Source organism: Sphingomonas sp. G-3-2-10 (assembly GCF_012927115.1).
Taxonomy (GTDB): domain Bacteria; phylum Pseudomonadota; class Alphaproteobacteria; order Sphingomonadales; family Sphingomonadaceae; genus Sphingomonas.
This window is the reverse complement of record NZ_JABBFY010000001.1, coordinates 1-226097: the sequence shown is the minus strand read 5'-3', so window position 1 is coordinate 226097 and position 226097 is coordinate 1. Positions and strand designations below refer to the sequence as shown.

At 65.2% G+C, this 226097-nt stretch carries 224 protein-coding genes, 2 tRNA genes and 4 pseudogenes (1 of these 230 running past the window's edge); 123 read left to right on the top strand and 107 right to left on the bottom strand.

What is annotated here, in order from left to right; genetic code table 11:
* Nucleotides 1-381, top strand: the 3' end of a protein-coding gene (locus HHL13_RS01140) for a phytanoyl-CoA dioxygenase family protein (protein WP_169553949.1). Its footprint begins 438 nt before the window's first position; only the last 381 of its 819 coding nucleotides appear in the window; its start codon lies off the left edge, out of view; its stop codon occupies nt 379-381.
* On the opposite strand, the gene HHL13_RS01135 is transcribed toward HHL13_RS01140, so the two are convergent.
* The 4 genes from HHL13_RS01135 to HHL13_RS01120 are packed head-to-tail and all read right to left on the bottom strand — an operon-like array spanning nt 371 to nt 4516.
* Nucleotides 371-1480 carry a CapA family protein gene (locus HHL13_RS01135; protein WP_169553948.1) on the bottom strand — a complete coding sequence of 370 codons (1110 nt, stop codon included), beginning with the start codon at nt 1478-1480 and terminating at the stop codon, nt 371-373. The two genes, HHL13_RS01140 and HHL13_RS01135, sit on opposite strands and share 11 nt — an antisense overlap.
* Nucleotides 1480-2247, bottom strand: coding sequence for a phytanoyl-CoA dioxygenase family protein (locus HHL13_RS01130; RefSeq protein WP_169553947.1), 768 nt, complete (start codon nt 2245-2247; stop codon nt 1480-1482). The genes HHL13_RS01135 and HHL13_RS01130 overlap by 1 nt, the downstream gene beginning before the upstream one ends.
* 11 nt (nt 2248-2258) lie before the next feature.
* On the bottom strand, nt 2259-3446 hold the full coding sequence (locus HHL13_RS01125; protein WP_169553946.1) for a cytochrome P450: 1188 nt from the start codon (nt 3444-3446) through the stop codon (nt 2259-2261).
* A 41-nt stretch (nt 3447-3487) separates the two neighbouring features.
* Nucleotides 3488-4516: a hypothetical protein gene (locus HHL13_RS01120; protein WP_346775455.1), complete on the bottom strand. Its 1029-nt coding sequence runs from the start codon at nt 4514-4516 to the stop codon at nt 3488-3490.
* Nucleotides 4517-4613: 97 nt separating this feature from the next.
* On the opposite strand from HHL13_RS01120, the gene HHL13_RS01115 reads away from it, so the two are divergent.
* From HHL13_RS01115 to HHL13_RS01100, 4 genes are all read left to right on the top strand, one after another.
* Nucleotides 4614-5891 carry an MFS transporter gene (locus tag HHL13_RS01115; RefSeq protein WP_169553945.1) on the top strand — a complete coding sequence of 426 codons (1278 nt, stop codon included), beginning with the start codon at nt 4614-4616 and terminating at the stop codon, nt 5889-5891.
* A complete protein-coding gene (locus HHL13_RS01110; protein WP_169553944.1) occupies nt 5888-7045 on the top strand; it encodes a Bcr/CflA family efflux MFS transporter in 1158 nt (385 codons plus the stop codon). The genes HHL13_RS01115 and HHL13_RS01110 overlap by 4 nt, the downstream gene beginning before the upstream one ends.
* Nucleotides 7042-8388: an MmgE/PrpD family protein gene (locus HHL13_RS01105; RefSeq protein WP_169553943.1), complete on the top strand. Its 1347-nt coding sequence runs from the start codon at nt 7042-7044 to the stop codon at nt 8386-8388. The genes HHL13_RS01110 and HHL13_RS01105 overlap by 4 nt, the downstream gene beginning before the upstream one ends.
* A 104-nt stretch (nt 8389-8492) precedes the next feature.
* Nucleotides 8493-10724 (top strand): TonB-dependent receptor, encoded by a 2232-nt coding sequence (locus HHL13_RS01100; RefSeq protein ID WP_169553942.1) that lies wholly within the window; start codon nt 8493-8495, stop codon nt 10722-10724.
* A gap of 100 nt (nt 10725-10824) precedes the next feature.
* Here HHL13_RS01100 and HHL13_RS01095 read toward each other — a convergent pair whose 3' ends face one another.
* The 9 genes from HHL13_RS01095 to HHL13_RS22415 form a co-directional block, all read right to left on the bottom strand.
* Nucleotides 10825-11304, bottom strand: coding sequence for a MarR family transcriptional regulator (locus HHL13_RS01095; RefSeq protein ID WP_169553941.1), 480 nt, complete (start codon nt 11302-11304; stop codon nt 10825-10827).
* A 31-nt stretch (nt 11305-11335) separates the two neighbouring features.
* Nucleotides 11336-12646: an MFS transporter gene (locus HHL13_RS01090; protein ID WP_169553940.1), complete on the bottom strand. Its 1311-nt coding sequence runs from the start codon at nt 12644-12646 to the stop codon at nt 11336-11338.
* A gap of 17 nt (nt 12647-12663) precedes the next feature.
* Nucleotides 12664-13416 (bottom strand): hypothetical protein, encoded by a 753-nt coding sequence (locus tag HHL13_RS01085; protein WP_169553939.1) that lies wholly within the window; start codon nt 13414-13416, stop codon nt 12664-12666.
* The gene (locus HHL13_RS01080) at nt 13413-14882 is read right to left on the bottom strand and encodes a hypothetical protein (protein ID WP_240953586.1); all 1470 of its coding nucleotides are present in this window, start codon (nt 14880-14882) and stop codon (nt 13413-13415) included. Before HHL13_RS01080 ends, HHL13_RS01085 begins: the two co-directional genes overlap by 4 nt.
* Nucleotides 14882-15757 carry an amidohydrolase family protein gene (locus tag HHL13_RS01075; RefSeq protein ID WP_169556704.1) on the bottom strand — a complete coding sequence of 292 codons (876 nt, stop codon included), beginning with the start codon at nt 15755-15757 and terminating at the stop codon, nt 14882-14884. Before HHL13_RS01075 ends, HHL13_RS01080 begins: the two co-directional genes overlap by 1 nt.
* A gap of 11 nt (nt 15758-15768) precedes the next feature.
* Nucleotides 15769-17853 carry an acetate--CoA ligase family protein gene (locus HHL13_RS01070; RefSeq protein WP_346775454.1) on the bottom strand — a complete coding sequence of 695 codons (2085 nt, stop codon included), beginning with the start codon at nt 17851-17853 and terminating at the stop codon, nt 15769-15771.
* Between the two features lie 125 nt (nt 17854-17978).
* A complete protein-coding gene (locus HHL13_RS01065; RefSeq protein WP_169553938.1) occupies nt 17979-18815 on the bottom strand; it encodes a p-hydroxycinnamoyl CoA hydratase/lyase in 837 nt (278 codons plus the stop codon).
* A 142-nt stretch (nt 18816-18957) separates the two neighbouring features.
* Nucleotides 18958-20382, bottom strand: a complete 1425-nt coding sequence (locus HHL13_RS01060) for an aldehyde dehydrogenase (RefSeq protein WP_169553937.1) — start codon at nt 20380-20382, stop codon at nt 18958-18960.
* Between the two features lie 102 nt (nt 20383-20484).
* The gene (locus HHL13_RS22415; RefSeq protein WP_169553936.1) at nt 20485-20976 is read right to left on the bottom strand and encodes a MarR family transcriptional regulator; all 492 of its coding nucleotides are present in this window, start codon (nt 20974-20976) and stop codon (nt 20485-20487) included.
* Nucleotides 20977-21127: 151 nt separating this feature from the next.
* On the opposite strand from HHL13_RS22415, the gene HHL13_RS01050 reads away from it, so the two are divergent.
* Genes HHL13_RS01050 through HHL13_RS01015 form a run of 8 tightly spaced genes read left to right on the top strand, consistent with a single transcriptional unit; the run spans nt 21128 to nt 30774 of the window.
* A complete protein-coding gene (locus HHL13_RS01050) occupies nt 21128-21610 on the top strand; it encodes a TRAP transporter small permease subunit (protein ID WP_169553935.1) in 483 nt (160 codons plus the stop codon).
* Complete coding sequence (locus HHL13_RS01045) at nt 21607-22914, top strand: TRAP transporter large permease (protein WP_346775453.1); 1308 nt, start codon at nt 21607-21609, stop codon at nt 22912-22914. Before HHL13_RS01050 ends, HHL13_RS01045 begins: the two co-directional genes overlap by 4 nt.
* Before the next feature lie 5 nt (nt 22915-22919).
* Nucleotides 22920-23948, top strand: coding sequence for a TRAP transporter substrate-binding protein DctP (dctP, locus tag HHL13_RS01040; RefSeq protein WP_169553934.1), 1029 nt, complete (start codon nt 22920-22922; stop codon nt 23946-23948).
* Nucleotides 23945-25075, top strand: coding sequence for a CoA transferase (locus HHL13_RS01035; RefSeq protein ID WP_169553933.1), 1131 nt, complete (start codon nt 23945-23947; stop codon nt 25073-25075). The genes dctP and HHL13_RS01035 overlap by 4 nt, the downstream gene beginning before the upstream one ends.
* Nucleotides 25072-26082, top strand: coding sequence for a CoA transferase (locus HHL13_RS01030; protein ID WP_169553932.1), 1011 nt, complete (start codon nt 25072-25074; stop codon nt 26080-26082). Before HHL13_RS01035 ends, HHL13_RS01030 begins: the two co-directional genes overlap by 4 nt.
* Nucleotides 26079-27212, top strand: coding sequence for a CoA transferase (locus HHL13_RS01025; RefSeq protein ID WP_169553931.1), 1134 nt, complete (start codon nt 26079-26081; stop codon nt 27210-27212). Before HHL13_RS01030 ends, HHL13_RS01025 begins: the two co-directional genes overlap by 4 nt.
* Entirely contained in the window at nt 27209-28456 is a 1248-nt protein-coding gene (locus HHL13_RS01020) for a CoA transferase (protein WP_169553930.1), read from the top strand. Before HHL13_RS01025 ends, HHL13_RS01020 begins: the two co-directional genes overlap by 4 nt.
* Nucleotides 28453-30774, top strand: a complete 2322-nt coding sequence (locus HHL13_RS01015) for a 2-hydroxyacyl-CoA dehydratase family protein (RefSeq protein WP_169553929.1) — start codon at nt 28453-28455, stop codon at nt 30772-30774. The genes HHL13_RS01020 and HHL13_RS01015 overlap by 4 nt, the downstream gene beginning before the upstream one ends.
* Before the next feature lie 229 nt (nt 30775-31003).
* Here the strand turns inward: HHL13_RS01015 and HHL13_RS01010 are convergent, their stop codons facing one another.
* The 3 genes from HHL13_RS01010 to HHL13_RS01000 form a co-directional block, all read right to left on the bottom strand.
* Entirely contained in the window at nt 31004-32179 is a 1176-nt protein-coding gene (locus tag HHL13_RS01010; protein ID WP_169553928.1) for a cytochrome P450, read from the bottom strand.
* A gap of 66 nt (nt 32180-32245) precedes the next feature.
* Nucleotides 32246-34924, bottom strand: coding sequence for a TonB-dependent receptor (locus HHL13_RS01005; RefSeq protein ID WP_169553927.1), 2679 nt, complete (start codon nt 34922-34924; stop codon nt 32246-32248).
* Nucleotides 34925-35318: 394 nt separating this feature from the next.
* Nucleotides 35319-36305, bottom strand: coding sequence for a LacI family DNA-binding transcriptional regulator (locus tag HHL13_RS01000; protein WP_169553926.1), 987 nt, complete (start codon nt 36303-36305; stop codon nt 35319-35321).
* A 54-nt stretch (nt 36306-36359) separates the two neighbouring features.
* Between HHL13_RS01000 and HHL13_RS00995 the strand changes: the two genes are divergently transcribed.
* Entirely contained in the window at nt 36360-37241 is an 882-nt protein-coding gene (locus tag HHL13_RS00995) for a LysR substrate-binding domain-containing protein (protein WP_169553925.1), read from the top strand.
* Between the two features lie 5 nt (nt 37242-37246).
* Here HHL13_RS00995 and HHL13_RS00990 read toward each other — a convergent pair whose 3' ends face one another.
* Entirely contained in the window at nt 37247-38593 is a 1347-nt protein-coding gene (locus HHL13_RS00990) for a tetratricopeptide repeat protein (protein WP_169553924.1), read from the bottom strand.
* Between the two features lie 289 nt (nt 38594-38882).
* Here HHL13_RS00990 and HHL13_RS00985 point away from each other — a divergent pair, with 289 nt between their 5' ends.
* Nucleotides 38883-39953: a phytanoyl-CoA dioxygenase family protein gene (locus tag HHL13_RS00985; protein ID WP_169553923.1), complete on the top strand. Its 1071-nt coding sequence runs from the start codon at nt 38883-38885 to the stop codon at nt 39951-39953.
* Here HHL13_RS00985 and HHL13_RS00980 read toward each other — a convergent pair.
* From HHL13_RS00980 to HHL13_RS00950, 7 genes are all read right to left on the bottom strand, one after another.
* Nucleotides 39937-40992 carry a helix-turn-helix transcriptional regulator gene (locus HHL13_RS00980; protein WP_169553922.1) on the bottom strand — a complete coding sequence of 352 codons (1056 nt, stop codon included), beginning with the start codon at nt 40990-40992 and terminating at the stop codon, nt 39937-39939. The genes HHL13_RS00985 and HHL13_RS00980 overlap by 17 nt on opposite strands.
* A gap of 94 nt (nt 40993-41086) precedes the next feature.
* Nucleotides 41087-45220: an autotransporter domain-containing protein gene (locus tag HHL13_RS00975; protein WP_169553921.1), complete on the bottom strand. Its 4134-nt coding sequence runs from the start codon at nt 45218-45220 to the stop codon at nt 41087-41089.
* Nucleotides 45221-45370: 150 nt separating this feature from the next.
* Nucleotides 45371-48547, bottom strand: coding sequence for a CusA/CzcA family heavy metal efflux RND transporter (locus HHL13_RS00970; protein ID WP_169556701.1), 3177 nt, complete (start codon nt 48545-48547; stop codon nt 45371-45373).
* A gap of 1 nt (nt 48548) precedes the next feature.
* On the bottom strand, nt 48549-49691 hold the full coding sequence (locus HHL13_RS00965) for an efflux RND transporter periplasmic adaptor subunit (protein ID WP_169553920.1): 1143 nt from the start codon (nt 49689-49691) through the stop codon (nt 48549-48551).
* A gap of 83 nt (nt 49692-49774) precedes the next feature.
* Nucleotides 49775-50149 (bottom strand): hypothetical protein, encoded by a 375-nt coding sequence (locus tag HHL13_RS00960; RefSeq protein WP_169553919.1) that lies wholly within the window; start codon nt 50147-50149, stop codon nt 49775-49777.
* Nucleotides 50150-50155: 6 nt separating this feature from the next.
* On the bottom strand, nt 50156-50653 hold the full coding sequence (locus tag HHL13_RS00955; protein ID WP_169553918.1) for a type II toxin-antitoxin system VapC family toxin: 498 nt from the start codon (nt 50651-50653) through the stop codon (nt 50156-50158).
* The gene (locus tag HHL13_RS00950) at nt 50653-50901 is read right to left on the bottom strand and encodes a type II toxin-antitoxin system Phd/YefM family antitoxin (protein WP_169553917.1); all 249 of its coding nucleotides are present in this window, start codon (nt 50899-50901) and stop codon (nt 50653-50655) included. The genes HHL13_RS00955 and HHL13_RS00950 overlap by 1 nt, the downstream gene beginning before the upstream one ends.
* A 203-nt stretch (nt 50902-51104) precedes the next feature.
* Between HHL13_RS00950 and HHL13_RS00945 the strand changes: the two genes are divergently transcribed.
* From HHL13_RS00945 to HHL13_RS00930, 4 genes are all read left to right on the top strand, one after another.
* Entirely contained in the window at nt 51105-52472 is a 1368-nt protein-coding gene (locus HHL13_RS00945) for a cation:proton antiporter (protein ID WP_169553916.1), read from the top strand.
* Between the two features lie 76 nt (nt 52473-52548).
* Nucleotides 52549-53757 (top strand): alginate export family protein, encoded by a 1209-nt coding sequence (locus HHL13_RS00940; protein WP_169553915.1) that lies wholly within the window; start codon nt 52549-52551, stop codon nt 53755-53757.
* Between the two features lie 48 nt (nt 53758-53805).
* Complete coding sequence (locus HHL13_RS00935; RefSeq protein WP_169553914.1) at nt 53806-56016, top strand: TonB-dependent receptor; 2211 nt, start codon at nt 53806-53808, stop codon at nt 56014-56016.
* Nucleotides 56017-56029: 13 nt separating this feature from the next.
* A complete protein-coding gene (locus HHL13_RS00930) occupies nt 56030-57010 on the top strand; it encodes a 4Fe-4S dicluster domain-containing protein (protein WP_169553913.1) in 981 nt (326 codons plus the stop codon).
* Here the strand turns inward: HHL13_RS00930 and HHL13_RS00925 are convergent, their stop codons facing one another.
* Nucleotides 57011-58540 carry a tryptophan halogenase family protein gene (locus tag HHL13_RS00925; RefSeq protein WP_169553912.1) on the bottom strand — a complete coding sequence of 510 codons (1530 nt, stop codon included), beginning with the start codon at nt 58538-58540 and terminating at the stop codon, nt 57011-57013.
* Nucleotides 58541-58628: 88 nt separating this feature from the next.
* On the opposite strand from HHL13_RS00925, the gene trxC reads away from it, so the two are divergent.
* The 11 genes and pseudogenes from trxC (at nt 58629) to HHL13_RS00870 (ending at nt 69190) form a co-directional block, all read left to right on the top strand.
* Complete coding sequence (gene trxC / locus HHL13_RS00920; protein ID WP_169553911.1) at nt 58629-59078, top strand: thioredoxin TrxC; 450 nt, start codon at nt 58629-58631, stop codon at nt 59076-59078.
* Between the two features lie 292 nt (nt 59079-59370).
* A pseudogene (locus tag HHL13_RS22795) lies at nt 59371-59904 on the top strand (2-oxoglutarate and iron-dependent oxygenase domain-containing protein).
* Between the two features lie 61 nt (nt 59905-59965).
* Complete coding sequence (copC, locus tag HHL13_RS00910; RefSeq protein WP_169553910.1) at nt 59966-60337, top strand: copper homeostasis periplasmic binding protein CopC; 372 nt, start codon at nt 59966-59968, stop codon at nt 60335-60337.
* Between the two features lie 183 nt (nt 60338-60520).
* On the top strand, nt 60521-60790 hold the full coding sequence (locus HHL13_RS00905) for a hypothetical protein (protein WP_169553909.1): 270 nt from the start codon (nt 60521-60523) through the stop codon (nt 60788-60790).
* A complete protein-coding gene (locus HHL13_RS00900; RefSeq protein ID WP_169553908.1) occupies nt 60790-61227 on the top strand; it encodes a periplasmic heavy metal sensor in 438 nt (145 codons plus the stop codon). Before HHL13_RS00905 ends, HHL13_RS00900 begins: the two co-directional genes overlap by 1 nt.
* Complete coding sequence (locus tag HHL13_RS00895; RefSeq protein ID WP_169553907.1) at nt 61224-61790, top strand: RNA polymerase sigma factor; 567 nt, start codon at nt 61224-61226, stop codon at nt 61788-61790. The genes HHL13_RS00900 and HHL13_RS00895 overlap by 4 nt, the downstream gene beginning before the upstream one ends.
* A 74-nt stretch (nt 61791-61864) precedes the next feature.
* Nucleotides 61865-63628, top strand: coding sequence for a copper resistance system multicopper oxidase (locus HHL13_RS00890; RefSeq protein ID WP_169553906.1), 1764 nt, complete (start codon nt 61865-61867; stop codon nt 63626-63628).
* The gene (locus HHL13_RS00885; RefSeq protein ID WP_169553905.1) at nt 63625-64671 is read left to right on the top strand and encodes a copper resistance protein B; all 1047 of its coding nucleotides are present in this window, start codon (nt 63625-63627) and stop codon (nt 64669-64671) included. The genes HHL13_RS00890 and HHL13_RS00885 overlap by 4 nt, the downstream gene beginning before the upstream one ends.
* Before the next feature lie 389 nt (nt 64672-65060).
* Nucleotides 65061-67760 carry a TonB-dependent receptor gene (locus tag HHL13_RS00880; protein ID WP_169553904.1) on the top strand — a complete coding sequence of 900 codons (2700 nt, stop codon included), beginning with the start codon at nt 65061-65063 and terminating at the stop codon, nt 67758-67760.
* A 3-nt stretch (nt 67761-67763) separates the two neighbouring features.
* Nucleotides 67764-68471, top strand: coding sequence for a PepSY domain-containing protein (locus tag HHL13_RS00875; protein WP_169553903.1), 708 nt, complete (start codon nt 67764-67766; stop codon nt 68469-68471).
* Nucleotides 68471-69190, top strand: a complete 720-nt coding sequence (locus HHL13_RS00870) for a PepSY domain-containing protein (protein WP_240953585.1) — start codon at nt 68471-68473, stop codon at nt 69188-69190. Before HHL13_RS00875 ends, HHL13_RS00870 begins: the two co-directional genes overlap by 1 nt.
* On the opposite strand, the gene hutC is transcribed toward HHL13_RS00870, so the two are convergent.
* The 7 genes from hutC to HHL13_RS00835 form a co-directional block, all read right to left on the bottom strand.
* Nucleotides 69187-69930 carry a histidine utilization repressor gene (gene hutC, locus HHL13_RS00865; protein ID WP_169553902.1) on the bottom strand — a complete coding sequence of 248 codons (744 nt, stop codon included), beginning with the start codon at nt 69928-69930 and terminating at the stop codon, nt 69187-69189. The genes HHL13_RS00870 and hutC overlap by 4 nt on opposite strands.
* Before the next feature lie 113 nt (nt 69931-70043).
* On the bottom strand, nt 70044-71168 hold the full coding sequence (locus tag HHL13_RS00860; protein WP_169553901.1) for an epoxyalkane--coenzyme M transferase: 1125 nt from the start codon (nt 71166-71168) through the stop codon (nt 70044-70046).
* Nucleotides 71165-72004 carry an alpha/beta hydrolase gene (locus HHL13_RS00855; protein WP_169553900.1) on the bottom strand — a complete coding sequence of 280 codons (840 nt, stop codon included), beginning with the start codon at nt 72002-72004 and terminating at the stop codon, nt 71165-71167. The genes HHL13_RS00860 and HHL13_RS00855 overlap by 4 nt, the downstream gene beginning before the upstream one ends.
* Before the next feature lie 12 nt (nt 72005-72016).
* A complete protein-coding gene (gene wrbA / locus HHL13_RS00850; RefSeq protein WP_169553899.1) occupies nt 72017-72619 on the bottom strand; it encodes an NAD(P)H:quinone oxidoreductase in 603 nt (200 codons plus the stop codon).
* 63 nt (nt 72620-72682) lie between these two features.
* Complete coding sequence (locus tag HHL13_RS00845) at nt 72683-75571, bottom strand: TonB-dependent receptor (protein WP_169553898.1); 2889 nt, start codon at nt 75569-75571, stop codon at nt 72683-72685.
* 259 nt (nt 75572-75830) lie between these two features.
* Complete coding sequence (locus HHL13_RS00840; RefSeq protein WP_169553897.1) at nt 75831-76379, bottom strand: VOC family protein; 549 nt, start codon at nt 76377-76379, stop codon at nt 75831-75833.
* 31 nt (nt 76380-76410) lie between these two features.
* Nucleotides 76411-77568, bottom strand: coding sequence for a CoA transferase (locus tag HHL13_RS00835; RefSeq protein ID WP_206376809.1), 1158 nt, complete (start codon nt 77566-77568; stop codon nt 76411-76413).
* A gap of 128 nt (nt 77569-77696) precedes the next feature.
* Between HHL13_RS00835 and HHL13_RS00830 the strand changes: the two genes are divergently transcribed.
* Nucleotides 77697-78482 (top strand): citryl-CoA lyase, encoded by a 786-nt coding sequence (locus HHL13_RS00830; protein ID WP_169553896.1) that lies wholly within the window; start codon nt 77697-77699, stop codon nt 78480-78482.
* Nucleotides 78483-78493: 11 nt separating this feature from the next.
* Here the strand turns inward: HHL13_RS00830 and HHL13_RS00825 are convergent, their stop codons facing one another.
* The 3 genes from HHL13_RS00825 to HHL13_RS00815 all read right to left on the bottom strand — a co-directional run bounded on the left by HHL13_RS00825 (nt 78494) and on the right by HHL13_RS00815 (nt 81302).
* Nucleotides 78494-79762, bottom strand: a complete 1269-nt coding sequence (locus tag HHL13_RS00825) for a cytochrome P450 (protein WP_169553895.1) — start codon at nt 79760-79762, stop codon at nt 78494-78496.
* A 71-nt stretch (nt 79763-79833) separates the two neighbouring features.
* The gene (locus tag HHL13_RS00820; RefSeq protein WP_169553894.1) at nt 79834-80445 is read right to left on the bottom strand and encodes a hypothetical protein; all 612 of its coding nucleotides are present in this window, start codon (nt 80443-80445) and stop codon (nt 79834-79836) included.
* 62 nt (nt 80446-80507) lie between these two features.
* A complete protein-coding gene (locus tag HHL13_RS00815) occupies nt 80508-81302 on the bottom strand; it encodes an IclR family transcriptional regulator C-terminal domain-containing protein (protein WP_169553893.1) in 795 nt (264 codons plus the stop codon).
* Between the two features lie 163 nt (nt 81303-81465).
* Here HHL13_RS00815 and HHL13_RS00810 point away from each other — a divergent pair, with 163 nt between their 5' ends.
* Entirely contained in the window at nt 81466-82761 is a 1296-nt protein-coding gene (locus tag HHL13_RS00810; RefSeq protein ID WP_169553892.1) for an MFS transporter, read from the top strand.
* 6 nt (nt 82762-82767) lie between these two features.
* On the opposite strand, the gene HHL13_RS00805 is transcribed toward HHL13_RS00810, so the two are convergent.
* From HHL13_RS00805 to HHL13_RS00775, 7 genes are all read right to left on the bottom strand, one after another.
* Complete coding sequence (locus HHL13_RS00805; RefSeq protein ID WP_169553891.1) at nt 82768-84756, bottom strand: prolyl oligopeptidase family serine peptidase; 1989 nt, start codon at nt 84754-84756, stop codon at nt 82768-82770.
* A 13-nt stretch (nt 84757-84769) separates the two neighbouring features.
* Nucleotides 84770-86545 (bottom strand): hypothetical protein, encoded by a 1776-nt coding sequence (locus HHL13_RS00800; RefSeq protein WP_169553890.1) that lies wholly within the window; start codon nt 86543-86545, stop codon nt 84770-84772.
* 11 nt (nt 86546-86556) lie between these two features.
* Nucleotides 86557-87462, bottom strand: coding sequence for an ABC transporter ATP-binding protein (locus HHL13_RS00795; protein ID WP_206376808.1), 906 nt, complete (start codon nt 87460-87462; stop codon nt 86557-86559).
* Nucleotides 87463-87467: 5 nt separating this feature from the next.
* Nucleotides 87468-87878 (bottom strand): GntR family transcriptional regulator, encoded by a 411-nt coding sequence (locus HHL13_RS00790; protein WP_169553888.1) that lies wholly within the window; start codon nt 87876-87878, stop codon nt 87468-87470.
* Between the two features lie 266 nt (nt 87879-88144).
* Nucleotides 88145-88229, bottom strand: a tRNA-Leu gene (locus tag HHL13_RS00785).
* Nucleotides 88230-88277: 48 nt separating this feature from the next.
* A complete protein-coding gene (locus HHL13_RS00780) occupies nt 88278-89441 on the bottom strand; it encodes a FecR domain-containing protein (RefSeq protein ID WP_169553887.1) in 1164 nt (387 codons plus the stop codon).
* 4 nt (nt 89442-89445) lie between these two features.
* Complete coding sequence (locus HHL13_RS00775) at nt 89446-89811, bottom strand: hypothetical protein (protein WP_169553886.1); 366 nt, start codon at nt 89809-89811, stop codon at nt 89446-89448.
* Between the two features lie 122 nt (nt 89812-89933).
* Here HHL13_RS00775 and HHL13_RS00770 point away from each other — a divergent pair, with 122 nt between their 5' ends.
* On the top strand, nt 89934-90449 hold the full coding sequence (locus tag HHL13_RS00770) for a contractile injection system tape measure protein (RefSeq protein WP_169553885.1): 516 nt from the start codon (nt 89934-89936) through the stop codon (nt 90447-90449).
* Between the two features lies 1 nt (nt 90450).
* Here the strand turns inward: HHL13_RS00770 and HHL13_RS00765 are convergent.
* Nucleotides 90451-90951, bottom strand: a pseudogene (locus HHL13_RS00765) (ATP-binding protein); the annotation flags it as partial.
* Between the two features lie 55 nt (nt 90952-91006).
* Here HHL13_RS00765 and HHL13_RS00760 point away from each other — a divergent pair.
* On the top strand, nt 91007-92605 hold the full coding sequence (locus HHL13_RS00760) for a recombinase family protein (protein ID WP_169553884.1): 1599 nt from the start codon (nt 91007-91009) through the stop codon (nt 92603-92605).
* 87 nt (nt 92606-92692) lie between these two features.
* On the opposite strand, the gene HHL13_RS00755 is transcribed toward HHL13_RS00760, so the two are convergent.
* Nucleotides 92693-92875, bottom strand: coding sequence for a hypothetical protein (locus tag HHL13_RS00755; protein ID WP_169553883.1), 183 nt, complete (start codon nt 92873-92875; stop codon nt 92693-92695).
* 335 nt (nt 92876-93210) lie between these two features.
* Here HHL13_RS00755 and HHL13_RS00750 point away from each other — a divergent pair, with 335 nt between their 5' ends.
* From HHL13_RS00750 to HHL13_RS00730, 5 genes are all read left to right on the top strand, one after another.
* Nucleotides 93211-93576: a DUF2958 domain-containing protein gene (locus tag HHL13_RS00750; protein WP_169553882.1), complete on the top strand. Its 366-nt coding sequence runs from the start codon at nt 93211-93213 to the stop codon at nt 93574-93576.
* A 413-nt stretch (nt 93577-93989) separates the two neighbouring features.
* Nucleotides 93990-94322 (top strand): endodeoxyribonuclease, encoded by a 333-nt coding sequence (locus HHL13_RS00745; RefSeq protein WP_169553881.1) that lies wholly within the window; start codon nt 93990-93992, stop codon nt 94320-94322.
* 49 nt (nt 94323-94371) lie between these two features.
* The gene (locus tag HHL13_RS00740; protein WP_169553880.1) at nt 94372-94677 is read left to right on the top strand and encodes a hypothetical protein; all 306 of its coding nucleotides are present in this window, start codon (nt 94372-94374) and stop codon (nt 94675-94677) included.
* Entirely contained in the window at nt 94674-95117 is a 444-nt protein-coding gene (locus HHL13_RS00735) for a hypothetical protein (protein WP_169553879.1), read from the top strand. Before HHL13_RS00740 ends, HHL13_RS00735 begins: the two co-directional genes overlap by 4 nt.
* Nucleotides 95114-95515 carry a hypothetical protein gene (locus tag HHL13_RS00730; RefSeq protein WP_169553878.1) on the top strand — a complete coding sequence of 134 codons (402 nt, stop codon included), beginning with the start codon at nt 95114-95116 and terminating at the stop codon, nt 95513-95515. The genes HHL13_RS00735 and HHL13_RS00730 overlap by 4 nt, the downstream gene beginning before the upstream one ends.
* Nucleotides 95516-95565: 50 nt before the next feature.
* Here HHL13_RS00730 and HHL13_RS00725 read toward each other — a convergent pair whose 3' ends face one another.
* The 3 genes from HHL13_RS00725 to HHL13_RS00715 form a co-directional block, all read right to left on the bottom strand.
* Nucleotides 95566-95994, bottom strand: a complete 429-nt coding sequence (locus HHL13_RS00725; protein ID WP_169553877.1) for a hypothetical protein — start codon at nt 95992-95994, stop codon at nt 95566-95568.
* 372 nt (nt 95995-96366) lie between these two features.
* Nucleotides 96367-96966: a hypothetical protein gene (locus tag HHL13_RS00720; protein ID WP_169553876.1), complete on the bottom strand. Its 600-nt coding sequence runs from the start codon at nt 96964-96966 to the stop codon at nt 96367-96369.
* A gap of 9 nt (nt 96967-96975) precedes the next feature.
* Nucleotides 96976-97995 (bottom strand): DUF2971 domain-containing protein, encoded by a 1020-nt coding sequence (locus tag HHL13_RS00715; protein ID WP_169553875.1) that lies wholly within the window; start codon nt 97993-97995, stop codon nt 96976-96978.
* 38 nt (nt 97996-98033) lie between these two features.
* On the opposite strand from HHL13_RS00715, the gene HHL13_RS00710 reads away from it, so the two are divergent.
* On the top strand, nt 98034-98549 hold the full coding sequence (locus tag HHL13_RS00710) for a hypothetical protein (RefSeq protein ID WP_169553874.1): 516 nt from the start codon (nt 98034-98036) through the stop codon (nt 98547-98549).
* Here the strand turns inward: HHL13_RS00710 and HHL13_RS00705 are convergent.
* Nucleotides 98546-98869 (bottom strand): hypothetical protein, encoded by a 324-nt coding sequence (locus tag HHL13_RS00705; protein ID WP_169553873.1) that lies wholly within the window; start codon nt 98867-98869, stop codon nt 98546-98548. The genes HHL13_RS00710 and HHL13_RS00705 overlap by 4 nt on opposite strands.
* A 467-nt stretch (nt 98870-99336) precedes the next feature.
* Between HHL13_RS00705 and HHL13_RS00700 the strand changes: the two genes are divergently transcribed.
* Nucleotides 99337-99873, top strand: a complete 537-nt coding sequence (locus tag HHL13_RS00700; RefSeq protein WP_169553872.1) for a recombinase family protein — start codon at nt 99337-99339, stop codon at nt 99871-99873.
* A 218-nt stretch (nt 99874-100091) separates the two neighbouring features.
* Here HHL13_RS00700 and HHL13_RS00695 read toward each other — a convergent pair whose 3' ends face one another.
* Together HHL13_RS00695 and HHL13_RS00690 are read right to left on the bottom strand one after the other, a co-directional pair.
* Entirely contained in the window at nt 100092-100775 is a 684-nt protein-coding gene (locus HHL13_RS00695; RefSeq protein WP_169553871.1) for a hypothetical protein, read from the bottom strand.
* A gap of 423 nt (nt 100776-101198) precedes the next feature.
* Nucleotides 101199-101588, bottom strand: coding sequence for a hypothetical protein (locus HHL13_RS00690; RefSeq protein WP_169553870.1), 390 nt, complete (start codon nt 101586-101588; stop codon nt 101199-101201).
* 214 nt (nt 101589-101802) lie between these two features.
* Here HHL13_RS00690 and HHL13_RS00685 point away from each other — a divergent pair, with 214 nt between their 5' ends.
* From HHL13_RS00685 to HHL13_RS00670, 4 genes are all read left to right on the top strand, one after another.
* Nucleotides 101803-103182, top strand: a complete 1380-nt coding sequence (locus tag HHL13_RS00685; protein WP_169553869.1) for a phage terminase large subunit — start codon at nt 101803-101805, stop codon at nt 103180-103182.
* Nucleotides 103182-103616, top strand: coding sequence for a hypothetical protein (locus HHL13_RS00680; protein WP_169553868.1), 435 nt, complete (start codon nt 103182-103184; stop codon nt 103614-103616). The genes HHL13_RS00685 and HHL13_RS00680 overlap by 1 nt, the downstream gene beginning before the upstream one ends.
* Nucleotides 103617-103691: 75 nt before the next feature.
* On the top strand, nt 103692-105095 hold the full coding sequence (locus HHL13_RS00675; protein ID WP_169553867.1) for a DUF4055 domain-containing protein: 1404 nt from the start codon (nt 103692-103694) through the stop codon (nt 105093-105095).
* Entirely contained in the window at nt 105095-106168 is a 1074-nt protein-coding gene (locus tag HHL13_RS00670) for a minor capsid protein (protein WP_169553866.1), read from the top strand. Before HHL13_RS00675 ends, HHL13_RS00670 begins: the two co-directional genes overlap by 1 nt.
* A gap of 2 nt (nt 106169-106170) precedes the next feature.
* Here HHL13_RS00670 and HHL13_RS00665 read toward each other — a convergent pair whose 3' ends face one another.
* Nucleotides 106171-106677, bottom strand: coding sequence for a hypothetical protein (locus HHL13_RS00665; protein ID WP_169553865.1), 507 nt, complete (start codon nt 106675-106677; stop codon nt 106171-106173).
* A 67-nt stretch (nt 106678-106744) separates the two neighbouring features.
* Between HHL13_RS00665 and HHL13_RS00660 the strand changes: the two genes are divergently transcribed.
* Both HHL13_RS00660 and HHL13_RS00655 read left to right on the top strand, forming a co-directional pair.
* Nucleotides 106745-107377 (top strand): hypothetical protein, encoded by a 633-nt coding sequence (locus tag HHL13_RS00660; protein WP_169553864.1) that lies wholly within the window; start codon nt 106745-106747, stop codon nt 107375-107377.
* 96 nt (nt 107378-107473) lie between these two features.
* Nucleotides 107474-108433, top strand: coding sequence for a hypothetical protein (locus tag HHL13_RS00655; protein ID WP_169553863.1), 960 nt, complete (start codon nt 107474-107476; stop codon nt 108431-108433).
* A gap of 51 nt (nt 108434-108484) precedes the next feature.
* Here the strand turns inward: HHL13_RS00655 and HHL13_RS00650 are convergent, their stop codons facing one another.
* Nucleotides 108485-108724 carry a hypothetical protein gene (locus tag HHL13_RS00650; protein ID WP_169553862.1) on the bottom strand — a complete coding sequence of 80 codons (240 nt, stop codon included), beginning with the start codon at nt 108722-108724 and terminating at the stop codon, nt 108485-108487.
* A gap of 56 nt (nt 108725-108780) precedes the next feature.
* On the opposite strand from HHL13_RS00650, the gene HHL13_RS00645 reads away from it, so the two are divergent.
* The 16 genes from HHL13_RS00645 (at nt 108781) to HHL13_RS00575 (ending at nt 123523) form a co-directional block, all read left to right on the top strand.
* Entirely contained in the window at nt 108781-109176 is a 396-nt protein-coding gene (locus tag HHL13_RS00645; RefSeq protein WP_169553861.1) for a hypothetical protein, read from the top strand.
* Complete coding sequence (locus HHL13_RS00640) at nt 109173-109520, top strand: hypothetical protein (RefSeq protein ID WP_169553860.1); 348 nt, start codon at nt 109173-109175, stop codon at nt 109518-109520. The genes HHL13_RS00645 and HHL13_RS00640 overlap by 4 nt, the downstream gene beginning before the upstream one ends.
* Nucleotides 109520-109837 carry an HK97 gp10 family phage protein gene (locus tag HHL13_RS00635; RefSeq protein ID WP_169553859.1) on the top strand — a complete coding sequence of 106 codons (318 nt, stop codon included), beginning with the start codon at nt 109520-109522 and terminating at the stop codon, nt 109835-109837. Before HHL13_RS00640 ends, HHL13_RS00635 begins: the two co-directional genes overlap by 1 nt.
* Nucleotides 109837-110250, top strand: a complete 414-nt coding sequence (locus HHL13_RS00630; RefSeq protein ID WP_169553858.1) for a phage tail terminator-like protein — start codon at nt 109837-109839, stop codon at nt 110248-110250. Before HHL13_RS00635 ends, HHL13_RS00630 begins: the two co-directional genes overlap by 1 nt.
* Before the next feature lie 69 nt (nt 110251-110319).
* Nucleotides 110320-111234, top strand: coding sequence for a phage tail tube protein (locus HHL13_RS00625; RefSeq protein ID WP_240953584.1), 915 nt, complete (start codon nt 110320-110322; stop codon nt 111232-111234).
* Between the two features lie 108 nt (nt 111235-111342).
* Entirely contained in the window at nt 111343-111798 is a 456-nt protein-coding gene (locus tag HHL13_RS00620) for a hypothetical protein (RefSeq protein WP_169553856.1), read from the top strand.
* A 161-nt stretch (nt 111799-111959) separates the two neighbouring features.
* Nucleotides 111960-112124 carry a hypothetical protein gene (locus tag HHL13_RS00615; protein ID WP_169553855.1) on the top strand — a complete coding sequence of 55 codons (165 nt, stop codon included), beginning with the start codon at nt 111960-111962 and terminating at the stop codon, nt 112122-112124.
* A 30-nt stretch (nt 112125-112154) separates the two neighbouring features.
* Nucleotides 112155-116363, top strand: coding sequence for a hypothetical protein (locus HHL13_RS00610; protein ID WP_169553854.1), 4209 nt, complete (start codon nt 112155-112157; stop codon nt 116361-116363).
* A gap of 18 nt (nt 116364-116381) precedes the next feature.
* Complete coding sequence (locus HHL13_RS00605) at nt 116382-116741, top strand: hypothetical protein (protein ID WP_169553853.1); 360 nt, start codon at nt 116382-116384, stop codon at nt 116739-116741.
* Nucleotides 116738-117502, top strand: a complete 765-nt coding sequence (locus HHL13_RS00600) for a hypothetical protein (RefSeq protein ID WP_169553852.1) — start codon at nt 116738-116740, stop codon at nt 117500-117502. The genes HHL13_RS00605 and HHL13_RS00600 overlap by 4 nt, the downstream gene beginning before the upstream one ends.
* A 17-nt stretch (nt 117503-117519) precedes the next feature.
* The gene (locus HHL13_RS00595; RefSeq protein ID WP_169553851.1) at nt 117520-121887 is read left to right on the top strand and encodes a hypothetical protein; all 4368 of its coding nucleotides are present in this window, start codon (nt 117520-117522) and stop codon (nt 121885-121887) included.
* Between the two features lie 2 nt (nt 121888-121889).
* Nucleotides 121890-122195: a hypothetical protein gene (locus tag HHL13_RS00590; protein WP_169553850.1), complete on the top strand. Its 306-nt coding sequence runs from the start codon at nt 121890-121892 to the stop codon at nt 122193-122195.
* Nucleotides 122196-122201: 6 nt separating this feature from the next.
* Nucleotides 122202-122597 carry a hypothetical protein gene (locus tag HHL13_RS00585; RefSeq protein WP_169553849.1) on the top strand — a complete coding sequence of 132 codons (396 nt, stop codon included), beginning with the start codon at nt 122202-122204 and terminating at the stop codon, nt 122595-122597.
* A gap of 113 nt (nt 122598-122710) precedes the next feature.
* A complete protein-coding gene (locus HHL13_RS22680; RefSeq protein WP_277346979.1) occupies nt 122711-122833 on the top strand; it encodes a hypothetical protein in 123 nt (40 codons plus the stop codon).
* A gap of 108 nt (nt 122834-122941) precedes the next feature.
* Entirely contained in the window at nt 122942-123133 is a 192-nt protein-coding gene (locus tag HHL13_RS00580) for a DUF6771 family protein (protein WP_169553848.1), read from the top strand.
* Between the two features lie 24 nt (nt 123134-123157).
* Nucleotides 123158-123523 carry a hypothetical protein gene (locus tag HHL13_RS00575; RefSeq protein ID WP_169553847.1) on the top strand — a complete coding sequence of 122 codons (366 nt, stop codon included), beginning with the start codon at nt 123158-123160 and terminating at the stop codon, nt 123521-123523.
* Nucleotides 123524-123554: 31 nt separating this feature from the next.
* Here HHL13_RS00575 and HHL13_RS00570 read toward each other — a convergent pair whose 3' ends face one another.
* Nucleotides 123555-125189 carry a recombinase family protein gene (locus HHL13_RS00570; RefSeq protein ID WP_169553846.1) on the bottom strand — a complete coding sequence of 545 codons (1635 nt, stop codon included), beginning with the start codon at nt 125187-125189 and terminating at the stop codon, nt 123555-123557.
* Nucleotides 125190-125272: 83 nt separating this feature from the next.
* Here HHL13_RS00570 and HHL13_RS00565 point away from each other — a divergent pair, with 83 nt between their 5' ends.
* Nucleotides 125273-125845 (top strand): hypothetical protein, encoded by a 573-nt coding sequence (locus tag HHL13_RS00565; protein ID WP_346775450.1) that lies wholly within the window; start codon nt 125273-125275, stop codon nt 125843-125845.
* Between the two features lie 7 nt (nt 125846-125852).
* On the opposite strand, the gene HHL13_RS00560 is transcribed toward HHL13_RS00565, so the two are convergent.
* On the bottom strand, nt 125853-126164 hold the full coding sequence (locus tag HHL13_RS00560) for a hypothetical protein (RefSeq protein ID WP_169553845.1): 312 nt from the start codon (nt 126162-126164) through the stop codon (nt 125853-125855).
* 302 nt (nt 126165-126466) lie between these two features.
* On the opposite strand from HHL13_RS00560, the gene HHL13_RS00555 reads away from it, so the two are divergent.
* From HHL13_RS00555 to HHL13_RS00530, 6 genes are all read left to right on the top strand, one after another.
* Nucleotides 126467-128038: a hypothetical protein gene (locus HHL13_RS00555; RefSeq protein ID WP_169553844.1), complete on the top strand. Its 1572-nt coding sequence runs from the start codon at nt 126467-126469 to the stop codon at nt 128036-128038.
* 52 nt (nt 128039-128090) lie between these two features.
* Nucleotides 128091-129317, top strand: coding sequence for a hypothetical protein (locus HHL13_RS00550; protein ID WP_169553843.1), 1227 nt, complete (start codon nt 128091-128093; stop codon nt 129315-129317).
* Nucleotides 129318-129961: 644 nt separating this feature from the next.
* Complete coding sequence (locus tag HHL13_RS00545; protein WP_169553842.1) at nt 129962-130339, top strand: hypothetical protein; 378 nt, start codon at nt 129962-129964, stop codon at nt 130337-130339.
* Nucleotides 130339-130821 (top strand): hypothetical protein, encoded by a 483-nt coding sequence (locus HHL13_RS00540; RefSeq protein ID WP_169553841.1) that lies wholly within the window; start codon nt 130339-130341, stop codon nt 130819-130821. The genes HHL13_RS00545 and HHL13_RS00540 overlap by 1 nt, the downstream gene beginning before the upstream one ends.
* Nucleotides 130818-131198, top strand: coding sequence for a hypothetical protein (locus HHL13_RS00535; RefSeq protein ID WP_169553840.1), 381 nt, complete (start codon nt 130818-130820; stop codon nt 131196-131198). Before HHL13_RS00540 ends, HHL13_RS00535 begins: the two co-directional genes overlap by 4 nt.
* Nucleotides 131195-131938 (top strand): hypothetical protein, encoded by a 744-nt coding sequence (locus HHL13_RS00530; protein ID WP_206376807.1) that lies wholly within the window; start codon nt 131195-131197, stop codon nt 131936-131938. Before HHL13_RS00535 ends, HHL13_RS00530 begins: the two co-directional genes overlap by 4 nt.
* A gap of 11 nt (nt 131939-131949) precedes the next feature.
* Here the strand turns inward: HHL13_RS00530 and HHL13_RS00525 are convergent, their stop codons facing one another.
* Entirely contained in the window at nt 131950-132531 is a 582-nt protein-coding gene (locus HHL13_RS00525) for a hypothetical protein (protein WP_169553839.1), read from the bottom strand.
* A gap of 215 nt (nt 132532-132746) precedes the next feature.
* Here HHL13_RS00525 and HHL13_RS00520 point away from each other — a divergent pair, with 215 nt between their 5' ends.
* The 3 genes from HHL13_RS00520 to HHL13_RS00510 are packed head-to-tail and all read left to right on the top strand — an operon-like array spanning nt 132747 to nt 134088.
* The gene (locus tag HHL13_RS00520; protein WP_169553838.1) at nt 132747-133355 is read left to right on the top strand and encodes a hypothetical protein; all 609 of its coding nucleotides are present in this window, start codon (nt 132747-132749) and stop codon (nt 133353-133355) included.
* On the top strand, nt 133352-133489 hold the full coding sequence (locus HHL13_RS00515) for a hypothetical protein (RefSeq protein WP_169553837.1): 138 nt from the start codon (nt 133352-133354) through the stop codon (nt 133487-133489). The genes HHL13_RS00520 and HHL13_RS00515 overlap by 4 nt, the downstream gene beginning before the upstream one ends.
* A 23-nt stretch (nt 133490-133512) precedes the next feature.
* Entirely contained in the window at nt 133513-134088 is a 576-nt protein-coding gene (locus tag HHL13_RS00510) for a hypothetical protein (protein ID WP_169553836.1), read from the top strand.
* Between the two features lie 192 nt (nt 134089-134280).
* Here HHL13_RS00510 and HHL13_RS00505 read toward each other — a convergent pair.
* Together HHL13_RS00505 and mscL are read right to left on the bottom strand one after the other, a co-directional pair.
* Nucleotides 134281-135306, bottom strand: a pseudogene (locus tag HHL13_RS00505) (YifB family Mg chelatase-like AAA ATPase); the annotation flags it as partial.
* A 236-nt stretch (nt 135307-135542) separates the two neighbouring features.
* Nucleotides 135543-135968: pseudogene (gene mscL, locus HHL13_RS00500) on the bottom strand (large conductance mechanosensitive channel protein MscL); the annotation flags it as partial.
* A 147-nt stretch (nt 135969-136115) separates the two neighbouring features.
* Here mscL and HHL13_RS00495 point away from each other — a divergent pair.
* The 8 genes from HHL13_RS00495 to HHL13_RS00460 all read left to right on the top strand — a co-directional run bounded on the left by HHL13_RS00495 (nt 136116) and on the right by HHL13_RS00460 (nt 141683).
* Nucleotides 136116-136418 (top strand): hypothetical protein, encoded by a 303-nt coding sequence (locus tag HHL13_RS00495; RefSeq protein ID WP_169553834.1) that lies wholly within the window; start codon nt 136116-136118, stop codon nt 136416-136418.
* Nucleotides 136419-136504: 86 nt separating this feature from the next.
* On the top strand, nt 136505-136639 hold the full coding sequence (rpmH, locus tag HHL13_RS00490; protein WP_066793417.1) for a 50S ribosomal protein L34: 135 nt from the start codon (nt 136505-136507) through the stop codon (nt 136637-136639).
* Between the two features lie 71 nt (nt 136640-136710).
* On the top strand, nt 136711-136980 hold the full coding sequence (gene rnpA, locus HHL13_RS00485; RefSeq protein WP_240953583.1) for a ribonuclease P protein component: 270 nt from the start codon (nt 136711-136713) through the stop codon (nt 136978-136980).
* Nucleotides 136977-137189 (top strand): membrane protein insertion efficiency factor YidD, encoded by a 213-nt coding sequence (gene yidD, locus HHL13_RS00480; RefSeq protein WP_169553833.1) that lies wholly within the window; start codon nt 136977-136979, stop codon nt 137187-137189. Before rnpA ends, yidD begins: the two co-directional genes overlap by 4 nt.
* Nucleotides 137190-137217: 28 nt before the next feature.
* Nucleotides 137218-138951, top strand: a complete 1734-nt coding sequence (yidC, locus tag HHL13_RS00475) for a membrane protein insertase YidC (protein WP_346775449.1) — start codon at nt 137218-137220, stop codon at nt 138949-138951.
* Nucleotides 138948-139589, top strand: coding sequence for a ribosome biogenesis GTP-binding protein YihA/YsxC (gene yihA / locus HHL13_RS00470; protein ID WP_169553832.1), 642 nt, complete (start codon nt 138948-138950; stop codon nt 139587-139589). The genes yidC and yihA overlap by 4 nt, the downstream gene beginning before the upstream one ends.
* Nucleotides 139590-139692: 103 nt before the next feature.
* Entirely contained in the window at nt 139693-140022 is a 330-nt protein-coding gene (locus tag HHL13_RS00465; protein WP_169553831.1) for a gamma-glutamylcyclotransferase family protein, read from the top strand.
* A 68-nt stretch (nt 140023-140090) separates the two neighbouring features.
* Nucleotides 140091-141683, top strand: coding sequence for a methyl-accepting chemotaxis protein (locus HHL13_RS00460; protein WP_169553830.1), 1593 nt, complete (start codon nt 140091-140093; stop codon nt 141681-141683).
* On the opposite strand, the gene HHL13_RS00455 is transcribed toward HHL13_RS00460, so the two are convergent.
* Together HHL13_RS00455 and HHL13_RS00450 are read right to left on the bottom strand one after the other, a co-directional pair.
* Entirely contained in the window at nt 141680-142942 is a 1263-nt protein-coding gene (locus HHL13_RS00455) for an MFS transporter (protein ID WP_169553829.1), read from the bottom strand. The genes HHL13_RS00460 and HHL13_RS00455 overlap by 4 nt on opposite strands.
* Before the next feature lie 166 nt (nt 142943-143108).
* Nucleotides 143109-143540 carry a MarR family winged helix-turn-helix transcriptional regulator gene (locus tag HHL13_RS00450; RefSeq protein ID WP_169553828.1) on the bottom strand — a complete coding sequence of 144 codons (432 nt, stop codon included), beginning with the start codon at nt 143538-143540 and terminating at the stop codon, nt 143109-143111.
* Nucleotides 143541-143624: 84 nt separating this feature from the next.
* Here HHL13_RS00450 and HHL13_RS00445 point away from each other — a divergent pair, with 84 nt between their 5' ends.
* The 3 genes from HHL13_RS00445 to HHL13_RS00435 all read left to right on the top strand — a co-directional run bounded on the left by HHL13_RS00445 (nt 143625) and on the right by HHL13_RS00435 (nt 146712).
* A complete protein-coding gene (locus HHL13_RS00445; protein ID WP_169553827.1) occupies nt 143625-144761 on the top strand; it encodes a heparan-alpha-glucosaminide N-acetyltransferase domain-containing protein in 1137 nt (378 codons plus the stop codon).
* An 11-nt stretch (nt 144762-144772) separates the two neighbouring features.
* On the top strand, nt 144773-145900 hold the full coding sequence (locus HHL13_RS00440; protein WP_169553826.1) for a zinc-binding dehydrogenase: 1128 nt from the start codon (nt 144773-144775) through the stop codon (nt 145898-145900).
* Between the two features lie 146 nt (nt 145901-146046).
* Nucleotides 146047-146712, top strand: a complete 666-nt coding sequence (locus HHL13_RS00435) for a glutathione S-transferase family protein (protein ID WP_169553825.1) — start codon at nt 146047-146049, stop codon at nt 146710-146712.
* A gap of 42 nt (nt 146713-146754) precedes the next feature.
* On the opposite strand, the gene HHL13_RS00430 is transcribed toward HHL13_RS00435, so the two are convergent.
* The 3 genes from HHL13_RS00430 to HHL13_RS00420 form a co-directional block, all read right to left on the bottom strand.
* Nucleotides 146755-147693 (bottom strand): NAD-dependent epimerase/dehydratase family protein, encoded by a 939-nt coding sequence (locus HHL13_RS00430; protein WP_169553824.1) that lies wholly within the window; start codon nt 147691-147693, stop codon nt 146755-146757.
* A 63-nt stretch (nt 147694-147756) separates the two neighbouring features.
* Nucleotides 147757-148203 (bottom strand): cupin domain-containing protein, encoded by a 447-nt coding sequence (locus tag HHL13_RS00425; protein ID WP_169553823.1) that lies wholly within the window; start codon nt 148201-148203, stop codon nt 147757-147759.
* 1 nt (nt 148204) lies between these two features.
* Entirely contained in the window at nt 148205-148537 is a 333-nt protein-coding gene (locus tag HHL13_RS00420; protein WP_169553822.1) for a hypothetical protein, read from the bottom strand.
* Nucleotides 148538-148604: 67 nt separating this feature from the next.
* Between HHL13_RS00420 and dapE the strand changes: the two genes are divergently transcribed.
* A complete protein-coding gene (gene dapE, locus HHL13_RS00415) occupies nt 148605-149723 on the top strand; it encodes a succinyl-diaminopimelate desuccinylase (RefSeq protein ID WP_206376806.1) in 1119 nt (372 codons plus the stop codon).
* Nucleotides 149724-149901: 178 nt separating this feature from the next.
* Here dapE and HHL13_RS00410 read toward each other — a convergent pair whose 3' ends face one another.
* From HHL13_RS00410 to HHL13_RS00395, 4 genes are all read right to left on the bottom strand, one after another.
* Complete coding sequence (locus HHL13_RS00410) at nt 149902-151575, bottom strand: EAL domain-containing protein (protein WP_169553820.1); 1674 nt, start codon at nt 151573-151575, stop codon at nt 149902-149904.
* 74 nt (nt 151576-151649) lie between these two features.
* On the bottom strand, nt 151650-152216 hold the full coding sequence (locus HHL13_RS00405) for a Smr/MutS family protein (protein WP_169553819.1): 567 nt from the start codon (nt 152214-152216) through the stop codon (nt 151650-151652).
* Complete coding sequence (locus HHL13_RS00400) at nt 152216-153490, bottom strand: murein transglycosylase A (protein ID WP_169553818.1); 1275 nt, start codon at nt 153488-153490, stop codon at nt 152216-152218. Before HHL13_RS00400 ends, HHL13_RS00405 begins: the two co-directional genes overlap by 1 nt.
* A gap of 60 nt (nt 153491-153550) precedes the next feature.
* A complete protein-coding gene (locus tag HHL13_RS00395) occupies nt 153551-154195 on the bottom strand; it encodes a Tim44/TimA family putative adaptor protein (protein ID WP_169556695.1) in 645 nt (214 codons plus the stop codon).
* 165 nt (nt 154196-154360) lie between these two features.
* On the opposite strand from HHL13_RS00395, the gene secB reads away from it, so the two are divergent.
* The 3 genes from secB (at nt 154361) to trpS (ending at nt 157505) form a co-directional block, all read left to right on the top strand.
* Nucleotides 154361-154849 (top strand): protein-export chaperone SecB, encoded by a 489-nt coding sequence (gene secB, locus HHL13_RS00390; protein WP_169553817.1) that lies wholly within the window; start codon nt 154361-154363, stop codon nt 154847-154849.
* Nucleotides 154850-154924: 75 nt separating this feature from the next.
* Nucleotides 154925-156505, top strand: a complete 1581-nt coding sequence (gene murJ, locus HHL13_RS00385; protein ID WP_169553816.1) for a murein biosynthesis integral membrane protein MurJ — start codon at nt 154925-154927, stop codon at nt 156503-156505.
* 10 nt (nt 156506-156515) lie between these two features.
* A complete protein-coding gene (gene trpS / locus HHL13_RS00380; protein WP_169553815.1) occupies nt 156516-157505 on the top strand; it encodes a tryptophan--tRNA ligase in 990 nt (329 codons plus the stop codon).
* Between the two features lie 163 nt (nt 157506-157668).
* Here the strand turns inward: trpS and HHL13_RS00375 are convergent, their stop codons facing one another.
* The 9 genes from HHL13_RS00375 to HHL13_RS00335 all read right to left on the bottom strand — a co-directional run bounded on the left by HHL13_RS00375 (nt 157669) and on the right by HHL13_RS00335 (nt 163640).
* Nucleotides 157669-158055: a hypothetical protein gene (locus tag HHL13_RS00375; protein ID WP_169553814.1), complete on the bottom strand. Its 387-nt coding sequence runs from the start codon at nt 158053-158055 to the stop codon at nt 157669-157671.
* A 2-nt stretch (nt 158056-158057) separates the two neighbouring features.
* The gene (locus HHL13_RS00370) at nt 158058-158459 is read right to left on the bottom strand and encodes a hypothetical protein (RefSeq protein WP_169553813.1); all 402 of its coding nucleotides are present in this window, start codon (nt 158457-158459) and stop codon (nt 158058-158060) included.
* A gap of 39 nt (nt 158460-158498) precedes the next feature.
* A complete protein-coding gene (gloB, locus tag HHL13_RS00365) occupies nt 158499-159233 on the bottom strand; it encodes a hydroxyacylglutathione hydrolase (protein ID WP_169553812.1) in 735 nt (244 codons plus the stop codon).
* Between the two features lie 3 nt (nt 159234-159236).
* On the bottom strand, nt 159237-160289 hold the full coding sequence (locus tag HHL13_RS00360; RefSeq protein WP_240953582.1) for a nitronate monooxygenase family protein: 1053 nt from the start codon (nt 160287-160289) through the stop codon (nt 159237-159239).
* Nucleotides 160286-160729 carry a hypothetical protein gene (locus HHL13_RS00355; protein ID WP_169553811.1) on the bottom strand — a complete coding sequence of 148 codons (444 nt, stop codon included), beginning with the start codon at nt 160727-160729 and terminating at the stop codon, nt 160286-160288. The genes HHL13_RS00360 and HHL13_RS00355 overlap by 4 nt, the downstream gene beginning before the upstream one ends.
* 1 nt (nt 160730) lies before the next feature.
* Entirely contained in the window at nt 160731-161165 is a 435-nt protein-coding gene (locus tag HHL13_RS00350) for a VOC family protein (RefSeq protein ID WP_169553810.1), read from the bottom strand.
* Between the two features lie 76 nt (nt 161166-161241).
* On the bottom strand, nt 161242-161928 hold the full coding sequence (locus HHL13_RS00345) for a tetratricopeptide repeat protein (RefSeq protein WP_346775448.1): 687 nt from the start codon (nt 161926-161928) through the stop codon (nt 161242-161244).
* A gap of 38 nt (nt 161929-161966) precedes the next feature.
* Nucleotides 161967-162719 carry an alpha/beta hydrolase gene (locus HHL13_RS00340; RefSeq protein ID WP_169553808.1) on the bottom strand — a complete coding sequence of 251 codons (753 nt, stop codon included), beginning with the start codon at nt 162717-162719 and terminating at the stop codon, nt 161967-161969.
* A gap of 39 nt (nt 162720-162758) precedes the next feature.
* A complete protein-coding gene (locus tag HHL13_RS00335) occupies nt 162759-163640 on the bottom strand; it encodes a neutral zinc metallopeptidase (protein ID WP_169553807.1) in 882 nt (293 codons plus the stop codon).
* 295 nt (nt 163641-163935) lie between these two features.
* Between HHL13_RS00335 and HHL13_RS00330 the strand changes: the two genes are divergently transcribed.
* The 8 genes from HHL13_RS00330 to HHL13_RS00295 all read left to right on the top strand — a co-directional run bounded on the left by HHL13_RS00330 (nt 163936) and on the right by HHL13_RS00295 (nt 170260).
* A complete protein-coding gene (locus HHL13_RS00330) occupies nt 163936-165063 on the top strand; it encodes a patatin-like phospholipase family protein (protein WP_169553806.1) in 1128 nt (375 codons plus the stop codon).
* A 13-nt stretch (nt 165064-165076) separates the two neighbouring features.
* Nucleotides 165077-165859: a 3-hydroxybutyrate dehydrogenase gene (locus HHL13_RS00325; protein ID WP_169553805.1), complete on the top strand. Its 783-nt coding sequence runs from the start codon at nt 165077-165079 to the stop codon at nt 165857-165859.
* A 41-nt stretch (nt 165860-165900) separates the two neighbouring features.
* Nucleotides 165901-166542 (top strand): DUF4893 domain-containing protein, encoded by a 642-nt coding sequence (locus HHL13_RS00320; RefSeq protein ID WP_169553804.1) that lies wholly within the window; start codon nt 165901-165903, stop codon nt 166540-166542.
* 219 nt (nt 166543-166761) lie between these two features.
* Nucleotides 166762-168105: an amidohydrolase gene (locus HHL13_RS00315; RefSeq protein ID WP_169553803.1), complete on the top strand. Its 1344-nt coding sequence runs from the start codon at nt 166762-166764 to the stop codon at nt 168103-168105.
* Nucleotides 168106-168109: 4 nt separating this feature from the next.
* A complete protein-coding gene (locus tag HHL13_RS00310; RefSeq protein ID WP_169553802.1) occupies nt 168110-168838 on the top strand; it encodes a DUF1963 domain-containing protein in 729 nt (242 codons plus the stop codon).
* Nucleotides 168838-169566 (top strand): phosphatase PAP2 family protein, encoded by a 729-nt coding sequence (locus HHL13_RS00305; RefSeq protein WP_206376805.1) that lies wholly within the window; start codon nt 168838-168840, stop codon nt 169564-169566. The genes HHL13_RS00310 and HHL13_RS00305 overlap by 1 nt, the downstream gene beginning before the upstream one ends.
* Nucleotides 169563-169970 carry a hypothetical protein gene (locus HHL13_RS00300; RefSeq protein WP_169553800.1) on the top strand — a complete coding sequence of 136 codons (408 nt, stop codon included), beginning with the start codon at nt 169563-169565 and terminating at the stop codon, nt 169968-169970. The genes HHL13_RS00305 and HHL13_RS00300 overlap by 4 nt, the downstream gene beginning before the upstream one ends.
* Nucleotides 169967-170260: a hypothetical protein gene (locus tag HHL13_RS00295; protein WP_169553799.1), complete on the top strand. Its 294-nt coding sequence runs from the start codon at nt 169967-169969 to the stop codon at nt 170258-170260. Before HHL13_RS00300 ends, HHL13_RS00295 begins: the two co-directional genes overlap by 4 nt.
* 76 nt (nt 170261-170336) lie before the next feature.
* Here HHL13_RS00295 and HHL13_RS00290 read toward each other — a convergent pair whose 3' ends face one another.
* Nucleotides 170337-170639 (bottom strand): hypothetical protein, encoded by a 303-nt coding sequence (locus HHL13_RS00290; protein ID WP_240953581.1) that lies wholly within the window; start codon nt 170637-170639, stop codon nt 170337-170339.
* A 167-nt stretch (nt 170640-170806) separates the two neighbouring features.
* Complete coding sequence (locus tag HHL13_RS00285; RefSeq protein WP_169553797.1) at nt 170807-171550, bottom strand: Bax inhibitor-1/YccA family protein; 744 nt, start codon at nt 171548-171550, stop codon at nt 170807-170809.
* A 129-nt stretch (nt 171551-171679) separates the two neighbouring features.
* On the opposite strand from HHL13_RS00285, the gene thpR reads away from it, so the two are divergent.
* The 4 genes from thpR to HHL13_RS00265 are packed head-to-tail and all read left to right on the top strand — an operon-like array spanning nt 171680 to nt 176380.
* A complete protein-coding gene (gene thpR / locus HHL13_RS00280) occupies nt 171680-172216 on the top strand; it encodes an RNA 2',3'-cyclic phosphodiesterase (protein ID WP_169553796.1) in 537 nt (178 codons plus the stop codon).
* Between the two features lie 51 nt (nt 172217-172267).
* Nucleotides 172268-173650, top strand: coding sequence for an RNB domain-containing ribonuclease (locus tag HHL13_RS00275; protein WP_169553795.1), 1383 nt, complete (start codon nt 172268-172270; stop codon nt 173648-173650).
* A gap of 46 nt (nt 173651-173696) precedes the next feature.
* Nucleotides 173697-174947, top strand: a complete 1251-nt coding sequence (locus HHL13_RS00270; RefSeq protein WP_169553794.1) for a putative DNA modification/repair radical SAM protein — start codon at nt 173697-173699, stop codon at nt 174945-174947.
* A gap of 26 nt (nt 174948-174973) precedes the next feature.
* A complete protein-coding gene (locus HHL13_RS00265; RefSeq protein ID WP_169553793.1) occupies nt 174974-176380 on the top strand; it encodes a UdgX family uracil-DNA binding protein in 1407 nt (468 codons plus the stop codon).
* Here HHL13_RS00265 and HHL13_RS00260 read toward each other — a convergent pair.
* Entirely contained in the window at nt 176377-177738 is a 1362-nt protein-coding gene (locus HHL13_RS00260) for a peptide MFS transporter (RefSeq protein WP_169553792.1), read from the bottom strand. The two genes, HHL13_RS00265 and HHL13_RS00260, sit on opposite strands and share 4 nt — an antisense overlap.
* A 142-nt stretch (nt 177739-177880) precedes the next feature.
* On the opposite strand from HHL13_RS00260, the gene HHL13_RS00255 reads away from it, so the two are divergent.
* Nucleotides 177881-178675 (top strand): DUF4198 domain-containing protein, encoded by a 795-nt coding sequence (locus tag HHL13_RS00255; protein WP_169553791.1) that lies wholly within the window; start codon nt 177881-177883, stop codon nt 178673-178675.
* A 22-nt stretch (nt 178676-178697) separates the two neighbouring features.
* On the opposite strand, the gene HHL13_RS00250 is transcribed toward HHL13_RS00255, so the two are convergent.
* Entirely contained in the window at nt 178698-179405 is a 708-nt protein-coding gene (locus tag HHL13_RS00250; protein ID WP_169553790.1) for a hypothetical protein, read from the bottom strand.
* Nucleotides 179406-179504: 99 nt separating this feature from the next.
* Nucleotides 179505-181307 (bottom strand): hypothetical protein, encoded by a 1803-nt coding sequence (locus tag HHL13_RS00245; protein WP_169553789.1) that lies wholly within the window; start codon nt 181305-181307, stop codon nt 179505-179507.
* Between the two features lie 170 nt (nt 181308-181477).
* Here HHL13_RS00245 and HHL13_RS00240 point away from each other — a divergent pair, with 170 nt between their 5' ends.
* Nucleotides 181478-182314 carry a sulfurtransferase/chromate resistance protein gene (locus HHL13_RS00240; protein WP_169553788.1) on the top strand — a complete coding sequence of 279 codons (837 nt, stop codon included), beginning with the start codon at nt 181478-181480 and terminating at the stop codon, nt 182312-182314.
* Nucleotides 182311-183705, top strand: a complete 1395-nt coding sequence (gene chrA, locus HHL13_RS00235; protein WP_169553787.1) for a chromate efflux transporter — start codon at nt 182311-182313, stop codon at nt 183703-183705. Before HHL13_RS00240 ends, chrA begins: the two co-directional genes overlap by 4 nt.
* A gap of 16 nt (nt 183706-183721) precedes the next feature.
* Here chrA and HHL13_RS00230 read toward each other — a convergent pair whose 3' ends face one another.
* Entirely contained in the window at nt 183722-184183 is a 462-nt protein-coding gene (locus HHL13_RS00230) for a low molecular weight protein-tyrosine-phosphatase (protein WP_169553786.1), read from the bottom strand.
* Nucleotides 184184-184290: 107 nt separating this feature from the next.
* On the opposite strand from HHL13_RS00230, the gene HHL13_RS00225 reads away from it, so the two are divergent.
* Nucleotides 184291-185856, top strand: a complete 1566-nt coding sequence (locus HHL13_RS00225; protein ID WP_169553785.1) for an MFS transporter — start codon at nt 184291-184293, stop codon at nt 185854-185856.
* A gap of 116 nt (nt 185857-185972) precedes the next feature.
* Here HHL13_RS00225 and HHL13_RS00220 read toward each other — a convergent pair whose 3' ends face one another.
* The 3 genes from HHL13_RS00220 to HHL13_RS00210 form a co-directional block, all read right to left on the bottom strand.
* Nucleotides 185973-186521 carry a superoxide dismutase family protein gene (locus tag HHL13_RS00220; protein WP_169553784.1) on the bottom strand — a complete coding sequence of 183 codons (549 nt, stop codon included), beginning with the start codon at nt 186519-186521 and terminating at the stop codon, nt 185973-185975.
* Nucleotides 186522-186613: 92 nt separating this feature from the next.
* A complete protein-coding gene (locus HHL13_RS00215) occupies nt 186614-187723 on the bottom strand; it encodes a hypothetical protein (protein ID WP_169553783.1) in 1110 nt (369 codons plus the stop codon).
* Between the two features lie 53 nt (nt 187724-187776).
* The gene (locus HHL13_RS00210) at nt 187777-188697 is read right to left on the bottom strand and encodes a hypothetical protein (RefSeq protein WP_169553782.1); all 921 of its coding nucleotides are present in this window, start codon (nt 188695-188697) and stop codon (nt 187777-187779) included.
* A 260-nt stretch (nt 188698-188957) separates the two neighbouring features.
* Between HHL13_RS00210 and HHL13_RS00205 the strand changes: the two genes are divergently transcribed.
* From HHL13_RS00205 to HHL13_RS00180, 6 genes are all read left to right on the top strand, one after another.
* Nucleotides 188958-190142 (top strand): DNA cytosine methyltransferase, encoded by a 1185-nt coding sequence (locus HHL13_RS00205; RefSeq protein WP_240953580.1) that lies wholly within the window; start codon nt 188958-188960, stop codon nt 190140-190142.
* Between the two features lie 25 nt (nt 190143-190167).
* Nucleotides 190168-190749: a GIY-YIG nuclease family protein gene (locus HHL13_RS00200; RefSeq protein WP_169553781.1), complete on the top strand. Its 582-nt coding sequence runs from the start codon at nt 190168-190170 to the stop codon at nt 190747-190749.
* Complete coding sequence (locus HHL13_RS00195; RefSeq protein ID WP_346775577.1) at nt 190701-191135, top strand: very short patch repair endonuclease; 435 nt, start codon at nt 190701-190703, stop codon at nt 191133-191135. The genes HHL13_RS00200 and HHL13_RS00195 overlap by 49 nt, the downstream gene beginning before the upstream one ends.
* A gap of 178 nt (nt 191136-191313) precedes the next feature.
* Nucleotides 191314-193983 (top strand): aconitate hydratase AcnA, encoded by a 2670-nt coding sequence (acnA, locus tag HHL13_RS00190; protein ID WP_169553779.1) that lies wholly within the window; start codon nt 191314-191316, stop codon nt 193981-193983.
* Nucleotides 193984-194016: 33 nt separating this feature from the next.
* Nucleotides 194017-194511: a hypothetical protein gene (locus HHL13_RS00185; protein ID WP_169553778.1), complete on the top strand. Its 495-nt coding sequence runs from the start codon at nt 194017-194019 to the stop codon at nt 194509-194511.
* A gap of 107 nt (nt 194512-194618) precedes the next feature.
* Complete coding sequence (locus HHL13_RS00180; RefSeq protein ID WP_169553777.1) at nt 194619-194993, top strand: hypothetical protein; 375 nt, start codon at nt 194619-194621, stop codon at nt 194991-194993.
* Between the two features lie 83 nt (nt 194994-195076).
* On the opposite strand, the gene HHL13_RS00175 is transcribed toward HHL13_RS00180, so the two are convergent.
* The 3 genes from HHL13_RS00175 to HHL13_RS00165 all read right to left on the bottom strand — a co-directional run bounded on the left by HHL13_RS00175 (nt 195077) and on the right by HHL13_RS00165 (nt 197561).
* Nucleotides 195077-196204: a rhomboid family intramembrane serine protease gene (locus HHL13_RS00175; protein WP_169553776.1), complete on the bottom strand. Its 1128-nt coding sequence runs from the start codon at nt 196202-196204 to the stop codon at nt 195077-195079.
* Nucleotides 196205-196210: 6 nt separating this feature from the next.
* Nucleotides 196211-197086, bottom strand: a complete 876-nt coding sequence (gene mtnP / locus HHL13_RS00170) for an S-methyl-5'-thioadenosine phosphorylase (RefSeq protein WP_169553775.1) — start codon at nt 197084-197086, stop codon at nt 196211-196213.
* 82 nt (nt 197087-197168) lie between these two features.
* The gene (locus HHL13_RS00165; RefSeq protein ID WP_169553774.1) at nt 197169-197561 is read right to left on the bottom strand and encodes a hypothetical protein; all 393 of its coding nucleotides are present in this window, start codon (nt 197559-197561) and stop codon (nt 197169-197171) included.
* A gap of 159 nt (nt 197562-197720) precedes the next feature.
* Between HHL13_RS00165 and HHL13_RS00160 the strand changes: the two genes are divergently transcribed.
* Nucleotides 197721-198227 (top strand): rhodanese-like domain-containing protein, encoded by a 507-nt coding sequence (locus HHL13_RS00160; protein WP_169553773.1) that lies wholly within the window; start codon nt 197721-197723, stop codon nt 198225-198227.
* A 185-nt stretch (nt 198228-198412) separates the two neighbouring features.
* Here HHL13_RS00160 and HHL13_RS00155 read toward each other — a convergent pair whose 3' ends face one another.
* From HHL13_RS00155 to HHL13_RS00135, 5 genes are all read right to left on the bottom strand, one after another.
* Nucleotides 198413-199027 (bottom strand): Isoquinoline 1-oxidoreductase subunit, encoded by a 615-nt coding sequence (locus HHL13_RS00155; RefSeq protein ID WP_169553772.1) that lies wholly within the window; start codon nt 199025-199027, stop codon nt 198413-198415.
* Nucleotides 199024-201165: a xanthine dehydrogenase family protein molybdopterin-binding subunit gene (locus HHL13_RS00150; protein WP_169553771.1), complete on the bottom strand. Its 2142-nt coding sequence runs from the start codon at nt 201163-201165 to the stop codon at nt 199024-199026. Before HHL13_RS00150 ends, HHL13_RS00155 begins: the two co-directional genes overlap by 4 nt.
* A 3-nt stretch (nt 201166-201168) precedes the next feature.
* Entirely contained in the window at nt 201169-201630 is a 462-nt protein-coding gene (locus tag HHL13_RS00145) for a (2Fe-2S)-binding protein (RefSeq protein WP_169553770.1), read from the bottom strand.
* A gap of 87 nt (nt 201631-201717) precedes the next feature.
* Nucleotides 201718-203190, bottom strand: coding sequence for a phospholipase D-like domain-containing protein (locus tag HHL13_RS00140; protein ID WP_346775446.1), 1473 nt, complete (start codon nt 203188-203190; stop codon nt 201718-201720).
* Nucleotides 203191-203290: 100 nt separating this feature from the next.
* The gene (locus HHL13_RS00135; RefSeq protein WP_169553769.1) at nt 203291-204862 is read right to left on the bottom strand and encodes an alpha-glucosidase; all 1572 of its coding nucleotides are present in this window, start codon (nt 204860-204862) and stop codon (nt 203291-203293) included.
* Between the two features lie 575 nt (nt 204863-205437).
* On the opposite strand from HHL13_RS00135, the gene HHL13_RS00130 reads away from it, so the two are divergent.
* The gene (locus tag HHL13_RS00130; RefSeq protein WP_169553768.1) at nt 205438-205608 is read left to right on the top strand and encodes a hypothetical protein; all 171 of its coding nucleotides are present in this window, start codon (nt 205438-205440) and stop codon (nt 205606-205608) included.
* Nucleotides 205609-205637: 29 nt separating this feature from the next.
* Here HHL13_RS00130 and HHL13_RS00125 read toward each other — a convergent pair whose 3' ends face one another.
* The 3 genes from HHL13_RS00125 to HHL13_RS00115 are packed head-to-tail and all read right to left on the bottom strand — an operon-like array spanning nt 205638 to nt 208966.
* A complete protein-coding gene (locus tag HHL13_RS00125; RefSeq protein WP_169553767.1) occupies nt 205638-206414 on the bottom strand; it encodes a transglutaminase family protein in 777 nt (258 codons plus the stop codon).
* Nucleotides 206411-206872 (bottom strand): hypothetical protein, encoded by a 462-nt coding sequence (locus tag HHL13_RS00120; protein ID WP_169553766.1) that lies wholly within the window; start codon nt 206870-206872, stop codon nt 206411-206413. The genes HHL13_RS00125 and HHL13_RS00120 overlap by 4 nt, the downstream gene beginning before the upstream one ends.
* Before the next feature lie 21 nt (nt 206873-206893).
* Nucleotides 206894-208966 carry a catalase gene (locus tag HHL13_RS00115; protein ID WP_240953579.1) on the bottom strand — a complete coding sequence of 691 codons (2073 nt, stop codon included), beginning with the start codon at nt 208964-208966 and terminating at the stop codon, nt 206894-206896.
* 313 nt (nt 208967-209279) lie between these two features.
* Here HHL13_RS00115 and HHL13_RS00110 point away from each other — a divergent pair, with 313 nt between their 5' ends.
* The 5 genes from HHL13_RS00110 to HHL13_RS00090 all read left to right on the top strand — a co-directional run bounded on the left by HHL13_RS00110 (nt 209280) and on the right by HHL13_RS00090 (nt 210961).
* Complete coding sequence (locus tag HHL13_RS00110; protein ID WP_169553764.1) at nt 209280-209501, top strand: hypothetical protein; 222 nt, start codon at nt 209280-209282, stop codon at nt 209499-209501.
* 36 nt (nt 209502-209537) lie between these two features.
* A complete protein-coding gene (locus HHL13_RS00105) occupies nt 209538-209726 on the top strand; it encodes a hypothetical protein (protein ID WP_169553763.1) in 189 nt (62 codons plus the stop codon).
* 190 nt (nt 209727-209916) lie between these two features.
* Nucleotides 209917-210195 (top strand): hypothetical protein, encoded by a 279-nt coding sequence (locus HHL13_RS00100; RefSeq protein WP_169553762.1) that lies wholly within the window; start codon nt 209917-209919, stop codon nt 210193-210195.
* Between the two features lie 151 nt (nt 210196-210346).
* Nucleotides 210347-210553: a cold-shock protein gene (locus HHL13_RS00095; RefSeq protein WP_116841228.1), complete on the top strand. Its 207-nt coding sequence runs from the start codon at nt 210347-210349 to the stop codon at nt 210551-210553.
* 78 nt (nt 210554-210631) lie between these two features.
* Entirely contained in the window at nt 210632-210961 is a 330-nt protein-coding gene (locus HHL13_RS00090) for a DUF6481 family protein (RefSeq protein ID WP_169553761.1), read from the top strand.
* Nucleotides 210962-210964: 3 nt separating this feature from the next.
* On the opposite strand, the gene HHL13_RS00085 is transcribed toward HHL13_RS00090, so the two are convergent.
* The 3 genes from HHL13_RS00085 to HHL13_RS00075 form a co-directional block, all read right to left on the bottom strand.
* Complete coding sequence (locus HHL13_RS00085) at nt 210965-211174, bottom strand: hypothetical protein (RefSeq protein ID WP_169553760.1); 210 nt, start codon at nt 211172-211174, stop codon at nt 210965-210967.
* A 32-nt stretch (nt 211175-211206) separates the two neighbouring features.
* The gene (gene groL, locus HHL13_RS00080) at nt 211207-212829 is read right to left on the bottom strand and encodes a chaperonin GroEL (RefSeq protein ID WP_169553759.1); all 1623 of its coding nucleotides are present in this window, start codon (nt 212827-212829) and stop codon (nt 211207-211209) included.
* A gap of 155 nt (nt 212830-212984) precedes the next feature.
* Nucleotides 212985-213230 carry a hypothetical protein gene (locus tag HHL13_RS00075; protein ID WP_169553758.1) on the bottom strand — a complete coding sequence of 82 codons (246 nt, stop codon included), beginning with the start codon at nt 213228-213230 and terminating at the stop codon, nt 212985-212987.
* 168 nt (nt 213231-213398) lie between these two features.
* Between HHL13_RS00075 and HHL13_RS00070 the strand changes: the two genes are divergently transcribed.
* The 5 genes from HHL13_RS00070 to HHL13_RS00055 all read left to right on the top strand — a co-directional run bounded on the left by HHL13_RS00070 (nt 213399) and on the right by HHL13_RS00055 (nt 216367).
* The gene (locus tag HHL13_RS00070) at nt 213399-213749 is read left to right on the top strand and encodes a DUF1508 domain-containing protein (protein WP_169553757.1); all 351 of its coding nucleotides are present in this window, start codon (nt 213399-213401) and stop codon (nt 213747-213749) included.
* Nucleotides 213750-213859: 110 nt separating this feature from the next.
* Nucleotides 213860-213988, top strand: coding sequence for a hypothetical protein (locus HHL13_RS22675; protein ID WP_277346977.1), 129 nt, complete (start codon nt 213860-213862; stop codon nt 213986-213988).
* 174 nt (nt 213989-214162) lie between these two features.
* Nucleotides 214163-215089 carry a transglutaminase family protein gene (locus tag HHL13_RS00065; RefSeq protein ID WP_169553756.1) on the top strand — a complete coding sequence of 309 codons (927 nt, stop codon included), beginning with the start codon at nt 214163-214165 and terminating at the stop codon, nt 215087-215089.
* Nucleotides 215089-215253: a hypothetical protein gene (locus tag HHL13_RS00060; protein ID WP_169553755.1), complete on the top strand. Its 165-nt coding sequence runs from the start codon at nt 215089-215091 to the stop codon at nt 215251-215253. Before HHL13_RS00065 ends, HHL13_RS00060 begins: the two co-directional genes overlap by 1 nt.
* 10 nt (nt 215254-215263) lie before the next feature.
* Complete coding sequence (locus HHL13_RS00055) at nt 215264-216367, top strand: calcium:proton antiporter (RefSeq protein ID WP_169553754.1); 1104 nt, start codon at nt 215264-215266, stop codon at nt 216365-216367.
* Between the two features lie 51 nt (nt 216368-216418).
* On the opposite strand, the gene HHL13_RS00050 is transcribed toward HHL13_RS00055, so the two are convergent.
* The 5 genes from HHL13_RS00050 to HHL13_RS00030 form a co-directional block, all read right to left on the bottom strand.
* Nucleotides 216419-216793, bottom strand: coding sequence for a response regulator (locus HHL13_RS00050; RefSeq protein ID WP_206376804.1), 375 nt, complete (start codon nt 216791-216793; stop codon nt 216419-216421).
* Nucleotides 216794-216867: 74 nt separating this feature from the next.
* Nucleotides 216868-218013 carry a PAS domain-containing sensor histidine kinase gene (locus tag HHL13_RS00045; RefSeq protein ID WP_206376803.1) on the bottom strand — a complete coding sequence of 382 codons (1146 nt, stop codon included), beginning with the start codon at nt 218011-218013 and terminating at the stop codon, nt 216868-216870.
* Complete coding sequence (locus tag HHL13_RS00040) at nt 218006-219040, bottom strand: alpha/beta hydrolase (protein WP_240953578.1); 1035 nt, start codon at nt 219038-219040, stop codon at nt 218006-218008. The genes HHL13_RS00045 and HHL13_RS00040 overlap by 8 nt, the downstream gene beginning before the upstream one ends.
* Nucleotides 219041-219359: 319 nt before the next feature.
* Nucleotides 219360-220052 carry a response regulator gene (locus HHL13_RS00035; RefSeq protein ID WP_169553753.1) on the bottom strand — a complete coding sequence of 231 codons (693 nt, stop codon included), beginning with the start codon at nt 220050-220052 and terminating at the stop codon, nt 219360-219362.
* Between the two features lie 70 nt (nt 220053-220122).
* Nucleotides 220123-221694 carry a PAS domain S-box protein gene (locus HHL13_RS00030; protein WP_169553752.1) on the bottom strand — a complete coding sequence of 524 codons (1572 nt, stop codon included), beginning with the start codon at nt 221692-221694 and terminating at the stop codon, nt 220123-220125.
* Between the two features lie 364 nt (nt 221695-222058).
* Here HHL13_RS00030 and HHL13_RS00025 point away from each other — a divergent pair, with 364 nt between their 5' ends.
* Complete coding sequence (locus tag HHL13_RS00025) at nt 222059-222676, top strand: response regulator (RefSeq protein ID WP_169553751.1); 618 nt, start codon at nt 222059-222061, stop codon at nt 222674-222676.
* Between the two features lie 487 nt (nt 222677-223163).
* On the opposite strand, the gene HHL13_RS00020 is transcribed toward HHL13_RS00025, so the two are convergent.
* The 4 genes from HHL13_RS00020 to HHL13_RS00005 form a co-directional block, all read right to left on the bottom strand.
* The gene (locus tag HHL13_RS00020) at nt 223164-224405 is read right to left on the bottom strand and encodes a threonine synthase (RefSeq protein WP_169553750.1); all 1242 of its coding nucleotides are present in this window, start codon (nt 224403-224405) and stop codon (nt 223164-223166) included.
* A gap of 32 nt (nt 224406-224437) precedes the next feature.
* On the bottom strand, nt 224438-224929 hold the full coding sequence (locus HHL13_RS00015; protein WP_206376802.1) for a phage baseplate assembly protein V: 492 nt from the start codon (nt 224927-224929) through the stop codon (nt 224438-224440).
* Nucleotides 224926-225822, bottom strand: a complete 897-nt coding sequence (locus HHL13_RS00010; RefSeq protein ID WP_169553749.1) for a TauD/TfdA family dioxygenase — start codon at nt 225820-225822, stop codon at nt 224926-224928. The genes HHL13_RS00015 and HHL13_RS00010 overlap by 4 nt, the downstream gene beginning before the upstream one ends.
* Before the next feature lie 197 nt (nt 225823-226019).
* Nucleotides 226020-226096: transfer RNA gene (locus HHL13_RS00005), tRNA-Met, on the bottom strand.
* Between the last annotated feature and the right edge of the window lies 1 nt (nt 226097).

Here is a 226097-nt window from a genome sequence, read left to right as displayed (position 1 = left end):
GGATCGCATAAATGGGGCAAGCTCTACCGCCCCCGATCCTTCGGCAGCCGCCCGCGCGAGCAGGACGGCGAAACCGCCGCGCTCGAGGAAGCACCCGATATCGACGGCCGCCCGCAGGATTTCGAGTTCGTCACCGGCATCCTCGAACCCGGCGACGTCTTCGTACATCACGCCCGCACGCTCCACGGCGCGCCGGGCAACGCCACCGCCGACCAGCGCCGCCGCGCGCTGGCGACCCGCTGGACCGGCGCGGACGCCTATTTCGAGGATCGTCCGGGCAATTTCCTGCGCGGCGACAAGTTCGGCTGGCTCCGCGAATTCGCTCCGGCCGCGCCGGGCGAACCGATGGACTCGGATCTGTTCCCGGTCGTCATCCAGTAACGCGTACCCACTCCCCGTCGGTCGTCAGGCTGACGGGGAGACCCGCTTCCGCCGAACACCAGCGCACATAGTCCGCCACCTTCGCGAAGCGCTCGTCACCGGACTCCAGCGGCGCGGGCTGGGCGTTGGAATTGATCCACGCCGGCTTGAAGGCCAGATCGCCGAGCCCACCCTTCGTCAGCTCAGCCCGGACGAACATCGTCATCCGTGAATCCGGCGGAAAGTTGTACAGGCTGTCGAAGTCCGGTTCCCATCCCGGCGACAGCGCCTGCACTTCCTTGAACCCCTTCCCCTGCGCATGTTCGGGCGTCATCGGCAGGTCGATTGCGAAATTGCCGATAGAGTGGAAGATCGCCTTGCCGCGATACATCTCCACGCCCTTCAGGATATGCGCATGGTGGCCCAGGATCAGGTCCGCGCCGGCGTCGATCAGCGCATGGCCGACCTCGCGCTGATAGTCGGCGATGGTCGCGGGCACGAAATGGATGCCCCAGTGGAGCGAGACGATCACCACGTCCGCTCGCTCGCGCGCCGCCTTCACGTCCGCCACCAGCGCCGCCAGATCCTCGCGATGCGCGAAGCTGTGGATGCGCGCGGGTGTGCCCGGCTGGTCATGCTCGATCTGCTCGTACAGCGTGTGCGCACGCATCGGCACGCACCCGGCGCGCTTCGCATCGGCCCAGAAGCCCATCGGCAGGATCGACGACGCGGCAAGGAATGCGACGCGTACGTCGTCCACGTCGCGGATCACCGGCACCCGCGCCTCGGCGATGTCGGCGCCCACGCCGACCACGTCCATCCCCGCGCCCTTCAGAGCGCCGATCGTATCGAAGAACGCCTCCGCGCCCCAGTCCATGCAGTGATTGCCCGCGAACGACACCACATCGAACCCGGCCCCTGCGATATCCACCGCAGTCTCGGGCGGCGAGCGATGCGTATGCCGCACCTGCGGCAGCCGCGCGCCGCGGTTCGTCAGATTGCACTCGAGCTGGGTGAAGGTGATGTCGCCGCTCTGCAGCAGATCGCGCGACAGGTCGAAGCACTGGCTCGGCTCCGGGCGATTGGGGCCGATATCGCCCACAGCGATCAGGACAGCCATCAGCCGATCACCAGCGGAAAGCGCTCGCCCGAAAGCAGCGCGCCGGCTTCCAGCGGCGCGCTGGCCAGCACCGGATCGGTGCCCGGTCGCGGATCGAACCGCACGTCCGCATTTGCCCAGCGCGTCGACAGCGCCCGCCGCCGCACGCTCAGGCTCGAATTGCCGCTCGCGCCGTGGATCGCGAAACTATTATGCACCAGGCAATCTCCCGCCTTCATGTCCCAATCGAGAAACTCGTACGCACCCGGATCGGCGTCGATGTCGGGCAGCACATCTTCGTCGACCGACGCCATCGACACCTTGCCGTCGCTGAACCCGATCGGCTTGTAGCTCTTGCCCGTCAGGTGCGATCCGCGAACATAGGCGAGACCGCTGGTCTCGCGCGTCACATCGTCGAGCGCGAGCCATATCGACACGATTTGCCCGCCCTTTGCCGGCCAATAGGGCATGTCCTGATGCCACGGCGTCGGCGCCTGCGCGCCGGGTTCCTTGACGAACAGATGATCGAAATAGAGCCGCGCGCTGCTGCTGCGCATCATCGTGCGGGCCAGTTCCGCCGCGGGAGATTCGAACACGAAGGCGCGGAAGTCCGGATCGGTCATCCACATGTCGCGATTGCGGGTGAAGCCTTCGGTCGAGCGCGCGCTTTCGTTCGAAATTGCCCGTTCGGTCGCTTCGCGCAGGCGATCCACCCAGCCGGTGAACAGCCCCGGCAGCATGATGGCGCCATCGGCGTCGTATCGGGCGATCTGATCCGGAGTGATCATCGCAACCTCCGTCACAGGAACCTCAGTGGCACAGAGATCGCCCCGATCTCGGGAAAGGGCGCGACGACCGGTTCGCCCGCCAGCTCGAAGCCGCTGGTGCGCGCCAGCAGTTCTTCCAGCGCGACGCGAAGCTGCATCCGGCCGAGATGGACGCCCGGACAGTTGTGCGGCCCGCGCCCGAAGGCGAGATGTTCGGCGATGTTCGGCCGGTCCATCACGAACGCGCCGCCATCGGGGAACACGCTTTCGTCTCGATTGGCGGAGGCATAGACCAGCGCGATCGGATCGCCTTCGGGGATCGTCCGCCCGTGCAGCGTCACCGGACAGGTCGCCGTCCGCGCAAAGCCGCGATAAGGCGAATATAGCCGAAGGAATTCCTCCAGCGCGGCCGGCACCAGCAAGCGATCCGCGCGCAGCCGCGATTGCAGTTCGGGATCGCGCGACAGATGCACCGCGATGCTGCCCATCAGCACCGTCGGCGCGACGATGCCGACCACCAGCACCTGCCGCACCGTGCCGAGGATCATCTCGTCGGGCAGCCGATCGCCATTGGCGTCGCGCGCCGCCAGCAGGGCGCTGGTCGGGTCCTCGACCGGGTCCATCGGGGTGGCCTTGCGCCGCTCGATCAGGTCGCGCGCCATTTCGTAGAGGCGCAGGCTCGTCACCTTCATCGAATCCGGCTGGGCCGAACGCACCGCCATGATGAACGCCTGCCCCGCCTCGTGCAGCGTACCGAGCAGATCGTCGGGCATCTTCATCCACGCGCCGAACACCTGCACCGGCAGATGGCTGGCGAATTCCTCGCACACATCGCCGCCGCCCTTCGCCACCATCGGGTCGAGCAGATCGGTGACGAACACCCGCGTCGTCTCCACCAGCGCTTCGGACCGCTCCATAGACAGCAGCGGATTGAGTGCGCGGCGATAGGGCGTGTGCTCGGGCGGATCGAGATGGAGCGGCGGCCGCCGCCCGGTAAAGGCCACGCGCGGCACCACGTTCTGGACCGAGGTGATGTACGTCTTCGCGTCCGACGCGGCGCGCTTGACGTCGTCATAGCGCATCAGCGCCCAGAAGCCGCCCCAGGCATCGGTATGCGCCACGGGGCATTCGCGCCGCAGCCGCGCATAATCCTCATGCGCGCTGCCAAAGACTTCGGGCTGCAGCGGATCGAAATCCTGGCTGGCTTCACGGTTCGACATCTACTTCCCCCGTTGCATGATGAGAATGTTTGAAAGCGCTATCATTCGCTTACCGCTTCCTTCGCCATTTCACGCCGGGCGGCGTTGCGCGGGGCGAGCGACAGGATGACGAGCGCGACGATCAGCACGCCGGCGCCGAAGAACTCAGCCGTCGACGGCATCTTCCCGCCCAGCCACAGCGCGAGCAGGATCGATCCCGCCACGCCGGCCAGGATGCTCGCGGTACGCTCCAGCGGGACGCAGAAGCTGTTCTCGCGCCCGTCGAGCAGGATGATCGCCGAGAAGACGCCGGTCAGGCACACCATCGCGCCGCAGATCGCGATGTAGATCAGCTGCGGGTTGCTCCAGATCTGCGTGAATCCCCACGCCATCTCGCGCGCCTGTTCGGTGCCGCCGATCGCCGCGATCGCGCCCATCGCGATCAGCGCGACCGGGAAGGCGACGATCTTTTCCTCGCTGAAGAATCGGCGCAGCGTCGCCGGATCGTCATTCTTCGACACCTTCGACATGATGTAGAGGCGGCCGAAATAACCGAATGTATAGAGTAGGATGGTCGCTATCGCGATCGGCGGCAGGCCAAGGCCGCCGCGCGCCTGGAAGTTCACCAGCATCGCCACGCCAACCAGCAGCAGCGCGGTCCACGACCACCAGCGCACCCGCCGCCCGAACAGCGAATCGACGATCGGCGCGATGATCAGCAAATCGCCGCGCATCAGCAGCTGCATGAACGGCACGCTGACATTCTCGAACGTGTAGGACAGCGGCACCGTGACCAGGATCAGCGCGGTGAACACGCCCGACCAGAAGGTCCATTTCGTCGCGAACGGGATCGAAACGCCGCCGAGCCGCACCCGGTTCACGCCCTTCGCCCAGCCCGACCAGAGCATGAAGGCATAGGTCGCCAGCGCCCCGGTGATCATCATCGCCGGCAGGATTTCGAGGCCCGTCAGCGGGCGGCCGAGCGACGGATCGGCGGTGGTCGCGAGCATCCGCGTGATCACCACGTAGGGCAGATAGGCAAGCGCATAGAGCAGAGTCGCGAATTCGATGGAAATCAGCCGTTTCGGCACGATAGCTCTCCCGTTCACGCCTTTTCGCAAGCGCTTTCATTCTTTGCTTCCTAACGCTATACGCTATATCACACAACAAATATCGGAGAGGGTCGCAATGGCAGCCACGGAAGTAGAACGCGTCGTCGGACGGCGCATCCTGTGGCGGCTCGTCCTCCCGTCCGCGCTGTTCATCCTGATGGGCGCGATCGATCGCGCGAATGTCAGTTTCGCCGCGCTTCAGATGAACAAGTCGCTCGGCTTCACCGCCGAACAATATGGCTTCGGCGCCAGCATCCTGTTCCTCGGCTTCATGTTCCTCAAATTTCCGAGCATCTGGCTCTACGAAGCCATCGGGATGCGGAAGTGGCTGACGCTCATCACCCTGTGCTGGGGCGCGGTCGCCACCGCCCTCGCCTTCATCCAGACCCACGAAGCCTATTACGCCCTGCGCTTCCTCGCCGGCGCGGCGGAGGGCGGGCTCTCCTCGGGTCTGATGATCTATCTCAGCATGTGGGCGACCGAGCGCTACCGCGCCTCGATCCTCGCCATCCCGATCGTCGCAATTTCGGTCTCGCAGGTGATCGGCGCACCGCTTTCGGGCCTGCTGCTCCAGAGCGGCAACCCGTTCGGCTGGGAAGGCTGGCGCTGGATGTTCTTCGTCGAGGGCATTCCCTCGATCGCGCTGGCGGCGCTGGCCTGGTTCGGTTTCCCGGACAGCCCCAAGGAAGCGCGCTGGCTCGACGATGGCGAACGCGAGTGGCTGGCGGCGAACACCCATGCCGCCGCCCGCCCCGCCAAGGGCCAGCCCGGCCGCTGGAGCGTGCTGCGCGATCCGATGATGTGGCTATGCTCGGGCCTGTGGTTCCTGCTGCTGGCGGGCAATTACGGCGTGATCTTCTGGCTGCCGCTGGTGGTCCACGGCCTGTCGGGCTTCACCAGTTTCGAAGTCGGCGTGATCGTCGCCTTGCCTTGGCTGGGCAGCGGCATCGGCCTGCTGATCAACGCCTGGCATTCGGACAAGACGCAGGAGCGCTTCCTCCACGTCGCCATCCCCGCGAGCCTGGCCGCCATCGCACTCTTCGGCGCCTATGCGGCGGGCCCCGGCGCGCTCGGCCTCCTGCTGCTGGTGCTCGGCGGCGCGTGCATGGGGTCCACCGTCTCGCCCTTCTGGGCGATCCCCAGCAAGATGCTGCCCGCAACCGGCATGGCGACGGGAATCGTCGTGATCAACATGATCGGCAGCTGCGCGGGGCTGATCGTGCCGTGGCTGATGGGCCGTTTGCGCGACGGCACCGGCTCTTTCGCCGCGCCGACCGCGCTGGTGGCCGGGGCGCTGCTGCTCGCAGGCGTCCTCGCGCTGGCGATCCGCGCCCGGGCCAGCAAAGCCGCGTGAGCGCCACGACGCTCAGCCGCCCGCTGATCCTGCTGCTGGCCGCGGTCGGCGCGCTGGGCTCGCTCGCGATCCATCTGTTCGTGCCCGCCATGCCCGCCGTCGCGCGCGATCTCGCCGCGTCGCCGGGCACGGTGCAGCTCGCGGTAAGCCTGTACCTGCTCGGGCTCGGCGGCGGACAGCTGGTCGCCGGGCCGGTGTCCGATGCGATCGGGCGGCGGCCGGTGTTGCTGGCGGGAACCGCGATCTTCGTCGCGGGATCGATCGCGGCGGCGCTGGCGCCCGATGCGCACGTCCTGCTCGTCGCGCGCTTCGTCGAAGCGTGCGGCGCGGCGGCGGCCGTGGTTGCCGCGCGGACCATCGTGTCGGACCTGTCCCCCCGCGCCGATGCCGCCGCGAACCTCGCGCTCCTCACCAGTGCGATTCTGCTTTCGCCGACGCTCGCCCCCACCATCGGCGGCGCGCTGGTGTCGCTGGCAGGGTGGCGCTTCGTCTTCGTCGCGCTGGCGCTGACCGGCGGCGCGATCGCGCTCCTTTCGATCTTCCTGATCCCGCGCCACGCTCCTCATGCCGAGCGCCCGCGCCTCGATCACGCTTATGCCCGGCTGGCACGCAATGGCCGGTTTCGCGGCTATGTCGCGGGCAATTCGCTGGCCAGCAGCGCGCTGTACCTGTTCCTGAGCGGATCGCCCTTCCTGTTGATCGTCCAGTGGCATCTCTCTCCCGCACAGGCCGGGCTCTGCTATCTCGTGGTCGCTGCCTGCGGCATCTTCGGCACCTTCCTCGTTCGTCGACTCAACCGCCACCATGATGCGTTCCGCATCGGCCTTACCGCGATTGCGGCGGGCGGCGCGCTGATGCTCGTCATCGCCCTGCTCGGTGCCTCGAACCCCGTCGCGCTGATCGGCCCGATGCTGCTGGTCGGCACCGGCGGCGGGATCGCCGCGCCGACCGGAATCGCCGGCGCGATGCACGCCGAGGAGGGGATCGCCGGCACCGCATCGAGCCTCGCCGGCGCGATTCAGATGATCACCACCGCCGGGGTCACCGCCGTGATGAGCGCCTTCGCCACCACTGCCCTTGCGCCGCTCGCGGCAGGCATCTTCCTTGCCGGCCTGATCGCCGTCCTCCTCGCACCCGCCCGGGAGCCGCTATGAGCAACCTTTCCGCCCGTATCGCCGATCACGTCACCGGCCTCCGCTACGACGACCTGCCCCCGGCAACGGTCGACGCCACGATCCGCGCGCTGGTCGATGCGATGGGCGTGATGCTGGCCGCCTCCTCGCTGGGCGAAGGCACTGCGGCCTTCGCCGAACTCGCCATCGAAAGCGGCGGCCCGGCACAGGCGAAACTGATCGGCCGCGCCGGGCGCGCGCCGCTGCTCGCCGCCGCGCTGGCAAACGGCGCGCTGGCGCATGCAATCGATTTCGAGGACGCCTTTGACGGCGCCCCCACCCACCCCAACGCCGCGCAGATTCCCGCCGCGCTGGCGATGGCCGAAACGCTGGGCCGCGTATCGGGCGAGGATCTGATCGCCGCCATCGCGGTCGGCTGCGATCTGGTCTGCCGGATGGGCCTTGCCCTGAAGGACAGCCCCGACAAGTTCGGCTTCTATCCCCCGCCCCTGCTCGGCGCCTATGGCGCGGTCGCCGCCTGCGCGCGGATCGCGGGGCTCACCAGCGCGCAAACGGTCGACGCCTTTTCGCTGCTGCTCTGCTCGCACAATTGCAGCGCGGAGCTGAAATACAGCCCCCACTCCACGGTCCGCGCGGTGCGCGACAGTTTCGCGGCGCAGGCGGCGGTGCAGGCGGTACTGCTCGCCAAGCGCGGGGTGCGCGGCTTCGATGCGCCGATCGAGGGCAAGGCGGGCTTCTATGCCCTGTTCGCGCGCGGCGGCTATGATCCCGCCCCGATACTCGATGGGCTGGGGAAGCACTTCTACGGCGAGAAACTGAGCTTCAAGCCCTGGCCGAGCTGCCGGGGGACCCATGCCGCGATCGAAGCGATCCTCGATCTCGCGCCCGATCCCTCGAGCATCGAGTCGGTCACCGTCACCGCCGCGCCGTTCCTGACGATGCTGTTCGAGCCCGAAGCGCAGAAGCGCCGCCCGCAGACCGCAATCGACGCCAAGTTCAGCCTGCCCTTCACCGTCGCCACCGCCGCGATCCGCCGCGAAGTCACGCTGGAGAGCTTCGCGCCCGAAGCGCTGGCTGACCCGCGCATCCACGCGCTCGCCGCGCGCGTCCGCTTCGTGCCCGAAACCGGCAGCGCCGATCTGACCGCCGCGACGATCGACCTCCGCTTCGCCGACGGCAGCAGCCAAACGCGCCGCATCGTCCACCCGCTCGGCCATCCGAGCAACCCGCTCGACGACTCGGCGCTCGACGCCAAGTTCCGCATGTGTGCCGCACTGGCACGCGTCCCGGTCGACGCCGAAGCGCTGCTCGCTGCCCTGCGCACCCTCCCCGCTCTCCCCGATGTGGCCGATTTGCCGCACTGATCGGGCAATGTTCAGCCCCAAATGAAAGCGATTGCATCGCTCTCGCCGCATTGGTAGATATGCAACATAACAATTAAACCAGACAACGTTCGGGAGAGGGTTCGATGATCAATCGTTCGCAGATTCGCGCTGTGCTTCAGGGTACCGCCTGCACAATGGCCGTGCTGGCCTTCCACGCCGCGCCGGCCTTCGCGCAGGACGCGGAGGAAGCCCGCGACGACGATGGCAAGCTGACCGAGATCGTAGTCACCGCCGAGCGCCGCAACCAGAACCTGCAGGACGTGCCGATCTCCGCCACCGTGCTGACCGGCGACGATCTGGGCCAGAAGGGCATCACCAACCTGAACGACATCCAGCAGGTCGCGCCCTCGGTGGCGATCAACACCTATAACCGCTCGACCTATATCAACATCCGCGGCGTCGGCATCGCCCAGTCGGCGCCGACCTCGAACCCCGGCGTCGCCTATTATATCGACGGCCAGTCGATCACCCACGAGTTCTTCATCGGCCAGAGCTTCTACGACATCGGCTCGATCGAAGTGCTGCGCGGGCCGCAGGGCACGCTCACGGGCCAGAATTCCACAGGCGGCGCGGTGTTCGTCCGCACGCCCGAGCCGCGCTTCGACCAGTTCGGCGGCGTGGTCGACGCCAGCTATGGCGATTACAACCTGATCCGCGTGATGGGCGCGGCCAATCTGCCCTTCAGCGACAATTTCGCGATGCGCATCGCCGCGATCACCGAAACGCGCGACAGCTTCACGACCAATGCCGGCCCCAGCGTGAGCCAGCCGGGCAATCTCGATCTGTTCGCGATCCGCGGCAATCTGGCGTTCCGCAGCAGCGACGATCGCCTGAAGCTCAACGTCCGCGCCGAATATTTCGTCAACGATACCGACAACAACGCGATCAAGAATCGCAACGACTACACGCTGAACGTCCGCACCGGCACCAACCCCTTCCTGATCTCCGAAGACGCGATCTCGCGCCAGCGGATCGAGGGGTATCGCGTCAATGCCGAGGTTCGCGCCGACATCACCGACGGCATCCGCCTGCGCGCCATTTCGTCATGGCAGGACGCCTATGTCGCCGATCAGGCGGACGGCGACCGCACCTCGGTCTCGCCGCCCAACGCAGCGACCACCAACAATGCCGGCAACGGCGTCGGCCGCGCCACCAGCAACCGTTCGGACTTCCGCACCTGGACGCACGAGGTGAACATCCTCTCCAGCGGCGAAGGCTCGCTCAACTGGGTCGTCGGCGGCTTCCTGATGGACGAGACCATCCCCGTCCGCCTGCAGCGCGACCAGACCAATACCGTGGTCTATCAGACGCCGGCCAACACCAGCATCACCCATGCCGACAACAACACCAAGTCGCTGTTCGGCCAGGTCAACTGGTTCGCCACGCCGGAACTCGAGCTGATCGCCGGCGCGCGCCACAGCTGGGACAAGCAGGTCTATGACCGCATCCGGATCGGCGCCGGACAGGGCGTGACCACCGGCCCGACCGTGGGCACGACGTCGCAGTCGAGCCGCGAATGGACCGGCAAGCTCGGCATCAACTATCACCTGAGCGACGACACGATGCTCTACGTAACGGCGTCGAAGGGCTACAAGGCGGGGGGCAACAACCTCGCTCTGGTCACCGGCGCCCCTGCGGTTCCGGTCCCCGGCTTCCTGCCCGAAAAGAACTTCGTCTATGAAGTCGGCTTCAAGACCGAGATCCTCGATCGCCACCTGCGCATCAACGGCGACGTCTTCTATTCGGATTACAAGGACATCCAGCTGCAGAGCCTGCAAAATGGCGCGCCGCTGACGCAGAATGCGGCGAGCGGCCGGGCCTATGGCGGCGAGCTGGAAATCACCGGCCAGTTCGGCGGGCTGAGCTTCAACGGCGGCCTCAGCTATCTCAACGCCGAATTTGCCTCGAACGCGATGATCCAGAACACGGTGACCAACGCGCTCCAGGCGATCACCAAGGGCGACCGCCTGCCCTTCTCGCCCGAATGGACGATCAACGCGGGCGTCCAGTACGAGATCCCGCTGGGCGGCGACCTGTCGCTCACCCCGCGCGTGCAATGGTCGCACCTCGGCGAACAGCTGGCGACGCCCTTCCCCAGCATCTCGTCGATCGTGCCGGGCCGCGACATCTTCGACGTGCGCCTCTCGCTCAACATCAACGACCGCTATCGTCTCGAAGGTTACGTCTCGAACGTGACCGACAAGGTCTATATCGCCTCGCAGGTGCAGAACTCGTCGAGCGCCGCGGGCGGCATCATCTTCGGCGCGCCCCGCCAGTTCGGCGTGCGCTTCGTGGCGAAGTTCGGCGGGGAGTAAGCTTTCCGAGCATCGGAACGAAGAAGAGCGGCGAGCCGAAAGGTTCGCCGCCTTTTTGTGCCCCCACTTCCCTCTCCCCTAGCGGGAGAAGGAGCTCACCTTACCTTTCCTTCGCCTCGATCCGGCCCAGCAGGTCGATCAGCATATCCCGCTCGGCGTCGGAGAGATCCGACAGCATCTCCGCTTCATGCTCGGCGATCCGCGCGAGGCACTGGTCGAGCAGCTTGCGGCCTTCCGCGGTGATGGTCAGCGCAAACGCACGGCGATCGCCCTGCGCCACCTGCCGGTCGATCAAGCCGCGTTCGACCAGATCGTTGATCAGTGCGACCATGTTCGCGCGCTGGATTCCCAGCACGCGGCCGACCGAGCCCTGATTGGCGCGCGGGTTGCTCGCCACGACCGAGAGGATCGCAAGCAGCACCTGCCGCATCCCCGTTCCCGTCAGCGCGCGCGAAAAGTCCGCGCCGAACGCGTTCGACGCCCGCCGCAGATGATAGCCGACCAGCCCCGAAAGCGGCCCGAGCGTCACCGCTTCGCCGCTACCTGAATCCGCGATGCTCAAATCCTGATTTGTCCCCATCCTGCGGGGATAGTCAGGATCGCCGCCCCGCTCAAGCCGCCGCCTTCTGCACCCGCGCCAGCACCACCAGCGCGATCGCCGCGACCAGCGAGCCACCCGCCATCAGCATCGCCACCACCGGCAGGCCATAGCCCGCCGCGAACAGGAAGCCCGCGATCGCCGGCGCCGCCGCCGATCCACCGCGCCCGATCCCGATGACGAAGCCGGTCGCGCTGGCGCGCACCTCGGTCCCGAACGAGCGCGCCACCAGCGCATAAAGGCCGACCACGCCGGCATTGGTGAAGAAGCCCGCAATGGCCGCGATCGTCGTGAGTTCGTCCAGCGTCGCCTGACCGCGCCCGAACAAGGTGATCATCACCACCGAAGCAAGCATCGCCGCCACGGTGAGCGCCATCAGGCGCACCTTCGCGGTCAGCAGGCCGAGCAGCACCGATCCGGTGACCCCGCCGACATTGGCCGCGATCAGAACGCCCGCCGCAGCGGCAGGCTCGAACCCCATGTCCACGACGATCTTCGGCACCCATTTCAGGATGAAATAGAAGGTCATGATGTGCGCCAGATAGGCGATGGTCAGCAACACCGTCGGCGCCAGGTTGGCACCCGAAAACAGGCGCGCGATCGGCACCTTGGCCGCCTTCACCGCCACCGGGGGCAGCGCGTCGACGGCGGCGTGGCCCATCCGGGCCAGGGTGGCATTGATCCGCTCCAGCGCATTGGCCGGGCGGCGGGTCAGCAGGAACGAGATGCTCTCCGGCGAGCGCCACAGCACCAGCGGAATGAACGCCAGCGTCGCCACCGCGCCGAAAACGAATACCGCACGCCAGTCATATTGGACCAACAGCCTTTGCGAGATACTGCCGCCGATGATCGCTCCCACCGGATAGCCCGCCGCCATCAGCACAACCGCGAGGTTCCGCCGCGCGAGATTGGAGACTTCGGCCACCGCCGCGTTCGTCGCTGCGAGCATCCCGCCGACACCCAGGCCGGTCAGGACGCGCCAGCCGGACAGTTGATAGACGTCGTGCGACGCCGAAGCGCCGAACATGCCCGCCGCCATCACGACGAGGCACAACAGGATGGTGTTGCGCCGCCCGATCCGGTCAGCCAGTCCTCCGAGCAGCAGCGACCCGATCGCCATGCCGATCAGCTCCATCGACAGCACGATGCCCAGTGCGGCGCGGTCGATCCCCCAATCCTTGGCGATGCCCGGCGAGGCAAAGCTGATCGAGAGCACGTCGAACCCGTCGAGCGCGTTGAGGCCGATCATGATCGCCACCACGCCCCACTGGAAGCGCGACATGGGCTGGTTATCGACGATGGCCTGCGGATCGTTGGACGGCATCTGCTCCCCCGGAAATCTTATTGTTTTGGCTCAATACTAATTTCCACGCGGCGAAGCGAGGGGGCAATGAGTCCGTCGAACGCTTCGTCCGCGCTGGAGCTTTCCCTGCCCGTCGCAACGCGCGCGACGGTGACGCCGCGAAGCTGGAAGGCGCGGGCCATCGCGTCGGCGCGGGCCTTCGCCAGCGCGCGCGGCTCGGACAGGTCGAAACCCGAAACCCGCTCCCGACGGGTTGCTGCATGGCCGGTGATCGTCACCGTCGCGGGCTGGACGTCGAGGGCGTAGTTGATCGCCGCGTCGAGATAATAGTCGCTCAGCTGATAGGTGACGAAGCTGCTGCCATGATCGAACGGGATGACGAAGGTCCGCGCGGCGAAGGGCTGCGCGGGCTTTGTCCGCTCCTCATAGAGCGGCCGCACGTTCCGCTTCGGCAGCGCGAATTTGCGGCCGGGAAAGCCCTCGGCGGGCAGCATGTGGCGCGTGCATCCCTGTTCCAGCACCGAGACGCGCACCGGATCGAGCACCACGCCGCCGCACGGATCGCTCTGCCCCTGCGCGACGAACCCCTCGACCAGCACCGCATGGTTCCAGTCGGCCTTGGTCGGCGACGAGGTAATGTCGTAGCGGACGCCGCTCGCCGGATCCTCGGCCAGCCAGCAGCCCGATTTCTTGCCCGCATCGGTATCGCGATAGACCGGGCAGGCGACGAAGCGCACCGCCTCCCGCGCATCCGCGGCGACCAGCGCGAACAGGAGGACCAATGCCTTCACAGCGCGCGCATCAGGTTCACGAGGTCGCGCTTTTCCTGCTCGGTATAGCCGATCGAATAGCGCCGGTCGTAATAGTCGATCACCCCGCGCAGATCCTTCGCGCTGCCGTTGGAGAAATAGGGTGCGCGCGCCGAAAGCCCGCGCAGCGTCTGCAGCGTGATCCGCCCGACATCGGCGCATTTGCCCGTGGTCAGCGCATAGCCGGGATCATGGGTGTAGATGACGCGGCCGTAGTGCGGATGCGGCTTCCCCTTGCAGGTGACGCGGAACAGCGGGAGGTACGGCTGTGGGTCGGCAAAGGGCAGATTGGTCGTGCCCAGATCGACCTGACCCGGCGCCACGTCCATGCCCATATACGACATGTTGTGGCAAAAGACGCAGCTGTTGCGCACCGGATTGCCGAACCCGACCGGCGAGTTGATCCCCGCACTGTCGGTGATGAGGAAAGTCTTGTCGCGGAACACCCGCGCCCCGCGCGCGACCGAGTCCCGGAATTCGCGCACTTCCTTGGGCAGCTTCGCCTTCTCGGCTTCGGGCAGTTTCTCCCACGCCTCGAACTCGCTCCACACCGGCGTGCCCTGACTGCCGAGGCGGCCCGGTGCGGAGACGAGCAGCTTCATCGGCCCACCCTCCGCGCCATCGGCGTCCAGCATCGTCCCGCTGCTGTCGCGCTGCTGCGCCACGAACAGGCGGCGCTCGAAATCGAGGATGCGGGCGATGTCGCCGGCATCGAGATTGCGGGTAAAGGCAAGGTGCGTCGCCGCCGCATCGCGCATCTGCGCGGTCAGGGTCGGTACGCGCCCATCGGCCATCAGATTGCCCGCAACGGGCTTGTTCGTCTCGGGATCGAGCGCCAGCGGCATCCCCGCCTTGGGATCGTAGGCGAACCCCATCGCCTCGATGAACTTGAAGTTCGCCACCGGGCGCGGGCGGCGGAACACCGAGATATGCGGGTTCTTCGACTTGATCCCCCAGACGGGATCGAGGTTGCAGGTCGATGGATCGCGCACGACTTCGATCGCGAAGTCCGCGCCCTTCACCGGCCAGGGCCGCGCGATGCGGATCAGGCCGTGGTCGAGCAGCAGCGAATGCGACGCGCGATCGCCTTGCGGCAGGCTGGGGCAGTTCGATCCGTCCACCGCCGCGAACAGCGGGTCCTTCGCGCCGTTGCGCGTCCATTGCCGCTGCACGTCGGGCACCGCGAGGCTCATCGCATTGGCGGGCTGATGGCAGGTGACGCAGGCGCGGCCGTTGGGACCGATCGGTTCGAAGAAGGGATGCCCCTTCGTCTCCATCGGCCCGCCTTCGAGCAGCAGCCGCAGCGTGCCGCCTTCATTCTCGTACTCGAGCTTCGCCGGGAACGTCCGCCCCTCGCCCGGCTGCCACCAGTGATCGGGCTTGTCCGTCGCCGCCGCCAGCCCGAAACCGAGCAGCGCGACCGCAAGGGCAAGCACGCCGAACCGCATCAGGCCGCGCCGAACAGCAGTTTCGCGGCGTTGCCCTTCAGGATCGGCTCGCGCAGTTCGGGTTTGAAGCCAGCGGAATCGAACGCGGAAATCCATTTATCTGGCGGGATCAGCGGGAAATCGCTGCCGAACAGGAATTTGTGGCCCAGCTGCGAGTTCGCATAACGCACGATCTGCGGCGGAAAATATTTGGGAGACCAGCCGCTCAGGTCGATGAAGACATTCGGCTTGTGCAGCGCCATCGACAGCGCCTCGTCGGTCCACGGCCAGCTCGGATGCGCGAGAATGATCTTGATGTTGGGGAAATCGACCGCGACGTCATCGACGAGGATTGGCTGGCCATATTTCAGGCGAATGCCGCCGCCGCCCGGCATCCCCGTGCCCATCCCCGAATGGCCGGTGTGGAAGATCGCGGGCAAGCCGTAATGGTCGATCACTTCGTAGAGCGGCCACGCCATCCGGTCGCCGGGATCGAAATTCTGGAGCGGCGGGTGGAACTTGAATCCCGCGACGCCATACTCCTCGATCAGCTTGCGCGCCTCCAGCGCTCCAGCCTTGCCCTTGTGCGGATCGATCGAGGCGAATGCGCGCATGATGTCGCGGTTTTCCGCGGCCGCCTCGGCAATCTCCTCGTTGGCGATCCGCTTGATCCCGGTCCCGGCCTCCATGTCGACCGTGAACAGTACGAAGCCGATCCTGCGCTCGCGATAATAGGCGATGGTCTCGGGGATCGAGGGCCGCTTGGCGTCGGTCTTGAAATAGATGCTCGCCGCTTCCTCGAACTCGGCCTGGATCGGGTCGAGCGGCTGGCGGCAGCTATGCTCGGCATGGACGTGGATATCGATCGCGATCAGTTCATCCCAATCCGCATCCATGCCCATCGCCGTCACTCCGCCAGCATCAGCGCGTCGAGCGCAACGGCGCCCTCGCCCTTGGGGAACACTACCACAGGATTGAGGTCGATCTCGCGGATCGCCGGGGTACCGCGCAGCAGGCGCCCCACACCCTCGATGATCTCCGCCACCGCATCCACGTCCAGCGCGGGCGATCCGCGCCAGCCGTCGAGCAGCGCGCCGCTCTTGAGCTTGCGCAGTTCCGCCACGATCGCTTCGCGGGTCAGGTCGGCCGGCATCAGCCGCACGTCCTGAAGGATCTCGGCTTGCACCCCGCCGAACCCGGCGAGGATCACCGGACCCCATTCGGGATCGTTGCGCGCACCGACGATCAGCTCGGCCCCGCGCTTGCCCATCGCTTCGATCAGCGCGCCGTCCAGCGCCAGCCCCGGGGCATAGGCCGCGACATTGCCGTACAGCTTCGCCCAGCCCGCTTCGAGAGCGGCTTCGTCGGCCAGGTTCAGGATCACGCCGCCCGCATCGCTCTTGTGCGACAGCTCGGCCGACTGCGCCTTGAGCGCGACAGGATAGCCGATCTTCGCCGCGACTGCCTTGGCCTCCTCGACGCTCGCCGCGAACCCGCCCTTGGGGAACGGGATGCCCAGCGGCGCGAGCAGTTCCTTCGAGCGATATTCGGGGATCACCCCCGACGGCACGTCGACCGAAACCGCTTCGGCATCGGACTTGGCGAAGTCCCGCGCCTTGCCCAGCAGCGCGATCGCGCGGAAAGCACGGTCGGGTGACGGGAAATAGGGCACGTTCAACTCGCGCAGACCGGCAATATATTCCGCCTGCACCGGCGCGCCTTCGTCGAGGCCGGCGAAGATCACCGGCTTGCCCGGCTCGAGCGACTTCACTGCTTCGATGATCGGCACCAGCTTGAGCCGCGCGGTGGTCTGGTCGGTCTGGATGATGCCGAGCACCACCGCCGCATAGGCGTCGTCGTCGAGCAAAGGCGCCAGCGTGCGGCGGTACAGGTCGGGATCGACCAGAGCCTGCGCGGTCAGGTCCATCGGGTTCGAGACCGGGATGAAATCGGGCATCGCCGCGCGCAGCGTCGCGCTGGTCTTCTCGCCCGGCGCGGGCAGATCGACGCCGATCGCTTCGCACAGGTCGAGCGTCAGCGCCTTGAACGCACCGCTCTCGGTCAGCACCGCGGTGCCGCCCGCCGGGATCGCTCCGCAGCGGCTGGCGAGATCGATCACGTCGCCCAGTTCCTCCAGCCCGTCGACCAGCACCACGCCGGCGCGCTCGACCAGAGTCTTCATCACCTGCCAGTCGCCCGCCATCGCGCCGGTATGCGTCGCGGCGGACTCGCGCGCCGCGCTCGACTTGCCCGGATGGAGCAGCACGATCGGCTTGCCCGCCGCCCGCGCGCGCTCGGCCAGCGCCAGGAACGCAGCGGGCTTGCGGAACTGCTCGACGATCATGCCGATCACCGCGGTGTTCGGATCGTCGAGCAGATAGTCGACATAATCCTCGACCCCCGATGCGGCTTCGTTGCCGGTCGAAACCGAGATCGAGATGCCCAGCCCTTTCGACATCAGCGTGGTGCCCAGCACCACCGCCATCGCGCCCGACTGCGACACGATGCCGACACCCGGACCGTTCAGCTCGATCACCGGCGTCTCGACGAAGGTCAGCGGAATGCCTTCGACATAGTTGGTCATGCCGAGGCAGTTCGGCCCCTCGATCACCATGCCATGCTCGGCCGCGATCCGCGCGACTTCGCGCTGCGCCGCCATGCCTTCCTCGCCACCCTCGGCGAAGCCCGCCGAGAAGATCACCGCCGCGCCCACGCCGCGCGCGGCCAGCGCACGGACGGTATCCAGCACCGCGCCGCCCGGGATCGCCAGCACCGCCGCGTCCACGCCCTCGGGCAGGTCCGCGACCGACTTCAGGCACGCGCGGCCTGCAATCTCGTCGCGCTTGGGATTGATCAGGTGGATCGGACCGGAAAAGCCGTGCCGCTCCAGATTCTGGAGCACCGAATTGCCCAGCGCTCCCGGCTTTTCGGACGCGCCGACGATCGCGACCGAGCGGGCTTTGAGCAGGCGTTCGAGGTTCAACTTGGCCACGCGACTCTCTTCTTGCTTCTGGTCCCTCGAACGAGGGGATGGGGTGGAGAACTCATGCGGCGGAGTGTCAGAAATGACTCCTCCACCCCCAACCCCTCCTCCGGGGAGGCGGGGCTAATTCGGGGTCAGGCGCCCTGCTTCGACTTGTCGTACGCGCCGAGGCCCGGCTTGTAGGTCTTGTCGTCGATGAACTGCTTGATGCCTTCCTTGCGGCCGTCATTGTCATAGCTGTTCGCGGCTTCCTGCATCCGGACCAGATATTCCTCGGCATCGTCATAGCTCAGCACCGAGACGCGACGGATCGCGTCCTTGGTCGCCTTGAGCGCCACCGGGTTCTTCTTGAGCAGGACGTTGGCGACTTCGGTCACACGGTCCTTCAGCTTGTCGAGCGGGAGCGATTCATTGACCAGGCCCCATTCCGCCGCGGTCTTGCCGTCGACATTCTCGCCCATGATGGCGTGGTACATCGCCTTGCGGAACGGAAGCAGCTCGACCGCGATCTTGGTCGCGCCGCCGCCGGGCAGGATGCCCCAGTTGATTTCGCTGAGGCCGAACTGCGCCTCGTCGGCGGCAAAGGCCAGGTCGCAGGCGAACAGCGGGCCATATGCGCCACCGAAGCACCAGCCATTGACCATCGCGATGGTCGGCTTCTGATACCAGCGCAGGCGGCGCCACCAGCCATAGCTCTCGCGCTGCGCCTGACGCGTCGCGCCGAGGCCCTTCGCTTCGGTCTCGCGGAAATATTCCTTGAGGTCCATGCCGGCCGAGAAGGCGGTGCCCTCGCCGGTCAGCACCAGCACGCCGACATCGTCGCGGAATTCGAGTTCGTGCAGGACTTCCATCATGTCCTGGTTGAGCGTCGGCGACATGCAGTTGCGCTTGTCGGGACGGTTGAAGCGCACCCATGCGATGCGATCGACGACATCATAGGAAACGGTGCCGTTGGAGCTGAGGTTGGTCATAAGAGTCTCCGTTCCCCTCCCTGCAAGGGAGGGGCTAGGGGTGGGTATCGACGCGCCAGCGTCGAATTCGGCAAGACGGGGGAAGAAGCTCGCTACGCTCGCCACCCACCCCCAACCCCTCCCTTTCAGGGAGGGGAGTTTCTTAGATCGGGTAATGTCCGGCTTCGGTCTCGATGGTGATCCAGCGAAGCTCGGTGAAGCTGTCGATCCCGGCCTTGCCGCCGAAGCGGCCATAGCCGGAGGATTTGGTGCCGCCGAAGGGCATCTGGGCTTCGTCGTGCACGGTCGGGCCGTTGACGTGGCAGATGCCCGACTTGATCTGGCGGGCGACCTTCAGGCCGCGTGCGGTGTCCTTCGTGAACACCGATGCCGACAGGCCATATTCGGTATCGTTGGCCAGTTCGACCGCATGGGCTTCGTTACGCGCGCGAATCACGCCGACGACCGGGCCGAAGCTCTCGTCGCGGAACAGCTTCATGCTCGGCGTGACCTTGTCGATCACATGCGCGGGCATCAGCACGCCATTGGCGTCGCCGCCATTCACCTGCACCGCACCCGAAGCGACCGCATCGTCGATCAGCGACTTCACATGATCCACGGTCTTCTGGTCGACCACCGCACCGAGGGGGGTCTTGCCCTCGCGCGGATCGCCCACCGGCATCGACGCGACCTTGGCCGCGAACTTCTGGACGAAGGCATCGGCGACGCTGTCGAGCACGATGATCCGCTCGGTCGACATGCAGATCTGGCCCTGGTTCATGAACGCGCCGAACGCCGCGGCCTTCACCGCTTCGTCGAGATCCGCGTCGTCGAGGATGACCATCGGCGCCTTGCCGCCCAGCTCGAGCAGCACGGGCTTGAGATGCTCGGCTGCGCGCTTGGCGATGATACGGCCAACGCCGGTCGATCCGGTGAAGTTGATCCGGCGGATGTGCGGGTTGTCGATCAGCGCGCCGACGATCTCGGGCGCATCCTTGGGCGCATTGGTGACGATCGTGACCGCACCCTTGGGCAGCGCTTCGTCGAACGCTTCGGCGATCAGCGAATGGGTGCGCGGGCACTGCTCACTCGCCTTGAGGACGACGGTGTTGCCGCAGGCCAGCGGCACAGCCACGGCGCGGACCCCGAGGATGATCGGCGCGTTCCAGGGCGCGATGCCGAGCATCACGCCGACCGGCTCGCGCAGCGCCATCGCAATGCAGCCCGGCTTGTCGCTGGGGATCACTTCGCCGCCGATCTGGGTGGTGAGCGCGGCGGCTTCACGGACCATGCCGACCGCCAGCATCAGGTTGAAGCGCGCCCAGCCTTCGGTCGCGCCGATCTCGCCCATCATCGCATCGACGAACTGGTCGGCCTTGCCTGCCAGCGCATCGGCAGCCTTGTTGAGCAGCGCGCGGCGCGCATTCGGACCCATTGCCGACCATGCCGGGAAAGCAGCGGCGGCAGCTTCGCAGGCGGCATCGGCATCGGCGACGGTGAAGGCGGCGGCGGTCGTCGCGACCTCTCCCGTCACCGGATTGATGCGATCGAAGGTGGTTGCCTGTTCGGCGACCAGCGTGTCGGACATTTCAGCCTCTCCTGCTCATGAATTGTTATGTTGCATAGCTTATTGATTCAGGCAGCACAAGGCCCCCGCACAAAAGTACGCAAATATGAGCTTTAGGTGAGGTCAGTTGCCGCGCGAGGCGCGGATATAGGCATCATAGACCTTGTCGAGCGCGCGGCTGATCACTGCCCGCTCCTCGTCGGTCAGCACCGCGAGCGCAGTCGATTCGGTCTCGTCCATCATCCGGGCGAGCGCGTCGAGCTCGGCCTTTCCGGCCTCGGTGATCGACAGATGGTTGCGCCGGCGATCCTCCTGCGATCGCGTGCGGATCACCCAGCCGCGCTTCTCCAAATCGTCGACCAAAGGCACCACCGCCGACTTGTCGAGACCCACTTCGGTGCTCAGCATCGCCTGCGAGATGCCGGGATTGGCCGAGATGATCTCGAGCGACGAGAACATGCCCGAACGCAGCTTCCAGCCCGCGGTGTTGGTCGCGAAATCGCGCGCGAGCTTGTTCTGGACGCGACGGAACCGGAAGCCGAGCGCCCTGCCCAGCCGCCCCAGATCGACATGCTCGACCTCGTCTTCCACCTTGTCCGCCATCCGCTCACGCACCCTTTTATCGTCGGGAAGAGCGCTAACGCAGAAAATGGAGTCTCGCAAACAATCCCGACTCAAGATAGTTGATGACAACCATTGTTATTTCTGCAAACTTATTTGGCAGATGGGCATCTGAGCGATTCAGCAAGCCCGCAGGGAGAGGGTCATGGACAACACGGCCGGACCGCCGGAAGCGCCGAGTGGCGTACAGCGGTTCCTGATCTTTACCGGCTCGGCCGGACTGTTGCTCGCGATGGCGACCGACGCAATCGCAGTCCTTGGCCGCCATGCCGGATTCGCGGTGATCGGATCGATCGAGATCTTTCAGGTCGCGATCGTCGTCGCTTTGTCTTCCTGCGTGCTGATGGTCAGCCTGATGAATCGTCACGCCACGGTCGATCTGATCGTCGGCCGCGCCTCTGAGCGCACCAGGCACATCCTCGCCCAGATCGGTCGCGTGGCTTTGGCGATCACCTTCGGTCTCGTCGCGTTCGGATCGGCGTGGGTCGCCACCGATCTGTGGCCGACGACGGAGATGACCGAATTGCTCTCGATCCGCATCGCGCCGTTCCGGCTGATCTGGATCGCCGCCTGCACCATCGCCGCGATCCATTTCGCCGTCGAATTCGTGAAGGGGGCCCGCAAGTGACCCTGCTTCCCGAAACCATCGGCCTGATCGCCTTCGCGGTCCTTCTGATCATCCTGATGGCGGGCATCCCCATCGGCGCGTCGCTCGCGCTGATCGGCACGCTGGGCCTCGCCCTGCTGCTTTCGCCCGAGGCCGCGCTGATCAAGGTCGGCGTGATCGCGTTCGACACCGTGTCGCGCTACGAGCTGGGCGTCCTCCCCCTCTTCATGCTGATGGCGCAGATCTGCTTCGCGGCGGGCGCCAGCGGCGATTTCTTCGGCCTCGCCGCCAAGCTGGTCGGCCACAAGCGCGGCGGCCTGGGCGTCGCCTCCATCGGCGGCTGCGCGGGCTTCGGCGCGATCAGCGGATCGAGCCTCGCCACGGTAGCCACCGTCAGCGCGGTTGCGCTTCCTGAGATGCGGCGTCAGGGCTACCATCCCGGCTTCGCGGCTGGCGCGCTGGCAGCCGGCGGTACGCTCGGCTCGCTGATCCCGCCCAGCGGCGCGCTGATCGTGTTCGGCATCATCGCCGAACAATCGATCGGCAAGCTGTTCGCGGCCGCCGTCATCCCCGGCATCACCCAGGCATTGTTCTACGTCGCCGTGATCCTGATCATGGTCCGCTGGAAGCCCGAGTTGGCCCCGCCGGGACCGCGCGCGACCTGGCGCGAGCGTGGCGCGGCGGCGATCCGCATCGCCGACATCTCGCTGCTGGTGCTGTTCGTCGTCGGCGGGCTGGTGCTCGGCTGGTTCACCCCCACCGAAGCTGCCTCGATCGGCTGCGTCGGCGCGCTGGGTATCCTGTTGCTCCGCCGCAAATTCACCCGCGAAGCGCTGAGCCGTGCGCTGTTCGAGACGCTGCGCACCACCGGCATGATCTATGCGATCGTGATCGGCGCGATCGTCTTCTCCACCTTCGTCAGCGTCACCGAAATCCCCGATCACATGACCGCCCTGGTCGAATCGGCCGGCGCCTCGCCGACGATGGCGGTGATCGTGATGGCGATCATCCTGCTGCTGCTCGGATCGTTCCTCGACGGTCTGGCGCTGATGCTGCTGATGACGCCGATCCTGCTGCCGGTGATCCACAGCCTCGGCCTCAGCCCGGTCTGGTTCGGCATCTTCCTCGTCCGCACGATGGAGATCGGCTTCGTCCACCCGCCTCTGGGGTTCAACGTCTATGTGATCCACGCCGGCGCGCGGGACATTCCGCTGGGGTCGATCTTCCGCGGCGTGATCCCGTTCCTCGTCAGCGATTTCCTCCACCTCGCCATGCTGATCGCCTTCCCGGCGGTCGTGCTGTGGCTGCCGTCGATCCAGGGGTGATGCAGATGAAGCGCTTCCTCGCATTTGCTGCCGCGCTCACCCTTTCGGCCTGCGGCACGCCCGATCCGAACGTGCAGGTGCTGAGCTATGCCAGCCCCTACACCGCCACCCACCCCTTCAGCCGCGCCGACATCATCTGGATGAAGTGGATCGAGGCGAAGACCGGCGGGCGGATCAAGATCCACCCGCACTGGGGCGGGCATCTGCTCTCGTCTAACGAGAACATGCTCGAAATCCGCCACGGCGTCGCGGACATCGGCATGGTCACGCCGATGTATGCCCGCAGCGCGCATACCCAGCGGATCCAGCCCAGCTTCTATTCGGGCGTGAAGGATATCGGTCAGCAGATCGCGGTCTATCGCTGCCTCGCCGAGGAATTTCCGGCGATGAACGCCGAGCTTAAGGGCCTGCGCGTGCTCGCGGTGCAGGGCGGCAACTTCCCTGGCATCCTCACGCGGAACAAGCCGATCCGCAGCCTCGCCGACTTGCAGGGCCTGCGCCTGCGCGCCCAGGCCGACACGGCGGACGTGCTGCGCTCGCTCGGCGTCGATGTGGTCAACATGTCGATGGCCGAAGTCTATCCGGCGATGGCCAAGGGCGTGATCGACGGCGTGGTTGCCCCCGCCGACGCGCTGCGCTCGATGCACCTCGCGGACGTCGGCAAATATTTCTCGACCATCAAGATCCCGCGCGGCGCCTATCCGGGCCGGGCGCTGTCGATGCAGGTGTGGAACCGCCTGAGCGACGCCGACAAGGCGATCTTCATCGAAAGCGAGAAGGTGTGGGAAGACGCGATGGTCGCCTCGATCGATCGCGCGCTGATCGACGGGTTCGACTATGCGAAGGAAGCCGGGCTGAACATCATCCCGATGCCCGCCGCCGATCAGGCGCGCTTCGACGCGCTCTATCGCGACAACGCCTTCCGCATCGCGAAGTATCTCGAACCCTTCGGCGTCGATGGCCCCGGCATGGCCAATCGCGCTGCCCAGCTTGTCCAGAACGGCGTTCCCGCCGGTTGCGGAGACCCGAAATGACGCAAGCCCTTGAAGGCGTGAAGATCGCGGATTTCAGCTGGGTCGGCGCCGGCCCCCGCGCGACCAAGGACCTCGCCGATCACGGCGCGGTGGTGGTGAAGGTCGAAAGCGCCAAGCGGCTCGACCTCGGCCGGATGAGCCCCCCGTTCAAGGACGGCAAGCGCAACCCCGACGGATCGGCCTTCTTCGCGATCACCAACACCAGCAAGCTGGGCGTGACGATCAACCTCGCCGATCCGCGCGGCGTGGAAATCGCGAAGCGGCTGACCGACTGGGCCGACGTGGTGGTCGAGAATTTCGGCAAGGGCTTCATGGAACGCCTCGGCCTCGATTACGCGACGTTGAGTGCGAAGCGCCCCGAGATCATCATGCTCTCGGTCAGCGTCGCGGGTCGCACCGGCCCGATGTCGGACCTGCGCGGCTATGGCAACAGCGCCGCCGCGCTCTCCGGCCTCGCCGCCCTGTCGGGCTGGCCCGAAACGCCGCCGCACATGCCGCCCTTCGCTTATGGCGACGTGATCGCCCCGATGTTCGCGACGATGGGCGTCCTCGCCGCGCTCGAACATCGCCGGGTGACCGGCGTGGGCCGCCATATCGACGTCTCGCAGGTCGAGCCTTTGGTCCATATCCTCGGCGACGTGCTGGTGCAGGAGCAGCTTTCGCCCTCGCCCAAGCGCGGCAATGAGTCTCCGACGATCCGGCAGGGCGTCTATCCCGCGCGCGGGCATGACCAGTGGGTCGCCGTGGCGATCCGCGACGATACCGACGCCGCAGCGCTGGCGCAGTTGACCGGGGGGACGGACCTGGCAGGCTGGACCGCGACGCAGGACAAGCACGCCGTCGCCGATCGCCTCGCCGCTGCCGGCATCCCCGCCGAAGCGGTGTTCGACGGCCGCGACGTCTTCACCGATCCGGAGCTGGCCGAGGGCGGTCACTATGTTCGCATCGACGACAAGGTGCTGGGCAGCTGCGAGATGCCGGCCCCGCCGACGCACTTCTCGCGCTCCGAGATAAAGGTCACCCCGCCACCCAAGCTGGGCGAGCACAACGCCCATGTCTTCGAAGGCTTTCTGGGCATGAGCGCCGATGAAGTCGCGAGCCTCGCCGCTGAAGGAGTCCTCGCATGATGCTCAGCCATATCAGGGTGGTCGACCTCACCCGCGATCTCGGCGCCTACGCAGGAGCCCTGCTCGCGCGGCTCGGCGCTGAAGTCGTAACGACCGGCACGTCCGAACGCGATGCCGCCGAACTGGCGATGGACCAGCACGGCAAGGTGACCAGCGACACCCCGTTGCTCGACCTGATCGACGCCGCCGATATCGTCTTTCGCGGCCCCGAAGCCTGCCCGCCCGAACTCAGCCCCGAAGCACTGGCCATGCGCAACCCGAAGCTCATCGACGTCGCGATCCTCCCCTTCGACGCAGGCCGCGCCAATGACGGCCGCCCGGCGACCGATCTGACGCTGATGGCCCGATCCGGCCTGATGACCATCGTCGGCGATCCCGGCCGCCCGCCGCTCACCTTGCCCGGCCGTCAGGCCTGGGCGCTCGCGGGCATTCAGGGCGCCATCGCCGCGCTCACCGCGCTCCACGCCCGCGCCGCCGATGGGCTTGGCCAGCAGGCGCAGGTCTCGGCCTATCGCTCGGCCGTGCTCGCCAATTACCGCGAGCCGCTGACATGGGAGTGGAACGGCAAGGTCGGCACCCGCACCGGTAACCTCCTGATCCGCGGCAAGTCGGGCGTACGCCAGGTGTGGCGCGCGAAGGACGGCTGGGTCACCTGGGCCTTGGTCGACAACCAGCCGATGATGCGCGCCACCGTCGCGCGCATGGCCGAGGACGGCATGGCCGGCGAACTGGCGGAGGTCGACTGGGACGCGATCCTCGTCGCCGACATGCCGCAGGAAATCCTTCAGCGCTGGGAGTCGGTGGTCGAAGCCTGGCTCGCCACCAAGGACCGCGCCACGCTGACCATCCTCTCCAACAAACACGGCATGGGCCTCTCCGCGATCAGCGAAGTCGAGGATGTGCTGGCCAGCGACCATCTCGCCGCGCGCGGCCTGTGGGAAGAAGCCACCGTCGCCGGAAAGACCGTCAAGATCCCCGGCCCCCTCTTCCGGGAGGTCGGGCCATGAACGGCCCCCTCGCCGGCATCCGGGTGGTCGACTTCTCCAAGTTCCTCCCCGGCCCCTATTGCACCTGGCTGCTCGCCGATCTCGGCGCCGAAGTCATCCGCATCGAGCATCCGCGCGAACTGGCCAAGCAGGCGCAGGTATTCGGCTGGGACAAGCTGCCCGAGGCCGAGCGCGCCCGCATCCGCGCGCAGGACGTGTTCGCGCGCGGCAAGCGCAGCCTGCTGATCGATCCCGGCGCAGACGCCTCTCGCCCGGTGCTCGAGGAACTGGTCCGCCGCGCCGATGTGCTGGTCGAGGATTACCGCCCCGGCGTTCTCGCCAGCATGGGCTATGGCTACGAACCGATGGCCGCGCTCAACCCGCGCCTCGTCTATGCCTCGGTTACCCTTTGCGGCCAGACCGGTCCCTACCGCGACAAGCCCGGCCACGATCCCGTCGCCCTCGCCGTCGCGGGCGCCCTGTCGCGGATCGGCGAGGATCCCGACGCCCCCGGCTTCGCGGGCGTCCCCGCCGCCGATCTGCTGACCGGATCGAACGCCGTCATCGGCATCCTCGCCGCTCTCCTCGCCCGCGCCACCACCGGCCGGGGTCAGGCGGTCGACATCGCCATGTCGGACAGCGCGATGGCGCTGATCGGCAACGTCATCTCGCGCAACCCGGACCTGTCGAAAGCCCCGCCGCGCGGCCGCCACCGCGCCGATATCGGCATCTACCGCACCGCCGACGATCGCTTCCTCGTCACCACCGACATGGAGCCGCGCTACTGGCAGCGTTTCTGCGAAGCGATGGGCCGCCCCGACTATGCGCCGCTCCAGAACGACAAGGCCGCCCGCCCGGGCATCCGCGCCTTCCTCGAAACTGCCTTCGCCGAGAAGCCGCTGGCGCATTGGCTCGCGCTGCTCGGCGCAGCCGACACGCAGTTCGCGCCGGTTTCCTCCATCGAGGAAGCGCTGGCCGATCCGCACAATATCGCGCGCGGCATGGCGATCACCGTCGAGTCCGAAGGCGGCCCGGTCCGCCAGATCGGCTCGCCGATCCACCTCTCCGATACGCCCCCCGTCCCGCCCCGCGCGGCACGGATCGCCGGCGCCGACAATGACGACATATTGAAAGAACTGGGCCTCCAATGATCGACCCCACCAATCCCCGCCCGCTCGAAGGCTTGCGCGTCATCGACCTCACCCGCGCGCTGGCAGGGCCTTACGCCACGCTGCTGCTCGCGGGCCTCGGCGCCGAAGTCATCAAGGTCGAGGACCCCAAGGGCGGCGACCTCGCGCGCGAGAACAGTCCCTATGTCGGCCGCGACGGCGTGGTGATCGAGCGACGGCACGAGGACGATATCTCGATCTCGCACCTCACCCGCGCACGCGGCAAGCGCGGCGTCGCACTGAACCTGAAGCACCCCCAGGCGAAGCAAGTCTTCGCCGATCTGGTCCGTACCGCCGATATCGTGGTGGAGAATTTCACCGCCGGCACCGCCGACCGCCTCGGCGTCGGCTACGACTTCGCCCGCGAGGTGAACCCGCGCATCGTCTATGCCTCGCTCAGCGGCTTCGGCGCCGACGCGCCCGACGGCAAGGCGATGGACATCGTCATCCAGGCCCTTTCCGGCGCGATGTACACCAGCGGCGAGCACGATCATCCCCCGGTCCGCATCGGCATCCCGATGGCCGACATGCTCGCGCCGGTCTTCGCGGTGATCGGCATCCTCTCCGCGCTCGAACAGCGTCACCGCACCGGCGTCGGCCAGCATGTCGACGTCTCGATGCTCGGCGCGCTCACTTCATTCGTCGCGATCGAGAATTGGGCGGCGATGCGCGCGGTCGACATGCCTGCGCGTACCGGTCTCACGGTCCAGCGCCTCTCCCCCTTCGGCGTGTTCGAATGCGCCGACGGCTATGTCGCGGTGGTCGCGGTGCATCAGAAGCTCGCCGCCGGCCTGTTCCGCGCGATGGGCGAACCCGGCCTGATCGACGATCCCGCCTATGCCACGCGCGACAGCCGCGTCGCCAACGCCAACCAGCTCGAGGCGCGCATCAACGCCTGGTCGCGCACCCTGCCGCTGGCCGAAGTCGTCGCCAAGCTGGAAGCCGAAGGCGTCCCCGTCGCCGAAGTCCGCCATCCCGAAGATGCGCTGGTCGACCCCCGCGTCGTCGCGCGCGAGGAAACCAACGCCATCTCGCATCCGGCCTACCCCTCGGGCGACGAACTGCGCACCGCCGGAATCCCGATCCGCTTCTCGGGCGCGCGCACCGGCTTCGACGATGTGCTGCCGGTCGCGATCGGCGAGCATAACGGCTCGGTCTATGGCGACATCCTCGGCTATGACGATGCCAAGCTCGCCGCACTGACCGCCGCCGGCGTGGTCGCATGAGCGCGCTCGATCGCATCCTCGCCGCCGCCCGCGATCCTCAGAGCATCGCCGCCGAGCATCGCGCGGCGGGCAAGCGCGTGGTGTGGACGCTGGGCTGGGATATCCCGCGCGAGCTGGTCGATATGCACGGCCTCGCGCCGGTGCGCCTCGTCCCCGGCAATCACGACCGCACCGCCATCGACGCGCTGGTCGGCAAGGCCGACATGGCCGAGCGCGGGCTTGCCCTGCTCGCAGCCATCGCCGCGATTCCCCAAGGCGACGCGATCCTGATCTCGCACGCCGATGCCGACCAGCCCCAGATCTTCGCGACCCTGCGCGAACTCGGCCGCTGCGGCGCGATGGCGTTGCCCCCGGTCGCGTTCCTCGACCTGCTGGTAATCGATCGCGAGCCGACCCATCGCTACAACGCGACCCGCCTCGCCCAGACCCAGGCATGGCTCGCGAGCCTCGGCGGCACACCCGATTCCGGTGCTCTCGCCACCGGCGAAGCAATCCGCGCCGGGCTCCGCGCCCTCAACGCGCTGCGCCCACGCCTGACCGGCACCGAAGCCCACGCCCTGTTCGCCGCCGCCGCGACGCTCTCGCCCGCCGAACTGCTCGGCCTGCTCCCGCAAGTCCGCACCGAAGTCGAAGCCCGCGAGCCAAACGGCCCCCGCGTCCTGCTGAGCGGCGTCGAGATCGAGACGCTGGCCGAGATCGAAGCCATCGAAGCTGAACACGGCACCGTCATCGGCGAGGATCATGGCTGGGGCGAATCCCGCCTCGCCCCGCTGACCGACATCGCCCGCTGGACACTCTCGCCCAGCGCCGGCTGCTTCGCCTCAAGCCGCGAGCGCGGCGAACGCCTCGCCGCCCGCATCGCCGAAACCCGCCCCGACAAGGTGGTCCATTATCACGGCGACAATGCCGACACCGCCGCATGGGAAACGAAAGCGATCGCCGCCGCCGTCCCGCACGGCACCGGCTTCGCCATCTCGCCCGAGCCCCCCGCGCCCGCCCCGGAAGCGCCGAAGGGGGCCCGCCCCGCTCCCCCGCCGCGCAGCCGCAAGTCATTGAAGGCCATCGCCCGGTTCGGCGCCTATCAGCGCGACTGGTTCGCCGAGATCCGCGCCCAGGCCGCCGCCGGCGATACCTTCGCCGCGGTCAACGCCAATTCGCCGCAGGAAATGCTCCGCGCGCTCGGCATCCCGTTCGTGGTCAATCAATGGTGGGCCTCGATCGTCGCCGCCAAGCAGCAGAGCGCCCGCTACGCCACCCTGCTCGCCGCCGCCGGCCTGCCGCCTGCTGCCGAAGCCTATAGCGCACAGGGCGCCGCCGCCGCGCTCGACCATGACGCCGAAAAGGCGCCTTGGGGCGGTCTGCCCCAGCCCGACGTGCTGGGCGTCGTCCTCCACACCGATGCCGGGCCCAAGCTGTTCGAAGCATGGTCCGACCTGACCGCCGCGAAGCTGCAATGCTTCCAGCGCACCGTCGATTGCCGCTGGGAAATCCCCATCGACTGGTGGGACGGCCTCGCCGAGGACTGGGATCATTTCATCGAAGGCGAACGGCTCGACCTGTTCGAAGCCGAGCTGAAGATCGCCATCGCCGAGCTGGAGCAGATCAGCGGCAAGGCCTTCGATCCCGCCCGCCTCGCCGAAGTCATGGATCTCGTCAACGAGCAGGAGGACTACTACCGCGAAACCCGCGATCTCGTCGCCCGCACCGTCCCCGCGCCGATCAGCGTCGTCGATCAGATGCCCGCGACGATGGTGCCGCAATGGCATCGCGGGACGCTATGGGGCCGCGACGCCGCGAAGGACTTTTACGAGGAAGTCGTCCAGCGCGCCGCCGATGGTGACGCCGCCTGTCCCAATGAGCGTATCCGCCTGATGTTCGTCGGGCGCGGCGTGTGGGGCGATATGGGTTTCTATCAGCGCTGGGAGGAGAGCCACGGCGCGGTGTTCGTCTGCTCGATGTATCTCAGCCTCGCCGCCGACGGCTATATCCGCCGCCATGACCGTGGGAGGGACCCGCTCCGCGCCCTCGCCGCCCGCTTCGTGACGATGGGAGACGAACTGCGCATGGCGACCTGGGCGGGCGCGTGGAACGTCAAGGAAGCGCTGCTGCATCAGGTCGATGGCGCGATGGCCCTGTCAGACGCCGACCCGCTGGTCCTGCGCGCCCTGCGCGAAGCCGGGATCCCGGTGCTGGAGCTGGATATGGACAATTATGTCCGCGATCCGGGTGCGGAGGAGGATCTGAACCGCCGCGTCGTGGCGTTCCTCGAGGGCCCGGCGGCCGAGATGAGCGCGAAGCGGCTGGGGGTGACCGCCTAAACCCCTTCTCCCCTTGCGGGAGAAGGAATTTGGCTCACTCTCGGCGCAACGCCCGCATGTGACTTGCAATGTTGGATTCCACCTGCTTGGCTCAAGGCGCTCCGCAACCCGGAACCGCTCTTTGACATCCTCGCCAGCATCGGATTTCGGGGGAAAGCGTCTTTTCCCGATATAGGTGTCAACCGTGTCAACCACGGCTGCGCCAACCCCCCGAAAACAAAGGATTTCCTTATCGGTTCACCCGCAGCGGCAGCGTCGCGAATCCATATTGCTGCATCGGCTGCAAGCTCGGCTCGCCCGCCAGCTCGAACCCGCGCGTCCGGTCGAACATCTCGTTCACCACCGCGACGATCTCCTGCCTGGCCAGCGGAGCGCCGGCGCAGCTGTGGATGCCGTTGCCGAACACCATGTGCGGCTTGCCCGTGCGGTCGAGGCGGAAGCGTTCCGCATCCTCGAACACTTCGGGATCGCGATTGGCAGAGGCCCAGAACAGCATCATCCGCTCGCCGCTGCACAGCTGACGGCCGCCGAATTCGGTATCCTCGGCCACGGTGCGCGGCATCGCCACCACCGGGCTGTTAAGCCGCAATATCTCTTCCGCGCCCTTCAGGATCAGCGAGCGATCGGCGCGCAGTTGCGCCTGAATCTCCGGGCGGGTCGCAAGGAAATGCAGCACGATCCCCACCGCCTGCGACGTGGAATCATGTCCCGCCGCCAGCACCAGCCGGACCATGCCGACCGCATGCTCCTCCGGCATCGGACCGCCATCCAGCGTCCCGCTGAGGATCGCAGTGACCGGATCGATCGCCGGATCGCGGGGATTCGCCTGACGATCGCGCGCCATCGCCCAGCTATAGTCCCACAAAGCCTGTTCGGCATCGTGGATGCGCTGCCCATGCGCTTCGTTCAGCACCTGCTGGGGACGCGCCGCATCGGCCCACGCCTTGATCTGCTCCCAATCCTCACGCGGCTGGCCCAGCCACATCAGCAGCACCTGCGTGGGGATCGGACGGGCGATCGCAGCGATCGCGTCGCCGCCGCCGGCATTCACGAAGGCGTCGACATATTCCGCCGCGACGCCACGGGTCAGCGGCTCGCGCTCGGCCATCGCGCGCGGCGAAAAGAGCGGGTTGAGCAGGCGGCGGATCTGGCTGTGCTCGGGCGGATCGCTTTCCAGCGGCATCCGGCGGATGCCCAGCCGCGCGGTGCCGTTGGCGAAGGTCTTGGGATTGCGGACGACGCTGACGATGTCCTGATAGCGCATCATGCCCCAGAAACGGTCGGCGCCCCAGGCGTCATGCCCCAGCGCGACCGGGCATCCGCGACGCAGCCGCGCATATTCGGCGGCGCGGTCCTCGACGGTCTTGTTGAGGTTGGGATCCCAGTCCGCCGCTTCGACCGTCATCTACGCATACTCCAAAAGAAGCGAGGCGCGCCCAAAGGGGAGACGCGCCTCGCGAGGGGAGACCCTTTAGAACTTGGCGCGGATCGACGCCGCCATCACCCGCCCGATCGGGCTGGCCGCCGACGGATCATAGCCGCCGCCGCCGTTCACGCCGGGGGCGAGGTTCACATAGGGCGGGCCGGAGTCGAACATGTTGCGCACCTCGATGCCCAGGGTGATCCCCTCGAGCGCGCGCGGGGCCCCCATCTCGCCCAGATCGAAGGCGAGGATGAGATCGACCGGGGTGAAGCTCGATACATTCTGGTTCGGCGTCACCGCAGTGTTGCGATAGCCGCCGACATGGGTGACCGTCACCTGCGCGTGCATCGCGTCGATATCCCATGCGATGCTGCCCCGCGCCTTGAAGGTCAGCGGATAGAACAGCGTGTTCCGGCGATCGACCGGGGTGCCCGCCGGCGAGACGGCAGTCTTGAAGTTGGTCAGATAGGTGCCGCTGGCGTTCAGCGTGAAGGTGCCCAGATTGTCGGTCGGGATCCGCCAGTTGACGGTGGCGTCGATGCCGCTGGTGTTCGACTGGCCCAGATTGTTGTTCCGGCCGTCGATGAACAGCGTCACATTGTTCGGATCGCCGCCCGGGAAGGTGCCACGCGCCAGCGTGACGCCCGATGCCAGCAGCGCCAGCACGCGATCCCGCGCCGCTGTGCCGGTCAGGATGATGCCGGTGCCCGCGAACTGCGATTCACGCGTCAGGATCGCCAGATCGGAGAGGTAGCTGTCGACCTGATTGATGTACTCCACGTTCCAGTAGGTCGCGCTGACCCGCAGGTTGGGCGTGACGTCCCAGTCGCCGCCGATCGACCAGGTGGTCGCTTCTTCCGGCGCGAGGTTCAGGTTCGGCCCCGAATAGGCGAAGCCGGTCAGCGGCGATCCGCCGGCAGGGTTCTGGTAGGTCTGGCCGAACAGATTGTTCGAGTTGCCGTAGATCTGCGAGATCAGCGGCGCGCGGAACGAGGTGCCATAGCTGCCCCGGAGGGTAAGCCCCTTCAACGGCGACCAGTTCACCCCGAACTTGGGGTTCGTCGTGTCGCCCACGTCGCTATACTTGTCGTAACGGACGGCAAGGTTGATTTCGAGTTTCTGGAAACCCGGCGTCGCGTTCAGCCCGCTGAAGATCGGGATCAGCAGCTCGGCATAGCCCGAGTCCACCCGGCGCTGGAAATGGCGGAAGGTGATCGGCGTCCCCGCCGCACCGCGCGCGCTGCCCAGATGGGTGTTGATCTCCTGGCCTTCATAGCCAGCGGCCAGCTTCACATCGCCGCCCGGCAGGCTGAACAGCGCGCCGTTGATGCGTGCTTCATAGCCGACGAACTCGTTGAGCGTGGGCGAAAGCGTCACGAAGTTGCTGATCGCCAGCAGCGTCGCTGGAGACGTGCGGCCGAGGCCATAGGGATCGAACGCGGTCGCCGGATTGCTGCTCGCCAGCGCGGCGTTGAGCGCGGTCGCGTTGAGACCACGGACCTGATCCGACTGGTCGTTGCCCTCGCCATAGGTGACCAGCGCTTCGAACTGCCAGTCGTGCGGCAGCTTCACGCGAACGCCCGGCGTCACCTGCCAGTTGGTCGCCGACCCGATCGAAACGTCGCGGGGCAGATCGTTGATGAAGTTGTAGTCGATCGTATAGCTGGTGCCCACGAAGCCCGCAGGGCGCACGAAGAAGGCGTTGGTCTGCGGCACCGTCAGCGTCGAGCTGAAATAAGCCGGCAGCCGCTCATATTCGCGCTTCGAATAGAAGCCGTCCGCGAACACGGTCAGCCAGGGCGTGATTTCCTGGGTGAATGTGCCGTTGACTGAGTTGTAGCGCTGCGACGGGAACAGGTCCTGTCCGATCAGATCGTTGCAGGTGTTGGTGGTGCCCGCCACCAGCGATCCGGCATTGGCCTGGGTCAGCTGGCCCGGCATCGCATAGCTGACGCCGCCGGCGCGAAGCGTGCCGGGGGCGCAGCGCGTGACGAGATAATTGTTGCCGCCGAAGCCGCGCTGGTCCGAGCGGAAGAAGTCGCGATCGTCGCCGTTCAGGTTCGAACGATAGACGCGCTCATAGGCGAGCATTACCTGGCCGGTTTCCCACTTTTTGCCGATGGCGAGGCCGAACTGGGATTCGTTGAAGTCCGCACCGGCGCCATAGCGCGCGGTCGCTTCGACGCCATCGAGCGAGCGGCGCGGGATCAGATTGACCACGCCAGCGATCGCGTCCGAACCATAGATCGCCGACGCACCGTCCGCGACGACTTCGACACGCTCCAGACCCAGCGTCGGGATCACCGAAGGTTCGAATGCGCGGCTGTTGTTCACTGCGCGGTGACCATCGACGAGGATCAGCGTGGCGTACGGCCCGATGCCGCGCAGGTTGATCGTGTTGCCATAAGCGATGTTGCCGCTGCCGCCGCCCTGCCCGCGCGAATTCTCGGATACGCCGAGATCGAACACCTGCGGAAGCTGCTGGATCAGGCGATCGGTGCTGACCGCACCCGACATCTCGACATCCTCGCGGCCCAGCGTGGTGACGGTCGAGCCGACCGGCGCGGCACCACGCAGGCGGCTGCCGGTGACGACCAGTTCGGTGACGGGTTCATCGGTGGTGATTGCTTCTTCGGCGGCAGGTGCATCCTGCGCCTGAGCGGCGACGCTCCAGCCGAGCGAAAGCAAGGCGGTTCCGCACAGTGCGGCGATACGGATCGGCTTCATTCAGTCCCTCCCATTACCGTTGTCGCTCCGTCGAGGAGCGCCGGATTGGCGATGGAGGGATGCCCGGCGGCAGCGCCGATACCGCGGCCCGGCGCAACGCGCAGACGCAAACGGGATTCGGGCAACGCCATTTCCTGACATCCTCCACTCGCGCTCGGGACTCATCTGACGGAGCCTCGGCAGCGCTTGTTATGCTAGAAAGCATTTTTAGTGGGAATGTACAACCGTTTTATCAAATAACCTTTTATGGAGACAACGAACGGAAATTCCCCCCCCTGGAGGGGGAGGGGGGACCGCGAAACGGTGGAAGGGGACGCCGCGGGCGATATCGCGTGGGGCAAGCCCCCTAGGTCAGCTACGCTGCCACCTCCGCCTCCGGGGGAGGATTTCGGGTTCAGGCGCTCTCGCGCGCGATAAGGCGGAAGCCGACATCGATTCGCCGTTCGGGCACGTCCTCGCCCTTCAGCCGCCGGCGGATCACCGAAATCGCCTCGCGCGCAATGCGGCTGCCGTCGATATCGACCGATGTGATGGTCGGCCGCATCTCGCCGGCGTTGGAACTGTTGCCGAAGCCCATCACCGCCAGATCCTCGGGCACCTTCAGCCCTGCCGCCTGCGCCTCGACGATCAAGCCCATTGCAAGGAAATCCGATCCGCACACCACGACGTCGGGTCGCTCCTCCAGCCGCCGCATGTCGGCGAACGCGCCGCGCGCATAGCCGAACCGCGACGGGATCGGCACGCTCGCCTCGGTCATGCCCTCCCCGCCCAGCACCGCCCATTCGGAAACGATGCCGTCGCGCCGCAGCTTCGCCCGGCTGCCCGCCGCGGTGATGACATGGGGCCGGCGATAGCCGCGCGTGTGGAGGAACCGCGCAATGTCGCGGCCCAGATCGACGTGTGAGAAGCCGATGGCGATGTCGATCGGATCGGCGGGGAAATCCCAGATCTGCAGCACCGTCGTCCGCGACGAGCGCAGCAATGCCTGATGCTCGGCAGTCATCTCGCCGGTGGTGATGATCGCATCGACGCGCCGGCTCAGCGCCGCTCGGATCAGCTTGTCGGTCCGCGCCGGATCGACGCCGGTCAGGCCGAGCATCACATTGGTGTCGCCCGCCGACAATTCCTCGACCATCGCCTCGATCGTCGCATCGAAGATCGAATTGGAGATGTAAGGGATCAGCACCGCGACCAGCCGACTCTTCGACGATGCCAGCCCCCCGGCGATCAGGTTGGGGATATAACCCGTCTCGACGATCGCGGCCTGGATACGCTCGCCGGTCGCCTTGGCCACCACTTCGGGCTTGTTGAGATAACGCGAGACCGTCGCGGGGGAGACCCCTGCCCTTGCCGCCACGTCCTCCAGCTTGGGAACGCTCATCGGCGAAAGGCTGTGCTTGGTTGCATCATGTAACAATCCTAGGATGGTCGCGACATGGAGACCAGACGCCTCGAATATTTCGTGCGGATTGCCGATGCGGGCAGCATCAATCGCGCCGCGCAGGCGCTGGGCATCGCCCAGCCTGCACTGAGCCAGCAACTCGCGATCCTCGAGACCGAGCTGAAGGCCGAGCTGTTCACCCGCTCCCGCACCGGAGTCGCGCTGACCGAAGCCGGCCGCCGCCTCTATCCCCGCGCTCAGACGCTGCTCCGCCATTTCGAGGCGCTGACGATCGGCGATGCCGATGGCCAATCGATCACCTTCGTCACCGTCGGCGTGCCGCCCACACTGGTCATGCCGCTCGGCCTGCCGCTGATCGAGCGGGTGCTGGCCGATCACCCACGCATCCGCATCCATATGATGGAATCCTCAGCGATCGATCTGGTCGGCAATCTCGTCGCGGGCCTGCTCGACATGGCGGTGATCCCCTCCGCGCCGGTCGGGCCGGAGATCGTCGCCGAGCCGATCGCGCGCGAGGAGATGGTGATCGTCACCGCGCCCAGCGCCGGACCGCCGCCGAGCGAACCCGCCGCGCTCGCCGCGCTCCCGTGGATCGTCACCCGCTATCCCAACATCCTGCGCGGCGTCCTGTCGGCATGGTTCCTTCAAGCCGAACGCGAGCCGCGCGTGATCGCCGAAGTCAATTCGCTGCCCGCCGTGCTGGCGCTGGTCGAGCGCGGCCGTGGCGTGTCGCTTCTCCCCGCTTCCGCCGTCGCCTTCGGCGTGGCGGAGGGCAAGCTGGCGGCATGGCCGATGACGCCCGAGCCGATGCGGCGCACGATCAACCTGTGCCGCCGCGCCGATGCGCCGCAGGGGCCGTCCTTCGCGACCGTCGAAGCGATCATCCGGGACCTCGCCGGAACGGTTCTCAGCTGATTACATCAGCCGCGGCGCATCGCCGCGATCAGCCGGGTAATCTCCGCGTCCCCCGCCCAGCGCTGCTTCATCCGCAGCACCAGTCCGGCATCGCCCCACCGTTCCTTACGCCCCTCCGCGATACGCAGCACCTCGACCAGCCGGGCGCGGTCCCTGCCGGTCGACGCGACGAATGCGGGCCAGGCATGGGTGCGGTTGGGATAGGCCGCGACTTCGGCCAGCGCGTGACGCAGGATCAGGTCGTTCGCGGCGCCCGCGCCCTGCGCCAATGCCGTCCGCACCGCTTCGGCATGGGCGCCCAGCGCCTTGTCGTGGCGCAACTCGGCGAAGCGAGCCAGCGCGGCGGCATATCCCGCCACGTCGCCTCCGGCATAGCGGATGATGCCCAGGCAATCATGCGCCACCGCGAAATCGGGGTTGCTCCGCGCGATCCCGGTCAGCGCGGCGAGCGGCTCCGCTTCCTCCCCCGCCGACCATTGCGCCCAGGCAAGATCGGTGAGGATCGCGACCGATCCGGGCTGCATGGTGCGCGCGGCGTTGAGATGCTTCAGCGCGACGGCGGCGTCGCCATGATCGGCCAGCACATTGCCGTACCAGAAATGCGCAATGGGATCGTCGGGCGCGAGATCGATCGCCCGCTCGAACGCCGCCCGCGCCTCGACGATGTCGCGATCCCACCAATAGGCGATGAAGCCGAGCATCCGGTGCGCGTTCGACAGGCGCGGATCGAGCCGCAGCGCATTGCGCGCCGCGATCCGCGCATCGAAGAATGCCCCGGCATCGTCGCGCATCCCGAACTCGCGTGAGAGGATCAGCGCCTCCGCCAGCGCGGCATGGCCCGCGGCATAGCCGGGATCGCGCTTCGTCACGTCGCGCAGCAGCTCAATCGCCCGTTCGAGCGACACCGCATCGCGCTCCGCCACCAGATCGCGCGCGGCCATGAACCGCTCGGCGATGGCGGGATCGGCAGGCAGCACGATCGCCGTCGGCTTTGCCGCCGGGACCGGCGGAGGCGTGAGCGCGGGCAGCGCGAACGAACCGATGCCCAGCAACCCGATCGCCGCCGCGCCGAACAGCCCGATGCGCCGGACCAGCCGCGAAGATGGCGGCGCGGGCTCCGCCGGAACCGGCGCTTCGGCTTCGACGGCCGGATCGACGGCCGCCTCCGCTCCCCGAGCCCATAGCTCCAGCTCGTGCCGCAACGCGAAGACGGTACCGGTCTTGCCGCCGGGGATGCGATGCACGGGAAGATCGCGCTCGCGCGCCCAGCGGATCGCGGTGGTCCGATCGCGGCCGAAATAGGCGCCGATCGACTTCCACCCGTCGATCCGGTCGCGGCGCTCGGCACTCATACTGACTGGCTGATCAGATACACGATCGCTGCCCCGCGGTTCGACCGGGTGCGGGCTAGCGTAGCGCGCGAGGCGGGGCATCCATCATCTGTTTAGGAGGGCTTGGACGGACTGCTTTGCGCCCCTTGGCGGAACGGCCGCTTTTGCGCGGCAAGCAAGGGTGGTTGGGCGAGGTTAACCCGACGTAGAAGCTTCTGTGTCAATGAAATGGGCGGGTCCCAAACTCTCCAGCACTGCCGCGCACAGACGTGACACTCGGGGAAGGCCGGATCGTCGAAGGCGGATTGGCATGAACGAACTCAAGGTTTCCAACGATACACTCGAGTTCGAAGTGCCCGCAGTCCTGGATGAACGGGGCAAGCTCACCGAAGATTGCGCCCGGCAAGCCCGGACGGTGATGGATACGCACGGCCTGGTCATCCTGACCAGCCTCCTGTCGGACGAGGAAGCCGATGCGGGTCTGGCGCTGATCCGTCAGACCATCGAGGATCCGGATCGCAGCCGGGGCGCCTTCGCCAGCGAGACGGACAATCGCTATGCGCGCCGCGACTTCTGCTCGCTGCCTTCGACGCCGCCTGTAACCGGCTTTGCCGCCCGATTGGCGCAGCGTCTCGAGGGCGTGATCTCGGAATATTGCGGGCGGTCGCGGCCGCTGCTCGAAGTCACCACATTGACCAGCTATCTCGGCTCGTCGCACCAATATATTCACCGCGACCCCGCCGGCGTGATCAGCCTGTTTGCCGCCGTGGAGGACGTATCGGAGCAGCAGGGCGGGACCGTATTCATTCCCGGTACGCACCTGTATGGCGGCTCCGAGAGCAGACATGGCGGCAGTGCCCATGCGTTGATCGATCTGTTTCGGGTACAGTGTAACTATCGCATCCTGCGCCATAATCTGAAAAAGCTGTGGGACATGCGAAACGGCAAGGGAGCCCCTCTGGCGCCCGGCGAATTTCTCGACCGTGTATTCTCGACGAAATGGGATCAGCACCAGCCGAATTTGCTGCGCTTTGCATTGGGAAAAAATTCCCAATTCAGCCTTCGCGGGCTCGGCCCGCGCAATTTGTGGCGGCTGTATCACCACCGCGACGCCCTGAATGGCCAGTTCCGCTTGGTCCAGACGGCGCCGCGAAAAGGGACGATCATTCTCTATCGGAGCGACTTGCTCCATGCCGGACCCGACAACCGATCGCCACAGCCCCGGCGATTGTTCAGCATGAGCATCGCGCGCGACATCGTCGAACCCAAGTTCTGGAATGATGGCTATTCGCCACATCCCACATTGGCCGCGCATCCCCTGTGCTTTGGCGACCTTCTGGATTCTCCCGATCTACCGGCACCCCTCACCGAGGCAAGATAAACCGGTGCGCGAACAGGCACAGGTCCGGGAAGCCCTTCGTTCCCGTCTTCGCGTAGATGCGGTGAAGGTGGCTGCGCGCCGTCGCCCGCGCCATGCCGAGGCGTTCCGAAGTCTCGGTCATCTCGCCGTGAGTCAGCACGTCTTCCAGCACGCGGGCTTCGCCGGGGGTCAGCTTGTGCGCCGTCGCGATGGCTTCGTAGGCGAGGCCCCAGCGGCGATCGAGCGCGGTGACGCTGACCGCATGGGCCGCGCCGGGGCCTTCGACCAGGTCGCCGAACAAATTGCGCTCCAGCGGCTGCGAGCGGAGGAGCAGGCGGATCGTGCCGCCCTCCGTCTCATGATCGTGGAGCAGCGGGCCGTCCGCGCGCATCGCCTTGGCCAGCGCCTTGCCGAAGGCGGACCGGGTCGCGGCGGACGAACTTAGCCCGGTCAACGCCTCGATCTCCGGCCCCAGATCGATCACCCGCCCGGCATCGTCGAGCAGCACCAGCCCGTCGCGCGCGCCATGCGCGGTCTGGCGATAGGCGTGGATCAGATTCTCCTGCCGGATGCGGTAGCTGGCGAGGAACATCGCACGGCGCAGATGCGGCACCAGCTCGCGCATCCGCGCAATGTCGGCGGCGTCGAACGGCGGCGCATCGCCGGTGCGGATCACCGCAAGCGTGCCGGCCATATTGTCGCGCTTGATCAGGTTGACCGCCAGATTGTCGACGATGCGCTGGGGCTCGAGATATTCGCGGTAGAAGCGCGAGGCGCGCACCTCGGGCTGTTGCAGCAGCGGATGGACCGGCACCGGCTCGCCCTCGGGCGCCGCGAACAGATGCGGGCGCAGGATGTCGTGTTCCCAATAGGTCTCGACATAACGCTGCAACCATGCGGAATCATTGCCATATTGCGCCTCGAATCGCGCCTGGCTGTCATTGTTGCTCCAGCCGATAAAGCCGCTCTGCCCGCCGAAATAGACGGTCAGGGCTTCGATCAGTTCGGGGAATTGCCGCTCTTCGAACGCGGCGTCGTAGATCTTCTGAATCGCGAACACGGCGCGAAGCCTATGCCATCGCCTCTCGCGCATCAAACCGGTCCGACGTGAATTCGGCTCCCGCCCGCACGAGGCGGGAGCCGTCCCCCTTTTATCAGAAGGCGATCCGCAAGCCGCCGCTGACGCTGTGGTCCGCGCCCGACGATCCCAACGCACCGTCATAGGCGACCGAGAAGGTGATGCCGGGCGACAGGCGGAAGCGCGCGTCGATCGTCGCCACCGCCGCATCGCGCGAGCGGGCCGCGCCCAGCACGGTGAACCCGTTGCCGGTGGCGAAGCGGAAGCCGGTGGCGGGATCGAGCGTGCCGAAGCCATGCTGCCACCCGGCCATGCCGCCGACCGAGAAGGCGCCCGCGCGGGCAGTTTCGAACCGCACGCCCAGCGTCGAGATCGTCGCGTTGTCCTGCTCCTCGCTAGCCGTCAACGCCGCGCTGCCGCCAGTTTCGGCGAAGCCGTCGGTCTCGGCGCGGATCGTGGCGATCTGGGCGAAGGGCTCGACATGCCCGCCGGCGAGCGGGATGCGGTAACCGGCCTCGGCAAAGCCCTGAAGCACGGTGCCGTCATAATCGGCGGTGACGGTCTGGGCGATGCCGGGAAAGGCGATGCCGCGCACCGTGTCGATGCTGGCGGTGGCATAGCCTGCACCAGCCTTGATCCCGAAGCCGCCGAAGCGGACCCCGGCATAGCCAAGGACGTGCGTGCTCTTGAGCGTGCCGCTGCTGGCGCGCGACGGCAGATCGAGGTCGCGCTCCAGATAGGCCCCGGCAATGCCGATCGAGGCGGTGTCGCCCAGCGCAACGTCCGCGCCGAGGATCGCGCCATAGCCGTCGCGGCGCAGATCGCCGACGCCGGCCGCGCCGTCGCTCTGGCCCCAATTGCCCAGCGCATGGCCCCAGATCGCGCCGCCCCGGCGATCGTCGAGGCGCGCCAGCGCGGCGTTGCGCGGCAGGCGTGTGTCCTCGATCAGCGCGGTGCGGACGCCGGGATGGATTTCGCCCGAGAGCGCGTCGAAAGCCCCCTGCGCGGCGGTATCGCTCGGCAGAATCAACACGGCGGCCGCGAGCGGATTGCTGCTCGGCAAGCTGTCGAGCGCGCCGGCAACACTGCGCTGGTTGAAGGTGTTTCCGGCGGCCGCGAAGGTGCGGAGCTGGGCGAGTTCGACGAACACGGTATTGGCCGTCTGGCCCTGACGATAGCCGACAAAGGTCGAGATGAGCTGGTTGGTGAAGGTGAAGCTGCCGGTCACGCCGCCTGCTGCCTCGAGGATGGTGTAGCGCGTACCGAGGACGAGGGTCTGCGGGTTGCCCACCTGGAGCTGCGCGCCCGGCGCGATGGTGACCGTGCCGCCCGCCAAGAACCGGTCGGAACCCGCGCCGCCGGCATCGACCGCGAAGACCGAGCCTGCGCCGAACGATGCATCGCCGCTGGTGCGGATCACGTCGCCGATGCCGCCGTCGCGCAGCGTGATGGTGCCATTATTGGCCAGCGTTTCGAGGCCGGAGTAGATCGTGGTCTCGGCCACACCCGAATTCAGGCCGCCGACCAGACGGCCGCCCGACAGGTTGCGGAGCACATCGGCCGCGCCGAGGAACTCGCTGGTGCCGCCGATGCTGTTCCACTCGCCCGAGTTCACGAATTCATGGCCGTTGGGAACCGCCTGCGTGCCGATCCGGCCGACATTCTGGGGGCCCTGCCCGCCACCCTGCGCGGTGAAGTCGCCGAGCGAGACGGTGCCGAGCACGACACCGCTGTTGGTGATCGTACCCGAGCCGTCGGTCGAGCGGATCGCCAGCGCCGACGACACGCCCGAGCTGTTGCGGATCGTGCCGCTGTTGGTGAGTGTCCAGGCCTCGCCATTGCCTGCCTCAATGTCGATCGCTGCGGTCCCGCCTTCGATCAGGCCACGCGTGATCAACGCCAGTCGGCCACTGCCCAGCGTTCGGGCGGAGATCCCGGCCTCGACCCCAGTCACGTTGCGGAAATCGCCCAGCATCGTGCCCGCATCGCCGACAGCAATAAGCCGCGCACCGGCCGTTACGCCGCGTACCGTTCCCGTCGCGGTCACGCGCGCGTTTCCGGTGCCCGCAGTCTGGCCGACAAGACCAAACCGGCCGCCGCTGGCATCGACGAGGTTAACGGTCAGGTCACCGCTGCCGGTGTTCCCGGTTACGATCAGGCCGTCACCGGTGCCGCCGATCAGCGCACCGGTCGCGGTCACCTCAGTATTGCCCGTGCCGCCGTTGAAAACGGACAAGCCGTTGACCCCGCCCTGCACGGAGGCGACGTTGACCAGCAGGTCAACGCCGGACGCATTGTTGGCGATGCTCGCCCCGGTGCCGGTGCCTCCCGAGAGCAGGCCGGTCGCGGTAAAGCGGAAACTGCCGCCGCTGTTGTTCGCGCGGACGCCGTTCGCCCCGCCCGACACCTGGTTCACGTTGATCGTCAGGTTGCCCGCCGCAAAGTCGCTAAGGCTCAAGCCGTTGATAGCCTCGCCGGAGAGGAGGCCCGTCGCATTGATGACGACATCGCCAGTGCCGCCGAGCGAAGCGGTGATGCCGTCCGTCGATCCGGTAACATTGGCGACGTTGATCGTCGTCCCGCCCGAGGCCGCTCGGGTGCGAATGTCCATGCCAGACCCGTTGCGCGCGAGCACGAGGCCTGTCGCCGTTACACTGGTTGGGCCGGTGCCGACATTCTCGACGAAGATGCCGGTGGCGGCATCCACCGCGTTGACGTTGACCGCGATGCCGCGCGCGCCGACGACATTGCGGGCGGAGACGCCGACACCGTCGGTGGCGTTGGCCTGAACCAGCCCGGTCGCGGTTACCGAGATGTCGCGCCCCCGGCTGCTGGCGAAGATGCCGAGGGTGTTGCCTCGGACGTTGGTCGCGTTGACCGCCAGATCGGTGCCGGCGTCGACCCGGGCACGGATGCCGACGCCGTTTTCGGACACCACGTCGCCGGTGGCGATGATGCTGAGCGCGCCGGTGCCGTTATGCGTAACGTTGATCCCGTCGCCGGTGGCAGTGACGCCTGCCGAGTTGACGATCGTGTCGGTGGTGGTGGCGCTGGTCACCACTTCGATCCCAATGCCGGCGCGCGCGCGGACCGGGCCGGTCGCGATCACGCTGGTGAAGCCCAGGCCATTATTGACGACAAGGATGCCGCCACGACCGCCATCGACGCCCGCAGCACGCACCGTCGCGTTGCCGGCCAGCAAGCCGTTGGACAAGGTGATGCCGTTGCCGCTCGGAATGCCGTTGGCAACAGCGGGATTGAGATTCTGTGTGGTGATCTGCGCATTGGCGGTAACGCTCGTGTCGCCGCTGCCATTATTGCTCGCCAGGATGCCGGTGCGCCCGGCATTGATCGCGCCGTTGGTCGTGATCGACAGCGCGGTGGCCGTGGCGGTGTGGATCGCACCTACGCCGGACCCGGCGGTATCGACCGTTCCGTTGATCTGGATGGTGGTTGCGCCCGTCCCATTGTTGCTGACGTTCACGCCTACTCCGGCGGACACGATGTTGCTGGTGGTCACATTGATGTCCCCGCCGACGCCGGCGACGCTATGCTGCGCGCTGATGGCATTGCCGGTGGCGCTGGTGCCGGTGACGGTGCCCGTCGTGGTAATGCTGATCGATCCCGACGCGCCCCGGCCCTCAACGACGATGCCGTTGGTGCCGCTGACCGGGCCGCTGGTCACCAGCACCGTGTTGTTGGGGATCCCCGGCAGGTTCGATCCCGGCGCATTGAGCACGCCGACCCCGAAACTGCCGATGCCGGTGATCGATCCGCTGAACCGCGCCTCGACTCCGCCCGATCCGAGGCTGTTGACCTGGGCGCCCAGCGTTGCCCCGGTGATGTTGCCGGCGCTGTTGACCGTGACCTTGCCCGATCCGCCCGACCCGCCGACGATCAGCAGCCCGCGCGCAGTTGTGCCGGTCACGGTCGAGCTGCCATTGTCGGTATAGGTGATCGAATTGCCCCCGCGGATCACGAGCGCGGCGTCGCCGTTGCTGCCGGTGATCGAGAAGCCAGGCTGGATCACGACTTCGACCGGCGCCGGGCTGAAGATATCGATCGAACCTGTATTCTCGCCCGAGCAGCTAAAGTCCGTGCCATCCGTCGCGCATTGCGCAAGCGCGGGAGTGGCGAAGAGCAGGCAGAGGCCGGTGGTGCCGAGCAGCAAAGCGCGGCGCGGGGCGAGCGGAAGGCGGGCGATGGACATGGGACTCGAACTCCGGCTGGAAAACCTGTGACCGGTCTTCCAGCCTGTTCGTCAGGCGTGCCGATCGGGCGAGTTTCTGCCGGAGCGGGAACGTGCACACCAAGTTGCAACCTGTCGCATTGCGTAGTGTTTAGTGGTGACGCGCGCGCTTCACCCCGGCCGCGCGCGCCCCAGCCGCGCATAGAGCGTCGGCAGGACGAACAGGGTCAGCAGCGTCGCCGACACCAGCCCGCCGATCACCACCGTCGCGAGCGGCTTCTGCAACTCCGCCCCCGCGCCATGCCCCAGCGCCATCGGCAGGAAGCCCAGGCTAGCCACCAGCGCAGTCATCGCCACCGGCCGCAACCGCATCAGCGCACCCTCGCGCGCCGCCGCCGCCCGGTCCCTGCCCTGCGCCATCAGCTGCTGGATCGCAGTCAGCATCACCAGTCCGTTGAGCACCGCGATGCCCGAAAGCGCGATGAACCCCACCGCCGCCGAGATCGAGAAGGGCATGCCCCGCAACAGCAGCGCCGCCACCCCCCCGACCAGCGCCAGCGGCACCGCGGTGAACACGATCAGCGCATCGCGGACATTGCCCAGCGCGCCGTGGAGCAGCAGCAGGATCAGCACGAAACAGGCAGGCACGACGATCGCCAGCCGATCGCGCGCCGAAGCGAGATTTTCGAACTGACCGCCCCATTCGAGCCAGATCCCCGCAGGCAGCTGAACCTCGCGCGCGATCGCGGCTTCGGCTTCGGCGACCATGCTCGCCACGTCGCGGCCGCGCACATTGGCCTGCACCACCACCCGGCGCTTGCCGTTCTCCCGGCTCACCTGGTTGGGGCCGTCGGAAAGGCGGATCTCCGCCACCGACGCCAGCGGCACGAACGCGCCCGATGGCGTCGGGACGGGCACCTGACCCAGCGCCTCGATATCGCTGCGCACCGCATCGGACAGACGGATCACGACCGGAAAGCGCCGGTCGCCTTCGAAGATCACCCCGGCCTCGCGCCCGCCCACGGCCGCCGCGACGGTGTCGGTCACGTCCTGCGCCTGCACGCCCAGCCGCGATGCGGCGTCGTGGCGGAAAGCGATGTCTAGCATCGGCAGGCCTTCGGTCTGCTCGACCTTGACGTCCTCCGCGCCCGGGATGCGCCGCAGGATCGCGGCGATCCGCTGCGCGGTGGCGTTCATCTCGCCGAAGTCCTCGCCGAAGACCTTTACCGCCACGTCGGACCGCACGCCGGCGATCAGCTCGTTGAAGCGCATCTGGATCGGCTGGGTCACTTCATAGGCATGGCCCGGCACCTGCGCGAGCCGGGCCTCGATCCGCTCGACCAGCTTCGCCTTGTCCTCCGACGGATTGGGCCATTCGCGGCGCGGCTTGAGCATGATGAACGTATCGGTCGCGTTGGGCGGCATCGGATCGGATGCGACCTCCGCCGTACCGGTGCGCGAAAAGACGACGCGGATCTCGGGCATCCCGTGCAGCGCGCGTTCGATCTGCGCCTGCATCTTCTGGCTCTGCTCGACCGAGGTTCCCGGCGTGCGGAAGGCCGAGACCAGCACATCGCCTTCGTCGAGCTGGGGCAGGAATTCCTGGCCCAACGTGGCGAAACCGCCCGCCGCCAACGCCAGCGCCCCGATCGCGATGCCCAGCGTCGTCTTCGGCCGCGCCATCGCCCGGTCGAGCCCCGGGCGGTAGCCCCGGCGGAGCCAGCCGACGATGCGCCCTTCCTTCTCCTCGACCGGCTTCGACAGCATCACCCCGATCGCCGCGGGCACGAAGGTGAGCGAGAGGATGAAGGCGAAGACCAATGCGATGATCACGGTCAGCGCCATCGGCTCGAACGTCTTTCCCTCGACGCCCGACAGGGTGAGCAACGGCAGATAGACGAGAATGATGATCGCCTGGCCATAGACCGAGGGCCGGATCATCTCGCGCGCGGCGGCGGAGACCACCGCCAGCCGTTCGGGCACCGTCAAGGTGCGCCCTTCTTCATGCTGCCGCTCGGCGATCCTTCGCAACGCATTCTCGACGATGATCACCGCGCCATCGACGATCAGCCCGAAATCGAGCGCGCCGAGACTCATCAGATTGGCCGACACACCCGCCTGCAGCATCCCGAACCCGGTCAGCAACATGGTGATCGGGATAACCAGCGCCGCGATCAGCGCAGCACGGAAATTGCCGAGCAGTGCGAACAGCACGACGATCACCAGCAAGGCGCCTTCGGACAGGTTCTTCGTCACCGTCCCGATCGTCGCGTTGACCAGCTGGGTGCGGTCAAGCACCGGCTCGATCACGATGTCGCGCGGCAATGACGGCGCGATCGCCTTCAGCTTCGCATCCACGCCGGTGGAGACGGTGCGGCTGTTCTCGCCGATCCGCATGATCGCGGTGCCGGTGATGACTTCCTGTCCATTTTCCGACGCCGCGCCCAGCCGGACGCCCTGCCCCAGCCGCACCTCGGCGACCTGACCCAGCGTGACCGGCGTTCCCTCGCGCGTGGCGATCACCGTGCCGCGCAGTTCGGCGAGGCTGCGGACGCGCGCGTCGGCGCGCACCGCCAGCCCCTCGCCATTGCGGTTCACGGTGCCGCCGCCGGTAGCGACATTGTTGCGCTCCAGCGCTGTCGCGAGATCGGACAGCGACAGGCGCAGCGCGGCAAGGCGCTGCGCGTCGGGGACGATCAGATATTCCTTCTCGAACCCGCCGAGCGAGTCGATCCCGGCCACGCCGTCCACCGATTTCACCTGCGGCGCGACGATCCAGTCCTGCACGGTGTGGAGATAGGTCGCCTTGTCCGCCGCGCTTTCCAGCCGGTCGCCCTCGGGGGTAATGTAGCTGCCATCGGGCTGCAGCCCGGGCTCGCCGGGGCGGTGTCCCTCATGCGCGCGCTCGGCATAGTGCAGCGTCCAGATATAGACTTCGCCCAGCCCCGTCGCGATCGGCCCCATTTCGGGAACCGCGCCCGCGGGCAGATCGGCCTGCACCGCGGTCAGCCGCTCCTGCACCTGGCTTCGCGCGAAATAGATGTCGGTGGAGTCGGTGAAAACGGCCGTAACCTGCACGAAACCGTTCCGGCTGAGCGAACGGGTGGACTCCAGCCCCCGTATCCCGGCCAGCGCCGTCTCGATCGGAAACGCAACCTGCTTCTCGATCAACTCCGGCGACAGCGCCGGCGCGACGATGTTCACCTGCACCTGATTGTTGGTGATGTCGGGCACCGCGTCGATCGGCAGGCGATAGAGCGAAACCCCGCCGACGATCGCGGCGATGAAGGTGAGGAGGAGGACGAGCCAGCGCTTGTCCACGGCCCAGCTGACGATGCGTTCGATCATCTCAGTGGCCATGCTCTTCGGTCGCGCCGAGCGCGGATTTCAGCGTGAAGCTGTTCGCCGCCGCGATCTGCTCGCGCCCGGTCAGCCCCGTCACCACCACCATCGCGCCGTCCTGCCGGCCCAGCGTAACGGGCACCGCGCGGAAGCCGCTTTCGGTGCGGACGAACACCACGGTCTTGCCCTCCACCGTCTGTACCGCCGTGGAGGGCACGCGGATCGCCGCGTCGCCATCGGCGGCCAGCCGCACGGTCGCGGTCACCGTCTCGCCGACGCGCCACTGGCCCGCACGAGTGTCGAGCATCGCGATCGCCGGCACCTGCCGCGTCTCTGCGTCGAGCGCGGGGGACACGAAGCGGATCTTCGCATTCCCGCGCCGCCCCCCGGCCACGATCTCCACCGGCGTACCGGGCGGGATGCGCGCGGCATCGGCCGAGGAAAGCGACAGGGCGACGCTCAGCCGGCTGGTATCGGCGATGCGGAAAAGCTCGGTATCGGCGGCGTCGGCCATGAACATCTGCCCCAGCGTCGCGCGGCGGGCGATGACCCGGCCCGCGATCGGCGCGGTGACGGCGATGCGATTGAGCCCCCCGCCCCGCGCGCCCGAAGCCGAAGCCTGTTGCCGCGCCAGCTGCAGATTGGTCTCTGCCTCGGCGAAACCGGCGCGCGAAATCTCCACTTCGCGCAAGGGGCGGAAGCCGCGCTTGTACAGCGCCTCGTCCCGCGCCAGCGTCGCGCGCGCCAAGTCGAGCCGGGTGCGGGCTTTCTCCACTTCGGCATGGAGCGACGCCGCTTCGCGGCTTTCGAGGATCGCCAGCGTCTCGCCACGGCGTACTGCGTCGCCAAGGTTGCGGTTCAGCGCGATGACGCGGCCGGAAATCGGCGCGGCGACGACGCGTATGGCGTCGGCATCCCCCTCGATCGTCGCGGGCAGCTCGATCGCGCCGCCGCTGCCGCCGATCACGGGATGGGTGAGTTCGATGCCTGCCGTGGCGATCTGCCGCGCGGTGAGCGTGACCACGCCTTCCTCGTCATGATCGGCTTCCGCGGCTTCGGCTGGGCTGGTGTTGGCGGGCGGTTCCGCGCCGTTGCAGGCCGGAAGCAGGATGAGAATAGCGAGCGGCAATGCCGCATATCTGAACGTCATGGACGGATTCCCCGAAGCAGGCGCGCACCTTCGGCGCCGGCTGGCTGAGCTGGTTATGGCGGAACGCGCCGGAGCGCGCGGCGTCAGGCCCGGGGAGGCCTCAGCGCGGGATCGAGGGTGTGGCGGGCAAGCCGCGCATAGCGGGCGGCGACCGGCCCCTGGGACCGCGACACCGCCGCCGAAACGGCAACCGATGTGGCCGGCGTCGCATAGCCATGCCCATGACAGGCGCCGTGATGATGCGGCTGCCCCGGATCGACGGTTCCGGCGGGTTCTTCCACTTCGCCGCTCAGGTGCGTGATGCCGCTGCACGACAGTTCGACGCCGGGAATGTCCTCACGCGCATGCACCGTCGTCGTCGCGATCAGCGACGATGCGAGCAGGCAGACCAGCAGGAACCAGCCACGGCGGAACATGCCGCCCCCATAACCCATCGCGCCGCGCCTGTCATCGCGCATCAGGGATCATGCGCGAACGAACAGGTTCTTCAGCCATTGCGGCCCGGCGCGCGCCGCTTGCCGCCAGTCCTGATCCTCGTCGAACGCGTCGGGCGTATAGCCCCAGGGATTGAACAGCTTCACCCGCCCCGCCCGAAACGCGGCGGTGTTGCGCGTGACGAGCGTCAGGCCATGCTCCAGGGCGGTCGCCGCGATCAGTCCGTCGCGCGAATCGGCGTAGGGAAGCTGCGCGCGCCGCCGGACCGTCGCAGTATCCACCGGCAGGATCCGCCCTTCGAACGCCGGGATCACCTGCGCATCGATCCAGCTCTCGATCGCCTGCGCGGCCGCCTTGTCCTTGCGTTCGAGCTGCGTCGCCGCATTGCCCAGCTCGAGCAACGCGATCGACGAGACGAACAGGGTCTGGGTGGAAACGCCCGAAGCCCATGCGGTGAAGCCGGGATCGGTGCGCCCGGCGCGGGCGTGGCGCAGTTCGAAGACGATATCGGTGTCGAGCAGGAACATCAGCGCAAATCCGCTCGCCGGTCCCAGCTCTCGGCAGCGGGTGGATCGAGATCCGAGCCCGTGGCGCCGGGCATCGCCAGCAAGTCCACCACGCTCTCGGTCGCGCCGGTCAGCTGGCGGAACGCGGCGATGCTCATCAGCACGTGCGTGGGCTTGCCGCGATCGGTGACGAACACCGGTTCGAGTCGCGCGAGTCGCTTCGCGCTACTCACGTCCTGATTGAAATCGCGGCTACTGATGACCTTCATTTTGTACCTACGTACCTATATTGTCCGCGTTGTCATGTAGGTACATTACTACTCTGTGTTGGCCGCGCAACACAAAGCGCGCGCGGCCCGGAAAAATGCACGCGACTGCATCTTTTCCGATTGCGCAGGACCGGCTCCGCCCTCTTGTCTGAGCACAGGAAAGCGCCCGGACCTGCCGGTCGGGCGCGTTGGGGGAGAGTGAAATGGATCCGTTCAGCGAAGTCATTCGCGTGTTGAGCGACGTGCTTGCGCCGCATGGGCCGGTGGTGGCCGGCGTGAAGACGATGTCGCCGAGCGACTACAGCATCCATTTCTTCCTCCAGCTTGCCGTGATCGTCCTCACCTGCCGCGTGGTCGGCTGGCTCGGCCAGAAATTCCTCGGCCAGCCGCAGGTCGTCGGCGAGATGATCGCGGGCGTGGTCCTCGGGCCATCGCTGCTCGGGCTGCTATTCCCGGAGATCCAGGCCGCGATCTTCCCCAAGGAATCGAAGAACGTCCTTTATGTCGGCGCCCAGCTCGGCGTGGGACTCTACATGTTCCTGGTCGGCACCACGCTGCGCATCGATCATTTCAAGTCGAAGGCGAAGAGCGCGATGACGGTGTCCTTCTCGGGCATCCTCGTGCCGTTCCTCCTCGCCGCACTGATCACACCGATGCTGCTCGGCGTGCCGGGCCTCTTCACGCCTGGCATCTCGCAGGCCAGCGCCACGCTGTTCCTCGGCGCGTGCATCGCGCTGACCGCATTCCCGATGCTCGCCCGCATCATCCATGAGCGCGGCCTGAGCAACACCTCGCTCGGCACGCTGTCGCTGACGGCCGGCGCGTTCGACGACGCGGTGTCGTGGTGCGTCCTCGCTGTCGTGCTCGCCACCTTCGGTGGTGGCCCCGGCGTGGCGATCCTCGCGATCGGCGGCGGTTTGCTCTGGGCGGGTATCGTCGTGCTGTTCGGCGGCAAGCTGCTGGCGCCCCTCGCCCGCGCCGTCGAGGCCAAGGGCGAGATGAGCCCCACGATTCTCGCAGTCGTGCTGATCGCCTTCTGCACTTCGGCCTTCTTCATGGACGTGGTTGGAATCCATGCGATCTTCGGCGGGTTCATCCTCGGCGTGGTGATGCCGCGCGGACTGTTCGCGGACGAACTGCGCAAGAAGATCGAGCCGCTCGCGGTGGTGCTGCTTCTGCCGATGTTCTTCACTTACTCGGGCCTCAACACCCGGATGGACATGGTCAATTCGGTCGAGCTGCTTCTGATCGCGTTCGGCATCCTGATCGTCTCGATCCTCGCCAAGTTCGGCGCCTGTTATGCCGCCGCGCGCTTCTCGGGAGAGGACAACCGCACCGCGCTCGGCATCGGCGTGCTGATGAACTCGCGTGGGCTGATGGAGCTGATCATCATCAATATCGGGCTGCAGAAGGGGATCATCGGACCGACGCTCTTCTCGATGCTGGTGCTGATGGCGATCGTCACCACCGTGATGGCCAGCCCGCTGTTCGAAGTCGTCTATGGCAAGAAGGCGCGCGAGACCGGCGAGCTCGACGAGCTCAAGGGCGGTATGGTCGCCGCCGCGGCCTGACGGACAAGCGAAAGTCGCCGACCGGCCCGTTCCAGCTTCCCTCGGAACGGGCCGGATGGCGGCAAGGGGGACTATCATGAAGACGTTGCCGGCATTGCTGGCGGCGCTGCTCGCGAGCGGCACCGCCTGCGCTCAGGACGTGCGCGTAAAGCCGTTGCTCGATGCGCGGCTGCGCTACGAGACAGTCGATCAGGCGGGGATCGCGCTGCCCGCCGAGGCTCTCACACTCAGGCTCCGGCCGGGCGTGGAAGTAACCGGCGGCCCCTGGTCGGTGCTGGTCGAAGGCGAAGCAACCCTCGCGATCGTCGAGGACTATAATAGCGGCACCAACGCGCGGACCGGCTATCCGCTGGTGGTCGACCCCGCCAATCTGGAGCTGAACCGCGCGCAAATCCGCTATTCGGGCGCGAACGGACTGGGGCTGACCCTGGGCCGCCAGCGGCTCGATCTTGCCGACCAGCGTTTCGTCGGATCGGCGGGCTTTCGGCAAAACGAGCAGACCTTCGACGCGGTGCGCGTCCAATATGGCAAGCCACAGGGCTTCAGCGCCGACATCAGCTACGCCTGGAACGACCTGACCGTAAACGGTCGCAACGGCTCAGGCGCGCGGCAGCAGGCGGTGGGCGGCGACAATGTTTTCGCGCTACTCAGCTACGGATCGAAGCCGGGCAAGCTCACCGCCTTCGCCTATCTGGTCGATCAGGACGAAGCCGCAGTGCAGAGCTATCGTCTGTCGAGCCAGACCTACGGGCTGCGCTTCGCCGGCACCACGCCGATCGCGAAGGGACTGACGCTCGGCTATGTCGCCAGTGTCGCGCGGCAGAGCGACTGGCACCGCAATCCCAACAACTATGCCGCGACCTACTGGCTGAGCGAGGCTTCGCTGGCGGCGAGGGGCTTCACGCTGACCGGCGGCTATGAAGTGCTCGGCGCGGATGGCGGAACGCCGCTCACCAGCGTGCAGACGCCGCTCTCCTCGCTGTTCAAATGGCAGGGCTGGGCCGACAAGTTCACCACCACCCCGCCCAACGGCCTGCACGACGCCTACGCGACGCTCGGTCATGGCTGGAAGAAGGTCGGCTCGTTCGATGCAATCTCGCTGGCCGCGACCTATCACGACTTCAGCAGCGACCGGCTGGACCAGCATTACGGCAGCGAGTTCGACCTGCTGGCGAGTGCTCGCCACGGCCGTTTCACCCTGTCCGCCCGATACGCGCATTACGACGCGGACAGCTTCGCGACCGACACCGATAAATTGTGGCTGACGCTGGATTTCAGCCTCTGACCCGCCGTCCGGCGACACATTCAACGAGATAGAATTGGGGGAGCATCGATGACCGGATTCAAGCGCCTGCACATGCGGGCAACGTTGCTGGCCTGTGCGGCGATCGTCGCCACGCCGGCCGCCGCACAGGAAGTCGCGAGCGAGAGCGGCGACGAGATCGTCGTCACCGCGAGAAAACGGGCCGAGACGCTGCAGGACGTGCCCCTCTCGGTCAGCGCGGTCACTGACGACGATCTGGAACGGCGCAATACGCAGGACGTGAACGGGCTGTTCGCCGAAGTGCCGGGACTGTTCTCCGCGCCGGGCAGCGTCAACAATTCGTCCGACTTCGCTTATCTCACCATGCGCGGCGTCGGGTTCAATGCGGGACTTGAGCCGGCGGTGGGCGTGTTCCTCGACGGCATGTACGTGCCGCAGCTCGGCTTCGATTCCGCATTCCTCGATCTGGAGCGGGTGGAAGTGCTGCGCGGACCGCAGGGCACCTTGTTCGGGCGCAATACGCAGGGCGGCGCGATCAGCCTGATCACGCGCAAGCCGGGTGCGGATCTGCGCGGACGCATCCGCTTCGACGTTGCCGAACAAGGCACCTTCCGGGGTCAGGCTTCACTGAGCGGGCCGCTGGGCGGGAAACTCTATGCCGGGGTCAGCGCCGATTTCAGCCGGGGCGACGGCTATATCCGCAATGTCGTGCTGGGCGGGAAGCAGGACTGGTACGAGCAATATGCGGTGCGCGGCACGCTGCGCTGGGCGCCGAGCGATGCGCTGGACGTGATGCTGATCGGCGACCTGACCAACCGCGACTATAACGAAGCGATCCGTGGCGTGCGGCTTTCGACCAGACGCTACGAGAGCGTGGTCGATCAGGACGCGCCCGATCACAAGGGCAATCACGGCATCCAGCTGAACGTCACCGCCCGGCTGAGCGACCGGATCACGCTGACGTCGATCAGCGGCTATCGCTATTCGGAATCGGACGTGTTCACCGACATGGACAGCCGGATCAGCGTCCAGAACGAAACCACCCTGCCCGCCCTGCTCCCGGTCGCGCCCACGCCGCAGACCTTCAAGGGCGCGACGCTCGATGTCGGCATCCAGCAGCGCTTCATCAGTCAGGAAGTGCGGCTGACCGGCGATATGGGCGCGTTCAACTGGCTGGCCGGCGGCTATTATTTCGACCAGCGGCAGGATCAGCAGCGCCAGCGCCGCGTGGGTCCGGGCACCGTCCCCTTCCCCGCCGCGCTCTACATCTACGAGGATTATCGCGACGACCGGAACGGCTATGCCGCGTTCGGGCAAGTCGCGTTCCGGCCGGTCGATGCGATCGAGATCGCGATGGGCGGCCGCTGGTCGCATGAGGAAGTGGCCGGCACCGGCGATCGCGGCCAGCGCTTCGGCCCGCCGCTCAACTCGGTCCAGACCGTGGTGCGCAACGCCCGCGCCGAATTCGACAATTTCTCGTGGATGGGATCGCTGTCGTACAAGGCGGCGCCGGGCCTGTTGTTCTACGCCACCTATGCCGAGGGCTGGAAAGCCGGCGGGATCAACCGCTTTCCCGGCAATGCCGCAGGCAACCTCCCCTTCAACGACGAGAGTTCGGAGAATTACGAGATCGGCGTGAAGTCCACGTTGGGCCGTGGCGTGACCTTCAACGCCGCGCTCTATCATATCGAGATCCGCAATCAACAGTTGCTCAACGTCGTCCCCGATCCGGGCGGTGGGCCGACCCCGGTGAGCGTGGTCGACAATGCCGCGAACAGCCATGTCGATGGCTTCGAAGCCGAGCTGAAGCTGCGCCCCGTGCCGAACCTCGAGGTCAATGGCGCAGTCTCCTATTCGCGGTCGCGCTTCGACAATTTCACCCGCGTTTTCACCGCGACAGACAAGACCAACCTGTCGGGCACGCCGTTCGAGAATGTGCCGGAGACCACGGTGTCGCTCGCCGCGACCTATGGCATCCCGCTGGCGGACGGCGACAGGATCGAGCTGTCCGGCGAGTATCGCTATGTCGATGCGATCATCATCCAGGACAATACCCGCGTCTCGCGATCGGGCGACCAGCTGACCGCGCCGGGATACGACCGGATCAATCTGAGCGCCTCATGGGTCTCGGGCGATCTGCGCGTGACGGCTTACGTCAACAATCTGCTCGACAGCTTCGACTATGCTTTCCCGTCGAGCGATCCGCTGATCGGCGGCGATGTGTTCGTCGCCCCCCTGCCGCCGCGCCAGTTCGGGGTGCGTCTGTCGTACAGCTTCTAGGAGGGAGGATCGCATGGCTCGCGCGCCCAAGACCTATACGCCTTCGGCCGAATTCCTCGCGGCGATGCCGCCGGGGGCCTCGGGCAACCGGATCAACGGCCTTGGCGAGCGCGACTTCCGCCGCGCCTCGCCGATGTTCTGGCATCCGCCCGAACAGCATCCGTTCGGCGCGGTGCAGCAGATGGCGGGGGCATCGTGCCGGGAGAGTCCGGAAGCGCTTGAGGCATTCGCCGCGGCCTATGACCATCCCCCGCTGGAGCCGATCCATCCGGACCCTGAAGTGCTGACCGCCACCGAATGGACCGATCGCGCGCGCGACTTCGCGCTGGCGAACGAATCCGATCTGTTCGGCGCGACGATGGTGAAGGAGCATTACATCGTCCAAGGCTATTCGATCGAAGATCCCAATGTGATCCTGCTCGGCTTCCCGCACGATTACGACCAGCTGAAACAGGCCCCGAGCACGGCGGAGAATGGCGCCTGCATCGCCGAGGTCGGGCGGCAATATGCCCGTGGCACCCGCGCCGCGTTCGCGCTGGCCAACTGGATCCGGCGGCAGGGCTTTTCCGCGCACGCCTTTCCCGGCCCGCGCGCCTCGTCGCTGTTGCTGATCCCCGCCGCGATCGACGCGGGGATGGGCGAGCTGGGCAAGCATGGTTCGCTGATCAATTCGACCTACGGATCGAACCTGCGGCTTGCAGGCGTCACGACCGATATGCCGCTCGATTTCGACCGGGCGAAGCCGTTCGGTGCGGACGACTTCTGCGCCAATTGCCGGGTGTGCGCCGATGCCTGCCCGCCCGATGCGATCACCCACGAAAAGCATTGGGTGCGCGGGGTCGAGCGCTGGTACACCGATTTCGACAAGTGCATTCCGTACTTCGCCGAGAATGCAGGCTGCGCGGTGTGCATCGCGGTGTGCCCCTGGTCGCGGCCGGGCGTGGCGGACAATCTGCTGGTGAAGCTGGCGCGGCGGCGCGAGGCGGCGGGGTAATCAGGCCGCCGCGTTGATTTCCTCGATCAGCGCGCGGTGCGATGGCAGGTCGCGCGTGGCGCTTTCGCCAAAGCCGCGGATCTTCGCGAAAATGCGATCCGCACCGCGCACGTTCGGGAAATCCTCGCGCACCGGCGCGAGGTCGGTTTTGAAGCCCATGCCGTACAGGATGTACTGATAGTTGAAGAAGGCGAAGCTCTCGAGATCGAGGATGAAGTCGAACCGGCTCGGCGGGCGATAACGCCACTGGTCGAGCAGGTCCTGCAACCGATCCGAGATCGACGCCGGATCGGCATTGTCGCGCCAGAAGGGTTCGGTGCGGTTGCTGAGGCAGTAATGCAGCTTCAGGAAATCGACGATATTGTCATAGCGCGCGATCATCAGCTGGTTGAAGCGCCGCGCCGGCGCATCGACCGGACCGCCTGCGGGCAGCAGCTCGGCGATCATTCCGATCGCGGCTTCGATCATCACCACGCCGGTGGATTCCAGCGGCTCGAGGAATCCCGCCGACAGCCCCACCGCGACGCAGTTCTTCACCCATTGCCGCTCGCGATAGCCGGCCTCGAACGGGATCAGCCGCGGGCTGATGTCCGCCTTGCCGATGCCCCGCCCAATATAGCCGCGCAGGATTTCCTCGGCGCGATCGTCGCTAAGATGGTCGCTCGAATAGACGCAGCCGATCCCGCGCGCCCCCTTCAGCCCGATGTCCCAGGTCCAGCCCGCTTCGTGCGCGGCGGCGATGGTATAGCTCTCCAGCGGCGCGTCGGCGCGATCATAGGGGATCTTGCAGGCCAGCGCGCGATTGGTGAACAGCTGGTCGCGCACCGATTTGAACGGCACGTCCAGCGCCTTGCCGATCAGTTCTGCGCGGAAACCGGTGCAGTCGATGTACAGATCGGCGGTCAGATCGCCATGTTCGCGCGTGACGACATGGTCGATCGCCCCGCGCTCATCGAGCACGACATCGGTGAGCATCCCGACCTTATGCTCGACGCCCAGCACCCGCGCGCGATCGGACAGCACCTGCGCCAACCGGGTCGCGTCGAAATGATAGGCGTAATTGAGCGGCCCGGAGAATTCGCCCTCGTGCGGCCGCTTCGGCGCACGGCGCGCCTCGGCGACCCGGTTCTGGATCGTCACCGCTTCGGCAAAGGGCGGGCGCGTCGCTTCGTCCTGCAGCAGCCAATAGGAAACCAGGCTGGCTTCTTCGGTGTAGAAGGGCGCTTCGAACGGGTGGAAATAATGGCTGTGGCGGCCATCGGCCGGGGTTTCGGTCCAGTCGTTGAAGCGGATGCCCTGCTTGAACGTGGCCGAGGTTTCGCGGATGAAATTGGCTTCGTCGATGCCGAGATATTGCAGCGTGCGGCGGATCGTGGGGAAGGTCCCCTCGCCCACGCCGATGATCCCGATCTCAGGCGATTCCAGCAAGGTGATCTGGAGATGATCCGCTCCAGACCGCGCAAGATAGGCTGCGGTCAGCCACCCCGCGGTGCCCCCGCCAACCACCAATATCCTGCGCTTGCGAGCCATGAAGACTGACTAGTGCAGCGGCGCGATTCTGGATAGCCGGGAACGGTAATTTCGCGCGGGCGTATTCGCGGGATCGAAGGAGGAATGCGTGGCCGAACCCGAGACGCTGATCGTCGTCTGCCCCACCGATGGCGCGCTCAATCGCGTGCCGCGCGCGCGGCTGGACCAGCAACCGAAATGCGGCACCTGCGGCAACCCGCTCTTCCCCGGCAAGGCGATCGATCTCAGCGCCGCCAGTTTCGACCGGCATGTGGTGAAAGGCGACCTGCCCGTCGTGATCGATTTCTGGGCGGCATGGTGCGGTCCGTGCCGGACGATGGCGCCGAACTTCGCGGCGGCGGCGGCGAAGCTGGAGCCGAAGGTGCGGCTGGCCAAGCTCGATACCGAAGCCGAGCCGGGCATCGCCGCGCGCTACGGCATTCAGGGCATTCCCTGCATGATCACGTTCCATAAGGGCCGCGAAGTCGCTCGCACGTCGGGCGCGATGCCGACTTCGGCGATCGTCCAGTGGATCGATCAGGCGCTGCGCCAGGCCTGACGCGGTCCGTCAGCTCCGCCCGCGCAGATGCTTCGCCCGGGCGGCCAGATCCTCGAACAGCTCCGCCATGCGCAGACAGGCCAGCGCGGCGCGCCCGTCGCCGGACATTCGCGCTCTCTCGCGCTGGAAACGCGCCTGCTGCGTAAAGCAGGCCCAATCACTACCGCGCTCCATCCGGCCTCTCCTTGCTGCGGAATCAAAATGCCGGATCGACCGAAAGGGTCCCGGTCTGGTATAAAATTCCCATTCAGACGATAGGATTTTCTCCCGCTCGCTAAATGAGGCCCGTGCAATGCCGACGCTTCCCGCAATCGACATCTCCGCGCTGCGCACAATGGACTCCCCCGCCGACGTAGCGCGGGCGGCTGGCGCGCTCGATGCCGCCTGTCGCGAATATGGCTTCTTCTATGCCGAAGGCCACGGGATCGACGACGCGCTGTTCGACCGGCTCGAAGCGGCATCGCATCGCTTCTTCGCGCTGCCCGAAGCCGAAAAGGCCGCCATCGCGATGGGCAAGGGCGGCATCGCGTAGCGGGGATGGTTCCCGCTGGGCGGCGAGCTGACGTCGGGACTGCCGGATCGCAAGGAGGGCCTCTATCTCGGGGAGGAGCTTGGCCCGGAAGATCCCCGCGTCGCCGCCGGCTGGCCCATGCACGGCGCCAATCTGTGGCCCGAGCGCGCGCCCGAACTGAGACTGGTCGTCGAGGAATATCTCGCCGCCACGATCGCGGCGGCCAAAGCTCTGATGCGCGGGCTGGCGATCGCCCGCCGCATAGCCTTGGGCCGAGCGCTGCATCCGCGATTCTTGCCGGGGATGAGGGGATAGCGACACGAATGCGTAATTGAGAATGTCGGCGATCGCGCCGCTTCATGGAGACATTCTTTCGATGCGTTCCCTCATTTCCGCCCTCGCCGCCGCCATCGTCATCGTTGCTCCGGCAGCGGCCCAGCCCAGGCTGGTCGCGGCGACCCCGGCCGCCAACGCAACCGTGAAGCCGACGGCGAAGGTGCAGCTTTCCTTTTCCGAACGCCTCGTCGCTCGCCTCTCCACCGCGCAGGTGGTGATGACCGGGATGCCGGGCATGGCCGATCATCCGCCGATGCCGATCCAGAGCCGCGCCGCGATCGGCCCCGACGGCAAGAGCCTTGTCCTCACCTTCGCCCGTCCGCTCGTGCCCGGCACCTACAAGGTCACCTACAAGGTCGCCTCGGCCGACACCCAGCGGATCGAGGGCAGCTACGAATTCAAGGTTCGCTGACCCGCGCCTTCCCGCGTTCGGGCGCACCTCACCCTGCGCCACGGGGCTTGACATGATGACGGCCTCTGGCGCCTCCTTGCAGGCAGGCGCGACGGTGACGCTCACCCCCAAAGGCGCAGCCAATGCGCGATGAGGGGAAAGCGCGGAAACCGCGTAATACCGGGTGAGGATAGAGATCAGGATATGCGCGACGATTTGGATGACATGCTCGGGCGGCTGGCGGCGCAACCGCCGCATCCCGGGCTCGACGCGGTTTCGATGGCCGTGCTGGACCAGATTTCCGCGCCCCGGCCCCGCCGGGAGAATTTCGCGGTGACGAGCACGATCGCCGCCGTCCTGGCCGTCGGGATGGGCGTTGCCGGCGGCTGGTCCTCGGCTGCGCAGGCGCAACAGATCTCGACCTTCGACGACAGCTGGGAACTGGCGCCCTCGACGCTGCTGGGCGGCGGCTGATGGACGTACGGCGCATCCTGCTGATCGCATTCATCGCGTTCGTCGCCGCGATCGGCGGCGTGGCGACGGGCCGCTATCTCCTGCCCGCACCGCACCAGCCGAACGCCGAGCTGCACCTGCTGCTCCATCACGGCCTCGATCTCGATGTGAAACAACAGGCGCAGCTCGACGAGCTGGAACGCCAGTTCGCGCTGCGCAAGAAGGCGCTCGAAATGGCGTTGCGCGCCGACAATGCCCGGCTCGCCGCAGCGATCCAGGCCGAACATTCGGCGGGGCCGCAGGTCCGCGAGGCCGTCGATCGCATCCATGTCGCAATGGGCGAACTGCAGAAGGAGACTCTCGCGCATGTCTTCGCGATGCGCGCGATCCTCCGGCCCGATCAGGCGGCCCGGTTCGACAAGGCGGTGGTGAAGGCGCTGACCGCAGAAAGCCGGTGAGTCTCGACCTAGCGAGCCTCTCGGACGGCGAACTGGCCGCACTGAGCCTTGCCGGGCGCACGAATGCCTTCGCGGAAATCCTCCGCCGCCATCGCGACCCGATCTATCGGATCGTCGCCGGATCGATCGGTGATCCCGACGAAGCGCTCGATCTTGTCCAGGAAACCTTTATGGCCGCGCACGGGGCGCTGCGGCGCTACGATCCCGCCCGCTCGATGCGCGCCTGGCTGACGACGATCGCCGTGAACAAATGCCGCGACTGGGGCCGGCGGCGCGCGGTGCGGCGGCTGATCGCGTTCGCGCTGCCGATCGACAATGCCGCCGAACGCGTCGCGGAGGATCGGCCCGGCCATGATGTGGAGATCGCCGATCGTGACGCCCTGAGGCGGACGTCGCACGCGATCAGCGAACTGCCGTCTTCGCTCCGGGAAGTGATCGTTCTGCGCACCATCGAAGGCCTGTCGCAGGCCGAAACCGCCGAAGCGCTCAGGATCAGCGAGAAGGCAGTCGAAACGCGCCTTCGCCGCGCGCGGATCAAGCTGCTCCAGAGTCTCGACGGCTGACGATCGTGTGCGGGGAGGGATTTCCGGGGCCGCCGCGTAACCCTGATGAGCAGGAGCTCGCCCAGAGGAGCAGGATGACAAGCATGTTCGATCGCCGTCAGTTGTTGCGTGGTTCGATGATGGCCGGGGGCGGAATGGCGACCGCTGCCTGGCTGCCCGCCTGGGCGCAGACGCATTCGCCCGGCATCCCCGCGCCGCTGCCCGAGGTTTCGGGCGAGGACATCCGGCTGCGCATCGCCCATCAGATGATCCGGATCGACGGCCGCGAGAGCCATGCGATCGGGATCAACGGCACGGTTCCAGGCCCGCTGATCCGGCTGCGCGAGGGGCAGAATGTGCGGCTCCATGTCGAGAACACGCTGGACGAGGACAGCTCGATCCATTGGCACGGCCTGATCCTGCCCTTCCATATGGACGGTGTGCCCGGCGTCTCCTTCCCCGGCATCAAGCCGCGATCGAGCTTCACCTATGAATTCCCGATCGTTCAGGCCGGCACCTACTGGTATCACAGCCATTCGGGGCTGCAGGAGCAGATGGGCCATTACGGGCCGATCGTGATCGATCCGAAGGACGCCGATCCGGTCCGCTTCGATCGCGAGCATGTCGTGGTGCTGTCCGACTATAGCGCGATGCACCCGCACCGCATCTTCGCGAAGCTCAAGCAGCAGCCGGGCTATTTCAATCGCCAGAAACAGACGCTCTCGGGACTGCTCAAGGGCGAGGACCTGCCGCAAAAGGACCGTGCCGAATGGGGCGCGATGCGGATGGACCCGACCGATATCTCGGACGTCACCGGATCGACCTATACCTATCTGACCAACGGTCATGGTCCGCAGGACAACTGGACCGCGCTGTTCCAGCCCGGCGAGCGGGTGCGGCTGCGCTTCGTCAATGCGTCGGCGATGACGATCTTCAACGTGCGCATTCCGGGTCTGAAGCTGACCATCGTCCAGTCCGACGGGCTGAACGTCCGCCCGGTCGAGGTCGACGAATTCCAGATCACGGTCGCGGAGACCTATGACGTGATCGTGACTCCGGAGGACCGCGCCTACACGCTCGTCTCCGAAGCCGTCGACCGTTCGGGCATGGCGCGCGCCACGCTGGCGCCTCGCGCGGGCATGAACGCCGAGGTTCCGCCGCTGCGCAAGCGCCCGGTCGCGAACATGAAGGACATGGGCATGGGCGACATGGATCATGGCTCGGGCGGTATGGACGGGATGGACCATAGCGCGATGCCCGGCATGAACCATGACGCGCCCGCCGCCGGCGAGGGCCATTCGGGCATGAAGATGCGCGACCCGGCGAACGCGCCGCAGGTGAAGATGGGCCCCGGCGTGCAGACGATCTCGCCCATGCCGGTCGACCGCACCGGCGAACCGGGCCAGGGGCTGGAAGATGCGGGGCACAAGGTGCTCACCTATCGCGATCTGGTCGCGCTCGATCGCAACCCGGATGTGCGCGCGCCCGGCCGCGAGCTGGAGATCCACCTGACCGGCAACATGGAGCGCTTCATGTGGGCGTTCGACGGCGAGAAATTCTCCGAAGTGAAGGCGCCTTTGCCCTTCGAGAAAGGCGAGCGGGTGCGGGTCACCCTCGTCAACGACACGATGATGGCGCATCCGATCCACCTGCACGGTCATTTCTTCGAACTGGTGACCGGTCATGGCGATCATTCGCCGCGCAAGCATACGGTGAACGTGCTTCCCGGCGGCAAGGTGAGCTGGGATTTCACCGCCGAGCCGGGCGACTGGGCGTTCCATTGCCACCTCCTCTACCACATGCACGCCGGGATGATGCAGGTCGTCCAGGTCCGCCCGCTCGGGGGAGACGCAGCATGAAGGCGCGCTTCCTGATCGGCATCGCACCGTTCGTCCTTGCCCTGCCCGCCACGGCGCAGGATCATTCGGGCCACGCCATGCCCGGCACGGCCGCACCGGCGCCAGCGCCGACACCGGCACCCGCGAAGCCCGCCGATCCTCACGCCGGACACCGCCCGGCAACGCCCGCGCCGGCGCCTGCGGATCCCCATGCCGGTCACGCGATGCCCGCTCCGGCCCCCTCGGCCGATCCGCACGCGGGCCATGTCATGACCGGCGAGGCGGCTCAGGACGGAAAGCCGCTCAGCGGAACCGATCTGCCGCCGGGCGACGCCACCGCCCCGGCCCCCGAGCCCGGCCGCGCCGCCGATCGCTACTGGGGCGCCGAAGCGATGGCCGAGTCCGAACGCAACGTGCGGCGCGAACATGGCGACGGCACCTTCACCAAGGTAATGATCGAAATGGCCGAGGTGCATGTCCGCTCCGGCGACACCGGCTATCGCTGGCAGGGCGAAGCCTGGTATGGCGGGGACCTCAACCGGCTGTGGCTCAAGTCCGAAGGCGAAGGCGTATTCCGCCACGGCCTCGAGGGCGCGGAAATCCAGGCGCTCTACAGCCGCGCGCTCGATCCCTATTGGAACCTGCAGGCCGGTGTCCGGCAGGATTTCGGCCCCGGTCCGCGCCGGACCTACGCCACCCTCGCGATCGAAGGCCTCGCGCCGTACTGGTTCGAGCTGGAGGGCAGCCTGTTCCTGTCGGACAAGGGCGATCTCCTTGCCCGTGCCGAGGGCAGCTACGACCAGCGGATCACGCAGAATCTGGTGATCCAGCCGCGCTTCGCGATCAATCTCTCCGCGCAGGACATGCCCGCCAACGGGATCGGCGCGGGCCTTTCCAACGCCGAACTCGGGCTGCGGCTGCGCTACGAGGAAGTGCGCGAGTTCGCGCCCTATATCGGCGTGTCGTGGGAACGCAGCTTCGGCCGGACCGCCGACTTCGCCCGCGCGCGCGGCGAGGACACCGGCGGCGTCAGCTTCGTCGTCGGCGTCCGGACCTGGTTCTAGCGACCGGGTCGGCAGGCCAGTCTTCCGGCGTCCGCGGGGTGTCCGCCCCTCGAGGTCGCACGGCCGGGACCGCGATCGAATCGCCCCGGTCGAATGCGGCATTCCCGGACGCCAACGGCCGGAGCGGCGGATCCCCCGCCGCTCCGGCCGTTCCCTTGTCCGCCTGCAAGATCGATGCGCAAGGGCTCGCAGCGGCGCTCGCCGGGACAGCCAGCGCGGAAAATCTCGTTTCGGTGAGGGGTGGCTGTCGCAATTGCGTAATAAGTGGGGCTGCATTTGCGATATATTGATTTAACATTTTGATTTTATTCGTTATTTTTGATTGACCTGTATATACAATTGGTCTCTCTTCCAGCCTCGGGACTAGCCAAGAACAATAGGGGGCCAAGATGAAGACCGCTCGGATCCTGCTCGCAGCGACGATGCTTTCACCGATCGCGCCGGCAATGGCGCAGACTGCCACGCAAGACGAACCCGGCACCCAGGCCGAACCCGCCGAAGCGCCGGGCGAGATCCTCGTCACCGGCAGCCGCATCCGCCGCCAGGACATCGCCGGAGTCGGCCCCGCCACGGTCGTCTCGTCCGAGCAGATCGAGAATACCGGCATCGTCAATGTCGAGACGCTGCTTCAGCGCCTCCCTGCCAATGCCGGGTTCGCCGGCAACCAGAGCTCTGCCTATTGGACCGGCAACGGCTATGGCACCGCGCAGGTCAATCTGCGCGGCCTCGGCATCAAGCGCACGCTCGTGCTGCTCAACAATCGCCGCCTCGTGGCCGGCGGCACCGGCGCCAATTCCTCGCCCGATCTGAACATGATCCCCGTGGTCGCGCTCGCTCGCGCCGAAGTGCTCAAGGACGGCGCCTCGGCCATCTACGGCGCGGACGCGATGGCGGGCGTGGTCAATCTGGTGACGCGAACCGATGTGAACGGCTTCGCGTTCAGCGCGCGCAGCGGGATCACCGAACGCGGCGACGGCGGCGACTATTCGATCGACGGCATGTGGGGAATGCGCGGCGACCGCGGCGGCATCCTGATCGCGGCGACCTATCAGAAGACCGAGCCCGTCAACATGGCCTCACGCGCGCCCTGCTCGCTGTCCGAGACCACGCCGGGCAAGCTCGCCTGCGTCAACAGCGCCTCGACGATCGGCGGCCGCGCCGTGCTGCCCAATGGCCAGCAGATCAACTTCAACCAGGTGGTCGGCGGCAACGGCAATTTCTACGAGCCGTACAGCGCGGCCAAGCACAACTTCAATTCGAATCCCTTCCTCAATGCGGTCAACCCGATCGAGCGCATCAGCACCGGCGTGTTCGCGGACTATGATCTGGGTCCGGTCGAGCTGTTCGGCGAAGCGCTGTACACGCATCGCCGGTCCGATCAGATCGCGACGCCGGGCACATTGCGCAATCTCTCCATCTCCGCCGCCAATCCCACCAACCCGACCGGACAGAATATCGTGCTGGTCCAGCGCCGCCTCGCCGAACCCGGCCCGCGCCAGTTCTTCCAGCGCACCGATACCTGGCAGGGCACGCTCGGCCTGCGCGGCAAGCTGGGCAACGGATGGGCGTGGGAAGTGGCCGGCGCCTATGGCCGCAACACCGCCGTGGACGGTTCGACCAACGTCGCCAATCTCCAGCGCGTGGGATACAGCCTCGACACCAGCCGGTGCAGCTTCACTCCCGGCGCGGCCATTCCCTGCGCCGACTATCTCGGCTTCGGCGATCTGACGCCCGCCGTGCTCGACTATATCCTCGTCACCACCCGCGATCGTGGCGGCAACGCGCTGCTCTCGCTGACCGCAGATATGAACGGCGACCTGTTCCGGCTTCCCGCCGGTTCGGTGTCCTTCGCCGCCGGCGTCTCGTACCGGCGCGAAAAGGGATGGCGCAATCCCGATCCCCTGACGGTCGCGGGCATCGCCAACACCAACCAGCAGTCGCCGATCTCGGGCACCACCACGGCGAAGGAAGCCTATGCCGAGCTGTCGGTTCCGCTGCTGTCGGGCACGCCCTTCTTCCAGTCGCTCACCATCGACGGCGCGATCCGCTATTCGGACTATGACCTGTTCGGCAGCGACTGGAACTACAAGATCAGCGCCGACTGGACGATCGTCGAGGGCGTTCGCGTCCGCGGCACCTATGGCACCGGCTTCCGCGTGCCAAACGTCCCCGAACTGTTCGGCGGCGTGTCCGAAGGCAATCTGACGACCACCGATCCGTGCAGCCGCTATTCGACCAGCGGCAACGCGACGCTGATCGCCAATTGCCAGGCCTCGGGCGTCCCGGCGGGCTATGTCCAGCTTGGCACGACGATCCTCACCACGGTGGGCGGCAACCAGAACCTCCAGCCCGAATCCTCGACCAGCTGGACCGTCGGCACCGTGCTGCAGCCGCGCGGGATCCTGCCCGGCCTGACGCTGACCGCCGACTGGTTCGATATCGACATCACCGGCGCGATCCGCGCGATCCCGGGATCGACCAAGCTCGGCATCTGCTATGCCAGCAGCGGCCTGTCGCATCCCTTCTGCGGCGATTTCCGCCGCAGCGCGCTGACCGGCGAAGTCACCTATCTCTCCGCCCAGCCGATCAACACCGGCCGCGAAGAGATGAGCGGGCTCGATCTCGGCCTGGTCTATAGCCATCGCATCGGCCAGCTTCAGCTGACCGCCGATCTCAACGTCACCTATCTCGATCGCTATGTGATCCAGCCCTTCCCGGGCGGCGCGCCGATCATCTTCGACGGCCATATCGGCGGCGGCAATGGCGGCTATCCCAAGTGGCGCGGCTATGGCGTGCTGACCGCGAAGCGCGACGCGATCGGCTTCACCTGGTCGACCCAGTGGATCGGCACCGCCACCGATTTCAACGCCGCGCCCACCGCGATCGGCTATCGCACGCCGGACACTTTCTATCACAATGTCCAGCTGGCGTTCGATGTGGATGGCAGGACGCGCTTCTCGCTCGGCATCGACAATCTGTTCGATACGGCGGCGCCTTATATTCCGAGCTTCACCGACGGCAATACCGATACCATGACCTATGATCTGATGCGCCGCCGCTTCTACGCCAGCTTCCGGACGGCGTTCTGATCGATGGCGAAGATCCGCTGGCCGCTGTTCGTCCGCCGCACGCACAAATGGCTGGCGCTCTTCGTCGGCATCCAGGTCGTGCTGTGGACCGCCACCGGCTTCTACATGGTGGTCGTCCATATCGATACGATCCACGGCGATCATCTCGTGCGGCCGGTCGCGCCGGCGCCGTTACCCTTGGCCGGTGCGGTCGCGCCGGCCAGGATCGCGGCCCAGACGCCGGGGCTGACCGAGTTGCGGCTGCAACAGCGGCTCGGCCGCCGGATCTGGCGCGCGCAGGGCAAGGACGGCGTCCTCGCCTTCGACGCCACGACCGGCGCGCTCCTGCCCGCACTTACCGCCGATGAAGCGCGGCGGATCGCCCGCACCCAATATGCGGGCAGCGGCGAGATTGTCGGCACCACCCTGCTGACCACGCGCGAACAGGAAATGGGGTCGCGGCCCCCGCCCTATTGGCAGGTCGAGTTCGCGGGATGGAACCGGCCGACGCTCTATATCTCGCCCGCCACCGGCGAGCTGCTCGCCAAGCGGCACCTGCTGTGGCGCGCGTTCGACGTCGCCTGGATGCTCCACATCATGGATTACAAGACGCGCACCGACGTCAACAATCCGCTGCTGCGCGTGGCGACATGGTCGGCGCTGGCGATGGGCCTATCCGGCGCATGGCTGCTCTTCTGGTCCTTCCCCCGCCGCAAACGAAAGGCGCGCTGATGCGCATCCGTCTCTCGCCGCTCCTGTTCCGGCGGATCCACAAATGGGTGGGCCTGATCCTCGGCCTGCAATTCCTCCTCTGGGCGCTCAGCGGCGCGATGATGGCCGCGCTCGATTCCGACGCCGTGGGCGGTCATGACGGGGCCGCGCCCCATGTCATGCCGCTCCAGACCGAAGGGCTGATCGATCCCACGCGGCTGGCAACGGGCGGCACGGCCGAGGCGCTGGCGGTGCGCGATCTTGCCGGGCGGCCGGTCTATGAGATCCGCGACGCCGCCGGGACCCGCCTGTTCGACGCGACCACCGGCGACCGGATCGAGATCGATCAGGGCCTCGCGACCGAAATCGCCGCGCACGGGATCGTCGCGCGCGTCCTGAAGACCACCCGGCTCGCCAACGCCAATCTCGAAGCCCGCGATCATACCGGCCCGATGTGGCGCGTGGATTTCGACGATGCCGAACATAGCAGCGCCTATGTCTCGGCCACGACCGGGCGCCATCTCGTGACCCGCGGCGACACGTGGCGCACCTGGGACTTTTTCTGGATGCTCCACAACATGGATTATGTCGGGCGCGCCAGCTTCAATCACCCGCTGATCATCTTCGTCGCCTTCGGCACGCTCTGGCTGTCGGGAACGGGCTTCTACCTGCTGTTCAAGAGCTTCAGGGCGGCGGACTTCCGCTGGCTGCGCCGCCGCAAGCGGGGCGAGCCCGCCTAGCCGGCGTCCACCGCGAAGGTCGCCGTCAGTTCGTACCGGTCCGCCGGATGGGTCAGCCACGCGTGCGACACCAGTTGCCCGCGGCTCCAGGTCCGGCGGGTCATCACCAGCACCGGCACGTTGGCGCTCATGCCCAGCAGCGCCTGCGTCTCCGGATCGGGCATCGTCGCGGCAACGCGATGCTCGACGCGATCGAGCGGCGCCACGCGCGTCAGATACTCGTTCGGCGTGACCGTGTGGAAATCGATGGCGCCATAATCGGGCGCCGCAGCGGCGAGCACCAGCCGCTTCTCGAGCTGGATCGGAAACTCCGCCTCGTGATGCACGATCATGCTGTGGAAAATCCGCGTTCCCGCGCGCACGCCCAGCAATTCGGCGAAATCGGGGTCGGCCCGCAGCGTTTCGTTGCACAGGACGCGCGGACGATAGCTGTGGCCCCGCACGCGGATTTCGTCGGCGATGTTGCGGATCTCGATCATGTGGCCGATCGGCTTCGGCTCGGCGATGTACGAACCGGCCCCCGCGCGCCGCACGATGATCCCCGCGCTGCTCAGCTCGCGCAGCGCCCGGTTCGCGGTCATCCGCGACACGCCGAACTGCTCCACGATCTCGGCTTCGGACGGCACCCGGTCGCCCGGCCCGAGATGCCCGGACCGCAGGGCGGAAACGATATGGCGCTTGATCTCGACATAGCGAGGCAGGCCCTGCCCGGCCTCCGCGTCCGCTTCCTGCGCCGTCAAAACCCGTTCCCCGTCAGTTGCCCCGGGAACTTGTCTATACAGCTGTCGCCGATTGCGCCACGGCAAACCTCCCCTCGCGGCGCGTCGTCAGGCGCGACGGCGCCGACCGCACCTCACCAGTAGCGGCGCGTCGCGATCGCCGCGCCTTCCGCCAGTGCGGCCAGCTTCGCCCAGACGACGGCGGGATCGAGCCCCCCGCTCCCGACATGGATGCTGAACCCACAATCCACGCCGCCGATCACGCGCTCGCGACCGACCAGATCGGCATAGCGGCCGATGCGCTGCGCGATCAGTTCGGGATGCTCGATATAGGTCGATTGCGGCTCGATCAGCCCGGGGCACAGGATTTTGCCCTCGGGCACGCCGACCTCCTCGAACAGCGTGAACTCATGCGCGTGGCGCGGGTTCGCCGCTTCGAACAGGATCGTCGCCGGCTTGGCTGTCCATACCAGATCGATGATGTCGGCCAGCGGCACGTCGCAATGATGCGGCCCGGGATAATTGCCCCAGCACAGATGCATCCGCAGCAGCTCGGCCGGGATATTGGCCAGCGCATGGTTCAGCGCCGCGATGTGCATGCCGATGCGCTTGCGGAATTCCGGCAGCTCCAGGTCGGTATATTGAACATGCCGCCCCATCGCCAGATCGGGGCAATCGACCTGCAATGTGATGCCCGCCGCCGCGATCGTCTCATATTCGTGGCGCAGCGCCTCCGCGATCGCGAACAGATATTCCTCGTGATCGCGATAATGGTCGTTCGGGAAGAACAGGGCCGTCACGCCCGGCGACGCCGCGCTCATGAAGACCTGCCGCCCCTCCGCCCTGGCGACAAGGCGTTCGGCGTCGATCCGCGGCGCTTCCATGTCCTTGACACTGATCGGCCCGTTGCACGCCGGCGCGCGCCGTCGCGACCGCCCGGCATCGCCGAAAACCTTGTCGCGCGTGCCCGGATATTCATCCAGATCCTGAAACGCGTAGCTGCCGCCTTCGCCGCCAAAGCCGTGCAGGCGATCCTTGATATAGGTGGCATAGCTTGGCTTCGACATCTCGCCGTCGCCCAGAATATCGATTCCCGCCGCAACCTGCTTCGCCACCATTTCCGCAACGGCCGCATCGACTGCTGCGTCAAGCGCATCGGCATCGACCGGAACGCCTTCGCCCTGCGCGAACATCATCCGCATCAGCGCCTCGGGGCGCGGCAGGCTGCCGGTATGGGTCGTCAGGAATTTCTGCGTCATCTCACCGTCCCCGAATTTGACCCGTCATGCGCCGCGATAAAGGCGGCAAGCGCTGCGTTATAGATGTCCGGCCGCTCGAGATTGCACAGATGGCCGCAGCCCGGAATGTCGAGCCGCTCGGCCCCCGCAATGCGCTCCAGCGCCCGAGCGACCCGGTGGCGGCTCGCCGGTTCGTTCGCGCCGGTGATCGCGAGTATCGGCGCGGAAATCCGCGCGCAATCGGCCTGCGTCACATCGAGCGCGGCCCGCGCGCCCAGATCCCGTCCGGCATAGTCGGCGGCGATCGGATCGAGCCACTTCGCCGCGTCCCCGCTCACCTGCATCAGCGGATGATCGCGCCACAGCTCACGCATCTCCGCGATCTTCCGCGCGCCGGCCAGCGCCGCCATCCGGGCGACCGGCGGCTCATCCTCCGCCTCGCCCGGCAGATCGGAAAGCGGCGCGCCCTGCACGATCAGTGCACTCACCCGTTCGGGATGATCGATCGCGAACCGCATCGCCACCCGCGCGCCCTGCGACATGCCGACCACGGCAAAGCGGCCAAGGTTCAGCTGGTCCGCCAACGCGAGAATGTCATCCGTCTCGCGCGTCATGTCGGGTGGGGCGGAAGAGCCGCCATTGCCGCGCCGGTCGAGCGCCACGATCCGGTATCGATCGGCGAGTGCCAGAGCCTGCGGTATCCAGACGCGGCGGTCCAGCGTCCAGCCGTGCAGCAGCAGGACCGGCCAGCCGTGCCCCAGCGTCTCGACGCGTATCGCCCCGCCCGGCACGGGAACATCGCTAAACGTGCCGCCAAATGCCGCTGTCGCTGCCTCGGATACGCGGGCGCAGTACATGCCGGGTCGCGGTCAGGCGGCCAGCTTCGCCGCGATCTGTGCGACGTGCCGTCCCTGGAAGCGCGCGCCCTCCAGCTCATTCTCGCTGGGCTGCCGCGACCCGTCTGCATCGGCGATGGTCGAGATTCCATAGGGCGTCCCGCCGCTGATCTCCTTCATCTGCGCATTGCCCGGCCAGCTATAGGGCAGCCCGACGATCACCATGCCGTGATGCATCAGCGTCACCTGAGTCGAAATCAGCGTGGTCTCCTGCCCGCCATGCTGGCTCGCGGTCGAAGTGAAGGCGCTGCCCACCTTGCCGACCAGCGCGCCGCGCATCCACAGCCCGCCGGTCTGGTCGAGGAAATTGCGCATCTGCGCCGCCATGTTGCCGAACCGCGTCGGCGTGCCGACGATGATCGCGTCATAATCGCCAAGCTCGTTTGGATCGGCAAAGGGTGCAGCCTGATCGGTCTTGATGCCCGATGCCTTGCACACTTCCTCTGGCACCAGTTCGGGCACGCGCTTCACCACCGCTTCCGCGCCCGGAACCTCTGCTACGCCCTGCGCGATCGCCTGCGCCAGCGTCTCGATATGCCCGTAGCTGGAATAATAGAGGATCAGGACGCGTGGCATTGGAATTCCTTGTCAGTTGCAAAGCGGCGCCGTGGACTCATGCCCACGGCGCCGCCCTGCGGATCAGAAGTTGAAGCGAACCCCGGCGGTGAACTGCCGCCCGGTGGTATCGTACAGGTTGATAAGCGTTCCCGCGCCGAGCCCCGGCACCGTGTTCACATAGAATTGCGGCGGGGTCCGATCGAACAGGTTGTTCACCGTCAGGAAGAACTCACCCCGTCCACGGATCATCTCGGGACGCAGCGTCAGCGTGACGTCGGTATTCAACACCGGCGGCAGATCCTCCTCGGCATAGCGCAAAGTCGGTCCCATCCGGATCCGGCCGATCAAGCCTTCCTGGACGAAGATCCCGAAATTCTTCGCTTCGTAGCTGACGCTGAAGCTGCCCTTGAAGTTGGGGATCGTCGTGTCCGAACGGCCGCCCAGCGTGCTGTAACCGGCATATTCGATCACCGGCTGGTTGCCGCTCAGGCGGGTGCGATAGCGATGCACGTACGTCGCATAGAGACGCAGCGCGAGGCGATCCTCGCCGATGTTCGTGCGGTACGACGCATCGAAATCGATCCCCTGCGTCTCGATCGTCGAGATGTTGACGCCCGCGACGCGCACTTCGGTCGGGAAATTGGCCGCGGTCCGGTCGGAGAAGGGCAAGGGCCGCGTGATCGCCGCGCAGGACGGCGCCGTTCCGCCGCTATCCTCGCAGTCCTGCAGGATCTGCGCCGCGCTCAGCGTCGAGATCGCACCGTTGATCCGGATCTTGTACGCGTCGACCGACAGCGCGAACCCCGGCAGGAACGCCGGCTGCGCCACCAGGCCGATGCTCAGCGTATCCGCCACTTCCGGCTTCAGCGCGGAATTGCCGCTCGACCGCTGGAAATAGGATCCGTTGGTGTTGGTGTGCGGATCGAGCGTCGCGGTCTGGATGAACTGCGCCCCGGCGAACAGATCGAACAGGGTTGGCGCGCGGATGTCGCGCGATCGCGTCGCACGGAACTTCAGGCCGTCGGTCGGCGCCCAGATGCCGCCCAGCTTCCACGTCGTGACGCCGCCGCTGGTGCTGTAATCGGCATAACGGATCGCCGCGCTCAGATCGAGCGACTGGAAGAACGGCGTATCCTTCAGCACGGGGATCGCGATTTCGCCGAACACTTCCTTCACGTTGCTCGAACCGTTCGCGATGCCGGTGTTGGTCAGGTAGAAACGCGTCGCGTTCGCCGCCAGGCCGCGCAGGCCGGTATTGTCCTGCAACACGGCGGGATCGGAGTTCGAGGTCAGCTTCAGGCTCTGCTCGCGATACTCGCCGCCCACCGCGATCGACAGGGGCCCCGCGGGAAGCTCGAACAGATCGCCCGACACGCCGAACACGACATTGTCGGTGATCATCTCGGCCCGGTAGGTCGAGGTGCCCATCACATAATCGCGCGCAGCCGCGGATGCCGAACCATAGCCGAACGGATTGAGCGGAACGCACCCGGCATAGCGCGCGCGCACCGCCGGGTCGGCGCTCAGCGTCGGACGGCAGACGATGTTACCGCTGCCGTCGAACACCGCGTCCAGCGCCGCCGCGAGCTTGGTCTGTTCGAACTGGCCCGGCTGGCGGAACTTGAAGATCGTGCTGCCCCGCGAGTAAGCGAGGTTCCAGTCGAAGCCGCCGATGCGCCCCTTGGCGCCCGCGATCGCCTGCCAATTGTAGATCGTCTCATAGCCGGTGATCGGGCCGAATTCGTCAAACAGCTTGCGCAGCGTGAATGAAGCCGTGCCGGTGTTGGTCAACTGGGTTTGCAGCGGCGCGGGCAGGAACGCGTTGCCGCTGAAGATCGCCGGGGTCAGCAGCAGGTTGGGCAGCGAGTTATAGCTGATGTCGGACTTGGCACCCATGAACTGCGCGAAGATCGTGACATCGTCGGTCGCTTCGAAATCGATGCGGCCGAACACCGAGTCGCTCTTCGTCGCCGCGCTCGCCGACACGCTGCCCGGCGCATAATAATAATCGCTGTTGCCGGTGAAGAAGCCCGTCGAGCCGGTCGGCGTACCCGCAATCGCGGTCCGGTAATTGTTCGGGCCGTTGAGGAACACCGTGTTGGCGAACGGCCCGGTGCTGACCAGGCCGCCGAAGCTGGCGAAATTATAGCGAGCGCCGGTCACGAAGTGCAGCGGATTGGATGCCGATCCCGGCGCGCCGCCGCCGATCACCGATCCCACCGCGATGCCCTGCTGCGCCAGTTCGGGCCGGTCGCTGACCAGATAGCCGTCGCTCTGGATATGCTCGTAGCTGAGCAACACATGGACGCGATCGGTCAGGTTGAACCCGCCGGCCAGGCCCAGCCGGTTGGTCGCATTGTCGCCACGGCCGGAAATGCCCGCCTGCGCGACGCCCTTTACGCCGTTGAACTTGGTATCGAGGACGAAGTTCACCACGCCGGCGACCGCGTCCGAGCCATAGGATGCCGATGCACCCGCCGTGACGATGTCGACGCGCTGGGTCAGCAGTTGCGGGAACAGGTCGACATTGACGGTGCCGAGATAGGTCGAGGGCGATGCGCGCACGCCGTCGATCAGGATCAGCGTGCGGATGCCGCCCAGACCGCGCAGATTGAGGATATTGCCGTGATTGGGCGTCGCGAAGGTGGTCGAGCTGCGGTTGGGACCCGCCGAGCCGACGAACTGGGGCAGCTTGTTGAGGCCGTCCGGGATGCTCGCCGGGGCCGCCTTAAGCAGATCGTCCGACGTGGCGACCGTCACCGGGGTCGGCGCCTGATAGCCGTCACGAACGATGCGCGATCCGGTCACGACGATCGCGTTACCCGGATCGGCTGCGGTCTGCGTATCGTCGGTTTCGGCCGGGGTCTCGGCAGGCGCGTCCTGCGCCTGCGCAGCGACCGGGGCCAGCGCGATCAGGCACGCCGCGCCGCACAGCATCCGTAGCCGGATGGAAGTGATTTTTCCCTTCATACAACCTCCCATTTTTTGCGCTGTCCCCGGCGATATTCGACGACCCGGTCAGGCTTTTTCTAAATTTCGTATATCGAAATCTGCTTCGATAAACGAATTGCTATCATTGTTACCTATTCGATGCAACGGGCGATTTGGCGGCTTGAGCGGGGCCGGCGCCCGTCCGCGTCACGGGCGTGGGCAGCCGTCCGGCGCGCCGGGATCGCTCCCGGCGTCCGTTGAACGCGCTTCCTTTTCTACTCGCGCGCCGCTGCGGCGCTCAGGCCGCGTGTGCTCCGGCGCGGAACTGGTTGTTGTTGCTGTGATCGCCCGCCAGCCAGCGGCGCAGCTCGGCATGGGCCGTCGCGCGACGCTCTGCGTCTCCTTCGAGCGCGGCGGGCGCGTCGTAGGTGAACTCCAGGATCATGCCGTTGGGATCCTTGATATAGACCGAGCGGCAATAGCCATGCTCGAGCACATAGGTGTCCGGCTCGCGGATGCCGCGCTCGGCGATCCGCTGCTCCAGCGCCGCCTGAGTCTCGGCGTCGACGTGCAGCGCGATGTGATGGAAGGGCGACTGCGGCATTTCCGGCCCGAACTCGGCCTGATCGGCCGGATCGGCGAACTGGAAGAAGGCCAGCGCGCTGCCGTCGGCCAGCTCGAAAAAGCAGTGGCAATAGACGCGTTCCTTGCCGAACAGCTCGTCGGCCTCGCAATAGGTCGCGACCAGCGGCAGCCCGATCACGTCCTCGTAAAAGGCCCGCGTCGCTTCCAGATCCTTGGTGACATAGGCCGTGTGGTGAAGCCGGCCCGGCAGCGTCTTCGTCATTCCATCATCCTTCCCTCTTCGGCGACCCGGGCTATTCGCCCGCGGAAACCACTCTTTTTATGTTCGTTCGTTGCAGAATAGCATCGTTGTCCTGACCCAGCACGGGCGGCGCGACGACCGCTTCGTCATGCTGGCCGTCGAAACTGATCGGTGACCGGATCGTGCGGAATCTCCCTTCCGGCCCCTCGCCTTCGATGACGATTCCCAGATGCTTCGCCTGCGCGCTGTCGATCACTTCGCTCGAATCGAGCACCGGCGAATGCGGCACTTCGTGCTTCGCGAGGCGCTCGGTCCACCAGTCGCGCGGATGCGCCGCGAACAGCGGAGCGAGCTGCTCCACCACCTGTTCGTAATGGGTGATGCGCGCATCGCGCGATTCGAAACCGGGCCGCTGCAACAGGTCCGCCTCGCCCACTGCCGCGGCGAGATTCTCCCAGAATTTCGGCGGCGACGACATGTGCAGCGCCAGCCACAGCCCATCGGCGCACTGGAACACATAGGATTGCGACACGTGCGGCCTACTATGCGGCCCCATCACTTCGCCGGCGGAGAGAAGATGCGTAAAGTCGTCAAGGTTGAAGTGGCACATCGCTTCGAACATCGACGTCTCGACCAGCCGTCCCTTGCCCGTCTTCGCACGCTCGTACAGCGCCGAGATCACGCCATAGGCCGCGTAGAAACCGGTCAGCGAATCCGCGATCGCCGGCCCTACCACGCGCGGATGCGCGGGATTGACCAGCAGGCGCAGGAATCCGCTCGCCGCCTGTGCCACCGTGTCGAACGCGGGCCGGTCGCGGTCGGGACCGTCGGGCCCGAAGCCGGAGATCGAGCAATAGATCAGCCGCGGGTTGATCGCCCGCAGCCGCTCCGCCGACACGCCAAGCCGCTCGGCCACGCCGGGCCGGAAATTCTGGATGAACACATCGGCGTCGCGAACCAGCGCGTCCAGCGCCGCCAGATCCTCCGGCTCGCGCGTGTTGAGCGTGATCGACTCTTTGTTGCGATTATAGGTCTGGAAATGCGGGGCGTAGAGCGACCCCTGATAGGCGCGAAACGGATCGCCACCGTCCGGGCGCTCCACCTTGATCACTCGCGCCCCCATGTCCGCGAGGAGCATTCCGGTCGCCGGACCGGTGATGAAGGTGCCCATTTCGAGGACGGTAATATCGTGAAGCGGTTTTGGCATCATTCTCCCCGGCCAGGCCGCTGCGGTCTGGTTTCTGGCAACTCGGCGCACCGCGCCTTGCCTTGACAGCCTGCTACACTTTTCGGATAGCGGTTACAACTTCGCAAAACGAAAAAAGTGATCGGACGACGATGCGCATCGGAAAACAGGACAAACCCTTCTCGGCGATCTGCACCTCGGACGCCGAAACCATCACCGTGCGCGGCCTCGACCTGTGCAGCGAGGTGATCGGCAAGGTCGATTTCACCAGCTATTTCTGGCTGCTGGTCACCGGCACGCTGCCGACCCCGCCGCAACGCGTGATGGCCGACGCGGTGCTGACCGCGATCGCCGAACATGGCCTGGTGCCCAGCGTCGTCGCCGCGCGCATGACCTATGCCGCTGCCCCCGAAGCCATGCAGGGCGCGGTCGCCGCCGGGCTGCTGGGATGCGGTTCGGTCGTCCTGGGCAGTGCGGAGAAGGCCGGCCAGTTCCTCGCCTCCTGCGTCGCGGCAAGCGGGGCGTCGTCGCCCGAAGCCGCGGCGCGTGCCGCCATCGCCGAACTGCGCGCGCAGCGGCTCGCCGTCCCAGGCCTCGGCCATCCCCAACATGCCGGCGGCGATCCGCGCGCGCATCGCCTGATCGCGATCGCCCGCGAACAGGGCATGGCCGGCGCGCATTGCGCAATGCTCGACACCGTCTCGGCGGCGCTGCCCGAAGCGATCGGGCGATCGCTGCCCATCAACGTCAACGGTGCGATCGCCGGGGTGATGCTCGATGCGGGCTTCCCGCTCGCGGCGCTCAAAGGCATTTCCCTGCTCGCACGCACGGCGGGACTGATCGGGCATCTGCAGGAAGAAACGACGCAGCCGATCGGCTTCATCCTGTCGGGCGCCGCCGCCGCCGCAATCGACTGCGACGGCGCGAAAGCGGACTGACCCAGCCGCCTTCAGCGAAGGCGCACGCGCAGTTCCTCCAGCCCCAACAGGAAGCTGTTGGCCAGCCATTCCGGGTTGCGCGTCTCGAGATGCGCGTCCGGAAAGCGCTGCGAAAAGCTCTTGAGGAAGATCGAGACTTCCATCCGCGACAGCGACGCGCCCAGGCAGAAATGCACCCCGGACGAAAACGCCAGATGCTGGCGGGCGTTCGCGCGGGTGATGTCGAACCGGTCTGGCTCCGGAAACACCTCGGCGTCGCGATTGGCCGAACCGAGCAGGCAGGTCACCCGGCTCCCGGCGGGGATGAAATGTTCGCCGACCTGCATGTCGGCCTGGGCGTTGCGCGAGACCATCTGGCCCGGCGTGCGATAGCGCAGGATCTCCTCGACCGCGTTCGGGATCAGCTCCGGGTCCGCGCGGATCGCGTCCCATTGCTCGCGGTGGGTGAACAGTTCCAGCAGGGCGTTGCCGATCGTGTCCTGCGTCGTCTGGTGCCCCGCGATCACCATCTGGGCGACGATGCCCATCACATCCTTTTCAGACAGCGCGCCGCCCTGATCCTCCTGCGCTTCCAGCATCCGCTTGAGCAGGTCGGTCGTCTGCTGCCCGCGCCGCAGGTCGAACGTATGCTTCAGCCGCGATTCCAGTTCGCGCATCCCGGCATGGACCTCGTCGATCACCAGCGGCACCTGCTCGGGCGGATTGCCGATCAGCTTGACCATGCTCTGCCATGACGTGTGGATGCTCTCGCGCACGTCTTCGGGAATATCGAGCATTTCCGAGATGATCGTCAGCGGAAGCTGGTAGGCGAATTCGGAAATGATCTCGACGCTGTCGCGCGAGGCCAGCTCCTCCAGCCGCTCGTCCACTTCGCGCTGCACCCGCGCGCGCATGTCCTCGATCGCTCGCATGGAGAAGACGCGCGTGGCCAGCGTGCGCAACGCGACATGCTTCTCGCCATTGCTGGACGTGAGCCAGCGCAGCTGATGCTCGAGCACTTCCTGATATTTCGCGCGCCGCTCGGGATCGAGGCCGCGCATCACTGCCTGCACCCGCTCGCCCTCCGGATCGAACCCGCTGGCGAAATTGCGATGATCGCGCAGCACCGCCGAACAATCGGCATGGCGCGACAGGAAATAGATGTCGCCCATCTGGAACATCGGCGCTTCGTTGCGCAGCCGGGCATAAACACCCCAGCGGTCCAGCGGCGCATCGGGACGCAGCGCCAGCCAGTCGTTCACATCCTGTACGAGCGGGCGCTCGGTGCAATCGACGGTCATTTCACTCTCCCGATTATTTCGTATATCGAAATATTATTCGTTATAAGAAATACAGGCAGGCGCGGCTCGGGTCAACCGGCGAGCGAAGCCGCCTTTTCGGCGTCGGTCACATGCAGCCCGCCCCGCGAGCGGAAGATCCACAAGGCGGATGGCCGCTGCTCGACCACGATGCGCTCGACCTGCTCCCCGGCGTCGCTCGCCGGCACGTCGCGCACGACGAGGTAAGGCCAGGCGGGGGATTCGCCGCGGCGCTGGTCGGGGTTGCGCTCGAGCACCGCATTGCCGGCGGGCATCGCGTCGAAAAAGGCGAGCAGCACCACGCGCTCGCCGTCGCCCCCCTCCGCGAACGACGGAGTCGCGCCGCCATCTACCGGCGTATAGACCCATGCGGCATGGTCCGGCGCGAAGACCCCGCCGGACGGGGTGAAGCGGCTGACATTCTCCGAGACGCGGGCGTGCAGCGCGGCGACATCGTCCGCCTCGAGATCATAGATGGCAAGGCTCCGCCATGCGGGCTGACCCTCGGCCTGCCGGGCCCCGTCCCGCCAGTATCGCCGCCCCCGCACGAATCCGGGACAGAAATCGACCACATCCTGAAGGTGGTGGGCGTCGTACCAGCGATGGAACTCGTCGTCGCGATGCGGTGTCGGATCACTCAGTGCCAGGAACAGGTGATGCCGCATCGTCGCTCTCCAAATATATTTCGATCATCGAAACATATTTCGTTATGCGACATCTGTCGAGGTCAGTCGTCGCTGAGCATCCGGCTGACCTGCGGCACCTGACGGAATTCCGCGGAAATCCGCGCGCCATGCTCGCGCACCATTTCCAGCCGCTCCGCGACGATCCGCTTCTTGTCGATCCGCTTGGAATGTCCCGAGCTGTTCAGCGCGGCGACGACCCGCCCGTGCTGGTCGAACAGCGGCACGGCGAGCGAAATCACGCCATAGGCCAGCTCGTCCTCGACCACCGCATACCCATCCTTGCGCGCCGCCAGGATCAGCTTCTTCAGCTTTGCCGGATCGGTGACGGTCTCTTCGGTCAGCGCCGGCAGCGCACCCTGAAGATAGGCGTCGATCTCCTCGTCGCTCCGGTCGGCGAGCAGCACCCGGCCGGTCGCGGTGCAAAAGGCCGGAAAGCGGCTGCCGACATGCGCCTCCAGCCGCATCAGCGCGCGGGCCGACGAGCGGGCGAGATAGACGACGTCGCGGCCCTGAAGCGTGGTGATCGCCGCCGCGTCGCCGGTCTGGTTCGCCAGCGCGGTCAGATGCGGCAGGGTCATCCGCTCGATGTCCAGCGCTTCGAGGAACGCCGCGCTCAGCTTGAGCACCTTGGGCAGCAGGAAGAAGCGCCGGTCGCCATGACCGACATAGCCTTCGTCCTGCAAGGTCAGCAGGCAGCGGCGCGCGGTCGCCGGCGCCAGCTGGGTCCGCTCCGCCACTTCGCTGAGCGTCAGTTCGGGCCGCCCCTCGCCGAATGCCAGCAGCACATCCAGCCCCTTGGCGAGACCCCCCATCCCCTCCTTGCGCTCTTCAGCCAATCCGACGTCCTCCCAGCGATCTCTCTGCTTCGCGTGCAATGCTTCGGACAACATTGCCGGATTGGCAATCGGTCATCCATTGCGCTTTGCGAAATATTGTTCGATAATCGAAATCAAGCCGCGCGAGCACTCCAAAGCGGCGTATGAGAGGATCGGCGCCTTGTTGCAATCGCGTACCCCCCATGCCGTCGTCGATGCGCCGCGCCTGTTCTATGGCTGGATCCTTCTCGCGGTATTCTGGTTCATCCTCGTCGCCAATCTGGCGTTTCCGATGACCGGCGGATCGCTGCTCAACACCGCGATGGCGCGCGATCTGGGCTTCACGCGCGAGCAGATGGGGATGCCCTTCTCGGTCTATTTCGGCGTCATCGGCCTCAGTTCGCCGCTGGTCGCCGCGATGATCGGCAGGATCGGCATCCGTTGGACCCTCACGCTGGGCAACGCGATGCTGACCGGCGGTTCCCTTGCGATGGCGACGATCGTCTCGACCCCGCTGTCGGCTACGATCTGCTTCGGTCTGGTGATCGGTTTCGCGGTGGCGTCCGGCGGCAACCTGACCGCTCAGACAGCCATCCCGCGCTGGTTCGTGCGACGCCGCGCGCTCGCCTATGCCATCATGCTCACCGCCTCGGCGGTGGGCGGCGTGTTCGTCGCACCGACCCTCACCATGCTCATCGGCGAATCCGGGGCCGGATGGCGATCGGGCTGGTGGCTCGTCGCCGGCTTCGGCGCGGTCGCCACGCTGCTGGCAGCAGCGCTGGTGCGCGAGCAGCCCGCCGATGTCGGCCAATATCCCGACGGCGACGCCGCGCCGCCCGAACATGCCGCATCGGCAGCCGCGCAGGTGCGGCCGATAACGCTGGGCGACATCCTCGCGCGTCCCGATTTCTGGGCCGTCGTGTTCGCTTCCGCGGTGATCACCGGCGGCCTCAGTCTGGTGCTGGCCCACGGCGCGGCGAACGCGCTGGACAAGGGCCACACCCAGGCGGCGGTCGGCACCGGCCTTGCGCTCTACGCTTTCACCGGCGTGGCGGCGAAGGCGCTGGTCGGCTGGCTCGGCGACCGGATCAATCCGGCGCGACTTTGGGCAGCCCTGCTCGTGCCTTCTGCCCTTGGCCTCGCGGTGGCGGCGTTCGCGGTCGAAGGTCCCGGCCTGATCCTCTATTCCGCGCTGGTCGGCATCGGTCTGGGCGGCGCCATCGTCTGCCAGCCGGCGACGATCGCCCACCGCTTCGGCGCGCGGGGCTTCGCCAAGGCCGCGAGCGTCATCTTCCTGCTTCAGGCCGCTGCCGGCATGTCGGTGCCCGCACTGGCCGGCTGGGCGTTCGATCCGCAGACCGGCTATCGCTGGAGCTTCCTGATCGCTGCGCTGGCCAGCATCTCGGCGATCCTCGCGCTCTATGTTTCTTGCTGGCGCAACCCCGTCGAGCGGACCGCGCCCCTGCCCGCGGCTGCATGACCCGGCTCACCGCATCACCAAGTTGCCCGCCATCCAGTCGCGCAGATCCTGTGGCGGCGGGAGTGTAGCGCGGCCGCCAAGGTGCCGGTCGAGCATCCTCTCGGTGAGGAACAACATGCTGCGCAGGGCCATCGGATCCGACGATGCGTGCGGCTGGTTGCGGGCCACCACGATCCGCACGGGGGCGCCCAGCAGCCTGAGCTGCGCGGCATAGTCGATCACGCTGCGGATCGGGACGCGCTCGTCCCTGCCCGATGCGATCAGCAGCAACGGGGTCCGCATCGCGGCGGCGCGCGCGAGAGGCGACTCCCGATACAGCCGCCGGGCGATCGCGGGATCGTTCGGATCCAGCGCCAGCAGGCGCAGGCTCTGGTCCAGCGGCATCCCCTGCGTCTTGCCGAGATCGCCCCGCGCGGCGCCCCAGCGCGACGTCCAGCCGAAATCGACCGGCGGCACGATCGTGACGCCGACGCGATAGAGCCGCGATCCGTTCGAAAGCGCCTGCAGTGTCGAATAACCGCCGAACGACGCGCCCATGATCGCGGTGCGCGCCGGATCGCCGATCCCGCGCGCGAGCAGATAACGCGTTCCCTCCTCGATATCGCGCTGCACCCGGCCATCGCCGAAATCGCCGTTCGCGGCGAGCATATAGGCGCGGCCATAGCCGGTGGACCCGCGAAACTGCGGGCGGAACACGGCATAGCCGCGATTGACCAGCAACTGGGTCAGCGCGCTGTAATCGGGTTCGTCGTGCGACCAGGGGCCGCCGTGGACGATGGTGACCAGCGGGACCCGCGCCGGATCGCGGCCCGGCGGCACGCTGAGCAGACCGTGGATCACCATCCCGTCCGACGCCGGAAAGCTGAAGGCAAGCACCCGACCGAGTGCATCCGGCGAAAGGCGTTTCGCCCGGTCATCGAGCAAGGGCCGCATCGCGCCGCTGGCCGGATCGAACAGATGCCAGCGATTGCCCTGCAGGCGCGCGTCGCGCTCGCGCACCAGCCATATGCCGCGTGCGGTCTCGACCATTGCGTCGGGCATGGCCGTCAGCTGGGCGAGGCCGGCAACGGTTCCGGCGTCCAGCCCGTATCGCATGATCCGGCCGCCGCGATAGCTGACGATCTGCGGCGCGCCGGTCGCGCGGTCGATCGCGATGCCGTCCACATCGGCTTCGTCGGCCGGATCGCTATGGAGAGATGTCCACCGTCCATCGGCACCCAACCGCAAAACCGCCCGCCGCCCGCCCGGCACGTCGCCCGAGACATAGGCGCCCCCGCCCTCCGGAGTGACGCCGATCAGGTCGCAGCGCGCCATCGCCTCGCAGATGGTGACCGTGCGGAAACGGCCGTCCGCGCGCCGCGCCACGATCAGATGCCGGTCGCCATCGGCCAGCTTGAGAAACGCGGCGCGGCCATCCCGGCCCAGCGCGACATCGACGATCTCGCGATCGCTCGACGCCAGCATCCGGCGCACGCCTCCCGGCCCCGTCTGCCATAGCCGCCAGCGCGCGCCCACCTGCTCGACCAGCAGCACGCCCGCGTCCCAAGGGTCGAGATCGAGCAGCCGCAACTCCGTCGGCCCGCCCAGCGTGGCGGCGAGGCCGGAGCCCGCATCCCCCGACGGAGAGAGCATCTGCACCTTGTCGGGCGCAATCAGGATCAACCAGCGCGAGTCCCGGCTCCACATCACTTCGCGCGCGTCGGTATGCGGCAGGATGCGCCGTGGCGCGGCGCCGGGCGCGGTGGATTGTAGCCACAGGCTATACTGCCCTCCCGCGATCCGCAGGAACGCGACCGTGCCGCCATCGGGCGCGATCGTGACGGAGGTCAGCAACGGTTCGGTCAGAAACGCTTCTCGCTCGAACAGCGGGGAGACCGGGCGGGCGCGCTCGACCGCAAGCATCGCCGCCAGCGGATCAGCCGACGCGGGTGCGGCGCAGGCAAGCGTCAGGAGAGCGGCTGCGGCGAGGCCGAGCCGGCGAAAGCAGGTCGTCATTGCGAAACTCCTGTCAGGCGGGGCGGCTCGGCCGGATCAGCCAGAAGGCAATCAGCATGGGCAGGCCTAGAATGAGCGTGGCCCCGATCCAGACGGCGGTCGCCGGGGCGCCGAGCCTTCGCCTTGCCGCGAGGATCAGGCTTCCGGCGGCCGAAGCCAGCGCGAGGATTGCCGACGCTAGCCAGACCGAAAGCGGCACCCGGACCGGCTCACGCGCTGCCATCGGCACGGTGCCGCCACCAATCCCTTGCGCTTGATCCCGCACGATCCGCAGCACCGGCGAGACCCAATAGTTGAGGAAACGAACGACGAACGGAAAATCCGGTTTCAGCGTCCGCCGCGCGACGGCGCGGCTGCGGCCTACACCATCGACCTCGACGATCTGCTGCCACGAATCAGCCGGACCTTCGACGCCGCCCCGCGCATAGGTGAAGGAGACGAGGTAGCCGTCGAGCAGTTCGATCAGGTCGATCCGCATCAGGCTGCCGACCGGCGCGGGCATCGGCACCGTCGCGAGCGGCGGATAGACCGCGTCGCCCTTGTCCAGCACCCGCTCGTCATAGAAGCGCAGCTTCTGCTGGCTCATCACCGTCAGCGCTGAGCCGGCTTTTCCCGGCCGGCCGACGATCGTCTCGCCCGCGGGCAGGCGGATGCGACGGTGGATCGCGCCATCGTCGATATCGAACACGAACAGGCTGCCGCCGGCGATCAGGCGGTTCCCTTCCGTCGCGAGCGGCGGCGTCTCGAATCCGCCATCGTCGGCAAGCGTGCCCGCGCCCGCGCCATCCGCGATCCTGACGCCGTGAAAGCGCATATCGTCATGGCTGAAGGTCCAGCGCACCCCGCGCCGCTCGTCGTCGAACTCCATCGGCGCGACATTGGTCAATTCGGCGCGCACCGGCAGCCATTTGATGGTCAGCGGCAGGTTGAACACTTCGGACAAGTGGATCTGCTCACGCCACAGCCGCGCCTGGCCATCGCCTCGCGCCGCCAGCCCGGCCTCCATCAGCGCGGCGCCGTCGGCTCGCGTCGCCTCGACCACGCCGCCGCGCGGCGGCACGCTGTTGAGCGGATGCGTGCCGGTGGCGATCCACAAAGTCTGGAACACCAGATCGCCCGCGACGACGATCATCAGATAGGCGCCCATCGCCACCGCCAGCGCCGTTCCCGCGAGGCCGGACCGGGTGCGCGGCGGCACGGCGAGATCGGGCTTGAACACGCTCGCGACCAGCAGGGTCAGCGCCGCGAGTACGGCGCATTGGACCAGCAGCGCCGCCCAGCCGACCGCCATGCTGACCGACGGCAGCAACGCGGGGATCAGCGCCAGCCAGCCATAGCGCCGCGGGCTGAGCACCGCGTAGATGCCGCCCATCAGCCCGGTCAGCGCCAGCACGCCCCCCGACAGGCCGAGCAGCCAGTGCCGCGCATCGACGAAGCGCGCGCCGATATGGCCGTGGCTGAGCAGCAGCAACAGGATCGGAACCAGCACGGCGGCCGCCAGCATCGTCGCGCTGCCGCCGGCGACCGCCGCCAGCACCCGGCGGCGCGGCATCGGCCGGTGAAGCAGTGCGATCCACTGGTTCATCCGCGCATAGCTGCCCGCCTGATACAGTCCCAGCAGGACGCCCGCGACGGCATAGATCGCACCCATCAGCTGATAGACCATCTCGGGCTGCTGCAGCGGATCGACCACGCGATCGAAGAAGAACAGGGTGCCCGCATGGACCGCGCCCGCGCCCAGCGCCCACCAGCGAAACCGCCGGCATTCGGCCTTGTAGAGTTCGAACATCGTGTCTTCCTTCAGGCAGCCGGGCCCGCATGGTTGCGCGTCAGAAAGGCATCGACCGCGCGATCGAGCGGAACCGCCATTGTCTGGACCGATTTGGCGCCATGCCCGCGCAGGAAATCGGCAAAGCCGGGTGCGGCGTCGAGCATGGTGTAGTGATGAACGCCGTCGATCCGGCGGTGCTGGAGCAATCCGGGCATCTCATCCGGCGCAGGTCCCTTGAACGGCACATCGGCGATCCACTGGCTGATCCGGTCGCAGAATATGTCCGGGGCCGAGAAGTTGAGCAGCGCGCCGCGCTCGAGCACGACCAGCGTATCGGCAAGCCGCTCGACTTCCTCGATCTGATGCGAGCAATAGATCACGGTGCGGCCTTCGGCATCCGCGCCGTCGATCAGCGCGTCGAGCACGCGTCGCCGCGCAACCACGTCCAGCCCGAGTGTCGGCTCGTCCAGGATCAGCAGTTCGGGCGACTGGCCCAGCGCAAGCGCCAGGTTGAACCCGGCGCGCTCGCCGCGCGAAAGCTGGCCGATACGCTGGCCCGGCGACAGGTCGAAGCTGGCGATCACCGTGTCGAACGCGCGCGCATTCCAGCGATCGGCGTAAAGGCGGCGCTGCATGTCCAGCACCGCCGCGACGGTCGCCCAGCCTGGCATGGTATGCTCTTCGTTGACGAAGCCGATCCGGCGGCGATCCTCGGGCGTGAGCGCAGCCGATGGGCGCCCGAGCACGAACGCCTCGCCTTCGCTGGGCGCGAGAAAGCCCAGCAGGATGCGGAACAGCGTCGATTTGCCCGCCCCGTTCGCGCCGACGATCGCGTGGATCCCGCCGCGCGGGAGCGCGAGGTCGAGCCCGTCGATCGCGCGCTTGCGGCCGTGGAAGCGAGTCAGTCCGCGGGTTTCGATGGCGTAGCCGGACATGGCGGTCATGCCGATTTGGCGAAGCTGAGCGCGTCGAGCGCGTCGGCCACCGCCGCCACCGCTTCGTCGGCGGGACAGCGGATCGCAATCACTTCGCCGACGAAGCGATCGACCGCCTCGCCCAGGCGGCGCTCGCGTTCCGCGCTGCTGAGCTGATCGCGGCGCACCGCCACGAACAGGCCGAGACCCGCGTGCGCCTCAAGCCAGCCTTCGCCGGTAAGCTGCGCATAGGCCTTGCTGACGGTATTGGGATTGATCCCCAATTGCTGCGCCAGCCCGCGAACGCTCGGCAACTTGCCGCCGACCGAAAGCTCTCCGGTCGAAATCTGGCGCCGGATCGCATCGACGATCTGGCGGGCAATCGGGCGTGGATCACCGGTCGTGATGGCGATCGCAACGGGGGTTACACGATTCATTGGCCTCTCCACTGTACTAGAACACATAGTACAGTGAGTCGCGAACTGTCAAAGCTGAAATTGGCCCAGGCGAGCTTCGCGCGCGCCCGCCATCGTCCAGTTCCGTTCGAGCACCAGCGAACCGGAACGGACAAATCGCGGAAATTCAAGCTGATTTTCGATTGTCAACCATCGGCGCATGTCCGCGACCGAGAATTGCACTCGCCCAATCGGGTCAGGCTGGACCTTCACGCAATGCCGGCGGCATGGTCAGTGCGGAGAGAGAATGGTGCCCCTGGCCGGACTCGAACCAGCATGCCTTGCGGCGTTCGATTTTGAGTCGAATGCGTCTACCAATTTCGCCACAGGGGCAGCGAGCGCAGGTGCCTAGCCGAGCGCGGGCCGGCTATCAACCCGCGATCACTTCGGCGGCTTATATCCTTTTGCCGGCGTGGGCGTCGGCGTGGGGCCGGGCTGCTGCGGCGGCGCTTTCACCGAATCGTTGGGCGCGGGCGGAGCGGACTGCGGTTGCTGCATATCGGTTGCGACCGGCTTGCCTGCGGAGGTGGGTGCCCGGGCTGGAGCATCGGACGGCGCAGGCGCTGCCCGCAGCGAGGACGGCGCCTGATTCTGAGGCTGGTTCGGGGACTGGGGCTGCGACGGCGGGCGGCGCGGCTCGACCGAGGGCAGATCGGGAATATTGCCCGGTCCGCGATAGGCGGGCGGGGCATCGTCGTCGAACCCACCGCCCGGCGGACGCAGGCGCGGCGGTCGCGCCGGCTGCGAGGGCACGGGCCAGGTCAAACCGGGCTCGCCGGTCGCGGTCGCGGCATTGTCCTCGGGGCCGAGAATCCCCAGCCGCGCCGCGACCGAAGGATGCAGGATCGCCTGCAACTGCATCAGCCCGGCATTGGAAATCGGAAACGGCCCGATCGGCGCGGCGCCCGCGCGCGGCACATAGATCGCCTGTAGCGGCCGGTCGGCAGTGACGGTGCGCCCGCCCGCGCTCACATCGATCGCCCCCGGCCTCGCGCCGCCCTGCGTCGCCCGGCCCGGGCCGCGCCGCACGATCAGCGACGCGGTCTCTGGATCGGAGGCGATCCGTCCCACCGCCCGCTCGCCCGCCGCGATCAGCGCCGCATCGGGACCTACCACGCCTTCGAGGATGGTCCCGCGCACCCCGATCGAAGCGACCGGCGTGCGGATCGAGGATCCATTGCTCCCGCCCCGGCCGGACATGAAGCGGAACGCACCTCGCGTCACCGTCGCGCCGACACTGCTCGGCCGGCCCGGATCATAGACGAACCGGTCGATCGTCACCCGCGCATTGGCGCCGACGGTGAACACCGATCGATCGAGCAGCACGATCTGCAACTGGCTCTTCGCGCCGGTCTGGACGCCGTCGCCCAGCGCGATCCGCTGCCGCAGCGCCACCGGGCGCGCCACCCCGCCCGCGGGCTTGCGAATGCGCACATCGTTCTTCACCGCCGTGGCCGCGCCGACGATCTGTTCGGCGACAGGCGCGGCAGCGGCCACGATCGCGATCGCGGCGGCCGAAGTCGCGAGGGCCAATCCGATCCGCATCGCCTTAGCCTCCCCAGCCCTGCGGCCGCGGCACCGCGCCGCACGCCGCCGTCACTTCCGCCCATGCAGTTTCGCTCACCCGGATCCGGTCCATCTCGGCCAGTTCGGCGCGCGCACCCTGTTTGTCGTCGAGGCGGCAGAGCAGGCTGACATGCAGCAACAGCGCCTCGTCCGCTTCGGGATGGTCGATCAGCAGCCGCTCCAGCGTCGCCACCGCGCCGATCAGGTCGCTTTCCCCGATCTGCCGCCGCGCCAGCGCCATCCCGCTCTGCACGCCTTCGCTGTTGCGGACGAGGGCGTCGATCTCGGCTAGTTCGGCGGACTGGGCACAGGCCGGAGCAACCCAAAGGCTCGCAGCGACGAAAGCCACGCAAAACAAGCGGTGTCGGATGGCCATATCCGCCTCCCTGTTCGCCGGCTTCATGTCGAGTCGGCGCTGACGGAATCTACCGCGCGTTGACCCCGCCGCGCAATCATGGAAGCCATGCGGTCATGGAGCGGGAACCAGCGGATATCACCTATGTCGGCAACGCCGGGCTGGTGCTGCTCAGTCCCTTCCTCCCGCCCCTGTTCGACCGGCTGGGACTGATCACCCGAACAGGCGCGGATCGGCCCCTGCTCGATCCCCGCGCGGTATATCTCCTCCAGTATCTGGCGGAGGCGCGCTGGGATGCGACCGAACCGGAACTGACGCTCAACAAGCTGCTCTGCGGCTTCGATCCCGCCACCCCGGCCATCGCATCGGTCACACCGACGCCGGAGGAAGTCGATAACTGCGACAGCCTGTTGCAGGCGGCGATCCACAATTGGCCGGCCATCCGGAATACGTCGCCCGCCGGTTTGCGAGAGAATTTCCTGCAACGGGCCGGACGATTGACCCGCCACGATGCGCGCTCGACCCTCGACGTAGAGCGAAGGACCATCGACGTGCTGACGGATCAGATCCCCTGGAACCGGTCGATCGTCTTCCATCGCTGGATGTCCGAACCGCTCCACATCAACTGGTAGATCAGCTCCGCGGCGCTTGCCGCCGGTAGCTCAGCGCCTCCGCGACATGGATGCGCCCGACGCCCTCGCTGCCCGCCAGATCCGCCACCGTCCGCGCCACACGCAGCACGCGGGTATAGCCCCGCGCCGATAGCCGCATCGCTTCCGCCGCCTGTGCCAGCAGCTTGCGCCCGGGTTCGTCCGGCGTCGCCACCGCCGTCAGCAATTCGCCCTCCGCCTCGGCATTGGTCCGCGCCGGCACCCCGGCATAGCGCGCCGCCTGCAGTGCCCGCGCCTCGGCCACGCGCGCGGCGACTTGCGCGGAGGCTTCGGCCGGCGCGGGAAGGATCAGGTCGGCGGCGGTCACCGGCTGGACTTCGACATGTAGGTCGATCCGGTCGAGCAACGGCCCCGAGACCTTCGCCTGATAATCCGCCGCGCATTTCGGCGCCCGCGCACAGGCCAGCGCCGGATCGCCCAGATGCCCGCAGCGGCACGGATTCATCGCCGCGACCAATTGCACACAGTTTGCTTTGCACGTAGCCGAAAGCTACTCAAGCAGCTGGAGGGGTGCGCTAATGCCCGCGAATGCAATTGTTTACGCCCGCTTTTCATCGTCCGAGCAGAGTAAGGGCTACTCGCTAGAACGACAATTGACCTTGGGCCGGGAGTTTGCGGCCGAGCAGGGTTGGACAGTCGAAGCCACGATCACCGACGAGGGGCGCAGCGCCTACCACGGCAACAATCGCCTAGAGGGTTCATCACTTCACCAATTTGAGTTGGAAGCGAGAAACGGGCTGCACCGGGGTAAGGTGCTTCTGGTTGAGAATGTGGACCGCTTGAGCCGTCAGGGTCCGAAAGCTGCTGCGCGGCTAATTTGGGGCCTAAACGAGTGTGGCGTCGATGTGGCGACCTTTCATGACGGTCGCATCTACGGCGCAAACGAAAGCGGCGAGTTAGAAGACGTTCTGCTGCTTATGATGAGCGCGATCAACGCGCATCAGGAGAGCGATAAGAAGAGCAAGCGCGTTACCGCGTCATGGCGAAGCCGGTTTGACCGAATAGCGACAGGCGCGAAGAACCTCCCAATGCCTAATCAGCCGCTCTGGCTTGATCGGGTCGATGGGGAGCTGGTGCTGAACGACCATCGGGTGAGGGTGCTCAACGACATCTATGACCTCTACATCGACGGCGTGGGCATCCACAAAATCGTGACGATCCTCCACGCTCGCGAGGAGCCAAGCTGGACGCCACCTGAGCAGCGTCGGGGCAATAACGGCTGGTTCTACAGCTACATTTACCGGCTGCTCACCAAGCGCACCGTTCTCGGCGAGTACGTGAAGCACGATGGGAAGACCATCTCTACCGACTTCTGGCCGCAAGCCATCTCCACCGAAAAGTGGAACAGGGCTCAAGCTGCTCTCGCAATGCGGAAGGGCAACCAGAAAACGGAAAAGATCAACCTCAACCGCAATCTCTTGCAGGGCATCATCGTCTGCGAACAGTGCGGCGGTGGCGCTCATTTCCGTCACCAGATCGACAAGGGCCAGACCTATCGGCGCAAGAGCGGCGAACTAGTCACCTACAAGCGCAACGACCATCGCAGAGTGCGATGCGACAAAGCCCGCCGCAAGCATGACTGCGATAACGGGACGATCCTATCCTACGATGTGCTTGAATGGACCGTCTTGGAAGAGATGCTGCCGAAGCTGGTGGAGAAGCGCTCCGACAACCCCGCAGCGCTTGAACTGCGCCAGCGCATCGCGGAGTTGGTGAGACTTCGCGAAGCCGATCAAACGCGCCTGTCGAACCTCGTTGATGTGCTGGCCGATGGAGGATCAAAGGCCATCGTGCAGCGCGTCGGCGAACTTGAAGCGGCTATCGAGAGACAGGACGCAGAGATTGCCGCAGCACAGAAAGCGCTCGCGATTGAGAGCGCCAAGCCCGCAAGCGATGACGATGTTGCTCTAATTGAGAGCCTTCGCGCCGAACTCAACAGCCCAGATGACGAGATCCGATCCTACGCTCGCGGTCGGGTCAACATGAGCCTCCGGCGGCTCATCAAGCGCATCGCAATCACACCCACCGGCCTCTTCCGTGTCGAGCCCGACGATCAATCGTGGTGGCTGTTCGATGACACCGGCAAGCTGCTTGAGGGCGAAGCCGTTATAGGCTGAGCGCGCCCAGCGAGCGTCACACAGGGCCGAGACAGGCGAAGCAGCCCGAAGGCTGCTTCGTGACCAATGTAGGGCTGCGCGGGCTTCTCAGGGGCGGATGCAGCTAACCTCGATCCCCTGCACTTCCAGCACGAACAGGTCGGGCGTCTTGGTGAAGAACACGCGCTCGTAATGGTATTCGAAGCTGCCCTCATTCTCGTTGAAGAAGCGGGGGTCGCTGTCCAGAAACTCCTGTGCGTCGCTGCAAAGCTGTTCAATGTCGATGTACATAACTGGCTCCTCGTTGGAGCCAGATCAGAAGACGCCATTCCACCAGACTTGCGACCAAAGAGCGACGAGTTGCGTCTGTTAATCGTGACGGTGCTTCTGCTTCCGTCGCGCCGCTAAGCGCTGCTCTAACTCAGCCATCAGATTGTCTGCCAAGCCGTTGATCAGAGCCGCACGGCTCTCCGAGATTTCCTCCTGGAGAATGCGGACCTTCTTCGGGATGCGCCTTCGCTTGTTTGGGTTTTTTCCTTTCGCCATCGATTAGTTAGCCACCTGAGCGGTTGATTTCCGCACCAGAAGGCGTCGTCTGACCGTGGGCCAACAACAAGGAGGCCCAAATGGAATGGAAGACGAAAATGCTGCGTCCCGAGGACGTGACGCAGCTTGAAGCCAATTACCGCGAGCAGGAGCCCGTGAAGGGCACCAGCAGGGAAATCGACTTCAAACCCCACGTAAAGCTGTTCAACCCGGTCGGCGCGGGCACATGGCTGCTCACAGAGCTTGAGCCGGAAACCAGCATCGCGTTCGGCCTCGCCGATCTCGGATTTGGTTGTCCTGAGATGGGCTCAGTCTGCTTGGACGAACTGTGGTCGGTCAGGTTGCCGCTCGGTATGCGGATCGAGCGCGACATTGCGTTCGAAGCGCAGAAGACGCTCAGCGCCTATTCGAAGGAGGCGCGTCGGCTCGGCTTCATCCGGGCATAAATACCGGCGTCCATAATTCTCCTTTGCAATCGGATTAGGACGTTTCTGTGGTGGTCTCGGTGGTCGGGTTGCTCTCGCCACCGGGGCCACTTCCATGAGCAGCTAACTAGGTGATGCCCACCTACACCACTGCTCCATCCCTCGGTTCCGTCTTCCAGACGCTACTCCGCGATCCTATCCCCACGGCGTTCAGTCCCCGCGCTCAAGTCATGGTCGCATTGCTTCGCGCGGGACACGAGCAGGACGATTGGCTGCGTGAGAATTGCTCCGGTCGTTACAGTGGGTCGATCCACCTGATGAGCACCGGCAGGTTGGCGCTCGACGTAGGGTTTGAGGACACGAACGATGCTCTGATGTTCAAGCTGGCATGGGGCGGCGACCTATAGGCCAAGGGCGGCCAGGCTAACTATGCGGTGTCCACCTACCGCAACAAATTCGAGGAACGTGTCGCCCGCCAGCTAGGGCCAGAGTACGAGTACGAAGCCCTCAAGCTGCCCTACGTCACTCAGCACACCTACACGCCCGATTTTGTCGATCCGGCCCGCAAGCTGATCGTTGAGAGCAAGGGTCAATTCCCTGCCGCTGACCGCAAGAAGATGCTCGCGGTGAAGGCCCAGCATCCCGACTGGACGATCAAGCTGGTATTCCAGAACCCTAACGCGCGGCTCAGCAAGGCGAGCAGCACGACCTACAGCGCGTGGGCGGACAAACATGGCTTCGCTTGGGAGCGCGGCCCCTCTCGGTGAGCGCAGGCGCTAAATAGTCTGCAACACACAAAGAGAGGGCAAACCCCCGATGAACAACACCCTGACCTACACATTTCCAGTGCATTCGTTCGCCGAGCATCTTTCCAACCGCCGCCCAGAAAAGTGGCAAAGCTATCTGGACGAATGCGTCGCAGAGAAATTCGCTCGCGCCCTTCGCCAGCATCGTCTCTGGATCAATCGCGATGTCTTCGTTGACCAGAAGATGTGCATTGCGATTGGTGAAACGAACGTCGGTGAATTGGTCCCGACCCAAATGCACCTAATCACCCTGACGTTTAAGGATGAAGCCACCGCGCTCCTCTTCAAGCTCTCGCATGAGGGTGCAAGCGCATGACCCGCCGCAAGCAGATCACCAACCCGCTGACTGGCGAGGCAAAGACGATGCACGAATGGGCCGATCACCTCGGCCTGACCTACGCGGGCTTTCGATCTCGGACGCGCCGCAATCTCCCTGCCGACGAACTGTTCGCGCCAAGTCATGGGATCGGTCCCAAGCCGCAATACGTGACGGTCAACGGAGTGACTAAGTCGCTCAGGGTTTGGGCCGACGAAGCGGGCATGTGCTACTCAACGGTCGCGCAGCGCCTCGCGAGTGGCTGGACGCCGGAAGATACCGTGATCAAGCCAGCCAACCCTTATCCGGGGCGTCCGCGCAAGCATTTCGAGTTTAGAGGCGAGGTGAAGACAGCGGCTGAGTGGGCAAAGGAGTTCACGCCCGTCATGTCGGAATCCACGCTCGCGAAGGCGATTAGGGACGCGCGAGGTGCAGCATGAGCATCGACGCAGCAAAGCTATACGAGGAGTTGGGCCGAGCGGCGGCTCAGGTCCGATCCGCTGAAGAGAGGGTCGATCAGTCCAAGGCGGCAGAAAAGGAAGCCATTCGCGAAGTGAGTGAGCGCTTCAAGGAGTCGAACAAGCGAGCCGATGACGCGTTAGAAAAGGCGCGGAGTCGTCTCCGCACGTTGAAGGAAGCGGCTCGATTGCACGAGGACGAAGGAATGGACCCGTTGCTGGCAAAGCTGGCTGCGGACGACAGTACGCCTCCATCCGCCCCCGTCTCACCTTTTGCGGCTATCTGGGGTAGCATCGGAGACAGCTTCACCGTCCGCTCATACTCAGCGGGACCACTTGGTTCGAAGCACCAGCAGCGGATGGCCAGCCGCAAGAAATAGCAAAACGGGGCCGGTTTCCCGGCCCCTTGGTACGCTAACTGGAAGGGCGCTTACTTTTTGGCGTCGCCCTTCGGCTTGGCCGCGCGCGTCTCCTTCATCTTCGCCGAACGGGCTTCACGCTTGTCACCGAGCAGCTTGAGCTGGGCGTCGAAATCGCCCTTCTCGATACGACCGGCGTAGTAGTTGAGCGCAGCTTCGAAGTCGGCGTTCGGAGCGGTCATCTCCTTCACCTCGACCTTCGTGCCCTTCACATCGGCAGTCTCCAGCACCATCGCGGTGTTGTTGATGCGGATGCTGAAAGCGGTGCGATCACCCTCGGTTTTGAAGTTGCGCTTGCCCTCGGCCTTGGGGTCTTTGAACAGCGCGATCTGCTTCTTGATGTTGTCGAGCGCGACCTGCTTGGTGGTGCGCTGACCGCCCGACTTGTCGAAAGCTGCGACCTGCGAAGCGGGGATGAGGTTCTTGGGATCGAAAGCCATGTTGTTCACTCCTTGAAGCAGAGCAACATCGCCCTGCTCCAATCGTCTGCTTCCAGATCACCAGTGTTGCGACCGAAGACTTCACCAGTTTGCAGAAAAGCGACGAACCGTTGAATCAGGTGCGGCCCTTCACCTTGTCGGCACCACGCTTCCCGCGATTTGCCGCGTCGGGCACGACCTCCCAGCCGCCCGCTTTCCGCCGACATGGCCTCCACGGCGCGTCTTCCAGGCGGGTGAATCCCTGAGCCCACGCATTTCGCAGATCGAGCAGGCGGACGTTTGTGTAGCTGTCTTGTTGAGCAGCAGCCGCGAGGGCTTTGATTTGGTCGATTGGGCTGGGCGTCATGCTTTAGTTAGCTGACCACCCATCAGTCAGACGTTGAATGTCCAGTCCGGCTTGCCCCTTGGTAGCCATCGCCCCGACAGCCAAAGCGGGCGCTTCTGGAAGCTGGTCGCATCGTTCGCCGCCACGGTTAGGCGCGCGCCGGTGATCGTCGTGACCTCGATCCACAAATACGACCGTTTGAACAAATAGCTGATGGCCCGACTGTACCACCAGCTACGGCGAGCAATCTGATCGGCCCGCCCCATTGAGAGTGGGAACGAGGTGACGCCCTGAGCCCTCACTTCCAGCGGGAAGCTGCCGTCTGTGGGCTCCACATAACTGAATGCATAGGCTGTGCTTTCCACCCTGAGCATCGTGCCGCGAAGCCATCGGGCGCGAACGAGGAATGCCGGGTTGGCAGACCGGTTCTGCACCACCAGAAACGGCTCCTCGTCCATCTTCCCGTTCGGCCCGTTGACCCATTGCCAAGCAATGCTCGCATCAATGAGTTCGCGCGATTGGAGACGCAGGGTTCGGAGCGCAAAATACGAACCCAGAGCGGACGACACCGCGGCTGTTGCCAGTGCGACTGCAAGCGGCGAACTGAACAGCGGCATCAGTGCAGCAACGAATTCCGTGAGAGCCATCGTATTACCTCAAACCCTGAGCGGAATTTCCGACCGCCAGAGCTTCCCGTTGTCGAGATTGACGCCCGCAGCTTCAAGAGCATCCCAAAGCCTTCTCCAGATCACATAGGGCGTGCTGGTCGGCCCGATAATCACCTTATGAATTGCCTCGGGCAAAGTCGCGCCGGTCAGCCCCTGATCGGGATAATTGAGCAGCGGTATCTTGTAGATTGTCTGGGGAACGCCGCCGAGTTCGACGTTCTGAGATGTAATGTGATTCACCGCATCGGCTGGGACGGAACGAGGATGGTAGATGATCCGCCACTCCCGTTCCTCGTGGAAACCGGGGTGCTTCGTCGTTACCAAGGCGATCCTCAGCAGGTTGAACATCATGTCGGCCACGATGTTCTCGTCAGGCCGTTCGGCCTCCACCTCTTTGATAAGCGGAGCATTGGCCGCAATCGCCTCAATCACTTCATCGAGCAGAGCAGCAAAAGCAGCCTCGTCCGCATAGTGGACGGGGGCAAAGCGGATCATCGGATGGGCATCACTGCCAGACAGGAATGGCGAGGGATCGAAGACCAGAGCCACGCCAGTCGTCCCGCCGTTATAAGCCCTCCACATGGAAAGCCGACCATAGCCGTCTTCGTTCTCGTACCCTTTGCCCGCATGTTCAGAAAGGCAGGTGATGTAGGTTTCGTGGATCAGTTCGAATAGATCGCCGTCCATTGCCTTAAAGACGATGTTCGCGGCCTCTGGATCGATGCTGCAAAGGACTTCCTCAAAACGAGCGCGGCGCTTCTGGTCTTCCCAATACCGCCGAAGGCATTGAGCGCCATGTAAGACCTCTGAGAGATCGTTCTGCACAGTGACGTTGCGAAGCCAAAGGCAGTTGTTCTCGATGATACCGAGAGCGCCCTGAGCAGTTGAATAGTGGACGAACCTAGAACCGGATTCATCAAAGCTCTTTGCACAACGTACGACGTGAGGCTGAGCAATCTCGTTCAGATGCTTGTTGATCTCTTCCGGCGTGTTCTCTTTGACGTTCATCCCTGCCCCCGCTTCGCTCCCAACGCTTAAATACCCGCATGGACGAGAATACCAAGATAACTCCACTTCCCACACTTCCCGCAATCAGCATGGCCCACGCCCAGCAGCTAATTGCGCCCGAAGTGACCAATCTGCTTGCTGTGGGTACTCGCGCACGACCGGGACAGCCGACGAAGCGGACGGAAGCGGTGATTGAGGAAATCGTCATCAGCATCGCTTGCGGGCAAAGCCTACGTGCCGTCTGCCAGCGCCCAGACATGCCGGGTTATTCGACGGTGATGAAGTGGCAGATGGACGACCCATCGTTGGTCGAGCAGTTTGACCTCGCATACGAATATCACGCGCGCACTCTGGACGACATCGCGGAGGACATTCTAGCGGGTGGGCCAAGCAGCACCGGCGACTTCCGCCGTGATGAAGCCCGCGTTGCTCATCTGCGCTATCGCTTGGGCAAGCTGCATCGCCGACGCTTTGGCGATAAGGTGCAGATCGAGCACTCAGTCCAGCCGCTCTTTGTGATGCCCAGCGATGCTATCGAGGGCGACGGCTACTAGAGAAAAATGACAGACGCTATCCAGCCCGCGAACAGCAGCGCGAAGAGGATCAGAAAGGTGCGCTGGTCCGGGTGGGGCCGCTTCTCGTACTTCGCATCGAGAATAGCGTTGAGGCCGATACCGCAGTTGGGACAGCAAATGCCGGGCTGTGGAGCCTGACAGACTGTGCAGTTGAACCGCACGTGGGCAGCATTGATAAACGTGACCGTCATCCGCACAGCGCGGGAATCGCAGTTGGCACAGGTGATTGAGTTCTGATCGACATGTGTTGCGCATTTCGGGCAATCGATTTGCCAAGCCTCGGGTGCTTCGTTCCCCACTCTACCACTCCCCAATAGTATCCCGGCTTGGCTGCCCCTTCGGCGGCCCCATGTCTAGCCGAATAGCCATCGAACAGCGGGCCACAACATCAGCAGCCATCCAGCCGCAATGATCGTCCCCAGCACCGCATATTCCAGATGCTCCAACACTCGCTTCAGCATCGTGCCCGCATCTCCCCTGCAAGGGCTCTTGTAGGGGCGAACGGGGATCTCGGCATAGCTGAACACCCATTCGCCTGGATGACCCTGCTTGAGCGCCGTTGACCGACGCTCAAGCAGGCACCCCAATGGCTCCCCCCGGCCCCTTGCCGGGTCCACTGTAGGCATGTCCGACGTAGCGCAGCCGTCTTGGATGGCTAGTCCCTAGCAGCACGCCCGCCCGAGACGAGCGCAGCGTCTCCTTTAGGTCGCAATCCCCCATCCGAGACAACAGACGGCATGGGCTTAGACCCAAAGGAGACAACCCCATGCTCGTCGGATACGCCCGCGTCAGCACCGCCGAACAACACCTCGACCCCCAGCTTGCGCAGCTACATGCCGCCGGCGCGGACAAGGTGTTCAGCGAGAAGGTAAGCGGGACCACAGCCAAGCGCCCCCAGCTGCTCGCCGCCATCGAGTTCGCCAGAGAGGGCGATGTGTTCGTGGTGACGCGGCTCGACCGCTTTGCCCGTTCGTCCGTCGATCTGCACAACCTGATCCAAACGCTCAGCAACAAGGGCGTGGGGTTCAGGTGTATCGAGCAAGCGGGGGTGGACACCACCACTAGCAGTGGGAAGCTGATGCTCGGCATGTTGGGCGCGGTCGCGGAGTTCGAGACGGCGTTGCGAGCAGAGCGACAGGCAGAGGGCATCGCCAAGGCAAAAGCCGATGGCCGGTATCAGGGACGCAAAGCCACTATCGACCCAGCAGAGGTACGGCGACTGCTCGGTGAGGGGATGAAACCAAGTGCCGTTGCGAAGGCCCTCGGGATCGGCAGGGCGAGCGTCTACCGCCTCGCGGCATAAGTAGGGGTAGTTTCTACAAAGACTCCTAGAGTTTTAGTTGACAGCCATGCAGGGCAAGCCCGTCACGCAACTGGCGGGCTTCGCCTTGGGTGACGGATGAAGGAGGGTATATACCCCTCGGGTCAGCGTAGGGGCAGATGGGTGGCGATCATTCTGCCGTCATTTTCAAAACCCTGACTCCTCGGATTTTTCGGAGGTGTTTTCCAGAACCTGACGCTTCAGCCGTTCCGAATGATCGGGAGAAGTTGGCGCTCAAGGCGCTGAATATCCGCGTCACCTGACAGGCTGGTTCGGTCCTCGGCAATTTCAACTTGCGCTCGAATTGGTCCGTCTTCGCGCCAGATCGAATTCTGAAGCCTAAGCAGGGTTTCCCAATCCTGCTTTAGTTCAGCCTCCGATTGTTTCTGCCGCTGCTCTAGCAAGCGCGAGTAGTGATTTGCCGCGTGGGTCAACTCCGAATTCTGGTTCGAAATCTCCCGCAAGAGCGCCTCTGTTTCGTCGCCAAACAGCGCCTTGACCAGCGGCAACATAGACTGAGCTTCTGTGAATGCTGCCTGCGATGCCTTGAGCGATGAAACCACCGAATTCGAAGCGGCGAGGAGTAGCACAAGGTCAATTGGTCGCTTTCGGGCGAACCGGGCTTTCCCGTGAAATGTCTCAAAGGCACCGTCGTACGGGATCGAAGTGAGCGGCCTTCGCGCGTCCTCTATGGCTCGCTTCATCTGATAAACGACCACAAGCACCTGTTCGGCAGCGGCCATTCGCCGCTCCTCCTGCTTCTGCCTCTTCCATTGCTTAAAGGTGTCGCGACCGATCAGGGCGGCGAACACGACTGTCCCCGCGCCGATGATCGTACCGATGCCAGAAAGCATCGCTCCAAGTGCAGACCAGTCTACCGACAAAGAACACGCCCCTTCGACGAAATCGTCAGGCTAAATCAATCACAAATCATTGATCTTGTTTCCAAAACATCAGTTTTGTCGTATGGTAAGCCCAGACAATGAGGCTATTTCAATGCGCCTAAATGTCGATACCGAGCAACCGCAATATCGCGGTTGTCCACAATGATTTGAGGATTTCAGGCAGAATGGTTGCAAGAAGCCCAAAAAAGGCGAAGCGCACTCGCCACAGCAGGTCGAATACTGCTTCGCGCAAAGGCACCTGCCCACGGAGGACGAGCAGGGCTGCTTCGCCAAGACCAAACCTATTGCCAGCCCTGCTCGTCCTCCGTGGGCAGTGCGAAAGCTACGTTTCACTCCGAGTGTGACGGCCTCGAAACAACCCGTCAACAACCCTGAGCCAAGGCGGTAGATTAGTGCGCCAACCTAGATTTCGAGTGGCTTTGCCGCGTCGATGATCGTGTAGGTTGCGAAGCCAGAAGTCCGGTAATCGTTATGCGGGTTGCGGACTTCGATCACCACCTGCCCTACCCGCCACGTCAGGACTTCCACCTGAATAGCCGTGCCGTATCGCGGGCCGCGTAGGCTCATCGGTGCGGTATCGCTGGCCATCGCACGATTTGTGGGCTCGCCATACTTCGCGATCATCTGCGCGATCAGCACATTCACGTCCACATCGTACCAGCGCTCGATCCGGCTGATCGTCCTGCCGGTGTTGCCCCAGCTGACCTGAACCTCGTTCGCGTTCTCCCACCGGCTGAACTGCGATTTGCCGTTGCGGCCCATGTAGGCGCGCTGCGCGTCGTCCTTCGTCATCCCGACGCATAGGCGATCCATCACAACTTGTGTCTGGCAGGGCACCGCCTCCACCAAGTCTAAGCGGTCCTGGGCCGACACCGGCGAAGCGACAAGCAAAGCAGCACTAGCAATCAAATAGCGCATTTGAACCTCCTCAGTAACAACGGGGAGGCGCGATTAAGTCCGCGAGGGCCGTCCGTCATCCGATGATTTAGCGCCAGCTAAGTATCGGATGGCTACAATTAAAATAGAAAGCCAGATCAAGCTAACCGCTTCACAGCGTAAAGCTGCTCTACTGGCAAGCAACTCCGCAAATCGTTACATTCTTTACAGAGGTGGTGCGCGATCGGGTAAGAGTTACCTGATTTCGTACATCCTGCTCATGCGCGCGATCAGTGCGCCGGGAAGCAGGACAGGCGTCTTCCGCAAGACCGCTGCGTCATGTCGGCAGACGTTGTTCGACCTGACCTTCCGACAGGTGATGGACGACACCTACCCCGGCCTTTTGTCCCGGTGTCTGGTAAGCGAAGCCGAAGCTACGATCACGCTTCCCAATGGCCCCGATCCCAAGAACCCGCATCAAGGCGGGGCGATCATCCTGTTCCTCGGTCTGGACGATGGCCGACGCGATAAAATCCTCGGCAACGAGTTCGCGAGCATCTGGATCAACGAATGCACGGAGGTCGATTACGACCACGTCTCGTTCCTGATGACGCGATTGAACCAGACCCTTCCGACCAACCGGACGGACGAGCTGGGCGAACCGATCAAGCTGAAACCGAAGTTCTTCTTCGACTGCAATCCAAACCTGAAGACGGATTGGGAATACAAGGCGTTCGTCCTCAACAAGAACCCGAAGGACAACTCCGCGCTGCACAAGCCGTGGCAGTGGGTCGAAGCCAAACTCGATCCCGAGGGCAACAGCGACAACATCGACGCCGATTACCTCGACATGCTCAACAACCTGAGCGTGAGGGAGCGCCGCCGCTTCGTCGCTGGTGAGTGGTCGGACGTAAACGAGAACGCCCTGTTCAAGCAGGACGACATCGACAAAGCCCGCGCCGACATAGACTCTGACCAACTGAGCCGCATCGTCATCGCGGTCGATCCAGCCGTCACCAATCACGCCAAGAGCGACCTCACCGGCATCGTGGTCGCGGGCATCTGCTCTCGTGGCGAGTTCTATGTTCTTGCTGATGCGAGCGGTCGCTACGACCCCGCGCAGTGGGCCAAGAAGGTCGATTCTCTGTTCGTGGAGTATCAGGCAGATAGGATCATCGCGGAGGTCAATCAGGGTGGCGACCTAGTGCGCGCCAACCTCAGGGCGAACGGGCACCAGCACCTCCCGATTAGCGATGTTCGGGCATACCGGGGCAAAGAGCTTCGCGCCGAGCCTGTCGCCACCCTCTACGAGCGCGGCAAGGTGCATCATCCCACTCGCGCCCTGACCGATTTGGAAGATCAGATGGGTATGTATGGCGCTCCCGCGTTCAAAGGCTCGCCTGACCGCCTCGATGCGCTTGTCTACGCCCTAATCGAATTGGCCCACCTGGACCGAGACGGCCCGAAGCCGGGCATGACCCTCGCCCGTCGCGGCAATCGGCTCCGCTAATGACGACCATCGCAACAGACGGCGTGACGATGGCGGCGGATGGCCTCGTTACGGCTGAACACATCGTTGAAGCCACCGCCTATCGGAAGGTCGAGCAGCTTGAAGATGGCCGGGTGGTTGGCTGCGCTGGCGTACTCACGTCCTGCGAAGCATTCCGCAATTGGCTGCGGGACGGTCAGGGCGATCCGCCAGAACTCGATGAGGAGTTCACCGCTATCGTCGCGGATGGCACCCGCGAGGTCGTCGTCTACGACCAGAAGTGCCGCGCTCTACGCTTGCCTGTGCCATACGCTGCCGGGTCCGGCGCGCACCTTGCCCTCGGCGCTATGCTCGCGGGCAAGTGCCCGACTGAGGCTGTCCAGATCGCTTGCGACCGCGACGTATTTTCGGGCGGCACCATCCTGACCCTCAAGGCCGAATCCTCGACCAGCTAAGTACGAAGCCGGTGCTGTGCGCTGGCAGCGTGCGCCTGTGGCGCGACCCTAAAGCGCCGTTGGCACCGAGGAGACATGGCCCAAGACACACCGATTAATCAGCCCACCCCAGAGATTGCGCGTTGGCATGCACGCTGGGCCAAGAACCGCGCATTTGTGGACGGCGAGGATGCCGTCAAAGCAGCCGGCGAACGGTATCTTCCGAAAGTCCGCACCGACGACAGCGCGGCTGAATACTGCGCTCACAAGGACCGCACCCGTTTCTACCCAGCCGTCACCAAGATCGTGCAGGGCTTGTCGGGCCTCATTTTCCGCAAGCGCCCACAGCTGAACAGCACAAGCGCGCGGGTCCAGCTTCTCAGCCTCGTCATCACGCCAGACGGCCAATCGCTGGACGACTTTTCCGAATGGACCGTCCGCGAAACACAGGTCACGAACTACACCGGCGTTCTGGTCGATCACCCCGACGCTTTGGAGTTCACCGGCCTAAGCGCTGCCAATGCAGACCGCTTGGGCTTCCGTCCTCGCGTTGCAGGGTACGTTGGCGAATGCGTGTTGGAAGTGACCGCGGGCATCGTGGACAACGCCCGCAAACTGGTGCGCGTCCGTCTGCTAGAAGACGATGGAGATACCGTCCGCGAATTGCTGCTCAACGACGCTGGGCAATACGAAGTTCGCCTGCACCAGAACACCGACGCAGGTTTTGCCCTCGTCCGCTCCTCGATCCCGCGCATCAATGGCGCTGCCCTGACCGAGATCCCGTTCGTGCTGGTGAGCACCAGCGATAAGCTGACGCCGCAGCCTAGCCAAATCCAACACTGCGTAGATTTGAACCTCGCCCATTACCGCCTGTCAGGCACGATGGCGTCGATCCTGCACCTCACGTCGAGCCCGATCGTCACGGTTGTCGGCTTCGAGCGCGCGAAGGATTCGAACGGCAATGAAGTCGAGCCCGGCTGGGACATTTCCCCCGGAGCAGTCTGGGAGATCAAGGACAAGGACGCCAAGGTCGATTGGTTCGAGTTCGATCCCAAGGGCGCGGAGATTGTCGATACGAACCTCAAGGACATCAAAGACGAACTCAGCACCATCGGCCATTCGATCCTAGCGCCTGAGAAGCCAGCGCCAGAAGCAGCCGAAACCCAGATGATCCGACGCGCAGCCGAGAACGCTGCGCTGGCGGGTTTCACTCGCACGGTGAGCCGGAAGATCGAAGCAGCACTCAAGCTATTCGCTCGATGGGCAGACCCGGCCAATTCGGACCTCGCCTACAGCCTGAACCTCGACTTCATGCCGCAGGCAATGTCGTCGCAGGACCACGCTGAACTTCGCAACGATTGGCTGGCCGGTGCGATCACGCACGAAACCTACCTCTATGCGCTGCGCGACGGTGAAATCCTTCCGACCACCGTTGAACCTACTGACGAAATCGAACGCACCAAGACCGAGGCTCAGGATCGGCCGAGCGCCGTAGTCTAATGGCGACGGTCAACGAAGCCCTGCGTGACCGGGCCATCAAACACGCCATCGCCCTGCTCCGCTATGGAGCGGGGCTTAGCGACAAAGCCGTCCGACTGCTCAACAGCGCGGACAAGGACATTCTCGACAAGCTGGCCGCTGGGATAGCCGGGATCGAAGAACGCGGCCTCACCCTCTCCCCTGCATCGATCAAGCGCCTGAATGCGCTGCTCGAGGAGGTCCGGGCAATCAACGGCGCGATCTACGCCCAGCTGCATGACGTGCTCGCTACGGAGTTGACGGAGTTTGCCAAGGGTGAAGCCGACTTCCAACGCAAAGCCCTTGTCGCGAGCATCGGCGTGGACCTCGGGACGAAACTGCCCGCTCCCGCCCTGCTACGGGCCATTGTCGAGGAAGCACCGCTTGAGGGGCGCCTGTTGTCGGCATGGACCGAGGGCATGGCCCAGGGCCGCATTGACCGGATCGGCCAAGCGGTGCGCTTGGGCATGGTTCAGGGTGAAGGCACGGACGCGATTGTCCGCCGTATCCGAGGATCGAAGGCCAGCGCATTTAGCGATGGCGTCCTCCAAATCAGCCGACGCTCCGCGCAATCGCTGGTCCGCACTTCCGTCAATCACGTCTCGAATGTCGCCGCTCAACACACATGGCGGGCGAACGACCACATCGTCAAAGCATGGCAATATCTCGCCACGCTCGACGGTCGCACGACGATCACCTGTGCGGGTCTCAACGGCCAGACTTTCCCTATAGGCGAAGGCCCGATTCCGCCGCGCCACATTCGGTGCCGCTCGCTCAGCGTTGCTGTCACCAAGAGCTTCCGCGAACTCGGTCTGGATCACGACGAACTGCCAGCCAGCAAGCGCGCCAGCATGGACGGTCAGGTCGCCGGGGACACGACCTTCGCGCAATGGTTGAAGGACAAGGGCGCAGCCACGCAGGAGGAAGTCTTAGGTAAGACACGCGCCGAGTTGTTCCGGTCGGGCAAACTCAAGCTGGAGGATTTCATCACCGGCGATGGCACCGTCCTGACCCTCGATCAGCTATGCAGCCGGTACGGCAGAATTCTCGACTAGCGTCACCACTTCAAGACCGCCTTCGGGTTCGGGCTTTCCACGATGGCCTGCGAAGAGCGGATGCAGTTCGCATGGATCGACTGGATCAGGACTTCCGCATCCCCCATGTCGTCCTCAATCGTTTCCGCATGGCGGCTTAGGTGTATGATTTCCTCCATTGCCTGATAGGCGCGGAGGTTGATTTTGGGCATTTGCTGGTAGCGCAGCGCCGTCTCTCGCGCCCGACGCATAGTTGCTTTCCAGCCGTCAAAACTCACGCCCTCGTTGTCTGAGAACTGTTGCAGCACGTCTGCGCTTGAACCCTTGATCGACTGATAGAGTGCAAGCGCTTCGACAAGGAATGCGTTCTCTGTCTCGGCCTCGCGAACCTCTTCCGCGTCCTTCTCCGCTCGGCGGCTTCTATGATCCCGATAGGCCACAGCGAGGGCAGCACAGACTGCTAGCCAAGTGCCGGTGCCAGAAACCCAATCGGCTAGACTTCCACATTCCAGCCCCAGCGCGCAGCCCACTCGCCCCTCCAATAAATACCCGGCTCCCATGTGGGAGTAACCACAACGGCTGTGCCGGGAGGATACATTGTCCGATACAACAGAACAGACCACCGACGAAGGTGGCATCGAAGAACTTCGCGCTGAACTGGAAAAGGTGAAAGCGAAGAACAGGGAAATCGTCGCAGAAAAGCAGAAAGCCAAGCAGCAGGCACAAGCTGCTCAGGACGCTGCCGACGAAGCTGCTCAGCAAGCGGCTGAACGCAATGGCGACATTGACGCTCTCAAGAGCGCCCACGCCAAAGAACTCCAGAAGCTACAGGCCAAGTACGACGCACTGGACAGCGACCTTCGCACCGTTCGCGTCGATAATGAGATTGCCCGAGCAATCGCAGACGGGAATGTGCGCCCTGAAATGGTCCGCGCCGTAACAGCGATGATGAAGGCAGAGGTCAGCTACGAGGCTGGTGTTGCGACCATCGACGGCAAACCGATCAGCGATCACGTTGCTGAATACCTCGGAGGCAAGGACGGCGCTCATTTCGTGCGCCCAGCCGACAACAGCGGTGGGGGCGCAACAGGCGGATCGAGCGCTACGGCTCAACCGCCACTGATCAAGCGACCATCAACCCCAGCAGAATGGGCGATCCTCGACGGAATGGCTGACGCTGACCGCAACGCATTCTGTGACCGCATCCACGCTCCAGACCTCAAGGTCTGAGGCAATCCATCGAGCGAACTAAATACCGGGCAGGTCGATAGCCTGCCCGGCTCCGACTTGTGGGCCGTCGTTCAACAAGTTGGAGAATAACCAAATATGGCAATCGACAATACCACTATCGTTGGTCTTGCGGGTTCAGAGCGAAAGATGGAAATTCGCGTCAACGCGATCCGCGAAGCCAGCAATGAACTCGTTCAGTCCGGCCTGACTGCTACCAGTGCGGAAGTCACTGCACTGGCGAATGGTGGCCCTCGCAAGGTCACTCTGGATTACCGCAAGCCCCTGAACGCTGACGTGTTCAACGTCTCAAGCGACAACATCAACAGCGAAGGCAGCGTGGGCAAGATGGAAGGCGCAAGCTACGGAGCAATGCGCTTGGACCTCAACTATGCTTGGGGCACCACCGACCTTACCCAGATCGTCACTCAATACGGTCGTCAGGGCGACCTATATGAAGGTCTGGCCGGGTATCAGAACGCGGTCAGCAAGAGCCTTCTGGCTTCCACGCTGAAGGGCGTTCGCACGAAGCTGGCGGCGAACACCGCGATCACAAAGGTCGTGAACACCGACTTCGACATGCAGGTCATCTTCGACGCGGTTGCGACTGCTGAAGAGTGGTCCTCGCTGTTCAAGGTCATGATCGTCAGCCACGGTCGCTATGCCAAGCTACAGGGTCAGGAGAAGAACGGTTACGTTCCTGCTTCCAAGACCGAAACCCGCTTCGACACCTATCAGGACTTCATCCTGCTCAAGTCGAACACCCTAACCAACGACGAAGTGACCATCGGTCGCCTCGGCGCTCTCGGTTACGGCGAAGGCACCGCGCAGCAGGCTTTCGAAGTCGAGCGTCGGGCTAATGCCGCTGATGGCGGTGGTGCTGACATTCTGCACTCGCGCTTCAGCCGCGTCCTCGCTCCAATCGGCATGGACTACAAGGGCGCGATCCCAACCACCCAGGCACAGGTCAAGTCGTACCTCGAAGCTGCGGCAAGCTGGGACAAGGTGGCACCGGACGCACAGTTTGGCTTCCGCTTCGTCAAGTTCAACAACGCTTAATCAGCTTCCAAAGAGCGGCCCCGGCGCAGCGATGTGTCGGGGTTCTCCATGTCAGGCTGGCAGGTAATTGCTCAGGAAGTCGCTACCCTGCGCCTGTGCCGCGCGAGCGATCTGGCGGAGCAAACCATTGTCGCTGGTGCCGTAGATCACCGCGAATGCGTCGATCACCGTCTGGGGCGGAATCTCTCGCGCGTTGATGTAGGGCTGGAACACGTCATCGCCCGCCGCTTTCCAAGCGCGTTCGATGTTTCCCAGCTTATCCATGAAGCCATTGTCGAGGTCGTCTGCCATCCCGGTTAAGTAGGTCTCGCCCGACCTAGCTGCAAGCAGGTGCAGCTAAATAGCGGATGGCCGATATTGACGATGCAAACACCTTCAACGCCGCGCGCGGCTACACCGATTGGGCGGCTCTATCCTCCCCTGTGCGGGAAGCTGCCCTCGTTCGGGCGTCCGACTACATCGGAATGCGCTATGCCCTGCGTGACCCCTCTACGGGCGCAGAAGACACCCTCCTAGGTACCGCCCGCTACATCATCGCGCGCGACCTAGCGACGAACGAGCAGCCCTTCCCAATCCGCGCCGAAACGCCGGTGGCGAAGGAGGCGAAAGAGCTGGCCGGGATGAAGAAGAGCACCGAATACGGTGACGCCCCAGCCGATCCCTATCCGCTCGTCACGTCCCTGCTCGCCCCCCTCATGCTCACCACCACGAACGCGGTGACGTTCGGGAGGTTGGTGCGATGAACCTCCTAGAAGAATTCGGACCTCTCGCGGTTGAACTGCTCGCCGAGTTTGGCGCCCCAGCGACCCTGAGTGCGACCGGCCCAGCCATCGCCAGTTTCGACAAGCGCACAGGCCGCGCCACCCTAGTTACCACCCCAGCCGCGCAGACGGTTCAGGCTGTGGTGACGCCGGTTGATGTGACGGACGAACAGGGCCGCCAGACCACCAAGACGGTCGCGACCATGACCGCGAAGCCGACGCAGGGTGACAAGCTGACCCTCGGCGAGTTCACTTACACGGTCGGCAGCGTGACCGTTCATGCCCCACAAGGCCAGGCAATCTATTATCTCGCGGAGGTGTCGTGATGACCGTCCGCATCAACCTCTCGGACCTGATCGCCAAGAAGGCCGTCTTCAACAAGCTGATCGAGGAGAAAGTCGTCCATGTCGCGCAGAAGATCACGACCGATGTTCACCGCAATGTCGTCATAGGCTCGCCGGTCGATACCGGCACGTTCCGTGGCGCTTGGACTGTCGAAACCCCGCAGAAGCCGTTCGAGAACGGTAAGGTCGAGAATACCACCGCATACGGCCCGTACCTCGTCCACGGCCATTCCAAGCAAGCGCCTGACGGCTGGATCGACAACGCCATTGAAGCAGCCACCCGGCTCGGAGGGAAGTGATGCTTTCCGACGACCGCGCCGCATTGGACGAGCGCCTTTTCAGCGCCTTCGATCCCGACAATACCGACTTACCGATCCTCGTTGAGAACCAGCCAGCACAAGTTGTGGACGAGACCCAGCCTTGGTGCCGATGGACAATCTCGCCGGGGTTCAGCCAAGCAGCGACCACCGGACCTTCCCCGCTCTATGAGCAGCTAGGCACAGCCACCCTCCAGGTGTTCATTCCGGCGGGTAAGGGGATCTCGATCGGCTACGACATTCTCGCGCGGTTCGAGGCTCTATTCCGTAGCTGGCGCAGCGCCGACACGCGACTTCGGGTCTACAAAATCGGCAATGCAACGCCTGCTCCGCGCTCGGGTGAGGCCGCTCGGCTGAACTGCACGATCTTCTGGGAAAGCAGGCGAACCGCCTGACCCCACCCCCACGAATAAATATGCGGGAGCCTGTTTTGCGGCTCGGTAAATATAGGAGCCCGCACACGCATGGCATTAGTTTCATCCAGTGACATTCAGCACTCTCTGATCGCAGAGACTACCTTTGGAGTGACGCCCACAGCGACCGTCACTCGACACCTTCTTCCCCTCGCTCCCGACGCACCTCTACTGACGGCCAGCGCAACGCAGATCGCCAGTCCAACCCGCATGCCGAACCGTTCGAACAACGGCTCCAAGCAGGGCATGAAGATGGTCGATGGCTCGCTCGAAATGCGCTTCCAGAAAGCACCGTTCATGGACGTGCTGCTACAGAGCGCACTCTCTGGCACTTTCGCTACCAACACCCTGAAAGCTGGCATCACGGATAGCAGCTTCTCGGTTCTGTCAGTTCTGGACGGCACATCAGCGGCAGGCAGCCAAGACATCATGAACTTCAAGGGGCTCATGGCCACCGGCTTCTCGCTGTCCGCGAAGGGCAACGAAGGCGTGATGGCGAGCTTCCAAGTCATCGGTGCTGACTTCGCTAACCTCACCACCAACAACCCGCTCGTCGCGACAACTGCAACCTATAACGAGTTCACGGCTGCTGATGCACCGTCGATCACGGTTGGCGCTGTCACGCTCGACGTTGCTGAGTTTACTCTGGACTGGAAGGTGGATCGTACCCGTCGCCCGGTCATCGGATCGAACGCTGGCCTCGCCTTCGGCGTGAACGGCACCACGGAAGTGACCCTGACAATCAAGGCTTACCGCAATGGTGCGCTGTCGGCGATCACCGGGTCGGCTCAGGCCGTCAGCCTTGCGGTTGGTGGCGTTGGCACTGGAATGTCGTTCAGCTTGCCAGCCGCTTACGGTGACGTTCCGACTATCGAGCAGAGTGACGGCAGCGCCTTCACCAACATCGTGTTCAAGGGCGGCTACGACGCCACTCAGGGCACCAACTTCGTTATCACCAAGCTGTAAGGGGCTCTCTCCCTTTGTTGTTCTGCTTGGTGTGGGTGGCGCTGGCTCCGGCCAGCGCCATTCCTGTGACGGCTAAATATCCTGTAACAACAACAGGGAGAGCCAAAAATGGCCGCTATTCAATTCGATATTCCAGAACGCTTCGACACCACCTCTGCCGAGGAAGGCCGTTGGTTCGACGTTCATGGTGAGAACCGTCGCCATTGGGGCGACTTCAAGTGCGCGATGCTGAACAACGAAAGCCGCACGATCAAACTCGCCCAAGAACGCCAGAGGACGAAGTACGCGCGCGAACTGCGCCTGCTCGCTGGCGATGACGCGGGTAAGGAGGAGCAGCGCAATACCCTCTATCGCAAGATCGCTTTGGAGGTGTTCCTAGAATGCATCCTGCTCGACTGGAGGGGCGTCACCGCAGGTGGCAAGGAAGTGCCCTTCACCAAGGCGAACGCCGCTGCCTACTTCGCGCTTGAGAGCACCAAGTACGTCGTGGATCGCCTGCTCGTTGAATGTCAGGATGTCCTGAATTTCCAGCGCATCGATACGGACGAAGTCTCGGGAAACTGATTAGCTTCTACGACTGGAAAACCGGCGATGGCCCGCTGCTTGAACAACAAGCAGCGATTGGCAGGGAAGCCGCAATCGCCCTCGTAGAAGCAGCCCCAAAACTCGAATGGCCGTACCATTGGCACGTCTTCAGCGAGCTATCGACGGTTCGCCCGGTCGGAATGGGCATCAGCCCGATCCCCGTCCCAGCAATCAGGCTTGAAGCACAGCGCGACAACCTGACCGCCGCTGAAACCGAAGACTTCGTTGAGGTCATGCGCCGCTTGGACAACCACGTTGTCGCAAAGGCGGCAAAGGATGCGGAACGCCGTTCCAAGGCCAAATAAGCCAAGGGCCTGCCTCCCACTAAATATGGGATGGCAGGCCCCGACCCATCAGCAGCAATTCAAATCGTCATCGACCCATCTCCATCCGAGATGGGCGCTAAGCGCGCCATCGCCGCGTACCAATCCATCATTCGGAGTGGACACTCCCTCAAGGGAGCAAACGACAATCTCTCCTCCTCCCTAGAGAACCTGGGCCGCTCTATGGCGGGCGGCGCTACCAGCGGTGGCAAGCTGGGCGGCGTCCTCGACGGTATCAGGGGCAAGGCAGCAAGCGCTGTCCCAGCCGTTGGCGAACTAGCCGCTGGGCTTGGACGCATCGGCCTCATGGGCGGCGCGATTGCAGCCGTGGCGGTCGCGGTCGGCGCGATTGCCGTCAAATCCATCGAAGCAGCATCCAAGGTCGAGGTCTGGAAAGCCAACCTATTCACCGTCACCGGTGACTTGAAGAAGGCACAGGACAGCTACGCCGCGCTCGTCGGCTTCGCCTCCCGAACGCCATTCGATCTGAGCCAATCGGTCGAAGGCTTCATCAAACTCCGCACCCTCGGCCTGAACGCCACAGAGGGCGCGCTTACCAGCTTCGGCAACACCGCCGCTGCGATGGGCAAACCCCTGAGCCAGATGATCGAAGCGGTAGCCGACGCTTCCACGATGGAGTTCGAACGCCTCAAGGAGTTCGGCATCAAGGCAAAGCAGAACGCCGACACGGTTGCCTTCACGTTCAACGGCGTGACCACCATCGTGAAGAAGAACGCGGGCGATATTCAGACGTACCTGGAGAGCATCGGCAACACGAAATTCGCCGGCGCAATGGCCCGCCAGATGGACACCATCTCCGGGGCAATGTCGAACGTGCAGGATGCATCGTTCCAGATGTTTGCGGCCATCGGCGGTGGGCAGCTAGGCGCAGCCGCGAAGAGCATTCTCCAGACGGTTGCCGCTGGCATCTCATTAGTCACCCCACTCCTCGGCAGCATCGGCAACGTCATTGGCGCGGTCATCCAAGCCGTGGGCTCGATCATCAACGGCTTCGCCAAGATGTTCGCTTCCTTCCACGGCGGCGCGGGCAACATGCAGAAGGGCTTGGACGTGCTCACCGGCGCGCTCAATCTCATCGCTCAGGCAATCGGCTGGATTGGCAACACGGTCGGTTCGGTCTTTGGTGCCATCGGTGGTTGGGTGGACAGCGCGACCTCATCAGTCGCTGCGTACCTCGGCCTGAACCAGCAAGCCGCAGCAGATGCCGTGACATGGGGCGACATTGGCTCCGCTGCTTGGCAGATGGTCGGCGAAGGCGTGGACAGCGCGAAAGCCGCGCTGAGCAATTGGCTCTCTGGCATCGGCACGGAGGTCACTGGCGCGTTTTCTGGCGTCGGTGACTGGCTTGGCCAGACGTTTGCCGGTCCTATCGACTACATCAAGGGCCTCTGGAACAGCTTCAAAGCGTGGTTCGGGGACTACTTCAAAGGATTGGATTTTAGCCCCTCAGGTATCGTCATCGGCGCTGCTCGCATCATCGACAGCGTGATCGGCATTTTCAGGGGTGGCTTCAATGTCCTTGTCGTCCTGTTCAACCAGTTGCCCGCCACGATCTGGGCAGCACTCGGGCCGACGCTTCAAGGCATCCTAACCGGCGCAAAGAATGTCGTTGTCGGCATCGGCCAAACGGTAATGAGCATCTACAACGGCATCGTCTCGGTCGGCAGCGCCATCGCTACCAGCATCGGCAATGTCCTCGGCTCGATCCTCAGCTTCATCGTGAAGTGGGTGAACCGCGCCATCGGCCTAATCAATTGGGCCATCGATGGCGCGAACAAGCTGGGCGCAGGTTATGACCACGTCGACGAAGTCAAAATGCGGGCGGTCGCGCCACCCAAGCCAGCAGCAGTAGCGAGCCCTTGGAACGCCCTTGGTGGCGAAATGGGCAAGGCTTGGAGCAGCGGCTTTGGCAATGAAGCCGAGAACATGGCGAAGGGCCTTGTAGGTCGCGCGGGCGGTATTCGTCGCGCAAGCGGCAGCAGCAGTGGTGGTCTAGATAGCGGCACGTCACCGTCAACACGGCCCAGCCCAGCCAGTGGTGGCGGGAACAGCGGAAATCGCGGATCGAGCAAAGCTGCCGATGATGCAGAGCGAAAGGCGAAAGCCGAAGCCGACTTCTGGAAATCCCTTGAGGGCGAAGTCGAGTTGGCGAAGCTGCTTCCGCTGGCCGCCGAGGATTACCGCAAGGAGCAAGAGCTACAGAAGATCGTCGGGCGCGACCTCAACGCACAGGAGAGAGAGCGCGTCGGCATCCTGACCCAGCAGGCTCGTACGGCTCGCTTCCTCACCGACGCACTCGACAAACACAATCAGGCACAGCGCACGATCGCTGGCGAAGAAGAACTCTACCGCAAGCGCCTGGCGGGCATGTCGGAGGACCAGTTGAGCGTCGAGCGCTCCATGCTGGACTTCCGCAACGATGCGATTGCGCGCGGCGTGGACCTCCAGAGCGAGGGCTACAAGATCGCGGAGGCTCAGGCCCGCAAGGACGCCGAACGCCTTGGCATCCTCAAGCGCCAGAACGACGAACTAGAGAGCGCTATCGGGTTCGCTAAGGGCGCTTACGGTGAGACTGCCGAGGGCCGCCGGGCCAACGCCTCTGCCCTGTACGAGCAGCGCATGAAGAACATGACTGCCGCTCGCGATGCGGGAGCGCTCAGTCCGGCCGAATTTGCGGCTGGCGTGAAGAAGGCAGGCGATGAATTCCGCGAGGCAGTCGGCGAAGCAGCCGACGGTTTTGCGAGCAAGCTGGGCAATGTCCTCAATCAGTGGGGCGATGCCATCGGCGGCAAGTTGGGCGAGATTGTCGGTCAGCTGGGCAGCGTCTTCGGATCGGTCGGCGACTTCTCGAAGAACTCAAAGAACATGGCCGACAGCATCACCGGCTTGTTCGGCAGCGCAGACAGCCCGCTCGTGAAAGGCATCGGCAAAGCAGTCGGTGGCGCATTCGCGGGCCTCCAGATCGGCGAGCAGATCGGCAACCTCGGCGAAGCGCTTGGCCTCAAGGGCAGCGGCACTGGCGCGAAGATCGGTGGAGCGCTGGGCGGCCTGACAGGCAACCCGCTGATCGCGCTTGGTGCTTCGGTCATTGGTGGCGTCCTCGGAGCCATCTTCCACAAGCCCAAATCCTCCAACGCCTCGTTCACTCAGGGCGCGGACGGCAATGTGACTGTTGGCGGCGTTCGCGGCTCCAATTCCCAGCTATCGCAGGCAGCAAGCGGCGCAGCCGGTGCAGTCCTGAACCAGCTTAACCAGATCGCCAGCGGCCTTGGTGGCAAACTGACCGGCACGCCAAACCTCACCATCGGTACATGGGACGAGAAGTGGCGCGTTCTGGACGGCCAGCAAACCAGTCGCGAACTGCACTCCAAGAACTTCAAATCCGGCCTGGTGGACTTCGGCACGGATGGCCGAGACGAAGCGGTCGCCTATGCGGTCAAGCAGGCTATCTCACAGGGTATCATCACCGGCTTGCCCGATGTGGTCGGAAAGGCTCTCAAAGTCCTCGGCGCGGATGCTGCCACCAGCTTCGCGCAAAGCTGGGCTGGTGTTCTCAGCGACATGGCATCCATCACCGATCCCGTTGGATCAGCGATCAAGGCTGTCACCGATCCTCTCGACCAGTTGCGTGAGACGATGCTGAAGGTGGGCGCTGCCACGTCCGACCTGACGAAGCTGGACGAGTACCGCGCGATGAAATTGCAGCAGGTGTTGAAGGACCAGACTAAGGGCTTCCAAGACATTCTGGATCAACTGAACGGCGATGCTGGCGGGTTCACCGCGCTGTCGCAGCTAACCAGTCAAATGCAGCAGATGGCTGGCCTGAACGCGGAAGTTGCAGGAGGCAAGACCATCAACGAGGACGCATTCAAGACCTTGGCGGACAAGATGCTCGCCAACCTCGGCAGCATCTACGCGGTGAACTCGACCGAATACCAGACCGGCATTGGCATGATCCGCGACACGGCGGCTGGAGCAATTTCGAATGTCTCAGCGCTTGTAAACGCCTCCACTGCGACCCCTTCGGTCACAAGCGATCCGACGACAGCGGCAATCACAGCGGGAACAGATCGGATGACTGCCCAGCAGGGCATCACCAATGACTTGCTCCGCCAGATTCTCGCAGCCCAGACACCAGCCGAGACGCCCGTCGATTATCGCGGCAGCGGCTACTGGAACGGTCAGATGAGCGCGCTCTAACGGCGCGGTAAATACGGCATGACCGTTTCCGATCCCAACCGCGCAGCATTCGTCACCAACGAATACCGATATGCCACGCCAACACCGGCTTATGCGGTGAAGGCGCGAAACCCATCATCCCGCGACATCACTATCGAAACCCAGATCGACGCGGCCAGCGCTGCCGCGATTGCATCCAAGTACCTCGCGGAGAACTCGCTTCCCCGCGCTTTCGAGTTTGAGATTGCGGACATCTTGACCCCGGACGACTTCGTTGGCGGGCCTCCCTCCTTCATCCTGGAAGGGCTTGGCGCACTTAGCGATGGACGTACCCTCAAAATCGTCAGCGCGTCCGTGAATGAGACGGCAGGCACCACGCTTGTGCAGGTGCGCGGATGACCGCTTTATTCGTCCAGCCCAAGCCCTTCACAGTCGTCGGATCGAGCGCATCAGTCGCACCCGCGTCCAACCTGAACCAAGATCGGCCGGGACTGGTCTGGCGCACCAACGGCCTGTCGGGGATCTACTCCACCGTGCAGCTTGACGGCTCCGCGTGGGACACGGTTGCTCTCGTCAACAGCAACCTCCGCGCCACCGACACCATCCAGATCAGGGCCGGTGCAAGCGCAGCAGCGGTTGCTGGTACGTCTGGCCTCGCCCTCAACCAGACCATCAGCGCTTACTCAGGCACCACGCCAGCAAGCGGCAACGCAATTTCGATCTATCAGCTTCCCACGCCGATCACCTCACCCTTCGTCCGCATCGACATCACCTCCACCGGCAACCCGGCTGGCTATGTTCAGGCGCAACGCCTCGTCATCGGATCGCGCATCGAAGCCGCTGGCCTCGATTTGGATACGGACTGGGGCCTTGAGGACGACGCCAGCGAGGATGGCGGATTCGTCGACGCCGATCTGTACGGGACCAGAGTTTCGATAAAACCGCGTGTGTGGGGACTGTCCGAGGCTGACTATTGGACGAAGTGGTTCCCGATGCTCAGGGCAATCGGCAAGCGCAAGGCCATCCTCTGCATCCCTGACACCGATCCGGCATACCTCCAAAATCAGGCCATCTTTGGCCGTGTCACCAGCAGCGCCAAGGCCACCTACGGCTCAAGCGACATGATGCTGGTCGAACTGGCGATGCTCAGCACCAGCTAAGGCATGGTAAGTAGAGGATGGCCAAGAACATCCTCTTTGAAGTCTCGCCGCTCAACGGCTCCACCCCAATCACCCTTCGCATGGCATCGGATTCTCCCGATGCTTCAGGCACGCTCATCAATGGGTATGAGTGGTCGCCGCTCATCATAGACCGAAGCGCGCGGCCTATGTCTCTGTCTGAGGACGGCATCCTAACTGACTTCCAGAACGACTACGGTACGATCAGCTTCCTGCTTCACACCGAATTCGGGAACGCAGCATGGGCTGGGTATGAGTGGAACGGCGCGCTTGGTCGCCTGTTCGTCGGCGATCTCGGCGACCCGTTCTCCTCCTACAAGCAGACGTTCGAAGGCAGCGTCTCCGACCTAGAACTTGATAGCGGTCGGGCCACCCTGACCTTGCTCGGACCAGAAGCTGCACTCGACAAACCGCTTCTCACCGCGACCTACGCGGGCACCGGTGGTGTGGAAGGGCCGACCGGCATGAAGGGCGCGCTCAAACCACGCGCGGACGGCAACTGCAATTGCATCGATCCGGTCCTGATCGATTCGGCAAAATGGATTTATCAGGTCCACGGCTACGGCCCTGTCGCGTCAATCACCCCCTACGAGTTCGGGCAGGCTCTCGACAACGCAAAGAAGAAGCCAGATAGCGCCAGCTACGCCGCGCTCGCGGCTCTGACCCTTCTGCCTGGCGAATGGGGCACCTGCCTCGCCGAAGGCTTGTTCCGTCTAGGCGGAACCCCCGCAAAGAAGGTCAGTGCCGATCTCACGTTCAGCGGCTCCCAGACTGTCGCAACTGCGCTTCCCCAGCTGCTCGCCGTCGCGGGCGTACCCGGCGCGAAGATCGGATCGTTCGCGGCCTTCTCGAGCGTTGGCTGGAACAACTATCAGACTACCCAGATCACGGTTCGTGAAATCGCCAAGGCTGCCCTGCGTCACGCTGGCGGCTACCTCGTCGCCAATAGCGCTGGGGTCTGGACATGCGGCGACTTCTTCGCCCCCAAGACACCGGTGACGGTTGATGCGAAGGGCTCGTCGGCGCTCGCGATACGAAACGTCAAATCACCGAAAGCTGCTCTGCCAATCTGGAACATGAGCGTCGGTTACAACCGATGCTGGAACGTCCACAGCGCGAGCGACGTAAGCCCCGCCATTGCGGAAATCAGCGATGCGGCTGGCGCGGCAAAGGCCGCTGCCGATGCTGCGCACGCCAGCGCCGATGCGGCAGCAGCGACCGCCAATGCCCAGAAAACCCGCCTCGATTCGATGGTCAGCGACAGCGTCCTCGACCGAAGCGAGAAGGCCCAAGTCATCCTTGAGGTTCAGCGCCTCACCGCAGCGAAAGCAGGATTGAACAGTCAGGCAACCGGCCTCGGCATCACGACCGAGAACACAGCCTACAACTCGGCCTTCTCGACTTGGAACAGCTACATCGCTGGCCTCACGCCCGCCTACACGGATACGACACAGGACACGCCGGGTATCGTTCGTTCGAACTGGAACACGATCTGGGGCAACCTCTACACCGCCGAAGATGCACTTCGCAGGAAGATCGCTGATATAGCGGCTACCAAGGCCAACTTCACCAGTATCTCGGGCCTTCCCACACCGATCGCTGGTGTGACTAACTCCACCGTCATCGACAACAGCAGCATCACTATCACAGGCGGCGGTCAGCTCAGCACCGGCGCTGGAACGCTCTCGCCTGTCATCAGCAACGGCGCGATCACGGTCAACGTCTCGACCGGCGTGATGAACGGCATCGGCACTTCCGGCGTCGTCGTGGACAACTCGCGACAGCTATTCACCCAGATCACTGACCGACCGCTGACGCTTACCGCGCTCGACAACGCGGCGGGCACGAAACTCGCCACGGTTGCCGTTGGCGCGACCTCCGACATCGCGTTGACTGCGCACCCTGCCGCCACAACCGTTGTCATCACCGGCAACAAGGTGAGCCGAACTGGCGGCGCAGGCACCTACGCGGCTGGCACGTTCTATTCAAAACTCGCTCAAACGGCATCTTTCGTTCTCGAATGGACACCCAACGCGGCTGGTCAGGGCGTCATCGCCGGGATGGGGATCGCTGCCACTCAGGTGCTCCCGGATGGCATCCTCTCGAACCTCGATTATTCGTTCTTTGCGGGCTATTCGAACGGCTACGTCATTCGCAAAAACGGCAGCAATCTGGGCATCTCCGGGACTTACACACCCGGCGACATCTTCCGCATGGCTTATGATGGCGGCGAGATCGTCTTCAAGATCAATGACACGACGATCTACACCGCGACCGGCGTAGCCCCGAACCAATCCTTCTACGCGATTGGCTCCGTCACAGATGCGCCTGGAACGCTTGAGGGGATCAAGTGGTCCGCGAACACGGACCGCTCTTGGGACAACATGCGCGGCGCAACGAAGCCCGCTCCATCAGCGGGAACGAACCTCACTCTGGTGGCCGCTGGTTCGAACGCAGCAACCCTGAACTTCCCCGGCAACATGGTCGTGAAGTCCGGCGCGGCCTACTACTCGTGGGCGTTCTCCCGGGAGAGCTACACCGACGCTTGCACCCTTTCATGCTCAGGCAATTGGAATGGCTCTACTTTCCCCGGCAGCACGGTCATCGGCCTCAGCACCAATCACCCGTCGACGTTCAATCCGGCTGGCTCCAACGTCTATTCACAAGTCCTGTTCGGCTGGCTCATCAGTGGGACCGGGTACGGCTTCTGGATTGGTGGTGGCAACGCGGCATCGTGGAGCGGCACCGCGACTGGCAGCGAGCAGCTGGAACTTCGCTACGATGGCACTCAGTTCCAGTGGGTCATCAACGGCACAGTCGTCTATACCTACACCCATCCGGCCTACGTGCAGCCAAACCTCCGCATGTACCTCGTTTGTGATGTTGCCAATCAAGGTGGTGGCGCGAAGGACATTCTGTTCAGCGGATCGACGGTCAAGCCGAAGTCCGGTTCGACGCTTTTCAGCAGCACGAACACGACGCTCACCGATGGTGGGATCATCACCAATCTCGGCATCGCGGCGGGCTTCACTGGTCAGACCGATTGGGCGACTTACACCGGCATCAACACCTCAAACATGGCGGGCCGTGTTCAGTTTCTAAGCGCTGGTGGCAATCTCGACACGCTGAGCCGCGTGACCAATCGCAGGTTGACCCTTCTCCTTCGCGATGACGGTTCAACCGCGTTGACCGAGGCAGCGGCGATCACATCGCTCGGCAACGCAGCCGGGATCGCCGGTCAGGCCGCAACAGCGACCAGTTCAGATTTCTCGGTCATCACTGGCGCGACGAAGCCAGCCGCGAACGCAACCAAGAACATCATTACGACAGGCTCTTCCGCTCCCTCGTCGCCCGTAGATGGCGACTTGTGGAACGACACCAGCACGAACCCGGCGACTGTTAAGCTACGTGTCTCTGGCGCGTGGGTAGTCGCGTCAAATCTCGTCTCCAACACAAATCAGATCACCGATGGTGCGGGCCTCGGCAGTACCGCCGTATGGACCAGCGTTAGCAGCCGGCCGACCAACTTGGCTGGCCTCGATAGCACGGCAAATACGAAGCTGAGCGGCATTCAGCCGAACGCGGACGTGACCGCCAACAGCCAGCATCAGATCGTTGCGGCGAACGCCACCATCGACTTCGCCGCGGATTATCAGAACACGCTCCTGAGCGGGCAAATCAGCAAGACAGTCGCGGTCAAACGCTTCCTCGGCACCACCGATTATTCGAGCAGCACGACATGGGCGACCTCTGCAACCTCGGGCATCACCTGTTCGATCAGCAGCGCGGGCATCCTGTCCTTCACGGCTGTCGCGAACGGCACGGTCACTGTCACCGGCACATACAATAGTGTTGCGATGCAGGTTGCGATCACCGTGACCCGCACGCTGGGGGCACCGCCGGCTGGTGGTGGTTCGGGCGCAACGAGCGCGTCGACGACCGCCATTGGCGCGGCCACATCGTCCTCCTACACGACCGGCGTTTCCAACACGCTGACAGTCGCTGCTGGATCGAGCGGGACAATCGCTCTCACTACGACGCTCGACTTCTACATCAGCGGCTCAACCAGCTTTTCGCAGTCGCAGGGCTGTCTGGGCAAATGGCAATGGCGCGCGGTCAGTGGTTCATGGGCCGATGTGGGAACGGAGGTCGCGTCCTCATGGGATGCCTACATGCCCTCGCAGTCGCAGTACGAACTGCCCACATTCGATTCTGACTCCCAGCCCACCAGCGGGCACATCGACGTAGGACAGTCCAAGAGCGGCCTGACGAGCGGAACCTCTTACGAATTCCGATTCGTCTGGCGTCTCTCCGGTGGTGGTCCAACGATCTACGGTTCGGGCAACTTCTACGCGGCCCAGAGCTAAGTATGGCAATGGAGCATTGGGCAGTCACCGACAAGCAGACCGGCGAGCGCGCCTTCGTCATGGTCGATGCTGGATCGCACCCGTCGAACCACGGCTATGACGCGGCAACTCATCGCTTTGTGCGTTTGGATCGCGAGCCGACTCAGTGCGACAAGTTCGACGGCAAGAAGCTGCGCCGCTGCGCTGAAACTGCCGCTCGCATTGAGCGCCAATCCCAACTGAACCGCGTCACCCGCGCCGATCTGCTCGACCGCATCGAGCGTCTGGAAGCGATCATGCGCGCAAACGGGCTGATGCCCGAGGAGTAAATCACCATGCAAACGAACTTCGATTCCCTCGTCTCGGCTCGCTCGGCCATCATCTCCTTCGCTATGAACCACGCCTCCGCGCTCGATGAAGCGGTGCGCGATAGCTTCCTCGACTTGGCAGGCCAGCCATCACCGGTCGATCAGGTCGTGAAGGTCGCAGAACTGCTCTACGCCAACGCTGCGAGCCTCACCGATGAAGGGCGCGATCTTGTCGGCTCTCTCGCCAGCTATGCCAGCGAGAACTTCTGGCACGGGATGCAGGTGGATGGTCGCGGCAACCGCATCGCCCTGGCAATGCGCCGTCAGAATGGGGAGACCCCACCTGAGGGCAGCAGCTTTCCCGATCCTGAGACAGATCCCGCTCCCCTCCCTGCATACGCCCCTGCCTCGCCCGAAGCGTAACGGGCGCCCGACGCACCCGCAGGCCCCTGCTTGAGCATCTACGGGTAAATATGGGCATGTTATCCGCCCTCTGGCGCTGGCTCTGCCGGTGCGTTTCCCCAGCCCCAAAGCCCATGCCGATCGAGGAGTTCATTGCAGCTTTCGAGGAGGAGACGCGCGAGCAGTTGAAGGAGGTCGACGCGATCTATTCCAACGTCATCGACCTGTTGCCCGAAATCGAGAAGCGAAAGCGCTAACCCAACCGCGTTGCCTGTTCCGCGTTTGTTCCGTATGCTCATGCGACTCGGTGGGGCGTTCGTTCGCCTCTCCGAGACCACCTTCAACCCCCGCCCGCGAGACCAGCGATGGACTACCAAGCCCCTGCGATCATTAGCCAAGCCATCCTCGAATCAGCCGGTTGGGCGCGTGTCGCTCTGACCGTTCCCGACGAGAACATGCGGCTCCGCGCCGCCGATGAGATGGCGCAGACGATCATCGACCGGCTGGAGAATCCGCCGCCTGTGCAGGACGAACGGCAGCACGCTCTCGCCCTTTGAGGCACTTCCAGTCAGTGAGATCAAATGCCTGAGCCGAAAATAGGTCTGTCGGAATGGACTGTCAGCGACCCGGAGAAGATGGGCGCGTATAGTGTCATCTTCCCGGTGATGCTGGACGTGCTGCAAAGCTACCATCCTGAAACACCGATCACCGCCGATGACATCGTGGATTTCTGCGCCCTGATGATCGCCAGTCTCCATGAGCATGACTCCCACATCACCTCGCCGAAGCATCGGCGAATGGCAACCGAGACGGCAGCTGCTTTCGTGACGCGTTGGTACAAGTCGCTGCGCGATCAGCGCGAGGCCGGCGGTGAAGGAGCGCCCAGCTTCCTTGATGAAATTATGGCTGCTGACGAAACCGAACGGGCAAAACGGAAGGCGCACTGATCAAGCCGTGGAGCCGCGAGACCTTTTTAGGTTAGGCTTGGCGACCAACCCGTTGGTGGGCGTCAACCATAATTGCACTCTGGCTGCTGACATAACCTGCCGCTGCGTAAGCAGCTCGCAAACCTCCGAGTCGGCGGGCGATGTAATTGCTTGATGGCATGCTCGGCACAGAATCTATGAGCTTTTTTGAGAGGTATCCGTGAGCAGCGAGAAGGCGCCGAAGGAACGCCACAAGTTCCAGATCGGAAAGCGGCATGCCTGATTTCGTCAGATGCTTTGTCGCTCGGCGAGAGCGCGTCTCACCGTCTTGAGAGGCTCGTCGCCGGAGCGCGGCGGCGTCCCATTGGGCTCGCGGCGTTGTCTCAAAACCGGCCAGACCAAAGGCTTCAATAAGACTGCCGAACCGGCGAACGTACAATCTGCGTCCCGGAGCCAGCGTATCCTCATCTATCGCGGCTCCGGATAGAAAGCCGCGTTCGAAATGTATGCGACGCAGTATCCCTAACAGATCCTCGTCTGTGTAAACGCGGCCCATCGCGTCAGCCTTTCTTCGCGAAGGCATCTGGAAGCCAACGGAGTTAAAAGCTGCTTCCAGACCTCCGTATCGCCTCGCAATCACCTCGGGCGCGGGCAGGTAGGAGCAAGCGCGGATGGCGTGCGATGACAGGAAACCACTCTCTTCCAAAAGCCGCGAGAGGCCCTCTGACAATTGCTCGTCAGAGTAGTAAACTCTTGTCGTCGCACCCAACCTGCGGGATGCGGCCTCAAATAATTCGACCGGCACGATAGGTTCCAGCATTTCGACCTGAACCACATCGCTCGGCGAACTCGGTACGCGGTCACCCAGGTTATTGTAGCGGCGACCGAATACATACTGACCGATGTAAAGCTGGTTGGTCAGCACGTGGCGAACCGAATTGTGCGACCAAGGGCGACCGCTCAGATGCGCGACCCGCCGCACATTCAGGTAATCGGCAATCTCACCGAGCCGCATCCTCTTCTCGGCCATCATCCTGAAAATGCGGCGGACGGTGGCGACTTCGCCTGCCGGGCCTCGCACATAAACGACCTTGTCACACACGAGCGCTTTGCGTTCGCCGGGTGCCAAGATCATCCGCGCCTTCCCGGCCCTGTCGACGACCTGACGCCGCAAGCCAAGCGGCGCGCTTCCACCCTGCTTAAATCCGAGGCGGGCCTGTTGCCTCTGGGCGCGCGAGACTTTGACGGACAGTTCACGACTGTACTCGGCCGCCATAACCCGCTTCATGTGCTTCAAGATGGATGCAACCGGGCCCCCGTCATTCTCGAACTGCTCGTTGCAATAGCGGACCTGAACGCCAGCCTCGCGGCACATGTACTCATAGTGGGCAGATTGGTCCGTGTCCTGAAACCGGCCCCAGCGACCCACATCGAGTACGAGTATGGCGCGGAATTGCGGCTTTCCCAGCACGTCGCCAAGCAAACGCTTCAACGCGTTCCGACCACGAAGCGTGAGACCACTCTTCCCGGAGTCCTCATAGGTCGCGACAATCTCGAATCCTCGCTCGGCAGCGTAAACCGCAATGGCTGCTCGCTGATTATCGAGCGAGTATCGCTGATGCTCGGTAGACATACGAATGTACTGAGCCGCCGGAATCAACTTGCTGCGAACTGGAACGATCTGCACGCGATTCTCCGGGATGTTGCACAAAAGGGCGCAATGCCCTGAGGTTTGAAGAACGTGGTAGTGCGCTGGCATCAAACATCGCCGTGCATCGCAACGGCGATCCACGCGGCTATTGCATCTCGAAACCGAAGAAAGAGAGAACGGCGATGACGGTATCGGCGACAAGCCTAACGGGTGCAGCAGGAGAGCACTTCGTGATGAGCGAATTGTTGCGCCGTGGCTTCATCGCGGCGCTCGCCCCGGCTGGCGTTCCTAACTGCGACATCGTCGTCACTGACGACATTGGCGACCGACTCTGCGCGGTCCAGGTGAAGACCCGGAACAGCACCGGCAAGGACGGCGGGTGGCACATGGGCAAGAAGCACGAGAGCCTGACAGCCCCTACTCTGTTCTACTGCTTCGTGGACTTCGCGATGGGGAAGGATACCGGCCCATTCACTTACGTCGTTCCCGCCGCCGTCGTCGCGACCGCACTGGCCGAGTGCCACCAAGCGTGGCTGGATCAGCCGGGTAAGAAGGGCCAGCAGCGCAAGGATGGCGACATGCGGCGCTTCCTTCCCGATTACGGCTACCTCGAAATAGGGAAGTACGAAGCCGGATGGCTCGAACCGTATCGGGAGGCGTGGCACCATTTGGAGAAGTCAGCCGCTGGGTGAACCCCGATTAATCCTTCGGGATGCAACCGGCTGTTTCAGCTATCTTCCGCATCTCCTCCCCGCGACCACCGATGGTGGTGCGGACCTCACTCAAATACGCCTCCATGATCTTCGCGCATTCCTGTTCGTGCGCGGTTGGCGCCGGGTTCAGCTTCGCGATGGTGCCACGCAGTTGCTTGGTCTCGGTTTCGAGCGCCGCGATGCGACCACCCATCGTCGCCCAAGACGCTCCCCACCCAGCGGCAGCCGCGAGCAAACCGATGATGACGCTGGTGGTCGTGACGATCTTGTGAACCGGATGCTCGCCCTGTTCTGCCATCCATTCCCCCTCTTGGCCGATTGTCACGGACGCTACCGCGCACTGTCGGCGGGAGCAAATGCCGTGGCTCAACCGCAACACCTGACCGGCTCTTTCACCCCTCCGACAAAATCGCATTGAGTGTCACGAACCTGTCACGAATCGCCGCCATTGGCCGCCCCGCGCTTTCGGGCGTTAAGAAGGCGGTGGACTGGGACGCGGGCTTCACGCTCAAATCCTCGGGGTTCGATTCCCCAGCACTTCTCCAAGCATAGCGACCACGGCATTTCGCCGATGTCTTGTCCCTCACCGGGAGGTCGCGTTTGGAGAAGAAGAAGATGACGGCCAATCTCACAATTTCGTATCTCAACACGCGCTACAAGGCGGCGCATACCGGCGCGGTCCAGAGCGAGCGCGACAAGATCACCGTGCTAGTCGAGGGGCTCGCCTTCATCGAAACCAATGGCGGTTTCGAAGACACCACGGTCAAGCAGCTGATCTCGGATGCTGGGATCAAATCCGACCTTAGCGACCGCTTCGGAAACGTCGCCCAGCTTATCACCGGAACGAACATCTCGGCCATCAGCAACAAGCCTGATAAGGTGAAGGCGCGTAACGACATTCGTGTCGCGGCGCAGTTCATGGGTGGCCTCCACGAAGCGCAGAAGAACGGCGCGCTGACCGAGACTACGACCCTCGACATCGTTGAGTGGGTGCTGGCGAATGGTGGTCGGACTGGTGTTGCCAGCAAGTTCGACATCAAGGCTAAGAAGGCCGAGCCTGCGGAAATCTCGGTGGACGTTGAGCCATACCGCAAAGCCGTCGCCAACAATGGAATCGCGATCCCGCTCGCCGGAACCGAATTGAACGCGGCGGTGCCGACGTTCGGGATTCACATGCGCGATGAAAACCAGTTGCGTCTGGTGCCTGTCGAGTTGCCGCCGTCTGTCTGGAAAATGGTCGCTGCGTACCTGCCAGAGCCTGACGCCAACGCCACCGCCGATGCGCGACTTTGGGGAGCGATCACGCAGGCTTGCCAGCTTGTCGAGCGCGGCGACAGCGAGTTGCCGCTGATGCGGAATGAAGAACGGCGCGAGGGCGAATTGAAAGCGCCTCGTCGGCCTATCATTCGGATCAGTGACGGGCTGCTCAGCATCGCGTCGTCTCGTGTCGAGACTGGCATTGTCATCGAGGTCGAGCCTGACGCTGCCGTGGCTGGACGGATGGCGCAGGGTAACTGGCACATCAACGGTGCGGGGACCAACACCCTCACCGACAAGCTGCTCGATCCTACCGTTCGCGGGGCCATCCTGCGCGTAAGCGAGAGCAATGGCCGGCTCCTGTTTGAGACCGGCAAATCGTCGCCGGTAAAGGACTTTGGCGTGTCGATCCTGCCCATGTCTGCGTTCGGCAACACTCAGCCGCAGTGGACGCTCAGGGTCCGCAAGTTCGATGACCACGCCTTTTCTTCTCTGCTTGGCAACGCTGCGGTCCACCCCGACTTCGTGAAGTTCGCGAGCAAGGCATCTGGCAGCAAGCATCCGGTTAAACTCACCATCACAAAGGGCAAGCTGGCGGCGAAGCTGGGGAAGAGTGACGAGGTAAAGGTCGATGGCCTTTCGGGTAACGGCGACGCTTCGGTCAGCGTTGCGGCCTCGGACTTCGCTCAGGTCATCGGGATGGTGGCGCAGTTGCCGATCCAGAATGTCGGCCTTTCCATCGACAGCGACGGGTTGGTCCTGATCTGCGCGACCACCACGTTCGGGCAGTTCAGCTTTTTCGTTCCGATTCTCATCGAAAGCGTGAGGTCGCCCGCGTTGTTCGAGAAAGTCCGTAAGCCCGAGACCGTCGCGGTCGAGGAAGAACAGGACGCGCAGGTCGAATTGACCGCCTGACCCCTCTCCCCGGCGCGGCTTCCGCGCCGGGGACCATGCCAAGGATCACATCATGGAACGTCAGTCTTTCACTGGCGCGGAGCACTATGGCCGCGCCGTCTACCTCTACGCGGGACAGTCGAACACGACCCGCCTCTCAAGAATGAAGGTCGCGGCTTCGCGCCTTCCGGCATGGATGAGCAGTCCGTCCGATCTGGACTTCCTCGACGCGGGCTCACCTCTCTTCAACACAGACCGCGCGCTCTACTCGGTCGGCCAAAATCTGCACGGTACGCTCTCACCCGGCATGTTCGACAAGGGCCGCCCCGGCGTCACGATCACCGGCGACAGCGGGGGTTTCCAATTCATCGGCGACCCATCGAAGTGGCATGGAAACGTCACCCGCGCATGGGTTCTGGACGCGCTGGAGCGCTTCACCGACGAGGCGATGACGCTGGACATTCCGACCGGCGCAATCGCCCCCGGATCGCCCTGGCCAGACTTTGACACGGCGCTAGGCTGCACAGTCGATAGCCTCCGCTTCTTCGACGCGCGGCGCTCGACTGATCTTCGCTTCCTGAACGTATTGCAGGGCCGGGACGCGAAGGAAGCGGACAGGTGGTACGAAGCGGTGAAGTGGTTTCCGGCTGGCGGCTGGGCCTTTGGCGGCGTCATGCGGGAGGACTTCCGGCACATCATCAAGATGCTCGTCCGTATGCACGACGAGAAGCTGCTAGGGCCTGACCGAAACCGGGTTCACGTCCTCGGCATGGCTGATCTTCCCGCCGCCGTCCTGCTCACCGCGATCCAGCGGGGTATGCGGGCAAGGCTCAGCGACCCCGACTTCCTCATTACCTTCGATGTGAGTTCGCCGTCGATGATGGCGGGCAATCGGCAAGCCTATGGATACCCCCGCTTCTCGCCCCGCGAATTCGGCATGTCCTATCCGAAGCCACCCACGGTCGTTCGACCCGGTTACGGGTCGGCGCTCTGGCCCGTCAAAAGCAGCGCGATCGGCAACGTGATGCGGATGGAGGACTTGCTTGTCCCGAAGCCGGGATCGGTGGCTCAGAGCGCTTGGGACGGACTTTCGGAGGCGATGATCGTCAACCACAACGTCCACTCGCTCCTGTCGGGGATCGAGCAGGCTAACCGGGTTCTGGAACTGCATCCTGACGATGCGAGGCAGCTGGCCCCGGATAGCTTGGTGGAATGCTATCACGCGCTGATTACCGCGTGCCGCCATGCCCACCCGGAGTCTTATCTAAGACACCATGCGGCTCGTTTTGCCGCCCTATGAGCCCCGCCAGGCATTCGGGGCACTAGGACCGCACCGCGTTCATCGTACCCGCCGTTGAACCCTTCGCGGGCGTCAGCGGCAGGGTTGCGGGTCGGGCCGCTTTCCCTCGGCGCAGCCGCCTTTCTATCTCAAGTTCAGGGAGGAGCGGCGGCGACTGGCCGTGCGCAGCACGACTATCTGGCGAAGCCACCCAGAACCCGAAGTGCGCAGCACCTGACCAGAGCTGTTTCAACGAACGAGCACCGAGCGAAGCGAAGGCGCGGAGTTCGCGTGAAACCGCGAAGGTCGGTGGAGTGGTGATGTATTATCTGGGTCTTATGTGAAACATCTTATCTATAGATAAGATGGCTCTTATAAAATCCAAGTAAGCCATCAGCGCTCCGCCCTTATACTCTTATGGGTCTTATAAAATCTGGCACATGAATAATGACGCCAGATCAGCCAGAGCTTATAGTGAACTGGTAGCGGGGGAAGGAGGAAAACCCCGCTACACCGTTTGAAGCCCTGAACGGGCACTCCCCGATAAATAGATCGACGCAGGTACGATGCAGCGTTCAGGATTCATCCGTTCTCCTTGATCCGAGAGCGGCGAGCCTCGGGAGTAGTCGTACCCTCCCGAGGCTCTTTTTATCGAGGTACGACACATGACCGACATTACTATCCCTACCCCGCGCACCCTAGTCGCAAACGAATCCTTTCACTCGCTCTTGGTGGAGAAACTCTTCGTCAATGGAGTCCAGCTGGCGAAGCCATACGCTTATGACATTGATGCCGGTTGGGCGGACGCTTTCGTTGAAGACCCTACGGGAATGGAAGCACTTTCCATCCAGCGCTTCCACGGCAAGGTCGTAGTAAAGTGGAATGAGCGACAGTTCGTAGCTGACCACTACAACCTCTTCACCTCGCCTGTTGAACTCGAATGCCCGTCATGCTCCATCGGGCGGCTATTCACAGTGGTTGCGGCGGTGATGGCGGGCCTCTGGATCGCTCAGGCACTCATCCGTTGGTCCGTAGGTGCGTGATGACCAAGCGCACCGACCTAAACCCAGACGTACTGGAAGTCCTTTGGGACCAGTATTGCAGGGCCATCAAATACCAGCGCGTCAACAACGACATCACCGTCCAGATGACGTTCGATGAGTTCCTAGGCCTCTGGTCGAGGAGCCGCATCGGCACCATCACAAGCAAGCTGGCAATCGGCCAGAAGACCCTAGCTGCGTACCTGACCGGTCCATTCCGTCCGGTGTGCAGCTGGGTCTGCCGCGAGGCGATGGTTCGCGGTGGCACGATGACGGCTCAGGATGCCAAAATCCGCACCGCCGACGAGAGCCGGAAGCTGTTCCGCTTTCAGGCTGGGGACCAACACTCGCCAGCATCGAAAGCGCGGATCGGCGCGAGCAAGGCCGGGAAGAAGCAAACGCCTGAGCAGATCGCGAAGCGTACCGCTGCTCGCGTTGCGACGATGGCAGCTAAGCGCGCCGAACGCATGGGAGGTGCAGCATGACCTCAGCCATTTTCAGCGTCTGTCTGAGCATAGTCGCGCTACTGCTCTCCGCTGCCGTCGGCTTCGCGAACCGACAATTGCGTCACAAATGTATCGATCTGGGTTCTGAAAACGCTCAACTTCGCATTGACCTAGAAGCTGCACGCCTAGCGCTGCCAGCTACAGGAATGACGACATTCGAATATCGCATCGAAGACCTCTCGCAGATGCGTTGGATTGGTGAATGGCTGGAGGCCAATCCCGCCGCGCGGTCGGATGAGTGGTTCTTCGACAAGTGGGAGGCCGAAATCAGAGGCTATCTCGGGCATGGGAAGATCAGCACAACCGACAAAAAGACAGCGATGCACTGGAAGCTGACGTTCGGAGGTGCGGCATGACGGACCCCAAACCAATCGTCGTCTCGCTGTTCGATGAGAGCGGCAACATGGGCCGTCCGTGGGCCATCAACGGCAGCGCGGTCCACTGCTTCGACATTCAGAACGATGGCCGGGTTGAGACATTCCCGAGCGGCGGGACGATCACCTATCACCCGGCCGATCTCACAGATCCCGTCTACCTCAAGAGCGTCGTCAATCACCGGCCTGCTATCGTGTTCGGCTTCCCGCCCTGCACGGACTTGGCGTTAAGCGGGAGCCGCCACTTTGCAGCGAAGCGCGCCGCCGATCCTGATTTCCAGATCAACGCGGTGAAGCTGGCCCGAACGGTCGAACAGGTCGGCAATGAGGCCGGTTGCCCTTGGTTCGCAGAGAACCCCAAGTCCCGGTTGAGCAGCCTGTGGCGCAAGCCCGACTACACCTTCGATCCCTCGGACTTCGGTGGCTACCTGCCAGACGATGACGTGCATCCCCGCTGGCCCGAATACATCGCGCCGCGCGATGCCTACCCGAAAGAGACATGGCTTTGGACGGGCAACGGGTTTCGCCTGCCGCCACGCAAGCCTGTGACGCTTCCGGCGGGCTACAGCGTCCAGTTCAAGAAGCTGGGCGGGAAGTCGGAAAAGACAAAGCAGATCAGGTCAGAAACTCCACGCGGCTTCGCTCAGGCGGTGTTCGAACTCTACGGCCAGGCACAGGCCGCGAACGATTACGACTGGCTGGATTGGGGGAAGGCAGCATAGCCCTCTCTGCTTCAAGTGAGCGCGTGGCGGACGCCGACGACAAGCGCGAAAATGCAGGAGAGCGCCCCGCCACCCCACCACAGCCGAAGGGTATAACTGCTCAAACCGCGTCCGATGCCTCTGCCTTCCCTATCTTCCGAAGCGGGAGGAGCATCTTTGCCACCGCGAAGATCGGGAAGGATCGCGCGCACCGATGGCGACGACGCCTTAAGCCACAGCACTTCAAGTGCTTCCTGAGACTTCCTCGCGCCATAGATAGAACGAAGCGCCTGCCGCGAAACGACTATCCCAGACCAGCAGCACACGAGCCACATCGTCCAGTATTTGCCCGCATTGATTAGGGTCGCGTAACTGATGTCGAACCACACCGAGGCGACAACTGTGAAACCGTTCTGGAGAAGAAAACCACCAGCCGCGATCAGGAACCCTTGGGCGGCCAAGAACCACGTGTTCCGCTGATTGATTAGCTCGTTTTCGTGCCGAACGTAATCGAGATAGACTCTATAGAGTTCGAGTTCGGTGAGCCCCGGCGGCAATGTCTGGCCCGCTTTCCGAGGGGGCTTAGAAGTCGGCTCAGCCTTAACAGCGCTCATGGAACAAGAGCGTATCATGAGCACGCCGGCGCGCAATGTACTGTGATGAGGTACTGCCGGACCCTAAGCGCCTTCTCATGAGCGTGGGCCGAGGCCCTCCGGCAGCACGGCCATCATAGCAAACAGAGCAATGCCAGAAAGCCCCCTTTAGACCCGTTTCGGTCCCTTTTTCTGAGTTTCGGGTAAGTATTCGGACAACAAAGAGAGAGGGCAAAATGCTTACCCAGACCACCGCAGCGCCCACGCGCAGCAATCCCGCGCTTGTCATCAGTCGCTTCACCAGTGCCGACAAAGCCGCCACTCCAGCCGAAGAATTCGGCGCTCACCTCCAGCCAACCGCAGAAATCGAATACGCATTCGAGACGATCCTAGACGCCTGCGCCGAGGCTCAGGCCGGTCAGACCAAGAAGGACTATTTCAGCTTCTCGGTGTGGGACGGCGGTCACGATCTGGAGGGGCATCGCTCCACCACCCTCATCACGCTCGAATACCATGTCGATGCCGTCGATGATGTGCGCGAAGCACTGGCTGAGATGGAATTCGCCCACTTCGAATTCGCCACCAAGGCAGACCGCAAGAACGTGGTCATGTTCGCCTTCCCGCTGCTCGATCACCTCGACTACAAGGACACGACCCGCGCGGCTTCGCTGATCGCGGCGATGGTCGGCGTGAAGGGCGTTGTGCAGCACAGCTGGCTCTACACCTACTTCTTCAAGTTCCGTGGCACCGACCCGGTTCAGTACCGCGATGGCAATTTCGTCGGCAGGGACTTCATCGAAGCCGCAGAAGGCGTGTTCGTCCAGATGAAGGACTACGTGCGATGAGCCAAGAAGCGCTCATCGCCATCGTCACCCAAGAAACCGCAGACATTGAAGACACAGACGAACGGCTCCGCGAGGCAATCGAAATGGCCTTCCGACTGTTGGATATTTGCATCGACGCGCACAAAACCAGATAGTGTCGTCCGAGGGGGCGCTATTGATGAATTTGCTGAAGCGTATTGCTCGCTGGAACTGGTGGAAGATCGGCTTCTTCATCGCCCTATTCCTCTTTGAATGCGCTCGCGAATGGGCTGTGATCGAGGCTTTTGAACCCCCGAAGATCGCTTCGATTGCCAGAGTGGATCGGTACGACACCTTCGTCACTGCGTCGGGCCAATGGCAACGGCTGGACGGTGGCTCTGACATGCTACCCGGCTCGACCAAGATCGAGTGCTGGCAGGATCAGGGCAAGTGCTACGAAATCAGCTATATGTTTATGAACGGCTACGTGGGCGAGCCGAACCTCGATGTTTTCGACGCCAAATTCAGTGATGACGCCGTCACTTACGAGAACGACGCACCTCAATGCGCGCACTACAGCGTACGGATCGATCTCAACCTGAAGAAGGTGATTGCTACCCGCGACCGGAAGGCAAAACCGTCGAACGAGATGTGCGCCAAGCTAGAGCCGCGGATTGAAATGACCCTTGGCGAAGGACGACACGATTACCGACCAGATCAAGAGCACTTCGTGCCGGTGGTGTGGCTCCTAGTCCGCCTGATGGACGCGAGGTAGCTCTGCTTGATGCAAGCCCAGCCTTCGAACCGTTTCCTCGTATCCGTGCTGGAGCAGCGATAAGGCGATCCGGTTCACCAGCATCCACTCAGGCTCCGGCTCATCGTCAACGATCTCGGGTTCGACCCGACGCCTGATCCTGGCCGCGATTGCCCCAAAACCGCAGAAATCTGCGAGTTTCGCCCAGTTTACGTAAATTGCGGATTGCACTCGCGCCGGAAAGGTCACGTGCGCATTCGCCCGCGCCACGCTGACCGTGCCCGTCTCCAGCGGCTGGCGCAGCGAATCCAGCACGGCGCGCTGGAACTCGGGCAATTCGTCGAGGAACAGCACGCCCAGATGCGCAAGGCTCACTTCGCCCGGCTTCACCTTCAGCCCGCCGCCGACCAAAGCCGCCATCGACGCCGAATGATGCGGCGCGCGAAACGGCCGCGTCCGCGTCAGCCGCCCGCCGTTGAGCGTACCCGCCACCGATCCGACCATCGACACTTCCAGCGCCTCGGCCGCGTCGAGCGGCGGCAGGATCCCGGGCAGGCACGACGCGAGCAGCGACTTGCCCGCGCCCGGCGGCCCGCTCATCAACAGGTTGTGCCCGCCCGCCGCCGCGATTTCCAGCGCGCGCCTCGCGGTTTCCTGCCCCTTCACCTGAGACAGATCGGGGCCATGCCCAGCCGCTTCGGCCTCGCCCGGCGGCGGAGCGGCGATCAACTGGTTGCCCTTGAAATGGTTGAGCAGCGAGATCAGGTCGCTCGCCGCGATCACTTCGATCGATCCGGCCCATGCCGCTTCCGATCCCTGTGCGGCCGGGCAAACCAGCCCCTTGCCGATCTCCGACGCGTGCAGCGCCGCCAGCAGCACGCCGGACGACGGCGCGATCCGTCCGTCCAGTCCCAGTTCGCCGACAACGACATAGCCCGCCAGCGTCTCGGCATCCGCCACGCCCATCGCCGCGAGCAGCGCGCAAGCGATCGGCAGGTCGAAATGCGATCCTTCCTTGGGCAGGTCGGCGGGCGACAGGTTCACCACGATCCGCTTCGGGGGCAGCGCCAGCCCCATCGCCGCGATCGCGCCGCGCACGCGCTCGCGGCTCTCGGCCACCGCCTTGTCGGCCAGCCCCACGACATTGAAGGCAGGCAGCCCGGGGATGAGCTGCACCTGCACCTCGACCGCGCGCGCCTCCAGCCCGAGATAGGCGACCGTCGATACGCTCGCGACCATGAACCACTCCCCCAACAGGCGGGAGCTTAACGGCTTTTATCCATTCCGGAACGCCATCGGTCCGGAATGGACTAAAGTCAGGCCTTCGGCTTGGTTGCGGGCTTGGCCGGCGCCTTGGGTTTCGCCGAGGGCTTCGCGGGAGCCTTTGCCGGCGCCGCCTTGGCCACCGGCGCCGCCTTTGCCGCCGCCGGAGCCGCAACCGCTGCCTTGGCGGGCGCAACCGCCGGAGCCTTCGCCTTTTTCAGCTCGTCGCGGATCTCGCGCAGCAGGGCGATGTCGGCAGGCTCAGCGGCCGGTTCGGCCGGAGCCTCCCCGGGCTTGGGCATCAGCTTGTTCACCGACCGCACCAGCAGGAAGATGATGAAGGCGACGATCAGGAAGTTGACCGCCACGGTGATGAACGAACCATAGCCCAGCAGCGGCACGCCCGCCTTCTTCAGGGCGGCATAGTCGCTCGATCCGGCCAGTTCGGCCGGCACCGCGCCCAGCACGAGGAAATAGCTCGAGAAATCGAGCCCGCCGAGCAGCTTGCCGACGATCGGCATGATGATGTCGTCGGTCAGCGAGGTCACGATCTTGCCGAACGCCGCGCCGATGATGACCGCCACCGCGAGATCGAGCACGTTGCCCCGCGCGATGAAGGCCTTGAACTCGTTGATCATATGCTGCTCCCCTTCGACTGCATTTCCGGCCGGACGCGAATCTTGCGCCTCCCGCCCGCGCACGTCAACGAAAGCCCTGCGACGAAGGGAGGCCTATCCGCGCCGAACCGTATTGTCGCCACAACACACGCCCACCACATCGCATTCATGGCCCGCAATCGTCACCCGATCCTGCGCAACGCCCTGCTGGTGCTGGGCCTCGTTCTCATTGCCCTCACCCCGATCGTCGGGCCGATCCCCGGTCCCGGCGGGATCGTGGTGTTCGGCGCGGGGCTGGTGCTGGTGCTTCAGAATGCCGGCTGGGCGCGCAAGCTGTTCGCGCGGTGGAAACGCCGCTGGCCCCGCGCCGGCCACTATTGCGACATGGCGCTTCGCCGCCCCAGCTTCCGCCGTCGGCAGGAGCGCGAGAAAGCCGACACCAAAGCCGCTTTCGGTGCCGGACCGCGTTGACTTGCCCCGACTCGCTGTATATGGGCACCCGACACGCGGCCGCCCTTGTGGTGGCCCTTTTACGTTCTGAAACTTGAGGATGAGCCATGAAGCGGACCTTTCAGCCGAGCAATCTGGTGCGTGCGCGCCGGCACGGCTTCCGCTCGCGGATGGCGACCCCGGGTGGCCGCAAGGTGATCCGTGCGCGTCGCGCTCGCGGTCGCGCCAAGCTGTCGGCGTAGTCGCCCTGGGCCTTACCGGCCTCAAGCAGCGAAAAGACTATCTGGCGGCAAACGCCGGGCGTCGCGCGCCGATGCCCGGCTTTGTGCTGCTCGTTCGCGATCGCGCCGATGAGTCGGCCGATATGCGCATCGGCATCACCGTATCGAAGAAAGTCGGCAACGCCGTCATCCGCAACCGGATGAAGCGGCGCTTCCGTGCGCTTGCGCGCGAGATACTGCCCGAATCGGGCGTGCCCGGCGCCGATCATGTGCTGATCGGCCGCAATGGCGGGATCGAACGCGATCATGCCGCGCTGAAGGCCGAACTGGTCAAGGCGCTGGCCAAGGTGCAGCGCACGTGATCGCGAAGCTCCTGATCCTCATCGCCCGGGGCTGGCAACTTGGCCCCTCCGCGATCCTTCCGCCCAGCTGCCGCTACGCGCCAAGCTGTTCGGCCTATGCAATCGAGGCGCTTCGCCGCTATGGCGCGCTCAAGGGCAGCTGGCTCGCCGTACGGCGAATCGCACGCTGCCACCCTTGGGGCGGCCACGGCTACGATCCGGTGCCGTGATCCATCTATTTTTTCCGGGGAAGAATTGGTGACTGAAGACCGTAAGAACATGATCATCTTCGCGGTGCTTGCCGCGCTGCTTCTGTTCGGCTGGCCGATGGTCACCAACTATTTCTTCCCTGCGGCCAATCCGCCGGTCGTGAAAGTCGAGGACGGCAAGCCCAAGGCGCTGCCGAACCCCGGCGCGGATCCCACCGCCGATACGCCGCAGGCGCTGCGCGACCGCGCGCTGGTGCTCAAGGAAACCCCGCGCGTCGTTATCGATACGCCGCGCGTGAAGGGTTCGATCAACCTCAAGGGCGCGCGCCTCGATGATCTCGAGCTGAAGCAGTATGACGAGACGGTCGCGAAGAATTCGCCGCCGATCCGCCTGCTCTCCCCCGCCGGCGCGGCGGGCAGCTATTTCGCCGAGTTCGGCTGGCAGACCTCGGGTGCCGCCGCGCCCAACGCCAACACCGTGTGGCAGGCCAGCGCCACGACGCTGAGCCCCGGCAAGCCGGTGACGCTCACTTCGTCGAACGGCAGCGGCCAGCGCTTCATCATCGACATCTCGATCGACGAGAACTTCATGTTCACCGTGAAGCAGAGCGTCGCGAACAATGGCGCCGCGCCGGTCGTCGTGTCCCCCACCACCTTCGTCAACCGCGCCCAGAAGTCGACCGATCTCGACCAATGGGCGGCGCATGTCGGTCCGATCGCGGTTTCGACCGCAGGCGCCAATTATCTCGACTACAGCAAGGTCGAGGAAGCCGTGATGACCGCGGATGGCGGTGTGAAGTTCGACACGCGCAGCGGCTGGGTCGGCTTCACCGATCATTACTGGCTGACTGCGGTGATCCCCGACCAGGGCCTCGACGTCACGCTGCTCCAGCGTCAGAATCCGACGTCGAAAAGCTATCAGGCGGAATATTCGCTCGCCCGCGCGCTGACCGTCCAGCCCGGCAAGCAGATCAACTACACCAGCCGCTTCTTCGCGGGCGCCAAGGAAGTGGCGCTGCTCGACGATTATGAAGCGAAACTCGGCATCGCGCAGTTCAGCTATGCGATCGACTGGGGCTGGTACCGCATCATCGAAAAGCCGATGTTCTACTATCTCGACTGGCTGTTCCGCCTCGTCGGCAATTTCGGCGTCGCGATCATCCTGCTGACCTTCACGATCCGCGGCCTTCTGTTCCCGATCGCGCAGAAGCAGTTCGCCTCGATGGCGCAGATGCGCGTCATCCAGCCGAAGATGAAGGCGCTGCAGGAACGCTACAAGGACGACAAGCAGAAGCAGCAGCAGGAGATCATGAAGCTGTACAAGGAGGAGAAGGTCAATCCGCTCGCGGGCTGCCTCCCCATCCTGCTTCAGATCCCGATCATGTTCGCGTTGTACAAGGTGCTGCTGCTCACGATCGAAATGCGCCACCAGCCGTTCGTACTGTGGATCAGGGATCTCAGCGCGCCCGACCCGGCGATGATCCTCAACCTGTTCGGCTATCTGCCGTTCACGCCGCCTTCGTTCCTGGCGATCGGCATCATCCCGGTGCTGCTCGGCGTGTCGATGTACTTCCAGATCAAGCTGAACCCGGCCCCGATGGACGAGATGCAGAAGCAGATCTTCCAGTTCATGCCGTGGATGCTGATGTTCCTGATGGCTCCGTTCGCGGTTGGCCTGCAGGTGTACTGGATCACCTCGAACGTCGTGACGATCGCGCAGCAGTGGTGGCTGTACAAGAAGCACCCGGTGCTTTCGCAGCAGACGGCACAGGCGAAGAAGTGAGCGACGCTTTCGATCCCGAACTGATCGAGGCGGCGCGCAAGACCTTCGCGGGTCCCGTGACCTTCCTCAAATCGGCGCCCGCGCTGGAGTTTCTTCCCGGCGCGGACGTTCCCGAGGTCGCGTTCGCCGGCCGCTCGAACGTCGGCAAGTCGTCGCTGCTCAATGCGCTGACGGGGCGGAACAGCCTTGCGCGCACCTCGGTCACGCCGGGGCGCACGCAGGAGCTGAACTTCTTCGACGTGGGCGAGCCGCTGCGCTTCCGGCTGGTCGACATGCCCGGCTACGGCTTCGCCAAGGCGCCCAAGGACATGGTCCGCAAGTGGCGCTATCTGGTGAACGACTATCTGCGCGGCCGCGACGTGCTGAAGCGCACCCTGGTGCTGATCGACAGCCGCCACGGCATCAAGGATGTCGATCGCGAGATCCTCGAGATGCTCGACAATGCGGCGGTCAGCTACCGCATCGTGCTGACCAAGACCGACAAGATCAAGGCGACCGAGCTCGCCGAAGTCCGCGCCCGCACCGAAGAGGAAGCGCGCAAGCGCCCCGCCGCGCACCCGGACCTGATCGCCACGTCGAGCGAAAAGGGCATGGGGATCCCCGAACTCCGCGCCGCGGTGCTCGAAGCGATCGGCTGAAGTGCTGTGCTCCGGCGAAGGCCGGAGCTCTGGCCGCGTAGGCTGCGATTGCCAACGCTCCGGCCTTCGCCGGAGCACAATGCCATAGCGTGGAGGACCACCTGTGACTCTTCTCTTCTCCTACGGCACGCTCCAGCTCGACAACGTCCAGCAGATGCTGTTCGGCCGCCGGATCGAAATGACCGACGACGCGCTGCTCGGCTTCGAATCGGTGACGATCACCATCACCGATCCGGCGGTGGTCGGCGCCAGCGGCACCGAAACGCATCTCGCGCTCATCCCCGCTGCGCCGGACGCGGCCATTCCGGGCAAGACGCTGGCGATCACCGAAGCCGATCTGCCCGCCGTCGACACGTATGAAGGCGACAATTACCGCCGCGTCGAAGTCACCCTCGCCTCGGGTGCGACCGCCTGGGTCTATGTGAAGGCCTGACCTCGGGGCATTTCCGCCCTCATGGTAAACCCATTGGTAACCATGCGCCGCTAAGATCGTGCCCAATCATGAGCGCGAAGCGTCCCCTCGATCTGCGTCATGCCCTATGGGGCAAATGGGTCGCCCTGCCCGTCGCGCTGACCCGCGCCCAGATCGAGTCGGTCTCGCGCGGCTATCCGGTCACCTATGCCGCGACGGTCGTCGTCAGCATCCTGCTGCTCCTGATCCTGCGCAACGACGATTATTTCGCGTGGCATCTCTGCGCGCTCGCGGTGCACCTCGCCATCGCAACCTGGCTGCTCGCCCGCTGGCGGCAGGGCAAGGCGGAGGATTGGAAAGTCACCGATCAGCGCGCGACGATCCGCATGACGGTGATCGAGGCATCGCTCGTCGCATTCGGCTGGTTCTGCTTCCTCTCGGTGTCGGGCATCGGCGCGACCGAGAGCGAGCTGATCTTCACCACCACCATCATCGCCGGAGTCACCGCGATCGGCGCGCTGCGCTATGCCGCGCTGCCCCCGGCCAGTCTCGCCTTCCTCGCCGTGTCGGTTTGCATCGACGGCTTCTACGCCGCCTTCACCTCGATCGACGGCAGCGTGTTCGTCTTCCTGCTGATCTTCGTCGCCCTGCTCGCCCGCACCGTGCTGGCGCAGTCGCAGCTGGTCACCGAACAGTTCGCACAGGGTCGCGCGCTCGCCGAAGCAGCCGCCGAGCGCGACAATCTCCGCGCCGCCGCCCAGCGCGAGGAACTTGCCCAGCAAGCCGCCTCCGCCGAGGAACGCCATCGCGGCCAGCTCCAGAGCGCCGCCGAACGCCGCAGCGAAGTCGATCGCATCGCCCGCCAGTTCGAGGACCTGTTCGTCCGCACCATCACCGATCTCGCTGCCGCCGCGAACCAGACCCGCACCTCGGCCGAAGCGCTGATGGCCAATACCCAGGCCACCCATGGCCAGGTCCGCAGCGTCGCCGCCCGCGCCGGCAAGGCCGATACGGGTGCCGCGACGTTGCTCGAGGAATCGGCCAATCTCGGCCACAGCCTCGAAACCGTCGAATCGCGCCTCGCCGATCAGGGCGCGACCACCACGCGCCTGCTCGAACTCACCCATCATGCCGACGAACGCTTCGCGACGCTGGTCCGCTATGCCGACAGCGCCGGCAGCATCGCCGACACCATCGCGCAAGTCGCCGCACGCACCAATCTCCTCGCGCTCAACGCCTCGATCGAGGCTGCCCGCGCAGGCGATGCCGGGCGCGGCTTCGCCATCGTCGCGCAGGAAGTGAAGAGCCTCGCCGCCCAGACCGCGCTCGCCACGCAGGATATTCGCGGCCAGCTCGAACAGATCACCGGCGCGGTCAGCTCGACCGCATCGATCGTGGCCGACATGCGCACCAGCTTCGACCGAATCGACGAAGTCGCGCGTGCGGTCGAACAGGCCATGTCGCGTCAGGGCGACGTGATCCGTTCGATCCAGCGCTACGCCGGCACCGCCGCCGAACTGACCAACGATCTGCAGGGCAGTGTCTCCAGCGCCGAACAATCGACCGACGCCGCTGCGCGCGTGACGAGCGAACTCGGCACCGCCACCACCGAACTGGTCACCCGCACCAAACTACTGATGCGCGAGACGCGCACCTTCATGGCCAGTTTGAAGGCCGCTTAGGCCAGCACCACCCGCGCCGGCCTGCGCCCCGTCAGGATCGCCACCGCCGCGCCCAGCGCGAACACGCCCGCGATCACGAACGCCGGGCCGTAGCTTCCCGACGTCTCGCGGATCCAGCCCGCCCCGAACGCTGCGGTCGCCGCCCCGATCTGGTGGCCGGCCATGATCCATCCGAACACGATCGGCGCTTCGTCCGGTCCGAACGCGTCATTGGTCAGCTTCACCGTCGGCGGAACGGTGGCAATCCAGTCGAGGCCATAGAAGATCGCGAACACGGTCAGGCTCGCCGGGCCGAAATCGAGATAAGGCAGCGCGATCAGCGAAAGCCCGCGAAAGCCGTAATAGACGAACAGCAATTTGCGCGGATCGTAACGGTCGGTCGCCCATCCCGAGGCGGTCGTGCCGATCAGGTCGAAGAACCCCATCATCGACAACAGACCCGCCGCCGCGACTGGCGCGATGCCGTGATCGCCGCAGAACGCGATCAGATGTGTGCCGACCAGCCCGTTGGTCGTAAGCCCGCACACGAAGAAAGTACCGAACAACAACCAGAAGATCCGCGTCTTCGCCGCGCGCCTCAGCGCACCGAACGCCAGCCCGACGGTCGCGGCCTGCTTGAGCGGCGGGGGCGGCGGCGTATTCTCGTCTTCACCAAAGCGCGTCACGCCCACGTCCGAAGGCCGCTCGGGCATCATCACCAGCACCAGGGGGATCAGCGCCGCCGTCGCGATGCTCACCGTCAGCGCCACGGGCTGCCACGCGCCGCTGCTCGAAAGCCAGGCGAGGAACGGCAGGAACACCAGCGCACCCGTCGCGGCGCTGGCGGTCAGCATGCCCATCACCAGCCCCTGCCGCGTCGCGAACCAGCGATTGACCACCGCAGCGCCGAGCACCGAGGCTACCGCGCCACTGCCCACGCCCGAGATGACGCCCCAGCTCAGCACATAATGCCAGGGTTCCGTCATCCACAGGCTCGCAAAGGTCGACGCGCTCATCAGTGCGAGCCCCGCCAGCATCGTCCGCTTGATCCCGAACGACAGCATCAGCGCGGCCGCGAACGGTCCGACCATGCCATAGAGGAAAATGCCCACCGCCGCCGCCGCGCTGATTGTCGCGCGATCCCAGCCCATGCTGTCCTCGAGCGGCCGGATCATCACGCCGGGCGCGGAGCGCATCCCCGCCGCGACGAGCAGCGCAAGGAAGGTCACGGCCACGACGATTGAGGCATAGGTGCGAGCGGAAGCAGCGGAACGGGTCATGAAAGGTCCTGGATCGTGCAGAAACAAATCCTCCCCCGCCACGGGGAGGTGGCGCCGAAGGCGACGGAGGGGGAGGATGCACTATCTCTAGTTGGCCGCTTACCTCCCCCACCGTCAGCTGCGCTGACACCTCCCCCTTGCGGGGAAGGATTTATGGGAAACAATCTCACGCCTTCTGCGCCAGCCGGGTGACGGTCTTGAGCATGAACTCCAGTCCGCCCCAGATATCCGGCCCCATCGCGCCGATGATCCGCGCCTGCGCCGCTTCCCAATCGGGTTCCGCATCGGCCAGCGCCGCGCGCCCGGCATCGGTCAGCCGCGCCAGCCGGCTCTTGCCCGGCCCCGCCTCGGTCTCGATCCAGCCCCTCGTCTCCAGCGGGGAAACCGCGCGGTACAGCGACGATCGGTCCATCACCAGCGCCTCGGCCAGCCGCGACAAGGGCACGCCGTCGCCGCGCGACACATGCCGCAGCACCGCGAACTGGGCGGTGGTCATCCCCTGCCCCGCCAGCGCCTCGTCATAAACCCGCCCCACCGCCCGCGCCGCCTTCCGCAGCGTGGTGCAGGCACAAGGGCCGTTGAGCGAATCTTGATGCATATGCATGATGTATATGCATCAATTTGCTCATGCAAGTTGCCCGATGCAATGTTTCGTTCCATCCTCCGCCCCGGAGGGGGACCGATGACAGCCAGCCAGCGCCTTGAGGGGCTCGACATCTTCCGTGGCCTCGCGGTCGCGGGGATGATCCTCGTCAATACGCCGGGATCGGGCGATCATATCTGGTGGCCGCTCGATCATGCTGCATGGCACGGCTTCACCCCGACCGACCTCGTCTTCCCCGCTTTCCTCTTCGCGGTCGGCGCGGCGCTGGGCCTCTCATTCCCGCGCACGATCGATGGCCGCAGCTGGACCCGCATCCTGCGCCGCGCTGCGCTGCTGGTGCTGATCGCCTGGAGTATCCAGCTACTCGCCCGCCCGGACATCGCCAATTTCCGCTTCATGGGCGTGCTTCAGCGGATCGCGCTCTGCTACGTCCTCGTCTCGGCATGGGCGATCTTCACTGCTCGCCGCGATGAAGAGGGAAGATCGCATCTCCGACCGCATTTCCTGCTGATAGGCGCGGTCGATGCGCTGATCCTCTACTGGCTGCTGCTCGCCTTCGCGCCCGTCCCGGGTCACGGCGCTGGGCTGCTCACGCCCGAGGGCAATATCGCCGGCTGGGTCGATCGCAGCGTGTTCGGCACCGCGCATATCTGGCGCTTCGGCACCGATGCGGCGGGCAATATCGTCTATGATCCCGAAGGGTTGCTCTCCACCCTGCCCGCGCTCGCAAATGTGCTGTTCGGGATGCTCGCCGCCGTCGTGTGGAAGCATGAGCCGGGCAAGGCCGCCCTCCGCATCCTCGCAGCCGGGGTTCTGCTCGCCCTGCTCGGCTGGGCGCTCAGCCCGTGGATGCCGCTCAACAAGCGCATCTGGACGCCCAGCTACGCGCTGCTCACCACCGGCCTCTCCGCGATCCTCCTCGCGGGCTGCATGGCCGCGGCGGGTATCTCAAGCGTGAAAAAGGCGCTCGCCCCGCTCCACATCTTCGGGATGAACGCCATCCTCGGCTATGTCCTGTCGCTGCTGATCGCGATTCTGTGCCTGAAGCCGATCCTGCCGGGCGGCGAGACGATCAACCAATGGGGGTTCGCCCGGATCAATGCAGTGATCGCCGATCCATATCTGGCTTCGTTTCTCTACGCCGTTATCATCCTGCTCATCGTCCTCGCCGCGCTGATCCCCCTGCACCGCCGCGGCATCCACCTCCGGCTCTGAAAGGCCCGCTCATGTCCCTTCCCGCCAACGGCCTCGAACTCCGCTCGACCATCACTTCGGGCGGCGAATTGAAGCTCGAACTGGTCGAAGTGCCGATCCGCGCGCTCGAAGCCGGCGAAGTGCTCATCAAGGTCGAGGCCGCACCGATCAACCCGTCGGATCTCGGCCTGCTCACCGGCCCCGCCGACGTATCGACCGCAACCGCGGGCGGCACGCCGGACCGCCCGACCGTCACCGCGCACGTCCCCGCCCAGCGCCTCCCCTTCGTCGCCGCGCGGCACGACGAATCGATGACCGTCGGCAATGAAGGCGCGGGCACCGTGATCGCGGCCGGGGCCGGAGGCGAAGCCCTGATCGGCAAGCGCGTCGCCGCGATCGGCGGATCGATGTATGCGCAGTATCGCATCGCTCGCATCGCCGAATGCTTCCCCCTTCCGCATGGCGCGACTGCGGCCGAGGGCGCTTCGGCCTTCGTCAATCCGCTCACCGCGCTGGCGATGGTCGAAACGATGCGCGCCGAGGGCCACAGCGCGCTGGTCCATACCGCTGCCGCGTCGAACCTCGGCCAGATGCTCAACCGCATCTGCATCGCCGATGGCGTCCGGCTGGTGAACATCGTGCGCAGCGAAGCGCAGGCCGCGATCCTCCGCGATCTCGGCGCCAGCTACATCGTCGACAGCAGCAGCGAGAGCTTCGACTCCGATCTGGCCGATGTCCTCACCGAGACCGGCGCGACCATCGCCTTCGACGCGATCGGCGGCGGCACGCTGGCCAACCGCATCCTGCGCGGCATGGAAACCGCCGCGAACCGCAAGGCGACGACCTACAGCCGCTACGGCTCGAGCGTGCACAAGCAGGTCTATATCTATGGCGCGCTCGATCTCGGCCCGACGCCGCTCGACCGCAGCTATGGCCTTGCCTGGGGGGTCTCGGGCTTCCTGCTCACTCCGTTCCTGATGAAGGCCGGTGCGGAAACCGTCGGCCGGATGCGCGCCCGCGTCGCCGCCGAACTGACCACCACCTTCGCCAGCAACTACACCGCGACGATCTCGCTGCGCGAAGTCCTCGATCCGGCGACGCTGCAGGCCTATTCGCGCAAGGCGACGGGCGAAAAGTACCTGATCGACCCGTCCCGCTGAACCAAATCCCGCTCGCCCTGAGCCTGTCGAAGGGCAGCCTTTCTTCCTCGAACCGCTCGCGGAAGAAGGACGGTGCTTCGACAAGCTCAGCACGAGCGGATGTGAAGGTTGCCGCTTCCCCCACCCCTCGCTATCCCCCCGGTCCCATGAAGCTCATCATCGGCAACAAGGCCTATTCCTCCTGGTCGCTGCGCGGCTGGCTCGCGTGCAAGCTCTCCGGCCTTCCCTTCGAGGAAGTCGTGGTGCCGCTGTACGATGGCGATTGGGACAAGCGCCGCGAGGGCGACGAGTTCGCGCCGTCCTCGGGCAAGGTGCCGATCCTGTGGGATGGTGATGCGGTGGTGTGGGACAGCCTCGCCATCGTCGAATATCTCAACGACAAGACCGGCAACGAGAAATTCTGGCCGAAGGACCCCGCCGCCCGGGCGATGGCGCGTTCGATGGCCGCCGAGATGCACTCGGGCTTCGCATCGCTGCGCCGCAAGCACGGCATGAACATCCGCCAGATCTATCCGCCCAAGCAGCCCGATGACGATGTGGTGCAGGAAATCGGCCGGATCATGGAACTATGGGCACAGGCCCGCGCCCGCTACGGCGGCGAAGGCGAGTTCCTGTTCGGCGAATTCGGCGCGGTCGACATCATGTTCGCGCCGGTGGTGACGCGCTTCGTCACCTACAGCCTGCCCGTCGCCCGCTTCGCCCCCGCCTATATGCAGGCCGTGCTCCAGCACCCGTATATGCAGAACTGGATCGCCGGCGCACAGGCCGAGGATTGGGTGATCGAGAAGTTCGAAGTCGAACCGGCGGAGTGACCGCTCTTCTCCCTCTCCCGCGAAAGCGGGAGAGGGTAGCCCTCAGGCCACCCCATCCCGCTCGGCGGCCATCATCTTCCTGATGCCCTCTTCCAGCGTCACCAGCGGACGCCCGAGGATGTCGAGCATCTTCGATACGTCCGGGCAGCGCCGCGTCATGTCGCCTTCGGCCAGCGGCGGCAGGTGGACGATCTTCGAGCTCGAGCCGGTCAGGCGGATCACCGTCTCGGCCAGTTCGCGGATGGTCAGTTCCTCGGCATTGCCGACATTGATCGTGTCGTTCAGGCCCAGATCTTCCTCGAGCAGCTTCTCGGTGAAATCCAGATTGTCGTCGACATAGCAGAAGGTCCGCGTCTGCAGCCCGTCGCCGTACAGCGTGATGTCCTTGCCCGCCTGCGCCGCGCTGAGGAACTTCGACATCACGAAGTCGGTGCTCTGCAGCGGGCCATAGGTGTTGAAGAAGCGGAAGATCGTGTGCGGCAGGCCGAATTCCTGCGTGTAGGTGCGGAAGTAGGACTCACCGACATTCTTCACCACCGCGTAGGGCAGCCGCGAGTTGAGCGGCGTGGTGTCCTCACGCTGCGGAATCTCGAACGGCTCGCCATAGACTTCGGAACTGGACGAGAAGAACACCCGCTTCACGCCGGTATTCTTGGCCAGATCGAGCACGGTCTCGAATCCGTGAATGTCGTTCAGCACCAGCTTCGGATTCGCCAGCGTCCGCTGCACGCCGACGACGGCGGCATAATGGAACACCGCATCGAACCGCTCGGCGGTGAAGATCGGCGACATGTCTTCCTTGCGGTTCGCATCCGCGCGGACGAAGCGCCAATTGTCGCCCGACGTGCGCGGCAGCTTGTCGCGATTGCCGGTGGTCAGGTCGTCGACGATCACCACATAATTGTTCGGATTCGCCGCGAGACGGCGCGCAAGGCTGCCGCCGACATTGCCGGCGCCGCCGGTAACCAGGATCTTCCGCATCTGCCCTCCAGAGATATGGCGCTCTCCTAGAGGGATGCCGCGCACCTGTACACCGGCCAAAGCCTAGAATTCGCTGCCGTTCTTGCGGCGAAAGCCGATGCCGGGGAACAGATGCATGTCGATGTCGGGATAATGGCACGCGGTTTCGCTCGGCCGCCCCACCGCGACGAACACGCAATCCGCGTCGCTGCGGTTCTGCAGCACATGGCCGTTGCCGTCATTCTTCGGGAACGCCGCCATGTCGCCCGGCCGCATCGCATGTTCGCCGTCATCGTCGACCAGCACCGCTTCGCCCGAGAGCATCACGACGAACTCGTCCTCGCCCTCGTGCCAGTGCCGCTGCGACGACCAAGCGCCGGGCTTCAGCGTAACGTGACTATACCCGAAATCGGTGACCCCGCTGGCGGGCGCCATCCGCCGATACCAGCGCCCCTGCACCTGGCTCGCATGTTCCGGCGGGTATCCGGTCGCATTGGTCTGCGGGATCGCATCGAGATCGAGCTTGGGCATGTCAGCGCATTCCGTCGCGGCAGGCTTCCCCCTCGGCGATCACCGCTGCCCATCGCAGCGTATCGACCGATGGGTTGCGATAGGCCTGGCCCGGATAGCGGCTCCGGATCGCCTTCGCGAGCGCCTGCGCCGCGCGCACCTCGCGCACGCGGCGCAGGAACACCGCGTCCTGCACGGCCTGAGGCTCGCCGGCATAATGGCTTTCCAGCTTGCTCACGGCGATGTTGGCGGTCCGCTCGATCCGCAGCGCGATCGATCGGCAGCGCGCCGGCGCGTCCATCCGCCCATCCTGCGCCACCGGCGCCAGTAGCATTGCTATCGTCAGTCCGATCATCGCTTCCCTCGACGCCGCGAACGGTCATGCTATGGCCCGGCGGAGGGATTGGGAAGCGGGAAGCACAATGAACGTCACGGAACTCGCCACCGCGCTGATGGCCGCCGAAAGCGTGACGCCCGCCACCGGCAAGGTGTTCGACGTCCTCGAAGCCGCGCTCCTGCCGCTGGGCTTCAGGGTCGAGCGTTTCGTCGAGGGCGAAGCCCCGGACGGCCCGGTCGAAAACCTCCTCGCGGTGCGCGGCAGCGGCGGGCGTCACTTCGCTTTTGCCGGGCATCTCGATGTCGTCCCCCCCGGCAAGGGCTGGGAAAGCGAGCCCTTCGCACCCGAGATTCGCGGCGGCCTGCTCTACGGGCGCGGCGCGGTGGACATGAAGGGTTCGATCGCGGCGTTCGTCACCGCCGTAGCGGGCCTCGATACCGACGGCACCGTCAGCATGATCATCACCGGCGACGAGGAAGGCCCCGCCACCTACGGCACGCCGACGCTGATCGAGCATATGCGCGCGCGGAACCTGATCCCCGATCTGTGCCTCGTCGGGGAACCCAGCTCCGCCAATCGGCTCGGCGACACGATCAAGATCGGCCGTCGCGGATCGACGATCATCTGGCTCGACGTGCCCGGCAAGCAGGGTCATGTCGCCTACCCTCACCTCGCCGACAATCCGATCCCCCGCCTCATCCGCGCGCTGGCCGAGATCGACGGGATCGTGCTCGACGAAGGGACCGACTGGTTCCAGGCATCGAACATCGAGCCGACCGACGTGACCGTCGGCAACTCCGCCGGCAACGTCATCCCCGCCCACGCCAGCGCCCGGCTGAGCATTCGCTTCAACGATCTCCACAAGGGCGCCGATCTGGTCGAGCGGATCACCGCGATCGTCCACCGCCACGCGCCCGCCGCGATCGTGAAGGGCACCGTCTATGGCGAAGCCTTCCTGACCGCTCCCGGCGAATTCTCGACATTGGTGCAGGACGCCGCCGAAGCCACGCTCGGCATCCGCCCGGAACTCTCCACCACCGGCGGCACCTCCGACGCGCGCTTCCTCTCGAAACTGTGCCCGGTGGTCGAATTCGGCCTGGTCAACGCGACGATGCACAAGCTCGACGAAGCGGTCGCGGTGCGCGATCTGGAAGCGCTGACCGAGACTTATCGGGACGTGCTGAAGCGAGTCTTCACCAGCTAAAAGCCCTCCTCTTCAGAGGAGGGGTTGGGGTGGAGGATATATTCTTGGCCGCGGTCTCCGCGAGGCGATGACCGCCCCACCCCAACCCCGCATCAGGTAAACAGCGCCCCGCGCTGTTTAGGCCATGCCGGGGGCATGGCCGACCTGGTGCGCCTAAAGGGTAGGGGCTAGAAGGAAGTCACCCCGCCGCCCGCGCGCCGCGCTCGTCGCGCACCCAATTGAGGAATTCCTCCTCCGCCATCGGCGCGGCGATCGAATAGCCCTGCAGCACGTCGCATCCGATCACGCGCAGCACCATCGCCTGGTCCTCGCTCTCGATCCCCTCGGCCACGGCCTCGCAGCCAAGGCCGTGGACCAGCCCGATCACCGCATGGGCGATCGTCCGCGCTTCGGCCTGATCCGCGACATGCTCGATCAGGCTGCGGTCCAGCTTCACGCGGTCGACCGGCAAGTGCCGCAACCGCGCGATGTTGGAATAGCCCGTGCCGAAATCGTCGATCGCGACGCTGGCCCCGTCGGCGCGCAGCGTGGCGATGGCTTCGATCACATCGTCGGAACAATTCATCGCCAGCGTCTCGCTGATCTCCAGCTCCAGCAGATGCGCGGGCGCATTCGCCGCCAGCATGGCCGCGCGCAGGCGGCGGAAGAAGGTGGCGTGATCGATCTGGCGCTGGCTGATGTTCACTGCCATCCGCTGCTCGATCCCCATCCTGCCCCAGCGCGAGATGGTCTCGGCGACATTCTGGAGCACCCATTCGCCGATCTCGACGATCAGCCCGGTCTCCTCGGCACGCTGGATGAACGCGCCGGGCATCTTCAGCCCGTCCGGATGCTTCCAGCGCAGCAGCGCCTCCGCGCCGACGATGCGGCCGCCATGCGCCGCGATCTGCGGCTGATAGACCAGCGCGAACTGATCCTTGCTCACCGCTTCGCGCAGGTCGCTCTCCAGCTGGGCGCGCTCGGCGATCTCGGCCGCCAGCGCGTCGGTGAAATGCTCGGTCCGCCCGCGCCCGCTCGCCTTGGCGTGATACATGGCGGCGTCGGCGGCGCGCATCAGGTCGTGCAGATTGTCGCCGTGGCCGGGGCGCAGCGCGATGCCGATCGACGCGCCGATATTGATTTCCTGCTCCGCCAACTCGAACGGCTCGCTCAGCGCGCCGAGGATGCCCGCGCCGATCCGGTCGGCATCGCGCAAATCCTTCAGCGCCGGCACGAACATCGTGAACTCATCGCCCGCCAGCCGGCCGATCAGCACCTGCCGCCCGTCCGCACCCGCGACGAACCGGTCGGACACCGCCCGCAGGCGGTTGGCGACCATGCCGAGCAACTGGTCGCCCGCCGCATGGCCCATCGTGTCGTTGACTGCCTTGAAGCGATCGAGATCGATGAAATAGAGCACCGCATTGTCGCCTGGCCCCATCTCGTCGATCAGCCGGTCGCAGCTGCGGCGGAAATTGGTCCGGTTGGGCAGGTTGGTGACCGAATCGAACATCGCCAGCCGCTGGACGCTTTCCAGATTGGCGTGGAGCTGGCGGAACAGCCCGTCCATCGCTTCGGCCAGTGGCGGCACGCATTCGCGGACTTCCTCGGGAATATCGCTTTCCAGATCGCCGTTCGCTGCGCGGGACAGGCGCGCGATGGCGGCGTCTATCGCCCCTGCGGTCGCGGCGATGGTCCGCTCGGCCGAAGCCCAGCACATCACGCCACAGATGATCGCCGCGATCAGCGCGCGGCCCGCGCTATCCGCACTGACTTCACCGCGCGAGGAGGCAGCCAGCGCCAGGATGAACGCCACAGCACCGGCGCACATCGCGAACGCGATGGCACGGCTCTTGAGCGAAAACCCTTCCACTTGACCCGCCGGTCCCCCCACAAAAAACAGGCGCAATGCCTGCGATCCGATGCAGGGACCTTGGCATCCAAGGGTTAAAATTTCGGTTGCGAATTGCCCGTTCTGGGGCGGCGCAGCACGATATACAGCGCCCCCGCCCCGCCATGACGCGGATGCGCGCCCCGCACCGCCGCGATCCGGTCGGCAAAGCGCGACGAGCCCAGCCAGTCGCCCACAGCCGCACGGATCGCGCCGCGTCTGTGCGGCCGTTCCGATTCCGGCCCCGGCGCCTTGCCGGTCACCAGCAGCAGCACCCGGTCTCCCCGGCCCAGCGCCGCCTCGAGTCCCCGGTCGAGCCGGTCATAGGCCGAAGCGAGGCTGTGCCCGTGCAGGTCGATCGCGCTTTCGGGCGACACCAGCCCGCGCGACAGCCGCCGGTCCCAGCTTCCGTCGAGCGTGGTCGACGGCGGAGTCGCGGCGGGCTTCTTCGCCGGCGCGGGCGCGGGCTGCGGGACCTTGCCCGGCTTGAACTTCGGCGGAAAGACCGGTTTGGGCCCCGTCTCGACCTCGATCGGCTTCACCGGGCCGATCGGCCGCACGCTTGCGATCACCAGCTTCCAGAGCGCCGCTTCCTCGGGCGCGAGCTTGCGCCCCCTGGCCATTATTGCGCGCCGTTGAGCCGCGCCAGCGTCCCCACCGGCAGCAGCAGCCACGCCGTGCCGCGCGTGTTCATTCCGCCCGCGATCGCGCGCGCATCGTCGCCCGCGCCCCAGAAAGTGTCGAACCGGTTCGATCCCTTGATCGCGCCGCCGACATCCTGCGCCACCCACAGCCCGTTGGCTTCGGCCCGGTCCATCGAAAGGAATACCGGCGCGCCCAGCGGCGTGAACATCGGGTCCGCCGCCACGCTGGCCATCGGGGTCACCGGCAGGCCCATCGAGCCCAGCGGCCCCGCGCCGGTCAGTTCGCGGAAGAACACATAGCTCTTGTTCTCGTTCATGATCGCGCGGCCCTCCTCGGGGTTATCGCGCAGATACTTCATGATCCCCTGCATCGACGCCTGTCCGGGCGCCAGCAGGTTACGGTCGCGCATCAGCTTGCCGATGCCGGTATAGTCACGCCCGTTCTGGCCCGCGAAGCCGATCCGCATCACGCCGCCCTCGGGCAGCCGCAGCCGGCCCGAGCCCTGCACTTCCAGGAAAAACATCTCGACCGGGTCCGCCGCCCAGGCGATCACCGGCACCTTGCCGTCCAGCGCGCCCTTCTCGATCTCGGCGCGCTCGTAATAGGGTACGAAATTCTGCCCCTGGAACCGTCCGCGGATGCGCTTGCCCTTCAGCGTCTCGGAAAAGGGCGTCAGGTCCAGTTCGACCAGATCGTTCGGCTTGGCATAGACCGGCACTTCATAGCCCGGCCGCCGGTTGCGCGATCCGGCGATCTCCGGCTCGTAATAGCCGGTCGAATGCGCCTTGCCGTCGCCGACCTGCACCGCTTCGAAATAGGTGGTGAAAAAGCTCAGCGCGTCGCGCGCGGGCCAGTTCGCCGCCGCGGTACAGCTTTCCGCCCAGTCGCTGCCGCGCGTCAGGCCAGACTGGTCGGTGCGCTTCTGCATCGCGGTGCAGCTCAGGCGATATGCCGCCAGCGCGCGCGAGGCGGCAGCCGGGGTGATCGGCAGCGAACTGATCGCCGGTCCCGCGATCGCGCCCGCCTTCGCCCCGGTGGTGGCCGGGGTGGCCGGAGTCGCAACCGTCGTCGGCGTCATCTGCGTCGCCGGAATCGGCTGGCGGACGGGCACGTTGTTGTTGACCGGGCGATCACCGCCCCTGTCGGGCGCCTCGCGCGGCGGCGGCGCGCCGCGGTCGACATAGGCCGGAACGATGCCGCCGGAGCAGCCGCTCAACATCACCGCGAGCGCGGCTACCCCCCAGATGCGCATGTGTCCCCGTCCTTCGGATCAGCCCGGTTCGTCCGGGCCGGTTGGATTATGCCCGAACGTTCAGGCTTCGTCGGTCTCGACGAGCTTCCAGTTCGGATCGTCGCTGCGGAGATTCCGTGCGAAGGTCCAGATGTCGCGCACCTCGACTGCGTCGGACAGCGATCCGGCGATGACGTTGCCGTCCTTGTCGCGCGTCACCGAAGCGATGTCCGCATCGAACCGCACGGCGATTCGCGCGGTCTTGCTCTCGACGGAGGCTTCGACGATCGCGGCACGCTCGATCGCGACCAGGCGGTTCTCCAGCACATGGCCCGCCGCGTTGCGGTCGGCGATCGCCTGCGAGAAGCCTGCGCGGACGTCATCCTCGACCAGCCATGCCAGCGTCTCTTCGTCGCCCTTCCAAAAGGCTTCGAGGATCATGCGATAGGCCGCCTTCGACCCTTCGACGAACTGGGCGACATCGAAGCTCGAATCCGCCTGGATCACCTGGCGCAGGCCGGTTTCGGCTCCCGCCTCGATGTTGCGGCTGCCGGTTTCGCGAACCTCGGGCGCGATGTCGATGCTGCGCGGGATCGACGGAACGGGGATGCGCTCCTCCGCCGTCTTGGGCATCGCCTGCTCGTGCCCCGTCCGCTTGCCGAGCACCGCATAGAGCCGCAACGCCAGGAAACCCGCCACGAACGCGAACAGAATGACGTAAACCAGCACCGTACCTCCGATAGTCCGTTACGGCCGATATAGGCCGAAGCGCCCGCGGTTACAAATCGCGGCCACCCATACCGTTGAACTGCCGCCACGTGCCTGCTAGGCGCGGCGCTCGCTTCAACGCGCGGAACGCGCGAAACTATCCGGACGAAAAGGGAATATCAGATGGCCGAGCCCGAATTTGGCGAGCCGATTGCGAATGGCGAGGACACCGCACCCGCAGTGGGCGTGCTCTCGCAATATGTGAAGGACTTCTCGTTCGAGAACCCCAACGCACCGGGCATCTACCAGAATCAGACCGCACCCTCGGTCGACATCCAGTTCAACATCGGCTCGGGCCAGGTTGGCGAGGAAGTCTATGAAGTCGCGCTCAAGATCGACGCGCGCTGCACGATGGGCGATCAGGTCGCCTATGTCGTCGACCTCACCTATGCCTGCCTGTTCGGCATGCGCAACGTGCCCGCCGATCAGGTCGAGCCGTTCCTGATGAGCGAAGCGCCGCGCATCATCTTCCCGTTCGCTCGCCGCATCCTGGCCGATGCCGTCCGCGACGGCGGCTATCCGCCGCTGATGCTCGATCCGATCGACTTCCACGGCCTCTACCTCGCTCGCCTCGAGCAGGGCGAAGCAGCCCAGGTCGCCGGTCAGGCCTGATCCGGATTTCGGGGGGAGAAGCGGGATGCTGCACGCTCCCCCCTTTCGGTTGAACTTCGGCGAGTCGGGCGGGCGATGAACCTCGCCAGGACCCTCGGCTCGGTCGGCGGCCTGACTCTCGTCAGCCGCGTCCTCGCGCTGGTGCGCGATTCGCTTCAGGCGACCTTTGTCGGCGCGGGCTTCGCGTCGGACGCCTTCCTCGTCGCCTTCCGCCTGCCCAACATGTTCCGCGCCTTGTTCGCGGAGGGCGCCTTCTCGGCCGCATTCATCCCGATGTTCAACAAGCGCGTGGCCGAAGGCGGCGGGCCGTCCGCGGGCTTCCTCTTCGCGGAACGCGCGCTGTCGGTGCTGTTCCCGGTGCTGGCGCTGTTCACCGTAGCGATGCTGATCGCCGCATGGCCGGTCACCTGGGCGCTCTCGGGCGGGTTCAACGATCCCAGCCCGTCGGACTTCGCCTATGCGGTCACGCTGTCCCGGATCACCATTCCCTATCTCTTTCTGATCAGCCTCGTCTCGCTGCTCGGCGGCATCCTCAATTCGCTCGATCGCTTCTGGGTCAACGCCGCCGCGCCGATCCTGCTCAACCTCGCGATGGTCGCCGGCCTGCTCTTCTTCCACGGCGAGAATCCGTACGAAACCGCGCGGGTACAGGCGATCTCGGTCACCGCGGGCGGCGCGCTGCAATTGCTGTGGCTGATCTTCGCCTGTCGCAGCGCAGGCGTGAAGCTGCGGCTGCGCCTGCCCAAGATCGACGACGATGTGCGCCAGCTGATGAAGCTGATGCTCCCCGCGGCGCTCGGCGCGGGTGCGACCCAGATCAATCTGCTGATCTCCACTGCGCTCGCCGGATCGATGCTCGCCGCCGGTTCGATCTCGTACATCTATTATGCCGACCGGCTGAATCAGCTGCCCCTCGGCCTGATCGGCATCGGCCTCGGCACGATCCTCCTCCCCACCATCTCGCGCCTGCTCTCCAGCGGCAAGGATGCGGAGGCAATGGAGACCCAGAACCGGGGCATCGAGCTGGCGCTGTTCCTCACCCTTCCCGCGATGGTCGCGCTGATGGTCGCGGCCGAACCGATCATCCGGGGCCTGTTCCAGCACGGCGCTTTCACCGCCGACGACACCATGAAGTGCGCATGGGCGCTCTCGGCCTTCTCGGTCGGCTTGCCCGCCTATGTTCTCGTGAAGGTGCTGACCCCCGGCTATTATGCGCGGCAGGATACGAAGACGCCGGTGCGCTACGCGATGATCTCGATCGTCGTGAACATCGTCGGCAACCTGATCCTGATCCCGCTGATCGGCCATGTCGGCCCGCCGCTCGCCACCGCGCTCGCGGCGCTGGTCAACGTCGTGATGCTCTATGTCACGCTGCGCAAGCGCGGCCATTTCGAAGCCGACGCCCAGCTCGTCCGCCGCCTGCCCCGCCTTGCGCTCGCCGCGATCCTGATGGGCGTGGCGATCTTCGGGCTCGACCGGCTGCTCGATCCCTATCTCACCGGCACGCTGGTCATGCGCATCCTCGCGCTCGGCGTGCTTGTCGCGGGCGGCACGGCGATCTACGGCATCGCCTGCTTCGTGACGCGCGCCTTCACGCTCGGCGACCTCAAATCGCTGGCCCGCAAGCGCCGTCCGAGCGACCCGATCCAGGAGTAAGGCTAAGATCATGCGCGTCGTTTCCGGCATCCAGACCACCGGCAATCTGCACCTCGGCAATTATCTTGGGGCGATCAAGCAGTGGGTCGCGATGCAGGACCAGGCCGAGTCGCTGTTCTTCCTCGCCGATCTCCACGCGCTGACCGGCAACATCTCGCCCGCCGAGCTGGCCAATTCGACCATCGAGATGGCCGCCACTTTGCTCGCCTCGGGCATCGACGACCGCTCGATCCTGTTCAACCAGTCGCGCGTCCCCGCCCATGCCGAACTCTGCTGGATCCTTCAGGGCACCGCCCGGATGGGCTGGCTGAACCGCATGACCCAGTGGAAGGACAAGGCGGGCAAGAACCGCGAGGGCGCTTCGGTCGGTCTCTTCACCTATCCGGTGCTCCAGGCCGCCGACATCCTCGTCTATCAGGCGACGCACGTTCCCGTGGGCGAGGACCAGAAGCAGCATCTCGAGCTGGCCCGCGACGTGGCAACCAAGTTCAACACCGATTTCGGCGTCGAGCTGTTCCCGCTGCCCGAGCCGCTGATCAGCAAGGCCGCGCCGCGCATCATGAGCCTGCGCGACGGTTCGGCAAAGATGTCCAAGTCCGATCCCTCGGACATGAGCCGCATCAACCTGATCGACGACAACGACGCCATCGCGCAGAAGATCAAGAAGTCGAAGTCCGACGCCGATCTCCTGCCCGACAGCTTCGACGCGCTGGCCGAACGCCCCGAGGCGAAGAACCTCGTGACGATCTACGCTGCCCTGTCGGACCGCGAGCCGCAATCGGTTGTCGAGGAATTCGCCGGCAAGGGCTTCGGCGCGTTCAAGCCCGCGCTGGCCGATCTCGCGGTCGCCACCCTCGGCCCGATCCGCGACCGTCTGGTAAAGCTGCTCGACGATCGCACCGCCGTCGGCGCAGAACTGGCGAAAGGCGCCGCCCGCGCCAACGCCCTCGCCGCCCCGACGCTCCTCGCGGCGCAGAAGGCAGTCGGGCTTCAGGTATAATTTCGACCTGAAATTCCCCTCCCTTCAAGGGAGGGGTTAGGGGTGGGTAAGAAAAGGCCGGGCTCGATGCCCGGCCTTTTCTTCAACTGAGGGTTTGCCGGGAACTCGCGTCGCTCGCCACCCACCCCCAGCCCCTCCCTTGGAGGAAGGGGAGCAAGAAGAACTACTTCGCCTTCTTGAACGGCGTGAAATTTCCCAGCCGGCAATGCGGCCCCGGGATCGTCGACCCCGGCTCCAGCGCGCGGATGCTGTCGTTCTTGCAGATCTGCGATCCGTGAATCTCCATCACGATCGTATTGCCCTCGCGCAGCCCGGGGCATTCGACGTCGAGCTGGTTCACATACAGCGTCCGGCCCGATCGATAGACCAAAGTATCCCGGTCGATGATCTGCGGCGTGCCGATGAAGCTCGAGCTCACGCAGTTCAGCGGCGCGCCCGCCGTGCGGCCCTGGATCGCCTTCGCCAGCTCGGCGTCGCCGCTCGTATCCTGCGCCGGTCCCATCGCGGTCAGGCCCGCCAGCGCCAGCGCGCCGAGGAAGAGCTTGCTCATGGTCACTTCGCCTTGGTGTAGGGGGTGAACTCGCCGATCGAGCAGGCGCCGGTGAAGAAGCCGCCACCGCCGCGCGAACGCGTCTCGATGATGTCGCCACGGCAATATTGGCTGCTGTAGCTCTTGATGACGAGGATATCGTCACCCGATCGACCGCAGCCGCCATTGGTCTTGTTGACCCACACCTTGTTGCGGCCTTGAATGTAGAGCGCGGTGTCGTTGTAGAATTTGATCTCGGTCGCCCGGTCGCGCGGCAGGCAGCTCACCGCCTCGCCCGCGGTCATCCCTTCGAGCCGCTTGGCCAGCCGCTCTTCCTGTCGCGCCTCGGCGGGATTTTGCGGAGTCGCGGCGCCGGCCGCGACGGCGGCGGTCAGCACGAATGCGGGAATGGCATAGCGGAACATGGAGACTCTCCTCTCAACCCCTTGCAAGGGTGAACGCACTCAGCCGCGAAAGCTATCCTTCGCGGCCCGGCGCTCAGCTAACACCTCTACAGATTGCGCGCGCATGAACGGATTCGTCGCCAGCTCGTCGGCGATGGTCGTCGGCACGGTCGGCTCGCCCGCTTCGCGCTTTGCATCGACCTCGGCCATCCGCGCGACGATCGCCTCGTTTTCCGGCTCGGCGACCAGCGCATAGCGCCCGTTCGACTGGGTATATTCGTGCGCGCAATAGACGCGCGTCTCGGGCGCCAGCCGCGCGAGCCGCGCCATGTTGCCGAACATCTGCGCCGCCGTCCCCTCGAACAGCCGCCCGCACCCCATCGCGAACAAGGTGTCGCCGACGAACACCGCATCATCCTGCGCGAAGTGATAGGCGATATGCCCCGCCGTATGCGCGGGCACTTCCATCACCACGGCGTTGTGCGCGCCCAGGCGCACCACATCGCCTTCGCCCACCAGCCGGTCAGCGGTGGGGATCTTCGCCGCCTCGCCCGCCGGCGCGATCACCTCGCACCCCGTCGCCGCCTTGATCTCGGCATTGCCGCCCGTGTGATCAGGGTGCCAGTGCGTGTTCCAGATCGCCCCGATCTTCCACCCGCGCTTCTCGGCCTCGGCCAGCACCGGCGCGGCCTGTGCCGGATCGACTACCATCGTGTCGCCGCTGTCGGGCTCGTGGACCAGCCACACATAATTATCGCTGAGGGCCGGGATGCGGACGATATCGAGCTTGCTCATGGCTTATCCTAACAGCGCCAGCGCTTCCCCGGCCAGCGTCTCGGTCAGTTCGGTCGCAGGCATCGCCCGCACGCGCGCAACCCCGGCCCCGGCCCAGAGCGGCGAATAATCCCCCCGCCCCTCCGCCTCGGCCTTCTTCCGCAACGACGCCAGTGCGTTCGACGCATAGGGAAAGGCTGGCGCGGCCTCGGAAACCGGCCCGATCTCGCGCATCAGCCGGTTGCGAATCCCCCGCGCCTCGCGCCCGGAGAACAGATTGGTGAAGGCCGCGTCGCTCGCAGCCTCAGTCCCCAGCAGCGCCCGGTGCGGGCGCGAAACCGTCGCTTCCGGCGTCGCCAGATAGGCCGTCCCGATCTGCACCGCGCTCGCCCCCAGTCGCAGCGCCTCGACGATCCCCGCGCCATCGACGATCCCGCCCGCCGCGATCACCGGCACCTCCACCTGGATCGCCCGCAGCAATTCGGCCAGAGGCACCGGCTTATGCCCGTCGAGGAACCAGCCGCTATGCCCGCCGGCCTCAGCCCCCTGAGCGATGATCGCATCGCACCTGCCCGCTGCCAGCCATTCGGCTTCGGCCACGGTCGTCGCATTGCCGATCACCACCGCCCCGGTCCTGCGCACCCGCGCCAGCAACGCCTCGTCGGGCAATCCGAAGTGAAAGCTGACGATCTCCGGCCGCGCGGCTTCCACCGCTTCGCACATCGTCGCATCGAACGGCCGCCGCAGCGGCGCGGGCGCGCCCGGCTCGACGCCCTCTTCGGCATAATAGGGCTTCAGCGCCGCCAGCCACGCGCTCTCGTCGGGCGCATCGCCCAGCGTGTGGCAGAAGAAATTGAGGTTCAGCGGCTCCTCGTCGGTTTCCGCCCGCACCTCGGCCGCCTGCAATATCACCTGCATCGGCGTCAGCATCGCGCAGGGCAGCGATCCCACCGCCCCCGCCAGCATCGCCCCGACGGCCAGATCGACGCCCCCCGCCCCCGCCATCGGCGCCTGCACGATCGGCAGGTCGGCAGCCGTAAGGTCGAGGAAGCGCGTGTCCGGCCAGTCGATCATCATGCTCGCGCCACCACCCGCTCTTCGAAGGCGGCGAGCATAGCCCATGCCCGCTCCCGGTCCGGTTCACCACGGCCTTCTACCACGTTGCGAAGTGCACAATATTCCCGCTCACTCCGCACGATGCCCCGCTGCAAAACTGCGTTCACCCGCGACCAGAAGCGCACCCGAACCTCGGTCAGCGTGGGAAACCCGGCTTGGCGCAGTCCTTCGTCGATCCGCGACAAGCTTTCGCCGCCGACGCTCTCCGTCTGCTCGATGATATCCCCGACGGCCATCGCCAAGCCGTTGCGGGCGTTCGATAGCGACGTTTCCTCGATGCGCCTCAACACTGCCACCGGGTGGCTATCCGCTGGCAAGCCAGCCCCTGCCCCCACCACATTGTCGATCATCCAGCCGAAGAAGCCCTTCAGAGGCTCATAATCCTCGGCAACGATTTTCATCTCACCACTCGCCGGTGTTCGGCATCGATGCCCAGGGTTCCTGCGGCGGCAGATTGCCGTCCTGCAGCAACTCGACCGAGATATTGTCGGGCGTACGCACGAACGCCATGTGCCCGTCGCGCGGCGGCCGGTTGATCGTCACGCCCGCGTCCATCAGCCGCTGGCACGTGTCGTAGATATTGTCGACGCGGTAGGCGAGATGCCCGAAATTGCGCCCGCCGCGATATTCCTCGCCCGGGCTGCCATCCTCGGCCGGCCAGTTGTGCGTCAGCTCCACCTGCGCCTCTTCGTCGCCCGGCGCCGCGAGGAAGATCAGCGTGAACCGCCCCTGCTGGCTGTCGAAGCGCTTGATCTCGTTCAGCCCGATCAGCTCGAAGAAACGGATCGTCGCCTCGGGATCGGTGACGCGGATCATGGTGTGGAGATATTTGGTCATGGCGCGGAGATAGGGTGGTGCGTAGCAATTCGCCAGCGTCAACAAATCCTACCCTGCAAGGGGGGAGGATAGCGCTCTACTTCTCCGCTCCGAACTGCCCCAGCGCATCGCGCGCGGCATTCGCCTGCGCGCTGCCCGGCGCCAGTTCCAGCACCCGCGCCCATGCCGCCCGCGCGGTCGGCTCGTCGCCGCGCAGCGCCGCGATGTTGCCTGCCTCGAGCTGCACCGAAGCATCGTCGGGCGAGCGCCGCAGCGCTTCGTCGATATCCGTCTTGGCACGCGCCAGATCGCCCATCCGCCGCGCCAGCGTGGCCGACAACAGCCAGCTCAGCGGGTCTTCGGCGGCATGGATCACCGCCTTGTCGAGATCGCTCCGCGCCCCGTCATTGTCGCCGGTCGCCACGCGTGCCCGTGCCCGGTCGAGATGCGCCTCGCCCAGCGCCAGCCCGCTCAGGCTGGTCGAAACCAGCGCCGCGTCCAGCGCCGCGCGCGCCTTCACCGGATCGCCCGCTGCCAGCCACGCATTGCCTGCCTGCGCCCAATAATCCCCGGCCTTGGCTTCCTGGCCCAGTTCAGCTTCTCGCGCCGCTTCCTCGAACGCCGCCGCCGCCGATTCCCAGCGGTCCTGATTGGCATAGGCCAAGGCGAGGCACTGCTTCGCCCGGTGCCCGCCGCCATCGCCGCGCCACTTGATCGCTTCGGCTTCGCCCGCCTTCGGATCGCCGGTGGCCAGATCGACGCACCGCTCGTACCGCGCGGTCACACTATCCCGTGCCGGGGGCGGAGCATCCTGAATCGCCACTAGGAGGAAGGCTGCAAGCATGAAATCACGTCCTCGACACCGCGGATGATGAGCGCGATGTCCTTGTCGCGCGAAAGCCGGTGGTCGCCGTCCTTGACCAGCCAGGTCTGCACCTCGGCTGAACGGAATTGCGTGGCCAGTTGCGTTGCCCGCTGCCACGGGACATCCTTGTCCTCCTGCCCCTGGATCAGCCGCACCGGCCCGTCGAACGGGATCTGCCCGATCATCATCCGGTTCGCTTCGCCCGATGCCCAGAACGCGCGCGTGGTCACGGTCGGCTGGTCCGAATAGGCCGAAGGCACTTCGATCCGGCCATGCTGGAGCAGGGTCATCTTCTGTTCGGTGGTGAAGCCCCAGTCGGTAAAGTCCGGAGCCGCCGCGATGCCGACAAGCCCCGCGATCCGGTCCGGCCGCGCCTTCGCCGCCATCAGCATCACCCATCCGCCCATCGACGATCCGACCAGCACCGCCGGGCCTTCGGTCAGGCTCTCGATCAGGTGCAGCGCGTCGTCGCGCCAATTGACGATGGTCTGGTCCTCGAACGCGCCTTCGCTCGCGCCGCACCCGGCATAGTCGAAGCGCAGATAGGCCCGCCCCTGCGCCTTGGCCCAGGCCTCCAGCGCCACCGCCTTGGTGCCGGTCATGTCGGACGCATAGCCCGGCAGGAAGACGATCGTCGGCCCCTTGCCCGGGGTGTGATGATAGGCCAGCCGCGGCCCTTCGGCTTCCTGTGGGATCTCGGATTCGCTCATGCGGGCTGGCTTAGCGGGGAGCGCCGCTCCGCGCCAAGCTCAAACCCCCTTGAACGTATCGCACTGCGCCGGATCGCCGCTCTCCAGCCCGCGCCGCAGCCACTGCATCCGCTGGGCCGACGTGCCGTGGGTGAAGGTCTCCGGCTGCACGCCGCCGCGCGCCTGCTTCTGCAGCGTATCGTCGCCGATCGCGTTCGCCGCGGTCATGCCTTCCTCGATATCGCCCGCTTCCAGCCGGCTGCGGTTGCGCGCCGCCCAGACGCCCGCGAAACAGTCTGCCTGCAGCTCCAGCCGCACCGACAGCGCATTGCCCTCGGCTTCGCTCGACTGCGCCTGCATCCGCCGCACCTCATCCGACGTGCCCAGCAGATTCTGCACATGGTGGCCGATCTCGTGCGCGATCACATAGGCCTGGGCGAAATCGCCCTTCGCCCCGAACCGGTTCGAAAGCTCGTCGAAAAAGGCGGTGTCGAGATACACGCCATTGTCGCCGGGGCAGTAGAACGGCCCGACCGCCGACGACGCAGCGCCGCAACCCGACTGGACGTTGCCCGTGAAGAAGTTGATCGTCGCGGGCTGATATTGCCGCCCGGCCGCCCGGAACAGCGCGTCCCATGTCGTCTCGGTGCTGGTCATCACCTGGCACGAGAATTTGCGCTCGGCCGTGCTGCACGCCGCCGCGCCGCTGGCGCCCGCGGTACGCGATGCCGGCCCGCTGCCCCCGCCGCCGGTCAGGCTGCCCAGCCCGCCGCCGAACATCATGAACGCGATCACGCCGATGATCACGATGGTGCCGATACCCCCGCCGCGTCCCAGCAGCAGCGGCAACAGGCCCAGCAGTCCGAAACCGCCGCCACCCCCGCCGCCGCCGCTTCCCAGATCGCGGGCATGTTCGGTGGGATCGAGATCGTCGAGCCGCATGGCATCCTCGTGTTCGTTAGGTTGCCGCAACAATGCATCAGCGCCGCAGACGTTGCACCATAAATTCCTCCCCCAGCGAGCTGGGGGAGGTGGCGGCGCGAAGCGATGACGGAGGGGCCGCTGCCGGAACGCAGCGGTGTCGTCGACCGCAAGCGTCACAATCGCCGCGCTGTGTCCGGCCGCCCCTCCAGCACCGCTTCGCGGCGATCCCCTCCCGGTGCCGGGGAGGATTTGTGCATCCAACATGACGTCCTTTTCACTTGCCCCATCATCGCCGCGTCGCCACATCGCCCGCATGGCCGATGCCCCCTCCCGCCGCGCCCGCCTGCCCTTGCCCGACACGGTTGCGCTGGTGCTGCAGGGCGGCGGCGCGCTGGGCAGCTATCAGGCCGGCGTGATCGAGGCGCTGGGCGAAGCCCGGATCGGCGTCGATTGGGTCGCGGGCATCTCGATCGGCGCGGTCAACGCCGCGATCTTCGCCGGCAATCCGCCCGAGCGCCGCTGCGAACGGCTCAAGGCCTTCTGGGAAACCGTCACCGCCGCACTGCCCAGCTTCCCGATCCCGTTCGGGGATCAGGCGCGCGAGATGGTCCATGAATGGTCCGCCGGGATGGTCGCGCTCACCGGCGTGCCGGGCTTCTTCAGCCCGCGCATGTTCCCGCCGGCGCTCGCCACGCCGGGCACGCCCGCCGCGCTCAGCTTCTACGATTCCGCTCCGCTCAAGGCGACGCTCGACAGCCTGATCGACTGGGATCTCGTCAACGAAGGCCCGGTCCGCCTCTCGGTCGGCGCGGTCGATGTCGAAAGCGGCAATTTCCGCTATTTCGACACCACCACCGATCGGATCGACGCCCGCCACGTCATGGCCTCGGGCGCGCTGCCGCCGGGCCTGCCCCCGGTCGAGATCGACGGTCGCTTCTACTGGGACGGCGGCATCGTCTCGAATACGCCGCTGATCCACGTCCTCGATCACCAGGCAGCACCCATGCTGGTCTTCCAGGTCGATCTCTTCGCCGCAGCGGCCGACATGCCGAAGACCATTCTCGACGTCGTCGCCCGCGAAAAGGAGATCCGCTTCTCCAGCCGCACCCGCGCCGTCTCGAACGAGCGGATGAAGCTGCGCCAGGAACGCCAGGCGATCCGCAAGCTGCTGGCCAAGTTGCCCGCGGAACTGCGCGACGATCCCGATGTCGCCGCGCTGCGCACCGCCGCCGACGAGATGCCGGTCAGCCTCGTCCACCTGATCTACCGCGCCAATGCGTGGGAGGGCGGCAGCCGCGACTTCGAATTCTCGGCCCGCTCGATGCGCGAGCATTGGCTCGCCGGCCGCGCCGCGGTGAACGAGACGATGGCCAATGCCGAACTCGTCGCCGCCGACATCATCGACGGCAAGACCGCCGCCTTCGACCTCACCCATCGCTAGTCAGGAGTATTCCATGTTCCTCAAGGGCAAGACCGCCATCGTCACCGGCTCCACTTCGGGCATCGGCCTCGCTTATGCGAAGAAGCTCGCGGCCGAGGGCGCGGCGGTGATGATCAACGGCTTCGGCGATCCGCAAGCGATCGAGAAGGAACGCGCCGAACTCGAATCCCTATCGGGCAAGGCGCTCTATGACGGCGCCGACATGTCGAAGCCCGATCAGATCGCGGCGATGGTCGCCCGCGCCAACGCCGAACTCGGTGGCGTCGACATCCTCATCTCGAACGCGGGCATCCAGCATGTCTCGCCGATCGAGGACTTTCCGGTCGAGAAATGGGATGCGATCATCGCGATCAACCTCAGCTCGACCTTCCACCTGATGCGCGCCGCGGTACCGCTGATGAAGGCGAAGAAATGGGGCCGGATCATCACCACCGCGTCGGCGCACAGCCTGGTCGCCAGCCCCAACAAATCGGCCTATGTCGCCGCCAAGCACGCCATCGCCGGCCTGACCAAGACCGTCGCGCTGGAAACCGCGACGCACGGCATCACCGTCAACTGCATCTCGCCCGGCTATGTCTGGACGCCTTTGGTCGAAAACCAGATCCCCGACACGATGAAGGCCCGCGGCCTTACCCGCGAGCAGGTGATGAACGACGTCCTCCTCGCCGCCCAGCCGACCAAGGAGTTCGTCCAGATCGATCAGGTCGCCGCGCTCGCCCTGTTCCTGTGCCGCGACGAAGCCGCTGCGATCACCGGTGCCAACTATTCGATGGATGGAGGCTGGACCGCGGCCTGATACCCGGCCACAACAGGCGGGTGGGGCAGATACGAGGATCGATGTTTATCAAACCCGTTGCTGCCCTGCTGCCTGCCAGCCTGATTTCCGCTGCCCTGCTTTCCGGATGCAGCGTCTATCGCGAGGCGACCAACCCGTCCTCGATCGCGACGCTCGACTGGCGGCAGGCCGCGACCGATGCCGACCGCCTCCGCCTGCGCGGCTGGCGCAAGGCATGGGACGAAGCGCTGCCCAAGGCGCGCGCCGCCGACGCCGCCGCGCTGGCGGCCGACCCGGTCCTGTTCGATCCCGATCGCGCCCAGCCCGAGGCCGCGCCCCCGCCCGGAAACTATCGCTGCCGCACCTACAAGCTGGGCGCGAAGGGCACCGGGATGCGCGATTTCACGGCTTATCCGTGGTTCGATTGCCGCATCGCGCAGGAAGGCAATGTACTGAGCTTCCACAAGCTCACCGGCTCGCAACGCCCCACCGGCCTGCTCTTCAGCGACGCCCGCGCGCGCCAGATCTTCCTCGGCACGCTGGTGCTGGGCGACGAGACCTCGCCGCTCCGCTACGGCACCGACGCCAGCCGCGACATGGCCGGCTATCTCGAACGCATCGGCGACAAGCGCTGGCGGCTGGTCTTCCCCTATCCGCGCTTCGAATCCCTGCTTGACGTGATCGAGCTGGTTCCGGCGGGCTGAACCCCTTCTTCGTCACCCCGGCCTTGTGCCGGTGTCCACCGCGAGGCTGGACGAAGACGATGCGACTCTCGCGGAAACGGGACCACTAACCCGCTTCTTCCCTGCTCGCGGCACGGTGGCCCCCGGCACAAGGCCGGGGTGACGGAAGTTGCGTGCAGCCGCTTGCGCTTCGCCCGCGTCTCCGCAAGGTTGCGCCCCAACAATCAGGGGAACCCGCCGATGCTCCGTCACTTGCTGCTGTCCGCCGCCGCCCTTGCGATGACCGCCACGCCGCCCCTCGCCGCGGCCGCCGCCGCCGCCGCCGCCGATCCCGTCCGCGACGCGACGCAGAAGGCCATGCCGCAGCTGATGGACTTCTACCGCGATTTCCATGCGAACCCCGAGCTGAGCAATCACGAGACCCGCAGCGCCGGCATCCTCGCCGCCGAAGCGCGCCGGCTCGGCTTCGACGTGACCGAGAAGGTCGGCGGCCACGGTGTCGTCGCGATCCTGCGCAACGGCCCCGGCCCGGTGATCATGATCCGCGCCGACATGGACGGGCTTCCGGTGGTCGAGCAGACCGGTCTTCCCTTCGCTTCCAAGGCCATCGGCACCGCCGAGAACGGCGTCGAAACCGGCATCATGCACGCCTGCGGGCATGACACGCACATGGCTTCGTGGATCGGCACGATGCGCAATCTCGTGGCGATGAAGGCGAAATGGTCGGGCACGCTGATCATGATCGGCCAGCCCGCCGAGGAAGTCGGCACGGGCGCCAAGGCGATGATCGCCGACGGCCTGTTCACTCGCTGGCCCAAGCCCAGCCACGCCCTCGCTTTCCACGACGTGCCGTCGCTTCCGGCCGGCACGATCGGCATCCGCACCGGCTATGTCATGGCGGCGGTCGACTGGGTCGACATCACGGTGAAGGGCGTGGGCGGCCACGGCGCCTATCCGCACAAGACCAAGGACCCGATCGTCCTCGCCTCGCGCCTCGTCGTCGCGCTCCAGACGCTCGTCAGCCGCGAAGTCGATCCGCTGGAATCGGCCGTCGTCACGGTCGGCAGCTTCCACGGCGGGGCCAAGCCCAACGTCATTTCCGACACGGTCCAGCTCCAGCTCACCGTCCGCTCGTACAAGCCCGAGGTGCGCAAGCTGCTGCTCGACGGCATCGGCCGGATCGCGCGCGGCGAGGCGATCGCCGCCGGCATGCCCGACGACAAGATGCCCGAGGTGATCATCAAGCCCGGCGCCACCCCCGCCACCTTCAATACCGAGCCCTTTACCGGCCGCATGACCAGCCTCTTCACTGCCCGCTTCGGCGCGGATCGGGTCGTCGATCTCGCCCCCCAGATGGGCGGCGAGGATTTCGCCAATTTCTACGTGCTCGATCCCTCGGTCCAGAGCCTGCTCTTCTTCGTCGGCGGCGTGCCCCGGGCGCAGTGGGACGCATCGCAAAAGCCCGGCGGCCCGGGCCTGCCCTCGCTTCACAGCCCCTTCTGGGCGCCCGATGCCGAAGGCGTGATCTCGACCGCCACCGAAGCCATGACCGCCGCCGCGCTGGACCTGCTCAGGAAGAAGTGAGCCGATGATCTACTATGTCCCGCAACTCCGCCCGGCCGTGACCGGCACCAGCGGATTGCTTGCGCGCCTGTTCGGCAAGCGGGGTGAGGCGGAGGCTCCCCCCGCCGAGCGGCTCGGCGGCCTCCCCTGGGGCCTGCCTTCGGAACTCTGGCCGCGCTGCGCCGAATGCGGCGGATCCCAGTCGCTGATCGCGCAGTTCCGCCATCACGCGGAACGCCTGCCGCTGGGCGGCGACGGACGGATGCTGTTCGTGTTCCAGTGCAATCACGATCCCGGCATGTGCGAGACCTGGGATCAGGATTCGGGCGCCAACGCTGCGTTCATCGTCGAACCCGAAGCGCTTGGTCAGGCCGAAAGCACGGTCCCCGCCGACGCGCCGCCTCCGGACCCGGCGATGCTCGTCACCGGCTGGGAAGCGCAGGAGGACGGTCTTACCCCCGAACAGAGTGCAGCCTTCTTCAGCGAAGCCGGCATGGAAACGCTCGACGACGATGTGCTCGATCAGGAACGCCACGACGGCACCCAGCTGCTCGGCGTCCCCTGCTGGATCCAGAGCCCGGACGAAGCGCCCCGGGGCTGGCGCTTCCTCGGCCAGATCGGCAGCTATTATCTCTCCGAGGACAATTATCTCGACGCGCACAATTTCGGCGATGGCGGCATCGCCTATCTCTTCGCCGCCGAAGCGCCCGAAGGCGGCATCCCGCAAGTGAAGATGTTCTGGCAATGCGGCTGATGCTGACGTCCCTCTGGCAACGCCTGCGCGCCGATTTCGCGATGCTGCTCGCGTTCCTCGGCTTCGCGGCGCTTTCCTTCGTCTTCCTCAAGCTCGCCTCCGAAGTGCTGGAGGGCGAGACGATGACGCTCGATCGCTGGATCATCACCGGCCTGCGCAGCGCCGATCCGACCGTGCCGATCGGGCCGAGCTGGTTCGAAACGATGATGCTCGACGTCACCGCGATGGGCGGCGTCTGGGGCCTCACCCTGATCACCCTGTTCGTCACCGGCTTTCTGATCGTCGCGCGCAAATACGCCACCGCGGGCTTCGTCGCCTTGTCGGTGATCGGCGGCGCGCTGCTCGGCACCGGGCTCAAGGCGCTGTTCGACCGCCCCCGGCCCGATCTCGTCCCGCATCTGGTCGAAGTCAGCAACGCCAGCTTCCCCAGCGGCCATGCGATGAACAGCGCAGTGGTGTTCCTCACCCTCGGCGCCCTGCTCGCCAGCACGCATCGCAGCCGCCGCGTCCGCATCTATCTGATCTCGGTCGCGGTCGGCCTCACCCTCGCGGTGGGGTTCTCGCGCGTCTATCTCGGCGTCCACTGGCCCAGCGACGTGGTCGCGGGCTGGTGCATCGGCGCGGCATGGGCCATCCTGTGCTGGATCACCGCGCGCCTGCTCCAGCGGACGCACCAGATCGAGCAGCCGGGCGCAGTTCCGGTGGAGGAAGAGGGAGGTCCGCCATGATCCTGTTGCCGCTCGCATTGCTCGCCAGCGTTCAGGATGTGCCCCAGCCGCACCAGCCGGGACTCGAATATGCGCTGCTCCAGCATGAGATCCGCGTCGTCACCTATCCCGAGGAATGCCGCGGGGCGCGCCCGGCGGCCAGCTGCATCAAGCCGCCCAAGCGGATCAAGGTCCGCAACTTCGATTGCCAGACGCGCGGCGCCGACGCGAAGGGCGAGCCGCTCCTCTATTGCCGCGTCACCTATATCCGCGCCGGCGGATCGCTGGCCAATGTCCAGTCGAACAACGAATGCGTGGCCCTGCGCAGCTATGAGGTAGACGGCGTCGAACACGGCTCGACCTATACCGACTGGCGCGTCGCGCTGGTCGATACGAAAGGCAAATGCCCCGGCGCGCGCGAATGAATGAAATAGCGCCTTCGCACCCCTTCAGGCTGATCCTCAGCTACGCGATCCCGGCGCTCAGCCTCCTCTGGCTGATCTGGACCGCCATCGACTTCGGCTATCTGCACGGCTGGGCCGCGGCGCAGGGCGTGACTCGCTTCCACTATCCCATGATCGAACTCGCCACCGCCCTGTCCGCACTCGCGATCGGCATGGCGCTGACCCGGACGAGATTCTGGATCGCATCCCCGGCAATCGCGATCATGGTTGTGCTGATCTCGCTGGTCTATTGGATCGGCGCGACGGCCTGACCACAAACGGAAACCGCCGCCGCAACCTGAGTTGCAGCGGCGATCCAGAGCTACATCGATTTATGCGGAACCGGCCTCAGCCCAGCCCCAGCTTCTGCGCGATCTTGCCGATCAGGCCGGGCTCGTTGCCCTTGGCCAGCTTCGCTTCGGCCTTCGCGTCATATCCCGAACTTTCGGGCGGTTCGTGATTATGTACCGGCTGGGTCGTCGCGGGCGGGTCCGACGCGTCCATCGACTCGTCGAGACCGCGGTCCAGCCGCGCCTCCTTGCTTTCCGGGTTGCGATAGAGGCGCTGGGCGATGGATTCATCGGTGCCCGCATCGGCAGCCAGCGTCGGGGCGGGCTTGCCGGCATCCTCTGGCGCCGGCGTCACGGACATTCGGTCCATCGCCGGGTCGATCGGGTTCGCTTCCATTGTCACTCTCCACTTGAGCGTTGCCGTAATGAAACGAGTGGAACCCGCCCCCGTTCCCCGGCTCGGCGCAAAGAAAAACGGCCCGGCGAATTTCTTCGCCGGGCCGTTGATCCGTGTCAGTTCCGGGGAACTTAATCCCGCGCACTGCCGAACAGGCGCAGCAGGAACAGGAACATGTTGATGAAGTCGAGATAGAGGTTCAGCGCGCCCATGATCACGACCTTGCCGACCATGTCGGTGCCCGCGACATAGGCGTACATGCTCTTGATCTTCTGCGTGTCGTACGCGGTCAGGCCAGCGAAGATCAGCACACCGGCGGCGCTGATCACGAAGCCCAGCGAGTCCGAGCGCATGAAGATGTTCAGGATGCTCGCCACGATCAGGCCGACCAGACCCATGATCAGGAAGGTGCCGAAGCCCGACAGGTCCTTCTTGGTGGTGTAGCCCCACAGGCTCAGGCCCGCGAAGCCGGCGGCGGTCGCGAAGAAGCACTGCGCGATCGACATGCCGGTATAGCGCAGGAAGATCGTCGAGAGCGAAAGGCCCATCAGCACCGTGTAGGTCCAGTAGAGCGCCTGCAGCGTGCCGGTCGACATGCGGTTCTGGCCAAAGCTCATCGCGAACACGACGATCAGCGGCGAAAAGATGATGATCAGCGGCAGGATGCCGCCGCCATAAAAGACCTGCGCCGCCAGCGAGCTATCGCCGCCCCATGCGAACAGCATGGCGACGATGCCGGTCAGCAGCACGCCCGAGGTCATGTAATTGTACACCGACAGCATGTACGAGCGCAGCCCCGCATCGAATTCGGCGGTGCTCGTGTCCACATGCGACGCATAGGCTGCGCCCGGCTGCGGATCGGACCAATTTGCCATCTTCAACTCCTCTGCACCGGCAATTCTGCCGTTTCGTCTCCAAATATCATCGTTCGCGGTCTGTTTTTCAAGCAAAACCGGGTCCCGCGCCGGGTGTTAATCATGAAGCGGCCCCGCTAGGGTCGAGCGATGCATCGCCTCTTCGTCGGCCTCCGCCCGCCCGCCGCGATCCGGGCGCGGCTCCTTGCCCTGATGGGCGGCATCCCCGGCGCACGCTGGCAGGACGACGGCCAGCTTCACATCACCCTGCGCTATATCGGCGAAGTCGAACGCCCGGTGGCCGAGGATGTCGCTCTCGCGCTCGGCCAGATTCACTGGCCCGCGATGCAGGTCGCCTTATCCGGCACCGGCGAGTTCGAGGACAAACGCGGTCGTCCCAACGCGATCTGGGCAGGCCTGCGCCCGCACGACGAGCTTGCCGGGCTCCACCGCAAGATCGATCAGGCGCTGGTCCGCCTCGGGCTCGAGCCCGAACGCCGCGCCTATCTGCCTCACATCACACTCGCCCGCCTGACCGGTCAGCCCGGCATCGCCGATCGCTTCCTCGCCGATCATGCGGGGCTCTCGAGCGAGCCGTTCGGCTTCACCCATTTCACCCTGTTCGAAAGCACGCTGGGCAGCGAAGGTGCGATCTACGAGACGATCGAGCGCTACCAGCTGGATTGACCCCGCCACGACGGGATTTGCCAACCGCACGTCGGCCCTTAGAACCATGCCATGCGCACTCCCGCCGACCCCGGCAACGCCCTCGCCGCCAGCCTCACGAAGCTCCGCACCGAATTCTCGGTTCCCGAAGCCTTCCCCCCCGAAGTCGTCGCCGCCGCCGAAGCCGCCTCAAAGTACGCGCCAACCGATCACGCCGACCGCACCGATCGCCATTTCGTCACGCTCGACCCCGCCAGTTCGACCGATCTCGATCAGGCCTTCGCCATCGAGACTTCGGGCAGCGACGTCCTGCTCCACTATGCCATCGCCGATGTCGCCTGGTTCGTCGCCGATGGCGACGCGATCGATGCCGAGGCATGGCGGCGCGGCCAGACCATCTACCTGCCCGACGGCAAGGCGCCGCTCTATCCGCCGGTCCTCAGCCAGAACGCCGCCAGCCTGCTGCCCGACGGCCCCCGCCCCGCGGTGGTCTTCACCGTCCGCGCCGCGCCCGATGGCGCGGTCCGGCTCGACGGCGCCGAGCGCGCGGTCATCCGCAGCCGCGCCAAGCTCGCCTATGACGCGGTAACCGCTTCGGACCTGCCGCCCGGCTTCGCCGAGTTCGCCCGCCGCATCCAGTCGGCCGAAGCCGCGCGCGGCGCAGCGCGCGTCGATCCGCCCGAACAGGAAGTCGCCGCCACGCCCGAGGGCGGCTTCGCGCTCACCTTCCGTCCGCGGCTCCAGTCCGAAAGCGACAATGCCGCGCTTTCGCTCGCCGCCAATCTTGCCCTCGCCGACGCGCTTCAGGCGCACCACACCGGCCTGTTCCGAGTCATGGCCGGGCCGAGCGAACGCGCCATCCACGCCCTGCACGATGCCGCACGCGCACTCAGCATCGATTGGCCCAAGGGCATGACGCTGGAGCAGTTCCAGCGCAGCCTCGATCCCGCCGATCCCGCCCAGGCCGCGTTCATGCTCACCATCCGCCGCGCGGGCGACGGCGCATCCTATATCCCCTATCGCGAAGGCGTGGTCCCGTGGCACGCCGCGATGGCCGCCACCTATGCCCATGCCACGGCGCCGCTGCGCCGCCTCGCCGACCGCTATGTCGTGCAGGCCGCGCTCGCGGTCGCCAATGGCCGCGCCGTGCCCGATGCCGTCGCCGCGGCCTTCCCGAAACTGCCCAGGGTGATGGCCCGCTCCGAAGCGCGCGCCGGCCAGATCGAACGCGCCGTGATCGACCTTGCCGAAGCCGTGATGCTTCGCGACCATGTCGGCCAGGCGTTCACCGCCGTGGTCACCGACACCGACGAACGCGGCGCGCGTATCCAGCTGTGCGGCCTGCCCGTGATCGCCCGGATCGTCACCGAAGCCGCCCCCGGCGACACGCTTCACCTCCGCCTCGCCGCCGCCGATCCCGCCACGCGCGCATTGTCGTTCGAACGGACCAGCTGACCGTGCGGGGCTTGCGCTGCAAGCCATTGGAACATATAGCGAACGCATGGCGCAGCTCGATGTCCGCGAAAAGCTCGAAATCCTTGCGGACGCCGCGAAATACGACGCGTCCTGCGCTTCGTCGGGCACCGCCAAACGCAGCTCGGCGGGCCAGAAGGACGGGATCGGCTCGACCGAAGGCATGGGCATCTGCCACGCTTATGCGCCCGATGGCCGCTGCATCTCGCTGCTCAAGATCCTGCTGACCAACAGCTGCATCTTCGACTGCCATTATTGCATCAATCGCAAGAGTTCGAACGTCCGCCGCGCGCGCTTCACTGCGAAGGAAGTCGTCGATCTCACCCTCGCCTTCTACCGCCGCAACTATATCGAGGGCCTGTTCCTCTCCTCGGGCATCATCCGCTCGTCCGATTACACGATGGAGCAGATCGTCGAAGTCGCGCGGTCGCTGCGCGAGGATCACGGCTTTCGCGGCTATATCCACCTCAAGACGATCCCAGATGCCGATCCGCTCCTGCTCGAAGCTGCCGGCCGCCACGCCGATCGCCTCTCGATCAATATCGAACTGCCCACCGTCGCGGGTCTCGCCCGCCTCGCGCCGGAAAAGGATTCGACCCGGATCGAAGGTGCGATGGGCGCGCTCAAATCCTCGATCGAGGATGGCCGCGACGCCGTGAAACGCTATCGCTCCGCGCCCTCCTTCGCCCCTGCCGGCCAGTCGACCCAGATGATCGTCGGCGCCGACGCCGCCACCGATCGCGACATCGTCGGCCGCGCCGCGTCGCTCTACGACCGGCACCAGCTCCGCCGCGTCTATTATTCCGCGTTCAGCCCGATCCCCGACGCCAGCACCGTCCTCCCGCTCAAGCGCCCGCCGCTGATGCGCGAGCACCGGCTTTACCAGTCGGACTGGATGATGCGCTTCTACGGCTATCGGCCGCAGGAGATCGCCGCCGCCGCCGATCCCGCGTCGGGGATGCTCCCGCTCGATATCGATCCCAAGCTCGCCTGGGCGCTGCGCTTTCGCGAGAGCTTCCCGGTCGACGTGAACCGCGCGCCGCGCGAAGCCTTGCTCCGCGTCCCCGGCCTCGGCGTGAAGGCCGTCGACGCCATCCTCGCCACCCGGCGCTGGCGGCGGCTCCGGCTCGAGGATGTCGCTCGCCTCACCCGCGGCATCGCCAAGCTGCGCCCGTTCCTGATCGCCGCCGACTGGCGTCCCGTCGCGCTCGCCGACAGCGCCGATCCGCTGCCGCAGGCAGCCGCGCCGCGCGAGCAGCTGGAACTTTTCGCCGCCTGAAACGCCGGACAGCGCAGGAGATCGCGATGCCGCTGGTGCGTCTGGACGCCGAGGATGACAGCGACGGCTGGCGCGCCGCCGCCCGTGCGCTGGCGCTCGCCGAAATCCCGCCCGATCGCATCAGCTGGCAGGTCGGCGACGCGCCGGCCGATCTGTTCGCCGACGCCCCCGGCCCGCTTCCGCCGCCGGTCGCAGGCGCGCAGTTCGGCGTGCCCCGCCGCTTCGTCGATCTCGCCGAAAGCGTGATCCTCCACAGCGATCCCCAGCGCTTCTCGCTGCTCTATGCGATGCTGATGCGGCTGCGGCGCGAGCCCGGTCTGATCGGCGACGAAGCCGATCCGCTGCTCCGCCGCCTCGAAGACCTCGCCAAATCGGTCCGCCGCGACATCCACAAGATGCGCGCCTTTCTCCGCTTCCGCGAAGCCCCGGACGACGACGGCGAGCCGCGATTCATCGCCTGGTTCGAGCCCGAACATCACATATTGCGCGCGAACGCCGGCTTCTTCGTCCGCCGCTTCGCCACGATGCGCTGGTCGATCCTCACGCCCCGGGGCAGCCTCCACTGGGACGGCGACACCGTGCTCGAGGGTCCCCCCGCCAGCCGCGAGGACGCGCCCGAAGGCGATCCGATCGAAGCGGTGTGGAAGACCTATTACGGTTCCACCTTCAATCCCGCCCGGCTCAAGATCGACATGATGACGAAGGAGATGCCCAGGAAATATTGGAAAAACATGCCCGAAACCGCCTTGGTGCCGGGCCTGATCGCCGCCGCCCAACGCCGGGAGAGCCAGATGATCGCCACCGCCCATGCCGCCCCGCCGGTCCACGCCAATGCCGCGAAGGCGCTTGAAGCCCTGCGCGAGGAAGGCGCCCACTGCACCCGCTGCCCCTTGTGGAAGCCTGCGACCCAGACGGTGTTCGGCGAAGGCCCTGCCGACGCCCGGCTCATGTTCGTCGGCGAGCAGCCCGGCGATCAGGAGGACCTTGCCGGCCACCCGTTCGTTGGCCCCGCCGGCCAGTTGTTCGATCGCGCGCTCGCCGAAGCCGGCGTCGATCGCGCCGCCGCCTACGTCACCAACGCGGTCAAGCATTTCAAGTTCGAGCGACGCGGCAAGCGCCGCATCCACGAACGCCCCAATGCCGGCGAAATCACCGCCTGCCGCTGGTGGATCGATCAGGAACGCCAGATCGTAAAGCCCGCCCTCACCGTCGCGCTGGGCGCCACCGCCGCCCATTCGCTGCTGGGCAAGGCCGTCACCCTCTCGAAACTGCGCGGCGCGCCCATCGCGCTGCCGGATGGATCGGAAGGCTGGGTCACCGTCCACCCCAGCTTCCTCCTCCGCCTTCCCGACGAAGCCCGCCGCGCCGAGGAATATGCCGCCTTCGTCACCGACCTCCGCCGCATCGGCGAACGCGTCGCGGCGCTGGCCTAGTCTCCGCCCTCCAGCACTTGCTGCAACGGCCCGCGCACCGCGAAGATCACTGCGGCCCCGCCAAGCGCGATCGCCGCATCCAGCGTCCAGAACGCCACATTGCTCATCTGGTCGTAGAAGCTGCCGACCCAGCCCATCGCCGTCGTTCCCGCGAACAGCGCCAGGAAGGCGCCGCCCATCAGCGTCGCATTGAGCTTCGCCGGGGCCGATCGCGACACCAGCGCCAGCAGGATCGGCCAGTACCACATGAACGCCACGCCCATGCCGACGAACCCGGCCAGCACCCACAGCACCGAAACCCGCCCGTCCGCGCCCGCGAGCACGCTCCCCAGCGCCAGCGCCAGTGCCGACAGGCCGGTCAGCGCCGCGCCGATCGCCATCTTGGTGACGCTCCCCGGCTCTCGCCCGCGCCGGGCCTGCCACGCCCATAGCGCGATCAGCGGCGCGGCCACCACGATGCTGGCGAAGCTGTCGACCGAGTTGAACCAGCTTGCCGGCACGGCGCCGAAGGGCGAAGCGAGGTCCACCTTCTGGTCGATCCACACGATCCCGATATTCCAGATCATCGAATAGGCGAGCACGCCCGGCACGGTCAGCGCGATCAATCCGATCAGTGCCCAGCTCCGCGCCTTCTCCTCGCGCGTCAGCGGCGGCATCGCCGTCCGGACCTCGCGCCGTTGCGGCCGGCGCTCGGGCAAATGCCGCTGCCCGGCCAGATAGATGACCAGCGCCAGCAGCATCAGCACCGCGGCCAGCCCGAACCCGGCGTGCCAGCCCCACACTGCCGCGACCGTCCCCGTCGCCAGCGGCCCCAGCACCGATCCGATGTTGATGCCGGTCGAGAATATCGTGAAGCCGCGCTCGCGCAGCGATTCCGCCGCTTGCGGGTACAGCGTGCCCACCTGTGCCGAGATATTCCCCTTCAGGCATCCCGATCCGAGAATCAGCAGCAGCAGCGCGATCAGGAAGCTCGAATCGAACGACATCGCCAGATGCCCCGCGCTCATCAGCAGCGCGCCGGCCACCACCGTCCGCTTCGCGCCCAGCCAGCGATCGGCGATCATCCCGCCCAGGATCGGCGTGAAATAGACCAGCCCGCCATACCAGCCATAGATCAGCGAAGCGAAGGCCGCGTCGCTGATCGGCCCGCGAAACTCGAAGACGCCGCGCAGGGTCTCCAGCCCCAGCACATGCTCGGCATGGCCCGGCATCAGCAACTGCTTGACCAGATACAGCGAGAGCAAAGCCGCCATCCCGTAGTAGGAAAACCGCTCCCACAGCTCGGTGAACGCCAGATAGGCCAGCCCCTTGGGATGCCCGCCCATCCAGCCGCGCCCGCTCGCCACTTCGTCCGTCATCGCCGCTCCCCTTGCCTGCACAGGCTGGCAGAAAAGGCCGGGGGCGACGAGCGGCAAACTTGCCAAGGTTTTAATTGCGACTCATTCTTAATCTCGATAACAAGCCCGCAAACGCCATCGCGCGGCCATCAAGGGGACTGTCATGAAATCGCTCTGGAAACGCACCGCCGCCATCGCCGCGGGTGCCGCCCTGCTCGTCGCGGGCGCGGCCAGCGCGCACATGCCCTATGTCCTGCCCACCCTGTTCGAGATCACCGGCGATCACGTCACCGTCACCTCGTCCTTCGCCGAGGACGCCTTCGTCCCCGAGGTCGCGATGCGCGATGCGCCGTTCCACCTGATCAAGCCCGACGGCACCCGCGGCGATGTCGGCCCGGTCACCTATCTGCGCGATCTCGCCATCTTCGAGGCGGACGTGAAGGCCGACGGCACCTATCGCATCACCATGGGCCAGCGCGCCGGGCGCAAGTCGACCATGTACAATGACGGCAAGAACTGGATCATCCGCGGTGAGGAAGGCGCGGAAATCCCCGCCGGCGCCACCACCGTCGCGGTCCAGAGCATGACCCTCGCCGACGCCTATGTGACGAAGAAGACCCAGACCGGCGGCGCGCTCAAGCCGCAGGGCGCCGCGCTGGAGATCCAGCCCGTCACGCACCCCAACAGCATCGAGGCCGGCAACGCCGCGCAGTTCGTCCTGCTCTTCGACGGCAAGCCGCTCGGCAACGCCACGATCACTTTGTTCCGCAGCGCCGGCGTCTATGACGGTCGCAAAGTCGCCGCCGAAGTCACCAGCGACGCGGCAGGCAAGTTCAGCCTCACCCCCGCCGACGCCGGCACCTATCTGATCCTCGTCCGCCACCGCGCACCTGCGCCCGCCGGCTCGGAAACGCCGTGGCGCAGCTACACCTATACGCTGGCGTTCGACGCGGTCTGACGGCGCATGGCGGCGGCAGCGTTCAGAACTGCACGCCCCCGCCGCGCACCGCCTGCCCCTGCATCGGCGCGCCCGGCGTAACGTTCCACTGGCCCGTGTCGGTACAGGTGACGGTGCACGCGCCAAGGCTGAAATTCTGCGATACCGAAAGCTGCGCGCCATATTGCAGCTGGGTCCAGTCGGTCAGCATGTTGCTGTCAAAGTCACCGGTGGCGACGAAGAAGCTCAGGTTCGGCGTGATCGTCCGCACCTGATTTGGATAGGGCGACCAGCTCATGCCCATAAAGCCGGCTTCGGTCTGAATGCCGAACGACATATTGCCGAACCACGCGTTGTTCTCGTTCTGCGCCTGATCGAATGCATTGGCGGCGATCGCGATGGTATTCGGCGGAGTCGGATCCTGCGTCACATAGAGCGATGGCCCCATATTGGGCGGCGCGTCCGCATAGGCCGCCTGCCACACCTGCGATACGTCGGCATATTGGGTGACGCTCGAATTGATCACCGCGCCCAGGCCCACGGCCTCGTTGCTCGCGCCTGCGCCCACAACATATTGCACCGGAATGACGAGGCTGTTGACGCCGGGATCGTTCGGCGGAACCGCCAGACACACGCTCGAACTGGCGAACACGCCGGGATCGTTCGCCAGTTCCTGCGGCGGCGCGAGGAAGCACCAGAAATTCTGCACGGTGGCCGACCGGTTGACCAGATAGAGGGTGTAGCTTTCCATGATCCGCTCCCGTTGATGACGGCTGGGCGATGGTCTCACAGATTGCGGCCCGGGGCAGCATCGATCTGCGCCGTTCCGGCTGGTAATCGCGGCCCGCCATCACCAGCGGTCGCCGGGCCGGCGCTTCGGATAGCTGCGGTCTTCCTTTGCCCGGGCGACGATCGCCGCCGCCCGCGCCCGCGCCGCCTTGCTCAGGCTGCTGTCCTCGGCGAACCGGTCGTCGCGCAGGCGCCGCACCTCGGGGATCGCCATTTCCCGCGCCTGTTCGGCGTCATGGTCCGCCTTGGTCACGCATCGCGGACGGAAAGGCGTGTACAGCGTCTCCGGCGAGCAGATCAGGCCCTGCGCCTGGGCATCGGCGATGACCTTGCGGTTCTCTCGCAGATTGTGCGCCCAGCGGCAGACCTCTTCTTCCTTGTCGTCGCCACTCATCTGCTTCGACGCCGCGATCCGCCCGCGATACCGGCCGCATTCGCGCGCAAAGGCCGCCGCGTCGGTTGCCAGCAGATCGATCCGCGCGACCTGCTTCTGCGTCTCGCGGCCCTGGCAGGCACTGCCCAGAAGGAACGACCGCGCGTCTTCCGGCGTGGTCCGGCACTGCGCGTCGAGCGCCACCGGATCGGCCAGCAGCGCTTCGACCGCATGGTCGTGGCGCAGCCGCCCGGCCGATCCGCAGGCAGCCGAAACATGCGAATTGCGATCCTCGACCTCGACATCCTCGCCGCCCGGGCAAAGCACCGCCCAGGCGTCGTCATCCCGGGCGATCGCTTCGGCCAGTTCGGATTCGAGCGAAATCCCGTAGGAAATGCAGGCGTGGAACAGCGGCCCCTTCCGCCCGGTCTCCGGAGTGGCGTCGCACGCCGCGGCCAGCGCCGGCCCGTCCGTCACCAGTTCGTCGGCAGCCGCCTCGTCGCGCGCATCCTGCTGGGCTTCGCACGCCATCGCCAGCCCCCGGCTCCGCGCGCGCTCCGCCGTCGCCGCGCAACGCGCCGCCAGCCCGGCCGGGTCACGCCGCAGCGCGATCGATTCCTCGATTGCCGCCTCGCTTGCATCGAATTCCGCCGCCTCGCGCTCCCGCCGGGTCTTGCACGCCGCCACCGAAGCCGGCGCGCGCGGACCATAAATACGATCCAGCCCCCCGTCACAGACCTGGCCCACCATTCGCGGCTCGAGCAGTTCGGCCGGGAACCGGGCATCGTCCCGTTCGGCGATCGCCCGCCGCATCGCTTCCGGCCCGTCGGCCTCCGGCCCCGCGTCCGCTCCGGCCTTCCCGAGCAGCGCCAGCGCCGCGTCGAACCGGCCCAGCTCGCGCAATCCGTTGATCAGATACCAGCGCATCGTCCGCTGCTCCGCCGGCGTCACCCCGGCGTCATCGATCAGGCCCGGCAGATCGGCCACCATCCGCTCGACCAGCCGCCGCCGCAGCGGCGCTGCCCTCGCGCCCCATGTCGCCCGCTGCAGCATGTGGAACCGGTCCTGCGCCGGCAGGCCCAGCTGCGTCGCCAGCCAATAGGCCTGCGCATAATGCCCGTCGGGCTTCAGCGCGGCATAGGCCGGATCGGCGATCAGCACCGGAAGCCGCGCCAGCTCTGCGGGGGTATAGCTGCGATACGCCATCCGGGTCTCCGACGCGCGATAGTCCGGCAACAGCACCAGCCCATTGTCGGGACACACCGGAATCTGCACGTCGATCAGGTGATCGCCCAGCCAGCTTCCGTCCGGAAAGCGCGCGATCGGCAGGGCGAAATAGCCGACATCCTGTACGAACGCCTTGCCGCCGATCGGGCAGGAAAAGCTGCGACGGTCGCGCGGTTCGGCGTCCTGCGCCCCCGCACCGGCCAGCGGAACCGCCGCCGCAAGCAGCGCGATCAGCCCCCAGGCAATCCGGCCCATTGCCCTCATGGTGTCCCTCCCCCGTTCCGGCCGCCACCGTACCGGCGCGCATCCGCCACGACAATCGCCGCGCTTGACAGTCGGTGCCCGATTTTGCTCAATCGCCTCATGGGGATTGCGATCACCCCATGAGGCGTCAGGCTGAAGCATCGCGTCCTTCACCGACTTTAGGGCGCCCCATGTCTGCACCGAATACGATATCCCTCGACAAGTTCGTTCGCCTCGTCGGCGCGACCGGCGCGCTGTCCGTCATCGACGTCCGCTCCGACGCGGAGTTCGCCGCCGATCCGCGATCGGTCCCCGGCGCGGTCCGCCGCGCGCCGGCCGATATCGCCATCTGGTCACCGGCTTGTGCCGGCCGCCGCGTGGTCGTCGTCTGCCGCGACGGCAAGGCCGCGGGTCAGGGCGCGGCGGCATGGCTGCGCCAGGCCGGCGCCGATGCCGAAACGCTCGAAGGCGGGTTCGACGCCTGGTCGCGCGGCGGTCATCCCGCCGTGCCCGAAGTGGTCCTGCCGCCGCGCGATCCTCAGGGGCGCACCGTCTGGGTCACCCGCGCCCGGCCCAAGGTCGATCGCATCGCCTGCCCCTGGCTGATCCGGCGCTTCGTCGATCCCGCCGCCCTCTTCCTGTTCGTGCCGCCCGCCGAAGTCGCCGGCGTAGCCGACCGGTTCGATGCCGCGCCGTTCGACATCGAAGGCGAAGGGATCGTGTGGAGCCATGACGGCGATCGCTGCACCTTCGATGTCATGGTCGAGCGCTTCGGCCTGTCCGGCTTCCCCGCGCTCACCCGTCTCGCTGCAATCGTTCGCGGCGCGGACACCGGGCGTCCCGATCTCGTGCCCGAAGCCGCCGGCCTGCTCGCCGTATCCCTCGGCCTGTCGCGCCTGTTCGCCGACGATCTCGAACAGCTCGACGCCGGGATGCTCGTCTATGACGCGCTCTACCGCTGGTGCCGCGACGCGACCGGAGAGACGCACGACTGGGTCTCGCACCAGGCGAAGGGCGCGCGGGCATGAGCGCTGCCGTCACGGCCGCGCCATCCCGCCCGGAACCCGTCACCCTCCGCGAAGCCTTCTGGGTGTGGCTGCGCATCGCCGCACTATCCTTCGGCGGCCCGGCGGGTCAGATCGCGGTGATGCATCGCATCCTGGTCGAGGAGAAACGCTGGATCGGCGAGCAGCGGTTCCTGCACGCGCTCAACTATTGCATGTTGCTGCCGGGGCCCGAGGCACAGCAGCTTGCCACCTATATCGGCTGGCTGATGCACCGGACCAAGGGCGGCCTCGTGGCGGGCGTGCTGTTCGTCCTGCCCGGCGCGATCTCGATCATGGCGCTCAGCTGGATATACGCGCTCTACGGCAAGGTCGGGATCGTCTCGGCGCTGTTCTACGGCCTCAAATGCGCCGTGCTGGCGGTCGTGCTTCAGGCCGTGCTGCGGATCGGCGGGCGCGCGCTGCGGAACGATGTGATGCGCGCGATCGCGGGCATGGGCTTCGTCCTGATCTTCTTCCTCGGCGTGCCCTTCCCCCTCATCATCCTCGGCGCGGGCGTGATCGGCTTTCTCGGCGGCCGCGCGGGCATCGCGGCGTTTCAGGTCGGCGGCGGGCATGGCGCGAGCAAGGGCAATCTGGTCGCCGATGCCGATACGCTGCTCGGCGAGGAACTCCCCGCCCATGCCAGCCCCACCCTCGGCCAGACACTGCGCCAGGCAGCGGCGTGGCTCTTCCTGTGGCTCGCTCCGGTCGCCTTGCTCGTCGCGCTGGCCGGACAGGGCAGCGTCTTCACCCAGATCGCGACCTTCTTCTCGACGATGGCGGTGGTCACCTTCGGCGGCGCCTATGCCGTGCTCGCCTATGTCGCGCAGCAGGCAGTCGAGAATTATCAATGGCTCGCTCCCGGCGAGATGCTCGACGGCCTCGGCATGGCCGAAACCACGCCCGGCCCGCTGATCATGGTGCTGCAATTCGTCGGCTTCATGGGCGCATACCGTCACCCCGGCATCTTCTCGCCATTGCTCGCCGGAACGCTGGGCGGCCTGCTCGCGACATGGGTCACCTTCGTGCCCTGCTTCCTGTGGATCTTCCTCGGCGCGCCCTTCATCGAACGGATGCGGAGCAATGCCGCGCTGTCGGGCGCGATGTCCGCGATCACCGCCGCGGTGGTCGGCGTGGTTCTGAACCTCGCCATCTGGTTCGCGATCCACACGATCTTCCGTCAGGTGCGCCCCTTCGCCGCCGGGCCGGTCCATTTCGACATGCCCGTTCTCGCGAGCATCGATCTATGGGCGCTCGCAATCTCGGCGGCGGCGATCGTCGCGATGTTCCGTCTGAGGGCAGGCATCTTCGCCACGCTTGGCGGCGCATCGCTGGCGGGCATCGCACTGTACCTTGCCGGCGCGGAGGGGTGAGCGGCTATCGGCCCGCTTACCCCAGCCGCTTCACCAGCGCCTCGGCCGCCAGCACCACATCGCCCCACACCGCGTCGAAATCGCTCTCGTCGCCATAATAGGGATCGCGCACGCCATATCCGGCGCGGCCGGGCACATGATCCATCAACAGGGTCAGCTCGGCCGTCCCGTCGCTCGGCGCGATCGCGCGCAGGTCGCGCAAATTCTGCGGGTCGAGCGCAAGGATTTGATCGTAGTGACGGAAGTCCTGCCCGCGCACGTGCCGCGCCCGGTATTCCGAAATGTCGATCCCGTGCCGCGCGGCCACCGCCTGCGATCGCGGATCGGGCGGAAAGCCGACATGCCAGTCGCCAGTGCCCGCGCTGTCCACTTCCACTTCGATGCCAGCCCGCGCCGCTGCTTCGCGCATCGCCGCCTCGGCCAGCGGCGACCGGCAGATATTGCCCAGGCACACGAACAGGAAGGAAGGCGGCTTCACGAAATCCCCTTTCGTAAATGCGGTATGGTCTGATAGCCTCGATGGAAACGCGAACCGGTGCCCCGCCTTTGCCGGGTGCGCCCGGATAAAAGCACAGGGAGAGCGACTTGGCGACTCACGCGTCCACGGCCCCGTCCGAAACCCGCGCCAGCGCGTACAGCTGGTACGTCCTCATCGTCCTCTTCCTCGTCTATGCGCTGAATTTCATCGATCGCCAGATCATCACCATCCTCGCCGACGATATTCAGAAGGATCTCGGCCTCAGCCACGCCGATATCGGCTTTCTCTACGGCACCGCCTTCGGGGTCTTCTACGCGCTGTTCGGCATCCCGCTCGGGCGGCTGGCGGACAACTGGCACCGCGTCCGCCTGCTGACCGCCGGTCTCGCGCTCTGGTCGGCGATGACCGCGCTTTCCGGCCTCGCCCGCAACGGGCTCCAGCTCACCGCCGCGCGGATCGGCGTCGGCGTCGGCGAAGCCACCGCCAGCCCCGCCGCCTATTCGCTGCTGTCGGACTGGTTCCCCAAGCGCCAGCGCGCCACCGCGCTCGCCATCTATTCGGCCGGCATCTATTTCGGCGGCGGCTTCTCGCTGTTCCTCGGCGGCAAGATCGTCGAATGGTGGAACGCGGCCTATCCCGGCGGCGGGCCGTTCGGGCTGGTCGGCTGGCAGGCGGCGTTCATGGCGGTCGGCCTGCCGGGCATCGTCCTCGCCGTCATCGTCTTCACCCTGCGCGAGCCGCAGCGCGGCCAGTCCGAGGGGCTGATCGCTCCGCCGCACCCTGCTCCGTTCAAGGCCTTTTTCGAGGATCTGCTGACGATCGTCCCGCCCTTCACCCTGATCGGCGCCGCGCGCAACGGCGTGAACGCGCTGATCGGCAATCTCGCGGTGCTGCTGCTCGTCATCCTCGCGGTCGGCGCGCTGATCTGGGCGGGCGAGCCGAAGCCGCAATGGATCGCGGTCGGGATCGGCGTCTATGCGGTGTACAGCTGGGCGGCGGCGCTGCGCCATCGGGACCGGCCCACCTTCGCGCTGATCGTCGGCACCCCCGCCTTCCTCTTCGTCGTCTTGGCGTACGGGCTGAACGCGTTCATGGCCTATGCCGTCTCGGCGGTCGCGCCGATCTACGGCATCCGCACCTTCGGCGCGACGCCGGCCGAGATCGGGCTCTATGTCGGCGGCCCGGCGATCCTCGCCGGTTTCCTCGGCGTCACCTTGGGCGGCATGGCGGCGGACCGGTTGCGCCAGCGTTTCGCTTCGGGCCGGATCGCGGTGATCCTGTTCGGCGCGGTCGCGCCCATCCCGCCGGTCGCCATCGCCTTCACCACCGGCGACAAGTCGATCTATTACGCGATGCTCCCCATCGCCCAGTTCCTCGCCAGCAGCGCGCTCGGCTCCGCCGCAGCCGCGACGCAGGATCTCGTCCTGCCCCGCATGCGCGGTACCGCCACCGCGGCCTTCTTCATCGGCACCACGCTGCTCGGCCTGGCGATGGGACCCTATCTCGCCGGCCGCATCGCCGATCTTCACGGCGGCAACCTGTCGACCGGCATCCTCTGGCTGATCGCCACCGTCCCGCTCGCCGTGATCGCCGGCATCGCGGCTTACCGGCTGGTCCCGAAAGCCGAGGCCAGCCGCGAGGAACGCGCGCGTCAGTCCGGCGAACCGCTTTGATGCTGAAGACGGCACCAGCCCGCTCCCCCACCCGGACTCCCACAGAATATGCTGGATGGGAGGTCGGGTGGGGGAGCGGGCTGGTGCCGCAACCGGTTCAGCTGCGCTGAACCCGACTATTTCGCCGCGAACACGCCGCAGGCGATCCGCGCGCCGCTATTGCCCGCCGGATCGGTCTTCAGATCGTCCGGCCCGGCATGGACCACGAACGCCGCGCCATCTTCGTCCAGCAGATCCTCGAACGCGCCACCCGGCAGGGTGAAGCTCAGCTTGCCCTTGCCGTCCGCGCCCACGGTCAGGTTGGGAATGTCGCCCACATGCGGGCCGGCGGGGTTCATGCTGCCATGCTGGTGGCCGCTCGGGTTCCAGTGGCCGCCCGCGGTGGTGAAGCCCGGCGCCTCGCACTTGCCGGTGGTGTGGATATGCACCCCGTGCAGCCCCGGCGACACGCCGGTCACCTCCATGCTCACCACCAGGTCGCCGTCCTTCTGCTTGACCCACGCCTTGCCCGCGTCGGCGCCCTCGGCGGTCTTGAGCAGCGCTTCCGCCACGAAGCTGCCCGCGGCATAGCGCCCGCCGCTCTCCGGCCGTGCCTCGTCCTGCGCCGTACAAGCACCCAGCCCGGCCAGAACCACCACTGCCGCCCCAATCCGCAAAGCCGTCATCGCGCTACTCCCATAAGGTTTCGCCCACCAATGGCCGGAAGCCGCGCAGGTTCCAAGCGCGACACCGCCCGGAAACACAATATTACGCGCGCTCACCCCGCGGTGCAGCTGCCGTCCCGCACGCCCGAGACACTCCCCACCCCCAGCACGATCTTCGCCCGCCGCGAAAAGGTCAGCGCCTGCCACCGCCCGCTATTCCCCACCGCGGTCCGGCTGCGGATGAAGGTCAGGTGCAGCATCTCATATTGCTCGGGATCGATCCGCCCCTTGTCGATCATGCAGTTCCACTGTTCGTAATTCCATTCATGGTCGCGCTTCACCCCGTCCTGATCGATCGTCAGGCTGAGGTTGCGATACCAGCCGAAGATCGCGCGAAGCCGGTCCCACCGCTCCGCCTCGGGCATCGCCGCCAGCTTGCCGCGCACTCGCGCCAGATCCTCGTCCGCCGGGAAAAAGCCCTGCTGCACCTTGGTATCCACCGCCCAGCGCACCTTGCGCATCGTGATCGGCTGCCCCGCGAACACCCGGAGCAGGTCCAGCCGCACCGCTTCCAGCAGCGCGACATAATGATCCGTCTGCACCTGCAGCATCTCGTCGCTCTCGAAGATCGCGGTCAGTTCGCCAAACAGCACCGGGTTCAGCCACCCGTCCGCTCCATGCGCCGCCAGCACGCCCGCGCGGCATTTGTCCCCCACCGGCACCTTCAGGCAATCGCGCGAGAACAGCAGCTTCCCGTAAACCGGCGCCAGCGCCCGCACCGCCCGGCGATAGTCCCGCCCCGAACGAAACTCCTTCCGCCACGCCTTCAGCACCGGCTGCAGGCTGCCCGTCCCGAAATTCCACTGCGACATGCCGACCGAGATCAGCTGGCTGTCGAAATTCCCCACCGGCATCGCCCAGCAGCCCACCGTCTCGGGGATCGAAGTCTCCGCCATCCGCGCGAACACGCCCGCCCGGTCCAGCCCGATCTCCGCCAGCCGAGCCGCGCTCTCCGGCGCGATCCGCAGGAACTGCGCCTGGCCCGAGCGGCTCGCCACATCGCCCACCCGGCGGCACGTCTTGGCAATCTCCTGCGGCGTCTGCGGATGCGGTGCCGCGATCGGGGCGACCGGAGTCACCGGCGCCGCGTCCTGCGCCGCTGCGCTCCCACAGCCGCCCGCCACCAGCGCCAGCCCCGCCATCAGCTCCCAAACCCGCCGCATCGCCCGCTCCCCGAAACCCGTCGCCCGCGCACCATGCCCGCGCACCGCCCGCGCTACAATCGCGTGATCCGCAGCCGCGGTTCGGGCGGCAGCACTTCGCCTTCCACCGCCCGCACCTCGTCCGCAGCCGCCCGGCTCGCCCGCGCCTCGCTCACCCGCTTCGCAAACCGCTCCGCCTCGGCCACTTCGTTCACCATGGTCTTCTTCAGCATCGCCAGCTGCTTCATCAGCGCCGCATTGGTATCTTCCTCGGTCGCGCGGTGGAAGAATTGTCCCCCCGCCGCCTTCGCCGCGCCCCGCGCGCGGCGCTCCAGCCACTCGCTCTCGCGTTCGCCGGGCCAGCGCTTCAACTGCAGATCGGCAAAGACATCCTCGCCTTTCCCCGCACCCGCCCCACGCCCGGCCTCCCGCGTCAGCAAGGTCCGCAACAGCGAATCCGAATAGCGCCGCTTCACCGACACCACTTCCCCGTTCCGGATCACGGCCTCGTCCCAGCCTTCCACCGCGCGGCGATAGGCTTCCGCTTCGATCGTCGGCCGCGCCTTGCGCAGCGCCCGCTCCCACGCCGTGGCAAAGCGCTTCGACTTCCGCCGCCAGCGATACGCCGAAGTCTCCGAAATCGCCGCCCGCAAACACGCGTCGCGCACGCACCCGGTCTGCGACAATGCGGTGAGAAACAATTGCTGCCGCGCGGGCGTCCACCCGTCATGCCGCATGCGATAGCCGGCCAGCCTGCCCGTCGCCGGCACCACCACCGCCACCTCGCGCGCCCCGGCCCAGGCGGACTTCACCCGCCCCAGCACATGATCCCAGGCCTCGGCAAAGTCCGGCTCCCGCTGCCGCCGGTAATGCGCCCCCGCCACCGATTTCCCGATCGCCGCACAGGCGCCCTTGACCGTCCCGGTTTCGGCAAGCGCACGGAGAAACCCCGATCTATGCTCCACCGTCCAGCGCCGCGCATCCTTCCCCACCATCCGACTCGCTCCCTGCAAAAAGGAGCAAGTCAGTTATCCGGGGATTTCCGTGTAGGACAGGGGGGAATGGGAACAAATATCCAGCGCCGGTCACAGCTGCGGACGAACAGGTTCATCCATTTCCGATATAACTATATCCAGACCGGTTGGAACAAATTGGAAACAACGCTAAGACTTTCGCGGCTGGAAACGATTCTGCATCCGCCAAATGTGCGCTTCTCAATTTCTTGGACGGGGTTAAAGAGATGTCGGAGCCTTGGATGGGAGCGATGACGCAACAGCGAACCTTCTATGAATTTTTCGCCGGCGGCGGCATGGCGAATGCCGGGCTCGGCTCGGGCTGGCGCTGCCAATTCGCGAATGATTTCAATGAAATGAAGGCTCGCACCTATATCGCAAATTGGGGCGACGACCACTTTTTCGAAGGCGACGTGGCGAAAGTCGCTTCCAGCCAATTGCCAGGCCGCGCCGATCTGACCTGGGCCTCCTTCCCCTGTCAGGATCTTTCCCTTGCCGGGAAATATCGCGGGCTTGGAGAATCCTCATCCGAAGTGCTCACGCGATCAGGCACGTTCTGGCCGTTCTGGGCTCTGATGAGCAAACTCAGGGATGAAGGCCGCGCGCCCAAAGTCATTGTGCTTGAAAACGTGGTTGGCGCGATCACCTCGCGTGATGGACGCGACTTCCAGGCGCTTTGCGAAGCTCTTGCCCAAGCGCGATACAAATACGGGGCCATGGTCATGGACGCCCGACATTTTGTTCCGCAAAGCAGGGCTCGGCTTTTCTTCGTGGCGGTCGCAGAGGATGTCCCCTTGCCGACAGGGCTTCACGGTTCGGAGCAGGACGAAATCTGGCATCCCGTTTCGCTTCGCGCTGCCCAATCTCGCCTTCCGGAAGAAGCAAAATCGCAATGGGTATGGTGGCGGCTTCCTGCCCCAGCACCTCGCAATACCGGATTCATCGATCTGATCGAGGAGAAGCCAACCGGTTGCCGTTGGCATTCGAAGGCCGAAACCGAGAGATTACTCGCCATGATGACGCCTTTGCATCTCGCGAAGATCGCGCAGGTTCGCACTTCTGGCCGCAAGCAGGTTGGCGGCGTGTACAAGCGCACTCGTCTCGATGAACGCGGCGTCAAGCGTCAAAGGGCGGAGGTGCGATTCGACGATATGGCCGGCTGCCTTAGAACGCCGGCAGGCGGATCAAGCCGACAGACTATCGTGGTGGTCGAAGGCGAATCCATCCGCTCGCGGCTGCTCTCTCCGCGAGAAGCCGCACGTTTGATGGGACTGGCAGACGGTTACATCCTCCCTGAACGATACAATGATGCTTATCATGTGGCCGGCGATGGGGTCTGTGTGCCTGTGGTGCGATATCTCGCTTCTCACTTGTTGGAACCGATACTCGACAATGTGGAAAGCGAACGCGGCTCTATTGCAGCTTGAGGCTGTTGCAGCCTAAGTCGACGGTATGGCGATTGACTTGGACTTCCGCCGTCGGGCGGTTCGAACCCTAACGAATCAGATCGGCTGCTATGTTCTCTGTGATCTGAACGCTGTTCCGCTTTATGTCGGGCAATCCAAGGATGGCATTCGCGCACGCGTGAATCGTCACCTCACATCCGCCCGATCCGATATCATCGCGAACCGGCAGGTCGATGTCTGGGAAATCGCCCACGTCTGGGCATATCCTGTTGAGAATTCCTCGGACATCAATCCGCTGGAAGATGCGCTGTTTCATGCGTTTCACCCAAAATCGGCGCTGATGAACGGTAAGGTTCCTCCGGCGCCCGCAACAGCAATCGCCCTGCCGGAACCTGCACAGGTCGTTCAGGTTATGGCGGATGGTGAAATCGCCGAAAAACTGGATCCGGCGCTGCGTCTTCCACGTCAGGCTGAGCACTATTCGCAGATTGTTGGCCACTTTCTGGCCGTGAAAAATTCTCGGGAGATTGCAGGCGCCATAGAGGCGCATTTCCAGCGCCTGCAGCGCTATCATCGCGAATTGCTCAAGCTGGGACAGGAGATCGAGGGCGATCAAGGAGAAGGATAATCGACCGAAGCTCAATCATGCGATCGGTTCGATCCCACAACACGACTCCGGAATTGACAGTTCGGAAAGCCGTGACCTCATTGGGCTTCAGATACAGGCTTCACAGAAAGTCCCTGCCGGGCTGTCCTGATCTCGTATTTGCGGGCCGGCGAAAGGTCATTTTCGTACACGGGTGTTTTTGGCACGGACATGACTGCAAACGCGGCTCGCGAATTCCAAAGACCAACGCATCCTATTGGACGGCCAAGATTCAACGGAACCGCGACCGAGATTGCGCCTCCAATTCGGCATTGAATGCCGACCGGTGGCGGGTTCTGGTTATCTGGGAATGCGAGATTCGCGATCGTGAGGAACTCCTGCGCCGAATTGCGGAATTTCTGGCTTGATCCATCCCATAGCCACTTCCTTCCCCCTCCCCTTCCCCCGCACCCCATCCCGCGCTAAGGCGCACGCGAATCTTCGCATGCGCAGCAACCGGCACGCGCGCCCGCGCGGCTCCCCAAAGAGCCCCGCACTCCCCGAGCGCCCCGCCGGCCACAACACTGGGAAAGGGACCCTTCCGCAATGACCGCCATCGGCAACGACACCCTCGGTATCCGCGACACGCTCGACGTGAACGGCAAGTCCTACGACTTCTACTCGCTGCCCAAGGCCGCGAAGAAGCTCGGCGACATCAGCCGCCTGCCCTTCTCGATGAAGGTGCTGCTCGAGAATATGCTCCGCTTCGAGGATGGCGTGACGGTCACGCGTGAGGATGCGCAGGCGATCGTCGACTGGCAGAAGGATGCCCGGTCGAACCGTGAGATCCAGTATCGCCCCGCCCGTGTGCTGATGCAGGATTTCACCGGCGTTCCCTGCGTGGTCGATCTGGCCGCGATGCGCGATGCGATCACCTCGCTCGGCGGCGATGCCGCGAAGATCAATCCGCAGGTTCCTGTCCATCTCGTCATCGATCACTCGGTGATGGTCGACGAATTCGGCTCGCCCAAGGCGTTCGAGCAGAATGTCGAGCTGGAATATGACCGCAATCTGGAGCGCTACGAGTTCCTGAAATGGGGTTCGAAGGCGCTCGACAATTTCCAGGTCGTTCCCCCGGGCACCGGCATCTGCCACCAGGTGAACCTCGAATATATCGGCCGCGCGGTCTGGTCGTCCAAGGCCGCCGACGGCGCCGAGATCGCCTATCCCGATACGCTGGTCGGCACCGACAGCCACACCACGATGGTCAACGGCCTCGGCATTCTCGGCTGGGGCGTGGGCGGCATCGAGGCTGAGGCCGCGATGCTCGGCCAGCCGGTGTCGATGCTGATCCCCGAAGTCGTCGGCTTCAAGCTGACCGGCAAGCTCAACGAAGGCATCACCGCCACCGATCTGGTGCTCACCGTCACCCAGATGCTGCGCGCCAAGGGCGTGGTCGGCCGCTTCGTCGAATTCTATGGCCCGGGCCTGTCGGCGATGACGCTGGCGGATCGCGCGACCATCGCCAACATGGCGCCCGAATATGGCGCGACCTGCGGCTTCTTCCCGATCGACGATCGCAGCCTCGATTATCTCCGCCTCACCGGCCGGCCGGACGAGGAAATCGCGCTGGTCGAGGCTTATTGCCGCGCCAACGGCTTCTGGCGTGAGGAAGATGCGGCCGATCCGATCTTCACCGACACGCTCGAGCTCGACATGAGCAGCGTCTGCGCGTCGCTCGCCGGTCCGAAGCGTCCGCAGGATCGCGTCAGTCTCGATGCCGTGGACGAAGTGTTCAACGGCGATCTGACCAAGGTCTATCACAAGGACGGCCCGGCCCGCGTCGCTGTGGAAGGTGCGGACCATGACATTGGCGACGGCGATGTTGTCATTGCCGCGATCACTTCGTGCACCAACACGTCCAACCCCTCGGTGCTGGTCGCCGCGGGTCTGGTCGCGCGCAAGGCGCGGGCGCTGGGCCTGACGCGCAAGCCGTGGGTGAAGACCTCGCTCGCGCCGGGGTCGCAGGTCGTGACCGACTATCTCGACAAGGCGGGGCTGTCGGAGGATCTGAACGCGATCGGCTTCAATCTGGTGGGTTATGGCTGCACCACCTGCATCGGCAATTCGGGTCCGCTGGCCGAGCCGATCTCGGCCGCGATCAACGGCAACGATATCGTCGCGGCGTCTGTGTTGTCGGGCAACCGCAACTTCGAAGGCCGCGTCTCGCCGGACGTGCGCGCGAACTTCCTCGCCTCGCCCCCCCTCGTGGTCGCCTATGCCCTCAAGGGCACCGTGACCGAGGACATGCACTCGACCCCCATCGGCGAAGGCACCAACGGCCCGGTTTACCTCAAGGATATTTGGCCCTCAAATGAAGAGGTTGCCTCGGTAATGGCGGCCAATATCGACGACGGCATGTTCCGCGCCCGCTACGGCAACGTCTATCAGGGCGACAAGCACTGGTCGGCGATTTCGGTGGAAGGTTCGGACACCTATAACTGGCCGCCCGCCTCGACCTACATCCACAACCCGCCCTATTTCGCCGGCATGACGATGACCCCTGCGCCGGTGAACGATATCATCGAAGCCAAGCCGCTCGCGATCCTCGGCGACTCGATCACCACCGATCACATTTCGCCCGCGGGTTCGATCAAGGCGGACAGCCCCGCCGGCACGTTCCTTCAGGAGCGTCAGGTCGCGAAGAAGGACTTCAACAGCTACGGCGCGCGCCGCGGTAACGACGAAGTCATGGTGCGAGGTACGTTCGCTAATATCAGGATTAAAAACGAAATGGTGCCCGGCATCGAAGGCGGCATGACCAAGTATCACGATCAGGTGATGCCGATCTACGACGCCGCGATGCGCCACAAGGCCGACGGCACGCCGCTGGTGATCGTCGCGGGCAAGGAATACGGCACCGGCTCGTCGCGCGACTGGGCGGCAAAGGGCACCAACCTGCTCGGCGTCCGCGCGGTCATCACCGAGAGTTTCGAGCGTATCCACCGCTCGAACCTGGTCGGCATGGGCGTCGTTCCGTTGCAGTTCGCCGAGGGCGTGACCCGCGAGACGCTCAAGCTCGACGGTACCGAGACCTTCACCATCACCGGCGTCGCGAACCTGCGTCCGCGTCAGGATGTCGAAGTCACCCTCACCCGCGCCAACGGCAAGGTCGAAACCTTCCTCACCCGTTGCCGCATCGATACCGTCAACGAGCTGGAATATTTCCTCAACGGCGGCATCCTCCAGTACGTCCTGCGCAAACTGGCGGCCTGATCGCTTATGGCGTCAAAGGCATTCGAGGCGGGCGTGCGAAGGCTTTTCGCACCCCGTCTCGAAGCCCTTGGCTTCACGCGGAAGGGCGTCCGCTATTTCCGCCCCAGCCCGCCCTGGCTGATGCAGGCCATCGAACTGCAGCAGGACAAATATAACGGCTCGGGCTTCTGCCGCTTCACGCTCAACCTCAGGCGGATGCTGGTCCCTGCGATCAGGCCCGCGCGGATGGTCGAGCTGGCCCTGGGGCGAAAGACTCCATTCTCCTTCGACGACACCAACACCGTCCGCATCGGCGACATCACCGAAATCCGCGGCGATTATTGGTACGATTATCTTCCTGACGACGCGGCCGGCATCGAAGCCACGCTGAACGAAGCGCTGGGCGACCTCGAACGCTATGGATTGCTGTGGCTTCGCTGGAATCTCGTTCGCGTCGGCCGCGGGCACGACCGCAGCCGCGCCGAAGCCGCCGAGGCGCGTTTCCGTGCCTATGTGGCGCGGCTTCCGCAGGCGGACGAGCAACCCTGAACGCCGGGCGCGGCTGACCGGAGCGCGGTTGCGGCTAGGCCCGCCCCCCGCTAGCCTCGCTTCGAACGGCCCCGATTTCCCGGACGGCCAGCAAGGGGCCCCGGTTCATGTTCCGCTTCGCCACGATCCTTACGCTCGCTTCCGCCACGGCGCTTTCCGCCCATGCGGCCCCGGTCCCGGAACAGTGGAAGCAGTTGACGGTGATGGACGGGATCGCCTTCTCGATCGATCTGGACAGCGTCCGCACCGTGAACGGGCAACGCCATGCCCGGCTGCGCACCACCTTCATCGACCCCAACAACAAGACCATCGGCTTTTTCGACATCGCTGCCGACTGCAAGGCGCGTACCATCGATACGCTCCACGTCGACATTACCAACGAAAGTCGGGTCCTCGCGCGCCAGGATCATCAGCCGGGCGAAAAGCGCTACATGCTCGATGACGAAGAGGGGAAGCTGATGGCCCCTTATCTCTGCCCGTAAGATCCGCCCCGCCTAATCCCGGCCCATCGGCGGCATCCACTCCCAGGGCGATGCATGCCGATGCCCGGAATCCGGCAAACTGCCTACACCTCCGAAACACGCCTCGGCGTTGGCCGGGGCAGGAATTTCGGCCCGATGAAAAAGCCGAACAGGAAGCCGCCAAGATGCGCTTCCCACGCAAGCCCGCCCGCACCCCCGCTTTCCCATGCCATCAGGGCCAGTAGGGCGAACAGGAAGATATTCTCGCGGACAAGCGACCAGCCGATCCGGCGGATTCTCGCCGATCGCAGCGACAGCAGCGCCTCGCCGCTGGCGGGAAGCCGGATCAGCAAGCCGACAAGACCATAAAGCGCGCCCGACGCGCCCACCATCGGCACCTGTCCGAACGGATGCAACGCCACGAACAGCATCGCCGCCGCCAGCCCGCTCATCAGGAACAGCAGCAGAAAGTGCAGCCAGCTGAGGGGCGCTTCGCCCATCCGGTTCGCCAGCCGCCCGCCGATCGCGGCAAGCGCGGCGCCGTTCATCAGCATATGCATCACCGAGCCATGCTCGAACATGTACAGGAAGATGGTTTCGTATCGCCCCGCGGCCAGCGCAGTTCCCGACAGTCCCCATTGCGCGATCCGTCCGGTTCCCATCTCATAAAGGAACAGCGGCACGATGATCGCCCCGATCAGCGCGCCCGGCACGTGCGCGTGCCACGGCACCGGATCGGGATCATGGGTCTGGAAAGGCTGATCGGCCCTGTTGCCCAGCGGAACGCCGCCTTCGGCGACCCACTCGACATGATTGCGAACCGCTTCGAGCCACTCCCTCGGCCCCAGCAGCTCGACACCATCGCCCACCGCGCGGAACTCCAGCGCCTCGCGCGATTGGCCGTTGCCCGGTTCGAGATCCCGCCGCCAGCCGGTTCCATCCTCCGACGCAGAGTAATGGCCTTCCTCCAGCATCGTCGCCTCGATCTGCCCCGCCTGCGCCCAAGTGAGCGGCATCGCGGACGGACGCATCCGGAACAGGGTGAGCCAGCCAAGCACGAGCGGCAGCAGGATCGGCAACGGATGACGCCAATCGACAAGCCACAGGAACCAGAGCGCAACGCAGATTCCGGCGATGAGCGCCGTGGCCCGCGTCCACTCATAAGCCGGAAGCAGGTCGCGGAGCGGACTATGCTGCGATCGAATCGTCAGGTCTGCGGCAGCTTCCGGCATAGGCGGTTAGCGGATCGCTCCCAGCGCCCGTCCCGCCACCGCGTCGAGCTTCTCCAACAACTCGGGGTCGCGCGCGGAGGGCGCGGTGATCAGCGCCGTGTCGAGGCAGGTGTCGATCGGCGAGGCGGGCCGTTTCTCGGGCAGGTTGCGCAGCAGGTCCATCACCATCGCCCGCGCCTTCTCCGCATTGGCGCCCAGCTGGGCGATCACCTGCGCCACGTCGACCGCTTCCTCGCCTTCGCGCCAGCAATCATAGTCGGTGACCATCCCGACCAGCGCATAGGGCAGTTCGGCTTCGCGGGCGAGCTTCGCCTCTGGCATTCCGGTCATGCCGATGATGTGGCAGCCCCAGCCGCGATAGAGGTGGCTTTCGGCGCGGGTCGAGAATTGCGGCCCCTCCATCGCCAGATAGGTGCCGCCCTGATCGACCTGTGCGCCCGCGCGAATCGCGGCGTCGCGAGCAAGACCGGAGAGCCGCGGGCAGACCGGATCGGCCATCGAGACATGCGCGACCATGCCGGTGCCGAAAAAGCTGGAGGGTCGTCCCTTGGTCCGGTCGATGAACTGGTCGGCGATGGTAAAACTGCCGGGCGGCCGATCCTCCACCAGCGATCCGACCGACGAGACCGCGAGGACATCCGTTACGCCCAACCGCTTGAGCACGTCGATATTGGCGCGGGCGTTGAGCTCGGACGGGCTGATGCGGTGGCCGCGCCCGTGACGGGGCAGGAACACCACTTTCGCATGGCCCACACGGCCGGTGAAGCAGGCGTCGGAGGGCTCGCCCCAGGGGCTGGCCACCGTCACCCATTCGCCATCCTCGATCCCGCCGACATCGTAGAGGCCGGAACCGCCGATGATCCCGATCGTCCAGCCGCCCATCATGTCCTCCGGAAAAGCAAAAGGCCCGCGTCCTTCGACGCGAGCCCTATAGCTTTCCGGCGATGGAGCGCCAGCGCTTCGATCAGCTGAACGCCGCGTACAGCGTCGGCTTGCCGCCGTTGCCCTTGCCCGGCTGCATGTAAAGCTGGCCTTGGCCGAGTTCGGCATGAGCGATGGTGAAGGTGCCGTCCGACCGGGCGGGACCGTCGAGTTCGAAGATCGCCGAGAAATTCTGGCCACGGTCGAAGCGCGATGGCTGACGGCCGCCGGCAACCACCGAGACCAGCTTCACCTGCGCCGAGCCGTCGAGCACGAACTGCTTGCCGACATGCGCCTTCCACGACGCAAGATCCTGCATCGCCAGCGGCTTACCGGCCACCGTGTCGATGATCGATGATGCGCCCGGGAGCGCTGCAACCGCAACTGCGCCCGCGGCGAAGAACTGACGCCGCGACGTTGCGAAACCCTCAGACATGTACACCTCCCTGTTGGCCGGAGGACCCAGATCCGGCCTTGCCCTTATGCTGAACCGTACGGCCGCCCGCGTCAATAAACTCCATTATGGTTTTGATAATCATTCATCTCCCGTGCAGCCATCGAAGCGCAGCCTGAGCGGATCGGGAGGTAATTCGGGATGAAAGCACTGGTTCTGTTGGCGGCTGGACTTGTCGCGACTACGGCCCCCGCCTTTGCGCAGACTCAGTTGGCTTCGCGCAACCCGCAGGTGGATTATCCCGGATTCGAACGACTTGCGGGCGAGACGCGGGATATTCGCAAGGGCCGGCTGATCGACTTCGCGGCGTTCCGGACCCGCGCCGCGCAAGGCGCACTGATTCTCGATGCGCGGTCGAAGGACGCCTTTGCCCGCGGGCATCTGGCGGGAGCGGTCAATCTGCCCTTCACCGATTTCACCGCCGAAAGCCTCGCTGAAGTGATCGGACCGGATCGAAACCGTCCCATCCTGATCTATTGCAACAATAATTTCTCGAATCACCGCAGCCCGGTGCCGCTCAAGTCACCACCGGTGGCGCTCAACATCCAGACCTTCATCAACCTGGTCGGCTATGGTTATCGTAACGTGTGGGAGCTGAACGATCTGCTCGACTTCAACGACCCCGCCGTGGGCTGGGTGAAGGGCTGACCCACACGTCCGTCTCCCTGTGGGAGAGGGTTGCGCAGACTTGGGTCCCGCTTCTTCAGCGGGGCCTAGTTGACGCTTCGTGAGGGTGTCACCCTCACGACAGCAGGTATCCCCTCACCTAGCTCCGCTAGGCAGCAAGCAGCCAAGCTGCGCTACCTCTCCCGACGGGAGAGGAATTTCACTGCCTAAACTTTCGGACACTTCGCCCCGTTCGCAATCCAGGCCCGCGTCAGCGCCCCGAACTCGGCCTGCGTCCCCGGAACCGGCGCACGGCCCGGACCCGGGTTCCAGCCCCAGCCGACCAGGCCGTCATGCGCATGATGCTCGGCGATCTGCGCCAGCGTCTTGCCGCCGTTACGCTTGGGATCCTTGATCTGCTCACAGATCGCGCCCAGCGACGCGCCTTCCCATGCCATCGATTTGGGTGCGAGGTGCCAGTCGGGATGCCCCGGAATGCTGCCCTTGCCATTCGAGAAAGCGACGTTCGCCGGCCCATGACAGGTCGCGCATTCCAGCCCCGGCGCGCCATGCCCGTCGGGCCCGCGCGTCACCGGGGTGTTGTGCGGGGTGGAGGCATCGCCCTGGTTGGGCCGGTCGGTGCGCGGGTGGCAGTTCACGCAGCGCGGATGCTGGATGACCTTGCCCATCTCCTCGAACAGCGCGACCGATCGCGCGCCCTTGTCGGCGATGCCGTCGAATGACGAGACCGCCTTCAGCCCCGGCGCCTGCTGCGCCGAAGCCGTGATCGCCAGCGGCAATGCGATCAGCGAGGCGCCCAGCGCCCAGAGTCCCGGGTTCATGCCTTACCTCCCACGCTGAACGGCAGTCGCCGCACCGCCTTGCCGGTCAGCTTGCGCCACGCATTGGCGACCGCCGGAGCAGTCGGGGGCAGCCCCGGCTCGCCCACCCCGGTCGGGTTCTTGTCCGACGCGATGATCGCCACTTCGACATCGGGCATCTCGCCGATGCGAAGCGATCGATAGGTATCGAAATTGCCCTGTTGCACTTCGCCGCCCGGCCCGAGCACCACTTCCGAATAAAGCGCATGCCCCAAGCCATATCCGATGCAGCTTTCCATCTGCGCGCGGATCACGTTCGGGTTCACCGCGATCCCGCAATCGATCGCGCACCATACCTTGTGCACCTTGGGCAGCCCGTCCGGCCCCTTCGAGACTTCGGCGATCTGTGCACAATAGGAGCTGAAGCTCTTCCACGCCGCCACGCCCCGCGCGCGGCCTTCGGGCACCTTCTTGCCCCAGCCGGCGATCTCGGCGACCTTGCTGACCACCGCCTTCATGCGCTCGTCCTCGATCAGCGCGAGGCGACCGGCAACGGGGTCCTTGCCCGCCATTTCCAGCAGTTGGTCGAGGAACGTCTCGACCGCATAGGCGGTGTGGGTATTCCCCACCGATCGCCACCACAGGGTCGGCACGCCGCCTTCCATAATGTGCTGGCCGACATATTGGTTGTCGAACTTGTAGCTGTCGGCGATCCCCTCGGTCAGCGCATCGTCGATGCCGTCCTTGATCCCCATCGCCTCCATCGGCGTGCCCTTGAAGAAGCTCTGCGCCGCGACGACCTGGTCCCACGCCACGATCTTGCCCGTGGCGTCCAGGCCACCGCGCACCGTGTGCACCGTCAGCGGGCGATAGCGTCCGCCGCGAATGTCATTCTCGCGGGTCCACACATGCTTGACGGGCCCCTTCCCCCACGCCTTGAACACCGTCGCGGCTTCCACCGCGAACTCCATGAAAGGCGTGGCGCGGCGGCCGAAGCTGCCCCCGGCATATTGCTCGTGCAGATGCGCCTTTGCCGGCGGCACGCCCAGCGTCCCGCAGATCGCACCCAGTTCGCCTACCTGGAACTGGCTGCCCATCCATACATGCAGTTCGTCACCCTGCATCTCGATCACCGCGTCCAGCGGCTCCATCGGCGCATGGGCGAGATAGGGGAACTGATACGCCGCCTCCAGCCGCAGCGTCGCGCCCTTGAACGCGGCCTTGGCGTCGCCGCGCTTCTCGACCTGCTTGCCGGGCTCTTCGCTCTTCTCGGCGAACTGCGCGTACATCTCGTCGCTCGACCGCTTCTCGGACTTGGACAGGTCCCAGGTCACGTCGAGCGCCGAAGCGCCCTTGCGCGCGGCGTAGCCGTTGACGCCATAGACCACGACGCCCTGCGGGATCGTCTTTACCCCCAGCACGCCCGGCACCGCCAGCGCGGCGGCATCCTTCACGTCCTTCACCGTCCCGCCGAATGCCGGCGGATGGACGATCGCGCTGTGGACCATGTTCGGCCGCTGGATGTCCATCGTGAACATCGCGGTGCCGTTGGTCTTGGCCACGCTGTCGACCTTGGGCGTATCCTTGCCGATCAGCACGAACTGGTCCGGCGTCTTGAGGACGGGCTTTTCCGGCGGCTTGAGCATCGCCGCGTCCGACGCCAGCTCGCCGAAGCTCGCCTTCTTCGCGCCGTGGCTGACGACGCCCTTGGCGACCTTCACTTCGCCTGCGGCCACGCCCCAGCGCTTCGCCGCCGCCTCGACCAGCATCGCCCTGGCCGAAGCCCCGGCGCTGCGCATCTGCATCCAGCTATTGGCGATCGCCGAGGAACCGCCCGTGCCCATCGTCCCGAAGAACAAATTCTTGTAGAGCGGGTCGTTGGCCGGCGCCATTTCGACGCGGATTTGGTCCCAGTCGGCATCCATCTCCTCGGCCACCAGCGTCGCAAGCCCGGTCGCCGGGCCCTGGCCGAACTCGACATGCTTGATCACCACGGTGACGAGATTGTCCGGCCCCACCCGCACGAAGGCGTTGGGGGCGAAGGGCGCGGGCGCCTGTCCGGGCGCGGCTTGCGCCGCCTTGCCCATCGGCAGGGCCATGCCGAGCACGAGACCGGTCGAGGCGATGAACCCGCGGCGGGTTGGCGTGATTGCGTTCATCGCTCAGGCCTCCACGGTCTTGGCGGCGTCGCGGATCGCCTGCTTTATGCGCACATAAGTGGCGCAGCGGCAGATATTCCCGGCCATCGCATTGTCGATATCCCCGTCGCTCGGCCGCTTCTTCGCCTTGAGCAGCCCGATGGCCGACATCACCTGCCCCGACTGGCAGAAGCCGCACTGCGGCACGTCGATCGCCACCCATGCCTTCTGCACGGCGGCGGCTTCCTTGCCCGCCACGCCCTCGATCGTCGTCACCGTCTTGCCCGAAACGGTGCTGATCGGCGTGATGCACGATCGGCGGTTCTTCCCGTCCAGATGCACGGTGCACGCGCCGCACTGGGCGACGCCACAGCCATATTTGGTGCCGGTCAGGTTCAGATGGTCGCGAAGCACATAGAGCAACGGCGTCTCGGGATCGCCGTCAAAGCTCGCGGGCTTGCCGTTCAGCGTGAAGTTCGTGGCCATAGGGTCCCTCCGTTGGCGCAGCGTAATCAACGTGTAGCGAGGGGATGGGTTCGGGCGAAGGGAAATTTATCGAAGCGGCGGGAGAGACTATTCCGACCGGTGCCACAGATGCAGCCGCCGAAACAATCCGCGCTCGTCCAGCGCCTCGAACATCTCCTCCGGCCCCTCGGGATCGAGGATCTGATTGTCGGCCAGCCATGCTTCCACCGCCGACAGGTCCGGCACCTCGTACGGGATCAGCGTCCGGCGACGGTCCTTGGCGTTCTTGCGGCCCTTGAAGCGCAACCGTTCGATCGTTTCGATCACCGATCCGGTGCTGGCGATCGCCTTGGCCACCGTCGCGGCATCGCTGTCCAGATGCTCGGCGATCAGCCCGTTGCGCACCGCCGCGATCGCATCGGCACAGTCGCCGTTCCCGGTTCCCGCGCAATCGATCGCAATGTCGCATTCGGTATCCAGCCGCATCGATCGATTGTTGAGGTTGGACGATCCGACCCTCAGGATCGCATCGTCCACGATCATGATCTTGGCATGCACGTAGATCGCCGTCCGGTTGCGCGTGTACGGATGATACATCCGCAACCGGCCATGCGTGTCGCGCGCGCGCAGCGCCTCGACCAGCCTCGCGCGGGCCGTGTCCATCGCGATCGGCTCGAGCCAGCCCTGCGCCGCTTCGGGGTTGATGATGACGATCTCGGGCCCGTCGGGTTCGTCCAGGCGGCGCGCGATCGCTTCGGCGATCCGGCGCGAAGCGAAATACTGGCTCTCGGCATAGATCCAGCGCTTCGCCCGCGCGATCTGCGCGAGATAGAGCTGCTCGATCTCGGTGACTTCGCGCTGGTCGTCCATCCGTGGCGCCGTGCGCGCGATCGTCACTTCGACATCGGTGAACTGAACCGGCAGATCGTCCGGCCAGCAATCATGCTTCGGCCGGATGCCGCTCAGCGTCTGGCCCGAGGCGCGCTTCCACCGGTCCCGCGCATGTTTCCCCAGCGCGGCTGCGGCCGGTCCTTGCAGCGCGGTGCTGGCATCGTGCCAGGGTTCGGACGGCGTCCCGTCGGGCCGCCTGCGCTCCGGATCCTCGTCGGCATGGTCCCGCGTGTCCCAGCGGTCGCCGGTCATGTCGATCCCGCCGCAGAATGCGAAACTGTCGTCGATCACCACGATCTTCTGATGGTGCGACGCGGCCGGGGGATGATGCCCGTCCAGCTTCACATGAATGCGCGGATGCATCGCCCATTTGGCGACCGTCAGGATCGTCTTGCCCCGGAACAGCGATTTCAGCGCGCCCAGATCCCAGCGCAGCAGATACACTTCCAGTTCGGGGTTCCGCTCGACCAGCCAGTAGATCAGGTCGCCAACCGTGATCGGCGCATCACCGGCCTCGCGAAGCTGCTTGCCGCGAACCAGCTCGATCCGCGCATCGAAATCCCAGCCGATCAGCATGATCCGCTTGCGCGCCTTCAGCATCGCCTCGCGCGCGAAGCGGAAATAATCCTCCGCATCCACGATCACGCTGGCCCGGTCCGCGCGCGCGGCGCGCCAATAGGTGTCGCTCACGCCCGCGGCCTCGACGAACCAAGATTACCCTGCTGCATGGTCCCCGCCATCGAACGATCCTTCCGCCGGCGCAACGCAAATACCCCCGGTAAGGATGCAATCAGCCGGCCGGCCGCAAAATAAGCCCCGACCACCCCGGCAACCGCGCCGAATTCGCCCCGTTCACCGTCGCCACGATCTCCCCCGCTCCTTCCCATTCGATCGGCTCGGGTCCAAGGTTGAACGCGCAGGCCAGCCCCTCGCGCCGGAACACCAGCAGCGCTTCTTCCGCTCGCTCCACCCACATCCGGCCCGTCACCAGCTCGGGCGTCGCTCGCCGGATCGCGATCAGCCGCCGCGCCAGGTTCAACAGCGAGTGCGGATCGCCATCCTGCCGGTCCACTGCCAGTGCGGCATGGTCCGGCCCGATCGGCAGCCACGGCTTGGCGATCGAAAACCCCACCAGCGGCGCATCCGCGCGCCACGGCATCGGCGTCCGCGCGCCGTCGCGGCCCAGCGTCAGCGGCCAGGTCGCGATCGCCTCGGGATCCTGCAGGTCCTCGAAACCGATCTCGACCTGGGTCAGCCCCAGTTCCTCGCCCTGATACAGAAACGGATTGCCGCGCAGGCTCAGCAGCAACAGCATCTTCATCCGCGCGAACGCCGCGCGATGCTCCTGCCCGATCCAGCGCGACACCGCGCGCGGCGCGTCATGGTTCTCGAACGCCCAGCTCGGCCAGCCCTCCCCCGGCTCCCCCGGCCACTTCGCCGCAGCATCGCGCACCAGTGCGGGCGTCAGCCGATCGGCATAGAGGAAGTTGAAGCCATAGGCGCTGCTCAGCCGCGTACTGCCCCGCGTATAGTCGTGCATCTCGCGCTCGGGGCTGCGGCCGACCACTTCGGCCACGGTGAACCGCTCGCCATAGCCATCGATCAGCGCGCGCAGCTTCTCGAAGAAGGCGGGAAGCTCGGGCTGGTTGCGGGTATAGGTCGGCAATTGATAGTCGGACGGCCGCGTGCGGATCCGCCCCGTGTCGGGCGCCGGCGGATTGTCGCGCAATTGCGCATCGTGCACCGCGAAATTGATCGCATCGAGGCGGAAACCGTCCACCCCGCGATCCAGCCAGAAGCGCGCGGTCTCCAGCGACGCGTCGATCACTTCGGGATTGTGGAAGTTCAGGTCGGGCTGCTCGACCAGGAAATTGTGCAGATAATATTGCCCGCGCCGCCCGTCCCATTGCCATGCGGGGCCGCCGAACACCGATTGCCAGTTGTTGGGCGGGCTGCCGTCCGCCTTCGGATCGGCCCACACATACCAGTCCGCCTTGGCATTGGTCCGGCTCGCCCGGCTGGCGCGGAACCAGTCATGCTGGTCGCTGGTGTGCGAATAGACCTGATCGATGATGATCTTCAGGCCCAGTTCGTGCGCGCGGGCGATCAGCGCATCGAAATCGGCGAGGCTTCCGAACAGCGGATCGACGTCGCGATAATCGCTCACATCATAGCCGAAATCCTTCATCGGCGAGGTGAAGAAGGGCGAAAGCCACACCGCATCCACGCCCAGCGACGCGACATGCTCCAGATGCGCGGTGATCCCGGCCAGATCGCCGATTCCGTCTCCGTTCGAGTCCGCGAAACTGCGCGGATAGATCTGATAGACGACGGCGCCCCGCCACCATTCATGCTCGTTCATGCAGCCGAGGATAGGAGGGATCGATCCCAAACGCATCTCGCAATCTTGAGCCCGCCCCGACTGAACGGCGAACAAATTTCGTTTCCAGACAAAGGCTCGGGCTTCGCGGACGTTCAGGTGGCGCTAGCTGGAATTTGAAGTCGGCCGACGGCGAACGACCCAATTGCGGACGAGGCTTCAATGCCGACCGATCTTTGTTCGGTATCGAATCAACCTACCTCACTTACCTTCCAATGCTGCGATCCGAGCCGCGTATTCTTCCGCCACTTGGATCGGGGGCAGCACAAGGAGCAAGGAGCGCGATCTCAAGCAGAGGTGCAAGGCGCTTCATCACAAGCGCAATCTCCATGACCGTGCAGTCGATATGCCGGCGTTCCGGCGTGAGAACGAGACTACTGACCAAGCCTACCAAACCCTTGGAGCGAAGGATAAGCCCTGTCTGCTTTCGTCACAATATCGTCGCGTGTGGATGTGGCCGCGATAATGCGGGGCAAAGAATTATCTTTAGCGAGAATGGCACGAGCGCGGCAGCGTATGCGTTGAAGCGCGAACAACCAACAATGGGTCGCAAATCGATGGACCGCAGCGAGCGCATCGTTGCCGTGGGGCTGCTCACGGCCAGAGACTTGGAGCGACTGGGCAACGGGTTCGACCGCGCGTTCGCGGTCAAGCCCGACGCCCGCTTCGAGGACCTGATTGTCCAGCTCGAGGCAATCGAGTGGGGCGGGGACAAGCCGCCTGAATGAGATTGGAGCTGCCGCGCTGGCATGGCTGGTTATCGCAAGCGGACTTGAACCGATTGCGCGTTCATCCGGGCATTGCCGAATGCCGTCAGGAAAGCGATGTCTGCCGCGTCGCGGCCGATCCCGATCTTCACCATGTCGCCTTCCCGAGCCATGCCGGTCGCGTCGACCAGATGCCACGCCCCGCCGATGAAAACTTCGGCAACCGCATGGAAATCCGGAGGCTCAACGCCAGGCGCGTAGACGCTGGCGATCCGCGCCGGGATGCCGGCGGCACGGGCCAGCACGATCATGACATGCGCATAGTCACGGCAAATGCCTTGCCGCTTGACGAACGTGTCGAGCGCGGTCGTCTCGGCGTCGCTTGCCCCGGGCACATAGGCGAAGTGGCCGGCAATCCAGTCGCGCATCGCGATGACCTTGGCGCCGTCGTCGATGCCGCCGAACTCCGCCTCGACGAACGGCTGAAACTGGTCGGATGGACAGTAGCGCGAGGCCATCAGATATTGGACCGTCTCGCCGGGAAGCTGGTGGGGCGGGATGATCGGCAGCGAGAGGCAATCGGTCACAGCGCGCGCGATCGTCACCCGCGCACGGTAGTCGACCAGCAGCCGTCCCTCGACGCGGAGCCAGATGCGCTCTCCAATCATGTCCTGCGACGGCACTCGGGCGAAATGCTCGGTCGGCGAAATGTCCAGCCGGGACGTCTCGACCATCTGCTCCGGGATCGCCGCCGCCTCGATCTGGAGAAGCACATCGGCCGGGCGCTCGAACCAATAGTCGAGCCGGGTCTCTATCTCGATGCTCATCCGCGTCCCGCATTGCCGAGCCGCCGTGCATTGCCGGCCGCGGCGCGATGAATGGGGGCAAGGGCGGCCCTGTGTAGGTCGGCGGTGGCGGTGAATGCGCCAAGCGCATAGTCGGTGCTCCGGCTTGCCAGGATTGAAGCCTCGGCGATGGTCGGCGTCCTTCCCGAAAGCGTCATTAGGCATACCCGTTGCAGCTGGGCGATCCATGCGATCTGCATATCCACGGCGCCACGCATGACCGCACCGCCGCTTCGTCCGAACGCATCGACCTTCTCGGGAATCATGCGGGCATATTCGGAAAGATCGGCCCGCGACGGCGCGCCATTGCGCATCAATGCGCCACGCGCGCCGATCACGGTGCTGGAGGCTTGGAGCGTCTCGATGCCCCGCCACCAGGTGGATTGCATCTCGAGGCCGGCCGCGGCGAGGCGCGACCAGGCGGTGAAAGGATCAACCACGATATTCTCCCACGGCGGCGGTCATGCGAGGGTACGGAGCGAAGGCTCCCGCGCGTAGAAGCGCTGGCTGGCCGCCTTGACGAAAGCGCCGCCAAGGTCCGTCACGCCCTCGTCCGGCACCACGCCGGCCTTGTCGAGCAGCGGCTTGGCTGCAGCGCTGGCGCCGATTGCCTTGAGGTGCCCGAACGCATTCATCACGAACTCGACCGCTGCTGCTTCCTTCAGAAGTGTGGCGGAGCCCGCCTCAGACAGAACGACCGCCACCGCGTCGAAGAGCTGGCTCGGCATTCCTGCCAGCTGGCCGTCAGCCTTTTGCAGCGATCCATCGGATAGCTTCGCGCCGCCGACCTTGGGTGCGACGATCACCGGCTTTCCCTTGGCTTTGTCCACCGCCGCGACCAGCGCGGCGAGTTCCGCGGCCTCTGTTCCGTCGGCAATAAGGATGCCGACAGCACGCCCCTGGAGCGTTGGCTTCATGTTCTTCTGGATCGACAGGGCGTCCGAGACCTCCATGTCGACCGGCTCCCGGGCGGCCGCCGCCTTTTTGGGCAGCGGGATGCCGAGGCCGGCGGCGACGCGCTTCGCCAGACCCTCGTCGACGTTGCGCAGGTTTGCGACCATCCGCGGCGGCACCTGGTCGAGCAGGCCGACCTTCGAAAGCTCGAACACGAACGACGAAGCGATATGCGCCTGCTCGCTTTCGGTCTGCGACCGGTAGAAGAGCCGGGCCTGGCTGTAGTGGTCGGAGAAGGTCTCCGCTCGCACGCGCAGCTTCTCGCCCTGCTCGTCGGGACCCGCGCTTGCGTTGGTCGTGGCGAACCCGACGGGGGTCTCACGCGGCCCGCCTTCCTCGCCGTGGTCGGCCAGGCTATTGGGCTCGTAGTTTGCGCGGCCCTTCGGGACCATCGTCTGCATCATCCCGTCGCGCTGGAAATTGCCGAAGGGGCAACGCGGCGTGTTGATCGGGATCTGGTGGAAATTGGTGGTGCCGAGACGCGACTTCTGCGTGTCGAGATAGCTGAACAGCCGCCCTTGGAGCAGCGGATCGTTCGAGAAATCGATGCCCGGCACGATGTTGCTGGGCAGGAAGGCGACCTGCTCGGTCTCCGCGAAGAAATTGTCGACATTGCGGTTGAGCGTCAGTGTACCGATCAGGCGGACAGGAATATCCTCCTCGGGGATGAGCTTGGTCGCGTCGAGCACGTCGTAGGGCTGCGCGTCGGCGAAGGCCTGATCGAACACCTGGATGCCGAGGTCCCACTGCGGAAAGGCACCGGTGTCGATCGCCTCGAACAGGTCGCGCCGATGATAGTCGTTGTCGGCGGCCTGAAGCTTCAGCGCTTCGTCCCAGATCGTCGATTGCAGCCCCAGGCGCGGCTTCCAGTGGAACTTGACGAAGCTGGCCTTGCCCTTGGCGTTGACCAGCTTGAAGGTGTGGACGCCGAAGCCTTCGATCATCCGCAGCGACCGCGGCAGGGTGCGATCGGACATCGCCCACATCAGCATATGGGTGGTCTCGGGCATCAGGCTTGCCCAGTCCCAGAAGGTGTCGTGCGCGCTGCCGGCCTGCGGATAGCCGCGATCGGCCTCCATCTTCACCGCATGTACGAGATCGGGGAATTTGATGGCATCCTGGATGAAGAAGACGGGGATGTTGTTGCCGACCAGATCCCAATTGCCTTCGCGCGTGTAGAATTTCACGGCGAAACCACGCACGTCGCGGGGCGTATCCACGGAGCCGGCGCCGCCCGCCACGGTCGAGAAGCGGACGAACACTTCGGTCTTCTCGCCCTTGGTGAAGACCACCGCCTTGGACAGATCCGAGATGTCGTCCGTCGCCTCGAACACGCCGTGAGCGCCCGAGCCGCGCGCGTGCACGATCCGCTCCGGAATACGCTCATGGTCGAAATGGAAAATCTTCTCGCGAAGGACGAAATCCTCGAGCAGCGTCGGGCCGCGCGTGCCGGCCTTCAGGCTGTTCTGATTATCGCTGATCGGAACGCCGTGGTTCGTGGTCAGGGCGGGCGCATCGCCTTCGGCGCGCTGATGGGTTTCGCCGCCGTTGCCGGCGTTGCGCGTGTCCTTGATTGCCAATGAAAATTCCCTTGTCGCCGATGATCCGGCAAGTCGGGAGGAGAACGCTTCGGTGGCGGGGAATGTCCGGCTGTCCGAGAAATATTGCGAATTGGGAGACTGCGGCGGTGGCGGCACTCGTAATGCGCGCGCGGCACCCCATATGATGTGCATCGCTCCAACTTGCCACGAGCATGGATGCGACTGAGAGATGGTTCGTGCTCCCGCTCTGCGTGGAGCCGTGCATGCCCCAGATCTCGCCACCGCCCCTTCTCCGCTCGCCCGAACCCGATCCGAGGATCGCCCGGCCGACCGCCGGATCGGGCAAACCATCGTGACGCGCGCCGTCAATATCGACGCGGCGATCAATCACGTCATCGCGACTTCAGCCAGGCTCAAAGCGATCATCAGCGCCATCGAACCGCTTGTCCCTAGCGGGACTCGCGTCGTGTTCGTCAATGCGGATGACGCGGCGGCGGTGGCCCGGGTCTATGGCTCGAAGGTCCTGACTGGCGCGGTCACGCGCAGCCAGTGGGCACAGCAGCGCGTCAGCTGAATTTTCTCCGGCTACAGCCGCACCAAGGAATTCCGAATGAGCACCGAATTTGCTGTCGTGCCTGAGCATGATGCCGAGAACGCTGAAGAATTGATGGCGGCCTATGGCATCGAATGCGTGCCCGTGGCGTATTTCCACTGGAACGGCTTTCGCTACACCACGCTCAAGGACGCGCTAGCGGCCGCGAAGCGCGTGCCGGCCGGTGGAAGCGCCGTCAGTGCTTGAGCTCCTCCATCGGTTGTTCGGGACCCATCTCCCGGATCCGGCGCGCAACCATTGGGATCGCGGCCACTTTGTGAGCGTCTGCACGCGGTGCGGACGGGACATGGTTCGCCTGCCGGGCCTGCCCTGGCGCGCTGGCCGTGCCGAATAGCTCACCGCCAATCGCCGATCTTCCGTCTCGAAAGGACAAGTCATGAAACCCACTGCCATCATGTGCCGCGCCCAGCAAACCCGCCAGCTCGCACTTGCTGCCAATGCCGTGCTCCCCAATGTCCGCGACATCGCGACGACCGCTGCCGCGGCCTGGGCCAAGGAGGCGCTGGACGCAGACAAGCGCGACAAGCGGACGGCCCTGCGACAACAGGGCGTGATGGACGCAGCGATGGCGCTCGAACTGATCGCCTCCAAGGACCGCGGCTTCAGCGAGAATCCCGATCGCGGTTTCGCCGATACGGGGAACGTTCGCATCTAGGTTGCATATCGCAGCCGCCACCCCATATCCGTGTGGCTATCGTCGCCTGCGACGGAGGCCGACGCTTCCGGGCCGACCCTTCCCTTTCTCGCTTCCTGGCTCCGTGCGCAGTTGCGTGCGGACAAACGCATGTTCGCGAAAGGAACATTCCATGCCCATCGGCACCGTCAAATTCTTCAATATCGACAAAGGCTATGGCTTTATCTCGCCCGAGGGCGGCGGCAATGACAGCTTCGTCCATATCAGCGCCGTCGAACGCGCCGGCATGGCAACGCTGAATGCGGACCAGCGCCTGTCGTACGAGATCGAGAATGACCAGCGCGGCAAGTCGTCCGCGGTGAATCTCCAGGCAGCCTGATCAGGTTTCCTGATTGAACGGGGCGGATCCGGCATGTGCCGGGTCCGCCCTTTCAGCGTCCGTTGCAGAAAGTCCAAGATGACAGCCTATCGAGCACCCGATTTCAACGAGCGCGCCGCGCTTTCCCGCACCGCCAAGCTGAAGGCGCTGGCGCAACTCCGCGCCAAGCCCGCACCCAGCGAGGGGCAGGTTGCCGACCGCAAGGCTGTGGCAATCAAGCGCGAGACCGCTCAGGCCGCGCAGCGTGCCCGGCGCGCAGCCGAAAAGCAGGCGGCGTCCGACGCACGCGCACTGGCGGCCGAGACCGCGGCCCGCGCGGCCGAAGCCGCGATGGTTCCGGTGAAAAGCGACGCCGAGCGGAAGGCGGAACGCGACGCGCGCTACGCCGCCCGCAAGGCGCGCAAGTAACAGCTATTTGATGGCGATGTCGCTGGCTTCGCCACTATACACCTCGCGTACGAACGTCCTCGCGGCCCTTTGCGTCTTGAACGCATTGTCCAGCACTTCGGCCGAGACGAGCGGATAACCCTGCGAAGTGAAGCGGGTGGTCCGCACGGTGACGCGGAAGGTGCCTGCCTCGTCCTTGGTGACGAGATAGGGGCGAACGGGAATTCGTGACATCGCAGATACTCCTGGGGTTCGTGGCCGGCGGATCAGAAGCCGGCTGGTGCCATTGCCTGGGTTGCGGGTGAGCTTTCAGAGGCGCCGACGATCGCCACCTCGGTAGTAAGCAGCAGTCCTGCGACCGATGCGGCGTCTTGCAATGCCGATCGGACGACCAGCGTGGGATCGACGATCCCTGCCATGACGAGATCTTCATAGCGGCCGGTCTGCGCATTGAAGCCGACCTCGCGGTCGTTGCCGTCGATCAACCGGCCGGCAATCACGCCACCTTCGAATCCGGCATTTTCGGCGATCTGGCGCAGCGGCGCCGAAAGCGCCCTGCGGACAATGTCGATGCCGAGTGTCTGGTCGTCGTTTTCGCCCTTCATCCCGCCGAGCGTCCGCGACGCATAGAGCAATGCCACGCCGCCGCCGGGCAATATGCCTTCCTCCACCGCGGCACGTGTCGCGTGCAGCGCATCGTCCAGACGGTCCTTGCGCTCGCGCATCTCCACTTCGGTCGAAGCGCCGACGCGGATGATCGCAACGCCGCCGCCCAGTTTGGCCATACGGTCCTGGAGCTTGCCTTCGTCATAGTCGCTCGTGCTGTGTGCGATCTGCTGCTTGAGCACAGCGATGCGGCCTGCAATCGCTGCGGGATTGCCCGCGCCGCCGATGATCGCGGTGTCGTTCCGGTCCATCGTCACGCGGCGTGCGGTGCCGAGCATGTCGAGCGTGACGCTCTCCAGCGTGATGCCGAGGTCCGGCGCGATCAGCGTGCCGCCGGTAAGGATCGCCATATCTTCGAGCATCGCCTTGCGCTGATCGCCGAAACCGGGCGCCTTGACCGCGGCGACCTGAAGACTCCCGCGCATTTTGTTGACCACCAGCGTGGCGAGCGCCTCGCTCTCCACATCCTCGGCGATGATGACCAGCGGGCGACCCGACTGCGCGACTGCCTCTAGTACCGGAAGCAGCGCGTGCAAATCCGACAGCTTCTTGTCGTGGATCAGGATGTGCGGCTCGTGCAGATCGACGGTCAGCTTCGCGGCATCGGTGATGAAATAGGGACTGAGATAGCCGCGGTCGAATTCCATCCCCTCGACGATTTCGAGCTCGAACTCGGTGCCGCGCGCATCCTCGATCGAGATCACGCCTTCCTTGCCGACCTTGTCCATTGCCGCGGCGATCATGTTTCCGATCTCGGCATCGCCGTTGGCAGAGACGATGCCCACCTGGGCGATTTCTTTATTATTTGAGACGGGACGCGAACGCACCTTCAATTCCTCGACAACCCGCGTGACGGCGATGTCGATGCCGCGCTTGATTTCGATCGGGCTGATACCTGCCGAGATCGACTTCATCCCCTCGCGCACGATCGCCTGAGCAAGCACCGTCGCGGTGGTGGTGCCATCGCCGGCATGGTCCTGCGTCCGCGTGGCGACGGCGCGAAGCATCTGCGCCCCGAGGTTGGCAAACCGGTCCTTGAGTTCGATTTCCCGGGCGACGGTAACGCCGTCCTTGGTGATGTGGGGCGCGCCATAGCCCTTGTCGATCACCACGTTGCGGCCTTTCGGGCCCAGCGTAACGCGTACTGCGTCCGCCATCAGGTCGACGCCGCGCGCGATGCTTTCCCGCGCATCGCGCGAGAATCGTATGTCCTTGGCTGCCATTGGCTCCGGGCCGATCGGTTACTGGGCCGCGACGGGTCGTCGCTGTCACAACCGGAGGCCAGCGCCGCCGCTATGCGAACAGGCTCGCTGCGTTCGCGAGCCCATGACGGTATATGTGGGCACTGCCGCGTCCCGCAGCAAGTGGCGGCCCCGGATTACCGGCTGTCGGCGGCAAGCGCAGCGGCAAGATCGTCGGGATCGACGGTGCAGACTCGCGTGCCCGATGCGGTGGGCACGTAGAAGAGCGTGGCGGCCCGCCGGAAGACGGTGCGCTCGTTCCCCTCCACGCCTTCCTCGTCTGTCTCGACCTGATAGGTGCCGGGGGGAAGGAGTTCGTCCACGCCTTTCAGCCGAAAGGACGACGCGAAGGTGGCCGTGCTGCGAGTGGTGCGGGTCGACACGCGCTTTCTCCTTGCGAGCCCCGTGCTCGACAGCTTTGTAGCATGGTCAAGTGCGTGGCATGCTGCTATATATGCACCATCGTCGCAGATCTTTTCACGAGCGCGCGACGCCAGAGAGAAACGGATTGCTCCCGCTTGTTCTATGGGAGAGATCTTGTGCCTTCCAGCATGGCCTTCAGCGAATTCGATCCACCGCGCTGCGATGCCGGGGAACTGCCCCTGGACATCACAGCGGCCTTGTTCCGCCTCGGCCGTTCGCCGGACGCTAAGCCCGTGGGTGAAGGTCGGTTCCGCCCTCAGCCGGTCGACGAGCCCTATTTCGAGATTTATCGTGCCGAACGCGTCAGCCTGACTGCCATCCTGTTCTCCGGGGGAGATTGGCGGTGGCGCTTCTGCTCGGCATCCGGACAATCGATCGCCGTCAGCAGTGGCTATGCCAGCCAGCGTGCGTGCGAGGCGGCGGTTTCGGCATTGCGCAGCGGAGCCGGCGCGGCAACGGTACGTGCTCCTGCTGACTGACCGGCGATTATGGTGGCGCCCGCGCCCGCCGTGGATTAGGCTGGAACCGCTGCTCCAATCCGGGTCAGAGCGTTGGCCGCCAGGCTCGAACGCCAGGAAGGAGCGAGCCCATGGCCAAGGGACAACGCAAGAGCAATCGGGAAGTCCGCAAGCCCAAGAAGCTGGAGGCACCCAAGGCGAACGCGTCCGCGCCGTCGCTGAAGGGAAGCCCGATTCCAATTCCGTCGAAGCGCGACTGACGAGAAAAAGCCCGCGAGCATTGCCGGCTATCTCCGCAGTCCCCATATCGGGGATGCTATCGTCGCCTGCGACGGATTTGAGGTCTTGCGGACCGCCAACTCCTTTCACGCTGCCTGGCTCCGTACGCATGTCGCGCGCGGAACGGACGGGGTGTCCGGGAGGCACCGAACGCGATGCTGCTCACCATCTGTCATGAGACGACCTACCGTTATGCGCGGGCAGTGACGCTGCTCCCGCACCGGATGATGCTGAGCCCGCGGACTAGCCATGATCTCAAGCCGATCAGGACTCTGATAAGCAGCTCCCCCGTTGCGGACGTCGAATGGACACAGGATGTGTTCGGCAACCTGATCGCGACTGCCAGCTTCTCCGAAATGGCCGATATGCTCACCGTTTCCGCACAGCTGGTGGTCGAGCAGGGCGCAGCCGCCTGGCCGGTTTTTCCGATCGCTCCGCACGCGCATCATTATCCGTTTGCCTATTCGCACGACGAGCGCGTGGACCTGGGGGCATTGCTGGTGCCCGAGCATCCCGATCCGCAGGGACGGTTGCAAGCCTGGGCGCGGGCAATCGTCGCAGGGGAGCGGACCGACACTCTCGCCCTGCTCCAGGACTTGAACAGCGCGGCCCGCGCCGGCATCGCCTATGGCGAGCGGCACGAGGAAGGTACGCAATCGGCGTTGGAGACGCTCGACCGCGCATCCGGCGCGTGCCGCGATCTCGCGACGCTGTTCATCGAGGCTGCACGCCATCTTGGCTTCGGCGCGCGAGCCGTCTCCGGCTATCTCTACGATCCCCCCGCTCCGGGTGACGATCACGCGCCCCAACATGGCGCGACTCACGCCTGGGCGGAGATCTACCTCCCCTGCGCGGGCTGGATCGCCTTCGATCCTACCAATTCACGGATGGGCGGAGCGAACCTGGTGCCGGTCGCGGTGGCGCGGAACATTGCGCAGATTCCACCGCTCGCGGGCCGCTACACCGGAGCTCCGGAGGATCTGATCGATATGACGGTGAAGGTCACCGTGAGCGCAGACAATTTGAACATTGCCGGGTCGCAGTCGCGGACGGCGGGAGATATGAAATGGAACCGAGACTGATGATCGCCTATGGCCTGATTCTGTTCGCCACGCTGTTTATTGCAGCGATTATAGCCCATTATTTCTACCAACGGCCCGAGCGCCAATATGAGCGCCGGCTTCGCCGCGAAGCACGCATTTATGCGCGGAACCAGTCGCTCAAACAGAAACCGCCGCATCGATGAGCCGGTAACGATGAGGCCGGGATCGATCCGCCTATCGGTTGCCTGGACGACCGTGGCCGCGATGCTCCTCGCCGACCCGGTGCGGATGGTCGGTACACATCCCGTAATCACGGCGCTGCTATTCGTCTGGCTGCTGGCAGTGATCCTGTGGGCGGCGTTCGGTGTGGTGCACGAGGCAGAGGAAGTCGCCAGGCGCCTGGGCGAGCCGCTGGGGACGCTCGTGCTTACCCTGTCGATCGTCATCATCGAGGTGGCGCTGATCGGCGCGGTCATGCTGAGCGCGAAGGCCGTGCCGACATTGGGCCGCGACACGATGTTCGCGGTGCTCATGATCGTGCTCAACGGTGTGGTCGGTGTGTGCCTTTTGGTCGGCGGCCTCCGCTTCCACCAACAAAGTTACAATCTTCAGGGTGCGACCGCTTATCTGGCGGTCATCATCCCGCTGAGCGTGATCGCGCTGGTATTACCCAATTTCACGACGTCCAACGCGACAGGCATGCTGTCTCTGCCCCAGGCATTGTTCTTCTCAACCTTCACGATCGCGCTTTATATCGGCTTTCTGTGGCTCCAGACTGGCCGGCATCGCGGCTTCTTCGTCGCGGTGGGGCAACAGGCGTGCGAAGACGCCGCGACCCCGTTACCCCATGTCGAGCCTGCGCCCGGCTCAACCGCCAGCCGCGTGTTGCTGCTTCTCGCGAATATCCTGCCCATCGTGATCCTCTCGAAGGATCTGGCGAAACTGCTCGATCATGGCATCGCAGTGCTGGGTGCGCCGACCGCGCTGGGCGGTATCCTGATCGCGCTGATCGTGTTCACGCCCGAGGGCATTTCGGCGCTCCGCGCAGTCGCTGCCAACCAGCTTACGCGGGCGATCAACCTGTGCCTCGGTGCCGCCACCTCGACGCTGGGGCTGACGGTGCCGGCCGTGCTGTTCATCGGCCTGGCGACGGGGCAGCCGGTAATCCTGGGCGTCTCGCCCGCCAACATGGTGCTGCTCGGGGTGACGCTGATGCTCAACACCCTCACTTTCTCCGGCACGCGAACCACCATGCTGGAAGGGGCGGTGCACCTCTCGCTATTCGCCGTCTTCCTCGTGCTGGTGTTCAGCCCATGACGGCGCCGGCGTTATGCTTCCCCGGTGCCTTGGCTTCTGAGCCTTAGCACGTCACACCGCCACCATGTCGCGCACGCGGTCAAGGAGCGATTGCGATGACCACGGCTTACGCACCAAGCGAGCCCGCCCCGGCAAATCTCCGTCCAGCCGCCCGTGCTGGCCGGAGGTTAGCAGCAGATGGATCGCAGGCCAGCGGTCGCAAACCACGCGAGCGAGATTCAGGCCATTCATGCTGCCCGGCATGTCGATGTCCGAGAACAGCAGCTGTACGTCCGCGCCGTCGCTCAGAATGACGAGGGCATCGTCGGCATTGCCCGCCTCAAGCACGTGAAAGCCGCCATCTCCCAGGATGTCGACGCCGTGCATGCGTATCAGCGCATCATCCTCGACCACCAAAACGGTCATTTTTGCATCGTCGATCGACATTCCCGGCTCTCCGCCCGGGAAGTGCCCGGCCATTTTGGTTGCTCCTCAACGCGGGAGCGGCGCTTATGGGTACATCACTCGCCAGGTTCCTCGACTTTGGCGAGCGGCATGGTGAAAAGGAAGGTTGTGGCGTTCTCATCGGAGCGGGCGACCAAGCTGCCGCCATGGGCACGCGCGATTTCCGAAGCGATGTGCAATCCGAGACCGAGACCTTGTCGGACCCGGTCATGCCCTCGGAAGAAAGGCTGGAACAGCTTCTCGAGCGCGGCAGGCGGGATTGGCGACCCGCCGTTCGAAACCGAGATGGTGAGGTCACCCAAAGCGCTGGAAGCATCGACGCGTACGGGCTTATCTTTCGCCCCGTGGGTGAGCGCATTGCCCAGGAGGTTCGACAATAGCTGGCCGATCCGCACGCGATCACAGATGATCGGTTCCACCAATTCATAGCTTGCCTCGATCTCGTGATCCGGCGAGATCGACTGAAGCTCAGAGACGACCTGGCGAAGAGCGGTTTCGAGCGGCTCGCTGGCGTCCAGGGACAGCGTAATGCCACCGCCAAGGCGGCCCCGCGCAAAATCGAGGACATTGTCGATGAGCGCCCCGGCGCGCACGATGCTGCCGCTCATCAGCGCCACGACCTTGCTGCCGCGCTCGCTCAAACTTTCCCGCGCCAGGATCTGAATGCCGCTGCTGATGGATGCAAGCGGATTGCGCAGGTCGTGGCCAAGCACTGCGATGAATTGCTCGCGAAGCTCGGACTCCGCGCGCTCGTCGGCGACCGCCGCTTCCGCCTTGTTGCGGGCCTCGATCAAACCGCGTTCGTACCCGCGGCGCTCGGTCGCCATGAAGACGGCGAAACGGACCTGGATATCTTTGCCGTCGGCACGGCGCGCTTCGCTGGCGTTCACCAGCACCGAAAGCTTGCGCTGGTCCGCAGTGACGAGGTCGAGCGCGATCTCGTCGAGCCGGCCCTGCATGCGCAGCGTCGGCGCGAAATGAGTCTCGTAGAATATCTTGCCGGGAACCGTGAGGAGTTCGGGGAGACGCTTGCCGCAAAGCGCGTCCGGGCTGGAGCCGATCCAATTCGCGAAGGTCCGGTTCGCGCGCACGAGGCGACCGTCGCGATCGGTCAGAAGATAGCCGCACGGGGCTGTCTCGAACAGGTCTTCGAAGTCGATCGCACCGTCGGTATCGATCTGATGGTGCAAGGCTTCAGACAAAGGCTTCGATCGCCGCGATCGTGGCGTCCGGCGCGCTCAGGTTGGGACAATGACCCGTCGCATCGAGCGTGACCAGGCTGCTTCCGGGAATGGCTCGCCGAACGAAATCGCCGACGCATGGCGGCGCGATGACATCTTCGCGGCACTGGAGAACCAGCACGCGCGCATCCACTGCGCCTAGCTCGGCGCGGCTGTCCGTCAGGAAAGTCACCCGGGCGAACCGTTTTGCGATGTCAGGATCGGTGCGGCAGAAGCTGGCGGCGAGCTCGTCGCCCAGTTCCGGCCGATCGGCATTGCCCATGATCACGGGCGCCATTGCCTGCGACCAGCCCATGTGGTTGCTGTCCAGAAACGCGAGGAGCTCGTCGATCTGCTCGCGGCTGAAGCCACCCACATAGTCGCCGCTATCGATGTAGCAGGGCGAAGGGCCCACCAGCACCAGCGTCGAGAAGAGCTGCGGCGCGCGGCGCGCGACGATCAAGCCGATCATCGCGCTCACCGAGTGACCGACAAACACGCCGTCGGTGATGCCGAGGGCGCCGGCCAGGTCGATTACGTCGTCGGCATAGCCTTCAAGCGACCCATATTTGTCGGCATCATAGGCAGAGATATCCGACCCGCCTGCCCCAACATAGTCGAACAGCACCGTACGAAACCGGTTTTCGAATGCGGGCGCGACGAGACGCCACATATTCTGGTCACATCCATAGCCATGGGCGAACACCATCGTTCGGCGCCCCGCTCCGTCTATTCTGACATTCAGGCGGTTGAGCATGATTCGGCTATCTGACGCGTCACGCATCATGCTGCCGGCACTTCGAGCGATGTCGTCATTGGCGGTCAGCTCCGGTCCGTTGGCCGAGATTTCTCGTCGCCATCTGGACAGATAACACGTGCGCAAGCCTCTAAGAACCCGTGTAAATCGCACCCTTGGCTTTATCGCGGCCGATTCCGGAGTCGCTTCAGTGCTTTTTGCCTTGCGGGCTGGCTCGAACAGATCCGATGGATCCAACGCGTCGTCACGCATCAGAGTTTGCGCCGGGTTCTCAGGTACACGGTCTGGCCATTGGCCGATCAGTCATAAACGGCAGAAGTCGGGCCGACGAACTGCCGTCCCGCCAGGATGGAAACGGACGCGCGAACCGTCCGCTTTCCGGGAGCGTCCGCCGGAAGCTGCCAGGCAGCAACCGACCCAAGAGCGGACATACCGGCTACGGACTTCTTTGTGTCCTCAACCCTTTCGATCCGGTCGCGGATAGGCGATCCGAGACCTGCCATTCCTTCAGCGCTGACGAAGAATTACCTCATCGGGTCAAAGGCCGGCGCATCTGACGTCAGATCAACGTCTAGATGAACTGCTCGTCCCCGCCGTCTTCCTCAATCCCATCCTTGGTCCGACCGAATTCCGATGCGTCGAGACCGGCGGCGAGCGCGAACTTCACAACCTCGGCGGTTCCGCGCAATTGCAGGCGAACGAGCAATTGCGCGCGATAGGCTTCGATCGTGCGGATGCTGAGGCCGAGTTCATAGGCGATGATCTTGTTGGGATGGCCGCACAGGATACCGGCGAGTACCTGTCGTTGCCGCCATGAAAGGCGCTTGAGTACGGCTTGCGCCTCGGGATCGACTGTCCGCGCTTCGCGCTTGCCCAGCCGAGTTGCCGCCGCCTTTTCGATCGTCTCGAACAGCCGTTCGGGCACGTAAGGCTTTTCCAGGAAATCCGACGCGCCGAGCCGCATAGCTTCTACCGCGAGCGGAATGTCGCCATGGCCGGTGATCACCACGACCGGGGGCATGTTTCCCCGCGCTTCCATGATGCGCAGCACTCCCAGCCCATCGGTACCCGGCATGCGAAGGTCGAGCAGCACGCAGCTGATATCATTTGGAAGCGATGCCACCAAGAAACTGTCGCCACTATCGTAGGCCTGCGTCGAATAGTCGGCACGATGCAGCAATCTAGCCGTCGACTCGCGAACGGCCTGGTCATCATCGACTATAAAGATGCATCCTCTCGGCATAACCGCCTTCTCGGCGAACACTACGATTCAAGCGACTAAGTATCAACACGGATACGCAACAAGTTGGATAGCGATTGCATCAAAACTTAAGTCAGGCTCGATATTGGGGCAATGTCAGGCGGAAAGTCGCACCCGTGCCGCCCGGTGCTTCAAGCGCGATCGATCCATCATGCGCTTCAATCAGGCGGCGGCAGACCGAAAGCCCCATCCCCATGCCCTTGGCCTTCGAGGTGAAAAAGGGTTCGAACACGGTCGATCGGAGTTCTTCTGGAATGCCGGGGCCGGTGTCCGCGATCCGGATTTCGACGGCACTGTTCTTCTCGATCACCTTCGTCGCGATGCTAATGCGGCGCTCAAGCCCGGGCGGGAGTGTAACGAGCGCGTCCATCGCGTTACGGATAAGGTTCACGATCACTTGCTGGATCTGCACGGCATCGACGCGAGCCTGGACGCCTTCGGCACCGGTGAGCCGTTCGACTTGAATACCGTTGGCCGCGGCATCGATCAACGCCAGCCCGCTCGCGGCATCGACCAGTGTGTCGATCGCTTCGACGCGCCGCTCCCCCGTGCTCTTGCCGACGAACTCGCGAAGCCGGCGGACGATCTCTCCGGCACGCAACGCCTGCTCCGAGGCGGCGACCATCACTTCCTGCGCCTCGTCGAATGCGCCCTGGGTGAGACCCTCTTTGCCTGCATAAAGCCCGGCGTTCAGATTGTTGACAATCGCGGTCAACGGTTGGTTGATCTCGTGCGCGATTGCGGCCGCCATCTCGCCCATTTCGTTGACGCGGGCGAGATGCGCATATTCGTTCTGAAGCGAGCGCAGACGCTCTTCGCTTGTCCGCAATGCCGCTTCGGCTTCCCGGCGCGGGGTGATGTCGCGCATAATGCCTGTGAAGAAGGTCTGGCCGGCGCGCTCCCATTCAGCGACCGAGAGATCGATCGAGAGCGGCGTCCCGTCCTTGCGCATTCCCTCCACCTCGCGGCCGATCCCGATGATCGCGCGCTCGTGGGTGGTGCGATAGCGATTGAGATAGGCGTCATGCTCTCGGGCGATCCGCTGGGGCATTAGCGTGCGGACATTCTTGCCGATCAGTTCGGCGGGGGCGTAGCCGAAGATGCGCTGCGCCGCCGGATTGATCGACTGGATCGTACCGCAGGAGTCGATTACGGCGATCGCCTCCACAGCGCTGTCGAAAATCGCGCGATAGCGCGCCTCGCTATCGACGAGGCTGGCCTCGACATGCTTGCGGTCGCTTATGTCCTGGATCACGACTACAAAGAAGTCCGGCGAGCCGCCCCTGTCACGGATCAGCGTGACGGTCAGGTGCACCCAAACGCTGCCGCCATCCTTGCGGATATAGCGCTTGTCCATCGAGTAACGCTCAGCCTCACCACACAATAGCCGTTCGACCTGGGCCAGGTCCTGCGGCAGATCCTCGGGATGCGTGATGTTCTGGAAACTTCCCCCCAGCAGTTCATCCTTGCTGTAGCCGATGATTGCGCTGCACTGTTCGTTGACGCGGAGCCAGCGCCCGTCGAGCGCGACATGCGCCATGCCCACTGCGGCCTGCTCGAACGAGGCCTCAAGCCTGAGATCCACCGCCGACCTCCGGTCGCCGGTCTTGCTCCCGGACAGTGCCGCAAGGGCCTGCTTCAGCATCGTGCCGCTCCCTGCCCGGCCAGTATCGCTGCTACAAGCTGGATGGACTCTTTACGGGATGCCGGCACGCGTTGCTCCTTTATCGGCGTGTAGATGCGCGTCGTGCGTCTGCGAGCCAATGCGGTATTGCTACTGTATCGCAATCGCCGCGCAGGCGCATCGTATAAACACGGCTATGCACAGGCCAGACCGCAGTCTGCACCGTAGTAATGCTGTACGGTTAGGACCGCGGACTTGGTGTTACTGCCATATCGACGGCCACACCGACCGGGCTCATTACCTAAGCCATAGTCCGCTCAGTACTTTAGCAGACCGCAATCCAGCTTGGCTTGGAAATGACGCCATTGTAGAAGGGGATGCCCGAATGCTGCATAATCTTTATATCGTGGACGATGACGAGGCTGTCCGTGCTTCGCTCTGCCGCCTGGTTTCGCGCCAGCCCGACTATGTTGTGCGTAATTTCCCGTCCGGCGAGGATTTTCTCAACCAGTTCGACCAACTGGAGCCGGGGGTCGTTCTGCTCGACTTCCACATGAAGGGGGCGAACGGCATTGCCGTGCTGAACGCTATCCGAGCCATCTCGCAGCGTTTCGTCGTAATGATGCTGACCGCACACGGTGCGGTCCACCGCTCGGTCGACGCGATGAAGGCGGGCGCGTTCGACTTCATCGAAAAGCCCTATGACTCAGCCGCCTTGATGATGTGCCTCGACCTGGCGTTCACTGAGCTCGACAAGCTTTCCACCGAAGTGGGGGGCCGCGATGCGGCCGTCGCCCGCCTTGCGCTCCTGACTCCGCGCGAAACCGAAGTGATTGCCGGCCTTGCCGCGGGTTATTCGAACAAGCAGATCGCGTGGACCCTCCGGATCAGCCCCCGCACTGTCGAGGTGTACCGCGCGAACCTGATGGTGAAGCTCAATGTGGGATCGTTGGCGGAGGCGCTACAGCTTGTTTTTGTCGCGGAGCAGGCGAGCGCGGCGTGACTGTGCACCGCGCCTCGCGCGGGGTCCTCAACCAAGCTCAATTTCAACCTCGAATTGTCCGCCCCGCTGCTAATCTGCGTGGTGAGCCTTCGGCAGCCTTACGGCCCAAAAGCGGTCTTGCGCGGTCAGCTACTCAAACGACCGCTTCCCACCCAGTTTCGGACGTCTGGCCCTTCCGCCGAAAGCGGTTGTGCGTGGGTTCTCGGCCCAGTTCATCAGGGACCCGGAGCACAATGCCTTTCGCAACCGAAGGCCCCGCTTGAAATGTTGGATTCCACCTGCTTGGCTCACACCGCCCGCAATGATGGGGCCGCTCTTTGAAACCGTTTGCCTCATAAACAGCGCCTTGCAGGATCGGGCGCTAAAAGGCGCGCGCCCGGCACCTTGAGCGCCTCCGGTTTTTCGCAATATTGGTGTCAACCGTGTCAACCGGATCAGGCGCACGAAACACCACGCCTGCCAAAACTCCCTCCACTCTCCGCGCCGTTCACAGCATCGCGAAGTCGATCGGCCCGTCCTTTTCGAGCGTCTTCGACTGATCGGGCATCGGGTATTTCAGCCCCGTCGCGCAGTTGAACAGCAGCGCGCGGTCGTCAGGCGAGATCAGCCCCTTCGCGATCGCTTCGCGCCACGCGGCCAGCGTCGCCCCGCCCTCGGGGCAGAGCAGCAACCCGTCCTTGCGCGCCGCATCGTCCACCGCCCGCGCGATCGCTTCGTCGTTCACCGCCATCGCAAAGCCGTTCGATGCGCGCACGGCATCGAGGATCAGGAAATCGCCCACCGCCTGCGGCACGCGGATGCCCATCGCTATGGTGTGCGCGTCGTTCCAGCGCGTCGCGTGGCGCTCGCCCTGTTCCCATGCCCGCACCATCGGCGCGCAGCCTTCGGCCTGCACCGCGACCATTCTGGGCCGCTTCGATCCGCTCCAGCCTAGCGCTTCCATCTCGTCGAATGCCTTCCACATCCCGATCAGCCCGGTGCCGCCGCCGGTGGGATAGAAGATCACGTCGGGCAGCTCCCAGCCAAGCTGCTCGGCCAGTTCGAGGCCCATCGTTTTCTTGCCCTCGATCCGATATGGTTCTTTCAGGGTAGATAAATCGAACCAGCCACGTTCCTTCGCGCCTTGCCCGACCAGCTTGCCGCAATCATCGATCAATCCGTTGACGCGATACACCCGCGCCCCCTGCGCCGCGATCTCGCGAACGTTGATCTCGGGCGTATCGGCCGGACAGAAGATGACGGACTCGATCCCCACCCGGCTGGCATAGGCCGCCGCGGCGGCCCCGGCATTGCCGTTGGTGGGCATCGCGATGGTGGTGACGCCCAGTTCCTTCGCCATCGCGATCGCCATCACCAGCCCCCGCGCCTTGAACGATCCGGTCGGCAACCGCCCCTCGTCCTTGACCCACAGGTTACCGGCTCCTGCCTCCCGCGCCACCGCGGGCAGTTCGATAATGGGCGTCGCATTCTCGCCCAGGCTGACGATGTTCCGGGTCTGCCGGACCGGCAATATCTCGCGATACCGCCACAGATCGGCGGGCCGCCCCGCGAGCACGTCCTTGTTCAGAACCTTGCCGGCGCCCGCCAGATCATAGCGCACCAGCAATGGCCGCCCCACCTTCGAAAGTCCATGAAGCCGGTCCGCCTCATATTGCTCCCCAGTCATCGAACATTCGAGATGGGTGACGAACGTGGCCCGTTCGGCGGTGAGATTGTCGTTGTGAAGCATGGCGAAAGCTTAGGCGGCGATGCCGCGCAGGGCTAGCCGCCCGATTCCTGCGCGATCAGCGTCCCGCTCTCGTCCAGCCTGAACACGGTCTCCCCGATCGCGATGCTGAACCCATTGCCGGTGGCGGAAAGCGTGATCGGCGTGGCGACCGCCGGATCCCCGACCCGGAGCGTGAACCCGCCCTCGCCCGGCAAATCGTCGAGACGCAACTGGGCGTAATTGGTCTGGATGATCCGGTTCTCGGGCATCGCGGCCTCCATCGGCCGCTCGCCCTCGCGCCAGTAGCAGCCGGTCCAGATGGGATAGTCCGGATCGCCGCCCTCGAACTCCACCCATATCGCGGCGTCGATGTCCGGGATCATGCAGAACCCGACCTGCATCCCGGCATATGGCACGCAAGGCATCGCCCATGCCGACATCACTTCGCCAAGCACCGACGGCACCGAAACCTGAATCCTGCCGATCATGAGCGGATCGACATTGTCGATCACTCTGCCGCGATACTTGCCGAAAAACTGCCTCATCGCGTCACCACGTCTCCGGAAACCGTCACGCGCTCGAGCACCCGGTCCTGCGGCCAGTAATCGCCGACGGCATAATGCTGGGTCGACCGATTGTCCCAGATGCCGATCGCATTGGGCGTCCAGCGGAAGCGGACCTGATATTCGGGCACCTTGATCCGGTCGAACAGCAGCCGGAGCAGCTGGTCGCTCTCCTCCGCGGGGATGTCGAGGATGCGGCTGGTGAAGGTGTGGTTGACGTAGAGGATTTTCTCGCCCGTCTCCGGATGGGTGCGCACCACCGGGTGACGAACAGCGGGGAAGTCCCGGGCAAGCTGGGCGCGGCGTTCCTCAGTCACGCGCCCGCCAAAGCTGCGGACGATGTCATGCTCGGCATCGAGGTTGGCGATCCGGTCCTTCACCGCCTGCGGCAGACCGGTCCATGCCGCGGCGGTGTCCGCCCACATCGTGTCACCGCCCTGCGCCGGCATCAGCCGCATCCGCAGGATCGAAGCGATCGAGGGACGCTCGCGAAAGGTCACGTCGGTGTGCCATTTGTTGAACGCCTTGAACGGCTCGATCGTCTCCGGCGTCGGCGTGACGCCCTCGACACCGCGAATGATCAGGATATGCGGATGCCCCTCGACATGCGGGATCACCGGATGCCCCTCGAGCTCGCCGAACATCCGCCCGAGCCGCAAATGGCTCTCATGGCTGATGTCCTGGTCGCGGAAGAAAATGACCTTCCGGCTGAGCCAGGCATCGCGGATGATCTCTGCCTCGCCGTCGCTGAGCGGCGCATCGAGATCCACGCCCGAGATTTCGGCCCCGATCGTCGGTGTCGAGGGGGTAATGACGATCCCCCGCCGCGCGGCGCGTTCGGTCAGGTCGGTTTCGGCAAACAGCGCACTCGCCATGTCAGCTCTCCTTGCTCCCGCGGCCCGGTCAGGCCGGGGATGGTGCGCCCGCGAGCGGAGAATGTCCGACAGCCGGGCCCAAAACGCAAGAAGGCCGCCAACCCGGAGGTTAGCGGCCTTCTTGTGAGGTCGATGCCCGTGCTTCAGGCAATAAAATCCCCGCGTCGGTTATGGGGGGTTTGTTGCGATTGTGGTGTTGGTTGCGGGAGTAGGATTTGAACCTACGACCTTCAGGTTATGAGCCTGACGAGCTACCGGGCTGCTCCATCCCGCGG

Coding starts and splice junctions, on each gene's coding strand:
- HHL13_RS01135 (WP_169553948.1), bottom strand. CDS start 1,480: ATGGCTGTCCTGATCGCTGTGGGCGATATCGGCCCCAATCGCCCGGAG.
- HHL13_RS01130 (WP_169553947.1), bottom strand. CDS start 2,247: ATGATCACTCCGGATCAGATCGCCCGATACGACGCCGATGGCGCCATC.
- HHL13_RS01125 (WP_169553946.1), bottom strand. CDS start 3,446: ATGTCGAACCGTGAAGCCAGCCAGGATTTCGATCCGCTGCAGCCCGAA.
- HHL13_RS01115 (WP_169553945.1), top strand. CDS start 4,614: ATGGCAGCCACGGAAGTAGAACGCGTCGTCGGACGGCGCATCCTGTGG.
- HHL13_RS01105 (WP_169553943.1), top strand. CDS start 7,042: ATGAGCAACCTTTCCGCCCGTATCGCCGATCACGTCACCGGCCTCCGC.
- HHL13_RS01100 (WP_169553942.1), top strand. CDS start 8,493: ATGATCAATCGTTCGCAGATTCGCGCTGTGCTTCAGGGTACCGCCTGC.
- HHL13_RS01095 (WP_169553941.1), bottom strand. CDS start 11,304: ATGGGGACAAATCAGGATTTGAGCATCGCGGATTCAGGTAGCGGCGAA.
- HHL13_RS01090 (WP_169553940.1), bottom strand. CDS start 12,646: ATGCCGTCCAACGATCCGCAGGCCATCGTCGATAACCAGCCCATGTCG.
- HHL13_RS01080 (WP_240953586.1), bottom strand. CDS start 14,882: ATGCGGTTCGGCGTGCTTGCCCTTGCGGTCGCGCTGCTCGGTTTCGGG.
- HHL13_RS01075 (WP_169556704.1), bottom strand. CDS start 15,757: ATGGATGCGGATTGGGATGAACTGATCGCGATCGATATCCACGTCCAT.
- HHL13_RS01065 (WP_169553938.1), bottom strand. CDS start 18,815: ATGACCAACCTCAGCTCCAACGGCACCGTTTCCTATGATGTCGTCGAT.
- HHL13_RS01060 (WP_169553937.1), bottom strand. CDS start 20,382: ATGTCCGACACGCTGGTCGCCGAACAGGCAACCACCTTCGATCGCATC.
- HHL13_RS01050 (WP_169553935.1), top strand. CDS start 21,128: ATGGACAACACGGCCGGACCGCCGGAAGCGCCGAGTGGCGTACAGCGG.
- dctP (WP_169553934.1), top strand. CDS start 22,920: ATGAAGCGCTTCCTCGCATTTGCTGCCGCGCTCACCCTTTCGGCCTGC.
- HHL13_RS01035 (WP_169553933.1), top strand. CDS start 23,945: ATGACGCAAGCCCTTGAAGGCGTGAAGATCGCGGATTTCAGCTGGGTC.
- HHL13_RS01030 (WP_169553932.1), top strand. CDS start 25,072: ATGATGCTCAGCCATATCAGGGTGGTCGACCTCACCCGCGATCTCGGC.
- HHL13_RS01025 (WP_169553931.1), top strand. CDS start 26,079: ATGAACGGCCCCCTCGCCGGCATCCGGGTGGTCGACTTCTCCAAGTTC.
- HHL13_RS01020 (WP_169553930.1), top strand. CDS start 27,209: ATGATCGACCCCACCAATCCCCGCCCGCTCGAAGGCTTGCGCGTCATC.
- HHL13_RS01015 (WP_169553929.1), top strand. CDS start 28,453: ATGAGCGCGCTCGATCGCATCCTCGCCGCCGCCCGCGATCCTCAGAGC.
- HHL13_RS01010 (WP_169553928.1), bottom strand. CDS start 32,179: ATGACGGTCGAAGCGGCGGACTGGGATCCCAACCTCAACAAGACCGTC.
- HHL13_RS01005 (WP_169553927.1), bottom strand. CDS start 34,924: ATGAAGCCGATCCGTATCGCCGCACTGTGCGGAACCGCCTTGCTTTCG.
- HHL13_RS01000 (WP_169553926.1), bottom strand. CDS start 36,305: ATGAGCGTTCCCAAGCTGGAGGACGTGGCGGCAAGGGCAGGGGTCTCC.
- HHL13_RS00995 (WP_169553925.1), top strand. CDS start 36,360: ATGGAGACCAGACGCCTCGAATATTTCGTGCGGATTGCCGATGCGGGC.
- HHL13_RS00990 (WP_169553924.1), bottom strand. CDS start 38,593: ATGAGTGCCGAGCGCCGCGACCGGATCGACGGGTGGAAGTCGATCGGC.
- HHL13_RS00985 (WP_169553923.1), top strand. CDS start 38,883: ATGAACGAACTCAAGGTTTCCAACGATACACTCGAGTTCGAAGTGCCC.
- HHL13_RS00975 (WP_169553921.1), bottom strand. CDS start 45,220: ATGTCCATCGCCCGCCTTCCGCTCGCCCCGCGCCGCGCTTTGCTGCTC.
- HHL13_RS00970 (WP_169556701.1), bottom strand. CDS start 48,547: ATGATCGAACGCATCGTCAGCTGGGCCGTGGACAAGCGCTGGCTCGTC.
- HHL13_RS00965 (WP_169553920.1), bottom strand. CDS start 49,691: ATGACGTTCAGATATGCGGCATTGCCGCTCGCTATTCTCATCCTGCTT.
- HHL13_RS00960 (WP_169553919.1), bottom strand. CDS start 50,149: ATGCGCGATGACAGGCGCGGCGCGATGGGTTATGGGGGCGGCATGTTC.
- HHL13_RS00955 (WP_169553918.1), bottom strand. CDS start 50,653: ATGTTCCTGCTCGACACCGATATCGTCTTCGAACTGCGCCACGCCCGC.
- HHL13_RS00950 (WP_169553917.1), bottom strand. CDS start 50,901: ATGAAGGTCATCAGTAGCCGCGATTTCAATCAGGACGTGAGTAGCGCG.
- HHL13_RS00945 (WP_169553916.1), top strand. CDS start 51,105: ATGGATCCGTTCAGCGAAGTCATTCGCGTGTTGAGCGACGTGCTTGCG.
- HHL13_RS00940 (WP_169553915.1), top strand. CDS start 52,549: ATGAAGACGTTGCCGGCATTGCTGGCGGCGCTGCTCGCGAGCGGCACC.
- HHL13_RS00935 (WP_169553914.1), top strand. CDS start 53,806: ATGACCGGATTCAAGCGCCTGCACATGCGGGCAACGTTGCTGGCCTGT.
- HHL13_RS00930 (WP_169553913.1), top strand. CDS start 56,030: ATGGCTCGCGCGCCCAAGACCTATACGCCTTCGGCCGAATTCCTCGCG.
- HHL13_RS00925 (WP_169553912.1), bottom strand. CDS start 58,540: ATGGCTCGCAAGCGCAGGATATTGGTGGTTGGCGGGGGCACCGCGGGG.
- copC (WP_169553910.1), top strand. CDS start 59,966: ATGCGTTCCCTCATTTCCGCCCTCGCCGCCGCCATCGTCATCGTTGCT.
- HHL13_RS00905 (WP_169553909.1), top strand. CDS start 60,521: ATGCGCGACGATTTGGATGACATGCTCGGGCGGCTGGCGGCGCAACCG.
- HHL13_RS00900 (WP_169553908.1), top strand. CDS start 60,790: ATGGACGTACGGCGCATCCTGCTGATCGCATTCATCGCGTTCGTCGCC.
- HHL13_RS00890 (WP_169553906.1), top strand. CDS start 61,865: ATGACAAGCATGTTCGATCGCCGTCAGTTGTTGCGTGGTTCGATGATG.
- HHL13_RS00885 (WP_169553905.1), top strand. CDS start 63,625: ATGAAGGCGCGCTTCCTGATCGGCATCGCACCGTTCGTCCTTGCCCTG.
- HHL13_RS00880 (WP_169553904.1), top strand. CDS start 65,061: ATGAAGACCGCTCGGATCCTGCTCGCAGCGACGATGCTTTCACCGATC.
- HHL13_RS00875 (WP_169553903.1), top strand. CDS start 67,764: ATGGCGAAGATCCGCTGGCCGCTGTTCGTCCGCCGCACGCACAAATGG.
- HHL13_RS00870 (WP_240953585.1), top strand. CDS start 68,471: ATGCGCATCCGTCTCTCGCCGCTCCTGTTCCGGCGGATCCACAAATGG.
- HHL13_RS00860 (WP_169553901.1), bottom strand. CDS start 71,168: ATGACGCAGAAATTCCTGACGACCCATACCGGCAGCCTGCCGCGCCCC.
- HHL13_RS00855 (WP_169553900.1), bottom strand. CDS start 72,004: ATGTACTGCGCCCGCGTATCCGAGGCAGCGACAGCGGCATTTGGCGGC.
- wrbA (WP_169553899.1), bottom strand. CDS start 72,619: ATGCCACGCGTCCTGATCCTCTATTATTCCAGCTACGGGCATATCGAG.
- HHL13_RS00845 (WP_169553898.1), bottom strand. CDS start 75,571: ATGAAGGGAAAAATCACTTCCATCCGGCTACGGATGCTGTGCGGCGCG.
- HHL13_RS00840 (WP_169553897.1), bottom strand. CDS start 76,379: ATGACGAAGACGCTGCCGGGCCGGCTTCACCACACGGCCTATGTCACC.
- HHL13_RS00835 (WP_206376809.1), bottom strand. CDS start 77,568: ATGATGCCAAAACCGCTTCACGATATTACCGTCCTCGAAATGGGCACC.
- HHL13_RS00830 (WP_169553896.1), top strand. CDS start 77,697: ATGCGCATCGGAAAACAGGACAAACCCTTCTCGGCGATCTGCACCTCG.
- HHL13_RS00825 (WP_169553895.1), bottom strand. CDS start 79,762: ATGACCGTCGATTGCACCGAGCGCCCGCTCGTACAGGATGTGAACGAC.
- HHL13_RS00820 (WP_169553894.1), bottom strand. CDS start 80,445: ATGCGGCATCACCTGTTCCTGGCACTGAGTGATCCGACACCGCATCGC.
- HHL13_RS00805 (WP_169553891.1), bottom strand. CDS start 84,756: ATGACGACCTGCTTTCGCCGGCTCGGCCTCGCCGCAGCCGCTCTCCTG.
- HHL13_RS00800 (WP_169553890.1), bottom strand. CDS start 86,545: ATGTTCGAACTCTACAAGGCCGAATGCCGGCGGTTTCGCTGGTGGGCG.
- HHL13_RS00795 (WP_206376808.1), bottom strand. CDS start 87,462: ATGTCCGGCTACGCCATCGAAACCCGCGGACTGACTCGCTTCCACGGC.
- HHL13_RS00790 (WP_169553888.1), bottom strand. CDS start 87,878: ATGAATCGTGTAACCCCCGTTGCGATCGCCATCACGACCGGTGATCCA.
- HHL13_RS00780 (WP_169553887.1), bottom strand. CDS start 89,441: ATGCGGATCGGATTGGCCCTCGCGACTTCGGCCGCCGCGATCGCGATC.
- HHL13_RS00770 (WP_169553885.1), top strand. CDS start 89,934: ATGGAGCGGGAACCAGCGGATATCACCTATGTCGGCAACGCCGGGCTG.
- HHL13_RS00760 (WP_169553884.1), top strand. CDS start 91,007: ATGCCCGCGAATGCAATTGTTTACGCCCGCTTTTCATCGTCCGAGCAG.
- HHL13_RS00755 (WP_169553883.1), bottom strand. CDS start 92,875: ATGTACATCGACATTGAACAGCTTTGCAGCGACGCACAGGAGTTTCTG.
- HHL13_RS00750 (WP_169553882.1), top strand. CDS start 93,211: ATGGAATGGAAGACGAAAATGCTGCGTCCCGAGGACGTGACGCAGCTT.
- HHL13_RS00740 (WP_169553880.1), top strand. CDS start 94,372: ATGAACAACACCCTGACCTACACATTTCCAGTGCATTCGTTCGCCGAG.
- HHL13_RS00735 (WP_169553879.1), top strand. CDS start 94,674: ATGACCCGCCGCAAGCAGATCACCAACCCGCTGACTGGCGAGGCAAAG.
- HHL13_RS00730 (WP_169553878.1), top strand. CDS start 95,114: ATGAGCATCGACGCAGCAAAGCTATACGAGGAGTTGGGCCGAGCGGCG.
- HHL13_RS00725 (WP_169553877.1), bottom strand. CDS start 95,994: ATGGCTTTCGATCCCAAGAACCTCATCCCCGCTTCGCAGGTCGCAGCT.
- HHL13_RS00720 (WP_169553876.1), bottom strand. CDS start 96,966: ATGGCTCTCACGGAATTCGTTGCTGCACTGATGCCGCTGTTCAGTTCG.
- HHL13_RS00715 (WP_169553875.1), bottom strand. CDS start 97,995: ATGAACGTCAAAGAGAACACGCCGGAAGAGATCAACAAGCATCTGAAC.
- HHL13_RS00710 (WP_169553874.1), top strand. CDS start 98,034: ATGGACGAGAATACCAAGATAACTCCACTTCCCACACTTCCCGCAATC.
- HHL13_RS00700 (WP_169553872.1), top strand. CDS start 99,337: ATGCTCGTCGGATACGCCCGCGTCAGCACCGCCGAACAACACCTCGAC.
- HHL13_RS00690 (WP_169553870.1), bottom strand. CDS start 101,588: ATGACGAAGGACGACGCGCAGCGCGCCTACATGGGCCGCAACGGCAAA.
- HHL13_RS00685 (WP_169553869.1), top strand. CDS start 101,803: ATGGCTACAATTAAAATAGAAAGCCAGATCAAGCTAACCGCTTCACAG.
- HHL13_RS00680 (WP_169553868.1), top strand. CDS start 103,182: ATGACGACCATCGCAACAGACGGCGTGACGATGGCGGCGGATGGCCTC.
- HHL13_RS00675 (WP_169553867.1), top strand. CDS start 103,692: ATGGCCCAAGACACACCGATTAATCAGCCCACCCCAGAGATTGCGCGT.
- HHL13_RS00670 (WP_169553866.1), top strand. CDS start 105,095: ATGGCGACGGTCAACGAAGCCCTGCGTGACCGGGCCATCAAACACGCC.
- HHL13_RS00655 (WP_169553863.1), top strand. CDS start 107,474: ATGGCAATCGACAATACCACTATCGTTGGTCTTGCGGGTTCAGAGCGA.
- HHL13_RS00650 (WP_169553862.1), bottom strand. CDS start 108,724: ATGGCAGACGACCTCGACAATGGCTTCATGGATAAGCTGGGAAACATC.
- HHL13_RS00645 (WP_169553861.1), top strand. CDS start 108,781: ATGGCCGATATTGACGATGCAAACACCTTCAACGCCGCGCGCGGCTAC.
- HHL13_RS00640 (WP_169553860.1), top strand. CDS start 109,173: ATGAACCTCCTAGAAGAATTCGGACCTCTCGCGGTTGAACTGCTCGCC.
- HHL13_RS00635 (WP_169553859.1), top strand. CDS start 109,520: ATGACCGTCCGCATCAACCTCTCGGACCTGATCGCCAAGAAGGCCGTC.
- HHL13_RS00630 (WP_169553858.1), top strand. CDS start 109,837: ATGCTTTCCGACGACCGCGCCGCATTGGACGAGCGCCTTTTCAGCGCC.
- HHL13_RS00625 (WP_240953584.1), top strand. CDS start 110,320: ATGGCATTAGTTTCATCCAGTGACATTCAGCACTCTCTGATCGCAGAG.
- HHL13_RS00620 (WP_169553856.1), top strand. CDS start 111,343: ATGGCCGCTATTCAATTCGATATTCCAGAACGCTTCGACACCACCTCT.
- HHL13_RS00615 (WP_169553855.1), top strand. CDS start 111,960: ATGGGCATCAGCCCGATCCCCGTCCCAGCAATCAGGCTTGAAGCACAG.
- HHL13_RS00610 (WP_169553854.1), top strand. CDS start 112,155: ATGGCAGGCCCCGACCCATCAGCAGCAATTCAAATCGTCATCGACCCA.
- HHL13_RS00605 (WP_169553853.1), top strand. CDS start 116,382: ATGACCGTTTCCGATCCCAACCGCGCAGCATTCGTCACCAACGAATAC.
- HHL13_RS00600 (WP_169553852.1), top strand. CDS start 116,738: ATGACCGCTTTATTCGTCCAGCCCAAGCCCTTCACAGTCGTCGGATCG.
- HHL13_RS00595 (WP_169553851.1), top strand. CDS start 117,520: ATGGCCAAGAACATCCTCTTTGAAGTCTCGCCGCTCAACGGCTCCACC.
- HHL13_RS00590 (WP_169553850.1), top strand. CDS start 121,890: ATGGCAATGGAGCATTGGGCAGTCACCGACAAGCAGACCGGCGAGCGC.
- HHL13_RS00585 (WP_169553849.1), top strand. CDS start 122,202: ATGCAAACGAACTTCGATTCCCTCGTCTCGGCTCGCTCGGCCATCATC.
- HHL13_RS22680 (WP_277346979.1), top strand. CDS start 122,711: ATGCCGATCGAGGAGTTCATTGCAGCTTTCGAGGAGGAGACGCGCGAG.
- HHL13_RS00580 (WP_169553848.1), top strand. CDS start 122,942: ATGGACTACCAAGCCCCTGCGATCATTAGCCAAGCCATCCTCGAATCA.
- HHL13_RS00575 (WP_169553847.1), top strand. CDS start 123,158: ATGCCTGAGCCGAAAATAGGTCTGTCGGAATGGACTGTCAGCGACCCG.
- HHL13_RS00560 (WP_169553845.1), bottom strand. CDS start 126,164: ATGGCAGAACAGGGCGAGCATCCGGTTCACAAGATCGTCACGACCACC.
- HHL13_RS00550 (WP_169553843.1), top strand. CDS start 128,091: ATGGAACGTCAGTCTTTCACTGGCGCGGAGCACTATGGCCGCGCCGTC.
- HHL13_RS00545 (WP_169553842.1), top strand. CDS start 129,962: ATGACCGACATTACTATCCCTACCCCGCGCACCCTAGTCGCAAACGAA.
- HHL13_RS00540 (WP_169553841.1), top strand. CDS start 130,339: ATGACCAAGCGCACCGACCTAAACCCAGACGTACTGGAAGTCCTTTGG.
- HHL13_RS00535 (WP_169553840.1), top strand. CDS start 130,818: ATGACCTCAGCCATTTTCAGCGTCTGTCTGAGCATAGTCGCGCTACTG.
- HHL13_RS00530 (WP_206376807.1), top strand. CDS start 131,195: ATGACGGACCCCAAACCAATCGTCGTCTCGCTGTTCGATGAGAGCGGC.
- HHL13_RS00525 (WP_169553839.1), bottom strand. CDS start 132,531: ATGAGCGCTGTTAAGGCTGAGCCGACTTCTAAGCCCCCTCGGAAAGCG.
- HHL13_RS00520 (WP_169553838.1), top strand. CDS start 132,747: ATGCTTACCCAGACCACCGCAGCGCCCACGCGCAGCAATCCCGCGCTT.
- HHL13_RS00515 (WP_169553837.1), top strand. CDS start 133,352: ATGAGCCAAGAAGCGCTCATCGCCATCGTCACCCAAGAAACCGCAGAC.
- HHL13_RS00510 (WP_169553836.1), top strand. CDS start 133,513: ATGAATTTGCTGAAGCGTATTGCTCGCTGGAACTGGTGGAAGATCGGC.
- HHL13_RS00495 (WP_169553834.1), top strand. CDS start 136,116: ATGGCCCGCAATCGTCACCCGATCCTGCGCAACGCCCTGCTGGTGCTG.
- rpmH (WP_066793417.1), top strand. CDS start 136,505: ATGAAGCGGACCTTTCAGCCGAGCAATCTGGTGCGTGCGCGCCGGCAC.
- rnpA (WP_240953583.1), top strand. CDS start 136,711: ATGCCCGGCTTTGTGCTGCTCGTTCGCGATCGCGCCGATGAGTCGGCC.
- HHL13_RS00460 (WP_169553830.1), top strand. CDS start 140,091: ATGAGCGCGAAGCGTCCCCTCGATCTGCGTCATGCCCTATGGGGCAAA.
- HHL13_RS00455 (WP_169553829.1), bottom strand. CDS start 142,942: ATGACCCGTTCCGCTGCTTCCGCTCGCACCTATGCCTCAATCGTCGTG.
- HHL13_RS00450 (WP_169553828.1), bottom strand. CDS start 143,540: ATGCATCAAGATTCGCTCAACGGCCCTTGTGCCTGCACCACGCTGCGG.
- HHL13_RS00445 (WP_169553827.1), top strand. CDS start 143,625: ATGACAGCCAGCCAGCGCCTTGAGGGGCTCGACATCTTCCGTGGCCTC.
- HHL13_RS00440 (WP_169553826.1), top strand. CDS start 144,773: ATGTCCCTTCCCGCCAACGGCCTCGAACTCCGCTCGACCATCACTTCG.
- HHL13_RS00435 (WP_169553825.1), top strand. CDS start 146,047: ATGAAGCTCATCATCGGCAACAAGGCCTATTCCTCCTGGTCGCTGCGC.
- HHL13_RS00430 (WP_169553824.1), bottom strand. CDS start 147,693: ATGCGGAAGATCCTGGTTACCGGCGGCGCCGGCAATGTCGGCGGCAGC.
- HHL13_RS00425 (WP_169553823.1), bottom strand. CDS start 148,203: ATGCCCAAGCTCGATCTCGATGCGATCCCGCAGACCAATGCGACCGGA.
- HHL13_RS00420 (WP_169553822.1), bottom strand. CDS start 148,537: ATGATCGGACTGACGATAGCAATGCTACTGGCGCCGGTGGCGCAGGAT.
- dapE (WP_206376806.1), top strand. CDS start 148,605: ATGAACGTCACGGAACTCGCCACCGCGCTGATGGCCGCCGAAAGCGTG.
- HHL13_RS00405 (WP_169553819.1), bottom strand. CDS start 152,216: ATGGCCAGGGGGCGCAAGCTCGCGCCCGAGGAAGCGGCGCTCTGGAAG.
- HHL13_RS00400 (WP_169553818.1), bottom strand. CDS start 153,490: ATGCGCATCTGGGGGGTAGCCGCGCTCGCGGTGATGTTGAGCGGCTGC.
- secB (WP_169553817.1), top strand. CDS start 154,361: ATGGCCGAGCCCGAATTTGGCGAGCCGATTGCGAATGGCGAGGACACC.
- murJ (WP_169553816.1), top strand. CDS start 154,925: ATGAACCTCGCCAGGACCCTCGGCTCGGTCGGCGGCCTGACTCTCGTC.
- trpS (WP_169553815.1), top strand. CDS start 156,516: ATGCGCGTCGTTTCCGGCATCCAGACCACCGGCAATCTGCACCTCGGC.
- HHL13_RS00375 (WP_169553814.1), bottom strand. CDS start 158,055: ATGAGCAAGCTCTTCCTCGGCGCGCTGGCGCTGGCGGGCCTGACCGCG.
- HHL13_RS00370 (WP_169553813.1), bottom strand. CDS start 158,459: ATGTTCCGCTATGCCATTCCCGCATTCGTGCTGACCGCCGCCGTCGCG.
- gloB (WP_169553812.1), bottom strand. CDS start 159,233: ATGAGCAAGCTCGATATCGTCCGCATCCCGGCCCTCAGCGATAATTAT.
- HHL13_RS00360 (WP_240953582.1), bottom strand. CDS start 160,289: ATGATGATCGACTGGCCGGACACGCGCTTCCTCGACCTTACGGCTGCC.
- HHL13_RS00355 (WP_169553811.1), bottom strand. CDS start 160,729: ATGAAAATCGTTGCCGAGGATTATGAGCCTCTGAAGGGCTTCTTCGGC.
- HHL13_RS00350 (WP_169553810.1), bottom strand. CDS start 161,165: ATGACCAAATATCTCCACACCATGATCCGCGTCACCGATCCCGAGGCG.
- HHL13_RS00340 (WP_169553808.1), bottom strand. CDS start 162,719: ATGAGCGAATCCGAGATCCCACAGGAAGCCGAAGGGCCGCGGCTGGCC.
- HHL13_RS00335 (WP_169553807.1), bottom strand. CDS start 163,640: ATGCGGCTCGACGATCTCGATCCCACCGAACATGCCCGCGATCTGGGA.
- HHL13_RS00330 (WP_169553806.1), top strand. CDS start 163,936: ATGGCCGATGCCCCCTCCCGCCGCGCCCGCCTGCCCTTGCCCGACACG.
- HHL13_RS00325 (WP_169553805.1), top strand. CDS start 165,077: ATGTTCCTCAAGGGCAAGACCGCCATCGTCACCGGCTCCACTTCGGGC.
- HHL13_RS00320 (WP_169553804.1), top strand. CDS start 165,901: ATGTTTATCAAACCCGTTGCTGCCCTGCTGCCTGCCAGCCTGATTTCC.
- HHL13_RS00315 (WP_169553803.1), top strand. CDS start 166,762: ATGCTCCGTCACTTGCTGCTGTCCGCCGCCGCCCTTGCGATGACCGCC.
- HHL13_RS00310 (WP_169553802.1), top strand. CDS start 168,110: ATGATCTACTATGTCCCGCAACTCCGCCCGGCCGTGACCGGCACCAGC.
- HHL13_RS00305 (WP_206376805.1), top strand. CDS start 168,838: ATGCTGACGTCCCTCTGGCAACGCCTGCGCGCCGATTTCGCGATGCTG.
- HHL13_RS00300 (WP_169553800.1), top strand. CDS start 169,563: ATGATCCTGTTGCCGCTCGCATTGCTCGCCAGCGTTCAGGATGTGCCC.
- HHL13_RS00295 (WP_169553799.1), top strand. CDS start 169,967: ATGAATGAAATAGCGCCTTCGCACCCCTTCAGGCTGATCCTCAGCTAC.
- HHL13_RS00290 (WP_240953581.1), bottom strand. CDS start 170,639: ATGTCCGTGACGCCGGCGCCAGAGGATGCCGGCAAGCCCGCCCCGACG.
- HHL13_RS00285 (WP_169553797.1), bottom strand. CDS start 171,550: ATGGCAAATTGGTCCGATCCGCAGCCGGGCGCAGCCTATGCGTCGCAT.
- thpR (WP_169553796.1), top strand. CDS start 171,680: ATGCATCGCCTCTTCGTCGGCCTCCGCCCGCCCGCCGCGATCCGGGCG.
- HHL13_RS00275 (WP_169553795.1), top strand. CDS start 172,268: ATGCGCACTCCCGCCGACCCCGGCAACGCCCTCGCCGCCAGCCTCACG.
- HHL13_RS00270 (WP_169553794.1), top strand. CDS start 173,697: ATGGCGCAGCTCGATGTCCGCGAAAAGCTCGAAATCCTTGCGGACGCC.
- HHL13_RS00265 (WP_169553793.1), top strand. CDS start 174,974: ATGCCGCTGGTGCGTCTGGACGCCGAGGATGACAGCGACGGCTGGCGC.
- HHL13_RS00260 (WP_169553792.1), bottom strand. CDS start 177,738: ATGACGGACGAAGTGGCGAGCGGGCGCGGCTGGATGGGCGGGCATCCC.
- HHL13_RS00255 (WP_169553791.1), top strand. CDS start 177,881: ATGAAATCGCTCTGGAAACGCACCGCCGCCATCGCCGCGGGTGCCGCC.
- HHL13_RS00250 (WP_169553790.1), bottom strand. CDS start 179,405: ATGGAAAGCTACACCCTCTATCTGGTCAACCGGTCGGCCACCGTGCAG.
- HHL13_RS00245 (WP_169553789.1), bottom strand. CDS start 181,307: ATGAGGGCAATGGGCCGGATTGCCTGGGGGCTGATCGCGCTGCTTGCG.
- HHL13_RS00240 (WP_169553788.1), top strand. CDS start 181,478: ATGTCTGCACCGAATACGATATCCCTCGACAAGTTCGTTCGCCTCGTC.
- chrA (WP_169553787.1), top strand. CDS start 182,311: ATGAGCGCTGCCGTCACGGCCGCGCCATCCCGCCCGGAACCCGTCACC.
- HHL13_RS00220 (WP_169553784.1), bottom strand. CDS start 186,521: ATGACGGCTTTGCGGATTGGGGCGGCAGTGGTGGTTCTGGCCGGGCTG.
- HHL13_RS00215 (WP_169553783.1), bottom strand. CDS start 187,723: ATGCGGCGGGTTTGGGAGCTGATGGCGGGGCTGGCGCTGGTGGCGGGC.
- HHL13_RS00210 (WP_169553782.1), bottom strand. CDS start 188,697: ATGGTGGGGAAGGATGCGCGGCGCTGGACGGTGGAGCATAGATCGGGG.
- HHL13_RS00205 (WP_240953580.1), top strand. CDS start 188,958: ATGGGAGCGATGACGCAACAGCGAACCTTCTATGAATTTTTCGCCGGC.
- HHL13_RS00200 (WP_169553781.1), top strand. CDS start 190,168: ATGGCGATTGACTTGGACTTCCGCCGTCGGGCGGTTCGAACCCTAACG.
- acnA (WP_169553779.1), top strand. CDS start 191,314: ATGACCGCCATCGGCAACGACACCCTCGGTATCCGCGACACGCTCGAC.
- HHL13_RS00180 (WP_169553777.1), top strand. CDS start 194,619: ATGTTCCGCTTCGCCACGATCCTTACGCTCGCTTCCGCCACGGCGCTT.
- HHL13_RS00175 (WP_169553776.1), bottom strand. CDS start 196,204: ATGCCGGAAGCTGCCGCAGACCTGACGATTCGATCGCAGCATAGTCCG.
- mtnP (WP_169553775.1), bottom strand. CDS start 197,086: ATGGGCGGCTGGACGATCGGGATCATCGGCGGTTCCGGCCTCTACGAT.
- HHL13_RS00165 (WP_169553774.1), bottom strand. CDS start 197,561: ATGTCTGAGGGTTTCGCAACGTCGCGGCGTCAGTTCTTCGCCGCGGGC.
- HHL13_RS00160 (WP_169553773.1), top strand. CDS start 197,721: ATGAAAGCACTGGTTCTGTTGGCGGCTGGACTTGTCGCGACTACGGCC.
- HHL13_RS00155 (WP_169553772.1), bottom strand. CDS start 199,027: ATGAACCCGGGACTCTGGGCGCTGGGCGCCTCGCTGATCGCATTGCCG.
- HHL13_RS00150 (WP_169553771.1), bottom strand. CDS start 201,165: ATGAACGCAATCACGCCAACCCGCCGCGGGTTCATCGCCTCGACCGGT.
- HHL13_RS00145 (WP_169553770.1), bottom strand. CDS start 201,630: ATGGCCACGAACTTCACGCTGAACGGCAAGCCCGCGAGCTTTGACGGC.
- HHL13_RS00135 (WP_169553769.1), bottom strand. CDS start 204,862: ATGAACGAGCATGAATGGTGGCGGGGCGCCGTCGTCTATCAGATCTAT.
- HHL13_RS00130 (WP_169553768.1), top strand. CDS start 205,438: ATGGACCGCAGCGAGCGCATCGTTGCCGTGGGGCTGCTCACGGCCAGA.
- HHL13_RS00125 (WP_169553767.1), bottom strand. CDS start 206,414: ATGAGCATCGAGATAGAGACCCGGCTCGACTATTGGTTCGAGCGCCCG.
- HHL13_RS00105 (WP_169553763.1), top strand. CDS start 209,538: ATGAGCACCGAATTTGCTGTCGTGCCTGAGCATGATGCCGAGAACGCT.
- HHL13_RS00100 (WP_169553762.1), top strand. CDS start 209,917: ATGAAACCCACTGCCATCATGTGCCGCGCCCAGCAAACCCGCCAGCTC.
- HHL13_RS00095 (WP_116841228.1), top strand. CDS start 210,347: ATGCCCATCGGCACCGTCAAATTCTTCAATATCGACAAAGGCTATGGC.
- HHL13_RS00090 (WP_169553761.1), top strand. CDS start 210,632: ATGACAGCCTATCGAGCACCCGATTTCAACGAGCGCGCCGCGCTTTCC.
- HHL13_RS00085 (WP_169553760.1), bottom strand. CDS start 211,174: ATGTCACGAATTCCCGTTCGCCCCTATCTCGTCACCAAGGACGAGGCA.
- groL (WP_169553759.1), bottom strand. CDS start 212,829: ATGGCAGCCAAGGACATACGATTCTCGCGCGATGCGCGGGAAAGCATC.
- HHL13_RS00070 (WP_169553757.1), top strand. CDS start 213,399: ATGGCCTTCAGCGAATTCGATCCACCGCGCTGCGATGCCGGGGAACTG.
- HHL13_RS22675 (WP_277346977.1), top strand. CDS start 213,860: ATGGCCAAGGGACAACGCAAGAGCAATCGGGAAGTCCGCAAGCCCAAG.
- HHL13_RS00065 (WP_169553756.1), top strand. CDS start 214,163: ATGCTGCTCACCATCTGTCATGAGACGACCTACCGTTATGCGCGGGCA.
- HHL13_RS00060 (WP_169553755.1), top strand. CDS start 215,089: ATGATCGCCTATGGCCTGATTCTGTTCGCCACGCTGTTTATTGCAGCG.
- HHL13_RS00055 (WP_169553754.1), top strand. CDS start 215,264: ATGAGGCCGGGATCGATCCGCCTATCGGTTGCCTGGACGACCGTGGCC.
- HHL13_RS00050 (WP_206376804.1), bottom strand. CDS start 216,793: ATGTCGATCGACGATGCAAAAATGACCGTTTTGGTGGTCGAGGATGAT.
- HHL13_RS00040 (WP_240953578.1), bottom strand. CDS start 219,040: ATGCGTGACGACGCGTTGGATCCATCGGATCTGTTCGAGCCAGCCCGC.
- HHL13_RS00030 (WP_169553752.1), bottom strand. CDS start 221,694: ATGCTGAAGCAGGCCCTTGCGGCACTGTCCGGGAGCAAGACCGGCGAC.
- HHL13_RS00025 (WP_169553751.1), top strand. CDS start 222,059: ATGCTGCATAATCTTTATATCGTGGACGATGACGAGGCTGTCCGTGCT.
- HHL13_RS00020 (WP_169553750.1), bottom strand. CDS start 224,405: ATGCTTCACAACGACAATCTCACCGCCGAACGGGCCACGTTCGTCACC.
- HHL13_RS00015 (WP_206376802.1), bottom strand. CDS start 224,929: ATGAGGCAGTTTTTCGGCAAGTATCGCGGCAGAGTGATCGACAATGTC.
- HHL13_RS00010 (WP_169553749.1), bottom strand. CDS start 225,822: ATGGCGAGTGCGCTGTTTGCCGAAACCGACCTGACCGAACGCGCCGCG.